222 protein-coding genes, 3 tRNA genes, 4 pseudogenes and 1 riboswitch (1 of these 230 running past the window's edge) are annotated in these 223,993 nt (G+C 69.5%); of the genes and pseudogenes, 83 read left to right on the top strand and 146 right to left on the bottom strand.

Going from position 1 to position 223,993, the window contains the following annotated elements; genetic code table 11:
• The 3 genes from ACLLJJ_RS24660 to ACLLJJ_RS24650 all read right to left on the bottom strand — a co-directional run.
• A protein-coding gene (locus ACLLJJ_RS24660) for an ABC transporter substrate-binding protein (RefSeq protein ID WP_434595463.1) crosses the window boundary here: on the bottom strand, positions 1-660 show its start. The gene continues 903 nt to the left of window position 1, outside the view; 660 of the gene's 1,563 nt are visible here — the first part of the coding sequence; its start codon is at positions 658-660; the stop codon falls past the left edge of the window.
• A gap of 177 nt (positions 661-837) precedes the next feature.
• Positions 838-2,223 carry a metallophosphoesterase gene (locus ACLLJJ_RS24655; protein WP_434595460.1) on the bottom strand — a complete coding sequence of 462 codons (1,386 nt, stop codon included), beginning with the start codon at positions 2,221-2,223 and terminating at the stop codon, positions 838-840.
• Positions 2,217-2,477 (bottom strand): SCO4848 family membrane protein, encoded by a 261-nt coding sequence (locus ACLLJJ_RS24650; protein WP_434595457.1) that lies wholly within the window; start codon positions 2,475-2,477, stop codon positions 2,217-2,219. Before ACLLJJ_RS24650 ends, ACLLJJ_RS24655 begins: the two co-directional genes overlap by 7 nt.
• Between ACLLJJ_RS24650 and ACLLJJ_RS24645 the strand changes: the two genes are divergently transcribed.
• Entirely contained in the window at positions 2,416-3,843 is a 1,428-nt protein-coding gene (locus ACLLJJ_RS24645) for a D-alanyl-D-alanine carboxypeptidase (protein WP_434595455.1), read from the top strand. The genes ACLLJJ_RS24650 and ACLLJJ_RS24645 overlap by 62 nt on opposite strands.
• On the opposite strand, the gene ACLLJJ_RS24640 is transcribed toward ACLLJJ_RS24645, so the two are convergent.
• Genes ACLLJJ_RS24640 through ACLLJJ_RS24625 form a run of 4 tightly spaced genes read right to left on the bottom strand, consistent with a single transcriptional unit; the run spans position 3,797 to position 6,723 of the window.
• Positions 3,797-4,744 carry a YihY/virulence factor BrkB family protein gene (locus tag ACLLJJ_RS24640; protein ID WP_434595452.1) on the bottom strand — a complete coding sequence of 316 codons (948 nt, stop codon included), beginning with the start codon at positions 4,742-4,744 and terminating at the stop codon, positions 3,797-3,799. The two genes, ACLLJJ_RS24645 and ACLLJJ_RS24640, sit on opposite strands and share 47 nt — an antisense overlap.
• A complete protein-coding gene (locus tag ACLLJJ_RS24635) occupies positions 4,732-5,217 on the bottom strand; it encodes a GtrA family protein (protein WP_434595450.1) in 486 nt (161 codons plus the stop codon). The genes ACLLJJ_RS24640 and ACLLJJ_RS24635 overlap by 13 nt, the downstream gene beginning before the upstream one ends.
• Positions 5,178-6,182 (bottom strand): decaprenyl-phosphate phosphoribosyltransferase, encoded by a 1,005-nt coding sequence (locus ACLLJJ_RS24630; protein ID WP_434595449.1) that lies wholly within the window; start codon positions 6,180-6,182, stop codon positions 5,178-5,180. The genes ACLLJJ_RS24635 and ACLLJJ_RS24630 overlap by 40 nt, the downstream gene beginning before the upstream one ends.
• Positions 6,175-6,723 (bottom strand): phosphatase PAP2 family protein, encoded by a 549-nt coding sequence (locus ACLLJJ_RS24625; RefSeq protein ID WP_434595446.1) that lies wholly within the window; start codon positions 6,721-6,723, stop codon positions 6,175-6,177. Before ACLLJJ_RS24625 ends, ACLLJJ_RS24630 begins: the two co-directional genes overlap by 8 nt.
• A gap of 191 nt (positions 6,724-6,914) precedes the next feature.
• Here ACLLJJ_RS24625 and ACLLJJ_RS24620 point away from each other — a divergent pair, with 191 nt between their 5' ends.
• Both ACLLJJ_RS24620 and ACLLJJ_RS24615 read left to right on the top strand, forming a co-directional pair.
• Positions 6,915-8,273: an FAD-binding protein gene (locus tag ACLLJJ_RS24620; RefSeq protein WP_434595445.1), complete on the top strand. Its 1,359-nt coding sequence runs from the start codon at positions 6,915-6,917 to the stop codon at positions 8,271-8,273.
• Between the two features lie 21 nt (positions 8,274-8,294).
• The gene (locus tag ACLLJJ_RS24615) at positions 8,295-9,050 is read left to right on the top strand and encodes a decaprenylphospho-beta-D-erythro-pentofuranosid-2-ulose 2-reductase (protein ID WP_434595442.1); all 756 of its coding nucleotides are present in this window, start codon (positions 8,295-8,297) and stop codon (positions 9,048-9,050) included.
• 183 nt (positions 9,051-9,233) lie between these two features.
• Here ACLLJJ_RS24615 and ACLLJJ_RS24610 read toward each other — a convergent pair whose 3' ends face one another.
• Positions 9,234-9,854 (bottom strand): 2'-5' RNA ligase family protein, encoded by a 621-nt coding sequence (locus tag ACLLJJ_RS24610; RefSeq protein ID WP_434600508.1) that lies wholly within the window; start codon positions 9,852-9,854, stop codon positions 9,234-9,236.
• Between the two features lie 128 nt (positions 9,855-9,982).
• Positions 9,983-10,996 carry a tryptophan--tRNA ligase gene (trpS, locus tag ACLLJJ_RS24605; RefSeq protein WP_434595439.1) on the bottom strand — a complete coding sequence of 338 codons (1,014 nt, stop codon included), beginning with the start codon at positions 10,994-10,996 and terminating at the stop codon, positions 9,983-9,985.
• Positions 10,997-11,227: 231 nt separating this feature from the next.
• On the opposite strand from trpS, the gene ACLLJJ_RS24600 reads away from it, so the two are divergent.
• Together ACLLJJ_RS24600 and rocD are read left to right on the top strand one after the other, a co-directional pair.
• On the top strand, positions 11,228-11,989 hold the full coding sequence (locus ACLLJJ_RS24600) for a hypothetical protein (RefSeq protein WP_434595436.1): 762 nt from the start codon (positions 11,228-11,230) through the stop codon (positions 11,987-11,989).
• Positions 11,990-12,126: 137 nt separating this feature from the next.
• Positions 12,127-13,335: an ornithine--oxo-acid transaminase gene (gene rocD, locus ACLLJJ_RS24595; protein ID WP_434595433.1), complete on the top strand. Its 1,209-nt coding sequence runs from the start codon at positions 12,127-12,129 to the stop codon at positions 13,333-13,335.
• Positions 13,336-13,392: 57 nt separating this feature from the next.
• On the opposite strand, the gene ACLLJJ_RS24590 is transcribed toward rocD, so the two are convergent.
• Both ACLLJJ_RS24590 and ACLLJJ_RS24585 read right to left on the bottom strand, forming a co-directional pair.
• Positions 13,393-14,589, bottom strand: coding sequence for a glutathionylspermidine synthase family protein (locus tag ACLLJJ_RS24590; RefSeq protein ID WP_434595431.1), 1,197 nt, complete (start codon positions 14,587-14,589; stop codon positions 13,393-13,395).
• 32 nt (positions 14,590-14,621) lie between these two features.
• On the bottom strand, positions 14,622-14,900 hold the full coding sequence (locus ACLLJJ_RS24585) for a hypothetical protein (RefSeq protein ID WP_434595428.1): 279 nt from the start codon (positions 14,898-14,900) through the stop codon (positions 14,622-14,624).
• A gap of 127 nt (positions 14,901-15,027) precedes the next feature.
• Between ACLLJJ_RS24585 and ACLLJJ_RS24580 the strand changes: the two genes are divergently transcribed.
• Both ACLLJJ_RS24580 and ACLLJJ_RS24575 read left to right on the top strand, forming a co-directional pair.
• Positions 15,028-15,894: a DMT family transporter gene (locus tag ACLLJJ_RS24580; RefSeq protein ID WP_434595426.1), complete on the top strand. Its 867-nt coding sequence runs from the start codon at positions 15,028-15,030 to the stop codon at positions 15,892-15,894.
• A gap of 218 nt (positions 15,895-16,112) precedes the next feature.
• Positions 16,113-16,523: an STAS domain-containing protein gene (locus tag ACLLJJ_RS24575; protein ID WP_434595423.1), complete on the top strand. Its 411-nt coding sequence runs from the start codon at positions 16,113-16,115 to the stop codon at positions 16,521-16,523.
• A gap of 50 nt (positions 16,524-16,573) precedes the next feature.
• Here ACLLJJ_RS24575 and ACLLJJ_RS24570 read toward each other — a convergent pair whose 3' ends face one another.
• Positions 16,574-18,010 (bottom strand): PLP-dependent aminotransferase family protein, encoded by a 1,437-nt coding sequence (locus ACLLJJ_RS24570; RefSeq protein ID WP_434595420.1) that lies wholly within the window; start codon positions 18,008-18,010, stop codon positions 16,574-16,576.
• Positions 18,011-18,057: 47 nt separating this feature from the next.
• Between ACLLJJ_RS24570 and ACLLJJ_RS24565 the strand changes: the two genes are divergently transcribed.
• A complete protein-coding gene (locus ACLLJJ_RS24565; RefSeq protein WP_434595417.1) occupies positions 18,058-18,558 on the top strand; it encodes a carboxymuconolactone decarboxylase family protein in 501 nt (166 codons plus the stop codon).
• 64 nt (positions 18,559-18,622) lie between these two features.
• Here the strand turns inward: ACLLJJ_RS24565 and ACLLJJ_RS24560 are convergent, their stop codons facing one another.
• The 7 genes from ACLLJJ_RS24560 to ACLLJJ_RS24530 form a co-directional block, all read right to left on the bottom strand.
• Positions 18,623-19,579 carry a glycine betaine ABC transporter substrate-binding protein gene (locus ACLLJJ_RS24560; RefSeq protein WP_434595414.1) on the bottom strand — a complete coding sequence of 319 codons (957 nt, stop codon included), beginning with the start codon at positions 19,577-19,579 and terminating at the stop codon, positions 18,623-18,625.
• Between the two features lie 72 nt (positions 19,580-19,651).
• Positions 19,652-21,679: an ABC transporter permease gene (locus ACLLJJ_RS24555; RefSeq protein WP_434595411.1), complete on the bottom strand. Its 2,028-nt coding sequence runs from the start codon at positions 21,677-21,679 to the stop codon at positions 19,652-19,654.
• On the bottom strand, positions 21,676-22,824 hold the full coding sequence (locus ACLLJJ_RS24550) for a quaternary amine ABC transporter ATP-binding protein (RefSeq protein WP_434600507.1): 1,149 nt from the start codon (positions 22,822-22,824) through the stop codon (positions 21,676-21,678). Before ACLLJJ_RS24550 ends, ACLLJJ_RS24555 begins: the two co-directional genes overlap by 4 nt.
• A gap of 74 nt (positions 22,825-22,898) precedes the next feature.
• Positions 22,899-24,431 carry a GMC family oxidoreductase gene (locus ACLLJJ_RS24545; RefSeq protein WP_434595409.1) on the bottom strand — a complete coding sequence of 511 codons (1,533 nt, stop codon included), beginning with the start codon at positions 24,429-24,431 and terminating at the stop codon, positions 22,899-22,901.
• A gap of 147 nt (positions 24,432-24,578) precedes the next feature.
• Entirely contained in the window at positions 24,579-26,081 is a 1,503-nt protein-coding gene (locus ACLLJJ_RS24540) for an aldehyde dehydrogenase family protein (RefSeq protein WP_434595406.1), read from the bottom strand.
• A 196-nt stretch (positions 26,082-26,277) separates the two neighbouring features.
• Positions 26,278-26,850: a hypothetical protein gene (locus tag ACLLJJ_RS24535; RefSeq protein WP_434595404.1), complete on the bottom strand. Its 573-nt coding sequence runs from the start codon at positions 26,848-26,850 to the stop codon at positions 26,278-26,280.
• Positions 26,847-27,095, bottom strand: a complete 249-nt coding sequence (locus ACLLJJ_RS24530; protein WP_434595402.1) for a helix-turn-helix transcriptional regulator — start codon at positions 27,093-27,095, stop codon at positions 26,847-26,849. The genes ACLLJJ_RS24535 and ACLLJJ_RS24530 overlap by 4 nt, the downstream gene beginning before the upstream one ends.
• A 334-nt stretch (positions 27,096-27,429) precedes the next feature.
• Between ACLLJJ_RS24530 and ACLLJJ_RS24525 the strand changes: the two genes are divergently transcribed.
• The 5 genes from ACLLJJ_RS24525 (at position 27,430) to ACLLJJ_RS24505 (ending at position 31,657) form a co-directional block, all read left to right on the top strand.
• The gene (locus ACLLJJ_RS24525) at positions 27,430-27,666 is read left to right on the top strand and encodes a hypothetical protein (protein ID WP_434595399.1); all 237 of its coding nucleotides are present in this window, start codon (positions 27,430-27,432) and stop codon (positions 27,664-27,666) included.
• Positions 27,667-27,775: 109 nt separating this feature from the next.
• Positions 27,776-28,219, top strand: a complete 444-nt coding sequence (locus ACLLJJ_RS24520) for a hypothetical protein (protein ID WP_434595397.1) — start codon at positions 27,776-27,778, stop codon at positions 28,217-28,219.
• A gap of 7 nt (positions 28,220-28,226) precedes the next feature.
• Complete coding sequence (locus ACLLJJ_RS24515; protein WP_434595395.1) at positions 28,227-30,053, top strand: alpha/beta hydrolase; 1,827 nt, start codon at positions 28,227-28,229, stop codon at positions 30,051-30,053.
• A gap of 81 nt (positions 30,054-30,134) precedes the next feature.
• Positions 30,135-30,596 (top strand): hypothetical protein, encoded by a 462-nt coding sequence (locus ACLLJJ_RS24510; RefSeq protein ID WP_434595392.1) that lies wholly within the window; start codon positions 30,135-30,137, stop codon positions 30,594-30,596.
• 599 nt (positions 30,597-31,195) lie between these two features.
• Positions 31,196-31,657, top strand: a complete 462-nt coding sequence (locus tag ACLLJJ_RS24505) for a hypothetical protein (RefSeq protein ID WP_434595390.1) — start codon at positions 31,196-31,198, stop codon at positions 31,655-31,657.
• A 104-nt stretch (positions 31,658-31,761) separates the two neighbouring features.
• Here ACLLJJ_RS24505 and ACLLJJ_RS24500 read toward each other — a convergent pair whose 3' ends face one another.
• Positions 31,762-32,997 carry an IS701 family transposase gene (locus tag ACLLJJ_RS24500; RefSeq protein WP_434600506.1) on the bottom strand — a complete coding sequence of 412 codons (1,236 nt, stop codon included), beginning with the start codon at positions 32,995-32,997 and terminating at the stop codon, positions 31,762-31,764.
• Between the two features lie 166 nt (positions 32,998-33,163).
• Between ACLLJJ_RS24500 and ACLLJJ_RS24495 the strand changes: the two genes are divergently transcribed.
• A complete protein-coding gene (locus tag ACLLJJ_RS24495) occupies positions 33,164-33,568 on the top strand; it encodes a type II toxin-antitoxin system PemK/MazF family toxin (protein WP_283517545.1) in 405 nt (134 codons plus the stop codon).
• Positions 33,569-33,707: 139 nt separating this feature from the next.
• On the opposite strand, the gene ACLLJJ_RS24490 is transcribed toward ACLLJJ_RS24495, so the two are convergent.
• Both ACLLJJ_RS24490 and ACLLJJ_RS24485 read right to left on the bottom strand, forming a co-directional pair.
• Positions 33,708-34,585 (bottom strand): IS5 family transposase gene (locus ACLLJJ_RS24490; RefSeq protein WP_434595388.1). Its coding sequence is split into 2 segments (ribosomal slippage): positions 33,708-34,232 and positions 34,235-34,585, totalling 876 coding nucleotides; the frame shifts between segments, so codons are not numbered across the junction.
• Positions 34,586-34,806: 221 nt separating this feature from the next.
• Positions 34,807-35,121, bottom strand: coding sequence for a DUF6415 family natural product biosynthesis protein (locus tag ACLLJJ_RS24485; protein ID WP_434595386.1), 315 nt, complete (start codon positions 35,119-35,121; stop codon positions 34,807-34,809).
• Positions 35,122-35,229: 108 nt separating this feature from the next.
• Between ACLLJJ_RS24485 and ACLLJJ_RS24480 the strand changes: the two genes are divergently transcribed.
• The 4 genes from ACLLJJ_RS24480 to ACLLJJ_RS24465 all read left to right on the top strand — a co-directional run bounded on the left by ACLLJJ_RS24480 (position 35,230) and on the right by ACLLJJ_RS24465 (position 37,454).
• Positions 35,230-36,084, top strand: coding sequence for a helix-turn-helix domain-containing protein (locus ACLLJJ_RS24480; RefSeq protein WP_434595384.1), 855 nt, complete (start codon positions 35,230-35,232; stop codon positions 36,082-36,084).
• Complete coding sequence (locus ACLLJJ_RS24475; RefSeq protein WP_434595382.1) at positions 36,081-36,332, top strand: DUF397 domain-containing protein; 252 nt, start codon at positions 36,081-36,083, stop codon at positions 36,330-36,332. Before ACLLJJ_RS24480 ends, ACLLJJ_RS24475 begins: the two co-directional genes overlap by 4 nt.
• Before the next feature lie 325 nt (positions 36,333-36,657).
• The gene (locus ACLLJJ_RS24470; RefSeq protein WP_434595380.1) at positions 36,658-37,215 is read left to right on the top strand and encodes a hypothetical protein; all 558 of its coding nucleotides are present in this window, start codon (positions 36,658-36,660) and stop codon (positions 37,213-37,215) included.
• On the top strand, positions 37,212-37,454 hold the full coding sequence (locus ACLLJJ_RS24465; RefSeq protein WP_434595378.1) for a hypothetical protein: 243 nt from the start codon (positions 37,212-37,214) through the stop codon (positions 37,452-37,454). The genes ACLLJJ_RS24470 and ACLLJJ_RS24465 overlap by 4 nt, the downstream gene beginning before the upstream one ends.
• Positions 37,455-37,537: 83 nt before the next feature.
• On the opposite strand, the gene ACLLJJ_RS24460 is transcribed toward ACLLJJ_RS24465, so the two are convergent.
• The 5 genes from ACLLJJ_RS24460 to ACLLJJ_RS24440 all read right to left on the bottom strand — a co-directional run bounded on the left by ACLLJJ_RS24460 (position 37,538) and on the right by ACLLJJ_RS24440 (position 43,069).
• Positions 37,538-38,527: a malate dehydrogenase gene (locus ACLLJJ_RS24460; protein ID WP_283519890.1), complete on the bottom strand. Its 990-nt coding sequence runs from the start codon at positions 38,525-38,527 to the stop codon at positions 37,538-37,540.
• Positions 38,528-38,881: 354 nt separating this feature from the next.
• Positions 38,882-40,036, bottom strand: coding sequence for a DUF2690 domain-containing protein (locus tag ACLLJJ_RS24455; protein WP_434595375.1), 1,155 nt, complete (start codon positions 40,034-40,036; stop codon positions 38,882-38,884).
• 451 nt (positions 40,037-40,487) lie between these two features.
• Positions 40,488-40,868: a VOC family protein gene (locus ACLLJJ_RS24450; protein WP_434595372.1), complete on the bottom strand. Its 381-nt coding sequence runs from the start codon at positions 40,866-40,868 to the stop codon at positions 40,488-40,490.
• Between the two features lie 485 nt (positions 40,869-41,353).
• Positions 41,354-42,163 carry a DUF3017 domain-containing protein gene (locus tag ACLLJJ_RS24445; RefSeq protein WP_434595370.1) on the bottom strand — a complete coding sequence of 270 codons (810 nt, stop codon included), beginning with the start codon at positions 42,161-42,163 and terminating at the stop codon, positions 41,354-41,356.
• A 30-nt stretch (positions 42,164-42,193) separates the two neighbouring features.
• Positions 42,194-43,069 (bottom strand): bifunctional methylenetetrahydrofolate dehydrogenase/methenyltetrahydrofolate cyclohydrolase, encoded by an 876-nt coding sequence (locus tag ACLLJJ_RS24440; protein WP_434595367.1) that lies wholly within the window; start codon positions 43,067-43,069, stop codon positions 42,194-42,196.
• 242 nt (positions 43,070-43,311) lie between these two features.
• On the opposite strand from ACLLJJ_RS24440, the gene ACLLJJ_RS24435 reads away from it, so the two are divergent.
• The gene (locus ACLLJJ_RS24435) at positions 43,312-44,067 is read left to right on the top strand and encodes an RDD family protein (RefSeq protein WP_434595365.1); all 756 of its coding nucleotides are present in this window, start codon (positions 43,312-43,314) and stop codon (positions 44,065-44,067) included.
• Between the two features lie 82 nt (positions 44,068-44,149).
• Here ACLLJJ_RS24435 and purH read toward each other — a convergent pair whose 3' ends face one another.
• Both purH and purN read right to left on the bottom strand, forming a co-directional pair.
• On the bottom strand, positions 44,150-45,709 hold the full coding sequence (purH, locus tag ACLLJJ_RS24430) for a bifunctional phosphoribosylaminoimidazolecarboxamide formyltransferase/IMP cyclohydrolase (protein ID WP_434595362.1): 1,560 nt from the start codon (positions 45,707-45,709) through the stop codon (positions 44,150-44,152).
• Positions 45,706-46,350: a phosphoribosylglycinamide formyltransferase gene (purN, locus tag ACLLJJ_RS24425; protein WP_434595359.1), complete on the bottom strand. Its 645-nt coding sequence runs from the start codon at positions 46,348-46,350 to the stop codon at positions 45,706-45,708. Before purN ends, purH begins: the two co-directional genes overlap by 4 nt.
• Positions 46,351-46,613: 263 nt before the next feature.
• Between purN and ACLLJJ_RS24420 the strand changes: the two genes are divergently transcribed.
• Positions 46,614-47,513, top strand: a complete 900-nt coding sequence (locus ACLLJJ_RS24420; protein ID WP_434595357.1) for a hypothetical protein — start codon at positions 46,614-46,616, stop codon at positions 47,511-47,513.
• A 344-nt stretch (positions 47,514-47,857) separates the two neighbouring features.
• Here ACLLJJ_RS24420 and ACLLJJ_RS24415 read toward each other — a convergent pair whose 3' ends face one another.
• Positions 47,858-49,816, bottom strand: a complete 1,959-nt coding sequence (locus ACLLJJ_RS24415) for a cell division protein PerM (RefSeq protein ID WP_434595355.1) — start codon at positions 49,814-49,816, stop codon at positions 47,858-47,860.
• 116 nt (positions 49,817-49,932) lie between these two features.
• On the opposite strand from ACLLJJ_RS24415, the gene ACLLJJ_RS24410 reads away from it, so the two are divergent.
• On the top strand, positions 49,933-51,195 hold the full coding sequence (locus tag ACLLJJ_RS24410; RefSeq protein WP_434595352.1) for a sigma factor-like helix-turn-helix DNA-binding protein: 1,263 nt from the start codon (positions 49,933-49,935) through the stop codon (positions 51,193-51,195).
• 187 nt (positions 51,196-51,382) lie between these two features.
• Here the strand turns inward: ACLLJJ_RS24410 and sucD are convergent, their stop codons facing one another.
• The 6 genes from sucD to ACLLJJ_RS24380 all read right to left on the bottom strand — a co-directional run bounded on the left by sucD (position 51,383) and on the right by ACLLJJ_RS24380 (position 59,154).
• The gene (gene sucD, locus ACLLJJ_RS24405) at positions 51,383-52,267 is read right to left on the bottom strand and encodes a succinate--CoA ligase subunit alpha (protein WP_283519878.1); all 885 of its coding nucleotides are present in this window, start codon (positions 52,265-52,267) and stop codon (positions 51,383-51,385) included.
• A gap of 21 nt (positions 52,268-52,288) precedes the next feature.
• Complete coding sequence (gene sucC / locus ACLLJJ_RS24400) at positions 52,289-53,467, bottom strand: ADP-forming succinate--CoA ligase subunit beta (protein ID WP_283519877.1); 1,179 nt, start codon at positions 53,465-53,467, stop codon at positions 52,289-52,291.
• A 280-nt stretch (positions 53,468-53,747) separates the two neighbouring features.
• Positions 53,748-54,986: a VWA domain-containing protein gene (locus ACLLJJ_RS24395; protein WP_434595348.1), complete on the bottom strand. Its 1,239-nt coding sequence runs from the start codon at positions 54,984-54,986 to the stop codon at positions 53,748-53,750.
• Positions 54,983-57,523 carry a DUF5682 family protein gene (locus ACLLJJ_RS24390; RefSeq protein WP_434595345.1) on the bottom strand — a complete coding sequence of 847 codons (2,541 nt, stop codon included), beginning with the start codon at positions 57,521-57,523 and terminating at the stop codon, positions 54,983-54,985. The genes ACLLJJ_RS24395 and ACLLJJ_RS24390 overlap by 4 nt, the downstream gene beginning before the upstream one ends.
• A complete protein-coding gene (locus ACLLJJ_RS24385; protein ID WP_434595342.1) occupies positions 57,502-58,623 on the bottom strand; it encodes an ATP-binding protein in 1,122 nt (373 codons plus the stop codon). The genes ACLLJJ_RS24390 and ACLLJJ_RS24385 overlap by 22 nt, the downstream gene beginning before the upstream one ends.
• 102 nt (positions 58,624-58,725) lie before the next feature.
• Positions 58,726-59,154 carry a hypothetical protein gene (locus ACLLJJ_RS24380; protein WP_434595339.1) on the bottom strand — a complete coding sequence of 143 codons (429 nt, stop codon included), beginning with the start codon at positions 59,152-59,154 and terminating at the stop codon, positions 58,726-58,728.
• A 134-nt stretch (positions 59,155-59,288) separates the two neighbouring features.
• Between ACLLJJ_RS24380 and ACLLJJ_RS24375 the strand changes: the two genes are divergently transcribed.
• Together ACLLJJ_RS24375 and ACLLJJ_RS24370 are read left to right on the top strand one after the other, a co-directional pair.
• Positions 59,289-60,695, top strand: a complete 1,407-nt coding sequence (locus tag ACLLJJ_RS24375) for an SWIM zinc finger family protein (RefSeq protein WP_434595336.1) — start codon at positions 59,289-59,291, stop codon at positions 60,693-60,695.
• 202 nt (positions 60,696-60,897) lie between these two features.
• On the top strand, positions 60,898-62,742 hold the full coding sequence (locus tag ACLLJJ_RS24370) for a DUF5691 domain-containing protein (RefSeq protein WP_434595333.1): 1,845 nt from the start codon (positions 60,898-60,900) through the stop codon (positions 62,740-62,742).
• Positions 62,743-63,107: 365 nt separating this feature from the next.
• Here ACLLJJ_RS24370 and ACLLJJ_RS24365 read toward each other — a convergent pair whose 3' ends face one another.
• On the bottom strand, positions 63,108-63,521 hold the full coding sequence (locus ACLLJJ_RS24365) for a cobalamin B12-binding domain-containing protein (protein WP_434595331.1): 414 nt from the start codon (positions 63,519-63,521) through the stop codon (positions 63,108-63,110).
• 353 nt (positions 63,522-63,874) lie between these two features.
• On the opposite strand from ACLLJJ_RS24365, the gene ACLLJJ_RS24360 reads away from it, so the two are divergent.
• A complete protein-coding gene (locus ACLLJJ_RS24360; RefSeq protein ID WP_434595328.1) occupies positions 63,875-64,726 on the top strand; it encodes a lipase family alpha/beta hydrolase in 852 nt (283 codons plus the stop codon).
• 275 nt (positions 64,727-65,001) lie between these two features.
• Positions 65,002-66,657 (top strand): peptidoglycan DD-metalloendopeptidase family protein, encoded by a 1,656-nt coding sequence (locus ACLLJJ_RS24355; RefSeq protein ID WP_434595326.1) that lies wholly within the window; start codon positions 65,002-65,004, stop codon positions 66,655-66,657.
• 145 nt (positions 66,658-66,802) lie between these two features.
• Here the strand turns inward: ACLLJJ_RS24355 and pcrA are convergent, their stop codons facing one another.
• Positions 66,803-69,289 carry a DNA helicase PcrA gene (gene pcrA, locus ACLLJJ_RS24350; RefSeq protein ID WP_434595323.1) on the bottom strand — a complete coding sequence of 829 codons (2,487 nt, stop codon included), beginning with the start codon at positions 69,287-69,289 and terminating at the stop codon, positions 66,803-66,805.
• A gap of 272 nt (positions 69,290-69,561) precedes the next feature.
• Positions 69,562-69,724: riboswitch (cyclic di-AMP (ydaO/yuaA leader) on the top strand.
• On the opposite strand from pcrA, the gene ACLLJJ_RS24345 reads away from it, so the two are divergent.
• The 3 genes from ACLLJJ_RS24345 (at position 69,724) to ACLLJJ_RS24335 (ending at position 72,816) form a co-directional block, all read left to right on the top strand.
• Positions 69,724-70,932 (top strand): NlpC/P60 family protein, encoded by a 1,209-nt coding sequence (locus tag ACLLJJ_RS24345; RefSeq protein ID WP_434595320.1) that lies wholly within the window; start codon positions 69,724-69,726, stop codon positions 70,930-70,932. Its footprint overlaps the riboswitch before it by 1 nt.
• A gap of 583 nt (positions 70,933-71,515) precedes the next feature.
• The gene (locus ACLLJJ_RS24340) at positions 71,516-72,571 is read left to right on the top strand and encodes an NlpC/P60 family protein (protein WP_434600505.1); all 1,056 of its coding nucleotides are present in this window, start codon (positions 71,516-71,518) and stop codon (positions 72,569-72,571) included.
• A gap of 92 nt (positions 72,572-72,663) precedes the next feature.
• Positions 72,664-72,816 carry a hypothetical protein gene (locus tag ACLLJJ_RS24335; protein WP_434595318.1) on the top strand — a complete coding sequence of 51 codons (153 nt, stop codon included), beginning with the start codon at positions 72,664-72,666 and terminating at the stop codon, positions 72,814-72,816.
• 67 nt (positions 72,817-72,883) lie between these two features.
• Here the strand turns inward: ACLLJJ_RS24335 and ACLLJJ_RS24330 are convergent, their stop codons facing one another.
• The 6 genes from ACLLJJ_RS24330 to ACLLJJ_RS24305 all read right to left on the bottom strand — a co-directional run bounded on the left by ACLLJJ_RS24330 (position 72,884) and on the right by ACLLJJ_RS24305 (position 79,559).
• Positions 72,884-74,200, bottom strand: coding sequence for an activator-dependent family glycosyltransferase (locus ACLLJJ_RS24330; protein WP_434595315.1), 1,317 nt, complete (start codon positions 74,198-74,200; stop codon positions 72,884-72,886).
• 109 nt (positions 74,201-74,309) lie between these two features.
• Positions 74,310-75,842: an MFS transporter gene (locus ACLLJJ_RS24325; RefSeq protein WP_434595313.1), complete on the bottom strand. Its 1,533-nt coding sequence runs from the start codon at positions 75,840-75,842 to the stop codon at positions 74,310-74,312.
• Entirely contained in the window at positions 75,839-76,861 is a 1,023-nt protein-coding gene (locus ACLLJJ_RS24320; protein ID WP_434595311.1) for a Gfo/Idh/MocA family protein, read from the bottom strand. Before ACLLJJ_RS24320 ends, ACLLJJ_RS24325 begins: the two co-directional genes overlap by 4 nt.
• Positions 76,858-77,994 (bottom strand): nucleotide disphospho-sugar-binding domain-containing protein, encoded by a 1,137-nt coding sequence (locus tag ACLLJJ_RS24315; protein WP_434595309.1) that lies wholly within the window; start codon positions 77,992-77,994, stop codon positions 76,858-76,860. Before ACLLJJ_RS24315 ends, ACLLJJ_RS24320 begins: the two co-directional genes overlap by 4 nt.
• Before the next feature lie 6 nt (positions 77,995-78,000).
• A complete protein-coding gene (locus ACLLJJ_RS24310) occupies positions 78,001-78,918 on the bottom strand; it encodes an SCO6745 family protein (RefSeq protein WP_434595307.1) in 918 nt (305 codons plus the stop codon).
• Positions 78,915-79,559 (bottom strand): nuclear transport factor 2 family protein, encoded by a 645-nt coding sequence (locus tag ACLLJJ_RS24305; protein ID WP_434595305.1) that lies wholly within the window; start codon positions 79,557-79,559, stop codon positions 78,915-78,917. The genes ACLLJJ_RS24310 and ACLLJJ_RS24305 overlap by 4 nt, the downstream gene beginning before the upstream one ends.
• A gap of 220 nt (positions 79,560-79,779) precedes the next feature.
• On the opposite strand from ACLLJJ_RS24305, the gene ACLLJJ_RS24300 reads away from it, so the two are divergent.
• The 4 genes from ACLLJJ_RS24300 (at position 79,780) to ACLLJJ_RS24285 (ending at position 83,710) form a co-directional block, all read left to right on the top strand.
• Positions 79,780-80,616, top strand: a complete 837-nt coding sequence (locus ACLLJJ_RS24300; protein WP_434595301.1) for an NAD(P)H-binding protein — start codon at positions 79,780-79,782, stop codon at positions 80,614-80,616.
• A gap of 53 nt (positions 80,617-80,669) precedes the next feature.
• Positions 80,670-81,350, top strand: a complete 681-nt coding sequence (locus tag ACLLJJ_RS24295) for a signal peptidase II (protein ID WP_434595298.1) — start codon at positions 80,670-80,672, stop codon at positions 81,348-81,350.
• A 28-nt stretch (positions 81,351-81,378) separates the two neighbouring features.
• Complete coding sequence (locus ACLLJJ_RS24290; protein WP_434595295.1) at positions 81,379-81,939, top strand: NADAR family protein; 561 nt, start codon at positions 81,379-81,381, stop codon at positions 81,937-81,939.
• A gap of 211 nt (positions 81,940-82,150) precedes the next feature.
• Entirely contained in the window at positions 82,151-83,710 is a 1,560-nt protein-coding gene (locus ACLLJJ_RS24285) for a hypothetical protein (protein ID WP_434595292.1), read from the top strand.
• Between the two features lie 16 nt (positions 83,711-83,726).
• On the opposite strand, the gene ACLLJJ_RS24280 is transcribed toward ACLLJJ_RS24285, so the two are convergent.
• Together ACLLJJ_RS24280 and ACLLJJ_RS24275 are read right to left on the bottom strand one after the other, a co-directional pair.
• Entirely contained in the window at positions 83,727-84,422 is a 696-nt protein-coding gene (locus ACLLJJ_RS24280; protein ID WP_434595288.1) for a LuxR C-terminal-related transcriptional regulator, read from the bottom strand.
• Positions 84,419-85,711 carry a PspC domain-containing protein gene (locus ACLLJJ_RS24275; RefSeq protein WP_434595286.1) on the bottom strand — a complete coding sequence of 431 codons (1,293 nt, stop codon included), beginning with the start codon at positions 85,709-85,711 and terminating at the stop codon, positions 84,419-84,421. The genes ACLLJJ_RS24280 and ACLLJJ_RS24275 overlap by 4 nt, the downstream gene beginning before the upstream one ends.
• Before the next feature lie 198 nt (positions 85,712-85,909).
• Here ACLLJJ_RS24275 and ACLLJJ_RS24270 point away from each other — a divergent pair, with 198 nt between their 5' ends.
• The 3 genes from ACLLJJ_RS24270 to ACLLJJ_RS24260 are packed head-to-tail and all read left to right on the top strand — an operon-like array spanning position 85,910 to position 89,216.
• Positions 85,910-87,238, top strand: coding sequence for a PspC domain-containing protein (locus ACLLJJ_RS24270; protein ID WP_434595283.1), 1,329 nt, complete (start codon positions 85,910-85,912; stop codon positions 87,236-87,238).
• Positions 87,225-87,629 carry a hypothetical protein gene (locus ACLLJJ_RS24265; RefSeq protein ID WP_434595281.1) on the top strand — a complete coding sequence of 135 codons (405 nt, stop codon included), beginning with the start codon at positions 87,225-87,227 and terminating at the stop codon, positions 87,627-87,629. The genes ACLLJJ_RS24270 and ACLLJJ_RS24265 overlap by 14 nt, the downstream gene beginning before the upstream one ends.
• Positions 87,630-87,668: 39 nt before the next feature.
• Entirely contained in the window at positions 87,669-89,216 is a 1,548-nt protein-coding gene (locus tag ACLLJJ_RS24260) for a recombinase family protein (protein WP_434595277.1), read from the top strand.
• 249 nt (positions 89,217-89,465) lie between these two features.
• Here ACLLJJ_RS24260 and ACLLJJ_RS24255 read toward each other — a convergent pair whose 3' ends face one another.
• Entirely contained in the window at positions 89,466-90,626 is a 1,161-nt protein-coding gene (locus tag ACLLJJ_RS24255) for an IS4 family transposase (protein ID WP_185297178.1), read from the bottom strand.
• A 644-nt stretch (positions 90,627-91,270) separates the two neighbouring features.
• Between ACLLJJ_RS24255 and ACLLJJ_RS24250 the strand changes: the two genes are divergently transcribed.
• Positions 91,271-91,864, top strand: a complete 594-nt coding sequence (locus tag ACLLJJ_RS24250; protein ID WP_434595274.1) for a recombinase family protein — start codon at positions 91,271-91,273, stop codon at positions 91,862-91,864.
• Between the two features lie 596 nt (positions 91,865-92,460).
• A complete protein-coding gene (locus ACLLJJ_RS24245; protein ID WP_434595271.1) occupies positions 92,461-93,246 on the top strand; it encodes a helix-turn-helix domain-containing protein in 786 nt (261 codons plus the stop codon).
• A gap of 24 nt (positions 93,247-93,270) precedes the next feature.
• On the opposite strand, the gene ACLLJJ_RS24240 is transcribed toward ACLLJJ_RS24245, so the two are convergent.
• From ACLLJJ_RS24240 to guaA, 5 genes and pseudogenes are all read right to left on the bottom strand, one after another.
• On the bottom strand, positions 93,271-93,792 hold the full coding sequence (locus ACLLJJ_RS24240) for a DoxX family protein (RefSeq protein WP_434595269.1): 522 nt from the start codon (positions 93,790-93,792) through the stop codon (positions 93,271-93,273).
• Between the two features lie 170 nt (positions 93,793-93,962).
• Entirely contained in the window at positions 93,963-95,183 is a 1,221-nt protein-coding gene (locus ACLLJJ_RS24235; RefSeq protein ID WP_434595266.1) for a hypothetical protein, read from the bottom strand.
• Between the two features lie 209 nt (positions 95,184-95,392).
• On the bottom strand, positions 95,393-96,181 hold the full coding sequence (locus ACLLJJ_RS24230) for a class II aldolase/adducin family protein (protein WP_434595263.1): 789 nt from the start codon (positions 96,179-96,181) through the stop codon (positions 95,393-95,395).
• Positions 96,182-96,223: 42 nt separating this feature from the next.
• A pseudogene (locus ACLLJJ_RS24225) lies at positions 96,224-96,819 on the bottom strand (Uma2 family endonuclease).
• 121 nt (positions 96,820-96,940) lie between these two features.
• Positions 96,941-98,524: a glutamine-hydrolyzing GMP synthase gene (guaA, locus tag ACLLJJ_RS24220; RefSeq protein WP_434595260.1), complete on the bottom strand. Its 1,584-nt coding sequence runs from the start codon at positions 98,522-98,524 to the stop codon at positions 96,941-96,943.
• 392 nt (positions 98,525-98,916) lie between these two features.
• Here guaA and ACLLJJ_RS24215 point away from each other — a divergent pair, with 392 nt between their 5' ends.
• Complete coding sequence (locus ACLLJJ_RS24215) at positions 98,917-99,216, top strand: chorismate mutase (protein ID WP_434595256.1); 300 nt, start codon at positions 98,917-98,919, stop codon at positions 99,214-99,216.
• 792 nt (positions 99,217-100,008) lie between these two features.
• Here the strand turns inward: ACLLJJ_RS24215 and ACLLJJ_RS24210 are convergent.
• From ACLLJJ_RS24210 to ACLLJJ_RS24175, 8 genes are all read right to left on the bottom strand, one after another.
• A complete protein-coding gene (locus ACLLJJ_RS24210) occupies positions 100,009-101,892 on the bottom strand; it encodes a GMC oxidoreductase (protein WP_434595253.1) in 1,884 nt (627 codons plus the stop codon).
• A gap of 56 nt (positions 101,893-101,948) precedes the next feature.
• The gene (locus ACLLJJ_RS24205) at positions 101,949-103,565 is read right to left on the bottom strand and encodes a succinic semialdehyde dehydrogenase (RefSeq protein WP_434595252.1); all 1,617 of its coding nucleotides are present in this window, start codon (positions 103,563-103,565) and stop codon (positions 101,949-101,951) included.
• A gap of 141 nt (positions 103,566-103,706) precedes the next feature.
• Positions 103,707-105,338: a serine/threonine-protein kinase gene (locus ACLLJJ_RS24200; RefSeq protein WP_434595248.1), complete on the bottom strand. Its 1,632-nt coding sequence runs from the start codon at positions 105,336-105,338 to the stop codon at positions 103,707-103,709.
• Between the two features lie 102 nt (positions 105,339-105,440).
• The gene (locus ACLLJJ_RS24195) at positions 105,441-107,060 is read right to left on the bottom strand and encodes a serine/threonine-protein kinase (protein ID WP_434595245.1); all 1,620 of its coding nucleotides are present in this window, start codon (positions 107,058-107,060) and stop codon (positions 105,441-105,443) included.
• 20 nt (positions 107,061-107,080) lie between these two features.
• Positions 107,081-108,682, bottom strand: coding sequence for a serine/threonine-protein kinase (locus tag ACLLJJ_RS24190; protein ID WP_434595242.1), 1,602 nt, complete (start codon positions 108,680-108,682; stop codon positions 107,081-107,083).
• Between the two features lie 126 nt (positions 108,683-108,808).
• Positions 108,809-111,961 (bottom strand): protein kinase, encoded by a 3,153-nt coding sequence (locus ACLLJJ_RS24185; protein WP_434595239.1) that lies wholly within the window; start codon positions 111,959-111,961, stop codon positions 108,809-108,811.
• Between the two features lie 186 nt (positions 111,962-112,147).
• A complete protein-coding gene (locus ACLLJJ_RS24180; RefSeq protein WP_434595236.1) occupies positions 112,148-114,013 on the bottom strand; it encodes a protein kinase domain-containing protein in 1,866 nt (621 codons plus the stop codon).
• A 308-nt stretch (positions 114,014-114,321) separates the two neighbouring features.
• Positions 114,322-116,034: a glycerol-3-phosphate dehydrogenase/oxidase gene (locus ACLLJJ_RS24175; RefSeq protein ID WP_434595233.1), complete on the bottom strand. Its 1,713-nt coding sequence runs from the start codon at positions 116,032-116,034 to the stop codon at positions 114,322-114,324.
• Between the two features lie 232 nt (positions 116,035-116,266).
• Between ACLLJJ_RS24175 and ACLLJJ_RS24170 the strand changes: the two genes are divergently transcribed.
• Both ACLLJJ_RS24170 and ACLLJJ_RS24165 read left to right on the top strand, forming a co-directional pair.
• Complete coding sequence (locus tag ACLLJJ_RS24170) at positions 116,267-117,526, top strand: nucleotide sugar dehydrogenase (protein WP_434595230.1); 1,260 nt, start codon at positions 116,267-116,269, stop codon at positions 117,524-117,526.
• 239 nt (positions 117,527-117,765) lie between these two features.
• A complete protein-coding gene (locus ACLLJJ_RS24165) occupies positions 117,766-118,254 on the top strand; it encodes a hypothetical protein (protein ID WP_434595227.1) in 489 nt (162 codons plus the stop codon).
• A gap of 68 nt (positions 118,255-118,322) precedes the next feature.
• Here the strand turns inward: ACLLJJ_RS24165 and ACLLJJ_RS24160 are convergent, their stop codons facing one another.
• From ACLLJJ_RS24160 to ACLLJJ_RS24145, 4 genes are all read right to left on the bottom strand, one after another.
• Positions 118,323-119,447, bottom strand: a complete 1,125-nt coding sequence (locus ACLLJJ_RS24160) for a GuaB3 family IMP dehydrogenase-related protein (RefSeq protein WP_434595223.1) — start codon at positions 119,445-119,447, stop codon at positions 118,323-118,325.
• Between the two features lie 102 nt (positions 119,448-119,549).
• Entirely contained in the window at positions 119,550-121,055 is a 1,506-nt protein-coding gene (gene guaB / locus ACLLJJ_RS24155; protein ID WP_434595220.1) for an IMP dehydrogenase, read from the bottom strand.
• A 162-nt stretch (positions 121,056-121,217) separates the two neighbouring features.
• Positions 121,218-121,793 (bottom strand): sigma-70 family RNA polymerase sigma factor, encoded by a 576-nt coding sequence (locus ACLLJJ_RS24150; protein ID WP_434595218.1) that lies wholly within the window; start codon positions 121,791-121,793, stop codon positions 121,218-121,220.
• Positions 121,794-122,045: 252 nt separating this feature from the next.
• Positions 122,046-122,657: a response regulator transcription factor gene (locus tag ACLLJJ_RS24145; RefSeq protein ID WP_003948568.1), complete on the bottom strand. Its 612-nt coding sequence runs from the start codon at positions 122,655-122,657 to the stop codon at positions 122,046-122,048.
• Positions 122,658-123,099: 442 nt separating this feature from the next.
• Here ACLLJJ_RS24145 and ACLLJJ_RS24140 point away from each other — a divergent pair, with 442 nt between their 5' ends.
• Positions 123,100-123,486, top strand: a complete 387-nt coding sequence (locus ACLLJJ_RS24140; RefSeq protein WP_434595198.1) for a WhiB family transcriptional regulator — start codon at positions 123,100-123,102, stop codon at positions 123,484-123,486.
• Between the two features lie 98 nt (positions 123,487-123,584).
• On the opposite strand, the gene ACLLJJ_RS24135 is transcribed toward ACLLJJ_RS24140, so the two are convergent.
• A complete protein-coding gene (locus tag ACLLJJ_RS24135; RefSeq protein ID WP_434595196.1) occupies positions 123,585-124,481 on the bottom strand; it encodes a LysR family transcriptional regulator in 897 nt (298 codons plus the stop codon).
• A 160-nt stretch (positions 124,482-124,641) separates the two neighbouring features.
• On the opposite strand from ACLLJJ_RS24135, the gene ACLLJJ_RS24130 reads away from it, so the two are divergent.
• The 8 genes from ACLLJJ_RS24130 (at position 124,642) to ACLLJJ_RS24095 (ending at position 132,527) form a co-directional block, all read left to right on the top strand.
• Complete coding sequence (locus tag ACLLJJ_RS24130; protein ID WP_434595193.1) at positions 124,642-125,310, top strand: MOSC domain-containing protein; 669 nt, start codon at positions 124,642-124,644, stop codon at positions 125,308-125,310.
• A 112-nt stretch (positions 125,311-125,422) separates the two neighbouring features.
• A complete protein-coding gene (locus tag ACLLJJ_RS24125) occupies positions 125,423-126,196 on the top strand; it encodes an SDR family NAD(P)-dependent oxidoreductase (RefSeq protein ID WP_434595190.1) in 774 nt (257 codons plus the stop codon).
• Positions 126,197-126,325: 129 nt separating this feature from the next.
• Positions 126,326-127,432 (top strand): LacI family DNA-binding transcriptional regulator, encoded by a 1,107-nt coding sequence (locus ACLLJJ_RS24120; RefSeq protein WP_434595187.1) that lies wholly within the window; start codon positions 126,326-126,328, stop codon positions 127,430-127,432.
• 165 nt (positions 127,433-127,597) lie between these two features.
• Positions 127,598-128,923, top strand: a complete 1,326-nt coding sequence (locus ACLLJJ_RS24115) for an ABC transporter substrate-binding protein (protein WP_434595184.1) — start codon at positions 127,598-127,600, stop codon at positions 128,921-128,923.
• A gap of 7 nt (positions 128,924-128,930) precedes the next feature.
• Entirely contained in the window at positions 128,931-129,827 is an 897-nt protein-coding gene (locus tag ACLLJJ_RS24110; protein WP_434595181.1) for a carbohydrate ABC transporter permease, read from the top strand.
• Entirely contained in the window at positions 129,824-130,672 is an 849-nt protein-coding gene (locus ACLLJJ_RS24105) for a carbohydrate ABC transporter permease (protein WP_434595178.1), read from the top strand. The genes ACLLJJ_RS24110 and ACLLJJ_RS24105 overlap by 4 nt, the downstream gene beginning before the upstream one ends.
• Positions 130,673-130,696: 24 nt before the next feature.
• A complete protein-coding gene (locus ACLLJJ_RS24100) occupies positions 130,697-131,770 on the top strand; it encodes a hydroxyacid dehydrogenase (RefSeq protein WP_434595175.1) in 1,074 nt (357 codons plus the stop codon).
• Positions 131,771-131,831: 61 nt separating this feature from the next.
• Positions 131,832-132,527 (top strand): ester cyclase, encoded by a 696-nt coding sequence (locus ACLLJJ_RS24095; protein WP_434595172.1) that lies wholly within the window; start codon positions 131,832-131,834, stop codon positions 132,525-132,527.
• Between the two features lie 135 nt (positions 132,528-132,662).
• On the opposite strand, the gene groL is transcribed toward ACLLJJ_RS24095, so the two are convergent.
• Both groL and groES read right to left on the bottom strand, forming a co-directional pair.
• Positions 132,663-134,288 (bottom strand): chaperonin GroEL, encoded by a 1,626-nt coding sequence (gene groL / locus ACLLJJ_RS24090; RefSeq protein ID WP_434595169.1) that lies wholly within the window; start codon positions 134,286-134,288, stop codon positions 132,663-132,665.
• Between the two features lie 104 nt (positions 134,289-134,392).
• Complete coding sequence (groES, locus tag ACLLJJ_RS24085) at positions 134,393-134,701, bottom strand: co-chaperone GroES (protein WP_077796719.1); 309 nt, start codon at positions 134,699-134,701, stop codon at positions 134,393-134,395.
• A gap of 217 nt (positions 134,702-134,918) precedes the next feature.
• On the opposite strand from groES, the gene ACLLJJ_RS24080 reads away from it, so the two are divergent.
• Positions 134,919-135,140, top strand: coding sequence for a hypothetical protein (locus ACLLJJ_RS24080; protein ID WP_434595166.1), 222 nt, complete (start codon positions 134,919-134,921; stop codon positions 135,138-135,140).
• A gap of 307 nt (positions 135,141-135,447) precedes the next feature.
• Here the strand turns inward: ACLLJJ_RS24080 and ACLLJJ_RS24075 are convergent, their stop codons facing one another.
• Complete coding sequence (locus tag ACLLJJ_RS24075; RefSeq protein WP_434595163.1) at positions 135,448-136,368, bottom strand: polysaccharide deacetylase family protein; 921 nt, start codon at positions 136,366-136,368, stop codon at positions 135,448-135,450.
• A gap of 109 nt (positions 136,369-136,477) precedes the next feature.
• Between ACLLJJ_RS24075 and ACLLJJ_RS24070 the strand changes: the two genes are divergently transcribed.
• Positions 136,478-137,686: a class I SAM-dependent methyltransferase gene (locus tag ACLLJJ_RS24070; protein ID WP_434600504.1), complete on the top strand. Its 1,209-nt coding sequence runs from the start codon at positions 136,478-136,480 to the stop codon at positions 137,684-137,686.
• A 66-nt stretch (positions 137,687-137,752) separates the two neighbouring features.
• On the opposite strand, the gene ACLLJJ_RS24065 is transcribed toward ACLLJJ_RS24070, so the two are convergent.
• From ACLLJJ_RS24065 to tsaB, 5 genes are all read right to left on the bottom strand, one after another.
• Complete coding sequence (locus ACLLJJ_RS24065) at positions 137,753-138,388, bottom strand: hypothetical protein (protein WP_434595160.1); 636 nt, start codon at positions 138,386-138,388, stop codon at positions 137,753-137,755.
• A gap of 226 nt (positions 138,389-138,614) precedes the next feature.
• A complete protein-coding gene (locus tag ACLLJJ_RS24060; RefSeq protein WP_434595157.1) occupies positions 138,615-138,881 on the bottom strand; it encodes a hypothetical protein in 267 nt (88 codons plus the stop codon).
• Positions 138,878-140,011 (bottom strand): tRNA (adenosine(37)-N6)-threonylcarbamoyltransferase complex transferase subunit TsaD, encoded by a 1,134-nt coding sequence (tsaD, locus tag ACLLJJ_RS24055; protein WP_434595154.1) that lies wholly within the window; start codon positions 140,009-140,011, stop codon positions 138,878-138,880. Before tsaD ends, ACLLJJ_RS24060 begins: the two co-directional genes overlap by 4 nt.
• A complete protein-coding gene (gene rimI / locus ACLLJJ_RS24050; RefSeq protein WP_434600503.1) occupies positions 140,004-140,498 on the bottom strand; it encodes a ribosomal protein S18-alanine N-acetyltransferase in 495 nt (164 codons plus the stop codon). The genes tsaD and rimI overlap by 8 nt, the downstream gene beginning before the upstream one ends.
• Before the next feature lie 17 nt (positions 140,499-140,515).
• The gene (tsaB, locus tag ACLLJJ_RS24045) at positions 140,516-141,169 is read right to left on the bottom strand and encodes a tRNA (adenosine(37)-N6)-threonylcarbamoyltransferase complex dimerization subunit type 1 TsaB (RefSeq protein WP_434595151.1); all 654 of its coding nucleotides are present in this window, start codon (positions 141,167-141,169) and stop codon (positions 140,516-140,518) included.
• Between the two features lie 192 nt (positions 141,170-141,361).
• Here tsaB and ACLLJJ_RS24040 point away from each other — a divergent pair, with 192 nt between their 5' ends.
• On the top strand, positions 141,362-141,901 hold the full coding sequence (locus ACLLJJ_RS24040) for a hypothetical protein (RefSeq protein ID WP_434600502.1): 540 nt from the start codon (positions 141,362-141,364) through the stop codon (positions 141,899-141,901).
• 64 nt (positions 141,902-141,965) lie between these two features.
• Here the strand turns inward: ACLLJJ_RS24040 and ACLLJJ_RS24035 are convergent, their stop codons facing one another.
• The 7 genes from ACLLJJ_RS24035 to ACLLJJ_RS24005 all read right to left on the bottom strand — a co-directional run bounded on the left by ACLLJJ_RS24035 (position 141,966) and on the right by ACLLJJ_RS24005 (position 148,351).
• Positions 141,966-142,139, bottom strand: coding sequence for a hypothetical protein (locus ACLLJJ_RS24035; protein WP_434595149.1), 174 nt, complete (start codon positions 142,137-142,139; stop codon positions 141,966-141,968).
• Between the two features lie 127 nt (positions 142,140-142,266).
• Complete coding sequence (gene tsaE, locus ACLLJJ_RS24030; protein WP_434595146.1) at positions 142,267-142,827, bottom strand: tRNA (adenosine(37)-N6)-threonylcarbamoyltransferase complex ATPase subunit type 1 TsaE; 561 nt, start codon at positions 142,825-142,827, stop codon at positions 142,267-142,269.
• Complete coding sequence (locus ACLLJJ_RS24025) at positions 142,799-144,034, bottom strand: alpha/beta fold hydrolase (RefSeq protein WP_434595143.1); 1,236 nt, start codon at positions 144,032-144,034, stop codon at positions 142,799-142,801. Before ACLLJJ_RS24025 ends, tsaE begins: the two co-directional genes overlap by 29 nt.
• 91 nt (positions 144,035-144,125) lie before the next feature.
• Entirely contained in the window at positions 144,126-145,280 is a 1,155-nt protein-coding gene (gene alr, locus ACLLJJ_RS24020; protein ID WP_434595140.1) for an alanine racemase, read from the bottom strand.
• A gap of 267 nt (positions 145,281-145,547) precedes the next feature.
• Positions 145,548-146,993, bottom strand: coding sequence for an NAD(P)H-hydrate dehydratase (locus ACLLJJ_RS24015; protein WP_434595138.1), 1,446 nt, complete (start codon positions 146,991-146,993; stop codon positions 145,548-145,550).
• A 55-nt stretch (positions 146,994-147,048) separates the two neighbouring features.
• Entirely contained in the window at positions 147,049-147,417 is a 369-nt protein-coding gene (locus ACLLJJ_RS24010; RefSeq protein WP_434595135.1) for a holo-ACP synthase, read from the bottom strand.
• A gap of 142 nt (positions 147,418-147,559) precedes the next feature.
• The gene (locus ACLLJJ_RS24005) at positions 147,560-148,351 is read right to left on the bottom strand and encodes a hypothetical protein (RefSeq protein ID WP_434595132.1); all 792 of its coding nucleotides are present in this window, start codon (positions 148,349-148,351) and stop codon (positions 147,560-147,562) included.
• 293 nt (positions 148,352-148,644) lie between these two features.
• Between ACLLJJ_RS24005 and coaA the strand changes: the two genes are divergently transcribed.
• Positions 148,645-149,634, top strand: coding sequence for a type I pantothenate kinase (gene coaA / locus ACLLJJ_RS24000; RefSeq protein ID WP_434595130.1), 990 nt, complete (start codon positions 148,645-148,647; stop codon positions 149,632-149,634).
• Between the two features lie 43 nt (positions 149,635-149,677).
• On the top strand, positions 149,678-150,622 hold the full coding sequence (locus ACLLJJ_RS23995; protein WP_434595127.1) for a DUF389 domain-containing protein: 945 nt from the start codon (positions 149,678-149,680) through the stop codon (positions 150,620-150,622).
• On the opposite strand, the gene glmM is transcribed toward ACLLJJ_RS23995, so the two are convergent.
• From glmM to ACLLJJ_RS23975, 4 genes are all read right to left on the bottom strand, one after another.
• Complete coding sequence (gene glmM, locus ACLLJJ_RS23990) at positions 150,619-151,977, bottom strand: phosphoglucosamine mutase (protein WP_434595124.1); 1,359 nt, start codon at positions 151,975-151,977, stop codon at positions 150,619-150,621. The genes ACLLJJ_RS23995 and glmM overlap by 4 nt on opposite strands.
• Before the next feature lie 149 nt (positions 151,978-152,126).
• Entirely contained in the window at positions 152,127-152,660 is a 534-nt protein-coding gene (rpsI, locus tag ACLLJJ_RS23985; RefSeq protein ID WP_283521076.1) for a 30S ribosomal protein S9, read from the bottom strand.
• Between the two features lie 44 nt (positions 152,661-152,704).
• Positions 152,705-153,148, bottom strand: coding sequence for a 50S ribosomal protein L13 (gene rplM, locus ACLLJJ_RS23980; RefSeq protein WP_283521075.1), 444 nt, complete (start codon positions 153,146-153,148; stop codon positions 152,705-152,707).
• 316 nt (positions 153,149-153,464) lie between these two features.
• Complete coding sequence (locus tag ACLLJJ_RS23975; RefSeq protein ID WP_434595119.1) at positions 153,465-155,084, bottom strand: ABC-F family ATP-binding cassette domain-containing protein; 1,620 nt, start codon at positions 155,082-155,084, stop codon at positions 153,465-153,467.
• Positions 155,085-155,207: 123 nt separating this feature from the next.
• Here ACLLJJ_RS23975 and ACLLJJ_RS23970 point away from each other — a divergent pair, with 123 nt between their 5' ends.
• A complete protein-coding gene (locus tag ACLLJJ_RS23970) occupies positions 155,208-156,122 on the top strand; it encodes a hypothetical protein (protein WP_434595117.1) in 915 nt (304 codons plus the stop codon).
• Here the strand turns inward: ACLLJJ_RS23970 and truA are convergent.
• The 33 genes from truA to ACLLJJ_RS23805 all read right to left on the bottom strand — a co-directional run bounded on the left by truA (position 156,090) and on the right by ACLLJJ_RS23805 (position 175,149).
• On the bottom strand, positions 156,090-156,947 hold the full coding sequence (gene truA / locus ACLLJJ_RS23965; protein WP_434595114.1) for a tRNA pseudouridine(38-40) synthase TruA: 858 nt from the start codon (positions 156,945-156,947) through the stop codon (positions 156,090-156,092). The two genes, ACLLJJ_RS23970 and truA, sit on opposite strands and share 33 nt — an antisense overlap.
• Positions 156,948-157,042: 95 nt before the next feature.
• Complete coding sequence (gene rplQ / locus ACLLJJ_RS23960) at positions 157,043-157,561, bottom strand: 50S ribosomal protein L17 (protein WP_434595111.1); 519 nt, start codon at positions 157,559-157,561, stop codon at positions 157,043-157,045.
• 86 nt (positions 157,562-157,647) lie between these two features.
• A complete protein-coding gene (locus ACLLJJ_RS23955) occupies positions 157,648-158,670 on the bottom strand; it encodes a DNA-directed RNA polymerase subunit alpha (protein WP_283521070.1) in 1,023 nt (340 codons plus the stop codon).
• Positions 158,671-158,815: 145 nt separating this feature from the next.
• Positions 158,816-159,220, bottom strand: coding sequence for a 30S ribosomal protein S11 (gene rpsK / locus ACLLJJ_RS23950; protein ID WP_347122375.1), 405 nt, complete (start codon positions 159,218-159,220; stop codon positions 158,816-158,818).
• A 67-nt stretch (positions 159,221-159,287) separates the two neighbouring features.
• The gene (gene rpsM, locus ACLLJJ_RS23945) at positions 159,288-159,668 is read right to left on the bottom strand and encodes a 30S ribosomal protein S13 (RefSeq protein ID WP_283521068.1); all 381 of its coding nucleotides are present in this window, start codon (positions 159,666-159,668) and stop codon (positions 159,288-159,290) included.
• A 198-nt stretch (positions 159,669-159,866) separates the two neighbouring features.
• The gene (gene rpmJ, locus ACLLJJ_RS23940) at positions 159,867-159,980 is read right to left on the bottom strand and encodes a 50S ribosomal protein L36 (protein ID WP_009740505.1); all 114 of its coding nucleotides are present in this window, start codon (positions 159,978-159,980) and stop codon (positions 159,867-159,869) included.
• A gap of 62 nt (positions 159,981-160,042) precedes the next feature.
• Positions 160,043-160,264: a translation initiation factor IF-1 gene (infA, locus tag ACLLJJ_RS23935; RefSeq protein WP_003956442.1), complete on the bottom strand. Its 222-nt coding sequence runs from the start codon at positions 160,262-160,264 to the stop codon at positions 160,043-160,045.
• A gap of 198 nt (positions 160,265-160,462) precedes the next feature.
• Complete coding sequence (gene map / locus ACLLJJ_RS23930; RefSeq protein WP_434600501.1) at positions 160,463-161,299, bottom strand: type I methionyl aminopeptidase; 837 nt, start codon at positions 161,297-161,299, stop codon at positions 160,463-160,465.
• Positions 161,300-161,414: 115 nt separating this feature from the next.
• Positions 161,415-162,062: an adenylate kinase gene (locus tag ACLLJJ_RS23925; protein WP_434595094.1), complete on the bottom strand. Its 648-nt coding sequence runs from the start codon at positions 162,060-162,062 to the stop codon at positions 161,415-161,417.
• A complete protein-coding gene (gene secY, locus ACLLJJ_RS23920; protein WP_434595091.1) occupies positions 162,062-163,378 on the bottom strand; it encodes a preprotein translocase subunit SecY in 1,317 nt (438 codons plus the stop codon). Before secY ends, ACLLJJ_RS23925 begins: the two co-directional genes overlap by 1 nt.
• Before the next feature lie 818 nt (positions 163,379-164,196).
• Positions 164,197-164,652 carry a 50S ribosomal protein L15 gene (gene rplO, locus ACLLJJ_RS23915; protein ID WP_283521064.1) on the bottom strand — a complete coding sequence of 152 codons (456 nt, stop codon included), beginning with the start codon at positions 164,650-164,652 and terminating at the stop codon, positions 164,197-164,199.
• A gap of 1 nt (position 164,653) precedes the next feature.
• Positions 164,654-164,836 (bottom strand): 50S ribosomal protein L30, encoded by a 183-nt coding sequence (gene rpmD, locus ACLLJJ_RS23910; protein ID WP_283521063.1) that lies wholly within the window; start codon positions 164,834-164,836, stop codon positions 164,654-164,656.
• Entirely contained in the window at positions 164,836-165,438 is a 603-nt protein-coding gene (gene rpsE, locus ACLLJJ_RS23905) for a 30S ribosomal protein S5 (RefSeq protein WP_283521062.1), read from the bottom strand. Before rpsE ends, rpmD begins: the two co-directional genes overlap by 1 nt.
• Positions 165,439-165,484: 46 nt before the next feature.
• Positions 165,485-165,868 (bottom strand): 50S ribosomal protein L18, encoded by a 384-nt coding sequence (gene rplR, locus ACLLJJ_RS23900; protein ID WP_434595087.1) that lies wholly within the window; start codon positions 165,866-165,868, stop codon positions 165,485-165,487.
• A 3-nt stretch (positions 165,869-165,871) separates the two neighbouring features.
• Complete coding sequence (gene rplF, locus ACLLJJ_RS23895; protein WP_283521060.1) at positions 165,872-166,411, bottom strand: 50S ribosomal protein L6; 540 nt, start codon at positions 166,409-166,411, stop codon at positions 165,872-165,874.
• Positions 166,412-166,432: 21 nt separating this feature from the next.
• Positions 166,433-166,831, bottom strand: coding sequence for a 30S ribosomal protein S8 (gene rpsH / locus ACLLJJ_RS23890; protein WP_383275903.1), 399 nt, complete (start codon positions 166,829-166,831; stop codon positions 166,433-166,435).
• A gap of 221 nt (positions 166,832-167,052) precedes the next feature.
• A complete protein-coding gene (locus ACLLJJ_RS23885) occupies positions 167,053-167,238 on the bottom strand; it encodes a type Z 30S ribosomal protein S14 (RefSeq protein WP_004571834.1) in 186 nt (61 codons plus the stop codon).
• A gap of 2 nt (positions 167,239-167,240) precedes the next feature.
• The gene (gene rplE, locus ACLLJJ_RS23880) at positions 167,241-167,798 is read right to left on the bottom strand and encodes a 50S ribosomal protein L5 (RefSeq protein WP_028812366.1); all 558 of its coding nucleotides are present in this window, start codon (positions 167,796-167,798) and stop codon (positions 167,241-167,243) included.
• A complete protein-coding gene (gene rplX, locus ACLLJJ_RS23875) occupies positions 167,798-168,121 on the bottom strand; it encodes a 50S ribosomal protein L24 (protein ID WP_434595083.1) in 324 nt (107 codons plus the stop codon). The genes rplE and rplX overlap by 1 nt, the downstream gene beginning before the upstream one ends.
• Positions 168,122-168,123: 2 nt before the next feature.
• Positions 168,124-168,492, bottom strand: coding sequence for a 50S ribosomal protein L14 (rplN, locus tag ACLLJJ_RS23870; RefSeq protein WP_073768975.1), 369 nt, complete (start codon positions 168,490-168,492; stop codon positions 168,124-168,126).
• 104 nt (positions 168,493-168,596) lie between these two features.
• Positions 168,597-168,887 carry a 30S ribosomal protein S17 gene (gene rpsQ, locus ACLLJJ_RS23865; protein WP_283521057.1) on the bottom strand — a complete coding sequence of 97 codons (291 nt, stop codon included), beginning with the start codon at positions 168,885-168,887 and terminating at the stop codon, positions 168,597-168,599.
• Positions 168,887-169,111, bottom strand: coding sequence for a 50S ribosomal protein L29 (gene rpmC / locus ACLLJJ_RS23860; protein WP_138894199.1), 225 nt, complete (start codon positions 169,109-169,111; stop codon positions 168,887-168,889). The genes rpsQ and rpmC overlap by 1 nt, the downstream gene beginning before the upstream one ends.
• Positions 169,111-169,530, bottom strand: coding sequence for a 50S ribosomal protein L16 (gene rplP / locus ACLLJJ_RS23855; protein WP_119286204.1), 420 nt, complete (start codon positions 169,528-169,530; stop codon positions 169,111-169,113). The genes rpmC and rplP overlap by 1 nt, the downstream gene beginning before the upstream one ends.
• Positions 169,531-169,535: 5 nt before the next feature.
• Positions 169,536-170,402 carry a 30S ribosomal protein S3 gene (gene rpsC / locus ACLLJJ_RS23850; protein WP_283521056.1) on the bottom strand — a complete coding sequence of 289 codons (867 nt, stop codon included), beginning with the start codon at positions 170,400-170,402 and terminating at the stop codon, positions 169,536-169,538.
• Positions 170,402-170,749, bottom strand: a complete 348-nt coding sequence (gene rplV / locus ACLLJJ_RS23845) for a 50S ribosomal protein L22 (protein WP_283521083.1) — start codon at positions 170,747-170,749, stop codon at positions 170,402-170,404. The genes rpsC and rplV overlap by 1 nt, the downstream gene beginning before the upstream one ends.
• Positions 170,750-170,790: 41 nt before the next feature.
• On the bottom strand, positions 170,791-171,072 hold the full coding sequence (rpsS, locus tag ACLLJJ_RS23840) for a 30S ribosomal protein S19 (RefSeq protein WP_283521055.1): 282 nt from the start codon (positions 171,070-171,072) through the stop codon (positions 170,791-170,793).
• 12 nt (positions 171,073-171,084) lie between these two features.
• Positions 171,085-171,921, bottom strand: coding sequence for a 50S ribosomal protein L2 (rplB, locus tag ACLLJJ_RS23835; RefSeq protein WP_283521054.1), 837 nt, complete (start codon positions 171,919-171,921; stop codon positions 171,085-171,087).
• Between the two features lie 39 nt (positions 171,922-171,960).
• Entirely contained in the window at positions 171,961-172,371 is a 411-nt protein-coding gene (gene rplW / locus ACLLJJ_RS23830) for a 50S ribosomal protein L23 (protein WP_434595078.1), read from the bottom strand.
• Positions 172,371-173,021: a 50S ribosomal protein L4 gene (gene rplD, locus ACLLJJ_RS23825; RefSeq protein WP_283521052.1), complete on the bottom strand. Its 651-nt coding sequence runs from the start codon at positions 173,019-173,021 to the stop codon at positions 172,371-172,373. Before rplD ends, rplW begins: the two co-directional genes overlap by 1 nt.
• 7 nt (positions 173,022-173,028) lie before the next feature.
• Positions 173,029-173,673: a 50S ribosomal protein L3 gene (gene rplC, locus ACLLJJ_RS23820; RefSeq protein WP_283521051.1), complete on the bottom strand. Its 645-nt coding sequence runs from the start codon at positions 173,671-173,673 to the stop codon at positions 173,029-173,031.
• A gap of 14 nt (positions 173,674-173,687) precedes the next feature.
• Positions 173,688-173,996, bottom strand: coding sequence for a 30S ribosomal protein S10 (gene rpsJ, locus ACLLJJ_RS23815; protein WP_014054162.1), 309 nt, complete (start codon positions 173,994-173,996; stop codon positions 173,688-173,690).
• A gap of 362 nt (positions 173,997-174,358) precedes the next feature.
• Positions 174,359-174,643 carry a DUF397 domain-containing protein gene (locus tag ACLLJJ_RS23810; RefSeq protein ID WP_434595076.1) on the bottom strand — a complete coding sequence of 95 codons (285 nt, stop codon included), beginning with the start codon at positions 174,641-174,643 and terminating at the stop codon, positions 174,359-174,361.
• 296 nt (positions 174,644-174,939) lie between these two features.
• Positions 174,940-175,149 (bottom strand): hypothetical protein, encoded by a 210-nt coding sequence (locus tag ACLLJJ_RS23805; protein WP_434595075.1) that lies wholly within the window; start codon positions 175,147-175,149, stop codon positions 174,940-174,942.
• Positions 175,150-175,559: 410 nt separating this feature from the next.
• On the opposite strand from ACLLJJ_RS23805, the pseudogene ACLLJJ_RS23800 reads away from it, so the two are divergent.
• A pseudogene (locus tag ACLLJJ_RS23800) lies at positions 175,560-175,816 on the top strand (2-oxo acid dehydrogenase subunit E2); the annotation flags it as partial.
• Positions 175,817-175,929: 113 nt separating this feature from the next.
• Positions 175,930-176,696, top strand: a pseudogene (locus tag ACLLJJ_RS23795) (HARBI1 family protein).
• A gap of 105 nt (positions 176,697-176,801) precedes the next feature.
• Here ACLLJJ_RS23795 and ACLLJJ_RS23790 read toward each other — a convergent pair.
• From ACLLJJ_RS23790 to ACLLJJ_RS23775, 4 genes are read right to left on the bottom strand one after another with little or no spacing between them, the layout of a single operon-like run.
• On the bottom strand, positions 176,802-176,987 hold the full coding sequence (locus ACLLJJ_RS23790) for a DUF397 domain-containing protein (RefSeq protein ID WP_434595073.1): 186 nt from the start codon (positions 176,985-176,987) through the stop codon (positions 176,802-176,804).
• 2 nt (positions 176,988-176,989) lie between these two features.
• Positions 176,990-177,175, bottom strand: coding sequence for a DUF397 domain-containing protein (locus ACLLJJ_RS23785; RefSeq protein ID WP_434595072.1), 186 nt, complete (start codon positions 177,173-177,175; stop codon positions 176,990-176,992).
• 2 nt (positions 177,176-177,177) lie between these two features.
• On the bottom strand, positions 177,178-177,387 hold the full coding sequence (locus ACLLJJ_RS23780; RefSeq protein ID WP_434595070.1) for a DUF397 domain-containing protein: 210 nt from the start codon (positions 177,385-177,387) through the stop codon (positions 177,178-177,180).
• Positions 177,384-178,256: a helix-turn-helix domain-containing protein gene (locus tag ACLLJJ_RS23775; RefSeq protein ID WP_434595068.1), complete on the bottom strand. Its 873-nt coding sequence runs from the start codon at positions 178,254-178,256 to the stop codon at positions 177,384-177,386. Before ACLLJJ_RS23775 ends, ACLLJJ_RS23780 begins: the two co-directional genes overlap by 4 nt.
• Before the next feature lie 161 nt (positions 178,257-178,417).
• On the opposite strand from ACLLJJ_RS23775, the gene ACLLJJ_RS23770 reads away from it, so the two are divergent.
• The 5 genes and pseudogenes from ACLLJJ_RS23770 to ACLLJJ_RS23750 form a co-directional block, all read left to right on the top strand.
• Positions 178,418-178,873 carry an ATP-binding protein gene (locus ACLLJJ_RS23770; RefSeq protein WP_434595066.1) on the top strand — a complete coding sequence of 152 codons (456 nt, stop codon included), beginning with the start codon at positions 178,418-178,420 and terminating at the stop codon, positions 178,871-178,873.
• Positions 178,874-179,091: 218 nt separating this feature from the next.
• Positions 179,092-179,922, top strand: coding sequence for a helix-turn-helix domain-containing protein (locus ACLLJJ_RS23765; protein ID WP_434595064.1), 831 nt, complete (start codon positions 179,092-179,094; stop codon positions 179,920-179,922).
• Positions 179,923-179,971: 49 nt separating this feature from the next.
• On the top strand, positions 179,972-180,559 hold the full coding sequence (locus ACLLJJ_RS23760; protein ID WP_434595062.1) for a Uma2 family endonuclease: 588 nt from the start codon (positions 179,972-179,974) through the stop codon (positions 180,557-180,559).
• Between the two features lie 98 nt (positions 180,560-180,657).
• The gene (locus ACLLJJ_RS23755; RefSeq protein WP_434595060.1) at positions 180,658-181,587 is read left to right on the top strand and encodes a hypothetical protein; all 930 of its coding nucleotides are present in this window, start codon (positions 180,658-180,660) and stop codon (positions 181,585-181,587) included.
• A gap of 45 nt (positions 181,588-181,632) precedes the next feature.
• Positions 181,633-182,792: pseudogene (locus tag ACLLJJ_RS23750) on the top strand (PIG-L family deacetylase); the annotation flags it as partial.
• Between the two features lie 106 nt (positions 182,793-182,898).
• Here ACLLJJ_RS23750 and tuf read toward each other — a convergent pair.
• The 6 genes from tuf to ACLLJJ_RS23720 all read right to left on the bottom strand — a co-directional run bounded on the left by tuf (position 182,899) and on the right by ACLLJJ_RS23720 (position 188,866).
• Positions 182,899-184,092: an elongation factor Tu gene (gene tuf / locus ACLLJJ_RS23745; protein ID WP_283521041.1), complete on the bottom strand. Its 1,194-nt coding sequence runs from the start codon at positions 184,090-184,092 to the stop codon at positions 182,899-182,901.
• Between the two features lie 150 nt (positions 184,093-184,242).
• Positions 184,243-186,372 carry an elongation factor G gene (fusA, locus tag ACLLJJ_RS23740; protein ID WP_434595057.1) on the bottom strand — a complete coding sequence of 710 codons (2,130 nt, stop codon included), beginning with the start codon at positions 186,370-186,372 and terminating at the stop codon, positions 184,243-184,245.
• Between the two features lie 38 nt (positions 186,373-186,410).
• Positions 186,411-186,881 carry a 30S ribosomal protein S7 gene (gene rpsG / locus ACLLJJ_RS23735; RefSeq protein WP_283521039.1) on the bottom strand — a complete coding sequence of 157 codons (471 nt, stop codon included), beginning with the start codon at positions 186,879-186,881 and terminating at the stop codon, positions 186,411-186,413.
• Positions 186,882-186,883: 2 nt separating this feature from the next.
• Entirely contained in the window at positions 186,884-187,255 is a 372-nt protein-coding gene (rpsL, locus tag ACLLJJ_RS23730) for a 30S ribosomal protein S12 (protein ID WP_003948652.1), read from the bottom strand.
• Positions 187,256-187,547: 292 nt separating this feature from the next.
• Positions 187,548-188,240, bottom strand: a complete 693-nt coding sequence (locus tag ACLLJJ_RS23725; RefSeq protein WP_434595016.1) for a hypothetical protein — start codon at positions 188,238-188,240, stop codon at positions 187,548-187,550.
• Positions 188,241-188,386: 146 nt separating this feature from the next.
• Positions 188,387-188,866 carry a helix-turn-helix domain-containing protein gene (locus ACLLJJ_RS23720; RefSeq protein ID WP_283521037.1) on the bottom strand — a complete coding sequence of 160 codons (480 nt, stop codon included), beginning with the start codon at positions 188,864-188,866 and terminating at the stop codon, positions 188,387-188,389.
• 201 nt (positions 188,867-189,067) lie between these two features.
• On the opposite strand from ACLLJJ_RS23720, the gene ACLLJJ_RS23715 reads away from it, so the two are divergent.
• The 3 genes from ACLLJJ_RS23715 to ACLLJJ_RS23705 are packed head-to-tail and all read left to right on the top strand — an operon-like array spanning position 189,068 to position 190,388.
• Positions 189,068-189,334 carry a WhiB family transcriptional regulator gene (locus ACLLJJ_RS23715; RefSeq protein WP_434595013.1) on the top strand — a complete coding sequence of 89 codons (267 nt, stop codon included), beginning with the start codon at positions 189,068-189,070 and terminating at the stop codon, positions 189,332-189,334.
• 56 nt (positions 189,335-189,390) lie between these two features.
• Complete coding sequence (locus tag ACLLJJ_RS23710) at positions 189,391-190,167, top strand: hypothetical protein (protein WP_434595011.1); 777 nt, start codon at positions 189,391-189,393, stop codon at positions 190,165-190,167.
• On the top strand, positions 190,164-190,388 hold the full coding sequence (locus tag ACLLJJ_RS23705) for a hypothetical protein (RefSeq protein WP_283521034.1): 225 nt from the start codon (positions 190,164-190,166) through the stop codon (positions 190,386-190,388). The genes ACLLJJ_RS23710 and ACLLJJ_RS23705 overlap by 4 nt, the downstream gene beginning before the upstream one ends.
• A 119-nt stretch (positions 190,389-190,507) precedes the next feature.
• On the opposite strand, the gene ACLLJJ_RS23700 is transcribed toward ACLLJJ_RS23705, so the two are convergent.
• Positions 190,508-190,780, bottom strand: a complete 273-nt coding sequence (locus tag ACLLJJ_RS23700; RefSeq protein WP_283521033.1) for a hypothetical protein — start codon at positions 190,778-190,780, stop codon at positions 190,508-190,510.
• Positions 190,781-191,089: 309 nt separating this feature from the next.
• Between ACLLJJ_RS23700 and ACLLJJ_RS23695 the strand changes: the two genes are divergently transcribed.
• The 7 genes from ACLLJJ_RS23695 to ACLLJJ_RS23665 all read left to right on the top strand — a co-directional run bounded on the left by ACLLJJ_RS23695 (position 191,090) and on the right by ACLLJJ_RS23665 (position 194,687).
• Positions 191,090-191,497, top strand: coding sequence for a hypothetical protein (locus ACLLJJ_RS23695; protein WP_434595008.1), 408 nt, complete (start codon positions 191,090-191,092; stop codon positions 191,495-191,497).
• Between the two features lie 108 nt (positions 191,498-191,605).
• Positions 191,606-192,196: a phage tail protein gene (locus ACLLJJ_RS23690; RefSeq protein ID WP_434595005.1), complete on the top strand. Its 591-nt coding sequence runs from the start codon at positions 191,606-191,608 to the stop codon at positions 192,194-192,196.
• Positions 192,197-192,296: 100 nt separating this feature from the next.
• Positions 192,297-192,587 (top strand): hypothetical protein, encoded by a 291-nt coding sequence (locus tag ACLLJJ_RS23685; protein ID WP_434595003.1) that lies wholly within the window; start codon positions 192,297-192,299, stop codon positions 192,585-192,587.
• A 65-nt stretch (positions 192,588-192,652) separates the two neighbouring features.
• Complete coding sequence (locus ACLLJJ_RS23680; protein WP_434595000.1) at positions 192,653-192,988, top strand: hypothetical protein; 336 nt, start codon at positions 192,653-192,655, stop codon at positions 192,986-192,988.
• Positions 192,989-193,038: 50 nt separating this feature from the next.
• The gene (locus ACLLJJ_RS23675; RefSeq protein ID WP_434594998.1) at positions 193,039-193,602 is read left to right on the top strand and encodes a hypothetical protein; all 564 of its coding nucleotides are present in this window, start codon (positions 193,039-193,041) and stop codon (positions 193,600-193,602) included.
• Positions 193,603-193,820: 218 nt separating this feature from the next.
• Entirely contained in the window at positions 193,821-194,387 is a 567-nt protein-coding gene (locus tag ACLLJJ_RS23670) for a hypothetical protein (RefSeq protein WP_434594995.1), read from the top strand.
• A gap of 99 nt (positions 194,388-194,486) precedes the next feature.
• The gene (locus ACLLJJ_RS23665) at positions 194,487-194,687 is read left to right on the top strand and encodes a hypothetical protein (RefSeq protein WP_434594992.1); all 201 of its coding nucleotides are present in this window, start codon (positions 194,487-194,489) and stop codon (positions 194,685-194,687) included.
• A gap of 601 nt (positions 194,688-195,288) precedes the next feature.
• Here the strand turns inward: ACLLJJ_RS23665 and ACLLJJ_RS23660 are convergent.
• Complete coding sequence (locus tag ACLLJJ_RS23660) at positions 195,289-195,711, bottom strand: hypothetical protein (protein WP_434594991.1); 423 nt, start codon at positions 195,709-195,711, stop codon at positions 195,289-195,291.
• Positions 195,712-195,779: 68 nt separating this feature from the next.
• On the opposite strand from ACLLJJ_RS23660, the gene ACLLJJ_RS23655 reads away from it, so the two are divergent.
• From ACLLJJ_RS23655 to ACLLJJ_RS23615, 9 genes are all read left to right on the top strand, one after another.
• Positions 195,780-196,409, top strand: a complete 630-nt coding sequence (locus ACLLJJ_RS23655) for a hypothetical protein (protein ID WP_434594988.1) — start codon at positions 195,780-195,782, stop codon at positions 196,407-196,409.
• Positions 196,410-196,458: 49 nt separating this feature from the next.
• The gene (locus ACLLJJ_RS23650) at positions 196,459-197,574 is read left to right on the top strand and encodes a hypothetical protein (RefSeq protein WP_434594986.1); all 1,116 of its coding nucleotides are present in this window, start codon (positions 196,459-196,461) and stop codon (positions 197,572-197,574) included.
• Between the two features lie 38 nt (positions 197,575-197,612).
• Positions 197,613-198,866: a hypothetical protein gene (locus ACLLJJ_RS23645; protein WP_434594984.1), complete on the top strand. Its 1,254-nt coding sequence runs from the start codon at positions 197,613-197,615 to the stop codon at positions 198,864-198,866.
• Entirely contained in the window at positions 198,853-201,231 is a 2,379-nt protein-coding gene (locus ACLLJJ_RS23640; RefSeq protein ID WP_434594982.1) for a hypothetical protein, read from the top strand. The genes ACLLJJ_RS23645 and ACLLJJ_RS23640 overlap by 14 nt, the downstream gene beginning before the upstream one ends.
• Complete coding sequence (locus ACLLJJ_RS23635) at positions 201,224-201,484, top strand: hypothetical protein (RefSeq protein ID WP_434594979.1); 261 nt, start codon at positions 201,224-201,226, stop codon at positions 201,482-201,484. The genes ACLLJJ_RS23640 and ACLLJJ_RS23635 overlap by 8 nt, the downstream gene beginning before the upstream one ends.
• Positions 201,481-202,131, top strand: coding sequence for a hypothetical protein (locus tag ACLLJJ_RS23630; protein WP_434594976.1), 651 nt, complete (start codon positions 201,481-201,483; stop codon positions 202,129-202,131). Before ACLLJJ_RS23635 ends, ACLLJJ_RS23630 begins: the two co-directional genes overlap by 4 nt.
• 92 nt (positions 202,132-202,223) lie before the next feature.
• Positions 202,224-203,078, top strand: coding sequence for a peptidoglycan-binding protein (locus ACLLJJ_RS23625; protein ID WP_434594973.1), 855 nt, complete (start codon positions 202,224-202,226; stop codon positions 203,076-203,078).
• A gap of 40 nt (positions 203,079-203,118) precedes the next feature.
• On the top strand, positions 203,119-203,397 hold the full coding sequence (locus tag ACLLJJ_RS23620; RefSeq protein ID WP_434594970.1) for a hypothetical protein: 279 nt from the start codon (positions 203,119-203,121) through the stop codon (positions 203,395-203,397).
• On the top strand, positions 203,394-203,657 hold the full coding sequence (locus ACLLJJ_RS23615) for a hypothetical protein (protein ID WP_434594967.1): 264 nt from the start codon (positions 203,394-203,396) through the stop codon (positions 203,655-203,657). Before ACLLJJ_RS23620 ends, ACLLJJ_RS23615 begins: the two co-directional genes overlap by 4 nt.
• Before the next feature lie 122 nt (positions 203,658-203,779).
• Here the strand turns inward: ACLLJJ_RS23615 and ACLLJJ_RS23610 are convergent, their stop codons facing one another.
• From ACLLJJ_RS23610 to ACLLJJ_RS23570, 9 genes are all read right to left on the bottom strand, one after another.
• Positions 203,780-207,679, bottom strand: coding sequence for a DNA-directed RNA polymerase subunit beta' (locus tag ACLLJJ_RS23610; protein ID WP_434594964.1), 3,900 nt, complete (start codon positions 207,677-207,679; stop codon positions 203,780-203,782).
• Positions 207,680-207,777: 98 nt separating this feature from the next.
• A complete protein-coding gene (rpoB, locus tag ACLLJJ_RS23605) occupies positions 207,778-211,260 on the bottom strand; it encodes a DNA-directed RNA polymerase subunit beta (protein ID WP_434594962.1) in 3,483 nt (1,160 codons plus the stop codon).
• 564 nt (positions 211,261-211,824) lie between these two features.
• The gene (rplL, locus tag ACLLJJ_RS23600; RefSeq protein WP_434594959.1) at positions 211,825-212,202 is read right to left on the bottom strand and encodes a 50S ribosomal protein L7/L12; all 378 of its coding nucleotides are present in this window, start codon (positions 212,200-212,202) and stop codon (positions 211,825-211,827) included.
• An 83-nt stretch (positions 212,203-212,285) separates the two neighbouring features.
• Positions 212,286-212,846, bottom strand: coding sequence for a 50S ribosomal protein L10 (gene rplJ / locus ACLLJJ_RS23595; protein WP_283521015.1), 561 nt, complete (start codon positions 212,844-212,846; stop codon positions 212,286-212,288).
• A gap of 377 nt (positions 212,847-213,223) precedes the next feature.
• Positions 213,224-213,946 carry a 50S ribosomal protein L1 gene (rplA, locus tag ACLLJJ_RS23590; protein WP_283521014.1) on the bottom strand — a complete coding sequence of 241 codons (723 nt, stop codon included), beginning with the start codon at positions 213,944-213,946 and terminating at the stop codon, positions 213,224-213,226.
• Positions 213,947-214,025: 79 nt separating this feature from the next.
• A complete protein-coding gene (rplK, locus tag ACLLJJ_RS23585; RefSeq protein WP_283521013.1) occupies positions 214,026-214,463 on the bottom strand; it encodes a 50S ribosomal protein L11 in 438 nt (145 codons plus the stop codon).
• A 165-nt stretch (positions 214,464-214,628) separates the two neighbouring features.
• Positions 214,629-215,630: a transcription termination/antitermination protein NusG gene (gene nusG, locus ACLLJJ_RS23580; protein ID WP_434594955.1), complete on the bottom strand. Its 1,002-nt coding sequence runs from the start codon at positions 215,628-215,630 to the stop codon at positions 214,629-214,631.
• Positions 215,631-215,704: 74 nt separating this feature from the next.
• Positions 215,705-215,992: a preprotein translocase subunit SecE gene (gene secE, locus ACLLJJ_RS23575; RefSeq protein WP_434594952.1), complete on the bottom strand. Its 288-nt coding sequence runs from the start codon at positions 215,990-215,992 to the stop codon at positions 215,705-215,707.
• 106 nt (positions 215,993-216,098) lie between these two features.
• Positions 216,099-216,171: transfer RNA gene (locus tag ACLLJJ_RS23570), tRNA-Trp, on the bottom strand.
• 182 nt (positions 216,172-216,353) lie between these two features.
• Here ACLLJJ_RS23570 and ACLLJJ_RS23565 point away from each other — a divergent pair.
• Both ACLLJJ_RS23565 and ACLLJJ_RS23560 read left to right on the top strand, forming a co-directional pair.
• Entirely contained in the window at positions 216,354-217,580 is a 1,227-nt protein-coding gene (locus tag ACLLJJ_RS23565; protein WP_434594949.1) for a pyridoxal phosphate-dependent aminotransferase, read from the top strand.
• A 119-nt stretch (positions 217,581-217,699) separates the two neighbouring features.
• Positions 217,700-218,776: an adenosine deaminase gene (locus ACLLJJ_RS23560; protein ID WP_434594946.1), complete on the top strand. Its 1,077-nt coding sequence runs from the start codon at positions 217,700-217,702 to the stop codon at positions 218,774-218,776.
• 209 nt (positions 218,777-218,985) lie between these two features.
• Here ACLLJJ_RS23560 and ACLLJJ_RS23555 read toward each other — a convergent pair whose 3' ends face one another.
• The 8 genes from ACLLJJ_RS23555 to ACLLJJ_RS23520 form a co-directional block, all read right to left on the bottom strand.
• Positions 218,986-220,107, bottom strand: a complete 1,122-nt coding sequence (locus tag ACLLJJ_RS23555; RefSeq protein ID WP_434594943.1) for a UDP-N-acetylmuramate dehydrogenase — start codon at positions 220,105-220,107, stop codon at positions 218,986-218,988.
• A 4-nt stretch (positions 220,108-220,111) separates the two neighbouring features.
• On the bottom strand, positions 220,112-221,545 hold the full coding sequence (locus tag ACLLJJ_RS23550) for a DHA2 family efflux MFS transporter permease subunit (RefSeq protein ID WP_434594940.1): 1,434 nt from the start codon (positions 221,543-221,545) through the stop codon (positions 220,112-220,114).
• 97 nt (positions 221,546-221,642) lie between these two features.
• Entirely contained in the window at positions 221,643-222,200 is a 558-nt protein-coding gene (locus ACLLJJ_RS23545) for a TetR/AcrR family transcriptional regulator (protein ID WP_434594938.1), read from the bottom strand.
• A 147-nt stretch (positions 222,201-222,347) separates the two neighbouring features.
• Positions 222,348-222,776, bottom strand: a complete 429-nt coding sequence (locus ACLLJJ_RS23540; RefSeq protein ID WP_434594935.1) for a MaoC family dehydratase — start codon at positions 222,774-222,776, stop codon at positions 222,348-222,350.
• Entirely contained in the window at positions 222,776-223,231 is a 456-nt protein-coding gene (locus ACLLJJ_RS23535; RefSeq protein ID WP_434594932.1) for an FAS1-like dehydratase domain-containing protein, read from the bottom strand. Before ACLLJJ_RS23535 ends, ACLLJJ_RS23540 begins: the two co-directional genes overlap by 1 nt.
• Positions 223,232-223,345: 114 nt before the next feature.
• The gene (rpmG, locus tag ACLLJJ_RS23530) at positions 223,346-223,510 is read right to left on the bottom strand and encodes a 50S ribosomal protein L33 (RefSeq protein ID WP_006347275.1); all 165 of its coding nucleotides are present in this window, start codon (positions 223,508-223,510) and stop codon (positions 223,346-223,348) included.
• A gap of 88 nt (positions 223,511-223,598) precedes the next feature.
• A tRNA-Met gene (locus ACLLJJ_RS23525) sits at positions 223,599-223,671 on the bottom strand.
• A gap of 46 nt (positions 223,672-223,717) precedes the next feature.
• A tRNA-Thr gene (locus ACLLJJ_RS23520) sits at positions 223,718-223,790 on the bottom strand.
• Positions 223,791-223,993: the final 203 nt, after the last annotated feature.

Genomic DNA, 223,993 nt, shown 5'->3' with positions numbered 1-223,993 from the left:
CACCGCTCCCTGGTACTTGGGATTGGGCTCCAGCCGGGCACTGACACCGGCCTTGTACTGCTTGAGGACGTACGGGCCCGATGCCACCACCGTGTCTCCGGTGCGCAGTTGCTTCGCCGAGTACTCGGTGCGGTCGACGATCGCGCCCGCACCGGTGGCCACCTTGAACGGGAAGGTGGCGTCGCCGGTGCGGAGGGTGAAGGTGATCCTGTTCCCGCCGGCCTTGACCGATGCCAGTGACTCGAACAGGGACTTGGGGCTGAACGCGTCCCCGACGTCGACCGTCCGCATCCGGTCGAAGGAGTACTTGACGTCCTGCGCGGTGAGCGCGTCGCCGTTGGAGAAGGTCAGGCCCTCGCGCAGCTCGCACTGGTACGTCCGGAGCTTCTCGCCGAGGAATCGGCAGTTGCTCGCGGCGTCGGGGACCGGCACGGCGGAGCCCGGTTCGAAGGTCAGCAGCGACTGGTACAGGTTGCTGTAGAGCGACCAGGAACCGGCGTCGTACGACCCGGCGGGGTCGAGGCCGGACACATCGTCCGTCGTCCCGACCGTGATGGCCCCGGGTGTGTCGCCGCTGGTCGGCAGCAGTTGCCAGCCACCTACTCCGGCTGCCAGAACTATGACGCACGTTGCCAGAATCCGAACCCGGATCGACCGCATCTGCCGCGCTCTCTCCGTCGCCCCACCCCCGGCCGACGTGCGGAATGTCCGCATGTCGGCCCCCGTGACGTAGCTCACCCAATCACACGAACTACACATTCGGAAGGGGAAGTTGCAGCGCGCAGACACCCTTCCGGCGACTGAGACAGGCCTTCGTCTCCGCGCCGGAAGGGCCTCTCAGGCCTGCTTCGAGGCGAGCTCCACGACCGTGATGTCGGAGTCCGCGCCGACCCGCACCGGAGGCCCCCAGGCGCCCGCGCCGCGCGAGACGTACAGCTGGGTGTCGCCGTACCGCTCCAGGCCGGCGAGCGTCGGATTGGCCTGCGCCGCGATCAGCGGGCCGGGCCAGAGCTGGCCGCCGTGGGTGTGTCCGGACAGCTGGAGGCCGACGTCGTAGCGGACCGCGTCGTGGATGACGACGGGCTGGTGCGCGAGGAGCACGGACGCGCGGCTGCGGTCCCGGTCGCCCAACGCCTTGGCGAAGTCGGGTCCTTGGCCCTCGGATTCGCCCGCGATGTCGTTGACCCCGGCGAGGTCGAAGCCGGCGATCTCGACGCGGTCGTTCTCCAGTGGCCGCATGCCGAGCTCACGGACGTGGTCGACCCACTCGCCGGCGCCCGAGAAGTACTCGTGATTGCCGGTGACGAAGTACGTGCCGTGGCGGGACTTGAGCCCGGCGAGCGGCTCGGCCGCGGGCCCCAGGTCGGCGACGCTGCCGTCGACGAGGTCGCCGACGACGGCCACCAGGTCGGGCTGGGTCGCGTTGATGGTGTCGACGATCCGCTGAGTGTGCGCGCGCCCGAGGATCGGCCCGAGGTGGACATCGCTGACGACGGCGATCCTGAACCCGTGGGCGCCGCGCGGGAGTTTGGCGAGCGGTACGGTGACCCGCTTCACGCGCGGGCCGCGCAGTACGCCGTACGTCCCGTAACCGACGGTGCCGAGCGCGGCGGCGGCCGCGGCCCCGCCGACCACCCGCGACACGAAGAGCCGCCGGGAGGGGTCCTGCACCCGGGGCGTGCCCGACGGCGCGGGAGCCCGTACCTCGGCGTCCGTGTTCGTGTCCCTGGCCGTGTCCGTGTCCACTCGACGGGCCAGCCCGGTCACCGCGCCCGTGGTGCCGGCCCCGGCATCGGCCCCGGCATCGGGCGTGACGTCGGGCCCGGCGTCCGGTGCGGCCCCGGCCGCGTCGGGGCCGGGCGGACCGGGGACCGGCGTCGCGCCGGCTCCCGCGTTCGCGTCCCGCCGCGCCGTCGCGCGGCGCAGGAGCGGCCGTACCACCTCGCCCACCAGCAGGGCCAGCGTCAGATAGAGCAGCACGGCCAGCCACAGGTACCCGGGCCACGCCACCACCTGCTGGAACCAGAACGGCGCACCCGCGCGCCCCGAGACCAGTGCGCCCACCATCAGCAGCGGCAGCACCACCAGGGTCACGCTGCCCGCCCGGCGCGGGAGGCCGCCCGGCGCCGTCGTGTCACGGACCAGCCGCCGCCACACGTACCAGTGCACCCCGGCCAGCAGGGCCACGACCACGAGCCCGAGAAGAATGCCGACGACTACCACGTCTGCTCCTGGGTGCGCTCGCGGCGCAGATACCGCACTCCACGGAACCCGAGCACCCCAACGACCGTCCCCAGGAGAAAGGAAGTAATCGCGAGCAGCAGATGCACCCAGAAGTACGTGGTCGGGTCACCCGCTTCGTCGAAAGCGAGCCCGCTGCCGTCCTTCCAAAGGTTCTTGACGAAAGTGATCCAGATGAACCAGCTCCACACCCCGAAGGCGAGCAGGAACCAGGAGACGGGGCGGCTGAGCTTCATGAGCTCAGTATCGCCACTGTCGCCCGGCCGGCTGCTCCGGGGTGGGCTGTCCCGGCGGCACGCCCGGCGGGTTGTTACCCCCGCCATGACGGGTTCCATGGTCGAGCCATGTACGTTCTCGTGCGTGTCTGCCGTTAAAAAGACCGCTCTGACGGTCGTCTCCGCCGCGCTGCTTCCCGCTCTCTTCGCCGCACCCGCGCACGCGGCCCCCGCGGACGACAAGCCCGGCGCCAAGAAGCACCCGAGACCTCCGGCCGCGATGTCCACGGTCGGCGGGACCCAGCTGGGCAGCCCGGGTGTGCAGGTGGAGCTGGGCGCCGGCGCACCGGTGCTGCCCAAGGAGCTGAGCGGCCGTTCGTGGATCGTCGCGGACGCCCAGACGGGCGACGTGCTCGCCGCGAACAACGCCCACTGGCGGCTGCCGCCCGCCTCCACCATGAAGATGCTCTTCGCGGACACCGTGCTGCCCCGGCTGCCCAAGACGCAGATCCGCAAGGTCAAGGACTCCGACCTCGCGGGCATGGGTGAGGGCAGCAGTCTGGTCGGCATCAAGGAGGACCAGACCTACACGGTCCACGACCTGTGGCTCGGGGTGTTCCTGCGTTCGGGCAATGACGCGGTGCATGTGCTGTCCGCGATGAACGACGGTGTGCCGAAGACCGTCCGGGACATGCAGAAGCACGCCGAGGAGCTGCAGGCGCTGGACACGAATGTGGTGTCGCCCGACGGTTACGACGCCAAGGACCAGGTCAGCAGCGCGTACGACCTGACGCTCGTCGCCCGCAGCGGGATGCAGAAGAAGGACTTCCGCGAGTACGCGTCAACGGCGAGCGCGCAGTTCCCGGGTGAGGAGAAGAAGGGCAAGAAGCGCGAGAGCTTCGGGATCCAGAACACCAACCGTCTGCTGACGGGCGATGCGGGGATCGAGCCGTACAAGGGCATCGCGGGTGTCAAGAACGGCAGCACCACGCACGCGGGCACGACCTTCACCGGGGTCGCGCAGCGCGGCGAGCGGGTGCTGCTCGTCACCGTGATGAACCCGTCGGCGAAGGAGAGCCACGCCGTCTACAAGGAGAGCGCGCGTCTCCTCGACTGGGGTTTCGCGGCGGCCGGGAAGGTCACCCCGGTCGGTGAGCTGGTCGCGCCCAAGTCGGCGAAGACCGGCAGCACCAGGGGCGCCCCGCCGGCCGGCCAGGACTTGGCCAATCACGTGGGCCCCTCCGAGCTCGCTGCGACGGACGGCGGGTCCAGTGGCGTCGGGATCGCGCTCGCCATCTCGGGCGGCGCGCTGGTGCTGCTCGCCGCCGGAGTGTTCCTGATCAACCGGCGCTGGCCGCTGCCCGCCCTGGGGCGCCGTCGCCGCTGACGCGCTGCGCGCCGGTCCCCGTGGTCTCCGCTGCCTCGGACGCGCGTTCGCTGCTGTGCCGTGTCGCCGTCCAGGCGGCGCAGCACAGCAGCAGCTTCGCGGTGAAGCTGATCCACAGCAGGAGTGCGATCGGCACGCCGAAGGCGCCGTACATGCTCTTCGCCGCGACGCCCTTCATATAGCCGCCGAGCAGCAGTTTGAGCAGCTCGAAGCCGACCGCGCCGATGAGGGCGGCGGTGATCAGCCGGTGCTTGGCCGGGTGCACCCCCGGCAGCAGGGTCAGGATGTAGAGCAGCAGGACGAAGTCCGCGGCGACCGCGAGGGCGAGGGCGAGGATCTGGAGGATCACTCCGCCCACGCCGCTCTCCGAGATGCCGAGCCGGTCGGCGGTCCAGCCGACGGCGGTCGACCCGATCGAGGAGGCGGCCATCGAGGCGAGCCCGACCGCGCCGAGGCCGAGCAGTACCCCGCCGTCCTTGAGCTTGCGCAGGAACGGGTTGCCCAGGTCGTCGTCGTCCAGCTCCCAGACGGCCCGCAGACATTCCCGCATCGAGCCGACCCAGCCGATGCCGGTGAACAGGAGCAGCGCGCCGGCGACGAGTCCGACGGTGCCCGCGTTGTCCACCAGGGAGCCGAGGTCGAGCTGATCGGCGATCCCGGGCACCTGGTCGGACATCTTGTCCTCCAGGCTCTTGAGTTGATCGGCGGAGAGCAGCGCGGCGCCGATCGCGGCGGCCACGGTGATCAGCGGGAAGATCGCCAGGAAACTGATGAACGTGATCGCGGCGGCCAGCCGGGACCAGTGCACCCGGTCGAGGGTTTCGTACGTACGCCACGCGTGCGTGGTCATCAGTCGCGTCACCAAAGGGCCGATGACAGGCAGTTTCTTCAACCAGTCCATGAAGTCCCCCTACCCTCCGAGCGGAAAACCAGCGTCCGTGTGCCCCAGAAACGCAAGCAGGTGGCGAGCCCCATGCCGACGCCCCCTCCGGAGAGCGTGTCGGCCCGGGGCGAGGTGAGCCCGAGGCCGTAGTGCGAGACGGCGATGCACAGCAACTGCACCAGTGCGCCGGCGACATTGACGGCGAAGAAGATCCCGTACTGGCGGAGTCTGGAGACCTGTGCGGCCCTCCCCCGGTAGGTGCCTGCCGCGTTGCCGACGTACGCGACCGTGCAGCCGGCCAGGAACGCGACGGCCTTCGCGCTGAGCGGGTCCCAGCCGCACGGCCCGCGCAGCCAGATGAAGAGCGCCAGGTCGGCGGTGTACGCGCACAGCCCGACGGCGACGAAGCCGCCGATCTCCTGCCTGTTCGCCCGTGGCGTGCCGCTCACCCTCACAGGTCCGCGACCGCCAGCGCGTACATCGCCGCCCATACGAGCCCGATCACCGCCAGCGCCCTGTCCCGCAGGACCACGTCCTCGGGGGCCCCGGCCGTGCCCCGGTCGGCGAAGACGGCGTAGCGCAGCACCGCGAGGATGAAGGCGACCATCGACAGCTGGCGCCAGGGCAGCAGGCTGCCGTTGGCCGTGCCGCCGCTCTCCAGCGCCCACAGACAGTACCCGAGTACGGCGACACCGGCCGCGAGCTGCCATACGAAGCGCAGGTAGCCGGTGGTGTATTCGGTGAGCAGCGCCCGCGTGGCACCGCCCTTGCCGGCCATCTGCACGGCCTCGGAGTAGCGCTTGGCGGACACCATGAAGAGCGCGCCGAATCCGGCGGTGATCAGGAACCAGCGGGAGAGCGGGATGGACAGCGCCACCCCGCCGATCATCGCGCGCATCAGGAACCCGGTGGTGACGACGACCAGGTCGACTACGAGGACGTGCTTGAGCGAGACGCAGTAGGCGAGTTGCATCAGGACGTACGCCGTCAGCAGCGCGGCCGTCATCGGATTGCACAGCAGCGCGGCGGCGACGGGGACCAGGGCGGCGAGCAGCCCGCCGACGCCGTACGCGACGGACACCGGCACCTGGCCGGTGGCGACGGGGCGGCGGCACTTGACGGGGTGCGCGCGGTCGGCCTCGGCGTCGCGCGCGTCGTTGATCAGGTAGACGGCGGACGCGGCTGCCGTGAACAGCAGGAAGACCAGGACCAGTTGGGTGAGGGCGTGCCGGGAGGCCAGCTCTCCGGCGGCGGCGGGCGCGGCCACCACGAGGACGTTCTTGACCCACTGGCGGGGCCGTGCGGTGCGCAGCAGCCCGGTGGGCAGGCCGGGCGGGCGGCGTCCGGGGCCGGACGCCGGTGCGGCGCGTGCGGGCCGCTCGATGAGCGCGGCGGCCGTTGGGCCCGCCCCCGCCGGGGCCTCCGCGGTGGCTGCTGTGGTGGTGCGCTCAGACATGGGCGACTCCCCCGTCGACGATGGCAGGCAGTCCTGCCGGTCCTGTCATCCACGCGGCCCCGAGCCCGGCCATCACCCCGCCGAGCAGCGCGCCGGCCACCACGTCCGTCGGGTAGTGGACGCCGACGATCAGCCGGGACACGCACATGGCGGCGGCCAGCGGCGGTACGACGTGTCTGCCCAGCGGGGTCAGCGCGCCGAAGGCCACCACGGCCGCTGCCGCCGACGTCGCGTGCGAGCTGGGGAAGGAGTGCAGGCCCGCGGTGCGCACCAGGGGCTCCCGGGACGGCAGTTGGGGGCGGGGGCGGCGTACGGCCAGCTTGACGGCCATGCTCGCCAGGTGCGCGGCGCCGATGAGCGCCGTACCGCGCAGCCAGGCGTCGCGGCGTTCCCAGTCGGCCGCGGCGCCGACGAGTCCGGCGGCGATCCAGACGGCTCCGTGCTCACCGCACCAGGAGAGGCCGCGGGCGCCGGCGGCCAGGTGCGGGTCTGTTCCACAGTCCCGCATCGCCGACAGCAGACGGCGGTCGACGTCTCGCATCTGTCACCCCTCTTCGGTAGCGGTGGCCCGGCGGGTCGGACGCAGGCCGAGGGCGACTCTTATCGACAGAACCAACTAATTGGGGATATTAAATGACAACACTCCTTCAATCACCCATTTCGCTCAGCCCGGCGGGCCCGTTGGGGACCATTTGCCCAAAAGGGACAGTTCTGAGCGATACGGTCACCGTCATGTCTGTCGACACCGTCTCAGTGACCGGTTGGGGCCGTACCGCCCCGACGACCACCCGCCTGGTCCGACCGCGTTCGTACGAGGAGGCGGCGGCGGCCGTCCGCGCCTGCGGGCAGCTCGGCGCACGCGGTGGCATCGCCCGCGGCCTCGGCCGGGCGTACGGCGACGCGGCGCAGAACGCGGGCGGGTCCGTCCTCGACATGACCGCCCTGAACCGCGTCCACACGGTCGACGCCCGTACGGGCGTCGTGGTGTGCGAGGCCGGCGTGAGCCTGCACCGGCTGATGGAAGTGCTGCTGCCGCTCGGCTGGTTCGTGCCGGTGACGCCCGGGACCCGCTATGTGACCGTGGGCGGCGCGATCGGCGCGGACATCCACGGCAAGAACCACCACGGCTCGGGCTCGTTCTGCCGGCACGTCCTGTCGTTCGAACTCCTCACCGCGGACGGCGAGGTGCGCACGGTCCCGGCAGGCACCGGGCTCTTCGACGCGACGGCGGGCGCGATGGGACTGACCGGCGTGATCCTCGCCGCCACGATCCAACTGCTGCCGATCGAGAGCTCGTTGATGTCGGTGGACACCGAACGGGCCGCCGACCTGGACGACCTGATGGCCAGGCTCACCGCCACCGACGACCAGTACCGCTACTCGGTCGCCTGGATCGACCTCCTCGCGCGCGGCGCCGCGATGGGGCGCTCGGTCCTGACCCGGGGGGAGCACGCGCCGCTGGACGCGCTCCCGGCGCGCGCTCGCCGGGCGCCGCTCGCGTTCCGCCCCGGCCGGCTCCCGGCCGCGCCCGCCTTCGTACCCGAGGGGCTGCTGGGGCGGTCCTCGGTGGGCCTGTTCAACGAGCTCTGGTACCGCAGGGCGCCGCGTTCGCGCGTCGGCGAACTCCAGAAGCTGTCGGCGTTCTTCCACCCGCTGGACGGCGTACCGCACTGGAACCGGATCTACGGGCGCGGCGGTTTCGTCCAGTACCAGTTCGTCGTCGGATACGGGCAGGAGGAGACGCTGCGCCGGATCGTGCGGCGCATCTCCGGGCGTGGGTGCCCGTCGTTCCTCGCCGTACTCAAGCGATTCGGGGACGGCGACCCCGGCTGGCTGTCCTTCCCGCTGCCCGGCTGGACGCTGGCGCTGGACATCCCCGCGAACATGCCGGGGCTCGGGGCGTTCCTCGACGAGCTGGACGAGGAGGTCGCGGGCGCCGACGGCCGCGTCTATCTGGCCAAGGACTCGCGGCTGCGCCCCGAGATGCTGGCGCGGATGTATCCGCGGCTGGCCGAATTCCGCGCGCTGCGTGCCGAATTGGACCCCCGTTCGGTCTTCACCTCGGACCTCGCACGCCGCCTCTCCCTCTGACCGACTTCCAGGAGATTCCTCATGAAGGACGCCTTCGGCACCCCGCAGTCCCTGCTCGTCCTCGGCGGTACGTCCGAGATCGGCCTGGCCACCGCCCGCCGCCTGGTGGCCCGCCGCACCCGTACGGTCTGGCTGGCCGGGCGCCCCTCCCCCGCCCTGGAGTCGGCGGCGGCCGGGCTGCGCGCACTGGGCGCGGACGTCCATACCGTGCCCTTCGACGCGCTCGACTCCGCGTCGCACGAGGAGGCCCTCGGCAAGGTCTTCACCGAGGGGGACATCGACATGGTGCTGATGGCCTTCGGCGTTCTCGGCGACCAGGCGCACGACGAGGCCGAGCCGCTGGCCGCCGTCCGGGTCGCCCAGACCAACTACACGGGGGGCGTCTCCGCGGGCCTGGTGTGCGCGGGCGCCCTCCAGGGGCAGGGCCACGGCTCGCTGGTCGTGCTGTCGTCGGTCGCCGCCGAGCGGGCCCGGCGCGCCAACTTCATCTACGGGTCGAGCAAGGCCGGCCTCGACGCCTTCGCCCAGGGCCTGGGGGACGCGCTGCAGGGCACCGGCGTGCACGTCATGGTCGTGCGCCCCGGGTTCGTCCGGACGAAGATGACCGAGGGGCTGGCGGAGGCCCCGCTGGCGACGACGCCCGAAGCGGTGGCGCTGGCCATCGAGACGGGCCTGCGGCGCCGCTCGGAGACCGTGTGGGTGCCGGGCGCCCTGCGGTTGGTCATGTCGGCCCTGCGCCACGCACCGCGCCCGCTGTTTCGGCGCCTGCCGGTCTGAGGGACCCCGGCCGGGCGCACCACGGTCCGGTCAGTGCTCCCGCGGGCCTGAGTGACACCCCGTGGACATCCGTCGCTCCGGCGCGGTGGCCGTGCGGCCGGCGGGCCGCGCCCCGCCCCGTGCTGCTCCCCGTCGAACCCCGGCGGCTCGGCCGATGCCGGCGCGGCCCCTGCCCCGGACGGGTCAAGGCACCCTGGCGTCGAGCCCGGGGTTGGGGCGCCGGGGCGTGGTGGGCTCGTCGACCGGCGAATTCTGCGCGGGCACCACGCCGGGCACCGTGCCGCCCCCGAAGGCGTAGTCGCAGAGCTTGCGCCACACCCCGTCCGCGCCCTGCTCGTACAGCGCGAAGCCGGAGCAGGGCCACTGGGCGCCGTACTCCGAGAGCTCTTCGTACGCCCGGTCCATCCCCTCCTCGGAGATGTCGTGCGCGACGGTGACGTGCGGGTGGTACGGGAAGTACAGCTCGCGCTGGAGGGGGCCCGACGCGTCCCTGACCCGCTTCTGCAGCCAGGAGCAGGCCGCCGCGCCCTCGACGACCTGCACGAAGACGACCGGGGAGAGCGGACGGAACGTACCGGTGCCGGACAGCCGCATCGGGAAGGACCTGCCCGCGGCTGCGACGGCGGCGAGGTGCGTCCCGACGGCGGGCAGCAGCGCGGAGTCCACCTCGGTGGGCGGCAGCAGGGTGACGTGGGTGGGGATGCCGTGCGCGGCAGGATCCCCGAAGCTCGCGCGCCGCTCCTGGAGCAGGCTGCCGTACGGCTCCGGGACCGCGATCGAAACGCCGAGCGTTACGGTCCCCACGTCGTTCTCCTCCGTCATCCGGTCATCCGATGTCGTGCTGCCAGTGTGCAGTGTGGCGGGCGCGTCGCCCTTGTGGCCAGAGTCCATCGACCCGGGCCTTCGGCCCGGCCGGTGGGCCGGGCCGCCAGTCAGTGCTTCGCGGGCAGGAAGCCGACCTTGTCGTAGGCCTGGGCGAGGGTCTCCGCGGCGACCGCGCGGGCCTTCTCGGCTCCCTTGGCCAGGATCGAGTCCAGCGTCTCCGGGTCGTCCAGATATTCCTGGGTGCGGGTCCGGAAGGGCGTGACGAATTCCACCATCGCATCGGCGAGGTCGGTCTTGAGGGCGCCGTACATCTTACCCTCGTAGCTCTTCTCCAGGTCGGCGACGGTGGCGCCGGTGAGGGTGGAGTAGATGGACAGGAGATTGCTGACGCCCGCCTTGTTCACGGGGTCGTAGCGGATCACGGTGTCGGTGTCGGTGACCGCACTCTTGATCTTCTTCGCGGTGACCTTGGGCTCGTCGAGCAGATTGATCAGGCCCTTGGGGCTGGACGCCGACTTGCTCATCTTCGCGGTCGGGTCCTGAAGATCGAAGATCTTCCCGGTCTCCTTGAGGATGTACGGCGCCGGCACCGTGAAGATCTCGCCGAAGCGGCCGTTGAAGCGCTCGGCGAGGTCGCGGGTCAGCTCGATGTGCTGGCGCTGGTCCTCGCCGACCGGGACCTGGTCGGCCTGGTAGAGCAGGATGTCCGCGACCTGGAGGATCGGGTACGTGAAGAGGCCGACGGTGGCGCGGTCGCTGCCCTGCTTGGCGGCCTTGTCCTTGAACTGCGTCATGCGCGAGGCCTCACCGAAACCGGCGATGCAGTTCATGATCCAGCCGAGCTGGGCGTGCTCGGGGACCTGGCTCTGGACGAAGAGCGTGCAGCGGTCCGGGTCGAGGCCGGCGGCCAGCAGCTGGGCGACCGCGAGCCTGGTGTTGGCGCGCAGCTCGGCGGGGTCCTGCGGAATGGTGATCGCGTGCAGGTCGACCACCATGTAGAAGGCGTCGTGGGATTCCTGCAACGCCACCCACTGGCGCACGGCGCCCAGGTAGTTGCCGAGGTGGAACGAACCTGCGGTGGGCTGGATACCGGAGAGCACACGAGGACGATCAGAGGCCATGAACTCATTCTCTCAGGTGCACAAGCCCGCTCTGCTCTCGGTGCCCGCCGCACCCGGTAGCGAATGAGACGAGGAACACAGCAGACTCGGCCGGCGCGGTGGCACGGAGCGGCCGACACCGGCGGTTTCCGGCAAATGAGTGCGATACGCGACACCCGCGCGGCCCGGACGGTGTACCAACGGGGTCACGGCCGTGCGGGCAGTCCGCACGGCCGTGACGACAGGGGGAACATGCGACCGTTACGACGACTGGCCGTCGCCTGCGGGGCCGCGCTCGCGACGGCGCTGCTGTGCGCACCACCGGCAGCGGCGGACGACCCGACCAGCCTCCTGCTGACCTCGCCCGTCAGCGGTGAGGCGCACGCCGTCCACCGGTCGAGCGGCACCTACGCGGAGTTGGAGAGCCATCTGGGCGCCGGGGAGCCCGGCGGGGTGGCGAAGCGTCCGCCGGTCGTCGACAAACCGGCGTCCCAGGGCGGGACATGGCGCCGGATCACGGTCACCTGGCTGGTGCACGACGTGTCCGTGTGGCGGGTGGACCGGATTCACGTACCGAAGTCCGGCGGGCCGGTCTGGGTCGGCACGGTGACGGACGGCGGCTCCCCGGCCGGGGAACGCTGGCACCTGGCCGAGGCCCCGGCCCGGCTCCACGCCCTGCTGGGCAGGCTCGGCGTCCTGGGCAGGGCGAAGGGCGACCCGGCGGCCACCGGCAACTACGTGGGTGAGGCGGACCACCCGCCGGACTTCGCCTCCCCCGGGGTGCCGGACCCGGCCGCGGTCGCCCCGGGGGACCCCGCGCCCGTTCCGTCGCCCGCGTCGCCCGCCGTCACCGCGACGGCCGGGTCCGACGGCGGTACGGGCCGCTGGTGGGCGGTGCCGGGGCTGGCGGCCGGGATCCTGGCGGGGCTCGCCGGGGCCGGCCTGTCGCGGCGCTGGAGGGACCACCGGGGGGCGGGCCCGCCGGAGCCGCGCGGCCGGCTCATCGATCTCTGAGCGCGGGGGGCCGCGGAACCGGCGGCCCCCCGGCGCGCCACGTCACAAGGTTTCTTCGTCGTCCGGGCGAGCGACGATAGAAAGGGGCACCATCCCTGCCCCTCACCGGATGGATTGTCTCGACGATCGGAGACCCCGTGTCGACCACCACTGCTGCCATCGCGTCCGCGGAAGCGCACAGCGCGCACAACTACCACCCCCTGCCCATCGTCGTCGCCTCGGCGGAGGGCGCCTGGATGACCGACATCGAGGGCCGCCGCTACCTCGACATGCTCGCCGGGTACTCGGCGCTCAACTTCGGTCACGGCAACCGCCGTCTGATCGACGCGGCCAAAGCGCAACTGGACAGAGTGACGCTGACCTCGCGCGCCTTCCACCACGACCGGTTCGCCGACTTCTGTACGCAGCTCGCCGAGTTGTGCGGCATGGAGATGGTGCTGCCGATGAACACCGGCGCGGAGGCGGTGGAGACGGCGGTGAAGACCGCCCGCAAGTGGGGTTACCGGATCAAGGGCGTACCGGACGGCCGGGCCAAGATCATCGTGGCGGGCGGCAACTTCCACGGCCGTACGACCACCGTCGTGAGCTTCTCGACCGACCCCGAGGCGCGGGCCGACTTCGGCCCGTACACCCCGGGCTTCGAGATCGTCCCGTACGGCGACCTGACGGCGCTCGACGCGGCGATGACCGAGAACACCGTGGCCGTCCTGCTGGAGCCGATCCAGGGCGAGGCCGGGGTGCTGGTGCCGCCTGCCGGGTATCTCGCGGGCGTGCGGGAGCTGACGCGTGCGCGCAACGTGCTCTTCATCGCGGACGAGATCCAGTCGGGGCTCGGCAGGACGGGCCGGACCTTCGCCTGCGAGCACGAGGACGTCGTGCCGGACATGTACCTGCTGGGCAAGGCGCTGGGCGGCGGGGTCGTGCCGGTGTCCGCGGTGGTGTCGTCGGCCGAGGTGCTCGGCGTGTACCGGCCGGGCGAGCACGGTTCGACCTTCGGCGGGAACCCGCTGGCCTGCGCGGTCGCGCTGGAGGTCGTGGCGATGCTGCGCACCGGCGAGTTCCAGCAGCGCGCCACCGAGCTCGGCGACCACCTCCACCACGAGCTGGGGCTGCTGGTCGGCGGCGGCGCGGTCGAGGCGGTGCGCGGCCGGGGGCTGTGGGCGGGCGTCGATATCGTCCCGTCGCACGGTACCGGCCGGCAGATCTCCGAGCGGCTGATGGAACGGGGTGTGCTGGCCAAGGACACCCATGGGTCGACGATCCGGATCGCGCCGCCGCTGGTGATCAGCAAGGAGGACCTGGATTGGGGCCTCGACCAGCTCAAGGGGGTACTGACCCAGCAGTGACGGGCTCCTGGGGGGGCCGGTCGCCCCGCGACGCCGCGGAGATCGACCGGATACCCCTTAGAGGATCACGTGCGGGAGGAAGCGGGCGTACTCGTCGGTGATCGGGCCCGCCGACTCCCGGATCCCGAGCCCCGCCGCCCCGCTCTCGACGACCCATGCGCCGAGCACCACGCGGTTGCCGTCGAAGTCGGGCAGCGGGGCCAACTCCTGGTAGCAGACGGGTGCGTCGGTCGCCGCGCGGGCGACCGACGCCGAGCCCGCCTCGTGGATCGTGACGCCCGCGCCCTCGCGGCCCAGCAGCGGCTTGGCGACGTACCCGGGGCCGTCGGCCGCGGCCAGCTCGCGCGGGCCGTCGAGGTATGCGGCGAGCAGGTTCGGGTGGCCGGGGTAGAGCTCCCAAAGGATCGCCAGAAGCGCCTTGTTGGAGAGCAGCATCTTCCAGGCCGGCTCGATCCAGCAGGTGGTGCCGGTGCCGCCGCCGTTGTCGAGGGTGCTCAGGACGTGCGGCCCGAAGCGGTCGGTGGTCAGCCACTCCCAGGGGTAGAGCTTGAAGCAGCTGCGGATGAAGCGCAGCTTCTCGTCGACGAAGCGGCGTGACAGCCGGTCCCAGCCGATCCGTTCGACGGACAGCGCCTCGGTGGTGATGCCGGCCTGTTGGGCGGTCTCGCGCAGGTAGGCGACCGTCATCAGGTCCTCGCCCAGCTCGTCGCCGTCCGAGTGGACGAAGTACAGCGGGCCCGGCGGCAGCAGCGGTGCCTGCCGCTTCCACGCGTCGACGAGCCGCTCGTGCAGGGAGTTCCACTGGTCGGCGCCGGGGAAGCGCTCCTCCATCCAGAACCACTGCGGGCCGGCCGCCTCCACCAGCGAGGTGGGGGTGTCCGCGTTGTACTCCAGCATCTTGGCCGGGCCCGTGCCGTCGTAGCGCAAGTCGAACCGGCCGTAGAGGGAGGGGAGTTCGGCGCGTCTGCGCCAGGCCTCGGAGATCCGCGAGACGAGTCGCGGATCGGTGATGCCGAGGTCGGCGAAGCGGCTCCGCTCGACGATGTGCGCGGCGGCGGACAGGCACATGGCGTGCAGTTCCTCGACGACCTCCTCCATCGCCTCGACCTCGGGCAGCGAGAATTCGTAGTACGCGCTCTCGTCCCAGTACGGGCGCAGCGAGCCGTCGGGGTAGCGGGTCAGCGGGTAGATGCAGCCCTGTTCCTCGACGGTTCGCTGCCAGCCGGGGCGCGGCTCGATCGTGTGGCGCTTCATCGGTGCGTGCCTTCGTTCCGTCAGCGGTTCCGTCAGCCGCCGCTGGATCCGGAGGACCCGAAGCCGCCGCTGTCGACCGCCGACTTGTCGAAGCTGCCGGAGGTGACCTTGCCGCTGCTGACGCGGCCCCCGTAGTAGTGCGTGCCGTGGCCGTCGTCGTCGCACTCGTAGTCGGGCAGGACCTCGTGGGTGACCGGGTCCACGCACCGCTCGTCCGGCTCCGAACCACAGGCCGTGAGGGTGGCCGCGAGGACCCCCATGCCGCCGAGCAGCACCGTGCCCGACCTCATTTTGCGCCGTGTTGCCGCCATGTCCTGGCCCCTACCCCGTTGTTCGAACAAACTCTCCAGACCGTCGGACAGACTAGATGGCTCGATACCGCCGCCGGAACCCGGTGCACCATCCCTGCCCAACTAGAGTCACTTTGTGCTCCTTGGGATGATTTGCGCGCTCTGTTCTGCGGTCTGCATCGGCACCGCCACGGTCCTCCAGGCCGTCGCCGCCCGCGCCGCACAGCCCGGCACCGGCAGTGGCGTCGACGTGACGCTGCTGCTGCGCGCCCTGCGCCAGTGGCGGTACGTCGCCGGGCTCGCCCTCGACCTGATCGGCTTCGTCCTCCAGATCCTCGCGCTGGTCGCCATCCCGATCTACGCCGTCGAGGCGACCCAGGCCGGCAGCCTCGCCGTCACGGCGGTGGTCGCCGCCCGCGTGCTGGGGATCCCCCTCAGCCGCACCGAGTGGGGCGCGGTCACGGTGGTCTGCGCGGGCCTGGCGATGCTCGGGCTCTCCTCGGGCCCCGAGGGCGCCAGGAACGGTCCGAGCGTGCTGCCGTACGCCCTGCTCGGCGTCGCGTGCGCGGTGCTCGTCACAGGTGCGCTGGCGGGCCGGCTCCGCGACCCGGCCCGCTCGCTGATCCTCGGCTTCGGCGCCGGGACCGGCTTCGGGGTGGTGTCGGTCTCGGTGCGGCTGATCGACGACCCGGCGCCGGCGGTGCTGTTCGCCAACCCGGCCCTGTACGCGCTGCTGCTCGGCGGCGGCGCGGCGTTCCTGCTGTTCACCTCGGCGCTCCAGCGCGGCGCGGTGACCACCGCGACGGCCGGCCTGGTGATCGGCGAGACGCTCGGCCCCGCCGTCGTGGGAGTGGTCTGGCTCGGCGACCGGACACGCGAGGGCCTCGCCTGGGTGGCGGTGCTCGGCTTCGCGGTGGCGGTGGCGGGGGCGCTGGCCCTGGCGCGGTTCGGGGAGGCGCCGGTCGAGGCGGCGGCCGACGACAGGGCCGGAAAGGCGGCCGGGACCACCCGTTAAACCTCCGGAGGGGAGCCGCTGCCGAAAAAAGTTTCAGCGGGCGGGAACACGACGGACTGGTTGACCGTTCATATTTATGTAGGCTTTCATACCTGCACTCACAGACTGCCCCGGTCGGTCCCCCCGTCCGGCCGGGGCTCCCCCGTTCGCCCCGTCCGAGAGAGTGATCAACGGACCGCGCCGGTACCCGCGCGCCACGTTTCCTCGTTGCAGACGGCGTGAATACCGCGAGCCCGTCCCACATACTGCCCACTCTCACCCGGACCATTTCCGGCCCCCGTGGCAACGCCGCCCCGAGCAGACATGCGCAGATCGTGGCCGCTTGCCGCACCCACGGCGACACCTTGGTGATCGCCCTCCAGGGCGAGATCGACCGCTTCACCGCCGCTCCCCTGCACGCGATGCTGACCTCCGCGGCCGCCTTCGGCCACACCCGGCTCGTCATCGACGCGGCCCGCATCACCTTCTGCGACTGCGGCTTCCTCAACGCCGTGCTCGGCTGGCGACGCCGGGGCCGCAGGCTGTGCCTCGCGGCCTGCTCGCCCGCCGTGGAGCGGCTGCTGCACGCCACGCGGGCCACCGACCACCGCCTCGCCAGGACCGCGACGCTGGAAGAAGCGCTGCTGTAGAGGCCGCCGGACGCCACCCCTGACACCACCCCGTCGTGCCGGGCGTCTCCCTAGGGAAGCGCCCGGCACAGCGCGTCCAGGGCCCCCGCCCAGGCGCTGTCCGGGGGCGTCCCGTACCCGACGACCAGCGCGTCCCGCCGCCGCGCCGCCGCCGACGCGGACGGGTGGGTGTGCCGGCCCAGGCCGTACACCGCGAGCCCCTGCCAGGCCGCGGCCCTGACCACGGAGTCCTCGGTGCCCGGCGGCAGTTCGAGCACCGCGTGCAGCCCGGCCGCGATCCCGGTGACCCGGACGTCCGGCGCCCGCTCCGCGAGCGCCGCCACCAGTTGGTCGCGGCGGCGCCGGTAGCGCAGCCGCATGCCGCGCACATGGCGGTCGTACGCCCCCGACTCGACGAACTCCGCGAGAGTCAGCTGGTCCAGCGAGCTCACGGTCCACTCGAACGCGCCCTTGGCCCGCGTCACCGGCTCCACCAGCGCCTCGGGCAGCACCATCCAGCCGATCCGCAGCCCGGGGGCGAGGGCCTTGCCGGCCGTGCCGAGGTACACCACCCGCTCCGGGTCGAGGTCCTGGAGCGCGCCGACCGGCTGGCGGTCGTAGCGGAACTCCCCGTCGTAGTCGTCCTCCAGCACCAGGCCGCCCGTCGTCCGCGCCCAGTCCACCGCGGCCGAGCGGCGCTCCGGGTGGAGCGGGACGCCCATCGGGAACTGGTGCGCGGCCGTCAGCAGCACCGCCCCGGCGCCCCGCAGCCCCATCAGCTCGCCGGTGCGTGAACCGAGCGCGTCGAAACCCAGCGGCACGGTCCGCAGCCCGGCCTCCGCCAGCAGGTCCCAGTGGATGTCGAGGCCGTACGACTCCACGGCCATCTCCCGCACCCGGCGCCCCCGCAGCACCTTCGCGATGAGCGTCAGCCCGTGCACGAAGCCGGAGCACACCACGATCCGCTCGGGGTCGGCGCGTACCCCGCGCGAGCGCGCCAGGTACCCGGCGATCGCGGTACGCAGCTCCGGGCGCCCGCGCGCGTCGCCCAGGCCGAAGGCCTCGTTCGGCGCCTCGGTCAGGGCGCGCCTGGCCGCCTTCAGCCACTCGGCGCGCGGAAAGGACGCGAGGTCGGGTGCGCCGGGCAGCAGGCTGTACGCCGGCTTCCCGGGGGTCCTCCGCCTGGGCGCGGCTGCGGGCGCGGCCCGCCTGGGCACGGCCGCCCGCTGCGCGACGCTCGTGCCCGAGCCCTGCCGGGCGGTGAGCCAGCCCTCGGCGACCAGCTCGGCGTACGCGTCGGCGACGGTGTTGCGGGCCACGCCCAGGTCGGCGGCGAGCGAGCGGGAGGACGGCAGCCGGGTGCCGGGTGCCAGCCGGCCCGTGCGCGCCGCTTCGCGCAGGGCGTGCGTCAGGCCGCTGCGCAGACCGGGGCCGGCCAGCTCAACGTGCAGGTCGACGCCGGCGGCGACGTGGGCGGCCACCGCGGAAGTGGCCCAGGGATCAGTCACAGAAATGGACCATACCCGTGGGCTACCGGACCCGTAACGTCGTAGGCATGACGACTACGACAACTCACGCAAATGCTCCGGAACACCCCGCCCGGCTGGACATGGGCAAACTGGCCCCCGGGGTCTACAAGGCCATGGTCGCGCTCGACGCGGCGTCCAGGAAGGGCGTGGACCCGGTCCTGGCCGAGCTGGTCAAGATCCGCACCTCGCAGCTCAACCACTGCGCGTTCTGCATCGACATGCACAGCAAGGACGCGCTCGCGGCGGGCGAGTCCGCCGAGCGGATCATCCAGCTCAGCGCCTGGGAGGAGTCGCAGCACTTCTACACGGACAAGGAGCTCGCGGCGCTGGCGCTCACCGAGGCCGTGACCGTACTGACCGACGGGTTCGTGCCCGACGAGGTGTTCGCGCGCGCCGCGAAGCACTTCGAGGAGGCCGAGCTGGCCCAGCTGATCGCCGTGATCATGGTCATCAACTCCTGGAACCGCATCGCGGTGACCACCCGCATGGTCCCGGGCCACTACACGCCGGGCTCGGCCAAGGTCTGACGCAGCGGTGCCGGGCACCCCGTCCTGGGGCGCCCGGCACCTGCTGTTCGCTACGCGCCGCGTACTACTTCTTGGGGAGCCAGGCCTCCCAGACCGCCTTGTTCTCCTTGACCCACTTCTCGGCCGCGTCCGGACCGGTCAGCTTGTCCTTGGCGATCGACTTGGCGACGGCGTTCTGCTGCTCGGTGGTCCACTTGAAGTTCTTGAGGAACTCGGCGGAGTCACCGCCGTCCTTCGCGAAGTCCGCGTTCAGGTACTTCTGGAGCGGGGTGTCGGCGTAGGCGCAGTTCGTCTTCGTCTCCGGGACGTTGCAGCCTTCCTTGAACTCCGGCAGCTTCACCTCGACCAGGTCGATGTCGGCGTTCAGCCACTGCGGCTCCCACCAGTAGGTGATGAAGGGCTGCTTGTCCTTGTACTTCTGCTGGATTTCCTTGATCTGGGCGGCCTCGTTGCCCGTCTCCTTGACGTGGAGATTGAGCTTGAGGTTCTTGATGAGGTGCTCGTCGTACGTCGTGTACGAGGGAGCCGCGCCCAGGAGCTCGCCCTTGCCCTCGCCGCTGCCCGCGGTGGAGAAGTCCTTGGCGAGCTTGTTGATGCCCTTCCAGGTCTTGATCTCCGGGTGGGCGTCCGCGTAGTACTTCGGCACGAACCAGCCGATGTGGCCCTCGACGCCGAGGTCGCCGCCCTTGACGACGGTCTTCTTCTCGTCCATGTAGAGCGCGGCCTTCTTGGGCGCGCCGCCCCAGTCCTCCATGATCGTGTCGGCCTTGCCGTTGTTCAGGGCGTCCCAGGCGACCGGCTCGTCGAGCTGCTGGAGCTTGACCTTGACGTCCAGCTCCTTCTCCATGATCACCTTGGCGACCTCGGCGTTGGCGCGGGCGCCGACCCAGGACGGCACGGTGAGGGTGACCTCGTCGGAGGCCTCCTTCTTGGTCTCCGCGGCGCAGGAGCTGAGGGCGAGCATGCCGAGGATGCCGACTCCGGCGACGGAGGTAGTACGTATCCGCTTGCTGAGTTTCACGAGAACGACTTCTTTCGTTGACAGAAGATCTGAGAGAAACGACAGAAACTGTGGGGGCCCGAGGGGGCCGGATCAGACCTTGTCGCGCGCCTTCGCGGCGGCGCCGGTCTGGGTGATGCGGTCGAGCAGCAGGCCGAGGCAGACGATCGCGAGACCGGCCGTCATGCCGAGTCCCAGGTCGCCCTTGGCGAGGCCCTTGACGACGTCGACGCCGAGCGCGCCACCGCCGATCATGCCGCCGATGACGACGATGGCGAGGACCAGGACCACGCCCTGGTTGACGGCGAGCTGCAGCGCGGGCCTGGCCAGCGGCAGCTGCACCTGGAAGAGCTGCTGGCGTGTGGTGGCACCGAGCGAGCGGGCCGCTTCCAGGGCCGCGGGGTCGATCTGCTTGATCCCCTGGGTGGTGATGCGTACGACGGCGGGCAGTGCGTAGACCACCGCCGCGGCGACGGCGGCCGTCCGACCGCCGCTGAACAGGGCGATCACCGGGATCAGATAGATGAACTGCGGCATCGTCTGCATGATGTCGAGCACCGGCCTGATCAGCCGTTCCGCGCGCTCCACGCGCGCGGCGAGGACACCGATCGCGAAGCCGAGCAGCAGGGTCACCACGAGCGCGGCGAGGACCTGCGAGAGCGTGTCCATCGAGCGGGCCCACAGGCCCATCGCGCCGATCGCGCCGAGCGAGGCCATGACGGTGATGGCGGCGCGCCAGCGGCCGGCCAGGAAGCCGAGCACACCGGCGACCAGCACCAGTGACCACCACGGGGTGGTCTGGAGCAGGTCGCGCACCGGGTTGATCACCCAGCTGGCGAAGCCTTCGGACCAGGTGAGGGTGCCGCCCAGGACGGGGACGCCGGAGCCCAGTTCGTCCTCGATCCAGTCGACCACCGAGTTGACCGGGCCGCTGATCGACACGGTCCAGCCCTCGGGCCACTCCTGCTTGCCGAGCGCCCGGCCGAGCAGGGCGCCGCCGACCGTGAGGACCAGCATGGCGGGCCACAGGATCCACGAGGTACCGCGCTCGACGGCCGACGGGTCGTCCAGCTGCTCCCCGGCCGCCGCGGTCGTACGGTCCAGCCAGATCGCGATCATGACGACCGCGATACCGGCGGGCAGCGCCAGGCCGACGTCGATCGTGGAGAGCGCGGTGAAGATCTCGTCTCCGAGGCCTCCCGCGCCGATCATCGACGCGAGGACGACCATCGACAGACACATCATGATCGTCTGGTTGAGGCCGAGCAGCATCTGCTTGCGGGCCAGCGGGAGCCGCGCCGTCAGCAGCTGCTGACGGGCGTTCGCGCCGAGCGAGGCGGACGCTTCCAGCGCGGCGGCGTCGGCGCCGCGCAGGCCGAGCGAGGTGAGGCGGGCCATCGGCGGGGCCGCGTAGATCACCGTGGCGACGAACACCGACGGGATGCCGATGTCGAAGAGCAGCACGAACGGCAGCAGGTACGAGAAGGCCGGCAGCACCTGCATGGTGTCGAACACCGGGCGCAGGAGGCGCTCGCAGCGGTCGGAGAGTCCGGCGGCGAGGCCGAGCAGGGCTCCGACGACGGCCGCGGCGGTGACCGTGACGATCATCAGGGCCAGCGTCTCCATCGCCGGTTCCCACATGCCGAGCAGGCCGATCGCCAGGAAGGTGCCGAGCGCGGTGCCCCCGGTGCGCAGTGCGCGGCGGCGCAGTCCGGCGCCTCCCGCGTACCAGGCGACCAGCACGGCGGCGATGGTCACACCGATGAAGCCGAGGGTTTCGAGCAGGCTGAGCACACCGTCGACGGAGCTTTCCGCCGTGTTGCTGATGTGCAGCAGGAAGTAGAGGAAGAGCGGGTGGGTGGTCCGGTTGTCGACCAGCCAGCGGTTCAGGTCGTCGAGCGGGGAGCGGATGTCGACCGTGAGGTCGGCGGGCCACGCGCCGCTGCCGGACGTCACGACCGCGCTGACGACCGCGACGAGCAGGACGGCGAGCAGCAGCATCGCCCGGGGGTTCCCGGCGATCCTGGCCAGCGGCCCCGGGGCGCCCTTCACGGGCTCGGGCGTGACGGGCACGCCGGGTGCGTCGGGCTTGTCGAGGACGGAATTCGGGGCGGCACTCATACGGCCGCCACCTCCTTGTCCTGGGTATCGCGGTTCGCCGTGCCGTCGATACCGGCGACGACGGCGAGCAGCCGCTCGTGGTCGACGACCCCGATGGTGCGCCCGGCGTCGACCACACGGCAGTGGCCGCCACTGCGGGCGACGGCCTCGATCGCGTTGACGACGAGCGTGTCCGGGGTCAGCGCGGCGCCGGTCTCGGCCTCGCCGGCCTCGGCGGGACGCATCGCGCGGCGTACGGAGATGACCTGCTCGCGCGGGACGTCGCGGACGAAGTCGCGTACGTAGTCGTCGGCCGGGTTGGAGACGATCTCCTCCGGCGTGCCGAGCTGAACGATGGCGCCGTTGCGCATCAGGGCGATGCGGTCGCCGAGGCGCAGGGCCTCGTTGAGGTCGTGGGTGATGAAGACCATCGTGCGGCCCTCTTCGCGGTGCAGGCGCATGACCTCCTCCTGCATGTCCCGCCGGATGAGCGGGTCGAGCGCGCTGAACGGCTCGTCGAAGAGGAGCACTTCGGGGTCGACGGCGAGGGCGCGGGCAAGGCCGACGCGCTGCTGCTGGCCGCCGGACAGCTGTCCGGGCCTGCGCAGCTCCATGCCTTCGAGGCCGACCTTGGTGACGATCTCCTGGGCCCTGGCGCGGCGCTCGGCGCGGCCGACGCCCTGGATCTCCAGGCCGTACGCGACGTTGTCGAGGACGGTGCGGTGCGGCAGCAGCCCGAAGTGCTGGAAGACCATGGCGGCACGATGCTTGCGCAGTTCACGCAGCCGGTTCTTGTCCATGCCGATCACGTCTTCGCCGTCGAAGGCGAGGGATCCGGCGGTGGGCTCGATGAGCCGGGTCAGGCAGCGTACGAGCGTGGACTTGCCGGAGCCGGAGAGGCCCATGACGACGAAGACCTCACCCTTGCGCACATCGAAGCTCACGTCGCGGACGGCGGCGGTGCAGCCGGTACGCGCGGTGAGGTCTTCGGCGGGCAGGGCGGCGAGCTCTTCGTCGCCGGGTATGCGGTCGGCCTTCGGGCCGAACACCTTCCACAGATTGCGTACGGAGAAGACCGGTTCGGCGGCGTTCGCCTCGGTGTTCTTCGCGGTTTTCGCTTCGGCGTTCGTCGCGGTTTTTGTCGCGGCACCCTTGTCGTCGTTCATACCGTCGGCCGGGTCGCCGCTCGTTCCGTCGTTCATGCCGTCGATTATTTCGGTGCTCTTCTTGAGGTCGGTCATCACGCATCACCTCCCGGTGCAGTGGTTCCAGCAAGCATTTCGGCGCACTTCTCCCCGACCATGAGGACCCCGATCATCGGGTTCACAGAGGGCATCGTGGGGAAGACGGATGCGTCGGCGATACGGATGCCTTCGAGGCCGCGAATCTTCAAGTCCGGCGTCACTACGGCCAGTTCATCACCGGAAGCACCCATTCGGCAGGTCCCTGCCGGGTGGTACACGGTGTGCGCGACCTTGCGCGCGTACTCGCTGATGTCCTCGTCGGACGTGACGTCGGGCCCCGGGCAGACCTCGCGCTTGAGCCAGCGGGCCAGCGGCTCGGACTTGGCGATCTCCCGGGCGATCTTGATGCCGTCGACCAGTGTGCGGCCGTCGTAGTCGTCCTCGTCCGTGAAGTAACGGAAGTCCAGCGCGGGCTTGTCCGCCGGGTCCGCGCTGGTGAGGAAGAGCCGGCCTCGGCTGCGCGGCTTGGGGATGTTCGGCGTCATCGACACCCCGTGCGGGGGGCGTTCGTAGCCCAGGCGCTCCGGGTTGTCCGTGAACGCGATCTGGTAGAAGTGGAACATCAGGTCCGGGCCCTCGGACTCGGGGTCCCTGCGCACGAACAGACCCGCGTCGGAGTCCATCGCGGAGTTCTCCGGGATCGGCCCGTCCGTCTCCCAGACGATGACCGACTCGGGGTGGTCCAGCAGGTTCTCGCCGACGCCCGGCAGGTCGACGGCCACCGGGATGCCGAGCGCTTCGAGGTCGGCGCGGGGGCCGATGCCGGAGTGCATGAGCAGCCGCGGGGTGTCCACCGCGCCCGCGCAGACCAGGACTTCGCGGCTCGCCTCGACGAGGATCTCCTCGCCGTCCTTGGTCCTGACGTGCACACCGGTGGCCCGGCCGCCGTCGAGCTCCAGCTTGTACGCCCAGGTCTCCAGCATGATGTGGAGGTTCGGGCGGTCCAGGAACGGGTGCAGATACGCGACCGACGCGGACGAGCGCTTGTTGTTCTCCGGGTGGTACGCGAGGTCGAAGAAGCCGACGCCCTCGTGGAAGGGCTTCTTGTTGAAGCCCTCGATGCGCGGCACGTCGAGTGCGGCCTGCGCCGCGTCGACGAAGTCGCGGGCGATGGCGTTCCGGTCCTTCTCGTCGACCGGCACGATGTTGTTGCGCAGCTTGTGGAAGTACGGGCCCATGGCCGCGGCGTCCCAGCCGTCGGCCCCGGCCGCCGCCCACTCGTCCCAGTCGGAGGGCAGCGGCTGGAAAGCGATGAGGGTGTTGTGCGAGGAGCAGCCGCCGAGCACGCGGGCGCGGCTGTGCCGGATGTGGGAGTTGCCGCGCGGCTGCTCAGTGGTGGGGTAGTCGTAGTCGAGCTCCCCACCGAGCAGGCCCATCCAGCGGCGCAGGGTGAGGACTTCCGGCCGGTCGACGTCGGAGGGCCCGCCCTCGATGACGGCCACGCGGACGGAGGGGTCCTCGGTGAGACGGGATGCGATCACCGATCCTGCGGTGCCGCCCCCGACGACGACGTAGTCGTATACGGGCATGGGTTGCTGCTCCTTTTTTCGTGCGGCCACGATCACGGCCTGTCCAGCGTGTTCAGCGCGCCCCAGCGAAATACAGCCCGCCCGGCGTTTGAGGACCGGGGCCTGGGGCGGAGCCCCAGTTCGGGAAGGGGCGGGTAGGGGAAAAACTCAGCCCGCAAACCACCGCACCGGCTGCGGATTCAGGTTCTGATAGATGTGCTTCGCCTCGCGGTACTCCGCGAGCCCGGCGGGACCGAGTTCGCGCCCGACGCCCGACTTGCCGAAGCCGCCCCACTCCGCCTGCGGGAGGTAGGGGTGGAAGTCGTTGATCCACACCGTGCCGTGCCGCAGCCGGCCCGCGACGCGCCGCGCGCGCCCGGCGTCCGCGGTCCACACGCCGCCGGCCAGGCCGTACTCGGTGTCGTTGGCGAGCGTGACGGCCTCGTCCTCGGTGCGGAAGGTCTCCACCGTCAGGACGGGGCCGAAGACCTCCTCGCGTACGACGCGCATCTCGCGGTGGCACTGGTCGAGGACGGTCGGCGCGTAGAAGTAGCCCTCGGCGGGGCGTACGTCGGACGGCTCGGGGCGGGCGCCGCCGGAGCGGAGCACCGCGCCTTCCTCCAGGGCGGAGGCGACGTACATCTCGGTCTTCGCCAGCTGCTGCGCGGAGACGAGCGGCCCGCACTCGACTCCGTCGGCGGTGCCGCGGCCGAGGCGGATCTTCGCTGCGCGGCGGGCGAGTTCGGCGACGAAGCGCTCGCGCACCGACTCCTCGATGATCAGGCGCGAACCGGCCGAGCAGACCTGGCCGCTGTGGATGAAGGCGGCGTTCAGTGCCTGGTCGACGGCGGTGTCGAAGCCCTCTTCGGTGGCGCAGGCGTCGGCGAAGACGACGTTGGGGTTCTTGCCGCCGAGTTCGAGGGCGACCTTCTTCACGGTGACGGCCGCGGCCTGCATCACCTTGGTGCCGCTGGTGAGTCCGCCGGTGAACGACACGAGGTCGACGTCGGGGTGCTCGGACATCCGCGCGCCGACGGGGTCGCCGGCGCCGGTCACGAGGTTGGCGACACCGGCCGGGAGACCGGCCTCGACCAGCAGCTCGATGAGCGCGACGGTCGTCAGCGGGGTGATCTCGCTGGGCTTGATCACAAAAGTATTGCCTGCGGCGAGAGCCGGGGCAATCTTCCAACTGGCCTGCAACAGCGGATAGTTCCAGGGGGCGATCAGCGAACAGACGCCGACCGGTTCATGTACGACGACGCTGTGGATCTCGGGGGAACCGGCGTCCACCACCCGGCCGCCGCTCTCGTTCATCACGAGGTCGGCGAAGTAGCTGAAGGCGTCGCTCACGCAGTCGACGTCGACCCGGCCCTCTTCGAGGGTCTTTCCGGCGTCGCGGCTCTCCAGCAGACCGATTTCCTCGCGGTCGCGCTGGAGCAGCTCGGCGACGCGGCGCAGCAGCGCGGCACGTTCGGCCACCGGGGTGCGCGGCCAGTCGCCCTCGTCGAACGCCGCACGGGCGGCTGCCACCGCGGCGTCGACGTCCGCGACCCCGCCTTCGGCGACGACGGCGAACGGCATGGCGTCCGCGGGGTCGAGGATGTCACGCGTGGCGCCGGAGGCGGCTGCTTGCCACTTCCCGCCCACATGGATGGTCTTTTGTGCCGACACGTCGCGTTTAGCCTTCCGTTCCCGATTTATTCCTGGCTGGTTCCTGACTGGCAAGAACCAGCAACCGGGCCCCCTCCCCACGGGGGCGGAAACCATGCGTAACTCATGGCCGAAAGTGCCCCGCATCACGCAGCATTACGGAACTTAAGGTGCAGATAAGGGCGAAATGGGGGCGCTCAGGTCACCACAGGCATCGTCACTGACCGTCACAATCCTCGCCGGCCTCGTCCTGCACCCGCAGCCCCGCCACCCACAGCGGCATCAGGGAGTGCAGGACCAGCAGGGAGATCAGCACGGGCGCGATGAGCCCTTCGACCCGCAGGTCACCCAGCGCGCCCGCCGCACCGGTACCGAGGGCGGCGACCAGCAGCACCCACGTCATCAGGCGGTGCGAGCGGGCCTGCACGCGATCACGCTCGGCGAGCTGACGCTCGTCCAGTACATGGCGGCGCAGCTCCAGGAGGCCACGGGTGGCGCTGTTGAGCACGCCGGTAGCGAAGATCCAGGGGACCAGCGCCACGGCCATGGTGACGAGCGCCCACACCCGGTCGTCGAAGACCATCGCGATCCAGGACGCCACCATGACGACGGTCAGCACGGCATGCGCGCCGACGACGGACCGCCTGCGGGCGGCGGTGGCGTGCATGACCTTCGCCTCTTCGCGGTTCATCAGCGCGAACATGGCCCGGTCGTAACGCGCACCCCGCGTCACCCGCCCGTCCGGCTGCCCGTCCGGCTGCTTGTCCGCCCGCTGCTCCGTAGCCCTCATGACTGCTTCCTCCCGTAGACCTCGTCGGTGAGCGATCGCATCGGCCGCAGGGAGAACAGCGCCTCCACCGGCAGCTCGAAGAACTCGGCGATCTTCAGCGCGAGATCGAGGCTCGGGTTGTACTGCCCGCGCTCGATGTACCCGATGGTCTGGTAATGCGCCCCGACCGCCTCGGCAAGGGCCTGACGGGACACTTCGCGCTCCGCCCGGACCATCGCCAACCTGTTGTGCACCTGCTCGCTCATGTATAAGAAGTACTACATTCCACAGCGGGAGTGCAACCAGCGTGGCTGCCGTAGCGAGCCGGGTTGAGGGGGTGGGGTCGGGGCCCGGACCCTTCGGATCCAGGAAGTGCGCCGACCCGAACCGTGCCGACTCGGCCGTGGATCGTGGATGACGGCTTGTGGGCACTGATCGAGCCACTGCCGGCATCTGGCCACAGCGACCGCCGGGGCCGAAGCCGGTGGACGACCGGCGGCACCCGCAGGCATCCCGCGAACTCCCCGGCGCCTATGCCTCGTTGGGCCGTGCTGTGTGGGGCGCCGAAGCAGCTGGGAAGATTACAGAGTTGGCGTCACCGTGGCCGCCGCACTGGCCGTCTCCGGCGCGCTGACCTCTACGACCGCGGCCTACGCCCACGACTTGACGTCGGGCATCGACGAATCCCCCGCGCCGACCTCGAACTTCGCGGACCTCACCGGCAGCATCAACGGGACCGGGAAGAGCGTCCTTGGTTCGGGTGGACGGCACACGGCCGACATCCCGCACAGTCCCTCGATGACCACGAGCGAAGCCCCAACTGTCAACCAGAGCTAACGCAGCGGGCACGCCCAAGGACGCCGTATCGTACGTGTCGATCATCGCAACATTGCGTTAGCACACGTATGTGGTCTGGTGGCGCAGCACGGAGAACGGGGAGGCATACATGGCATGGGAGGAGTGGGAGCAGCTCAAGGCCGCGGCAGCCGAGCAGCACACCACACAAATGCATCTGAATCAGGCGGAGCCCGGTTCAGGGGGCGACACCGGAACTGTGGTGTCCAAGAAGGCCGCCTGGGCCAAGGCGGGCCAGGACATCGGCTCGTTCCAAGAGGGCATAGGCAAGGCGCTCGGGAAGCTCTCCGACGGCCAGAACGGGCTGGGAGCGGACACTGGTTGCCGGACTGCGGGCGCCCAGAGGGAAATTCACGGATCCTGGGAGAGCTACGTCAAGAGTGTGAACCGACGGTGCGGAAAGCTCGCGGGCCTGCTGGAGAAGATCGGCAACGACCAACTGAAGACCGACGAAGCGGTCATGGCCGAGATCGGCAACCTGAAGGTGGCCTACAGCGACACTCCCGCAGTCGGCGGCCCCGGCAAGGGACGGTAGGAACGTCATGGATCTTGCGACACTCAAGGCCCTCAAGCCGACGGAGTACGCGGAGGCGGCCAACGGATACCGCAGCACCTCGGACATGGCGAGTGCGGCCAAAGACCGCATCGAGAATCAGATCTCCGCAGCCATGCGGAAGTCGTTGAAGGGCGAGGCCGCGACGGCGGCGATCGGCCAGCTCACGGAGCTGGGGAAGAACTTTCACTACATCCAGACCGAGTGCGGCCTCGTCGGCTCGGCCCTGGTCGCGTTCTCGTACGAGATGGAAGCGGCCAAGAAGAAGCTCGACGGGGCTCTGGCGGACGCGAAGGCCGGGGGCCTCACCGTGAACGCCGACGGCTCGGTCAGCTATCCGCCGGGCGGGGAGCCGGGAAAGGACGGCAAGACCCCGGAGGGCGGCCAGTCCGCCAATCTGACGGATGACACCGCCTCCGCCATCGGCCGCCAGGCGGCCAACTTCAACCCCAACCCCAAGGCCCGCCTCGCCCAGGACTGCGCGGACAGGATCTCAACGGCCCTCACGGAAGCGACTGAGGTCGACGCGAAGTGGGCCCCGAAGCTGCGGGCGCTGAAGGCGGACGACGATCTGACCGTCAGCGACCGGGACTGGGCCGACGTCTCGTCGGACACCAAGGGTGTGGAGGCGGCGGGCAAGCAGTACGTCGACTCGCTGCCGCAGCCGCCCGAAAAGGGCGACCCGAAGGCCAACGCGGAGTGGTGGAAGGGCCTTGACGCCGACGAGCAGGCAGCGTGGATCTCCATGCGGGCGGACTCCGTGGGCAACCTTGACGGGCTACCGTCCACGGTCCGGGACGAGGCGAACCGAATGGTGCTCGCCGAGGCCCGAGGCACCGCACAGGTCGAGTACGACGCGTGGCTCAAGAAGAATCCGGAGCCGACGCGGCAGACGGATTACCTCAACCCCATGACCGGCACCACCATGAAGGGCGTCAAGGTGGACAGCGTGGCGTGGAAGAAGTGGGATGAAGCACGCAAGGGCGCCCACAAATCCATCGACGGCATGGACGCGATCCAGAACCGCTTCGACCAGACCGGCACGAAAGGACTGCCCGAGGCCTATCTGCTGGGCTTCAGCACCGAGGGCGACGGCCGCGCGATCCTCGCCAACGGAAACCCGGACACCGCGGATCACCAGGCGGTCTACGTGCCGGGTACGACAGCGGAGCTCGGAACGGTCAAGGGCGACATCAACCGCATGGTCAATGTGTGGAGCGTGGCCGACGCCAACGCTGACGGCAAGTCCGTCTCCACCATCACCTGGCTCGGATACGACGCGCCTGATTCCATCCCCAAGGACGCCCCGTTCGAGCACTACGCGTACGACGGCGCACCTGCGCTCAACGGGTTCTTGGACAGCTTGGAAGCATCACACACCGGCGATGCGGCACCGCACCGTACCGTGATCAGCCATTCGTACGGGACGACCCTGGTCGGCGCAGCGGCCGAGACAGGGAACCTCAACGCCGATGACGTCGTTTTCGCGGGCAGCCCCGGTGTCAAGGTGTCGGGTGCCGATGAGATGGATGTCCCCAAGGGGCATGTGTGGAACGCGGAAGCCGAGGGGGACGTGGTCCCGGATCTCGGCCGCTATGGACACGGCGGGGACGGCATCAACTTCAGAATTCCCAGCGACGAGCAATTCGGTGCCAACCAGATGACCACGGACACCGAGGGCCACAGTGGTTACTGGGACGAGGGGTCTAGAAGTCTGATTAATCAGGGCCTGGTGGTAGCGGGGAAGGATGATGAAGTGCGATTGAAGCCGCCGCCCAACCCATTGACGAGTGAAGAAGTAATGCGTTCGAAGTAGGAGAGCTCAGACGTGAAGACCAGAACGCGTGCCTCTGTGCTCGCCGTACCCCTTGCACTCATTGTCCTGACAGGATGTGGCATGACTGACGAAAAGAGCGATGGCGTCCCGTTCGCCGGTACGAGCGCCTCGCTCGACGCCGCCGACACAATGGAAAAGGTCTCCAGCGAGATCTATGATCTGTTGGGCGTGAAGGGAAAGGCGTCAGAGAACCTTCCGGGAGTAATGGACTGTTCAGGAAAGGACACAGAGACATACTTCCGCATCTTCCATCCGTGGGCCTTCACCCCTGCTTCGGCGAAAGACCTCGACAAAGCGATGGAGCGACTCAAGAGAGAACTGCCCAAGCGAGGGTGGAAGATCGTTGAATACGGACCGAATACCAGCAGGAACAAAAGCATCACCTTGACTGCCGACAACGACAAGAAGAAGGTCAGCGTCGAGGTCACCAACATGGCGAAGAACGACCCGCCGAAGCTGAGCCTGTTCCTGCTGTCCGGTTGCTACAAGGTCCCGGACGGCAAAGAGGTCGAACGCTTCTGAGAGGCCGTACGCCCGAGCGACCGTTAGAGCTCGTAACGCGATCTTGCGATACGAATGACGGGCCACTGGATTTGGCCGTCCAACTCCCCGCGATACCGGCTGGCGCGGGGCGCCGTGTCCGTCGCAGATCAGGCGGTATCTGCTACCCGTTTTGTGCCGGTCGGCCGACACAAAACGGGCCGGTCGCGGCTTTCCCCGTTTTCGCGCGGACAGAGGAGCCATCCACGCACGCACGGGACCGGCCGAGTTGGCCGGCTGCATTCAGTTCAGTGCGCAGGACGCGGTGCAGCCAGTCGAAGACGCCAGCCTGCTGCCACCGCTCCAGTCGCGTGGCCGGCCGGATCGGGGCGCCCGCACCGCCGCCCCGACTTCCTGTCGAGGGCCACAGCGGTTACTGGGATGAGGGGTTTAGAAGTCTGAATAATCAGGGCCTGGTGGTAGCGGGGAAGGATGATGAAGCGCAATTGAAGCCGCCGCCCAACCCATTGACGAGTGAAGAAGTAACGCGTTCCAAGTAGGAGAGCTCAGACGTGAAGACCAGAACGCGTGCCTCTGTGCTCGCCGTACCCCTTGCACTCATTGTCCTGACAGGATGTGGCATGACTGACGAAAAGAGCGATGGCGTCCCGTTCGCCGGTACGAGCGCCTCGCTCGACGCCGCCGACACAATGGAAAAGATCTCCAGCGAGATCTATGATCTGCTGGGCGTGAAGGGAAAGACGTCAGAGAACCTTCCGGGAGTAATGGACTGTTCAGGAAAGGACACAGAGACATACTTCCGCATCTTCCATCCATGGTCCTTCAAACCCGCCTCGGCGAAAGACCTCGACAAAGCGATGGAGCGACTCAAGAGAGAACTGCCCAAGCAAGGGTGGAAGATCGTTGAATACGGACCGAATACCAGCAAAAACAAAAGCATCACCCTGACCGCCGACAACGACAAGAAGAAGGTCAGCGTCATGGTCACCAACATGGCGAAGAGCGACCCGCCGATGCTGAGCCTGGACCTGGTGTCCGGCTGCTATAAGACCCCGGACGGCGAAGAGGTCGAACGCTTCTGAGAGGCCGTACGCCGGGCCGCCGTTGGAGCTCGTAGCCGTCCAACTCCCCGCGAGGCTTGGGGGATGGGTACGCCACCTAGTACTCCAGCCGTAGATCGTGATCTTCATGCCTGAGTGGCTTGTCGTCGGTAGTGGCTGGCCTGGGATCGGGCCTGGTGGCGGCGTCGCCAGTCGGACCAGCCGAGCCGGTGGACGGCGTCGTGGACGGGTTGGACGACGAGCGTGACGAACAGTCGTTGGATCTCGTTGCAGGTGAGCGGTATGAGGGCTTCGGGTGCGGGGTGGCGGGCGTGTTCGTCCGCGCGGACGACGGCCAGGAAGGCGTGGGCGAGCATGACCAGGGTGACCCAGCGGGACCAGGACGGGTAGCGGCGGACCTGGTGCTCGTCCAGGGCGGCCAGGCCCTTGCCGGACTGGAAGAACTCCTCCACCCGCCACCTTGATCCAGCAACTCGCACCAGGGTGGTCAGCGGCACCGGTGCGGGCGAGTAGCAGCGGTAGTACGCGAGTTCGCCGGTGCTGCGGTTGCGGCGGATGAGCAACTGGCGATTCCCGGGCCGGGAGTCGACGAGGTCGATGACGACCCAGTCGTAGAAGCGGTGGCCCTTGGCTCCGGCCCCTGCGGACAGCTTCTGCCAGGCCCGCTTGGGCACCTTCTTGGCCAGGGCGTCCGCGCGGAACTTCCCGGCGCCTGTGGTGACTTCGTGCGAGCAGGCCACCGCGAGGACGTAGCCGGTGCCGCGTTCCTCCAGCGTGGTTCGCAGCGTCGGGTTGCCGCCGTAGACCTCGTCCCCCGCAACCCAGGCGGCCCGGTGGCCGGCGTCCAGGAACCGGGCGACCATGCGAGCGGCCAACTCCGGCTTGGTCGCGAACCCTGTCTCCTCGCCGAGCCCGGCGGCCCGGCAGCGGTCGGAGTCGGAGGTCCAGGAGCGAGGAACGTATAGTTCCCGGTCCACCGCGGCGTGTCCGCGTCGTCCCGCGTAGACCAGGTAGACAGCAACCTGGGCGTTCTCGATCCTGCCCGCGGTGCCGGTGTACTGCCGCTGCACGCCGACCGTGCCGTTGCCCTTCTTCACGTCGCCGGTCTCGTCGACTACCAGAACCGCCTGGCCGTCGTGCAGGTGCTCCACCACGTAGCCACGCACGTCGTCGCGGACCTGGTCGGCGTCCCACTTGGCCCGCCCGAGCAGGTGCTGCATGCCGTCCGGGGTCCTCTCTCCGGCCCACTCGGCGATGGTCCAGCAGTTCTTGCGCGGCAGGTCCGACAGCAGGCCGAGTACCAATTGCCGGACCCGACGCCGGGGTTCGACCCGCGTGAACCGGCCTGCGATCCGGCTCATCAGGCCCTCGAAAGCCTCCTGCCAGCGGGCAGGGTCTACGCTGTGACCTGCGGCCACCACATGATCGTTTGTCTTCACACACCGATGATCAACGGTGGCCGCACCCGTCTCCACAGCGTGTCAGGGTCGCGCAGCGTTTGCCTGCCGTCCTGTGTCAGGAGGACATGTGCAACGTGGCGAAGTCTGGTGGGTCGAGTTCGACGAGCGGCGGCTGGTCGTACTGCTGTCGGTAGACGACGCGTCCGGGATCCGGGCGATGCAGGTCGTCGCTCCGGCGGGCGTCGACATCAGCGGTCTGGGCGTCGAAGTGCGAGTTGGCGCCATGGAAGGACTGCCTTTCGAAGGCGTGCTGCGGTTCGCCCTCGCGCGTCCAGGCTTTACCCCTTGCACGTGGCTAACCACCGTGTCCCGGGACGACCTGATCGAGCGGGCAGGCGTCCTGTCCTCCCCGAAACTCAGCGAGATTGAGGATGCCCTCCGTCTCAGCGGACAGGCGAAGGAGCGGACCCCGGCGACAACCGCGAAGCTCAGCGAGATAAGGGACGCCCTCCGTCTCGGCGGCCTCGGGTAGGCAGGGAAGGAACCGACACCTCCCGATGGCGTGGCCGATCTCGTCCAGACGATCAACGCTGGCCACCTGTCTCCTCGGCACCCTTCACCATCGAGATCACGAACTACGGCTGGAGTACTAGGACGTGTTTGAGATGTGGTCATAGCGACTGTCGTATCAAGGCGAGTTGGACGGTGGCTTCGTAGCGGACGGCGAGTTTGTCGTATCTCGTGGCGACGCCACGGGCTTGCTTCAGCAGGGCGAATCGGCACTCGCCTTTGTGCCTGCGTTTGTACATCTCGCGGTCGAAGGCAGGTGGGCGTCCGCCTGCCGAACCTCGTCGGAGGCGGTGTCCTGCCTGGTCACGCTTCTCCGGGATGGTGTGCGGGATCTGTCGTTTGCGCAGGTAGGAGCGGATGGCGCGGGAGGAGTAGGCCCGGTCGGCAAGCACGTGGACGGGCCGGGTCCGTGGGCGCCCACCACCGGTCCGGGGGACACGGATCCGGGCCATCACCTGCTCGAAGGCCGGTGCGTCACCCTTCTGTCCGGCGGTGATGACAGCGGCCAGGACGTGGAAGGAAGCGTCGACGGCGAGGTGAATCTTGGTGGTCAACCCGCCGCGCGAACGTCCGAGACCGTGGTCGTCCGGCTCGGCCGCCAGGCCGTCCTCGCGCGGCCGGCCCGGATCGTCAGCCCCTTTTTGCGGGCCCCGGCGGCATGCTGATGTGCGCGGCACACGGTGGAGTCGACCGAGACCTCCCACTCGATGATCCCGTCGGCATCCGCTTTGACCTGCAACTTCGTCAGGATCCGGGTCCAGGTCGCGTCGACCTGCCAGCGCCGGAACACCGCATATGCCGTCTCCCAGGGCCCGTACCGCTCGGGCAGATCCCGCCAGGGCGAGCCGGTCCGGGCCCGCCACCAGATCCCGTCGAACACCTGCCGCCGATCCCTCGGAGGCCGGCCCATCTTCGGTATCGGAGGCAACAGCGGCTCCAGCCGATCCCACTGCGCGTCCGTCAGGTCACCACGAGACATCCCAAGATCATTTCATAACCTTGATCAACATCTCAAACACGTCCTAGCACCCGAACCTCAAGGGGCCTGGGTAAGGGCCGTTTCGGCGCCGAGCAGACCTTCGCCCTTCTCCACCAATTCCGCGACTCGCCGTACGCTGGGAACGGCGTCCCGAACTCGGCGACGTCTTCACCTTCGTTGACCTGCAGCCTGATCTGCTGGCCCACTTCCCAACTGGCGCCTCAGCGCCGTCGCTCGGCCGCCGCCAGTTCCTCCCAGTGGTAGATCAACGCGCGGCACACCCGCCCCAGTTGCTCCGCGCGATACGCCGCCCCTGTCCCCGCCGTCGCCCCCGCGCGCAGCTTGCGGCGGGCCTCGGCGACCGACGCCAGGGCCAGGCAGCGGCCCTGCTCGCCCTGCGGGAGGCTCAGTGCCAGCGCTTCGACCTCCGGGGCGAGCAGTCCGATGTGTGTACGCAGCAGCAGGACGGTCTCCTCGGCCGTCGCAACTCGCGCGCTGTGCACGTCACTTCGTTCGTGTGGGGTTTCCTCGTTCATGTCTCGAATGTGCCCTGCTCAGGGCTAGCTTTACGAGCCTGACGCGGCGTACGGGTCTGCTGTACGGGCCGTCGCCGGTTCCGTACGAGGCGGCGAGGGAGTGTCGGCGTGACCGACGATCGCAACAACCATCAGAACCAGAATCCGAATCAGTACGACGAGAACGTCCCCGTAAGCCTGCGCATCCTCAGCACCCAGATGCGGGCGCTGCGCGAGGGCGCGGAGCTGACCCAGCGGGAGCTTGGCGATCGGGCCGGGTTCTCGGAGTCCCAGATCGGGAGTGTCGAGCAGGGGCGGCGACCACTGAGGATGGACCTGGCGGAGCAGCTGGAGCGGGTCTTCAAGGTGCCGAAGGTGTTCACGTCGGTGGTGAACGAGCAGCTCAAGGAGCCGCACCCTTCGTGGTTCCAGCCGTTCGCGGCGGCGGAAGCGGAGGCGGTTGCGTTGTCTACGTACAACGCGCAGTTGATCCATGGCTTGCTCCAGACCGAGGCGTACGCACGAGCCGTCCACCTCGCTTACCGACCTGCCCTGGACGACGAGGAACTCGAACGCCGAGTGGCCGCCCGACTTGCTCGACAGCAGCTCCTCACCCGTACGCCGGCCGCGTCCCTCAGCTTCATCCTGGAAGAAGTCACGCTGCGGCGGCCGATTGGTGGGTGGGACGTCATGCGTCAGGAGCTGAATCACCTCCTGGTGGTCGGGCAATTGCGACATGTCGAAATTCAGGTCATGCCGACGGAACGCTTCACCCATGCTGGATTGGGCGGCTCATTCACCCTGGTCGAGCGAGCCGATCAAGAAGTCGGCGTCTACCTGGAAGTTCAGGACAACGGCCGCCTGATCGGCGATCGGCGTCCTGTCAGCAAGATCGCTAGGCGGTATGGAATCCTCCAGAGCCAAGCCCTCTCCCCCGAGGAATCGGCGGAGTTCATCCGGCAGTTGGTGACGGGAGAACGATGAACAACCTGAACTGGTTCAAGTCCAGCTACAGCGATGGCGGTGGCGGCGAATGCATCGAAGTCGCATACGCCTGGCGCAAGTCCAGCCACAGTGGAAACGGCGGCCAGGACTGCGTAGAGGTCTCCGCGCACCCCACCACCATCCACATCCGCGATTCCAAGATCACGACCGGCCCCATACTCGACGTCGCCCCCGCGCCCTGGGCGGCCTTCGTCGCGTACGCGTCCTCGCAGGTCAGCGGGGCGTAACGCTGGGAAGTCGCCCCCTCGGCCCGCCGGATCGTGGTTCGCCGCGACTCGGCGGGCCGCTTCGCGGGTGGGCTCGCGCCCCTAAAGGACTCGGGGAAAGAAACTTTCCAACCTCCCCCTCCAACTCCCCCATCCGCTGGAGCAATTGGCATGTCACCCGATCAGGTGACGGGGTGGCATATTCCGGGATCGGCGCGGTACGTTCGCGCCAGAACAACTCCACGCGTCGCCTGTGCGGCGCCCACAACAGCACACAGAATCGGCCCCCGGCGGGACGGCAATCCCGGTCCGAGGGCCTGATCATCAGGAAGAAAAGAGCTTCCCCATGACTTCGGACAAGTCTATCCCCGCGCCCTCTTCCAGCGGCGGCGTAACGCACGTCCGGCACCGGCACGAGACGCACTTCACCGTCGTCGGTAACCACCTCGCTCAGCACCGGTCGCTGTCCGCCATCGCGATCGGTCTCGCCGTGCACATCCAGTCGCTGCCGGACGGCGCGTCGGTCGGCATCAAAACACTGGCGGCGCGGTTCCCGGAGAGCGAGTACCGGATCGCCGCTGCTCTCAAGGAACTTGAGGCCGCCGGGTATCTCCAGCGCGCGAAGCACCGCACCGCAGGTCAGCGGATCGTGACCAGGACGACGTACTACGAGCGGCCGGGTGTGCAGCCGGTCGCCGTACGCCGGGTCAGTCTGGTGAAGCGACCGCGCGCGACCGCGCCCGCGCTCTCGCCCGAGGAGGAGGAACGGCAGCGGCCCGCTGTCGCCCTGCTGGCCGCGCTGCGCTTCCGCGACCCCCGGCTGACCCTGTCCGTACGCGATGCCACGCGCTCGCCCCGGCCGTCACCACCTGGCTGGACCTCGGAATCCCGGATGCCCAGGTGACGCACACGCTCATCGGCGGGCTTCCCCGGGAGCCGCTCGCGCGGCCGGCCGGGCTGCTCGCGTACCGGCTTGCGAACTGGCAGCCGCCCGAGCCGCCTTCCGCGCCGCCGACGCTCGGGCCCGACCGAGTGGCCGTCGTACCGCTCCAGGACTGCGACGGGTGCGAGCGCGTCTTCAGATCGCACGAGCCGGGGCGGTGCGCCGACTGCCGCCCGCAGGAGCCGTACGCCGCCGCCTGACGCACCGCCGCCCCCGACGGCCGGTCGATCGGCTGCCGGGGGCGGCGGTGCGTACGCACAGAGGCGGGCGTGCGAGGACGGACTCAGATGAGGCCGAGCTCGCGGACCGCGTCACGCTCTTCCTTGAGCTCCTGCACCGACGCGTCGATGCGGGTGCGGGAGAAGTCGCTGATGTCCAGGCCCTGGACGATCTCGTACGTGCCGTTCGCCGTGGTGACCGGGAAGGACGAGATGAGGCCCTCGGGGACGCCGTAGGAGCCGTCCGACGGGATACCCATCGAGGTCCAGTTTCCGGCGGCCGTGCCGTTGACCCACGTGTGGACGTGGTCGATGGCGGCGTTGGCGGCCGAGGCGGCCGAGGACGCGCCACGGGCCTCGATGATCGCCGCGCCGCGCTTGGCGACGGTCGGGATGAAGGTGTCGGCGAGCCACTGCTCGTCGTTGACGACCTCGGCGGCGTTCTTGCCGGCGACCTCGGCGTGGAAAATGTCGGGGTACTGGGTCGCGGAGTGGTTGCCCCAGATCGTGAGCTTCTTGATCTCGGAGACCGGTACGCCGGTCTTCTTCGAGAGCTGCGAGAGCGCACGGTTGTGGTCGAGGCGGGTCATCGCGGTGAAGCGCTCGGCCGGTACGTCCGGGGCCGCGGCCTGCGCGATGAGCGCGTTGGTGTTGGCCGGGTTGCCGACGACGAGGACCTTGATGTCGTCCGCGGCGTTGTCGTTGATGGCCTTGCCCTGCGGCTTGAAGATGCCGCCGTTGGCGGACAGCAGGTCGCCGCGCTCCATCCCCTTGGTGCGGGGTCGGGCGCCGACGAGGAGGGCCACGTTCGCGCCGTCGAAGCCGACGTTCGGGTCGTCGGTGATCTCGATGCCCTGGAGCAGCGGGAAGGCGCAGTCGTCAAGCTCCATGGCGGTGCCCTCGGCGGCCTTCAGGCCCTGCGGGATTTCGAGGAGACGCAGCTTGACCGGCACATCCGCGCCGAGCAGGTGACCGGAGGCGATACGGAAGAGCAGCGCGTAGCCGATCTGTCCGGCCGCGCCGGTGACGGTGACATTCACGGGAGTGCGGGTCATGGCGATCTCCGTAAGACAGCTGGCGGTGGGGGTCCCTGCCCCTACTTTCCGGATATCTCTTCGGTGAATCTTGATGTGAAGAGAAATCCAGCGATCAGGCTATCGGACCCCGGGAGCGCCGTTCCCCCGGCCCCGTGTGGTGCCGCGCACATCCGCGTCCCGCACCGCGTGTCATCGCGGGTCTCCGCCGGTCCCCGCACACAGGCGGCGGCCGTCGGCGCGGGAGGGGGGATGCGCCGACGGCCGCCACCGGGGTGCTGTGCACCCGTGGGGGGGATATCTCTCGCGTGCCCCCGTTCCGCATGGGCATGCCCCCTCGGCCACCACTTTTTTCTTCTCCCGTTTTATCCCGGTCTACTCCGGCGTGGTGCAGCCCTTGACCCCGGTCGTGAGCGTCGCGCACGCCTGCGCGTCGGTGGCCCCGGCGACGGCGAGCATCGGGGTGTACGCGTCCTTGTCCGCGTCCACCGTGCCGTCCTGGCCCGCACCCGGGCCTGTCCCCGCCTCGGCGCCGGAGGTGATCCTTATGGTGTCGCCGGCCGTGCCCCGGGTGATACGCGCCCACGCCGCCCCGCATGTCTTGCTGTACCGGACCTCGACGACGGCGGTGCCGATGGTCGCGGTGGCCGTCGTCTTGGCGAAGTCGCCGCCGCAGCCCATGTTCTCCGGGTCCTTGCCCGTGCAGTCGTCGCCGGCGCATTCCACACCGGCGGGCAGCTTGGGCGCCGAAGCCGTCGGGGTCGCGGACGGCTTTTCGTCCGCGGTCGGCTGCTTGTCCTTGCCGCCGAGGTCGGTCAGCAGCACGACGGCCGCGATCAGCAGGAGCGTGCCCACAACACCGGCGAGGAACATCGTCACCTTCCGGCGACGGCGCTGCTGGTCGGGCGAGCCGCTGTCGCCGCCCGACGGCTGCGGCGGTGCTCCGAAGCCCTGCGGTGGGGCGCCGAAACCCTGCGGAGGCGCGGCGGGCGACGGGCCGACGGGGGCCGCGCCCTGGCCGGCCCCCGCGCCCCGGCCCGTACCGCCGACGGATCCCACATCGCCGGAGCGCCCGGGGCCCGCCGCCGGGGCGGAGGGGCCGGGGGCGGGGCTGCGACCGGGGCCGGACGCGTGGCTCGGGGCGACACGCTTGCCCGGCTTGCTGTTCTTCACCGGCGCCTGCGTCTGACCGAACTCGCCCAGCGCGGCCCGCGCCTGCGAGATCCTGATCGCTTCCATGGTCATGTCGTGGCGCATCTCGGAGCGGCTCCAGGCGCGCTCCGCGAGCTCCCACATGGTGGTGAGGTGCCCCGCGTTCGTGCCGGTCACCTCGGCCAGCACGACCACCGCGCCCTTGGGCGCGAGCAGTCGGCCGCTCAGATAGCGCTCCCAGGACGTCTTGCTGTACCCGGTCCGGTCCGCCACCGCCGCGATGCTGAGCCCGCTTCGGTCGACGAGCCTGCGCAGCTGGTTCGTGAACTCCGTGACCTGAGGATCCAGCTCCTCGGGCAGCGCCTTCCAACGAGGCATTACGCCTCCCCCTTTTCCCCCCGTACGTACCTGATGTGCCCCGCGTCCACGTGCCCCCGCCGTGCCCTTCGTCATCCGTGATCCGGACTACCCACAGGGATGCGCAAACCCAGGATGTCAGTTCCGGGGGTGGCGGCGCACAGGAGCGTTCGGGACACCGGCGTACACCTTGCGCGCCCTGTCCCAGATCCTCGCAGTGTCCCACCTGTGCGGCGCGTTCTGTTGCGCAGTGATCGCACCGTGGCGGAATGGTCACTTCCATGACACAGGGACCCGGCGACTCTTGATCGGTTTTGGCGCGTCCATGACTCTTAAGTGCGGGCAACGCGGGGGCAACAACCGCGGGCCCGCACCGTACGGACGGCGCTCGTCCTCCCACGGGGGAGAGGACGGGCGCCGTCGTATGTGCCGTGCTGCGAGCCGTTGTCCGGGCACTTCCGGCCGGTCTTCACTACCGGGAGTACGGCCGGGTGATGATCTCCATGTTGTGGCCGTTCGGGTCCTCGAAGTACGCACCACGACCACCGAAGAGACGGTTGATCCGACCCGGTTCGGTGTGGTTGGGGTCGGCGTAATAGGTGACTCCGGCCGCCTTGATCCGGCCGATCATGGTGTCGAATTCCTCATCCGGGACCAGGAACGCGTAGTGCTGCGACACGAGGGTGGGCCCGACGTTGGTGTAGTAGTCGAGCGTCACACCGTTGGCGACGTCGACCGGGATGAACGGCCCGAACGGGGCGCCCACTTCCAGGCCCAGGATGTCGGCGATGAATTCGGCCGAGGCCTGCTTGTCCTCGGCGTGCACAACGGTGTGGTTCAGTTCAGCGGCCATCGCGGCCCTCCTTCGGGGTTGGTGACGCGGTCCCGGAAACCGTAGGCGGCAGCCCGCCCGTCGGCAGCTCCTTTTGCTCCGCGCTGGCCGGGCGGTCGACGTTTCTGGCCATACGACCGCTTCGGCCCACCCGACCTCCCCACTGCCCCCGACACGTCCTCTCCCCGCGCCTCCCCCTGCCACCGGCACGCCCTCTCTCAGGCGGACATCTTCTTCCTGAGGTTCTCGTCGAGCGCGTCCAGGACACGTCCCCTGCTCGCGTGCGCACAGGAGCGGGCTCGCTCGTGCGCATGCCGCGGCTCGTCGCTTTATCTCGCCATCAAGATACTTTACATCGAGAGAAAACGGCAGGCTTTTGGGACATGCGGAATCGGCGCATCGCGCAGGGCTTCGGCGCACCGTGGCAGCGGACTTGAGCGCGGCTGGGCGGGGCGGCGCACTTTGAGCGCGGCGTGGCCGCGGACTTGAGCGCGGCGTGAAGGGCTTCAGCGCACGGTGAAGCGGACCACGGCCTCCAGGAAGGGGATCTCCAGCCAGGGAGCGGGCTGTGCCATCAGCGCGAGCAGCGAGATGACGACGCCCAACAGCCCGTACGTGACCATGTCGGTGAAGCGCGAACGCACCGCCAGCATCCCCACCGACGGGATCAACCGGCGCATCACGGCGCCCCCGATCAGGGACAGGCCGATCAGCAGGGTGCCGAGCCGGAAACCGATGCCGAAGGCATCGACGGCGACCAGCAGCAGCCCGAACGCCGTCACGCCCATGACCGCGAGGAACGGCCACTGCCGGACCGGGGCGGCAGCGCCCCCGGGGGCCGCCCGACCGCCGCCCTCGGGGCGCGCGGTGTCCCGGGTGAAAAGAGGGAAGCGCCGCGTGGAACGGACGGGCCCCTCCGGGCTCGGAACGCTGACGACGCCCTTGCTCTGCGGTTCGGAGAAGTCCGCCTCGACGTCCCTCCCGGACTCCGGGGAAGCCTCCCCCTCGGGGCCCGGGGAGGAACCGGCGGCCGTCACGCCTTCGGAGGCCTCGGCGGGCCCGTCCGCGTCAGCCGGGGAACCTGCCGCGGGGGCGGCCTGGTTGTCGTCCGGAACCGCGCCCGAAGCCGCGCCCGGAGTCGCATCCGAAGCCGCGTCCGGAACCGCGCCCGTACCGGCGTCCGGCGTCACGTCCTGCGTCACGTCCGCACCCGCGTCCGGCGTCACGTCCGACGTCGCATCCGTACCCGCGTCCGTACCCGCGTCCGACGTCGCGTCCGCGTCCGACGTCACGTCCCGGCTCGCACCCGTGCCCATGGGCAACGCTTCCCTCTCGCTCACTCCCGCTCAGCTCGCGGCAGCGGCAGCGGCAGCCGCGTCGCGCTCGGCGGCCTCGACCACGTTCACCAGCAGTTGGGCGCGGGTCATCGGCCCGACACCGCCGGGGTTGGGTGCGACCCAGCCGGCCACCTCCGCCACGCCCGGGTGGACATCGCCGACGATCTTGCCGTTCTCGTCGCGGCTGACGCCGACGTCGAGCACGGCCGCGCCCGGCTTCACGTCCTCGGGCTTGATGAGGTGCGGCACACCGGCGGCGGCGACGATGATGTCCGCCTGCCTGAGGTGCGAGGACAGATCACGCGTACCGGTGTGGCACTGCGTCACGGTCGCGTTCTCGGACTTGCGGGTCAGGACCAGTGGCATCGGGCGGCCGATGGTGATGCCGCGTCCGACGACCACGACATGCGCGCCATTGATCTCGACGCCGTGGTGGCGCAGCAACTGGACGATGCCGTACGGCGTGCAGGGCAGCGGGCCCTTCTCGCCCAGCACCAGCCGGCCGAGGCTCATCGGGTGCAGGCCGTCGGCGTCCTTGGCCGGGTCCATCAGCTCCAGGACGCGGTTGGTGTCGATGCCCTTGGGGAGCGGAAGTTGGACGATGTAACCCGTGCATTCGGGGTTGTCGTTGAGCTCCCGTACGACCGCCTCGATCTCCTCCTGGGAGGCGGTGTCGGGCAGCTCGCGCTGGAGGGAAGCGAGCCCGACCTGGGCGCAGTCGCGGTGCTTGCCCGCGACGTACCACTTACTGCCCGGGTCGTCACCGACCAGCAGGGTCCCGAGCCCGGGGACGATGCCCTGGGACTTCAGAGTCGCCACGCGGGCGGTCAGATCGGACTTGATCGCGGCTGCGGTGGCCTTGCCATCGAGAATCTGGGCGGTCATGCCCCCATCCTCGCGGATGGACCCGCCATGGTTCCAATCCGCCGTGCGTCCGGGGCCCGTAGCGGCGAGCGAGGTTGCACTTGCACAACACATACAAGAACCGACTGGACAAAAAGACGACCGTACTACGACGATGATCCGCGCAGTGCCGCGGAGAGCGGCGGGGGGCTGACCGCTTGATTTTGTGTTGTTCCTCCGCTCGGGCCGCGACGTCCCCAGCATTTCAACGGAGGAACCCCGCCATGAGTTTCGGCGACCCGAACAACCCGTACGGCCAGCAGGGCCAGCCCCCGCAGCAGCCCGGTCAGCCCCCGCAGGGCCAGCCCGGTTACGGCTACCCGCAGGCGCCCCAGGGCGTGCCCCCGCAGGGCCAGGCCGGATACGGCTACCCGCAGGGCGACCCGCAGCAGGGCCAGCCCGGCTACGGCTACCCCCAGGCGCCGCCGCCCGGCACTCTGCAGGCCAACAGCGGCTACATCAACGTCCCGGTGCTTGGCACGGTCCAGGTGCCCACGATGGGCCGCCGCCTCGGCGCGCGTGCCATCGACGGCGTCGCGATCTTCGTCGTGTACTTGATCTTCAGCGCCATCGGCCTGGCGGGCGCGATGGGCGCGGCGGACGACATCGACGCTTGTGGCCTCGCCGGCAGCCCCGGCTACGACCAGTGCGTCACCGACGCCAGCGCCGGCATCATCGCCACGGCATTCGGCGCAATCCTGATCTTCGGTCTCATCACGCTGCTCTACGAGTGGCTGATGATCGCCTTCGTCGGCGCGACCCTTGGCAAGATGGCCCTCGGCCTGAAGGTCATCAAGGAGAACACGGGCCAGGTCCCGGGCCTCGGTGGCGGCTTCATCCGCTGGATCCTCCCGATGGTCGGCTCGCTCCTCTGCGGCATCGGCACGCTCCTGGTCTACCTGTCGCCGTTCTTCGACAACTCCGGGAAGCTGCAGGGCTGGCACGACCGTGCCGCCGGCACCCTGGTGATCAAGAAGTAACCAGCGTTGCGCTGTTGTACGGCCGAAGGCCGCAACCCCGGCGGGTTGCGGCCTTCGGCCGTACTGCGTTGTGCCTGATGTCTCAGTGGAAAAAGTGGCGCGTACCCGTGAAGTACATCGTCGCGCCCGCCTTCTGCGCGGCCTCCACGACCTGCTCGTCACGGACCGAACCGCCCGGCTGCACCACGGCCTTGATGCCCGCGTTCAGCAGGATCTCCAGGCCGTCGGGGAACGGGAAGAACGCGTCCGAAGCCGCGTACGCCCCCCGCGCGCGCTCCTCGCCCGCACGCTCCACCGCGAGCTTCGCGGAGTCGACGCGGTTGACCTGTCCCATGCCGACGCCGACGGACGCACCGCCCTTGGCGAGCAGGATCGCGTTGGACTTCACTGCGCGGCAGGCGCGCCAGGCGAAGGCCAGTTCGGTCAGCTCGTTGGCGGACAGCGCCTCGCCGCTGGCGAGCGTCCAGTTCGCCGGGTCGTCGCCCTCGGCCTGGAGGACGTCCTTGACCTGCGCGAGCCCGCCGCCGTCGATCGGCTTGAACTCGGCCGGGGGCTGGGGCCCTTCGGCGCAGCGCAGCACCCGGATGTTCTTCTTCCGGGAGAGGATCTCGACGGCGCCGTCCTCGTAGTCCGGGGCGACGACGACCTCGGTGAAGATCTCCGCGACCTGCTCGGCCATCGCCGCCGACACCGGCCGGTTGACGGCGATCACACCGCCGAAAGCGGACAGCGGGTCGCAGGCGTGGGCCTTGCGGTGCGCGTCGGCGACGTCGTCACCGATCGCGATGCCGCACGGGTTGGCGTGCTTGATGATCGCGACGCAGGGCGCGGAGTGGTCGTACGCGGCCCGGCGCGCGGCATCGGTGTCCGTGTAGTTGTTGTACGACATCTCCTTGCCGTGCAACTGCTCGGCCTCGGCCAGACCCCCGCAGCCGCCGGTGTAGAGAGCGGCACCCTGGTGCGGGTTCTCGCCGTAACGCAGGACGTTCTTACGCTCGTACGTGACCCCGATGAAGGACGGGAAGTCCTCGCCGTCACCGGCGTAGTCGCCAGCGAACCAGCCCGCCACGGCCACGTCGTACTCGGCGGTGTGCCGGAACGCCTCCGCCGCGAGGCGCTTGCGCGCGGTGAGGTCGAACCCACCGCTCCGCGCGGCGCCGAGCACGTCGGCGTACCGCTCCGGGCTGGTGACGACCGCGACCGAGGGGTGGTTCTTGGCGGCGGCGCGGACCATCGAGGGGCCGCCGATGTCGATCTGCTCGACACACTCGTCCGGGGTCGCGCCCGAGTCGACGGTCTGCTGGAACGGGTAGAGGTTCACGACGACCAGGTCGAAGGGCTCGACGCCCAGCTCGGCCAGCTGCTCGCGGTGCGAGTCGAGGCGCAGGTCGGCGAGGATGCCGGCGTGCACGCGCGGGTGCAGCGTCTTCACCCGGCCGTCCAGGCACTCGGGGAAGCCGGTGAGCTCCTCGACCTTGGTGACGGGCACCCCGGCGGCGGCGATCTTCCCCGCGGTGGAGCCGGTGGAGACCAGCGTGACGCCCGCCTCGTGCAGACCGCGGGCCAGGTCCTCCAGACCCGTCTTGTCATAGACGCTGACCAGCGCGCGGCGGATGGGCCGCTTCGTACCTTCGGCGGTCACTGGATAACTACCTTTCGTCCCTCAATGCGGTAGCCGTTACGGGCCAAGCGCCCCACGACATCGACGAGCAGCCGTCGCTCGACTTCCTTGATGCGCTCATGGAGAGCGACACCGTGGTCTTCGTAGTCCTGCTCCCGGACCTCGACCACGCCCTGAGCGATGATCGGACCGGTGTCGACGCCGTCGTCGACGAAGTGGACGGTGCATCCGGTGACCCGTGCGCCGTACGCGAGCGCGTCGCGTACGCCGTGGGCTCCGGGAAAACTGGGCAGCAGCGCGGGGTGGGTGTTCACGCACCGGCCGCCGAAACGGGCGAGGAATTCCTTGCCCACGATCTTCATGAAGCCGGCCGAGACCACCAGGTCCGGTTCGTACGCCGCGGTCGCCTCGGCCAGGGCCGCGTCCCACTCCTCGCGGCTGCCGAAGTCCTTCACGCGGCAGACGAAGGTCGGCAGTCCGGCGCGCTCGGCGCGCTCAAGACCTGCGATCCCGTTGCGGTCGGCTCCGACGGCCACAACGCGGGCGCCGTACGCGGCGGGGTTCTCGTCGATGGCGTCGAGCAGGGCCTGGAGGTTCGTACCGGAACCGGAGACCAGAACGACGAGTCGGGCCGGTGTACGGGCGGGGGGCGGGGAGGCCACAGCGGGTCTCTTTCTCGCAGATGGTGCGGCTTGTGTGGTCGTACGAACAGATCGCGTCCCCGGTTGGGGGAACTCTACGAAGGCGCCGACCGTCAGCAACGATACCGGCACACCGGGACGCCCCCACGGGACGGGTGCGCGGCCGGGAGGTAGCGTCAGGGGACAGGTTCGCGTCCTCGGACGCGAACAATCCGTCTCCGGACGGGAACAGACGACACAAGGCCCTTCGCAGTACAGGGGTCCGAGGGGAAGACGTTCACCAGATGACGGACCGACGCCGCCGCGTGGCTCTCCGCCTGCCGCACTCCGGGGCACACCTCGGGACATTCACAGATGTCGGGGAGCGCGGCTCCCAGTCGCTGCCGCGGGACCGCCAGTCCTCGTCGACCCCGCCCCAGTCGCCACAGGGGGACGACAACCCGTTCGCACCGCCGCCCGAGGGCAGGCCGGACCAGCCCTGGAAGCCGCGCAAGCCGGCGTCCGGGGACGCGCCCGACTCGGATTCCCCCGCTTCCGACCCCCGCTCCGGTGGGCCCTCGGCGCCGGAGGACAGGCCGCGCTCCGCGTGGGGCAGCAAGTGGAGCAGCCGCCAGCCCGGACAGCAGGGCGGCGGCTTCGGCGGGCCCGGCGGCCGACAGGGCGGCTCCGAGGGACAGGGCGGCCCGGACAACAAGGGCACGGGCCTGCGCTGGGACCCGACGGACCCCGCGCAGCGGCGCGCCCGCTACGCGCTGCTCGCCGGCATGTGGGCCTTCTTCTGCGCGCTCTTCGACCTCCCCGAGATCGCGCTGCTGCTCGGGGCGCTCGCGCTCTACTGGGGCATCAGCGCCCTGCGCGGCGTGAAGCCGGCCGACCGTCCGAACCCGGCCGCCGACCCGACGAGCCCCCCGCCGGCCCCGGTGGCCGCCGGCGGCCCGCCCGCGGTCGGTGGGATCGGCGCGGGAGGCGCGACGCCCGGCAGCAAGCCGCTCACGACGGCGGCGGTGAGCGGCCTGGTCACGGCGACGCTCGCGCTGGCGATCGTCGCGGCGACGTTCACGGTGCAGATCGTCTACCGCGACTACTACACGTGCGTGCAGGACTCGCTGACCCAGTCGGCCGAGGTGACGTGCAACGACTTGCTGCCGAAGTCACTGCGGTCGGTGTTCGGGGTGAAGGAGTAGCGGAGCCCTGGGAGCAGGAAACCGCGGGCGGGGGCGCCCTGCGCCCGGGGCGTAGGGCGCCCGCACGGGAGCAGGAGGCCGCGGGCGGGAGCGCCCGTACGGGAGCGGGAAACTGCGGGCGGGCGTGCCCGTACGGGAGCGGGAAACTGCGGGTGGGCGTGCCCGTACGGGAGCAGGAAGCTGCGGGCGGGCGTGCCCGTACGGGAGCAGGAAGCTGCGGGCGGAAGCAGGAAGCTGCGGGCGGAAGCAGGAAGCTGCGGGCAGGCCCGCCCGGGAGCGGGAAACCGCGGGTGGGGGTGCCCGTACGGGAGCGGGAAGCTGCGGGCAGGATCGCCCCCAGCGGCCTACCTTTCCCCTGGCGCCGGTGGCGTCGGCGGCGGCGTCGGTGACACCGGGTGGTCCCGATCCGGCGGGATGTCCGCCATCAGCCCGCCCGACGCCTCCTTGACCGCCGCCCACCGCGCTTCCCGCACCCCGCTGTCGTGCCACACCGCCCCCGGATCATCCGCAGGCAGGAAGTCGTACGACACCTCCTCGTCCTCCAGCTGCGCAGAGCCGGCCGCGCTCCGAGCCGGGGTCCGGTCCCGACGCGACCGACGCCACCAACGCCCGCCCGGGTCCGCCCCACCACCGGCACCGGCAGCAGCACCAGCACCAGCACCAGCACCAGCACCAGCACCAGCAGCGTCGACCGCCCTGTCGTCCGACGTACCGCTGTCGCCACCGGCCACGTCGCCCTCGCCCTGCCCACCGGGCCGCCACCAGGGCACCGATTCCGCTTCGGCCGACTCTGCGGCGGCCACCGCCTCCACAGCGCCCGGCGCCCCACCACGCCGCCACCAGCGCGCGGTCTTCACCGGCACGGCCGCGACGGCCACGACAGCTTCGTCGGCCGGGGCTTCCGCACCTTCGCCACCGCCACCGCTGCCGTGTGACGCACGCCGCCACCACTTCCGCTTCGCGGCGTCCACCTCGACAGCCGGACCGGCGCCCGCATCCGCCACCGGCACCCCCGCGCGCCCACGCCACGTCCGCGGTGTCCGTTTCCGCAGCCGCCACGCGCGCAGGAGCACCGCGCCCGGGACACCGAGCACGACCGTCCACACCAGCGCCGCCACGCCCGCACGCCACCACGAGGGGCCGAAGGCCGACAGGTCCCCGGTGCCCAGCGGCCCGCCGGCCAGCGCCGCGAGCACCGCCGTCGCCACCGCGCAACCCGCGCCCGCCAGAGCCGCGGTGAGCGCCGTCTCGCGACGGCTCCAGGCCTCCTCCCGTACAGCGAAGGCGGGCGCCGCCCTGCGCACGGTGAACCAGACGATCACCGCCGCCGCGACGACCGGCACGGCGAACGAGGCCAGGCTCCCGGGCGTCCCCCGCCCCTCGACGGGCAGCGCCGCGAGCAGCGGAAAGTGCGGAAGGGCGGGACTCCCCGCGACAGCCAGAGGTGTGGCCGTCGCGCCCGCACCCATGGCGAACCCGGGTCCGAGTCCGTACGCGGCCCCCCACACCGCCGCGTTCGGCACCAGCGCGACAGCGAGCATCAGCACCGCGAACCGTCCTGACCACACCCCCGTGAGCTGGAGGAACGCACCCTGCGCCGATCCCGCGTGCCACACCAGCGAGACCGCGACCAGCAGCGCGCCGCCGCCCACCAGGACCATGACACCGGCCGCAGCGGCCCGGAGTGCGACCAGCAGCCGGGGGCGCACAAGGGCATCCCGCACGCCCCCTGGAATCCAGCCGGGCAGCGGCCCGTACGGTCGTCCGTTCGCCGTCCACACCCCGGCAGCCGCCGCCGCCATGGTGACGACGGGCAGATGGATGGCGGCGCTGAGCGGTGCGGCGGGCAGTGGCCCGCCGGAGGCGTAGAGCAGCGCGGCGCCGCCGATCAGCAGATAGCCGATCGTCACACCCCAGAAGGCGCTACGGGCGGACGGCCGCGCCCGCTCCTGCTCGGGATCGAGGGCATCCCGCGCGGCCCGGTGCGCGAGCCACACCGGCAGGGCGATCAGCAGCATCGGGGCCAGTCCGACCGGGGCGGGGACGCCGGAGAGGGTGTCGTGCCGGACGAGTTCCGTGCCGTGAGCGAGCAGCCACAGCCCGGCGGCGACGTGCAGCGCCCCGGCAGGGCCACTGTCCGGATACGGGGAACTGATCCACAGCACCATCACCAGCACGGCGAGCGAGCCCAGCCCGAGCCCCGCCGCGATCACCCCCCGCGCGATGCAGGCGGCCTGCGCCGAGGAACGACTGTGCACGGACGACAACCACGGGGCGCGTTCGCGTTCGGTCACTTGAGTCACCCGGCCATGCTGCCAACGACACGCGCTTATTCCGCGTAACAGGCGAACAGCTGTCGTGTCGCTCAATATATGTTTATGTACTTTTTCGACTGGCGCAGTGCTGTGGGGGGTCCTTCATGACGCAGAGCACTTCCACCGTCTCGGCCTCTTCCCTGCCCTCTCCCAAGGAGCGGCGCAGGCTGCGCGAGGCGAAATCGCTGTCCCATGAGCAGATCGCCACCGCCATAGGGGTCACGCGCGAGACGGTGCGGTCATGGGAAACGGGCCGCACCAGCCCCAAGGGGCGCAAGCGCCAGGCGTACCTGAGGATGCTCGTCGCGGCGGAGGCGAAGAAGCCCCGCGAGCCGGAGCGAATGCCCGGCCTCGCCCCCGATCCCGTCGTCGCACCGGAACCCGCATCGACATCCGCACCGGCCTCGGCACCTGAATCCGAAGCCGAGCCTGAACGCGCGGCTGCGCCCGACCCGGGGCCGGAGACCGACGCCGCAGCGGCATCAGGGGCCGAGCCAGCCCCCGCCGTGGTCCCGGTCGCGGGCCCCGTCGAGCCTCCCGTTCCGGACCTCACGCCCGCCGAGGCCTTCGACGCCCTGTACACGCGCAGCGCCCCGGCCATACTGCGCCAGGCCTATCTCCTCACCGGGCGCCAGCGGCTCTCCCGGGAGTCCGTGCGGCACGCCTTCCACCTCGCCTGGCAGCGCTGGCCCGAGGTGGCGACCGACCGGGATCCGGCGGGCTGGGTGCGGGCGGCGGCGTACGAGTACGCCATGTCCCCCTGGCACCGGCTGCGGTGCGGCCACAAATACCCCGACCGGGTGCCCGCCGCGCCCGACCGGCGCGAACTGCTCGACGCTCTGCTCGACCTGCCGCCCGCGTACCGCCGCACGCTGCTGCTCTACGACGGCCTGGGCCTCGACCTGCCTGAGACGGCCGCCGAGACGGAGGCAAGCACCCCGGCCACCGCGAACCGCCTGGTCAACGCGCGCGCCGCCGTGGTGGAACGGCTGCCGGAGCTGGCCCGGGCGAGCACCCCCGCCGAGCAGTCGGCCCTGTTGCACGAGCGCCTCGGCACCCTGTCCGACCTCCAGCCCGCCGCCACGCTGCCGCCGGGCCGCGCTGTACGGACGGGCAGCGAGCGCAGGACGCGGTTCTGTACGCGGGCGGCCATCGCCCTCACCACGTTGATCATCGGCGCGACCGCGTTCACGCTCGTCACGGCCCCCACCCGGTACGAGCCCCCGCGCGCCCCGGGCGAAACGGTCGACGGAGTCCCCGTCCGCGGCGGCCCGCTCAAGCTGTCGGAAGAGGACATCGAACTCCGCGACAGACTCCGGGCAGAGCCCATGAACGGCCCGGAGCGGTTGGTCCCACTGGCCCGCTAGAAACCCCCGGACACGTGCCCGTACACGCGGGCGGGCCCGCACCCCCTCGAAGGGGGGTGCGGGCCCGCACCGTAAAAACACTGCACAAACGACCGCACCGACGGCTGCACAACCAATTGCGCAGACCGCTGTACGGACGCCTCATCAGCGACCAGCGACCAGGATCAGACGGCCGGCGATCAGACGATCAGGCAGCGAGGATCTCGCGCGCCAGCTTGGCCGTCTCGGTCGGCGTCTTGCCGACCTTGACGCCCGCGGCCTCAAGGGCCTCCTTCTTCGCCTGGGCGGTGCCCGAAGAGCCGGAGACGATGGCGCCTGCGTGGCCCATGGTCTTGCCCTCCGGCGCGGTGAAGCCCGCGACGTATCCGACGACCGGCTTCGTGACGTTCTTCGCGATGTAGTCGGCCGCGCGCTCTTCCGCGTCGCCACCGATCTCGCCGATCATCACGATCAGGTCGGTCTCGGGGTCGGCCTCGAACGCCTGGAGGGCGTCGATGTGCGTGGTACCGATGACCGGGTCGCCACCGATGCCGACGGCCGAGGAGAAACCGAGGTCACGGAGCTCGTACATCATCTGGTAGGTCAGCGTGCCGGACTTGGACACGAGACCGATGCGGCCGGGCTTGGTGATGTCGCCCGGGATGATGCCGGCGTTGGACTGGCCCGGGGTGATGAGACCGGGGCAGTTCGGGCCGATGATCCGGGTCTTGTTGCCCTTCGACACCGCGTGCGCCCAGAAGGCGGCGGAGTCGTGGACGGCGATGCCCTCGGTGATCACGACGGCGAGACCGATCTCGGCGTCGATCGCCTCGACTACGGCGGCCTTGGCGAAGGCCGGCGGCACGAAGACGACGGAGACGTCCGCGCCGGTCTTCTCGATCGCCTCGGCGACGGAGCCGAAGACCGGGACGGACGTGCCGTCGAAGTCGACGGACGTGCCGGCCTTGCGCGGGTTCACGCCGCCGACGATGTTGGTGCCGTCAGCCAGCATGAGCTTGGTGTGCTTCATGCCCGTGGCGCCGGTCATCCCCTGGACGATGACCTTGCTGTCCTTGGTGAGGAAGATAGCCATGGTTGTGGTGTCCCTCGTCCCTTACTTCGCAGCCGCGGCGAGCTCGGCGGCCTTGTCGGCCGCGCCGTCCATGGTGTCCACGCGCTGTACGAGCGGGTGGTTGGCGTCGGACAGGATCTTGCGACCCAGCTCCGCGTTGTTGCCGTCGAGGCGCACGACCAGCGGCTTGTTGACCGCCTCGCCCTTCGACTTCAGGAGGGCCAGGGCCTGAATGATGCCGTTGGCGACCTCGTCGCAGGCGGTGATGCCACCGAAGACGTTGACGAACACGGACTCGACGTCCGGGTCGCCGAGAATGATCTCCAGGCCGTTCGCCATGACCTCGGCGGAGGCGCCGCCGCCGATGTCGAGGAAGTTGGCGGGCTTCACGTTGTCGTGCTTCTCACCGGCGTACGCGACGACGTCGAGGGTGCTCATGACGAGACCCGCGCCGTTGCCGATGATGCCGACCGAGCCGTCGAGCTTGACGTAGTTGAGGTTCTTGGCCTTGGCAGCAGCCTCGAGCGGGTTGGCTGCGGCCTTGTCCTCGAGCGCCTCGTGCTCCGGCTGGCGGAAGTCGGCGTTCTCATCGAGAGACACCTTGCCGTCCAGCGCGATGATCTTGCCGTCGCCCGACTTGATCAGCGGGTTGACCTCAACGAGGAGAGCGTCCTCCTTGATGAAGACGACCCACAGCTTCTGCAGGACGTCGGCCACCTGGTCGGCGATCTCCGCCGGGAACTTCGCGGCGGCGACGATCTCCGCGGCCTTCTCCGGAGTACAGCCCTCGTTGGCGTCGACCGGAATCTTGGCCAGCGCGTCGGGGTTCTCCTCCGCGACGACCTCGATCTCCACGCCGCCCTCTACGGACGCCATGGCGAGGAAGGTGCGGTTGGTGCGGTCGAGGAGGAAGGAGACGTAGTACTCCTCCGCGATGTCCGCGGTCTCGGCCAGCATCACCTTGTGGACCGTGTGGCCCTTGATGTCCATGCCCAGAATGACATCGGACTTGGCAACAGCGTCGGCGGGGCTGGAGGCCAGCTTCACGCCGCCGGCCTTGCCTCGGCCACCGACCTTGACCTGCGCCTTGACGACAGCCTTGCCGCCCAGGCGCTCGGTTGCTGCGCGGGCCGCCTCGGGCGTGTCGATGACTTCACCGGCCAGCACCGGTACACCGTGCTTGGCGAAGAGATCCCTCGCCTGGTACTCGAACAGGTCCACGCGCGTCCGTCCCTTTTCGTGTGATCGCGGTTCGTTGCATTGTCTGCAATGGGCGTGCCGCAAAGGGCAACGTGACGGCGCTGTCACAAGGGAGGCGTACACGGTGTCCGGTACGCGGCATGTCCGTCTCGCAGGTTATCCCCGAGGGCCGTAGGACCCTAAATCGCAGATCACACCTGAGCGGTGATACCGGTCACAGATTGCACTTGTGACCGGCCCGAGGCGCCTCGCGAGACGCCGTCGCGCCCTTGGCCCCACCGGTGGCCGTCGTCACCTTGCCTCACTGGTGGGGCGCCGTGTCCGGTATGGGGAGCGGGCGCTTCTCGATGGCCGCTGCCATTACTTCGGGGAAGAGCTCGGGCGTACAGGCGAAGGCGGGCGCCCCGAGGGCGGCGAGGGCAGCCGCGTGCTCCCTGTCGTACGCCGGCGCGCCCTCGTCGGACAGTGCGAGCAACGCCACGAACTGCACCCCCGACGCCTTCATCGCCGCGACCCGCTTGAGCATCTCGTCCCGTATCCCGCCCTCGTAGAGATCGCTGACGAGGACGACCACGGTGTCGGCCGGGCGGGTGATCTGCGACTGGCAGTACGCGAGGGCCCGGTTGATGTCCGTGCCGCCGCCGAGCTGGGTGCCGAAGAGGACGTCGACCGGATCGTCCAACTGGTCGGTGAGGTCGACCACGGCTGTGTCGAAGACGACGAGCCGGGTCGCGATCGAGCGCATGGAGGCCAGCACCGCGCCGAACACGGACGCGTAGACGACAGAGGCGGCCATCGACCCCGACTGGTCGATGCACAGCACAACCTCCTTCTTCACCGACTGCGAAGCCCGTCCGTACCCGATGAGCCGCTCGGGAACGATGCTCCGGTACTCGGGCAGGTAGTTCTTGAGGTTGGCCCGGATCGTCCGGTCCCAGTCGATGTCCCGGTGCCGGGGGCGGTTGATGCGGGCGCTGCGGTCGAGGGCCCCGGCGAGCGTGGCCCTGGTGCGGGTGACCAGGCGCTTCTCCAGGTCGTCGACGACCTTGCGCACGACCGCTCGGGCCGTTTCCTTGGTCGTCTCCGGCATCACCTTGTTCAGCGAGAGCAGCGTCCCGACCAGATGGACGTCCGCCTCGACGGCCTCCAGCATCTCCGGCTCCAACAGCAGGGCGGAGAGACCCAGGCGGTCGATCGCGTCGCGCTGCATGACCTGCACGACGGAACTGGGGAAATACGTTCGGATGTCGCCGAGCCAGCGCGCTACGGACGGCGCGGAGGCACCGAGCCCGGCCGACCGGTTGCTGTCGCGGCGTCCCTTGGCGCCGCCGCCGCCGTAGAGCGCGGTCAAGGCGCCGTCCATCGCGGCGTCCTGACCACCGAGCACGCACCCGGTCCCGTCAGCGTCCTGCCCGCCCAGCACGAGCCGCCACCGCCTGAGCCGCTCGCCACCGGCGGAGTCCCTGGCGGGGCCGGCCACCTGGGAGTCGACCGTGGCAGAGCCGACCGCAGCGTCCACGTCATTGCCGTACGTGCTCATCGGGCCTCCTCCGTCAAGACCTTCGGTTGGTTGCTGACGTGGTTGTCGTTGCTGACGTGGCTGCGGCTCTCCCTCAGGTGGGTGGTGTCCGTGCCGAGCAGCAGCGCCAGCACCGGCATCACGGCTTCGGCCCGCTGTTCGTCCAGGCCGGGGCCGAAACCGGGTGCTCCGGCTTCGGTGCGGGCCGGTCCGGCCGTGGTCGGCCCGCGCCTGACCAGCTCGCCCAAAGTGCGTCGCACACCCGGCTCGTACGCCGAGAACGTGCGGCGCAGCAGCGGAAGCACGTCGGTGAACGCCTGGTCGGGGACACCGGCCAGCCAGGCGTCGACCAGGCCCAGGAGGCGCGCGTCGTGCACGAGGAGCATTCCTCCGCCCGAGGCACCGCCGACGAAGCCCTCGATCCAGGCCGCCGCGTCGGCGGGCGGGGTGCCGGGTGACAGCGCGAGCCCCATGAGCCGGGCGGCCTCGTCCTCCGCGAGCCGCCCGTCGTCCAGCAGCAGCCGCACGGCCCGCCCCCGGATGACGCCTCCCACGGAATCCCGCTCCGCGAGCTTGCGCAGCACGGCGGCCCAACGCCCGCGCAGTCCACCGGGGGTGCGGGCATCGGGGCCGGGCTCGTCCGGGGCGTGCGGAGTGGTCTCCGCCAGCAGGCCGATCGCCGTCTGGACCGCGTCGAGGTGGCGGCGCATCTCCGTGGCGCCGTCCGCGTCGAGGCCCGTGCAGGCGGGCGGCAGCCCCACGCAGATCCGCTCGGCCAGACCGGCCGCGACCTCGCCGAGCGCGACCGTGTCCGTGCCGCGTACGTCGCCGTACCGCAGGGAGCGGGCCAGGGCGGGCAGCGCCCGGGCCAGGTTGCCGACGTCCGCGTCCAGCGCGGCGCGGTCCGCGAGGGCCCGCATCACCACCGGCAGGGCGTCCGGCAGTTCGGCCAGGAGGCACCGCTCGGCGAGCGCGGTGACATCGGCGAGCGCGGTCGCCGAGATGGCTTCGGACTCCGCCTTGGCGGTGGCGGCCAAGAGGACGGTGGTGCCCCACACCCCGGCCTCCGCGACCCGCACCGCCAACTCGGGCTCCCAGCGCAGCAGCCAGCTCTCCCGGAACGTACCGGTGCTCCCCCGCCCCGTGGCGGGCCCGCCCCAGTCGATGGACAGCAGCCGCAGCCGGTGCAGCAGCCGGCTGCGCGACGCGTCGGTCTCCTTACGGAGGTCCAGCTCCAACTCCCTTTCCAGCGACTCCGGTTTGAGTCGCAGGGTGCGCTGCGCCCGGGTCAGGTCGCGTTGCAGCGGCACGACGGGCGCCGCGTCCGGGACCTCGCCGAGCACATCACCGACGACGAGCCGGTCATGGATGAGCGCGAGCGGCACGTCGGAGCCCTCGCACATCACGGCGCGCACCGCGTCGGTCGTCTCCGTCAGCCCCGCGAGGGGCCGCCCGCGCATGGCGGCCAAGGTCTCGGCGAGCCGGACGGCCTCGATGACGTGGGCGGAGGACACCATCCGGTCCTCGCCCCGCAGCAGCCCGGCGACCTTGGTCATCCAGCGCTCGATCGGCCGGTCCCTGGCGCCGAAGAGGTGCCCGTACCAGCCGGGCGAGTCGATGCCCGCGCCATATCCGCTGTGCCGGGCGAGCCTGCGGTGTGTCCAGGGCACCCAGGTCATCTCGGTCCTGACCTTGGGCAGCCCCTTGAGCAGCGCCCGGTCGGCGGTGGCCGTGGCGGCCTTCTCGTGCAGCGCGGGAAGGTGCCATGCCCCGCAGACAACGGCGATCTCGTCGCCGAACTCCTTGCGCGCGGCCCGCAACCGGGTCCGCATATAGGCCTCGCGCACGCGGTCACGGGTGTACCCGCCGTCCCCGTATTCCTCCCGCAGCACTGCCATGGCCTCGGCGATCGCGTCGAAGGGCGCGAGGGCGGCTTCCCGCTCCGTGTCTTCGGCGGACGGGCCGCGGTGCTCGACGACGTCCTCCCACCAGCGCTCGGGGTCGTCGTACCCGGCGGTCTCCGCGAGGACCGCGATCGGGTCGATGCGCAGGTCACCGGGGGCGGGGGAACCGTCTTCCGGCCGGCCACCGTCGCCGCCCGTGGAGTCGGCGTCCTCGTCCGCCACCCCCGCACCGCCCCGCGCCGCGCTCTCCTCCTCGCTTTCGCGCCCACCCCTTCCCTGCTCCTCTTCGTCCGCCTCATCTTCCTCTTCAACGAGCGCCAGCGAATGCGCCGCCGGGAGATCGATGAAGCGCACCGGAACACCACGCCCGAGGGCCCAGCGGATCGCGACCCACTCCGGGGAGAACTCGGCCAGCGGCCAGAAAGCGGCCCGGCCGGGGTCGTCCGTGACATGCGCGAGCAGGGCTACCGGCGGGCGCATCTGCTCGTCCGCCGCGAGGGACAGCAGCGCGTCCCCCTCGGGGGGCCCCTCGATCAGCACGGCCCGGGGCCCCACGGCGTCGAGCGCACTCCGCACCGCGCGGGCCGAGCCCGGCCCGTGGTGGCGCACCCCCAGCAGCAGCGGGCCCGCCGTCACGCCGAAACCTCCCGGCATGCGCGGTAGAAGTCCTTCCAGCCGTCCCGCTCGCGGACCACCGTCTCCAGGTACTCCTGCCAGATCACGCGGTCCGCGGCCGGGTCGCGCACGACGGCGCCGAGCAGACCGGCGGCCACGTCACCGGGACGCAGCACACCGTCCCCGAAGTGCGCGGCGAGGGCGAGACCGCTGGTGACGACGGAGATCGCCTCGGCCGTGGACAGCGTCCCCGAGGGCGACTTGATCTTCGTACGGCCGTCGGAGGTGACACCGTCACGCAGCTCGCGGAAGACCGTGACCACCCGCCGGATCTCTTCGATCCCGTCCGGTGTGGTCGGCAGGTCGAGCGAGCGGCCCAGTTGGTCGACGCGTCGCGACACGATGTCGACCTCCGCGTCCGCGGTCGCGGGCAGCGGCAGCACGACCGTATTGAAGCGGCGGCGGAGCGCGCTGGAGAGTTCGTTGACCCCGCGGTCGCGGTCGTTGGCGGTGGCGATGACGTTGAACCCCCGGACGGCCTGTGTCTCCATGCCCAACTCCGGGATGGGCAGGGTCTTCTCCGACAGGATCGTGATCAGGCTGTCCTGCACGTCCGCCGGGATACGGGTCAGCTCCTCGACACGTGCGGTCATGCCGTCGGCCATGGCGCGCATGACGGGACTGGGAACGAGCGCGGCGCGACTCGGCCCGTTCGCGAGCAGCTCGGCGTAGTTCCAGCCGTAGCGGATGGCTTCCTCCGGCGTCCCCGCCGTGCCCTGCACCAGCAGGGTGGAGTCGCCGCTCACGGCGGCGGCGAGGTGCTCGGAGACCCAGGTCTTGGCGGTGCCGGGGACTCCGAGCAGGAGCAGCGCGCGGTCGGTGGCGAGGGTGGTGACGGCGACTTCGACGATCCGGCGCGGCCCCACGTACTTCGGCGTGATCACCGTGCCGTCGGGCAGGGTCCCGCCGAGCAGGTAGGTGGCGACGGCCCAAGGTGAGAGCAGCCACCGGGCGGGCCGCGGCCGGTCGTCGGCCGCGGCGAGCGCCTTGAGCTCTTCGGCGAACGCGTCCTCGGCGTGCGGCCGCAGAGCCTCACCGCTCGCCGCACTGCCGACAGCCTTGGTTTCGGGCACGGTCATGGATCCCCCTCCAGATTTCCCGGATGTGGGATCTACCGTGCACCACGCCACTGACAATCAGCCGTCACCGCAGGTCAGACACCAAGTGGTGGGGCTCTGGAGCTACTTGGCGATGGGCGAGATCGCGACGCAGCCGCCCACCATGGCCTTCTCCCCCTTGGCCTCCTTGATCGTCTTCCCCTTGTGGACAACCTTGCAGCTCAGGTCGGCAGCGCCCTCGATGGCGATCGGCGACACGGCCGGCGGCATGATTCCGCGCAGGGTGACCGTCTTCGTCCACGGCAGCTTGGGCTTGGCGACGGACTCCATCTTCGGGTTCATGGCAGTGCCCCCGCCGCCGGCGAACTCGATGGAATCGACACTCTTGCCGGTGACCTCGTACGTGACCTCGTAGGTCTCGTCGACGGCCTTGTCGACCTGGTCCACAGCCTTGTCCTTGGCGGCCTCGGTCGTCTCGGCGCAGGCGCCGAGACCGAAGGCGAGGCCGGTGACGGCGGCGGCACAGACGGCGGTGCGGATGATGCGGTTCATATGGGATCCCCCCGGATCTTGTGTGTGGAATCTCGCACCTAATCGCGAAGGAAAAGCAAAGTCAAATCGCTGCCCGATCAACTAAAACCGCAGGTGGGAGCCGATTGTCAGTGGCGCCGCGTAGCGTCGTTGGCATGAATCAGCTGGGGGTGCGCTGGACTGCGGATCAGGTGCTGGCACTGGCTCCTGATGATGCGTCACGCAAGGCGGGAAGCAGGCTCGGTACGGCCGGGCCGTGGTCGGAGACGGGGAGCAGCGGCTCGGGGGCCGTGTGGGGGTTGTGCAGGGGCAGCGGCGGCAAGCCGTACCGGACCGTGGTCGACATGGCGGGCAGCAGCCCAGCCTACAAGTGCAGTTGCCCGAGCCGGAAGTTCCCCTGCAAGCACGCGCTGGGGCTGCTGCTGCTCCAGGCCGCGGACGAGCGGGGACTCCGAGCGGCAGCGCCGGGGGCGGCAGCGCCGGGGGCGGCAGCGCCGGACTGGGCCCAGGAGTGGCTGACGGCACGCCGGGAGAGCGCCGGGCGGCAGCAGGAGCAGGGCGTAGCGGGCGGGCCGGACGGGGAGTTGGGGAATTCCGCGAAGGCAGTCGATCCCGAGGCGGCCAGGCGCAGGGCCGAGCGCCGGGCCGAGCGGATCAGCACGGGGGCCACGGAGCTGGAGCAGCGGCTGACCGACCTGCTGCGCGGCGGCCTGGCCACCGCCGAGCAGACGGGATACCAGCTGTGGGAGGAGACGGCCGCCCGGATGATCGACGCCCAGGCGCCCGGACTGGCCGCGCGGGTAAGGGAGTTGGGTGCCATACCGGCGTCGGGGCCCGGCTGGCCGGTGCGATTGCTTGAGGAGTGCGCGCTGCTGCATCTGCTGGACCAGGCCTGGCTGGGCCGTGACCGACTGCCGGAGCCACTGGCCGCGACGGTCCGTACCCGCGTCGGCCTCACCAGGCCCGCCGAGGGGCCGTCCGTCCGGGACCACTGGATGGTGCTCGCCCAGTACGACACCCCGGACGCCAAGCTCGTCGTGCGCCGCATTTGGCTGTACGGACGGAACTCGGGGCGAACCGCACTGGTGCTCTCCTTCGGGGCCGCGGGCCGGGCGCCCGAAATCGCCCTGCCGCCCGGCCTGATGGTCGACGCCGAGCTCACCTACTACGCGGGTTCGGGACAGCTCCGAGCCGACCTGGGTGAGCTGTTCGGCCTCCCCGTCCCGATCGACGCGGCGCCCCCGGGCGCCGGGACCGCCGAAGCGGTGGGTGCCTACGGCGTGGCTCTGAAGGACGATCCGTGGCTGGAGTCCTGGCCGGTGGTGCTCAGCGGCGTCATACCGATACCCGCGGAGGACGGCTGGCAACTGGCCGACGAGAAAGGGGAGTCCGCCCTGCCCGTCGCTGCTTCGGCCCTGTCCAGGCCCGGCCTTTGGAAGCTCGCCGCCCTGTCCGGCGGCGGCCCGGTCACGGTCTTCGGCGAATGCGGCCACCGCGGCTTCACCCCCCTGGCCGCCTGGCCCGACGGCTCGGCGCAAACCGTCGCGCTCGTCGACGCCTGATCACTCGGTGACCCCGGGCCCGCACGGCCTCACCGGCCGCTCCGCCCCCTCCGTCGCCCTACCCCGACCGTCCTGAGCAGGGCTGAGCCGACTGTCCCAACCTGACCGTTCCGACCTGAGCTGAGCAGAGCTGAGCTGAGCTGACTGTCCTGAGTTGACCGTTCCGACCTGACCTGACCGTCCTGACCGTGCGGAGGGGCCCATGACCAGCACCACCAACTCGACTACGAACCACACGGCCGGCAGGGCCGGCGCTACGGGCGCAACCACCCGCGCCCGCATCGAAGGCCACCCCGGAGCCGGCGGTGGAGTAGGCGGGGACATCGGTGACATCTGGGAAGGGATCGTCACCTCCGCCCTGCTGGGCACCGACCGCCGTGCGCTGCCCGCCGATTCGGCGACGGCCGGGAAGGAGGCGCCGGTCGCGCTGTTGGACGCCGCCGCCCGGCTGACCATGCGACGTAGAGCGGGGCTGCTTCCGGCGCGGGCCGGCGCACGGCCCGCGCTCGCACCGCACGATCCGCGCCCCCGGCTGCCCGCGGCTGCCCGGCACCGCCTCGCCCAGTTGCTGGCCGGCCGGTCCGCCTCCCCCACGAACGCCGGGGGCAGGCGCGGCACAGCACCCGATCTCACCGAGCTGCTCCCCCAGTGGCTCGCCGCGGCGAACGCGCGCCGCTATCAGGCACCGACGGATCTGCTGCCCGCCCTGTTGGACGCCGCTCGCGCCCGCAGCGACCTGCGACCACAGGCCCTGGCATTCGCCGGGCCGCGCGGGCTCTGGCTGGCGCGGCTCAACGCGGACTGGCGGTTCGCCCTGCGCGGGGCCTCGGGCGGCGCCGCACTGCCCGACAGCCGGGACACGGAGGCCGTGCGGGCCCTGTGGGAGGAGGGCCTCTTCGCAGAGCGGGTCGGACTGCTCGCCTCCCTACGGGCGCGTGAGCCCGGCGCCGCGCTCGCCCTGCTCGTCGCGACCTGGTCCACCGAGCGTGCCGAGGACCGGCTGATGTTCCTCGACTCCCTGCGCACGGGGTTGTCCGACAGCGACGAGCCCTTCCTGGAGCAGGCCCTGTCCGACCGCAGCCGCAATGTGCGTTCCACCGCCGCCGAACTGCTCTCCGCCCTGCCGAGGTCGGCTCTGGCCTCCCGGATGGCAAGCCGCGCCACGACCTGCGTCAGCCTGGACCGCAGCGACCGGACGGGCGACGGGGAGCGCATCACCGTCGAGGCGCCGCACGAATGCGACGCGGACATGCAGCGCGACGGCGTGTCGCCCAATCCTCCGGCCGGCCGGGGCGAACGGTCCTGGTGGCTGGGCCAGTTGGTGGAGTGCACGCCACTGGCCGCCTGGACGCGCAGGCTCGGCGGCCGTACGGCACGGGAGATCGTCGCGCTGCCCGTGAGCGACGACTGGCAGGAGGAGCTGCATGCGGCCTGGTGCCGCGCGGCGGTGCGGCAGAGGAACGCCGACTGGTCGCGGGCCTTGCTCGGCACGCCCTCCGCGCCGCCGATCTCCGGGCCCGGCACGTCGTCGCTCGCCGAGCGATCGAAGCTGCTGGCCACCCTGCCGGAGGGTGAACGGGCCGACTGGGTCGCCGAGTTCATCGCGGCGCACGGGCTGTCGGAGGCCTTCCAGCTGCTCGGGGTCTGCACCGTGCCGTGGTCGGCGCCGCTCGGCCGTTCGGTGGTGGACGCGCTCGACATCGCGCGTGAGGCGGGGAGTTATCCGTGGAGTTTCAGCGGCGTCATGGGGCTGGCGGAGCGATGCCTGCACCCCGGCGAGGCGAGCCGACTCGAAATCCTCACGACGACTCCCGACGAGCAGGAGGACGCGTCGCCCGGCGCGGGCGGCTACTGGTCGGAGGCCTTCCAACGCCTCGTCGGCACCCTTCGTCTCAGGGCGGCGATGCTCAGCGAACTGTCACAACCCGAGGCGCTGCCGCCGGCGTCTCACTCCGCACAGCTGCCGGAGCCGACCGAACCGCCGCCGGGGCCGGGCTCCCCGGAGGCGCCGGGACAGCCCGAGCCGCCGGACCGGCCGAAGGAGTAAGTCATGGGGCCCGGCGCGTCGGCCGGAGCGACGCACACCGGAGCTCGCGGCGGGACAGGTCGGTGTGCGGCGAGACCGGCCCGGCCCGTCGGCCGAGACCGGCCTCCACACCGAGGTCGAGCCCGGCACTCACACCAAAGCCGGGGCAGGCCAACGTGCCCGCCCCGCGTCGACCTCGGGCACCTCGGCGCCAGCCGCTGCCATCCCGGCGTGAACCTCGGGCACCTCGACGCCAGCCGCTGCCATCCCGGCGTGGACCCCGGGTGCCTCGGCGCCGACCCCCGCCATCCCGGGCCCGCCCCGACGCCGCTCCCGGCCCCGACGCGCTCCCGGCCCCGGGCGCCGTGTCAGCCCCCCGCGCCGTGTCAGGCCTGGGCCGCCTGGCGGACGTTGGCGTTGACCCAGTCGACGATGGACTGTGTCGTCGCGCCCGGGGTGAAGATCTCCGCGACCCCCTTCTCCTTCAGCGGCGCGATGTCCGCCTCCGGAATGATGCCGCCGCCGAAGACCTTGATGTCTTCCGCTTCGCGCTGCTTGAGCAGGTCGATGACCTTCACGAAGAGCGTGTTGTGCGCACCGGAGAGAATCGACAAGCCGATCGCGTCGGCGTCCTCCTGGATGGCGGTGTCCACGATCTGCTCGGGCGTCTGATGAAGCCCGGTGTAGATGACCTCCATACCGGCGTCGCGCAGCGCCCGCGCGATGACCTTTGCCCCACGGTCGTGCCCGTCGAGGCCCGGCTTGGCGACCACCACGCGGATCGGTCCGGTCACACCCATCACTGCCTCCATGTACCGACTGCGCCGTCATTGGCACGCGTCCCCGCTCCGGAAACGGACCGGGAAGTGAACGAACGTTATCCACAGCATCCCGCAAGCGCTCGTTTCACGGTGGACAGGGAGGGGGAAATCACACGTGGGACATGTTCGCTATGCGTCGTTCCCGCCTCAGCAGGCGCTACTGCCGCAGCGCGGGGAACGATCGCCTGGGGAGCCGCAACGAGGTCGCCGCATCTTTCTGCCGTCAGCCGCACGGCACGGGGGCGCGGCATGCCGACCGCCTCAGCACGGCGACCCACGAGGGCACACGGGGGACTGAGCTGTCTCCCCACGTGCCGTTCGGGAGGTCGGCCATGAAGATTCTGCCCTTCTTCTTCTTCGTTTTTCCGCCGCGCCTGCGCCAGTTGCAGTTGTCGGCCGCGCTCCTGCGGGCCACCGCCTTGGAGCTGGCCATCCTCGCCGGGCACCTCTTCCTCTATCCGTCGGGTATCGCCCAGGAGCGCCGCCGGGACCCGGTCGGCGAGCCGGTCGTCCTGCCGGAGACGTCACGGCTGCCCACGACCGGCCGGCCCCGTCCGCCGGTCGTGCTGCTGCACGGCTTCGTGGACAACCGATCCGTGTTCGTCCTGTTGCGCCGCTCCCTGGCCCGGCATGGCTGGCACCATCTGGAATCCCTCAATTACTCGCCGCTGACCTGGGACATCCGCACCGCCGCCGAGTTGCTCGGCCGCCATGTGGAGGAGATCTGCGACCGCACGGGCCACGCCGAGGTCGACATCGTCGGCCACAGCCTCGGTGGCCTGATCGCCCGCTATTACGTGCAGCGCCTCGGCGGCGACACGCGCGTACGCACCCTGGTCACTCTCGGCACTCCGCACACCGGCACTCGCGTCGCCCCGCCCATGAGTGCTCACCCCATCGTGCGACAGATGCGTCCGGGCTCCGACGTGATCGAGGAGCTGCGCGAGCCCGCGCCCGGTTGCCGGACCAAGTTTGTAAGTTTCTGGAGCGATCTCGATCAGCTGATGCTCCCCCTCGAAACGGCGTGCGTCACCCACGAGGATTTGATCGCCCAGAACATACGAGTGACTGGAATCGGCCATCTGGCTCTCCCCGTCCATCCGGCCGTGGCCACCGGGATCCGGCAGGCGCTCCAGGCTCAGGACGCGGCGGCGGATGCGTCCGGGGCGGCATCGGTGGCCTGATCCCCACCCCGGCCTGGCCGCCCGCGTCCCTCACTCACCCGCCCCCGGATCGAACACGCGTCGAACGTAAAGCCAAGCCTGCGCCCGGCGTCCACCAAAAGGCGGCCGAATGCCCGTTTCCGGAGCGCCGGGAACCTGCCGAAGATTGTCGTCCCCGCATACCGCCGGGTACAGTCGCGCCACTGTTTGCCTTTGGGGCTCCCGTATTTCCAGGGGCTCAAGTTTCTCCAGGGACCCCAGACTCAGGTCCTGTTGTCGAGGCGAGAGAGAAGTTGGTGGACGACCAGCACGCCCACGCCGGGTACGACGGCTACTCCACCGGCAGTTTCGACACCGATCCCCTTTTCGGCACACTGCCGGACCCGGGAAGCTCTTACGGGGTGGACCACAGCGGCCAGTACGACTCCTCCCAGTGGGACACCACGGGTGCCCACCAGACGGTCGGGTACGACGCCTACGGCGCGCAGCAACAACAACAGCACCAGCAACACCAGCAGTACGACACCAGTTCATGGCCTGCCGCCGGATATCAGACTGCGGCGGACATCCCCGCCCAGACCACCGGCCAGTGGGATGCCAGCGCCTGGAACCAGGCAGAGCAGTTCGGCTCGGGGCCGCTCGAAACGGGCCAGTTCGAGACGGGCCAGTGCATCCCGGGCCAGTTCATCCCGGGCCAGTTCGACGCGGGACAGACCGGCCAGTACGCGGCGCCGCAGTCCGCCCAGGCCGCCGACGCCACCGGGCAGTGGAGCACAGCGCCGGGGTACAACAGCGGCGCGTACGATACCGGCGCATACGACGCCACCGCCTGGAACACCGGCGGCCACACCGGGACCCACCCCGTCGCCGCGCCCGAGGAAGTCCCTTACGCCACGGCCCAGTTCACGGTCGCCGATCCGGCCGAGGCCCCGCAGCCGTTCATGACACCCGAGGCGGGCGAAGCACCCGCCCCGTACGAGGTCTACGACCCGTACGAACCGCATGAACGGTACGAAGTCTCCCACGACTACCGGCAGTACGACGCCGAGACGGACGCCGACACCGGCGCTGGGAACGACGTCGACAGCGGCAGCGCCGGCATCGACCCCGCCGACATCGACGCCTCCCCCGTGCCGGACCCGGATCACGAGGCCGTCGTAGCTTCCGCAGCCGCCGCCGGCCCCCGCGCCGCCCGCCGGTCCGCCGGCCGAGGCCGTCGACGTACCCCCGCCAAGCGCTCCGCTCTCCTCACCGTCGCCGTCCCGTCCGCCTGTGTGATGGGGGTCGCCGGCATCGCCGCGGCCTCGGTCGGCGGAGTCGGCAGCTCCGAGGAGCCGAAGGACGGCACCACCACGGTCGCCGCCCCCGACCCGGGCTCGGTGAAGCCGGTCACCGTCAACAACAAGCTGGACACTCAGCTCGCCAACCTCAGCGCGGACGCCGACGACTTCGCCGACCGGGCGAGCCGCACGCAGGAGCGCATCGACCTCAAGACCCGCCAGATCGCCGAGAAGAAGCGCAGGGTCGCGGAGGCCGCCCACAAGGAGGCCGAGCGCCCCAAGTTCGTCCTGCCGGTGGCGCAGCACGGACTCAGCGCGTACTACGGCCAGGCCGGGGTCAACTGGATGTCGCAGCACTCCGGCATCGACTTCCCCGTCGGGTACGGCACTCCGGTGATGGCCGCGACCGACGGCACGGTCCGCACGCAGTACAACAGCGCCTACGGAAACATGGCCATAGTGACCGCCGCCGACGGTACCGAGACCTGGTACTGCCACCTCAGCACCAACAAGCTCCGGTCCGGCTCGGTCCAGGCGGGCGACACCATCGCGTACTCGGGCGACTCCGGCAACTCCACCGGGCCGCACCTGCACTTCGAGGTACGTCCCGGCGGCGGCGCGGCGGTCGACCCGCTGTCGTGGCTCCGCAGCCACAACATCGACCCGACCTGAGCCCCGACTTCGTAGCCCCGGCCCCGTAACACCCAGGGGCCAGGGCGCGGGGCGAACAAGCCGCAGCCCGCCAACGGCCCCCGGCCGGTGCGTCCGACTGGCACGCCCGGCCGCCGCGGCCCCTCTCCCCCTCGCCCCCGCCCGGCTAGAGCTTCTGAACCGGCGCGTACCGCAGCAGCAGCTTCTTCGGCCGCTCGTCGCCGAAGTCGATCGTCGCCTGGGCGTCCGAGCCCGTCCCGGTCACCGTCACGACCGTGCCGAGGCCGAACTGGTCGTGCGTGACGCGGTCCCCGACCGTCAGCGCGATCACCGGCTTGTCCGAGGACCGTCGCGTGGCGAAGCCCGAAGGACCGGAACGCCCGCCGCCACCGCCGCCGCCCCGCGTGGATGTGGCGAACGACGACGTGACCGACGAGGACGACGACCGCGAGGAGCCGATGCCCGAGACCGGGCCGGCCGGAATCTGCGCCCCCGTCCGCTTCCACGTCAGGTGCTCCTCCGGGATCTCCTCCAGGAACCGCGACGGCGGGTTGTACGAGGGCTGTCCCCACGCGCTGCGCATCGTCGACCGCGTCAGATAGAGCCGCTCACGCGCACGGGTGATCCCCACGTACGCCAGCCGCCGCTCCTCCTCCAGTTCCTTGGTCTGCCCCAGCGCGCGCATGTGCGGGAAGACCCCGTCCTCCATGCCCGTCACGAACACCACGGGGAACTCAAGGCCCTTGGCCGTGTGCAGCGTCATCAGCGTGATGACGCCGGAACCGTCCTCGTCCTCGTCCGGGATCTGGTCGGAGTCGGCGACGAGCGCCACCTTCTCCAGGAACTCCGCCAGCGTCCCCGGCGTTTCCTCGCCGGCCCGCTCCTGCTCGAACTCCAGGGCCACCGCGGCCAGTTCCTGCAGGTTCTCGATGCGCGTCTCGTCCTGCGGGTCGGTCGATGCCTGCAGCTCGGCGAGGTAGCCCGTGCGCTCGAAGACGGCCTCAAGCACTGTGGCCGGGCCCGCGCCCGCCTCGACGACCGTGCGCAGCTCCTCCATCAGCGTGTTGAACCGCTTCACGGCGTTGGTCGAGCGGGCCGCCATGCCGTACGCCTCGTCCACCCGCTGGAGCGCCTGCGGGAAGCTGATCTTCTCGCGCAGGGACAGCGCGTCGATCATCGCCTCGGCGCGGTCGCCGATGCCCCGCTTGGGTACGTTCAGAATGCGGCGCAGCGGGACGGTGTCCTCGGGGTTCGACAGGACGCGCAGATACGCCAGGACGTCCCGGACCTCCTTGCGCTCGTAGAAGCGGACGCCACCGACGACCTTGTACGGCAGGCCGACCCGGATGAAGATCTCTTCGAAGACGCGGGACTGTGCGTTCGTACGGTAGAAGATCGCGATGTCGCCGGCCTTCGCGTCGCCCGCGTCGGTCAGTCGGTCGATCTCCTCGGCGATGAACTGCGCCTCGTCGTGCTCGGTATCCGCTACATAGCCGGTGATCAGGGCGCCCGCTCCGGCGTCCGTCCACAGATTCTTCGGTCGGCGGTTCTCGTTGCGCTCGATCACCGCGTTGGCGGCGGTGAGGATCGTCTGCGTGGAGCGGTAGTTCTGCTCCAGCATGATCGTCTTGGCGTCGGGGTAGTCCTCCTCGAACTGGAGGATGTTGCGAATGGTGGCGCCGCGGAAGGCGTAGATCGACTGGTCGGCGTCGCCGACGACGCACAGCTCGCCCGGTGCCTTGTCCTCCCCGGAGGGTCCCACCAGCTCGCGCACGAGGGTGTACTGCGCGTGGTTGGTGTCCTGGTACTCGTCGACCATGACGTGCCGGAAGCGCAGCCGGTAGTGCTCGGCGACGTCCGGGAACGCCTGGAGCAGGTGCACCGCGGTCATGATGATGTCGTCGAAGTCCAGGGCGTTGGCCTCGCGCAGCCGTGCCTGGTACATCACGTACGCCTCGGCCAGCATCTTCTCGAAGCCGTCGGCGGCCTGACCGGCGAAGGTCTCCTCGTCGATCAGCTCGTTCTTCAGGTTCGACACTTTGGCGCTGAAGGCCTTCGGCGGGAACTTCTTCGGGTCGAGATCCAGGTCGCGGCAGACGAGCGCCATCAGGCGCTTCGAGTCCGCGGCGTCGTAGATCGAGAACGAGGAGGTGAAGCCGAGCTTCTTCGACTCGCGGCGCAGGATGCGGACGCACGCGCTGTGGAAGGTCGAGACCCACATCGCGCCCGCGCGCGGGCCGACGAGCTCCTCGACGCGCTCCTTCATCTCGCCCGCGGCCTTGTTGGTGAAGGTGATCGCGAGGATCTGGCCGGGGTGGACGCCCCGGTTCGCCAGGAGATAGGCGATCCGGTGGGTCAGCACCCGGGTCTTGCCCGAGCCGGCCCCCGCCACGATGAGCAGCGGCGAACCGGCGTGCACGACGGCGGCGCGCTGCTCCTCGTTCAGCCCGTCGAGCAGCGCGGCGACGTCCGTCACGGGGCGCGGTGCGCCACCTCGGTAGTACGCGTCCCTCGGCGCCGGGGGCGCCGCGAAGGCGCCCTCGAAGAGGTCGTGCGGAACCTCCTCCGCGGCGTGCCCCTCGGGGGGCGGCGGAGTCGCCTCCGCCGCGGGCTGGAGATCGGCCAGGAAGCTGTCGTCAAAGAGGCTGCTCATCGTTGACCAAGCTTAGGCGGGCCCACTGACACCCCGCCCCGGAATGCCGGCGAATCCGGTCGGCGACGGCCGTACCGGGCCGCCCCGGCCTCTTCGCCAACCGCATTCGCCCGTGACCTCCGCCACATCTTCACCCCTCTCACGCCATCTCTACATCCAGGTAACGAAAACGTATCGGGCATATCGAACATCGGGCTTCCCAGCGGTCCCACGCATTGGCTAGCGTGCTGAGCCGGGCGGCTTGTACCTCCACCGGCGATCGGCGCCGGACCGGGCCGTCCACGCCGAATTCGTACTGCCTCAGGGCAGTTCGGAACCGGGGACCCACACGCACCACTGGGGTGAATCGGTCCGAGTTCCCCACGGACCGTAGGGCAGCCTTCCGTTCCGCCCGAACCCGACAGCTAACCCGGTAGGCGGTCCACGGAAGGAAAATGCCGACCTTGGCATCGCATCGCAAATCGCGCACCCGGATTCGCACCACCGCACCCGCCGTCGGCATGACGACGGCCGCCATCGCCTCGATCAGCCTGCTGGGGCAGAGCGCCCAGGCCGCGCCGACCGAGCCGAGCCCCCACCCGACCGTCGAGGAAGTGCAGAAGAAGGTCGACGACCTCTACCGGCAGGCCGGCACCTCCACCCAGAGCTACAACAAGGCGAAGGAAGCCACCGACAGCCGGCGCAAGTCGGTGGACGGGCTGCTCGACGACGTCGCCAAGCGCACCGAGAAGCTCAACGACGCGCGGCGCAAGCTCGGCGGCTTCGCCGCCGCGCAGTACCGGTCGGGCACGGTCACCCCGACCGCGGCGCTGCTGCTCGCGGACAGCCCGCAGCAGTACTTCGACCAGAACCAGCTGATGGACCGCATGACGGAACGTCAGAAGTCCTACATCACCGACTACGAGAAGAAGCAGGACGAAGCCGCCAAGGAGCGTGCCGAGGCGACCCGCAGCCTGGAGAAGCTCACCGAGTCGCAGGCCACGCTCAAGGCCTCCAAGCAGGACGTCCAGAAGAAGCTCGCCAAGGCGCGGGACATGCTGTCGGATCTCACCGCCGAGGAGAAGGCGCGGCTCGCGGCGCTGGAGAAGAAGCGGGAGGCCGAAGCCACCCGCAAGGCCGAGGAGAAGGCCAAGGCGGAGGCGAAGGACCGGGCGGACGCCGAGCGGAAACGCCAGGAGGAAGCGGCCAAGCCGGAGGACGGCGCGGGCGGCGGCGCGGGTACGGGCGGCGGGACGGGCTCGGACACCGCCCCCGGCACGGGCACGGGTGGCAGCGAGTCCGGTGGCGCGTACGCGGCCAAGGCCGAGAAGGTGCTCGCCTACGCCCGCGCCCAGGTCGGCAAGCCGTACGTATGGGGAGCCGCGGGCCCCAGTTCGTACGACTGCTCCGGGCTGACCCAGGGTGCGTGGAAGGCCGCGGGCGTCGATCTGCCGCGGACCACCTGGGACCAGGTGAAGGTCGGCACCCGGATCGCGACCGGCAGCCTCAAGCCAGGTGACCTGGTCTTCTTCTACGACGACATCAGCCATGTCGGCATCTACATCGGCGACGGCAAGATGATCCACGCGCCCAAGCCCGGCGCGTACGTCCGCGAGGAGTCGATCTACTACATGCCGATCTACGGCAGCGTGCGCCCGGCGTGACGCACGTCCGGCCAACGCCGGGCGGGCCCGGAAACCGGGCCCGCCCGGCACCGGCCGCCCCCCCTCGCTCTCAGCGGCACATGAGCCTCCGCAGCACGGCCTCTGCCGGGCCGCGGCGGCCCGCCCGTTCCGGTGCGTACGCCCCGGCCGCCGTGAGCAGCCAGACGCTCGTCGCCAAGAGCGCCATGGTGGCGCTCGTCAGGTGCCGGCCGAGACCGACCGAAGGACGAAGCCGCGCGGGCCGACGTCGGCCCGCTCTCGGCGCCCTGTAGCAGGGCCTGCCCATCGGGCGCCTCCGAGCCCTCGCATCGGTCGCAGCCGGGCGGAATACTCAATTCCGGACCATTCCGTCGGTCACCGGTGGTCACTTCATCACCGAATTCGGACACTGTCAGTCATTCCGATGCCTCCCCGTGACCCTCGGGTTTAGCGTCCTCCCTCAGGTGGCCGACTCCCCACCGCCGCACCTCCCCGGAGCGGCCGGTCGGCCATCACCGCCGAGAATCCGGTGGTGGCCCGACCCCCTGTGCGGGCCGCCGCCGGACGCGGTACCGACGGACGACCGAAGGACGTGGACGCCCTAGTGGCAGCGCACCGCAGGCCCAAACAGCGCACGCTCACCGGCAGTACCGCCCGCGCCGCCTTCACACTCGCCCTCGCCGGAGCCGCGAGCGCCATAGCCTTTGAAGGAACCGGCGTCGCGGAGCCCGCCCTCACCCCCGCTCAGGTGAAGGCCAAGGTCGACCAGCTCTACCACGACGCCGAGGTCGCCACCGAGAAGTACAACGGCGTACGGGAGACCGCGGGCGACACCCGTGAATCCCTCGGCGAGCTGCGCGACGAGGCCGCCCGCAGGACCGAGCGCCTCAACACCTCGCGCAACGCGCTCGGTTCGCTCGCCGCCGCCCAGTACCGCACCGGCGCGATGGACCCGGCCCTGCAGATCGCCCTCAGCTCCGACCCCGACCAGTACCTGGAACGGGCCGCGAGAGCCGACCGGGCCGGTGACCGGCACGCGGCAGCCGTCACCGGTGTGCGCCGGCAGCTCGGCGCCATCGACCAGTTGCACAGCGAGGCCGACGTCAAGCTCGCGAACCTCAAGTCGCAGCAGAGCGACCTGAAGAAGCGCAAGTCGAGGATCCAGGACAAGATCGGCGACGCCGAGGCCCTGCTGTCCCGGCTCAGCGCCGAGGAGCGTGCGCGGTACGCCGGCCAGGACGGCCACGGCGCGGCGGCGGCCCCCCGCGCGAACCGTGACGCCCCGCGCGGCGACGCGGCCACGGCCCCCAACGCGCGGGCCGCACAGGCTGTTTCCTTCGCCAGGAGCGCCCTCGGCGCACCCTACGTCTGGGGCGCCACCGGTCCCTCGTCCTTCGACTGCTCCGGGCTCACCCAGGCCGCCTGGCGCGCGGCGGGCGTCTCGCTGCCTCGTACGACGTACACCCAGATCAACGCGGGCAACCGCATCCAGCGCTCCCAACTCGCCCCCGGTGACCTGGTGTTCTTCTACTCGGGCATCAGCCATGTGGGCCTCTACATCGGCGACGGCCAGATGATCCACGCGCCGCGTCCCGGCGCCCCGGTCCGGATGGCCCCGATCGACCAGATGCCCTTCGCCGGCGCGAGCCGGCCCGCCTAGGCGCGCCCCGCGTAGTCCCGCCCGCACGGGGTAGGCGGGCAGGGCGTCGCCATGGCAGGCATGGTGACGGCGAGGGGGACGGAGGACCAGCCATGCCGGGCATCATCAGCCGGATCAAGCAGTACGCGCGCAGTCCGCAGGGCCGCCGCACGATCGCCCAGGGCCGCCGCGCGGCGTCCGATCCCAGGAGGCGCGCCCAGGCCAGGAGCCTCTTCGACCGGCTGCGGGGCGGTCGCAGGCGCTGAACCCGCGTGGTGGCACGCCTCGTACCGCGCCGGGCGTGCGGCGTGCCGGGTGTGAGCCCGGCCGCTCTCAGCGCCCCGCCGCGTGCTCCCCGCCGCGTCGCTGCGCGCGGGTCAGCCGCTCCAGAACCGGGACGAGTTCGTTCGGGGACGGGGCCGCGCCGACGTCCGTGCGCAGCGCCGCCGCGCCCTCCCGGTAGGAGGCTTCACCGAGGATCGCCTCAAGCGCCTTGCGCAGCGCCTCCACGCTGAGCTCCTCGTCCGGGATCGCGATGCCCGCGCCGCGGTCCGCCACGTACCGCGACTGGACGGGCTCGTCCCATCGCACATACGGGACGATCAGCTGCGGGACGCCGTGCACCGCCGCCGCGGCGGTGGTGCCAGGGCCGCCGTGGTGGACGATCGCCGCGCAGCTCGGCAGCAGCAGATTGAGCGGCAGATAGTCGACGGTCCGTACGTTGTCCGGTATGGGCCCGGCCACGGCCCGCTGGTCCGCGTTGAGTGTCGCGACGACCTCCACATCGAGACCGGCGACCATCTCCATCAGCTCGCGGATGGAGATCTCGCTGTCCGCGTGGCGCAGCCGGGGCCGGCCCGTCTGTCCCAGGGTGAGGCAGACCCGTGGCCGGCGCGGTTTCTCCCGCAGCCACTCCGGCACGACCGTCACACCGTTGTACGGGGCGCCGCTGACGGGGAGGTACCGATAGTCCAGCGGCAACCGGTGGCCGGTGCGCTGGGGGTCGATGGTCCACTGGCCCAGCAGCAGTTCCTCGTCGTACTCCATCCCGTAGCGCTGGAGCATCGGCCGCATCCAGGTGACCAGCGGGTCCTCGTCGGGGGACCGGCCCTCGCCGCGGAGCTGCTCGACGCCCTTCTGCCGGACCAGGCCGACGTTGTCCAGGCCGAACAGCACGCGGGCGTGCGCCGCGCCGACCGCGCGGGCGGCGATGGGCGCGGGGAAGAACAGCGGGTCCCAGAGCACCAGGTCCGGCTGCCAGGCACGGGCGAAGTCGACGAGGTGGTCCACCACGGGGCGGCTGTCCTCGACCGGTGATTCGACGCGGTAGTGCCACTTCCACTGGAAGACCATGCTGTGGCGCACCGACTCCCAGTTGGCGGCGTCCTCCGTGAGCGCCAGAGCGTCGGTCCGCAGCTCCGGGTGGGTGCCGCCGAAGCGGGCCCGGACCATGTCGTCCAGGTCTTCCTTCACTCCCAGCGGCACGACCTGGAGGCCCGCGGCGACGACGGTGGCGAGCATGTCCGGGTCGAAGGTGCCCGGCTGGGTGGCGACGACCACCTCGTGCCCGGCGGTCTGCAGGGCGTGGGCGAGCGGGATCATCGGGTAGAGGTGCGAGGGCAGCGGGAACGCGGCAAACAGGACGCGCATCAGGGTCTCCGTTCGGAAGCAGCAAGCGGGAAGCGGAAAGAAGGACACCGCCGCTCCCGGCGGTCGGGGAGCGGCGGTGCTCGTTCACTGGTGGGGCCCGGGGCCCCGGCTATGCGGCGGCCGTATGCCCCTTGGGCTCTCTGGCGGTGCCGCCCTTGAGCATCAACGCGGCCAGGGTCGCCGTCAGCACCAGCAGCCCGACCACGCACCACAGCGCGACGGAGAAGCCGTGCACGGCGCCCTGGGACCGGATCAGGGCCCGCCGCGCCTCGCTCGTGCCGGAGGCGAGGTGCCCCTGGAGGTAGCTCGCGGTGGCGGTGGCCGCGACCGTGTTGAGCACGGCCGTGCCGATGGCGCCGCCCATCTGCATGGAGGCATTGACCATCGCCGAGGTCACGCCCTGGTCCTCGGTGGCCACGCCCGAAGTGGCGGTGGCCATGGCCGTCATCATCGTGCCGCCCAGCCCCATGCCGACCAGGACCAGGGCCGGCAGTACTTCGGAGACGTACGCCGAGTCCACTCCGACCCGGGTCAGGAGCAGCATTCCGGCGGCTGCCACCAGCAGGCCGGGCGCCACGATCACGCGCGGTTCGACGCGGGTCAGCAGCCGGGCCGCTATCTGCGTGGAGCTCAGGATCATCGACACGGTCAGCGGCAGGAAGGCCAGGCCGGTCTGGACCGCCGAGAAGTCGAGGACGATCTGGAGGTAGTACGTCATGAACAGGTACAGGGCGAACATCGCGACCGGAGCGAAACCGGCCACCAGGAAGGAGCCCGCCCGGCGCCGGCTGCGCAGGACCCGCAGCGGCATCAGCGGATGACGCGCCCGGTTCTGCCACACGACGAACAGGAACAGCAGCAGCACACCGCCGATCAGTGTCCCGAGGACCAGTGAGTCGTCCCAGCCGCGCGGCTCGGCCTCGCTGAAGCCGAAGACGAGGGAGACCAGGCCGCCCGTGCCCAGCAGCACGCCGAGGACGTCCAGCCGTCCCCCGGCCCTGGTGTCCGTGTCGCGCAGGATCGTGAGGCCGCCGACCACCACGACGACGGCGATGGGCACGCAGATGTACATGCACCAGCGCCAGTCGAGGTATTCGGTCAGCAGGCCGCCCACGATGAGGCCCACCGCCGAGCCCGCGCCAGAGATGGCGCCGAAGATGCCGAACGCCTTGCTCCGCTCCTTGGGGTCGGGGAACGTCGTCGTCAGCAGGGCCATCGCCGCGGGCGCCAGCAGGGCCGCGAAGGCGCCCTGCAGCGCACGCCCGGCGAACAGCATGCCGGGGCTGGCCGCCATGCCTGCGAGCGCGGAGGCCACTCCGAAGCCCGCCATGCCGATGAGGAAGGTGCGCTTACGACCGAGCATGTCGGCGAGCCGGCCGCCGAGCAGCAGCAGACCGCCGAAGGCGAGGGCGTACGCCGTGATGACCCACTGCCGGTTGGCGTCGGTCATGCCCAGGTCGGCCTGGGCCGATGGCAGCGCGATGTTCACGACCGTGCCGTCCAGCAGGATGGTCAGCTGGGACAGGCCGATGAGTCCGAGCTGCCACCAGCGCCGGGGGTCGGGCTGCGACGGGGGGCTCTGTTCCTGGAGAGTTACGGCGCCTTCGCCGTCCGCGTTCCCGGTCTCGGGTGATTCGGTCATGACGGGTATCCCAACGTTTCTGTGCGCGTACGGGTCGGGCTCGGGCGGAGCAGCGCCTGCGCGCGCACCCGGTCCACCAGATCTGCCTGGCCGACCACGGATTCGCCCTCCAGTCCGGACGGCACCGCGTGGCGCACCCGGGCGACGAATGCCGAGACCACGTTGGCGAATTGGTCCTCCGGCGGCAGGGTGATCTCCTCCACCCGGTCCTGCTGCTCGATACGGATCACCGTGGAGTGCGTCGGCGGGGGTGTGTACGCCCACCCGACGGAGATCCGTCCGTGGCTCCCCCAGAGCGCGTACTGCGAGCGGTAGGAGTGTTCCATGCCGAACGACAGGTGTGCGGTGGCGCCGTCGGGCGCACCGATCAGCGCTGATCCTCCGAGGTCCACGCCCCGGTCCTGGTCGAAGTGCAGCCAGGAGCCGACCACTTCGAGGTCGCTGCCCAGATACATCAGGGCGGTGCGGATGGGGTAGACGCCGATATCGGTCAGCGCGCCGCCGCCGACGTCCGGGCGGTAGCGGATGTCGTCGGAGGACTTGGCGGGGAAGGCGAATTCGGCGGTCAGGTGGCGCAGTGTCCCGATGGCGCCCTGGGCCACCTTGTCGCGGACGACCTGATGTTGACCGTGCGTCAGGAACATGAAGCTTTCCAGCAGGACCAGGTCGCGGGCCGCGGCGAGGGCGACGAGGTCCTCGGCGTCCTTCCGTGTCGTCGCCAGCGGCTTCTCCGACAGGACGTGCTTGCCGGCCCGCAGCGCCCGCTCGATCCAGTCGGCGTGCATGAGCGCCGGCAGCGGTACGTACACCGCGTCGACGTCGGGGCGCTCCAGCAGCCGTTCGTAGCCTTCCACGGCCGCGCCGCCGAACCGCTCGGCGAACCGGCGGGCCTTGGCCGGATCCCGGCTCGCGATGGCGGTCACTTCCACGTCGGGGCTGTCCACAAGAGCCGGCAGCATCCGTCGCGCGGCGATCGCTGCGCAGCCGATGACCCCGACCCTCAGCCGTTCCGTACTCATGCGACGGTCCTCCCGCCCAGCTCTTCCAGTACGCCGACCACGTGCGAAGGCAGGGGGAGCCCGTGGGTCTCGCGGGCGAGCTCACGCGCCTTCTCGCCGTAGGAGGGGTTCGACATGAGCTCGCGGCACGCGTCCAGGAAATTCGCCGGTGTGGCGTCGTCCGGCATCAGCGTGATGGCCGCGCCGTAGTCCGCGATGCGCTTCGACGAGTCGTGGAACATCGAGCCCTGCGGAATGATCAGTTGCGGCACTCCGGCGTTGATCGCCGTCGCGCCGGTCACGCCGCCGCCATGGTGCGCGATGAGGTCGCAGGTGGGCGCCACGACGTCCAGCGGCAGCCAGCCCGCCCGCACCCGGGGGAACTCGGTGCGCAGCTCGGCCGCGACCTCCTCGGGCGCTGCGACGACCAGATCGGCGTCCAGATCGAGGGAGTTCTTCGCCAAGGTCCGCAGGAAGTCGTCCTGCCCGCGCACCACCCGGCTGCCCGATGTCACACAGATCCGGCGGCCCGGTCGCGTGTACATCCACGGTTCGAGCCGCTGTTGCGGGTTGGCCGGCATCAGCCGCATCAGCTGCGCGGGCGGGGCGTCCGCCGGCCGGAGGCTCGGCGGAGTGATGTCGATCAGCAGGTCCGGGTCCGGGAGCCGGTCCAGACCCAACTGGTCCAGCTCCGGCCGCAGTTCCTCATCGGCGCCCAGGTCGGGCACGGTCGGCCGGTCCCGGTCCCAGGCCTGGCGCACCCAGGGGACCCCCAAGTGGCGGGCGACGAGCGGGGCCGCGTAGGACAGCGTGCCGCCGACCACGAGGTCGGGCCGCCAGTTCTCGGCCAGCTTCAGCAGCGGTTCGAGGCTGACGGCGGCCAGCCGCGCGAACCAGCGGCCGGTGGCCAGCTGCTGCTCCTGGTCGTCCTTCGGAAACTCCACCGGATTGCCGTCCCGGTCCGTCGAGATGAAGTCCCGGACGGTCAGTGACGTCACCGAGTAGGCCGGTATGCCCGCCCCCGCGACGAACGGCATCATGGCTTCGACCGAGGCCATGACGACCTCGTGTCCGGCGCTGCGCAGGGCGTTCGCCAGCGGGGCGAGAGAGAAGACGGTTGCCGGAGCCGCACCGGCGACGTAGAGGATCTTCACGTCTGACTACTCCTTGGTCGCGGTCGGGTCGGTGGCGGGCGTGGCAGGAGCGACGGCTCCCAGGAAGAAGGCTTCGAGCTCGGCGGGGAAGGCACCGGCCCGTCCGGCGGCCCGGACGAAGTCCCCCAAGAGGGCGGTGAGTTCGGCGACGCCCGCCGCTCCGAGGTGGTCGTACGGGGCGCTGTCCCGGCGGTCGGTGTCCGCCTCCAGCTCCAGGCGGAGCCTGCGCCCCTGCCCGGTGAGCGCGCCCTCGGCGTCCATCAGGCCGCGCTCGCGCAGCCGGTGCTCGGCGGCCGACCAGTCCAGCGGCGTCCAGCCGCGCTTGGTCATCACGGCCTCGCGCGGCATGCCCTCGTCGCTGGCGCAGTGCGAGACCAGCGCCTCGATGCCGTCGAGATCCGCTGCGGAGAGCGCGGCGATGTGGCTGTCTCCCCGGTGCTCCCTCAGCAGCGTGGCCGCGTGCCAGAGCGCCAGGTGCGGCGCGTCCGGCACGGGCTGGTCGGCGAGGGCCGCGTAGAGCGGGCGTCCTGGCCGGCCGCACGCCTCCAGGGCGCCCAGCGCGAGCCGGGCCGCGTCCCGCATCGGGCGGGCCGTGAGGGCCTCCTCCCCGAGCACCCGGCGCAAGGTGGCGTCGGCGGCGCGCAGCCGGGCGGCTGTCGCCTCCTCGGGGGACACCCGTTCCCAGACGGCGGGCAGATGCGAGGCGATCATGTCGTGGTGGAAGCTGTAGAACGCGGCGGTGACCAGTCCCGGCCCGACCTTCCCGAGCGCTGCGGCCCGGCCCACCAGGTAGGCGCCCATCGGGTCGCCGATGCCGCGATCGGCCAGATCCTTGTGGAGGTCGGGGCTGAAGTACACCGTGGAATGCAGGATGTTCAGCACGTTGTGGCACTGCCGGGCGGCCGACCCAGTCGGAGGTGTCATGAGCGGGGCTCCTTTGTTCCGGGTCGCGAGTCGGCTTCAGCGGCGGATATTTCGGATCGCGATTCGACTTCGGCGGCGGCAATGTCCGCCGGGCCCACACCCGCGGTCCACACCACGTGGAAAGTCCAGTTGTCGAATCGCCAGCCGTCCGCCGTACGCACGGACTCACCCTCGTAGTAGCCGCCGATCTGGAACAGCGGCCCCGGGTCGGTCGCCGCACGGCTGCGCGTTTCGGCCCGGTGGACATGGGTGGCGACCATCTGGAACCGGATGTTCGCCCGGTCTCCGGCCAACGCGATGACGTGATTCGAGCTGAGGTGATGCGTCGCGGTGAATTTCTGCTTGGCATCGTCGTGAAAACCGGCCAGCCCCGCCAAGCCGCTGTGCCCGCCTATGGGATAAGTGAGCCTGCAGTCCTCAACAAATATCGATCCGGGCCAGTCCTCGTCGATTCCCTTTTCGTCCTGGGTGTCCAGGAGAATGGTGTACCGGTCGATGAGGTCCGAGATCGCGGCCCGGTCGGTCAGTTCACGTATCCGCTGATGGAGTTCCGCCCCAATGTTCTCTGTCGTACTCGACGTCATGATGGCCCCAGGATTGCTTTCGATGGCGTACCGAATTCTCAAACTGCTGCCGGACATGGAGGACTTGGAATCCAGTACGGCGGAAACTAGCAATACCTTCCTTCGGCCGGGTCGTCGGAGCAATCGACTTGACTTCGAATTAACGGCCTTCGCACGCAGAACGGACTTCATTGACGTTCCTCGCACCCGTTCGCCACGCCGCGTTGACCTCGTCCGCGGTTGAGGTTGCACGATGCTGGATGACGACGCAGCACCCACCACGGCTGAGGGATGTCTCATGATTCTGGTCACCGGAGCCACCGGAAATGTCGGCCGCCAGGTTGTCACCCAACTCCTGGCCACGGGCGCCCCAGTGCGTGCCTTGACGCGCGACCCCGCGGCGGCCGGTCTGCCGGCCGGGGTCGAGGTCGTGGGCGGCGACCTGTCCGACCCGGGCTCGCTGGAATCCGCGCTGACGGGGGTCGACTCGGTGTTCCTGGTCTGGCCCTTCCTCTCGGCGGAGGGCGCGCCCGCCGTGCTGGACGCGATCGCCGGACACGCCCGCCATGTCGTCTACCTCTCGTCGGCGGGCGTGAACGAGGACGCCGAACGGCAGGACGGCCCGATCAACCAGTTCCACTTCGACATGGAGCGCCTGATCGAGAAGTCCCGCCCGCGGTGGACCTTCCTGCGGTCGGGCACCATCGCGAGCAACGCCCTGGGGTGGGCCGCGCAGATCCGCGACACAGGTGTCGTACGCGGCCTCACCGATTCCAAGGCGGTGATTCACGAGCGGGACATCGCGGCCGTGGCGGTGCGGGTGCTGACCGAGGGCGGCCACGGGGGTGCGAAGCACGTACTGACCGGTCCGCGGGAGCTGACCAAGGACGAGCAGGTGCGCGCCATCGGGGAGGCGATCGGCCGCCCGTTGCGCTTCGAGGAGGTCACCGCGGAGGCCGCACGACCGCAGATGCTCGCCGACGGCTGGCCGCCCGAGCTGGTGAAGGCGCTGCTGGACGGCGCGCAGGCGCCCACCCGTCCGGCCCTGATCACCTCCGTGGTGGAGGAGATCACCGGAGCCCCACCGCGCACCTTCCGGACATGGGCGGCGGACCACGCCGACGACTTCCGCTGACCGGCCCCGACCGGGATTCGAACAGCGACCGGCCGACGCGCGATACTCCTCGGATGACCTCGAACCACTCGATCCCCGAGCCCGACCCGAGCGACGCGGTGAGCGACGACGTACCAGGCGAAGCGGCCACCGCGCCGCGTGGCGGGCGTCGGCTGTTCTGGTGGGCGATCGCGATCGCCGTCGTCGTGCTGCTCGTCGATCAGGGCACGAAGTGGTGGGCCGAGAGCGCGCTGGGCAACGGTGAGCGGATCCCGGTGATCGGTGACGTCATCCGCTTCGTGCTCCTCTACAACCCCGGCGCGGCCTTCTCGATCGGAGCCGGGGCCACCTGGGTGTTCACGATCCTCGCGGGCCTGGCGATGGTCGGCATCGCGGCGTACGCGTGGCGGGTGCGGTCCGCGCCGTGGGCGATCACGCTCGGGATGCTGCTGGGCGGGGCGACGACACACTTCGGGGACCGGCTGCTGCGGGCGCCCGGCTTCGGGCGCGGACATGTCGTCGACTTCATCGACTACGCGGGCTTCTTCGTGGGCAACGTCGCGGACATCGTGCTCTTCGCGGGGGCGGTCATGATCGTGGTGCTTTCGTCGATGGATGTGCGCACGACGGAAGACACCGACGCCGACACGGACGTGAACGTGGACGTGGACGTGGACACGGGAACAGACGCGGGCACGGACACGAACGCAGACGTGGTCACAGGCACAGACACGAAAGCGTCGCCCGCTCTCTGAACACCCCTTCACACCCTGGAGATCGCACATGCCGAGCACCTCACTCCCCAGGTCGGTCGAGGAGGCCGTCGCGGCGGAGCGCCGTGGTGAGCGCCTGCGCCAACTGCTCTTCTGGGGGCACCGGCCGAATCGCGATGGCACCCCGGGGCCCAGCTGCCTCAGCCAGTGGTGGGAGGCGGGCTTCTCGGAGGACGGCCATACGTACCGGTCCGCCGAGCACTACATGATGGCGCACAAGGCCTGGCTGTTCGGCGACCCCGCGACGGCGGCGAGGATCCTGGAGGCCGGGCATCCGAACGAGGCGAAGAAGCTCGGCCGGCAGATCGGCGGCTTCGACAGCGCGGTGTGGGACGCGGAGCGGTACGGGATCGTGGTCCGGGGCAATATCGCCAAGTTCGGCCGGCACGACGACCTGCGCGCGTTCCTGCTCGGCACCCGCGACCGCGTCCTGGTCGAGGCGAGCCCCGTGGACCGCATCTGGGGGATCGGCCTGGCGGCGGACGACGGGCGCTCCGCTTCCCCGGCGACCTGGAACGGCCTCAACCTGCTCGGCTTCGCCCTGATGGACGCCCGCGACGCACTCGCCTGATACGACGTCAAGTCACCTGCGTACAGGCCCGATTGACACCCTTCGCGCGCTGGTGGATCGTAATGCCCCACACTGCGCGCGACGCGCGTCGCTCGACGGTTCGGGGGCCGGTATGAGTGCGGGGGATCATGGGGATCAGTACAACGGGTCCGGGCCGGTATGGCCCCCGCCGCCGCCACCGCCCAGCCATCCGCCGACCGTCGGCCCGCCGGTGCCGCCCGACCCCGCGCGCGCCACGGCCGTCGGCCTGCTCAACCTCACCGGGCTCGGCCTCGGTTACGTGCTGTTGCGCCAGTGGATCTGGGCCGCCGTGTGCTGGGTGGCGACCGGTGCACTGCTGCTGATCGCGCTGCCGGCCGAGCCCGACGGCGTACCGGGCGGGCTGCTCGTCGCGTATCTCCTGGTGCTGCTTCTCGCCGCCGCCGACGGGGCGCGCCGTGCGCTGCGGGCGCGCACCGCGCTGCCGGTTCGGCCGGCGATCGCTGTCGCCCTCGGGCTGCTGCTGCTCGCCGTGCCCGCCGGGGGCGCCGTCGCGTACGGCTCCGCCCAGGACGAGGCACGCGAGCAAGTGCTGCTCGACCGGCTCGGGGACGCCGACCGGACCGTCAAGGCCGCCGCCAACCAGAGCTTCGCGAGCGGCGAGCAGGGCTTCAAGACCGCCCTCGCCGACTACCGCGGGCTCGAAGCGGACCACCCGGACTCCCGGGCCGCCAAGCTCGTGCCGGAGCGGCTGAACGCGTACTACAAGGCCGTCGCCACGCCGTACAGCAGCGGTCAGCACTGCCCGGCCATCGAGGCGCTGAAGTTCCTGCGGACCGTCCCCGAGTCGATCGACAAGCGCCTCCTCGGCGACCTGGCGACCTGGCCCGACCAGCCGCTGGCCACCTCGTACTACGAGTGCGGGATGTCGAAGCTGGGCGAGGAGACGAGCGGACCGGAAGCCGGCGCGCTCGGTGAACTACTGAGCACCTTCCCCGAGTCGAAGCAGGCCGCGAAGGTGGAGCCCGCCGTCCGCGCCCGGATCAAGGGCCGGGCCGGGGCGATGAACGACGACGGGCCGTGCGAGGTCACCGAGGAGCTGCGCCGCATCGGCGCCACCGCTTCCGCGCTGCCGGGATCGACCGGCGCCGCGCTGCGCACGGCCGACGACCGGCCCGTGGAGAACGGGCTCTACGCCTGCGGTGTGAAGCACTTCAAGGACAAGGAGTTCAGCGAGGCACGCAAGACGCTGGACACCTTCGCCGGGGACTACAAGCAGAGCGGGAAGCGCGAGCAGGCCCGTAACATCGCCATCGCCGCCGAGATCGCCGAGACACGCGCCGCGGCCGGCGACCGGCTGCCTCCCGAGGGCAGTCCCGGTGGCGCGAGGATGCCCTTCGTGATCACCAACGACGGCCCCGACGCGGTCGAGGTCCTCTACACCGGGCCCACCACCGGCACGATCAAGGTCGGTGCGTGCAAGGGCTGCACGACGTACTCCAGTACGTCGGCGGGCAAGAGCCAGGCCTGCAAGGGCAGCAGCGGCAAGTACCCGAAGGCGACGCTCCAACTGCCCGCGGGCAACTACCACTTCCTGCACAAGAACGCCGGGGAGGCGGACGCGAACGTCAGCAACAACGCGTCCGGGCCCAAGATCCAGCCCGGCTACTCGTACACGTACTGCACGTTCGTCGTCCGGGGGCTCGGCCTGCCCGGACTGCCGGACCTGACGAAGCCGCTGCCCACCCCGACGATCCCGCTGCCGGACATCGCGAAGCCCGCGGCCTGGTAGGCCCGGTGGCTCCGCGTCACACCAGTCGGCGGGCCGTCGCCCAGCGCGTCAGCTCGTGCCGGTTGGACAGCTGCAGCTTGCGCAGGACCGCCGAGACGTGCGACTCGACCGTCTTGACCGAGATGAAGAGCTGCTTCGCGATCTCCTTGTACGCGTAACCGCGTGCGATCAGCCGCAGCACCTCGCGCTCCCGCTGCGTGAGCCGGTCGAGGTCCTCGTCGACCGGCGGCGCGTCCGTCGAAGCGAACGCGTCGAGCACGAAGCCGGCGAGACGCGGGGAGAACACCGCGTCGCCGTCCTGGACACGGAAGATCGAGTTGATCAGGTCCGCGCCGGTGATCGTCTTGGTGACGTAGCCGCGTGCCCCACCGCGGATCACACCGATGACGTCCTCCGCCGCGTCCGAGACGGACAGCGCGAGGAACCGCACCGGGTTGTCAACGGCACCCATGAACGGCGCGCAGCGGCGCAGCACCTCGACGCCGCCACCACCCGGCAGGTGCACGTCGAGAAGGACCACCTCGGGGCGGGTGGCCGTGATGACGGTGACCGCCTGGTCGACGTCGGCGGCCTCGCCCACGACCTCGACGCCGGTGGTCTCGGTGCGGCCGATCTCCGCCTGCACTCCGGTACGGAACATCCGGTGGTCGTCGACGAGCACCACCCGTGCCCGCCTGCCCTCGGCCTGGGTCTCGGTCTCGGTGTTGCTCATGCGTCCGCCGCCCTCTCCATCTCAAGCTCGACTTCCGTGCCCCCGTCGGGCGCGGAACGCAGCCTTGCCGTACCGCCGTTGCGTTGCATACGGCCGATGATTGATTCTCGTACGCCCATGCGGTCGTCCGGTACCGCGTCCAGATCGAACCCGGGCCCCCTGTCCCGCACGGAGACGAAGACCGTCCGGCCCTCGACCTCCGCGAAAACCTGCACCGCTCCGCCCTCGCCACCGTACTTCGCGGCGTTCACCATCGCCTCGCGTGCGGCCTGCATCTGGGCGGCCAGCTTCTCGTCGAGCGGGCAGTCGCCGACGACGACGACCTCCAACGGCACACCGTGGTTGTCCTCGACCTCGGCCGCCGTCCGCTTGACCGCCTCCGCGAGGGTCTGCGGCTCCTCGTCCTCGTCCTTGCCGGTGCCCTCCGGCTTGTACAGCCAGTTGCGCAGCTCCCGCTCCTGCGCGCGGGCCAGGCGCCGCACCTCGCCGGGCTCCTCCGCGTTGCGCTGGATCAGCGTGAGGGTGTGCAGCACCGAGTCGTGGACATGGGCGGCGACCTCGGCGCGCTCCTGGGCGCGGATGCGCATCAGGCGTTCCTCGGAGAGGTCCTGCGTCATACGGACGAGCCAGGGGCCCGCCAGCAGCGCGATGCCCGTCACGACGGCGAGCGCGGCGGTCAGTACGTTGCCGAGCTGCGCCGCCGAGCCGCGCACCACCAGGAACGCGGTGAGGCCCGTACCGACCAGGGCCACCCCCGCCAGACCGCGGGCCAGCTGGAGCATCCGGCGGCGGTGGCCGATCTCCATCCAGTGGGCGCGCCGCGCGTTGTCGGCCTGGCGCCACACCAGGACGACGCCGAAGCAGATGAGAAGGGTGGGCCAGATGTAACGCCCTGCCTGGCCGCCCACCTGCACGTTGCCGACGAAGACCGCGGCACCGATGAGCAGCGCGACGAGGGCGAAGACCTGGCCCTTGTCCGGCTTGCGGAGCTTGCGGCGCCCGTCGGGGGTGGTCTCGAAGGCGGACCGGGGCGCGTCGACGCCACCGACGCCGAGCGGCACGACGAACCAGAACGCGGCGTACAGCAGCACGCCCAGGCCGTCCGACAGGAACAAGGCGATGAAGATGATCCGCACCCACACCACGGGCAGCCCGAGGTGCCCGGCGAGCCCACGCGCGACACCGCCGAGCATCCGCCCCTCGGCGCTGCGGTAGAGCTTGCGCGGCTGCGGTTCCTCGGGGTCCGGGGCGAGCGGGCCCGCGGGGCGGCGGGGTGCGGCGACTGGCATGTTCCGATGGTCACACGTACCCGGGCGCGGGGGCATCAGGGTCGGCCCCCCACTCGACCCTGATCCCGGCGGGGGCACAGCTCGTACTTCGGACAGGGGCGTGCCCCGCCGCCCCTCCGCGCCCTCAGGGGCGAAATCAGGGATCGTCCAGGGTCGTCATGTGCCCCACCGTGCCGTTCGGCCCGTCACCATGGACGTATGACAGAGCCGCACGACGCCGCGCCTCCCCGGCCGCCGGTGTCCTCCCCCGACGAGCCGCCGCGGCCCCTGCTGCGCCGCAGCAAGCGGCAGAAGGTGCTCGGCGGTGTGTGCGGCGGGCTCGGCAGGCACTTCGACCTCGACCCGGTGATCTTCCGGATCGTGCTCGGTGTGCTGACCGTCACCGGCGGCATCGGCCTGATCTTCTACGGCTTCGCCTGGCTCTTCATCCCCCTCGACGACGAGGAGGAGAGCGAGGCCCGCAGGCTCCTGACGGGCCGGGTCGACGGGACCACGCTCATCGCCGTGCTCTGCGCCCTGATCGGCTGCGGGCTGTTCCTGTCCATGCTGAACAACGGCACGGTCCTCGGTTTCGCCATGCTGCTCTCGGTCGCCCTGGCCGGCGCCACCTACTGGTCACAGCGCCGCCGCCTCGTCGACCCGCTGAGCGGTCCGCTCGACCCGGTGGCCGCGCAGGCCGTCGCGGTCGCGCCGCCCGAGACACAGGCGCCGCCCGTGCACGGGGCGCCGTCCTGGTGGCGCGATCCCATCGTCAAGGACGGCACGACGGGCCTGGCCGGCTCCGGTTACATGTGGGGCCCGGAGGCCGCGATCGTCGACGACGCGCTGGCCAGGGCGCGGGCCAAGGTATCGGGCGGTTCGCCGCAGCCGCGCCGCCGCGACCCAGCGACACGCGGGCCGCGCGGCATCGGCGGCCGGGTGTTCCTGCTGGCCGTGCTCGCGGGCGGGCTCGGCACCGCCCTGTCGTGGGACGGCCGGCCGCTCGGTACGAGCCTGCAGATCGGCCTGGCGTGCGCGCTCGCCGTCTTCGGCCTGGGCATCGCGGTCAGCTCCCTGCTCGGGCGCACGGGCGCCGGCTCGATCGTGCTCGCCGTGATCACGGCGGGCCTGCTCGCCACGTCCGCGATGCTGCCGAAGCAGATCTCCACGGAATGGATGCGGACCGACTGGAAGCCCGCGTCGGTCGCCGCCGTGCAGCCGCGGTACGAGCTCGGCTCGGGTGTCGGCACCCTCGATCTGGGTGGGCTGCGGGTCCCCGCGGACGCGAAGGTGAGCACGGGGGCCGGGGTGGGCGCCGGGCGCCTGCTCGTCGTCGTACCGAAGGATGTGACCGTGAAGGTGAGTATCGACGTGGGGCTCGGCGACGTCCGGCTGCCGGGCGACGGGACGCAGGACGTGTCCATCGAGCCGGGTCAGCGGATCCGGGAGACGCTGAAACCGCCCAAGGGGGCCGAGCCCGCCGGGACGGTGAAGCTGAACCTGGAGATCGGCGCCGGACAGGTGGAGGTGGCCCGTGCCGCGAAGTGAACCGTACGAAGGACCTGCCGGTGAGCCGTGCAAGGGGCGCGGGGGTGAGCCGCACGACCGGCGCGTCGACGAGTCGTACGGCCGGCCCCCGTCCGAGTCCGGAGCCACGGCCGCGCCCGTGTGCCACCGGACGTTCCGGCACGGCTTCCGGCCGGGCAGGCTGATCGCCGGCCTGGTCCTGGCGGGGACGGCCGGTGCCTACGCGGGAGACGCGGCCGGGACCTGGCACACCCCGGCCTACCTGGCGCTCCCGGCGGTGTTCGGCGGCCTGCTGCTCGCCGGGACGGCGAGCTGGCTGAGCTACCGGGGGCGGCGGCGCGCGGCCAGGGCCGCGTCGAGGGAGAACACGGCTGCGCCCGCGAGCACCAGCGGCAGCCAGGCCATGAGGTAGGCCAGGTCACTGGCGTACTGCTGTTATAGGGTTCTTGCCATGGAGACAGTGCGGGTACTGATCGCCCTGCGGATCAGCAACGAGACCGACGCGTCCACGTCGCTGGAACGCCAGCTGCAGGACTGCACTGCCTACGTCAACGAGAGGCAACACCTCGGGTGGCAGGTGGTGGGCGTGGCCAAGGACGCCCATATCTCTGCCACCAAGTCTCATCCATTGGAGAGGCCGCAACTCGGGGAATGGCTGAACAACCGAGCACCTGAATTCGATCTACTGCTCTTCTGGAAAATGGACAGGTTCGTCCGCAAAGTCGTCGACATGCAGGACATGATCAAATGGGCGACCGCTCACGGCGGTAAGTCCTTGGTTTCAGCCAAGGAACCTGTGCTCGATATGGTCGGCCCTTTCCGGCACGTCATCATCGATCTTTTTGCAGCTATAGCTGAGACTGAAGCACAGAACATCTCGATGCGAGTCAAGTCGTTCCAGAGCTACGCCAAGTCCAAGAATGTCTGGGCCAAGGGAAATCCTCCCTACGGTTACGAATCCTTCCGTGACACCGATGGAGCAATGAGGCTCCGAGTACGCGAGAGCCAGAAGGACGTCATTCGGGAGATCTATAAGCGCGTAGTCGAGGACGGAGAGCCCTACTCGGCCATCTGTGACGACTTCAACGCCAGAGGGATTCTGTCCCCTGGAGCCGAGAGGATGTCGAACCGCCGGAAGAACAACGGCGAGCCTCTGCCGGTATGGCGGAGTCGCACTATCACCAACATTATGACGTCTGAAACCATCCTCGGCTGGAAGTGCGAGGAAGTAAAGGCCCTCGGGAAGAAGTACGGAACATCCCAGCCGATTCTCACCGCCGAGGGAAAGATTCGGATGGCTGATGCGATTCTCACAGATGACGAATGGATCAAGCTGCAAGACGAAAGGAACGGGCGCCCCGGTGCCGCCCGCCGCTCCACAAAGAACACTACTGCTTATCGAGGAGTCCTCCTGTGCGGTGAGTGCGGCAGGAACCTATATCTCTTCAATCCGGAGCGGCAACAGGGCAAGCCTGTGTACCGCTGCAACAAGTCAGCCAACCGGGAGTCCTGCGGCAAGGGGTACGCCTTCCGAGCTGAGAAAGTAAAGGAGCTTGTAGAGACAATCATCCTGGGAAGTGTCGGAGACTTTCCCATGCATGAGCGTCACTACGTCAAGGGCTCAAACAACACTCAGAGGCTCCATGAGATTGAGCAGCATGTGACGGAACTTCAGAGGACCACCCGCCCCGGAGGAAAGAACTCATCCGGCTTTGCTAAGAAGTCCACCGAGGAAGAGATTGCAGCCCTGTACGAGGAATATGATTCCCTGTCAGCCGAGGGCGATAAGCCCGACCGCTACGAGTACCGGGATACCGGGGAAACTTTCCGTCACATGTGGGACAGGAACTCAGGCAATGAAGACGAGAGGACACGTCACCTACTGAAGGCAGGAATCAGCATCCGACTGCATCCCCTCATCAAGGGGGTTTCGAACACCCTCAATTTTGGCGCGGACGTAGATCTAGGCAATCGGTCTGAGCCATTCACTGTCCACTGACAGAAGGTCCCGGCTCTAGCGGCCGGGGCTCCTCAACCCCCAATGGCCATGAGTTAGATCGGGTCGGGTGTCAGTGTGTGGAGCACGATGGTGCGGGTGACGCGGCGGGTTCCGGGGTCGGTTGAGCTGCGGGTTTGGTAGCTGAGATGGGGGCGTTTCGTGGTGCGGGGCGTGGTGCGGGTGGGGCGGTCTCGGATGTGCATGCCGGGGAGGTCGGCTATGAGGAAGTGCAGGGCCTTCGCGAGCTGGTCAGGGGGAAAAAGCCGTCCTGAGGGAGCTTTTGACGGCGTCCAGGACGGGCGGAAAGCTGATGCGGGCGGGGTCGATGCCCGCGATCACGGCGGCCCTGGCGATCAGGGTGCGCAGGGCCTGGTAGACGCAGAGTAGCGCCCACAGTTCTTGTCGTACTCCCTCGGGTTTGCCCGAGCGCAGGATGCCGCCACTTTGCCGCAGGTCGACCTTGAGCAGTTTGAAGAGCACTTCCACCGACCAGCGTTCGGCGTAGTTGCGGGCCAGCTCCAAAGCGGGCGCGTGCTCAGGGTCCAGCAGGGTGGTGATGAGGCAGAAGACCTCGCTGATTCCGCCGTCGTCGGCGACGGAGTACTCGATGACTCGTACCGTGACCCGCTGCGACTTCCGCTCGCCGCGCAGTTCGGACAGGTACGTGCCGTCGGCCAGCCGTTTCTTGACGGGCAGGGTGAAGGAAGCCGAGACGCGCCACAGCAGTTGTGCGCCCGTCGCGGCGGCAGCCCGGTACAGGCCGAACGAGGGGAAGCCGCGGTCGGCCAGCAGCAGCATGCCGGGCGCCAACCGGTCCAACAGGCGGGTGAACAGGGTGCGTTCACCGACCGCGATGGAGTCGAAGGCCGCCCCGGTCAGGGCCAGCGTGCCGCACTCGGCCAGCGCCACCAGGCGGACCTGCGGCCGGCTTCCACCGGCCGGAACCGCGAACGCCGCCTCGTTCCGCTTCCCCGAGGGCACATCGAAGACCGTGCCGTCCACCGCCATCAACCGCAGCCCCCGCCAGAACGCCTCCGGGGTGCGCTCATCGGCCACCGGGGCTGCGACCTCGTCGAACAGGTTCCGCAACGGCGCCTCACCCAACCGGTAACGGGCCAGCGAGATCGCCCCGTCACTGGGCACCCGGTATTCGCCCCAGCCGCCCCGCGACCACCGCAGCCCCTCCAGCAGGCCCCGCAGGGTGCGCACGTACCCCTTGCCCGGCTCCAACCACAACGCCAGCGACAAATACATCATCAACTTCGCCGGCAACGACCGCGTTCGCTCCTCACGCGCCCCCGCCTCATCGATCGCCGCCCGCACGGCCTCCTCCGGGAACACCGCCGCCAGCAACCCGATCGACACGTCATCCGTCAGCCGCCCCGCGGCCACACCCTCAATCCGCTCCACCCCAAGATCATCGCACCCCGGGCAGCTAACTCAGGACCATTGCCTCAACCCCTGGGTGCCCCTAAGAGAGACAGTAGGTTACTTACTCTCTAAGCACTTAGTAGTTACTAGTAGAGTAGTTATATAACCAACCGCATAAAGTAAGTACCTGTCCTTTGAGTTGAAGCGGGACGCTGGGTACCCGAAGTGAGGCGCGGATCACAACAGCCAAGGCAGACAAATGCGTTCGGTGTATCCAGAGAGGGAGCAGTAAGCACCCAGAGGTTCAGGAAGGGCCCTGCATGGCCCCCTGAGCCCCTTGCGGGCGTCCTGGGCATCGGATTCCATCCTGCACCCCAAAGGCCCTCAGGGGGATTCCGTGGCCCCTGAACCCGTACCGGGCGGAAGGAAGGTGCCCCGGCGGCCCTTGAGGAGCAAAGCGCCACGCATTACCCCCGGTCGTATCACTCCAGGGGTGGCCAGCCGTGAGGCAAGGGCGGGGGCGTGAGGGCGCACAGGGCCACCGTGAGGAAGCATCTCGGAAACGATGGTTAATGAGACGCCAGAAGGACAAGCCCGTAAGGGGTCTGGAGGGTGTTCAAAACCCGTCTCACAACCTCCTGGAACCCTTGATGTTTTGAGATGAGTTATGAGACGCTTGAGGCATGACGACGACCACGAGCGGCAAGGCCACGGGCCACCTCATCGGGTATAGGCGAGTGAGCGGCAAGGCTCAGGATGTGCAGCTTCAGACAGACGCCATGGCAGAGGCAGGCTGCACCAAGGTCTTTGAAGACAAGCTGTCCGGAAAGAACGCGGAGCGCCCCGGCCTCCATGCCGCCCTGGAGTACATGCGAGAGGGAGACACCCTCTGTGTCTGGAAGCTTGACCGGTTGGGCAGGTCCACAAAGGACGTACTGACCATTGCCGAGGAACTGCACAGCCGTGGAATCGCTCTGCGGGTTCTCACCGGGACTCTGGCCGGTAGCTACTCCCCCAAGGGGGAAGGCAAGTTCTTCTTCACCATGATGGTTGCCTTTGCCGAGCTGGAACGAGACATGATCGTTGAGCGGACCAGGGCAGGACTGGACGCCGCCAAGGCTCAGGGGCGTACCGGAGGAAGGCCCACTGTCATCACTGACGATCTGCTGACCGTGGCCAAGGCAAGGAAGGCCAAGGGAGAGTCCATGAGCGCCATTGCGAAGGCCATGGGAGTCTCCAGGGCAACCCTGTATCGGCACATCGATGAGAGCGCCTGAAACGGGCGGGCAGCGGCGCACAGCAACGCGCTTCAGTTGCCAACTGAGCTACGGCGTCCAGCGCAACGCGAACACTGGCATGGGGGCCACTTCGCAGTGACCAACAGAGCGAGGTCGTCACTCCCACGCACGTCCTGAGTGGGACCCCAACTCTGCCCAGAGTCCCGTGAGATCCGCATGGTCATCAGAGAGCGGTCCATGAAGAGCTGCGCGTCTCCTTGCCCGCTCATGATCCGTGTTCCTCCGCGTGATGCTGTCGCAGCTCAACATTCGCGTCCGTCACACCGCTGTAGTTGCCGAGAGATCGCGAGTTCTCTCGCCTGAGGCTGATGCTCAGGCATTGCTTGCAGCTGGGAGCGGCTCTCGGTTCGGGAGGAAGCTCGGTCAGCCCGTAGTTCTGCGGCTCCTGTGTCTTCGGCTGCATGACACTCATGGTCCGGAACCCGCTGTGACCATTGCGACGGCATAGGGGGCGTCAGACTGACGTCACTCGGGGCGTCAAACCGGTGTCATTCCCAAGGCACTTGAGGCTAACTTGGATCTAGCGAGGCAGCTTCGACCGCGCGTCTCGTCCCGATCTCACAGGGGAAAGGTCCATGACGACGACCGTTGAGCACGTCCCTAACAATGCCCTGCGGGCCGTTCGTATCGGCCTGCGCATGTCTCAAGATGACTTCGCCAAGGCACTCCGCACGGCGGGTGCCGAGCTTGGGGAGCCCAACGATGCCAGCAAGCGGCTCGTGCAGCGGTGGGAATCCGGCGTGAGCCGTACGCCGCGCCCGATCTATGCGCGGGTCCTGGAGCGCGTCACGGGGCGCCCTGTTGAGGCCCTGGGCTTCGCCCTTCCCGTACCCATGACACGGGTGCGGGAGGACGGTTCTGGAGGCCACGACATGGAGCCTGCGGCAGAGGACGGCACTCAGACTCCCGGAGCGCCAAGGGCAGTTGTTCAAACTGCCCCCGCCGAGAACTACTCAGGGGTGTGGGTCAGCCGTTACGAGTTCTACTCCTCCAGTCGTGAGCAGATCTTCGAGGCCAAGCATTACGTCGTGGTGGTGCAGCACGGGAACAGGCTCACTGCTCAGAGCCTGCCGAGGGCCAGCAGCAACCCGGACAGCCCGCTGTCCATGGAAATGACCATCGACCGGAACGTGATCACCGGAACCTGGACAGAGCAGACAGCCACTGACGGCTACTACCAAGGGGCCCGGTACCACGGAGCCGTTCAGATGCTCGTGGAGCCGACGGGGCGACGCATGGCCGGCAAGTGGGTCGGATTCGGCAAGGACTTCGACGTGAATACCGGTCCCTGGGAGCTGAAGCTCCTGGACACCAGCACATCGAAGGCCGCCCTGGAGCGGCACTCACGCACTCCGGAATGAGGCGAGGAGCGGCCTCCTTGTGACTCAACGCCGCCTGGCCCGTAGCAACGAGTCCAGGGACAGATACGGCGCCCCGGCCAGCACCAGAGGCACCCAGCAAAACATGTACGGGAGGTCGTTCCCGTAGTAGTACGGGTCGCTCTGCCAGCTCACGGTCAGCCACAGGCTCAGCGAGATCAGCGCACCGCCGAACGCGGCGAGGCGCGCCAGCAGGCCGATCAGGGTGCCGACGCCGACGGCGATCTCGCCGATGGCGATGGCGTACGCGAAGCCCTCGGGGTTGTTCAGCGCCATGTCGACGAGGGCGGGAACGGCGGAGCTGTCGCGCACGCCGCTCATCAGTTCGCCGATCGACCCGGAACCGCTCGCCGCCATGAACCGGCTGTCCGTGAGCTTGTCGATGCCCGCGTAGATGAAGGTGACGCCGAGGAACAACCGCAGCGGCAGCAGCGACAAGCGGCTCGCCGACTCCTTCCAGCCGCCACGCGCGCGTGGACCCGCACTCAAGCCGCCCATGGTGTCTCCGGACCGATACCCGTGAGCCATGATCTGGTCCCGCCTCTCGAAAGCGCGCGCCGCGCGCAGGCACGATTCTGCTCGCGCCTTCGAAGATGGATACGTACGCGGGTCCAGTCAGGCTCAAACAGACCGGCAGGTCAATCGGTCCGCGATCCCGACCGTCACCACCACCCCGGGGCCCGGGGCCTCGCGGCCGGTCAGTCCGTGACGTCGATGGTCACCGTCGCGGTCTCCGCGCCCGCCGCCGTGACGACCTGCACCTCGACGCGGCCGGGCTCGACCTCCACCGGGACCGGCACGGTCAGCACCGTGTCCGTCGGGTTGGCGAAGCCGCCGGGGACCGGGATCAGCGGCACATGGACGTGCACCGTGCCGATCCGCACCACCATCCGCGCCAGCCGGTCCGGCGTCCCCGCGCCCGGCGGCACGAAGCCGGCGCCCCGGATCTCGATGTCGTCACCGGTACGGATCGGGGCGTCCAGATCGCCCGCCTCCCTGACCCGTACGACGGACAGCACGACGGGCCTGCCGCCCTCGGCGAACTTCCCCGCGAGGTACGTCGCCGCCGAGACCGCCACCAGGATGGCGAGGCCCCACGGCAGGTCGGGCAGTTGCTCGGGGTGCCGGGCGAGACGTACCGCCGCGAAGGCCACCGCGACCCCGCTCACCGCGATGTACTGGACGTCGGTGAAGGAGCCGCTGCCCGCGTCGTCGGTGAGCAGGTCGGCGGCCCTGGGCCGGTCGGCGCGGGCCTTCTGGAGGCGCTGGCTCAGCACGCGTACGGACACCACGCGCCCCACCAGGACGGCGATCGCGCAGGTCAGCGCGAGGACGGTCAGCACGCCGGCGCCACGCGCCAGTTCCAGCCCGGCGATCAGGGCGTCCCGGTCGGCGTGCTCGGACGCGCCGGCCAGCTCGATCGCGAGCACCAGGACGGCGAAGACGACGAGCAGCACCCAGGAGGCGGCGACGGCACGCGAGGTGGACAGCCGGTTGTCCTCGCCGATGAGGGGCGCGAGGATCCCGCCGCGCGCCCGGTGCACGCGCGCCGCGCCGGTCAGCAGGGCGGCGGTGATGAGCGCGGCTGCGAGCCCGGCGCTGCGGGCGACCGTCCATCCGGCGCCGATGGCGGTGAACGACTGGACGAGGGCGAGGGCGATCACACCGCCCCACACCACGGACAGGGTCGCGCGCCACACCAGCCGGAGCCAGGACTCGCCCGCCTCACGGCCGCGCTCGGCAACCGCGCGGGCCGACTGGGTCAGCTCGTCGGACACCCACTGGCGCGAGGCGCCGGTGGAGTGCACGACGGCCGCGGGCAGCCCCTGGCCCGCGGCCAGTTCGTCCCGCTTGGCGAGGAATTCCGCCACCGCGCGCCGATGCCCCTCGCGCGCGCCGTGCGGGCAGTCACCGCACATACAGCCACCGCCGTGTGTGCCCGCTCTCGCCTCTTGCACCGCCACAGAAATTGCCGCCCTTCGACCCCGCCCGGATCGCACCGCTGAACACCGTGCGACTCCTGGGAATTGTGCCGTACCCGGGGCGGTGAACACCCATCGGGGCGGGCCGCCGAGGGAGCCGGCCCCGGCATCGAATCGGCGTTCCATTTGACGACCAAGTCGGCTCTCTACGTGAGGAGTTCGGGCTCGGCCCGGCTGATCTGCCGCCACAGCGGCTGATGGTTGATCCACCCGACCAGATCGCTCCCCAGCTGGTCCCGGGTGGCGAGGGCGTCCTTGTGGTCGATCAGCACCGGCCTGCCCGCCGCACGCGCCGCGAGCTGCACCTGGCAGGCGCGTTCCATGGAGATGAACCACCAGGCCGCCGCGTCCACCGAGTCCCCCACGGTCAGCAGCCCGTGATTGCGCAGGATGACGGCCTTGTGCGGGCCGAGCGCGCCCGCGATCCAGCCCCCCTCCTCCTCGTCCACGGCGACCCCGGTGTACGCGTCGTACAGCGCGTGCGACTCGTAGAACGCGCAGGCCTCCTGGGTGATCGGGGCGAGCAGCTCACCGAGCGCGGACAGGGCCCGGCCGTGAATGGAGTGGGTGTGCGCGACGGCGACGACATCGGGCCGGGCCCTGTGCACCTGCGCGTGGACCATGAACGCGGCCTGATTGACGTGGTGGCGGCCCTCGACGACCTGCCCGTCGCCATTGACGAGGATCAGATCGCTGACGGTCATGTCCGCGAAGGCCAGCCCGAAGGGGTTCACCCAGAAACAGTCGGCGTGCTCCGGGTCGCGGGCGGTGATGTGCCCCGAGACGCCCTCCTCGTACCCGTACCGCGCGAACAGTCTCAGCGCCCCGGCCAGGCGTTCCTTGCGGTACGCGCGTTCCTCGGCGGGGGTCGCGTGGGTGGGCGGCAGCGCGAACTGGAGCCGCTCGACGGGTATGGGCGCGGGGATCTCGTTCATGGGGCGGAAGCTACCGCGCGGTAGGTCGACTGAGAAGAGCGTTTACATACTGTCGATGGCTGTCAGGTCGATGTCGACGCTGAACGGCACGGAGAGCTTGAGCCGGTCGCGGTAGGTGCCGGTACGGACGTAGGTCCGCGTCTCTTCGGAAAGCTCGAAGACCTCGACCACGGGGTGGTCGTCCGGGCCCGCCATCTCGACCAGCCAGAAGTGGGCGATGCCGGCGTTGGCGTACTTGTGCGGCTTGGTGTCACGGTCCCGCGACTCCGAATCGGGAGAAACGACCTCGACGGCCAGCAGTACGTCCGCCACGTCGTAGTAGGTCTGCCGCATGCTGACATCCGCTTCGGCCCGCACGACGGACACATCGGGCTCCGGACCGTTGCGCCTGTCGATCACCACGGTCATTTTCCGCCGGATCTTCAGCTCGGGCGGCACCGTGCTCCTCATCCCGATCGCCAGCAGGTCGATCACCAGGCCGTGAAAATCCGCTGCGGACTCACGAAAACCAGGCTCCCGTCGATCAGCTCAGTGTGCGGCGGGAGATCGGGCAGCGTCAGCAGGTCGTCCACGGTGTAACCGTGCGGTGGCGGCACCGGCCAGGAGTGCGCAACCGCAGCAGTCATGGTTCCTCCCATGGTCGGGATTCTGGTCCGTTAGGGAGAGCGTACCCAGGCTGTACGACAACGCCGCCACCCAAACGAATGAGCGACGGCGTCGGCGTTGACCGGCTAGGGCCGGACAGCCCCTAGGCGGGGGTTACTCCCACTCGATGGTGCCCGGGGGCTTGCTCGTCACGTCGAGCACCACCCGGTTCACGTCCGCGACCTCGTTGGTGATGCGGGTCGAGATCTTCCCCAGCACGTCGTACGGCATCCGCGTCCAGTCCGCCGTCATGGCGTCCTCGGAGGAGACCGGGCGCAGCACGATCGGGTGGCCGTAGGTGCGGCCGTCGCCCTGGACGCCGACCGAGCGGACGTCCGCGAGCAGGACGACCGGGCACTGCCAGATCTCGCGGTCGAGGCCGGCCGCCGTCAGCTCCTCGCGGGCGATCGCGTCGGCCTCCCGCAGCAGGTCGAGGCGCTCGCGCGTGACGTCGCCGACGATGCGGATGCCCAGGCCGGGGCCGGGGAAGGGCTGGCGCTGGACGATCTCGTCCGGCAGGCCCAGCTCCTGGCCGACCATCCGGACCTCGTCCTTGAACAGCTGGCGCAGCGGCTCGATGAGCTCGAACTCCAGGTCCTCGGGGAGGCCGCCCACGTTGTGATGGGACTTGATGTTCGCGGTGCCGGAGCCGCCACCGGACTCGACCACGTCCGGGTAGAGCGTGCCCTGCACGAGGAAAGCGACGTCCTCGCCCTCGGCGCCGGCCTCGGCGACGATCTCCGCCTGGGCCTGCTCGAAGACGCGGATGAACTCCCGGCCGATGATCTTCCGCTTCTGCTCGGGGTCGCTGACCCCGGCGAGGGCACTGAGGAAGCGCTCCTCGGCGTCGACGACCTTGAGCTGGACGCCGGTGGCGGCGACGAAGTCCTTCTCGACCTGCTCGGTCTCGCCCTTGCGCATCAGCCCGTGGTCGACGTACACGCAGGTCAGCTGGTCGCCGATGGCCTTCTGCACGAGCGCGGCGGCGACCGCGGAGTCCACGCCGCCGGAGAGACCGCAGATGGCGCGCTTGGCGCCGACCTGCTCACGGATCAGGGCGACCTGCTCCTCCACGACGTTGGTCGTGGTCCAGGTCGGGGTGATGCCGGCGCCGCGGTACAGGAAGTGCTCAAGGACCTGCTGGCCGTATGTGGAGTGCATCACCTCGGGGTGGTACTGCACGCCGTAGAGCTTCTTCTCGTCGTTCTCGAAGGCCGCGACCGGCACGACGTCCGTGGACGCGGTGACGGTGAAGCCCTCCGGCGCGGCCGAGCACGCGTCGCCGTGCGACATCCACACCGACTGCTCGTCGGGGGTGCCCTCGAAGAGGGTGGAGCCGGACTTGGACACGGCCAGGGAGGTACGCCCGTACTCGCGCGCCCCGTTGTCGTCGACGGTGCCGCCGAGCGTCGTGGCCATCAGCTGGAAGCCGTAGCACATGCCGAAGAGGGGGACACCGGCCTCGAAGAGCGCGCGGTCCACGGTGGGGGCGCCCTCGGCGTACACGGAGGACGGGCCGCCGGAGAGGACGATCGCCTTGGGGTTCTTGGCCAGCATCTCGGCCACGGGCATGGTGCTCGGGACGATCTCGCTGTAGACCCGGGCCTCACGGACGCGGCGGGCGATGAGCTGGGCGTACTGCGCGCCGAAGTCGACTACGAGTACGACGTCGGGGGCGGCGGGGGGCGCTGCTGGCACGGGGCGGCCTTCCGGCGGGTAGGGGGTGTCCGGTCGATCAGCCCGGCCTGATCGACCGGGCGCCCCCTAAAGGGTGGCGGGACTGTCGATTCTAACGGCGACCGGCCGTGCCTCTCGTCTCACCATCCGAACCGTCCCGGCCCGTCACTGGCCGCCGGGCGACCCGCGCGGCATACTGGCCGACATGTCCAAGCAGCTGAGCTTCCTCTTTACCTATGGCACCGGCCCGTCCGGCTGCCATGGTCGTGCTGCTTGAACCACTGACAAGCAACTTCCCAGGCGCCCCGGGCCGACAAGGTCCGGGGCGTTCTGTGTTTCCCGGTCCTGATCGCAGCCCCGGGGGCCCTACCAGCGCCTTCGGGCCGGCCCTTCAAGGTTCAGGAGACACCGACATGAGCACCGCCACCGCCCCCACCTCCGCGGAGAAGACCGGCGCGCGCACCGACGAGGCCGCCTCTCTCATCGGGGACGCCCGCGAGCGCATCGACTCGCTCGACGACAGGATCATCGGCCTGATCCAGGAACGGATGGCCGTCTCGTCCGTCATCCAGCAGGCCCGGATCTCCTCGGGCGGACGCCGGGTGAACCTCTCCCGCGAGATGGAGGTCCTCGCCCACTTCAGGGACGCGCTGGGCAAGCCGGGCACGGCCCTCGCCATGACGATGCTTGAGCTGTGCCGGGGCCGGATCTGAGTTCGGGCCCGTCCTCACCCGTACGGCGCGTGACCGGTCCCCACGGGTCTTCGTTGGTACCGGTGTCCGCCCCAGCCAGGGGTGTGCACGCAGGGAAAGAACCACGCGTGGCTCCGCCGGGGCGTGCGGCGCACTGCACGTGCGTCGTGGGACCTCGTTCCGGCGCATGTGACCGGTCGGCAGGGGACAGCGGATCGGTCGCCCAAGTCGGCCGGTTCCGGGGACGCCCGGAACCGGCCGACTGTGTCCCGCGAGTATCCCGGAATGTAGGCGAAACGGTTGCGCACGCCGCGGCCGATCCAGCACGATGCAAAGATGGGCACGGCGCTTCGCACCGCTATCGCCACTGGTCGACACCACTCGCGCGCCCCCCGTGCGCCGGGGCGGCCACCCGGCGCATCGAAGCCCGACCGCACCACTGCGCACCGACCGCTCAAGAACCGCACCGAGCTTTCAGGAACCACCACCGAACCAGCGGCGCAACCCCCCGGCGCCGCTCCTCGGCACCGACGCGGCCCTGGCGTCGGTGCCGACAGCCAGGGGCCCCGCGCATCTCCACCGCGGGGCCCTTCGCTATGCCCCGGCGGGTGTCCGCCGCGCACCGCGTCCGCGCCGCTGCGCCTCCACCGATCACCCGCAAGCGGAGTGACGTATGCCACATGAGAAATTCGCGGGTTTCCGGACAACCCTTTGCGCCAGTCACAGGTCTCACGTGTGTACCAAGAAGCCGGTCAGAGGGGCTGCACTCGGAGGGGAGCGCAGCCCCTTTTGCCTGCCCGGTCATTTCTTGAGCTACCGCGCCCGCGTCTCCCCCGGGGCCGCTCCCCGCGTCTGCTCCCGCTTCTGCTGCTTCTTCGGCGGGATCGCCAGGAAGGGCAGCTTGAGCGCGCCGAAGGCCTCCCGCGGCACCACCGGCGACCTCGGCTCGACCGCCGCCAGCCGTACGTACGCCGCGTCCTGCGCGGGCCGCACATCCGCGTCGCCCTTGTTGGGCCAGTAGGACATGGCCCGCTCCGCCTGCGCGGTGATCGTCAGCGACGGGTTCACGCCAAGGTTCGCGGAGACCGCCGAACCGTCGACCACCGAGATGCCCGGGTGCCCGTACAGCCGGTGGTAAGGGTCTATGACGCCCTCCCGCGACGAAGCGCCGATCGCGCAGCCGCCCAGGAAGTGCGCGGTCAGCGGGGTGCCCATCAGCTCGCCGACATTGCTGCCCGCGAAGCCGTTGATCTCGTCCGCGAGGAGTGTCGCGGCGCGCGTCGCCGCCGGTATCTGCTTCGGATTGGGAGCGCCGTGGCCCTGCCGGGCGGTGAGCAGGCCCTTGCCGACGCCGCCCGGCTTGCGGTACGTCGTCAGGGAGTTGTCCAGCGACTGCATGACAAGGCCGATGATGGTCCGCTCCGACCAGTGGTGGTTGGAGAGCGAACGGGCGGCGAGCACCGGGTGCCTGGCGACGTTGCCGAGCCAGCCGAGCGCGCGCGGGAACTTCTCGGCGTACGGCACCTGGAGGATGGACATCGCGCCCATCGCGTTGGAGCCCCTGCCGTAACGGACCGGTTCGATATGGGTGTTGGCGTCCGGGTGGATCGAGGACGTGATGGCGACGCCGCGCGTGAAGTCCGCCTTGCCGCCGCCGTGCTTCTTGCGGTAGCGGCGGTCGGTGGTCTGCGAGCCGACGAGCGCCTCGGAGTTCGTACGGGTCAGCTCACCGAGCTTCGCCGAGATGCGGGGCAGCTCGCCGCGGTCCTTCATGGCGTGCAGCAGGGTCTGGGTGCCGTAGGTGCCTGCGGCGACGACGATCCGGCGCGCGCGCAGGTTGCGTGGTTTGGCTTTGCGGCGGGAATCGGTGGGGACGGCGGCGACGCGGTAGCCCCCGTCCGGGTGTTCGGAGAGGCCGACGACGGACGTCATCGGGTGGATGACGGCGCCGGCCTTCTCCGCGAGGTAGAGGTAGTTCTCGTTGAGGGTGTTCTTCGCGCCACGGCGGCACCCCGTCATGCACTCGCCGCACTCGGTGCAGGCCTTGCGGGACGGGCCCGCGCCGCCGAAGTACGGGTCGGGAACCTCACCGCCCGGCTTGGCCGTCGACTCACCGGTGGCGTCCGCCCCGTCGCCGAAGAAGACCCCGACGGGGGCCATGTGGAAGGTGTCGCCCACCCCCATGGCCTGCGCGGTCGCCTTCAGGTGCACGTCCGAGGGCGTCATCGTCGGGTTCAGCCGCACGCCCAGCATGCGCTTGGCCTGGTCGTAGTACGGCGCCAGTTCGTCCTGCCAGTCGGTGATGCCCGCCCACTGCTGGTCCTCGAAGAAGGGCGCGGGCGGTACGTACAGCGTGTTGGCGTAGTTGAGGGATCCGCCGCCCACCCCCGCGCCTGCCAGGACCATGACATTCCCGAGCAGGTGCACGCGCTGGATCCCGAAGAGGCCGAGCGCCGGTGCCCACAGGTAGTTCCTGATGTCCCAGGAGCTCTTGGGCAGGGACTCACGGGTGAAGCGGCGGCCCGCCTCCAGGACGCCGACCCGGTAGCCCTTCTCCGTCAGGCGCAGCGCGGAGACGGCTCCGCCGAAGCCCGAGCCGACCACGATGACGTCGTAGTCGTAGCGAGAATCCTCGGTGTCACCGGCGTCACCGATGTCCTCGGCGTCCTGGCTGCGGACAGAGCTCTCCTGCGACATTGGCGCTCCTCAACGAAAATTGTGTCCAGGGACGGGAGGGATAAGGGGGGCGGGGGCTAGCGGAAGCGCAGCGCCTTGAGCACGCGCAGGCTGGTCGTCATGAACGCGGCGTACTGCTCGTCGTCCATACCGAAGGACGGCGCCATCGGCATCAGGCGCTGGTGGGCGACGGTCTGCGCCTCGGTGTACTTGAGGATGCCCTCGGAGCCGTGCCGACGGCCGAGGCCGGACTCCTTCATGCCGCCCATCGGCGACTGGACGCTGCCGTACGCCGGGGCGTACCCCTCGTTGATGTTGACCGTGCCGGTGCGCAGCCGGGCCGCGACCTCGTGGCCGCGCTTGGCGCTCTTGGTCCAGACGCTCGAATTCAGGCCGTACGACGTGGCGTTGGCGAGGCCGATGACGTCGTCCTCGTCGGTGAAGCGGTAGATGGAGACGACCGGGCCGAAGGTCTCCTCCGCGCACACGGCCATCGGCGCCTCGACGCCGTCGAGGATGGTCGGCTCGTAGAAGAGCGGGCCGATGTCGGGACGGGCGACGCCGCCCGCGACGAGCGTGGCGCCCTTGGCCACGGCCTCCTCGACATGGCGCCGCACGTTCTCCAGCTGGCGCTCACCCACGAGGGAGCCCATGTCCGCGCCGTACGCGAGAGACGTACCGAGGCGCATCGCCTTCGTGCGGGTGGCGAAGCGCTGCACGAAGTCGTCGGCGATCGACTCGTGGACGTACAGCCGCTCGATGGAGATGCACAACTGCCCGGCGGAGGAGAAGCAGGCGCGGACGGCGCCGGCCGCCGCCTTCTCCACATCGGCGTCGGAGAGCACCAACATGGCGTTCTTGCCGCCGAGTTCGAGAGAGACACCGACGAGGCGGGCCGCCGCGCCCTGGGCGACCTCGCGGCCGGTGCGGGTGGAACCGGTGAAGGAGACGTAGTCGGCGTGCTTCACGACCTCGGGTCCGACGACCGGGCCCTCGCCGAGGACGACCTGGAAGACCTCGGCGGGCAGCCCGGCCTCGACCAGCAGGTCACGGGCCCACAGGGCGGTCAGCGCGGTCTCGGTGTCGGGCTTCATCACCACGGCGTTGCCGGCGACGAAGGCGGGCAGCGCGTCGCCGACCGACAGTTCCAGCGGGTAGTTCCACGGCGCGATCTGGCCGATGACACCGCGCGGCTGGCGCAGCTCACTGACCTTGGTGAGCGTCGGGACGGCGCCGGTGTGCCGCTTCGCCTTCAGGTAGTTGGCGGCCTTGCGGCCGTAGTGGCGGGCGGCGATGGCGACGGCCTGGACCTCTTCGTGCGCGTGCAGGCGCGCCTTGCCGGTCTCCAGCTGGATGAGGTCGAGCACCTCGGCCTGCCGCTCCAGGACGAGGTCGTGAAAGCGCAGCAGGACGGCGGCGCGCCGGCGGACCGGGACGGCGGCCCAGACCGGCTGCGCGGCGCGCGCCCGCTCGAAGGCGAGCGCGACGTCCTCGGGGCTGGACTCGGGCAGGTCCGCCAGCTTCTCCCCGGTGAACGGCGTGTGGTTGGCCGTACGACCGGAGCCGACCACGTCACGGGTGAGCTGCGCGACCACCTCGGGGGTGACCACGTCGGCCGCGGTGCGCGCGCCTACCGGGGCGGCGGCTACGGGGTTGGTGCCGAGGGCGGTGTCGGGAGCCTGCGAGTCCGTCATGAGGGCGACACTAAGCCCCTCCACAGACTTTTGGTACCCGTCGGTAACGGCTTTTCACCGACCCCTCACCACCACGCCAGTGTTCACTGGCAGATAAGCCCTGATCAGGGGCTCGTCACCGCCCCGGCCCCTCCGCCGGAGTCACAGATCCTGAATTTCCAGATGCTTCACGATGGTGTCGAAGAGCTGCTCGCCGTCCTTGGCCGCCGCCCCCCGGTCGGGCATGGAGACCTGGAGCCGCCAATAGGCCGACTTCTTGCCGTTGACGTAGTAGCGCTCCTGGTAGCGCTTGTAGAGGTCGTCCTCGTCGGCGCTGTAGTCCCGGTAGCTGGTCACCACGTCCCTGGCGTCCTTGCCCTGCTGCTTCGCGGGCTTCGCGACGCTCTTGACGTCCTGGATGGTGGTCTTGTTCTCGCCGCCCGCGCGGTAGTACGAGACCCACTCCTCGGCTTCCTTGCCCACGTCACCGAGATCCTTGGAGCCCGGTACGCGCGCCAGGTAGACCGTGAACACCCCGCTCGGGTCGTGGTAGGTGACGCTGAAGTCGTCAGTGGTGTCGCTCTGCACCCGCCGATAGTCCTCGGGCACGGCGATGTCGGCCGCGAGGAGCTCGGTCTCCGTACGGACCTTCCAGCTCTCCGGGAGCTCGTCGCCCCCGAAGGGGCTGGCGATGATCAGCACCAGCGCGAGAGCCACGGCCAGCAGCCCACCGCCGAGCCCGAACCGTGCCGTACGGCTGCTCCGCAGAATCGGCGGCACCCAGCCGCTGCCGCCCGTCGTGCCGTTCTGCTGCCACATCCGTGTCGCGTCGAGCGCGGCCTGCGGCGGGCGCGCCACGGACTCCAGCGTCTGCCGGATCTCCGCGCCGCCCGGCCGCATGGCCGGGTCCTTGCGCAGCAGCTGCATCACCAGCGTCCCGAACGCACCCGACCCACGGGCCGGCATCTGCGGCTCGGCGGACACCACCGCCTGGAGCGTGGCGGGGGTGTTCGAGCGGCGGTACGGCGACATCCCCTCGACGGCGGCGTACAGCACCACCCCCAGCGACCACAGGTCCGACTCCGGCCCCGGCCGCTGGCCGAGCACCCGCTCGGGCGCGATGTACTCGGGCGACCCGACGAAGGCACCGGTCTCGGTCAGCCCCTGCTCACCCTCGACCTGCGCGATACCGAAGTCGGTCAACACCACCCGGCCACCCCGGCCGAGCAGCACGTTGTCGGGCTTCACATCACGGTGCAGCACGCCCGCCTCGTGCGCGGCGGCGAGCGCGCCCAGCACATCGGCCCCGATGCGCGCGGCCTCGCGCACATCGAGCGTGCCCTCCTGCAACCGGTCGCCGAGCGACTGCCCCGCCACCAGCTCCATCACGATCCACGGCTTCTCGCCCTCGACGACCACATCGTGCATCGTCACCACGGAGGGATGATCGATCCGAGCGGCGGCCCGCGCCTCGCGCTGCATGCGCAGATAGACGTTCTGCCGCTCCCGGTCGCCCAAGTGGTCGGGAACCTGGGGCTCCTTGACCGCCACCTCCCGGTCCACGACCTCGTCGTGCGCCCGCCAGACCGTGCCCATCCCACCGTGCCCCAGCCGCGAGACGAGCCGATAACGCCCCCCGACCAGCCGCCCCACGTCGGGGTCGGCGCCCACGACCGGTGCGCGCACGGCCTGGGTGGGCCTGTAGTCGCTGCTCTGCGGCGGTACCTGGGGCGGGGTCGGCGGCCGGAGTCCATAACTGGTGGGCTCGTTCGCCCGTCCCCCATCGTTCGTCATGTGCACATCCTGACGAAGTGCGTCGCGTGATACCACCGGGAGGGCCTCCGGATGCCGACCTGTGACATTGCCACCCGCGATGTCCACATATGGCGCCCCGCATCACCCACGCGCGAAGGAATCCAGCGCCGTGTCGAAGTGCCTCTTCGCCTCGTCCTGGCGGCTGACCGGCGCCGACACCCACACGTCGTACATGCGGCCGTCCTCGTTCCAGCAGATGTCGTACGTGTGCCGGGACTCGTCCCCCGCCTCGAAGCCGTTCCAGGTGAACTCCCACAGGGCGGCGGTGAGGCCGTTGTGAATGGTCGGGGTGACCTTGCCTTCGCGGTAGCCGGGGTTGCTGTCCGGGCCCGCCGCCGCCGAGCGGCGCATCTCGGCGAGCGGGCCGCCCGGGGCCGGGGGCTGGCGGCGGATGCCGATGCGCAGGGCGCCGTCCGGTGAGATGTAGAAGACCCGCCGGTCGTCGGTGGAGCGCGTGAAACCTTCGGGGACGGCGATGCTGAAGCCCTGAAGGTCGGTCACCGAGCGGTAGCCGACCGGGGAGGTGCGGGTGACGGTGACCGTCGGGGCCGGTGAGGTGCCGTTGCGGGGTGTGGCCGGGGGGACGCCGTCGGAGGGCGTCGCCGGGAGCGAAGTGACCGTGCGGGTGGGCGCGATCGTCGTCCGCCCGCCGGTGGGGCCGTTGCCGCCGCCGCTGCCGCCCGCGTCGTCGTCGTCGAGCAGCAGCGTCGCCGTGACCGCGCCCGCCCCCGCCATCGCGACGACGAGGATGCCCGCCACCAGGGCGCCCCGGATGCGCCCGGCCCGCGGCCGGGGCGGGGCGACCGCTTCCTGCAGCCAGGAGGAGGGGCGGTAGGTCGCCGACGCGGTGGGCGCGATGCCGGTCGTGAGGGGGGCGAGCAGCAGCGCCGCCGCCTCCTGCGCCCCGATCCTGCGTGCCGGGTCGCGCCGCAGCAGGCCCCGCACGACGGGCATGAGTGGGCCCACGGCGGCGGGCGGTCTGATCTCGTCGTGCACGACGGCGCACAGGATGCCGCTCAACGAGTCCCGGTAGAAAGGGGATTCGCCCGACAGCGCCACGCACAGCAGTACGCCGAGCGACCACAGGTCGGACGCGGGGCCCGCGGGTCTGCCCTCCATCCGCTCGGGCGCCGTGTACTCGGGAGAGCCCACGAAGGTCCCGGCGTCGGTGAGCGTGGTGGCGCCGGACAGCCGTGCGACTCCGAAGTCGGTCAGCACGATGCGGCCGGTGCCCGTCTCCAGCAGGACATTGGCGGGCTTGAGATCCCGGTGCAGCACACCGTGCTCATGGGCCACGGCCAGCGCACTGAGCAGCGCGAGCCCGATCCTGGCCGCCTCCGCGACGTCCACCGGGCCGCTCCGCGCGATGCGGTCGGCGACCGAGCCGCCCTCGATCAACTCCATGATGATGTACGGGCGACCGTCGTCCTCGTCGGCCACGACGTCGTGCACGACGATCACGTTCGGGTGCACCAGTTGGGCGACCGCGCGGGCCTCGCGCAGCGCCCGCTGACGCCGCTGCTGTGCGTCGATGCCCGGAATGCCGCTCGCTTCCCCGTCGAAGTGCAGCTCCTTGACGGCGACCTGGCGGCCGAGCAGTTCGTCGGTCGCCTGCCAGACGGTGCCCATGCCGCCCCGGCCGAGCCTGCGCCCCAACCGGTAACGCCCCGCGATCACCCGCGTGTAGCCGTCAGCAGTCATGCGTCATCAGCCATCCGTCATCAGTCGCCCTGCGCGGCCGGCGGGCGCCAGCCGCGCAGTACGGTGTCGAATTGCTCGCGCGTCGTCGCCCAGTCCTTCTCGGGGCCCGACATGTAGATCGCGTACTCCGTGGCGCCGTTGTCCGCGAAGTACATCTGGTCGATGGCGCGCCGCTCCCCCGGGTGCTCCTTGTACGCCGTCCAGCCGAACTCCCAGAGCCCGGCGACCCCGTCCCTGAAGTGGTTGGTGTGCAGCACCACCTGCCGGTACTTCGGCAGCTGGGCCTTGAGCTTCTTCTCCAGCGCCAGCAAGTGCATGTACGGGTTCTCGAAGTCGGGCGAGCGGTCGATGCTGATCCGGATCCGGTGAGCGCCGTTGTCCGGCGTGTAGTCGATCTCGGTGCCGTCCATCTGGCGCTTCCAGCCGTTCGGTACGAGCAGGCTGAAGCCCGCGGGGTCCTGGACCCGCCGCCAGCCCTTCGGCACGTCGTCCGGGTCGGAATCCGCCTCCGGCGCCGCGGAGTCCGTGCCCCCGGTGTCCGGGGTCTGCTCCCCGTCCGCGTACTTCATGACGCCGAACGCGGCCCCGCCGCCGACCAGCGCGGCAGCCAGCACGGCCACCACCGCGGTGCGCCAGCCGCCGGACCGGCCCGCGGGGGCGGCGGCCGGCGCGCATGCGAAGGGCGGGGCGGGTTGGGGAGCGGTCACCGGTTCCCTCGCGTTCGCCTCCCGCAGGTCCCCCTGCACGACCCGCTGCGTCGGTACGTACGCCTGCGCCGATCGGGGCTCCCGCCCCTGCACCGCGTCGAGGAGCATCTGCTCCGCCTCCGCCACCGAGGGCCGGTCCGCGGGCTCCTTGCGCAGCAGCGCGGTGATCACCGCGCCGAGAGCGCCCGCGTGGGGGGCGGGCAGTGGCTCTTCGGCGACGACCGCCTGAAGGGTGCTGATGGGCGACGTACGCCGGAAGGGCGATCGTTCCTCCACCGCCGTGTAGAGCGTCGCGCCGAGCGCCCACAGGTCGGAGGCGGGGCCGGGGTCACCGCCGCGTACCCGCTCGGGCGCCAGATAGTCGATGGAGCCGATGAGTTCACCGGTCCTGGTGATCGTCGCGTCGCCCTCGATCGCGGCGATCCCGAAGTCCGTGAGCAGCACGCGGCCGTCCTTCGCGAGAAGTACGTTGCCCGGCTTCACATCACGATGCAGCACACCGGCGGCGTGCGCCGCGCGCAGGGCGCCGAGCACGTGCAGGCCGACGCGGGCGGCGTCGGCAGGTGCCATTCGGCCGCTCTCCTTGGCCGCGTCGGCGAGCGAGGGCCCGTCGACGTACTCCATGACGATCCACGGGCGGTCGTCGTGCTCCAGCACATCGTGGACGGTGACGACGCCGGGGTGATTGATGCGGGCCGCCGCGCGCGCCTCCTTCTGGGCGCGGGCATGCAGGATCACCCGGTCCGCCTCCGCCACGTACAGACCGGCCGTCAGCTCCTTCACGGCGACGGTCCTGTGCAGTACCTCGTCGTGGGCGCGCCACACACGCCCCATGCCTCCGCTGCCGATGCTCTCGCCCAGCCGGTAGCGCCCCGCGAGAAGCAGACCCGCCGCTATGCCCTGTGAGTGATCCACGTCCCTGCCCGCCCGTATCTACGGCTGCCAGGCTACGGAGCGGAATACGGTCATGGAACCTCGGGATGCTCACGATTGGGCACGACGGCCCGATCCACCGGCCGACCGCGAGCCGGTGACCGCCTCTCAGCCCGTCACCCGGTAGGAATCCGACGCCTGTTCGTAGATCTTGGTGATCTCGTCGCGCTGCGCCTCGGGGCCGATCACCTGCACGACGTGGTAGCGGCCCTTGACGATCATCGCGAGGTTGCGTACGTACACATCGCGGCCACTGCTGTCCTTCCAGGTGAACTGGCCCTCGGCCATGGGCTGTCGGCCCACCTCTATGCGGCGCAGCCCGCTCGACGTCGCCCAGGAGGAGTCGCGGACGGCCTGCAACTCCCGCTCCTCCTTGAGCTGGTAGTCCATCGGATCGCTGCCGCCGTCCTTGACGGAATCCCGGCCGGGCACGACCACCAGCTCGAAGTCGCCGCCCTGATAACGGACTTGCCCCGCATCGTTGACCGGGCGCCGCCGCCAGTCCTTGTCGACGGCCAGCTGGAATCCCTCGGGGTCCTTGCGCAGCGCGTACCCCGCGGCGACGTCATCGGCGGGGGCGGAGGTCTGCGGCTGCTGCTCCGTGGGGGTCTTCTCCGGGGGCGTGGCGGGCGGCGGCGCCGACGCCGTGCCGCCGGACGCGCCCGGGGTGTTGGGCGCGGTCGTGGGTCTGACGTCGTCCTTGCCCGCGCTCCGGGGGTCCTGCTCGCCGGACTCGGGCATGAAGACCATCGCGTAGACGAGCGCGGCGACCAGCCCCAGGAGGATCACCACAAGCAGCGTGCGGCCGAGCGAACCGGCGCCGCCGCGCTGCTTCTTCTGGATCCGCGGCTCCTTGATCCGCGGTTCCCTGGGTGGCCGCTGAGCCCTCGGCGGGGCCTGCGCCCCGCTCTCCTGACGGCTCTCCTGCCTGAGGTCCTGCCGGTCCTCCTTCTTGGACAGCCTGGTGGGCCCGGCCTGCTGCGCCGCCTTGGCCGGCTTGACCTGCTTGGACTTCTTGTGACGGTGGCGCCCGTGGTTGAGGTCGGCGGACGAGCCGGGCCGACGCCTGCGTACGAGCTCGCCCCGGCGGCGTACGACGGGCAGCCGGGTGCTGTCGACGGCGGGCAGCGGCACCACCGCCGTACCGGCCTCCGGCTCGGGCGCCGAGCGTACGAGCGAGCGCAGCCAGCCACGCAGCTCCTCGAAGTCCGGACGCTCGGTGGCATCCTGGCGGAGCAGCGACTCGACGACGGGACGCAGCGGACCGCATTCCTCGGCGAAGGCGGGCGGCTCGGCGCAGACGAGCTGCACCAGCTCTATGGCGCTCTCCTCCGGGTACGGCGCGTGCCCCTGCACCGTGCGGAAGAGCAGCGCGCCCAGCGCCCACAGGTCGGTCGAGGGGCCGATGGGCGGCGCGAGCTGCCAGTTCCCGTGGACGGATCCCGCCTGCTCGGGCGCCCAGCGCTCGGTGACGGCGCCGACCAGGGAAATCCGGGCCTGCCGGGCGCGCTCGGCGGCGAGCGGGGTGGCGGGGCCCCGGTACGCCGGGAGCCGGCCGCCCGCGACGTACTCGTCCCACCGCCCGGTGGCGGCGGGTGCGGCCTGCGCCGCGGGGGCCTGGGTCCGGTGGCGCAGGCCGTCGGCGCGCAGTCCGTCCCCGGCGGCCCCGACGCGAGGCACGGCCCCGTGCCAGCTGCCCTCGGAGCGCCCGGCGTCGGCCTCCCGGCCGAGCCCTGCCCTGCCCGCGTCCCCGGATCCGCGCGGGGGCCCGATCGGGGCGGCTCCGGATCCGCGCGGAACCCCGGCCGTCCGGGCCGCGCCGGGCCCGAACGTCCCGCCGGCGCCCGCCCTCCCGGGCTCGGGCGCGTCCTGCCAGGTACCGGCCAACTCCGACCGGCGGGGCGGCACGCCGGAGCCGGGGCCCGAGCCGGGACGGGGGTCGGCGTCGGAACCGTAGCCATAGCCGTAACCGGGATCCGGGTCGTCGTCGGCATCCGCATCCGGGTCCGCGTAGGGACCGGCTTCGGGATCCGCGTCAGGACCGGAGGCGGGGCCACGGCCGGGAAGGGCACCGAAGTCGTAGAAGCCGGAGTCGGACCGGGCGTCAAGATCGCCGCCGGCCCCGGGCTCGGTCTCCGGCATGAACTCGCCGTACGGCATGAGCTCCGAGCCGCGGTCACCGTGGAACGAGCGGTCGTCGTCATGGGCCGTGCGCTCGCCGGCCGTGTCCCCGTAGGGCGCACGCTCCGCGTCGGGGTCGCCGTACGGGCTGATCGCCCGGGGCCCGCCGACCGGTCGTGGCGCGGGGCGTTGCACGGGGAAGGGCCCGGTGTCGGCCGGGCGGCGCTCCTCGCTGACCCGGGCCGCCGCACGGGCACCGGCGCGATACGCCGCTATGGCCCCGGCGCGCGCCGCCCGTACATCCGCGGCGGCATCCGCGCCGGACGGCAGCGCGGCACGGGCTCCGGACGGAAATCCGCCGTACGGGCCTTCGCCCCCGGCGTCCGCCACCGGACGCACCGGACCGGTGGCCGCCGGCTCCTCGTACCCGCCGGGTCCGGCGAATTCCGCGTCGTCACCGGAGTCGGGGGCGCCACCCGGGCCGGGCCCGCCCCAACTGCCGCCGTCCTCCGCCTCGTCGTCGTCCTGCGCGTCGGGCGACACCGGCACCGGCGCGTACCCGCAGAGCGCCTCCTCCGCGGCCCCCGCCGCCAGCCCCGTCAGCACGACACGGCCGTCGTCGCAGACGAGCACCGTGCGCGTGGTGATGTTGCGGTGGGTCCAGCCGTGCGCGTGCAGGACGCGCAGCGCGGTGAGCACGTCGGAGCCGATCTCGGCCGCCCGGTAGGGGCTCAGCGGTTTCTCGGCGAGCAGCGCGGCCAGCGGACGTGCCACCACCAACTCGCTCACCACCCACAGCGAACCGCCCTCGGCGAACACGTCGAAGACCTGGTCGAGCCTGGGGTGGTCGGGGATCTGCGCGGCGGCCTGGGCCGCCTCGATCGCGCGTCGCACCGCGGGGTCGGTGGGCCGGCGCGTCGCCCGCCCGGAGGCCCTGCGCTGCGCCGCCGTCCCGCCGCCCTCGCCTTCGCCGTCGAGGAATTCCGCGTCCACGACCTCTGGTAACGGCACCTGACGGACCAGGACTTCCTGGCCGCTGTAGGTGTCAAAGGCCCGCGTCTCCACTAGGTCGTACTCGTCGGACGGAGGCAGGGGGAGGCGGTAGCGGTCGGCAAGTACCCGTCCCGCGTAGTCGTCCACGACGCCTCCCCAGAGCGCGCTGTCCCCCGGCCCAGGACCGCACCAACCCGTCATTTCTGGTCGGTTTCCGTACAGCTACCGCCCATTGCGGCTGCGTACGGTCCACGAGTTCTCACGATACGTGGCAGGGTCCGGTCGCGCGGCCGGTCACCGCAACCGGGTCTCCCACCCCTGCCGTTCTGCCCGTCAGTCCTTGGGCTTGAACGTGTCGAACGCGGTCTTGCGCAAGGTCCGGCACTCGTCGCCGTTCCATTCGCTCGCCTTGCAGCTGACCATGATCGAGTAGCCGTGCCCGGCGTCCACCTTGAAGCCGCGGTTCAGCACGTGCACCTGCTGCCCCTGCTGATCCCGCTCGAACTCCCAGTCCGCGGTGGTGGGATACCCGTTGTAGTCGACGGGCCTTATGCCGAGGTGCTTGTAGTTGTTGCTGCTCGCTGCGACACCGATCCTGGCGGCTTCCCAGGCGCCGCGGGCGTCGTCCTGCGGGCTGCCGTTGAAGTCGACCTGGACCCGCGGGAATCCGCCGTCCTTGTTGTATATGCCGCCGGAGTTCTGACCGGCTATTTTGTTGCGCTTGAAGCCTTCGGGCATCACCATGACGAAGTGGAACCGGCCGTCGGTGACCGTTTTGTACCCGGCGGGCAGCGCGCCGTCCTTCGGCGGATCGTCCTTCGACGCCCCGCCGGAGTCCTTGGCCGAGTCCTTGCCGGAGTCCTTGCCCTTGTCAGGGTCGTCACTCTGGCCCGTGCCCTGGCCCTGACTCTGGCCCTGCTTGTCGGTCTTGCCGTCGTTCTTCTTGTCGTCGTCGGCGGTGGCGCCGCTCGAAGCGGACGCGGCGACCTTGGGCTTGTTCGCGTCACCGCCGTCGTCGCCACCGGCCAGCGCGACACCCACCAAGGTGCCGACCACGGCGAGCGCGGCGAACACCGCGATGATGACCAGCGTGCGGCGCGGCACCACATCGGTGAGCGAGGCCCGCGGCGGCTTCGGCCCGGCCGCGGACGGCGACTGCGCCGGTACCCGCGCCTGCTGCGGCCGTTGCTCCGGCCTCCCGGCCGGGGCCGCCGCTGCCGCGTTGCGTGCGGACTTCAGCGCGCCGCGCATCCGGTCGGCCGCGCCGCCCTCGCCACTCCTGGCCTGCGGAGTGGCCTCGGGCACGGGCGGCAGCGCCACCACCCGCGTCGCCTCGGGCGACGGCTCGGCCTGCGTCTCGGGACGGTGGATCACGTCGTTGAGCAGCGCACGCGCGGCGGGCTCGTCGAGCCGCTGCGCGGGGTCCTTGGCCAGCAGGCCGTAGATGACCTCTTCCAGCTCTCCCGCGTTCTTCGGCGGGTCGAGCGGCTCGGTCATCACGGCCGTCAGGGTCGCGATGGCCGACCCCTTGTCGTACGGCGGCATGCCTTCGACCGCCGCGTACAACAGGCCGCCGAGCGACCACAGGTCGGCTGCGGGGCCCGGCTTGTGTCCTCGGGCCCGCTCGGGCGAGATGTACGAGGGGGCGCCGACGAGCATGCCCGTCGAGGTGACCGACGGGTCGCCCTCGACCTGGGCGATGCCGAAGTCGGTCAGCACGACCCGGCCCTCGTCGGAGATCAGGACGTTGGACGGCTTCACATCGCGGTGCAGGATGCCCACCCGGTGCGCGGCGCGCAGTACGTCGAGGATGGCCAGACCCACCTCGGCGGCGCGATGCGGCGTCAGCAGCCCGTCCTCGCGCACCGCGTCGGCCAGCGACTTGCCCTCGATCAGCTCCATGACGATCCACGGCCGGTCGTCCTCGTCGACCACGTCGTAGACGGTCACCGCGCCGTTGTTGCGGATCCGGGCGATCGCCTTGGCCTCACGCAGGGTGCGCGTGATGAGCCGACGCTTCTCCTCGTCATCGATGCTGGTGGGGAAGCGCAGCTCCTTCACCGCGACCGTGCGGCCCAGCGTCTCGTCGACGGCGCGCCAGACCGTGCCCATGCCGCCCCGGCCGAGCACCTCGCCGAGCCGGTACCGCCCAGCGAGAAGACGTCCCTCGGTGTCCTTGGACTTCTCCGCCTCCGACATGCGTCCCCTCTGCGATCCCTGATCTTCGCCCGCGATGGCTGCGTCCAGTCCAGGGTGATGCAGTAACCCGCCCTGGCAGAGCCTTCATTGTCCCTTACCCCGGGACCGATCGTGGTCCCGGGTCGGCCGGCCCGCTTCACAAGACCGACGAATGGGACCCTGCCCAGGTCACAGCACCGCCGGGGGAACCGGATCCGTACCGCGAACAAACCTGCCCGCGCCGGAGCCGAGTTCCCCCTTCCCCTGACGTCATCGCTGACGTCACCCGCCCGACCACCCCGCGGGCCCCGCCGAACCCGCCTGTCCCGCTACTGGGTCGGCGGCACGATGTCCGGCGCGCCGAGCCTGGCCGCGTCCGCCGTCAGGTCGTCCGGCTGCCGCTGCGACTCCCGTTCCGCCTCCACCCGCTTCTCGTAGTGCTCGACCTCCTTCTCGATCTGCTCCTTCTCCCAGCCGAGCACCGGCGCCATCAGCTCCGCGCACTCCCGCGCGCTGCGCGTCCCCCGGTCGAAGGTCTCGATCGAGATCCGCGTACGACGCGTCAGGACGTCGTCGAGGTGGCGGGCGCCCTCGTGCGAGGCGGCGTACACGATCTCCGCGCGCAGATAGTCGTCCGCCGCGGCCAGCGGCTCGCCCAGCGAGGGGTCGGCCGCGATCAGCTCCAGCAACTCCTCGGCCAGCGAGCCGTACCGGTTCAACAGATGCTCCACGCGCACCACATGGAGGCCGGTCCGCGCCGCGATCCGCGCACGGGCGTTCCACATGGCCCGGTACCCCTCGGCCCCGACGAGCGGCACGTCCTCGGTCACGCACTCGGCGACCCGCTGGTCCAGCGCGTGCACCGCCTCGTCCACCGCGTCCTTCGCCATCACGCGGTACGTCGTGTACTTGCCGCCGGCGACGACCACGAGCCCGGGTACCGGGTGCGCGACCGTGTGCTCCCGCGAGAGCTTGCTGGTGGCGTCCGACTCCCCGGCGAGCAGCGGCCGGAGGCCCGCGTACACGCCCTGCACGTCGTCGCGGGTGAGCGGCACGGAGAGCACCGAATTCACATGCTCGAGCAGGTAGTCGATATCGGCGCTGGACGCCGCCGGGTGGGCCTTGTCGAGGTCCCAGTCGGTGTCCGTCGTCCCGACGATCCAGTGCCTGCCCCACGGGATGACGAACAGCACGGACTTCTCGGTCCGCAGGATCAGCCCGGTCGAGGAGTGGATCCGGTCCTTGGGGACGACGAGGTGGATCCCCTTGGACGCCCTGACGTGGAACTGCCCGCGCTCCCCGATCAGCGCCTGGGTGTCGTCCGTCCACACCCCGGTCGCGTTGACGACCTGCTTGGCGCGGATCTCGTACTCACCGCCGCCCTCCATGTCCTTCACCCGCGCGCCGACGACCCGCTCGCCCTCCCGCAGGAAGCCGACGACCCGCGCCCGGTTGGCGACCCGGGCGCCGTACTGCGAGGCCGTGCGCACCAGCGTGGCCACATAGCGTGCGTCGTCCATCTGCGCGTCGTAGTACTGCAGGGCCCCGACCAGCGCGTCCTTCTTCAACGCGGGCGCCACCCGCAGGGCGTGCTTGCGCGTCAGATGCCGGTGCAGGGGCAGCCCGCGCCCGTGCTTGGACGACATCGACATCGCGTCGTAGAGCGCCACGCCCGAACCGGCGTAGAGCCGCTCCCAGCCCTTGTGCTGCAAGGGATAGAGAAAAGGCACGGGCTTGACGAGGTGCGGCGCCAGCCGCTCAAGGAGCAGCCCGCGCTCCTTGAGCGCCTCCCGCACGAGCGTGAAGTCCAGCATCTCCAGATAGCGCAGTCCGCCATGGATCAACTTGCTCGACCGGCTCGACGTGCCCGAAGCCCAGTCGCTCGCTTCGACCAGTCCGGTGGCGAGCCCACGGGTGGCGGCGTCGAGGGCCGTCCCCGCACCGACCACTCCGGCGCCCACGACCAGCACGTCCAGTTCACGCTCGGCCATCGCTGCGAGCGCTTCGGCGCGCTCCGCAGGTCCCAGTGTCGCTGTCCTCACTGCTGCCTCCCGTAGTGCTCGGGGTGGTCGGGATCAAAGTCCCCACCTCCTGATTCTGTCCGTGCTCTCCGTGTTCAGCCACCGCCTGTGGACAACACTCCCGCACCCCACCTTCCCGCAATGCGGCATAACGGTCATATTTACGCCTAGTCTGACATTGCGCTCGCCCGAATTGTCCACAGGGCTTGCGCGTTGCCTCCCCTCCGGCTACTGGGAAGGACGGCCCACCGCCATGCCCGCAGATCTCGCCGTCATCGGACTCGGTCACCTCGGCCTGCCCCTCGCCCAGGCCGCCGTCGCCGCCGGCATCAGCACCATCGGCTACGACACCGACCCGCGCGCCCTCGCCGAACTCGCGGCGGGACGCATCCCGGGCGGCTCCCTCACCGCCGCCGAGCTGCGCCGCATGCTCGCCGGAGGCTTCCGGACCGTCACGAACCCGGCGGAGCTCGGGCGGGTCCGTACCGCCGTCATCTGCGCCCCCACTCCGCTCGGCGCGGACCGCACGCTCGATCTGAGCGCCGTCGGCGACGCGGCCCGCGCCCTCGCGGCGCACCTGCGCCCGCACACCACTGTGCTGCTGGAATCCGCCGCCTACCCCGGCACCACGGATGAATTCCTGCGCCCCATCCTCGAAGAGGGATCACGGCTGCGCGCGGGGCGCGACTTCCACCTCGCGTACTCCCCCAACCGCATCGACCCCGGCAACCGGCTGCACGGCTACGCCAGCACCCCCAAGGTCATCGGCGGCCTCACGCCCGCGTGCACCGAGTCGGCCGCCGCGTTCTACGGGCGCCTCACCGACAAGGTGGTCCGCGCCCGGGGCCCGCGCGAGGCCGAGACCGTCGGCGTACTCGAAACGAACTACCGGCACGTCAACATCGCCCTGGTCAACGAGATGGCCGTGCTCTGCCACGACCTCGGCGTCGACCTCTGGGACGTCGTCCGCTGCGCCGAGACCAAGTCCTTCGGCTTCCAGGCCTTCCGGCCGGGCCCCGGCGTCGGCGGTCACGGCGTCCCGGTCGACCCGAACTACATCCCGCACAGCAGCCGCACCCCCGGCCACCCCCTGCGCATGGTGGGGCTCGCCCAGGAGATCAACGGCCGCATGCCGCAGTACGTCATCCAGCGCTGCGCCACCCTGCTCAACGAGCACGGCAAGTCCGCCCGGGGCGCCCGCGTCCTGCTCCTCGGCGTCACCTACAAGCCGGACCTCGCCGACCAGCAGGGCTCACCGGCCCAGGAGATCGCCACCCGCCTGATGGACCTGGGCGCCCAGGTCGGCTACCACGACCCGTACGTCCTGGACTGGCGCGTGCGTGACGTACCGGTCCCCCGCGCGGACTCCCTCTACGAGGCCGCGGCCAATGCCGACCTGACGGTCCTGCTCCAGCAGCACCGCACGTACGACCTGCAGGGCCTCGCCGTGAAGGCGCAACTCCTGCTGGACACGCGCGGCGCGTCCCCGACAGGCACCACCCACCGCCTCTGAGCCGGCCCCGGGCAGCGTTTCGGGCCGGCCCGGCGACCCCCGGTCGGCCCGGAGAGCGGCCGGGCCGTCTCCGAACCGAGGCCGAACCGTCTCGGAGCCGCCTCCGAACCGTCTCCGAACCGTGTTCCGATCGCCTCCGAGCCCCCGAATTGCCGGGCCCCCTGTCGTACCGGGCTGCTAGCCTGCGGCGTCACTTCTCGCACATTCGTGCGCACAAGTCCCTCGGGGGGATTCTCACCATGACCCAGCCCGTCCAGCCGCCGCCTTCCGGCAACCCGTTCGCCGACGGCGTCGGGTACCCGAACGCCCCGGCCCCCGCCCCGGTCCGCGACAACGTCGGCCTCGGCGTCGCCGCGGCCTTCGGCGTCGCCCTCGTCACCGCCGGGATCTACGGTGCGATCGTCGGCGCCACCGAGTACCAGATCGGCTTCGCGGCCGTAGGCGTCGGCTACCTGATAGGCCTCGTCGCGGGCAAGATCGGCGGCCGGAACCCCGCGCTGCCGGTGGTGGCCGCGATCCTGTCGCTGGGAGCGGTCTATCTCGGCCAGCTGCTCGGCCTCGCGATCGTCGGCGCCGACCTGCTCAAAACCACGGTGAGCGAGCTCTTCTTCCAGAACTTCGACCTCCTGATGGAGGGCTGGAAGGAAGAGGCGGGCCCGATGACCTTCCTGTTCCTGGCCATCGGCGCCTTCGCGGCCTTCTCCGCGGCCAAGAAGTCCGCCGCCTAGGCCCGCGCGTGCGCGAGGGGCCCGGACCACTGTGGTCCGGGCCCCTCGCATATGTCCTGTGCCCGCTGTCAGCGCTTGTGCTCCGACGGCGAGACCGTCACCTCGACGCGCTGGAACTCCTTGAGCTCGCTGTAGCCCGTGGTCGCCATCGAGCGGCGCAGCGCGCCGAAGATGTTCATCGAACCGTCCGGGGTGTGCGACGGGCCGAGAAGGATCTCCTCGGTCGTGCCGACCGCACCCAGATCCATGCGCTTTCCGCGCGGCACGTCCTCGTGGACGGCCTCCATGCCCCAGTGGTGACCGCGGCCGGGCGCGTCCGTCGCGCGGGCCAGCGGGGACCCCATCATCACGGCGTCCGCACCGCAGGCGACGGCCTTGGGGATGTCGCCGGACCAGCCGACACCGCCGTCGGCGATGACGTGCACGTACCGGCCGCCGGACTCGTCCATGTAGTCGCGGCGGGCCGCGGCCACATCGGCGACCGCGGTCGCCATCGGCACCTGGATGCCGAGCACGTTGCGCGTGGTGTGCGCGGCGCCGCCGCCGAAGCCGACGAGCACGCCCGCCGCGCCGGTACGCATCAGGTGCAGCGCCGCGGTGTACGTCGCACAGCCGCCCACGATGACCGGCACATCGAGCTCGTAGATGAACTGCTTGAGGTTGAGCGGCTCGGCGGCGCCCGACACGTGCTCGGCGGAGACCGTGGTCCCGCGGATCACGAAGATGTCGACACCCGCGTCGACGACGGCCTTGGAGAACTCGGCCGTGCGCTGCGGCGAGAGCGCGGCGGCGGTGACCACACCGGAGTCGCGCACCTCCTTGATGCGCTGCCCGATCAGGTCCGCCTTGATCGGGGCGGCGTAGATCTCCTGGAGGCGGCGGGTCGCGGTCTCCCCGTCCAGCTCGGCGATCTCCTGGAGCAGCGGCTCCGGGTCCTCGTAACGGGTCCACAGACCTTCGAGGTTCAGCACACCGAGGCCGCCGAGCTCGCCGATGCGGATCGCGGTCTGCGGAGAGACCACCGAGTCCATCGGAGCGGCCAGGAACGGCAGCTCGAAGCGGTAGGCATCGATCTGCCAGGCGATCGAGACCTCCTTCGGGTCCCGTGTGCGCCGGCTCGGCACAATGGCGATGTCGTCGAACGCGTACGCCCTGCGGCCGCGCTTGCCGCGCCCGATCTCGATCTCAGTCACGTGTGGTGGCCTTTCCCTCTTGGTCTGCGCGTCCAGTATCCCCGACACGCGGCTGAGGGGCGGGCCCGGTTCACCCGGGCCCGCCCCTCAGCCGGGACTACGTTACTTCCTGCTGTAGTTCGGTGCCTCGACCGTCATCTGGATGTCGTGCGGGTGGCTCTCCTTGAGGCCCGCCGAGGTGATCCGGACGAACCGGCCGTTCTCCTGGAGCTCCGGGATCGTCCGGCCGCCGACGTAGAACATCGACTGGCGCAGCCCGCCCGCGAGCTGGTGCACGACGGCGGACAGCGGGCCGCGGTACGGCACCTGGCCCTCGATGCCCTCCGGCACCAGCTTGTCGTCGGCGCCCACGCCGTCCTGGAAGTACCGGTCCTTGGAGTACGAGACGGTCTGGCCGCGGGACTGCATCGCGCCCAGCGAGCCCATGCCGCGGTACGACTTGAACTGCTTGCCGTTGATGAAGAGCAGCTCGCCCGGCGACTCCTCGCAGCCCGCGAGCAGCGAGCCGAGCATCACCGTGTCCGCGCCGGCCACGAGGGCCTTCGCGATGTCGCCGCTGTACTGGAGGCCGCCGTCACCGATGACCGGCACCCCGGCCGCCTTCGCGGCGAGCGAGGCCTCGTAGATCGCGGTGACCTGCGGTACGCCGATTCCGGCGACCACGCGCGTCGTGCAGATGGAACCGGGGCCGACACCGACCTTGATGCCGTCGACACCGGCGTCGACGAGCGCCTGGGCGCCGTCGCGGGTCGCCACGTTGCCACCGATGACGTCGACACCGGACGCGTTCGACTTGATCTTGGCGACCATGTCGCCGACCAGCCGGGAGTGCCCGTGCGCGGTGTCGACGACGACGAAGTCCACGCCGGCCTCGATGAGTGCCTGGGCGCGGTCGTACGCGTCACCCGCGACTCCGACGGCCGCGCCGACGAGCAGGCGGCCACCCTTGTCCTTGGCGGCGTTCGGGTACTGCTCGGCCTTGACGAAGTCCTTGACCGTGATGAGGCCCTTGAGGATGCCCGCGTCGTCGACCAGCGGAAGCTTCTCGATCTTGTGACGGCGCAGCAGCTGGACGGCGTCCACGCTGGAGATGCCGACCTTGCCCGTGACCAGCGGCATCGGCGTCATGATCTCGCGGACCTGGCGCCTGCGGTCCGTCTCGAAGGCCATGTCGCGGTTGGTGACGATGCCGAGCAGCTTGCCCGCCGCGTCCGTCACCGGCACACCGCTGATGCGGAACTTCGCGCACAGCTGGTCGGCGTCGGCGAGGGTGGCGTCGGGGCGCACGGTGATCGGGTCGGTGACCATGCCCGACTCGGAGCGCTTGACCAGGTCGACCTGGTTGGCCTGGTCGGCGATCGACAGATTGCGGTGGAGTACACCGACACCGCCCTGGCGGGCCATCGCGATGGCCATCCGGGCCTCGGTGACCTTGTCCATCGCGGCCGACAGCAGCGGGACGTTCACCCGTACGTTCTTGGAGATGTAGGAGCCGGTGTCGATCTGGTCGGGGGCCATGTCCGACGCGCCAGGCAGCAGCAGCACGTCGTCGTAAGTCAGCCCGAGCATCGCGAATTTAGCGGGCACTCCATCGACGTTGGCAGTCATGACACCTTCCCAAATGGTCTTGCTCGGCGCGGATGTCCATGCTAACGGGACTCCAAGGTGTCTCATTCCACGATCAAGATCACCAGACGGGCCTGTACGTTCGCACAGCCGTACCGCCGACCCACCGGCCGGCCACCCGCACGCGCCATGTCCGCCGAACGCCTACTGGCCGGCGAGCGCCCGCAACCGGCTGAGCGCCCGGTGCTGCGCCACCCGGACGGCGCCGGGCGACATGCCCAGCATCTGCCCGGTCTCCTCGGCGGTCAGCCCGACCGCCACCCGCAGCACCAACAGCTCGCGCTGGGCCTGCGGAAGATTTGCCAGAAGTTTCTTGGCCCACTCGGCGTCACTGCTCAGCAGCGCCCGCTCCTCGGGCCCCAGCGAGTCGTCCGGCCGCTCGGGCATCTCGTCGGAGGGCACCGCCGTCGAGCCGGGGTGGCGCATGGCCGCCCGCTGGAGATCGGCGACCTTGTGCGCGGCGATGGCGCAGACGAAGGCCTCGAAGGGCCTGCCGGTGTCCTTGTAGCGCGGCAGCGCCATCAGGACCGCGACACAGACTTCCTGCGCCAGGTCCTCCACGAAGTGACGGGCATCACCGGGCAGCCGGCTCAGCCGGGTGCGGCAGTAGCGCAGGGCCAGCGGGTGAACCCGGGCCAGGAGATCGTGGGTGGCCTGCTCGTCCCCCTCGACCGCGCTGCGGACGAGGGCGCCGATCACCGTCGTCTCGTCGTCGCGCATCGGTCCATGGTGCCTTGGCGCCGGGCCATCCGCGCCGCTACGCCCGTAGTTGTGCACTGAAGCGTTATGAGCAGGTACGCCGGAAGTCATCTCCTGCGCCCTCCCCTCCCGCTCGACCGAATCGTCCCCGAGGAACTCCACCCCTCAAGGATGCGGCATCGGCGACGGAACGCGTCGCGGACGTCCGCATCCCCGTCCGCCCGGTGGCGGACGGGGAACGCCGAACCTGCGCAGCGGCGCACGGGACATCCCTCAGCGGACCAGGCCCCAGCGGAATCCGAGCGCCACGGCGTGCGCGCGGTCCGAGGCGCCGAGCTTCTTGAAAAGCCGCCTGGCATGCGTCTTGACCGTGTCCTCGGAGAGGAACAGCTCACGGCCGATCTCCGCGTTGGAGCGGCCGTGGCTCATGCCTTCGAGCACCTGGATCTCACGCGCCGTGAGCGTCGGCGCCGCACCCATCTCGGCAGACCTGAGCCGGCGTGGGGCGAGCCGCCAGGTCGGGTCGGCCAGTGCCTGGGTGACGGTCGCACGCAGCTCGGCGCGTGAGGCGTCCTTGTGCAGATAGCCCCGAGCACCCGCGGCGACCGCGAGCGCGACCCCGTCGAGGTCCTCGGCGACCGTGAGCATGATGATCCGGGCGCCCGGGTCTGCGGAGAGCAGCCGGCGCACGGTCTCGACGCCGCCCAGACCGGGCATGCGTACGTCCATCAGAATCAGGTCCGAGCGGTCGGCGCCCCACCGGCGGAGGACTTCCTCACCGTTGGCCGCTGTCGTCACGCGCTCGACACCGGGCACGGTCGCAACCGCGCGGCGGAGCGCCTCTCGGGCAAGCGGGGAGTCGTCGCAGACGAGGACGGATGTCATGACCGTCCTCCGCAGCTGATGCGCGTCACCTTGGGCCTCCAGGCTGGTACATATTTCGTCACCTGTGCGGTTGACACTCTCGGACAACTGCCCGATCGCTTGTTCTTTCAACCGCCTCGCACATTCAACGACGGTCACCCGAAAGAGTTACGGGTTGGACGAGCGCCTTCAGCACTCTACGTAAGGGCCCCGTCGCACAGAAGCGTGCTGACATCTGCCGCGCCGCCAAAGTAAACCTATGCCCCATTTAGCGGCTTTTCTTCCGTTTTAGTGGTGTCTATGACTAGATTCGGCATGAGTCATATTTACATCTACTTACACAAGCGGATGCGACTCAGTACGGATGTCTCACCAAGGACGCCTCAGTACGGACGCCACAGCACGGACGCCGCAGCACGGATGAAAGCTCAGTCCAGCGCGACCAGACGCAAGGGGACAAGCAATGGCAGATTTCTCCCGCCTTCCCGGACCCAACGCCGATCTGTGGGACTGGCAGCTGCTCGCGGCCTGCCGCGGGGTGGACAGCTCGCTCTTCTTCCACCCCGAGGGGGAGCGGGGCGCGGCCAGGAGCGCGCGCGAGACCTCGGCGAAGGAGGTCTGCATGAGATGCCCGGTACGCGCGGAGTGCGCGGCGCACGCTCTCGCGGTGCGTGAGCCCTACGGCGTGTGGGGCGGACTGACCGAGGACGAGCGCGAAGAGCTCATGGGGCGCGCGCGCAACCGCCTGATCTCGGCGTCACCGACCACCACCACGGCGAATGGGAGCGCGGGTGCGGGGGCCGGTACGACAGCGGCTGCGACCGCGACCGCGGCCAGGTCGCTGAAGTAACGTTTCTGCGCCCCGCGCCCCGCGCCCCGCGCCCCGCGCCCCGCGCCCCGCGCCCCGCGCCCCGCGCCCCGCGCCACCGCAGTGACGCCCGGCGCCGCTCAGCGGGCGGCGGCCAGCGCCAGCTGGTCGAGCGTGGCCGCGACGGCCGGGACCTGAGCCAGGTCCGGGAGGGTGAGCGCCACGATCTCGCGCTGCACGGCCGGCTCCACCGTCACTGTGCGTGCACCCTTGGGGCGTACGGACTCCATGGCCAGCTCGGGCAGGACCGCGACCCCCAGCCCGGCCGCGACCAGTCCGATCACCGCCGGATAGTCGTCGGTGGCGAAATCGATCCGCGGGACGAAGCCCGCGCTCTCGCACACCTCCACCAGCTGCCTGCGACAGCGCGGGCAGCCGGCGATCCACGCTTCCTCGGCCAGTTCGCCGATGCCGACCTGACCGGCGTCGGCGAGCCGGTGCCCCTCGGGGACCAGGCCGACGAGCCGGTCGGTCAGCAGCGGGCGTACGACCAGGTCGTCCCAGTCCTCGGCGGCGCCGCCTGGGCCGTAGCGGAAGGCCAGCGCCACATCGCAGTCGCCTTCGCGCAGCATCTCCACCGAGCGCGGCGGCTCCGCGTCGACCAGGGAGACGCGGGTGCCGGGGTGGGCGGCGCGCAGGGCGGCCAGCGCGGTGGGGACCAGCGTGGAGCTGCCGCTGGGGAAGGAGACCAGGCGCACCCGGCCGGCCCGCAGGCCGGCGATGGCCGCGACCTCCTCCTCGGCGGCGGTCAGCCCGGCGAGGATGCCCGCCGCGTGCCGCACCAGGACCTCGCCCGCCTGGGTGAGGCGCATCTCGCGGCCGAGCCGGACGAGGAGCGTGGTGCCCGCGGAGCTTTCGAGTGCCTTCATCTGCTGACTGACGGCCGGCTGGGTGCAGCCCAGTTCGCGCGCGGCGGCGGAGAACGAACCGGTGGACGCGACGGCGCGCAGGACACGGAGATGACGGGCCTCGATCATGCTCCGAGCATAAGTGATGCTTGGGGGAGGCAGGATAAATTGAGTAGATACTTTGAATGCCGAGCCATTAGCGTTCGCCCATGAAGGTCGTGGTGGTTCCGGAAGTCCTGGAAGGTACGGGAGGCGCGGGAGTCGTGAAGGGCGCGAGAGGCATACAGGCATGAAGGTTCTGACGGTGAATGCGGGACCGGCGAGGGCTGTCGGGTACACCGACGCCCCGGGCGGCAGGTCCGGAATCGACAAGCGGCCGGTCGACGGGCCGGTACGGGTGTTCGTGCCCGGCGTCGCCGGTGCGGGGGGCAGCGGCGTCGAGGGTGACGCGGTGTGCGACGCACGGTTCCACGGCGGCGCCGACCGGGCCGTGTACGCCTTTGCCCGTGAGGACCTCGACGATTGGGAGCGGGAGCTCCAACGACCGCTCTCCAACGGCTCGTTCGGCGAGAACCTCACCACCGCCGGTCTCGATCTGACCAACGCGCTCGTGGGCGAGCGCTGGCGCGTCGGCCCCGACGTGGTGCTCGAAGTCACCGGCGGGCGCATCCCCTGTCGTACGTTCGCGGGCTTTCTCGGCGAGAAGGGCTGGGTCAGGCGCTTCACGCGGGCCGGGGCCACCGGCGCGCTGCTGCGCGTCATCGAGCCCGGCGCGCTCCGCGCGGGCGACCCTGTCGAGATCGTGCACAGGCCGGACCACGACATCACCAACGCGCTGCTGTTCAGGGCCGTGACGACCGACCGCAAGCTGCTGCCGCGCACCCTGGTGGCGGCCGAGTGGATGGAGTCCGGACTGCTGGGAGTGGCCCGGGACCACACCGCCAAGTACGGCGGCTGAACCGGGGCCGCGGGCCTGCCCGTTCCTGGCCGCGGAGAAGCGACGGCGAAGCGGCGCCGGCCGGGCCGGGCGGGCGACCGGGACGCTCACCCGGGGCACTAACGTGCCCCTTATGACGACTGCATTGATTACCGGAGCCACAGCGGGCATCGGCGCCGCCTTCGCGCGGCGCCTCGCCACCGACGGGCACAACCTGGTGCTGGTGGCCCGTGATGCCAAGCGGCTCCACGAGCAGGCGACCGAGTTGCACGACCGGCACGGCATCGAGGCCGAGGTGCTGACCGCCGACCTGTCCACGGACGATGGGATCGCGGCGGTCGAGGCGCGCCTGTCGGACCGTAAGCAGCCGGTGGATCTGCTGGTCAACAACGCCGGCTTCGGCAACAAGGGACGCTTCCTCGAAGTGCCCATGGCCGACGAACTGACCATGCTGAAGGTGCACTGCGAGGCGGTGCTGCGGCTGACGGCGGCGGCCTGCGGCGGAATGAAGGAGCGGGGCCGGGGCGGAGTCGTCAACGTCGCGTCGGTCGCGGCCTTCGTACCGCGCGGGACGTACGGCGCGTCGAAGTCGTGGGTCGTGCAGTTCACCCAGGGCGTGGCCCGGGACCTGTCCGGTTCCGGCGTGCGGCTGATGGCACTGTGCCCCGGCTTCGTACGGACGGAGTTCCACGAGCGGGCCGGGATGGGGACGGACAACATCCCGGACTGGATGTGGCTCGACGCGGACAAGCTGGTGTCCTCGGCGATGGGCGACCTGGCGCGCGGAAAGTCCCTGTCGGTGCCGGACCCCCGGTACAAGGCGCTGATGGGCGCGGTGAAGCTGGCGCCGCGTGGCCTGCTCGGCGGGATCACCTCCAAGACCGGCCGCAAGTACGGGCCCCAGTAGCCCCTTCTCGCACACTCTGCCCGCTCGCGGGTGGCCGATGAGATCGAATGATCGAAACTGCCGCCGTTCGATCATGCTGCACTAGGCTCGCGCATGCCGAGCCATCACACCGCGAGGGGGACTTCCGCTGTGCGCGAGAGTGCTGCTGAACGTCACGACCGACTGCTGGGCCTGGTCCGCGCGCGTGGCACGGCCCGCGTCGCCGAGCTCGCGGTGCAGCTCGGCGTCTCCCCCGTCACCGTGCGGCGGGACGTCGAGGCGCTGGCCGAGCAGGGGCGGCTCGACCGGGTGCACGGCTCGGTGTCCTGGCCGCGGCAGACCGCCGGGCCGGTGGCGGGCGGCGGCGGCAGCCCCACGGGGCCGGTCATCGGGCTGCTGGCCCCCTCCGCGACGTACTACTTCGCCGAGGTGATCCGGGGGGCGCACGAGGCCGCGGCGCGCGCCGGGGCGCGGCTGATCCTGCGGATTTCCGACTACCGCCCCGAGGAGGACCGTTCCGGCGCCGAGGGGCTGTTGGCGGCAGGCGCGGAGGGGCTGCTGGTCGCGCCCGGCTGGCGGAGTCCCGACGACCCCGCCGAGCACGGCGACTGGATCACCGAACTGCCCGTGCCCGCCGTCCTGCTGGAGCGGCGGGCGACCGGCGGCTCGGCGCTGGACGCGCTCGACCGGGTCTGCTCCGACCATCGCCACGGGGTGCTGCTCGCCGTACGCCACCTGGTGGGGCTCGGCCACGGGGCGCCGCTGCTCGTGGCACGGGCCGACAGTCCGACCGCGCTCGCGGTGCGGTCGGGGTACGCCGAGGCGCTGAGCGCGCTGGGGCTGCGGGCGTCGCATCCGGTGATCGACTCGGTGCCGGCCGAGCTGCGTCCCGAGCGTTTCGAGGACGCGGTGCGGGCGCTGCACACGGCGGTGGTCTCCGGCGGGGTGACCGCGGCGCTGGTGCACAACGACATGGACGCGATCAAGATCGTGCAGCGCCTGTCGGGGCTGGGCGTACGGGTGCCCGACGACCTGGCCCTGATCGCGTACGACGACGAGGTGGCGGCGCTCGCGGACACGCCGCTGACCGCGGTGGCTCCGCCCAAGCGCGAAGTGGGCCGGCACGCCACCGACCTGCTTGTTCAGCGGCTGCGCGCGAAGCCGTCCGGGGACGGCGAGGAGGCGCCCAGGCAGCATCTGACCCTGCTGCCGAGGCTGCGCGTCCGCGCGTCCTGCGGGGCCCTTGAAGGAGGCTGAGGACGGCCGGAACGGCAGTGGTTTCTCACTCCGCCCTCCCGGGCTCCCACTCGAACTTCTTTTGATCTATTTTCGATCAATCAATCGTTCGCTCTTGACTTCGGTCAGGGCTGGCTCAAGGATCGCGGCCAACGTCAGAGTCGCCGCCTGTTCAGGAGCCGTGCCGTGAGCCGCAGTTGGAACAGAACGTCCCGCGCCATATTCGGCGCCGCCACCGCCCTCGCCGTCCTCACGGCCTGCGGCAGCGGCGGCGAGGAGAAGACCGCCGCCCCGGGAAGCGACGGCAAGCCCGTGTCGATCACCTTCTGGGGCTGGACGAAGGGTTCGAAGGAAGTCGTCGACGCCTTCAACGCCTCGCACGACAACATCCGGGTGAAGTTCGAGGAGATCCCCTCGGGCAACGCCGGTGGATACGCCAAGATCTCCAACGCCGTGAAGGCGGGCAATGCCCCCGACCTGGTCTCCATCGAGTACCCGATGCTCCCCGAGTTCGTCAGCCAGGGCTCGGTCCAGGACATCAGTGGCCAGCTCACCGACGACGTCAAGAAGAAGTTCCTCCCGCAGGCCGTCAAACTGACCACCCTCGGCGGCAAGAACTGGGCCGTCCCCTTCGACGCCGCACCCCAGGCCTTCTACTACCGCAAGGACCTGTTCAAGAAGTACGGCGTCGAGGTCCCCCGGACCTGGGACGACTTCCGCAAGGCCGCCGAGAAGGTCAAGAAGGCCGACGGGAAGGCCCGTATCGGCACCTTCTTCCCCGACGACCCGTCGACCTTCCAGGCGATGGCCTGGCAGGCCGGCGCCCAGTGGTTCAAGGCCGAGGGTGACACCTGGAAGGTCGACACCACCGACGCCGCCACCGACAAGGTCGCCGCGTACTGGCAGGGCCTCCTCGACGACGACCTGATCCGCAACAACGCCTCCTTCAGCCCCGAGTGGACCAACTCCCTCAAGAGCGGCGGCACCGTCGGCTACCTCGGCGCCTCCTGGGGCGCGGGCGTCCTGAAGGGCACCCTCCCCGAGCAGAGCGGCAAGTGGGCCGTCGCGCCGGTCCCGAGCTGGGACGGGAAGCCTGCCAGCGGCATGCTCGGCGGCTCCACCTTCGCCGTGACCAAGGACAGCAAGAAGGCCGCGGCCGCGGTCGGGTTCGCGCAGTGGATGACGACCACCGAGGACGGCATCAAGGCCCGGATCGCCTCCGGCACATCCAGTGCCTTCCCGGCCGCCGTCGAGCTGCGCCCCGCCGCCGAGCAGGCCTTCGACGCGAAGTTCTTCGGCGGCCAGGACATCTGGCGGCTCTTCGAGGACTCGGGCGCGTCGATCACCCCGAACTGGGCCTGGGGGCCGAGCACCGGCACCACCAACACCGTCATCAAGGACCAGTTCGGCAAGGTCGCCCACGGCGGCACCACCATCGCCGACGCGATCGAGGCCGGGCATGACGCGACCGTATCCGAGCTGAAGAAGCGCGGCCTGAAGGTAGAGGGCTGAGAACCAAGTGAAGGCCCGCACCCGCACCAACGCCGCGGCCACCGTCCTGCTGACCCCCTTCTTCGCCCTCTTCACCCTGGTGATGGTGGTGCCGATCGGATACGCACTCTGGCTGAGCCTGTTCACCGAAAAGCAGTCCGGACTGGGCTTCGGCGGCACCGAGACCGTCTTCAGCGGCCTCGACAACTACACGGCGGCGCTGGGTGATCCGGCCTTCCGCGAGGGCTTCGTCGTACTCCTCGGGTACTGCGTTCTCTACATCCCGCTGATGATCGGCGGAGCCCTCGCCCTCGCCCTGCTGCTCGACTCGACGCTCGCCCGCGCCCGCCGCTTCTTCCAGCTCGCGCTCTTCCTGCCGCACGCCGTGCCCGGCATCATCGCCGCGCTGATCTGGGTCTACCTCTACACACCCCAACTCAGCCCGGTCGTCGACGCGATGGAGGCCGGCGGCATCGGATTCGACTTCTTCTCCCCCGCCGGCGCCCTTCCCTCCGTGGTCAACATCGCGCTGTGGGAGTGGCTCGGCTACAACATGGTGATCTTCTACGCCGCCCTCCAGGCCGTCGACCGCTCCGTGCTCGAAGCGGCCACCGTCGACGGCGCCGGGGCCTGGCGCATCGCCATCGGCATCAAGCTCCCGCTGATCCGCGCCTCGGTCGTGATGGTCGCGCTGTTCACCGTCATCGGCTCGCTCCAGCTGTTCACCGAGCCGCTGATCATCAACAAGGGCACCGGGTCGTCCGTCACCTCCACCTGGACTCCGAACATGTACGCGTACACCGCGGCCTTCGACCGCAACGACTACGGACTCGCCGCCGCCGCCTCCGTGCTGCTCGCGCTCGTCGCCGCACTGCTGTCCTTCGCGGTCACCCGCTTCACCGGCCGGAAGGGCAAGAAGTCATGAGCTCTTCCAGCACCCGCTGGATGTCCAAGACCGCGGTCAACGGCACGCTCGTACTCGCCGTGCTGTACATGCTCTTCCCGCTCGTCTGGCTGGTCACCGCGGCCACCAAGGACACCGGCGGGCTGCTCGCCGGTGACGCCTTCTCCTTCGAGGGCTTCAACCTCGGCGAGAACCTCGCCGACCTGGCCTCGTACGGCGACGGCGTCTATCTCCGCTGGTACCTCAACAGCCTGCTGTACGCGGGCGGCGGCGCCGTGGTGAGCTCCCTGATCAGCGTCGCCGCGGGCTATGCCTTCGACAAGTACGACTTCAGGGGCAAGGAGAAGCTGTTCGGCGTGGTCCTGCTCGGTGTGCTGGTGCCGAGCACCGCGCTCGCGCTGCCGATGTATCTGCTCGCCAGTGAGATGGGCGTCGTCAACACCTACTGGGCCGTGCTCGTTCCCGTCCTGGTCCACCCCTTCGGGGTCTACCTCTCCCGGGTCTTCAGCTCGGGCTACATCCCCAATGAGGCGCTGGAGGCCGCCCGTATCGACGGGGCGGGGGAGCTGCGCACCTTCTGGTCCATCGGCATGCCCATGATCATGCCGGGCTTCGTGACCGTCTTCCTCTTCCAGTTCACCGCGATCTGGAACAATTTCTTCCTCCCCCTCGTGATGCTCTCGGACCAGAAGCTCTTCCCGCTGAGCCTCGGCCTGTACGCGTGGAACAGCAACTCCCACGCCGAGCCCGGCTTCTATCCGCTCGTCGTCACCGGCTCGCTCCTCGCCGTCATCCCCCTGATCGTCGCCTTCGTCTCCCTCCAGCGGCACTGGAAGGCCGGGCTCACCGCCGGAAGCGTCAAGTGACACCTGAGGAGCCCGAGTTCCACCATGCACCAGACCACTGACAATCGGACGGGCGGCGATCGGCCGGACGACGGCCGGCAGCCCGGCGACCGTCCCGCCCTGCTGCTCGCCATGGCCCCCGGCATCGCCGAGCGCCTGTTCGCCGACCACCACCGCACCCGCCTGGCGGCCCTGGCCCGCACCGATCCGCACCTGGTCGCGCACGACCTCACCGACCCAGCGCCGCGCATCGCGGACGCGCTCGCCGAGGCCGAAGTCCTCCTCACCTGCTGGGGCGCGACCCCCCTCACTCACGAGGTCCTCGACCGCGCCCCGAAGCTGCGCGCGGTCGTCCACGCCGCGGGCTCCGTCAAGCACCACATCACCGAAACCTGCTGGGAACGCGGACTCACCGTCGCGTCGGCCGCCGCCGCGAACGCCCTGCCCGTCGCCGAATACACGCTCGCCGCGATCCTCTTCGCCGGCAAACGCGTCCTGTCCTCCGCCTACCGCTACCGCGCCCTGCGCACCGAACACGACTGGCACCACGAACTCGGCGGCGCGGGCAACTACCGCCGCACGGTCGGCATCGTCGGCGCCTCCCGCATAGGCCGGCGCGTCATCGAGCTGCTGCGCCCCTTCGACCTGCGGGTCCTGCTGTACGACCCGTACGTCACCCCCGCCGAGGCCGCCACCCTGGGCGTCGAGCTCGGCACGCTCGACGACCTGTGCGCCCGCAGCTCCGTGGTCTCGGTGCACGCCCCGCAACTCCCGGCGACGCACCGCATGATCGGCGCCGGTCAGCTGGCCCTGATGCCGGCCGGGGCCACCCTGATCAACACCGCACGTGGCTCCCTGGTCGACGAGGACGCACTGCTCCCGGAGCTGACCTCCGGCCGCCTCAACGCCGTACTCGATGTGACGGACCCCGAACTCCCGTCCCCCGACTCACCGCTGTACGACCTGCCGAACGTCCTGCTGACCCCGCACGTCGCGGGCTCACTCGGGGTCGAGTTGCATCGCATGGCCGACCAGTCCCTGGACGAGCTGGAGCGTTACGCCGCGGGCCTGCCCTTCGCCGACCCCGTCCACCCGGGGGCCCTGACCCACTCGGCCTGACTCGGCACAAACCGCATTCCTCGCTAAAATGGAAATATCCCATCCCAGGTCGGGAGGCGGCATGAAATTCGTACAGATAATCGACTATAAGACCGAGCAGTCCGAAACCATGAACCAGCTCATGGACAGGTGGGTCGAGCAGTCCAAGGGCAAGCGGACCGCCACCCACGACATTGTCGGCAGGGACCGGTCCGAGGCGAACCACTACGTGGAAATCGTGGAATTCCCGTCGTACGAAGAGGCGATGAAGAACTCCCATCTGCCCGAGACCGAGCAGATCTTCCAGGAGATGGTCGCGCTCTGTGACGGCATGCCTTCCTTCACCGACCTCGATGTGGTCCGCGAGGAGCAGCTGAACGCCGCGACCGCCCGCCGCTTCTTCCACGAGGTGGCCGTCGGAGGCAACTTCGACGCCATCGACGAGCTGTTCGCGGCCGACTACCGGGACCACGACATCATGAAGGAAGAGGAAAGCACCGTCGGGTCCGACACCATCCGCAGCGACGTGACCGGCTGGCGCGACGCCTTCGACTTCACCTTCAGCCTCGACAGGCAGGTGTCCGAGGGCGACGACGTGGTGACGTTGTGGACGTGGAGCGGCACCCACAAGGGCGACTTCATGGGCATCGCGCCCACGGGCAGAGAGTGCACCATGACCGGCACCACGGTCTTCCGCTTCCACGACGGAATGATCCAGGAAGGCTGGTGGCACTTCGACGCCGTCGGCCTGATGCGACAGCTCGGTGCGCTCGCCTGAACGGTGCGCTCGGCTGAACAGCACGCTCGGCTGAACGAAACCGCGAGGCCGAAACGGCGAGGCCCCCGTTCCCACCGCTGATCAGCGGTGGGAACGGGGGCCTTCACACGTCGTGCGATGTCAGGTCGTGCGACCTCAGTGCGAGTGGCCGTGGCCGCCGTGACCGGAGTCGCCCTCGTCGTCGGCAGGCTTCTCGACGACCAGGGTCTCGGTCGTGAGCAGCAGCGACGCGATGGACGCGGCGTTCTCCAGCGCGGAGCGGGTGACCTTGACCGGGTCGATGACGCCGGCCTTCACCAGGTCGCCGTACTCGCCGGTCGCGGCGTTGAAGCCCTGGCCCTTGTCGAGCTCGGCGACCTTGGAGGTGATGACGTAACCCTCAAGACCGGCGTTCTCGGCGATCCAGCGCAGCGGCTCGACAGCGGCGCGGCGGACGACCGCGACACCGGTGGCCTCGTCGCCGGTCTTGCCGAGGTTGCCCTCAAGGACCTTGACGGCGTGCACCAGAGCGGAGCCACCACCGGAGACGATGCCCTCCTCGACCGCGGCGCGGGTCGCGGAGATGGCGTCCTCCAGACGGTGCTTCTTCTCCTTGAGCTCCACCTCGGTGGCTGCGCCGACCTGGATCACGCACACGCCGCCGGCCAGCTTCGCAAGGCGCTCCTGGAGCTTCTCGCGGTCCCAGTCGGAGTCCGTGGACTCGATCTCGGCCTTGATCTGGTTGATCCGGCCGCTGACTTCCTCGCTCTTGCCGCCACCGTCGACGATCGTGGTGTCGTCCTTGGTGACGGTCACGCGACGGGCGGAACCGAGCACCTCAAGGCCGGCCTGGTCGAGCTTGAGGCCGACCTCCTCAGCGATGACCGTGGCGCCGGTCAGCGTCGCGATGTCACCGAGCATGGCCTTGCGGCGGTCGCCGAAGCCGGGGGCCTTCACCGCGACCGCGTTGAAGGTGCCGCGGATCTTGTTGACGACGAGGGTGGAGAGCGCCTCGCCCTCGACATCCTCGGCGATGATCAGCAGCGGCTTGGAGCCACCCGCCTGGATGACCTTCTCCAGCAGCGGGAGCAGGTCCTGGATCGAGCCGATCTTGCCCTGGTGGATCAGGATGTACGGGTCGTCGAGGACGGCCTCCATACGCTCCTGGTCGGTCACCATGTACGGCGAGAGGTAGCCCTTGTCGAAGGCCATGCCCTCGGTGAAGTCGAGCTCCAGGCCGAAGGTGTTGGACTCCTCGACGGTGATGACACCGTCCTTGCCGACCTTGTCCATCGCCTCGGCGATGAGCTCGCCGACCTGCGGGTCCTGGGCGGAGAGCCCGGCCACGGCGGCGATGTCGGCCTTGTCCTCGATCGGACGGGCGGTCGCGAGGAGCTCCTCGGACACGGCCTTGACCGCGGCGTCGATGCCCTTCTTCAGGGCGGCCGGGGAGGCGCCTGCGGCAACGTTGCGCAGGCCCTCGCGGACCAGTGCCTGGGCCAGCACGGTGGCGGTGGTGGTGCCGTCACCAGCGATGTCGTTGGTCTTGGTCGCCACCTCCTTCACCAGCTGGGCGCCCAGGTTCTCGTACGGGTCGTCGAGCTCGACCTCGCGGGCGATCGTGACACCGTCGTTGGTGATGGTGGGGGCGCCGAACTTCTTGTCGATGACGACGTTGCGGCCCTTGGGGCCGATCGTCACCTTCACCGTGTCGGCAAGCTTGTTGACGCCGCGCTCAAGGGCACGACGGGCGTCCTCGTCGAACTTCAGGATCTTCGCCATGGGAGCTGTTCATTCCTCTCAAACGTCAAACGAACTGCGCCCCGGACCGCCCGGCAATTGCAGGGAGGCCAGGGGCGCAGATCAAAAAGCGATGCTTCGGTGAATTACTTCTCGATGATCGCGAGCACGTCGCGAGCGGAGAGGACGAGGTACTCCTCGCCGTTGTACTTCACCTCGGTGCCGCCGTACTTGCTGTACAGCACGACATCGCCGACGGTGACGTCGAGCGGGAGGCGGTTGCCGTCCTCGAAGCGGCCCGGGCCCACGGCCAGGACGACGCCCTCCTGGGGCTTCTCCTTGGCGGTGTCCGGGATGACCAGGCCGGAGGCCGTGGTCTGCTCGGCATCGAGCGGCTGGACCACAATGCGGTCCTCGAGCGGCTTGATGGCAACCTTGGAACTGGCTGTCGTCACGATCCGGTCTCCCCCTTCGGAGATCTCACGGGGTTAACAAATTTGGGTGGCGACCAGGTGGGCCCGTCGTCGCGGGAAGCCGGACCTGCCAGTCGCGCTGTTGGCACTCACCATCGGAGAGTGCCAGAAGCGAGACTATGACGCGGTTAGCACTCGGTCAAGCGGAGTGCCAATCGAGCGCCGCCGAGCGGGGCCCGACCCGGGCCGGATACGGGCTGTGGACAACGCCCCGGGCCGCGCGACCGCACTGCCGTTCGAAAGGTCCGACCCTCCCTCGATCTGCCTGATCGCGGTCGGCATCGGGCGCGAGGTCTACCGGGAGCGCCACCCCGAGCCCGAGCCCGAGCCCACGTCCACGTCCTCGTACGCCCCCGGAGAAACCGGCCACCAGTGCCGCAGTGGTGGCGACAACAGCGAGTGCCAGGACAGCGGCGGCTGAGCCCCCCGCCCCGGTCCCCGTCCCGACACCCGCGTCGGCGCCCTCTCCCGATCCGCAGCGGAGGGGTGTGCGCGCTCACCGGCCGGGGGCGCGGCGGCCGGAGCGGGCGCCCCCGCCGCACCCCTGTGCGCGTGCGCCTGGGCGGGGACGGCCGAGGGGGACGCGCCTGCCCGCATGGTCGCCTTCGGCGCCACGCTGCGTGCCGCCTTCCTCCCCAGCCGCTCCAGCGGGTCCACGGACTGCGCGCACCCGGTGAGCAGGAGCGCACCGGCCGCCACAAGTCCGGTCAGCAGCCGGTGCGCGTGTCTCACAGGTAGTCCTCCAGTTTGGCCACGGCGTACCCCTTGTCGGTGATCGTCTTCATGACCCGGCGAATCATGTCGGGCATGGAGCCCTTCCAGTCGCCGCGGCCACGGAAGTGGGTGAGGACGATGTCACCGGGGTGCAGGTCGCGGTCCCACTCCCGCCACTCCATCCGATCGGGAAACGCCTCGGCGGCCCACAGGGGCACGGCCTTGACGCCGCAGGACCGGGCGGCGCGCAGGGTGTCGGCGTTGTAGTTGCCGTACGGCGGCCGGAAGAGCGGGGGCCGCTTGCCGAACTGCTTCTTGATGACGGCCTGCTGGCCGCAGATCTCGTGCTTCTGCTGCGCGTACGAAAGGCCGGGCAGGTAGCGGTGGTTGAGGGTGTGGTTGTGCAGGGAGACACCGCGGCCCTGCATCTTCCTGAAGTAGTCGTAGTCCCCGCGCGCCAGGTAGTCGCTGAGGAAGGCGCTGTACGGGATGTCCAGCTCGGTCATCATCCGCAGCAGCTCGGGGTCCTTCTCCGCGCCGTCGTCGATCGTCAGGAAGACGACCCGCTCCTTGACGGGGACGGTGGTGAAGACCGGCGGCATTCCGGCCCCGGCCCCGAAGCCCTTGCGGGTGGTGATGCGGGGTTTCCGCGCGGGCGGCGCGGGCGCGGCCAGCGGGACCTTGTCGAGGCGCCACTTCTTCGCGGCGGCGACCCGCACGGTTTGGGCGCGCCGGATCGCCTCCGCGTACGCGGCGATCGAGCCGGCGGGCCCGGCGGGGAGCGCCTGTCGTGGCTGGCCGGGGGCGGGGTGCGCCGCCTTCCGGCCCGTTGCCGCCGGCTCGGTGCCGGCGCAGCCGGAGCCGATCGCGGTGACCAGGAGCAGAGCCAGGGCCATCAGGCCCGTACGGCGCCTCTTGGCCCCATTTCTTGTCATTTCTTCTTTTTGTCGTACTAGTTGCATGGCGCTGGATCCTGTCAGCGCGCGGGCCCGCGACCCGGCCGACACCGCGACGCGGCGCGCGCCGTCCCCCGGCTGGCCCACAATTGACCGGGTGAACGCCCTCGATCCCCCCGATGCCCTGGAATCCTTCGTCGCCCTGCGCACCGAGGAGGGCCGCGCCCTGCTCGCCGCGCTCCGCGACCACAGCCCCGCCGAGGAACTGGCCACGGCGACCCGGCTGCGCCGCGATCATCCGGCCGCGCTGGTCTCGGCGGCGCTGGGCCAGGCACGGCTGCGACAGCGGGCGGTGGCGAAATTCGGCGCGGAGGACGCGTACCGGATGTTCTTCACACCGAACGGCGTCGAGCAGGCCACCCGTACCGCCGTCGCGACGTACCGCGCGGAGCGCTTCAGCGCGCTGGGCGTGCGGAGCGTGGCCGACCTGTGCTGCGGCATCGGCGGCGACGCCATCGCGCTGGCCCGCGCCGGGATCTCGGTGCTGGCCGTCGACCGTGACCCGCTGACGGCGGAGGTCGCCCGCGAGAACGCGGCGGCGCTCGGCCTGTCCGCCCTGATCGAGGTCAGGTGCGCGGACGTCACCGGCATCGACACCGCCCCGTACGACGCGGTCTTCGTCGACCCGGCGCGACGGGGCGGCCGGGGGCGCATCTTCGACCCGGAGGCGTACTCGCCCCCGCTGTCCTGGGCGATCGAGGCGGCCCGTACGCCCGCACACGCCGCGCTCAAGATCGCTCCGGGCGTTCCGCACGAGGCGGTCCCCGACGACGCGGAGGCCGAGTGGATCTCGGACGGTGGGGACGTGAAGGAGGCGGTGCTCTGGTTCGGCACGGCCCCCAGGGCGATCCGGGCCACCCTCCTCCCCGGCCCGCACACCCTCACCGGCACCGGGCTGCCGGACCCCGCGCCGGGCCCGGTCGGCCGCTATCTGTACGAGCCGGACGGCGCGGTCGTGCGCTCGCACCTGGTGGCGGAGGTCGCCGAGCAGGTCGGCGGCCGTCTGATCGACGAGACGATCGCGTACATCACGGCGGACGGGCTGCATCCGACGCCGTACGCCACGGCCTACGAGATCACAGACCGGATCCCCTTCGGCCTGAAGAGGCTGAAGGCGCTGCTGCGGGAACGCGAGGTCGGGATCCTCACGGTGAAGAAGCGGGGGTCGGCGGTCGAGCCGGAGGAACTGCGGCGCCGGATGAAGCTTCAGGGGCGGAATTCCGCGACGGTCTTCCTGACCCGGGTGGCGGGCGCCCCGACGATCCTGATCGGGCACCCGGTGACGGCGGGCGGCTAGCTAGCGCCTGCGGCGGGCTCCGGGAAGGGGCGGGATGGGGAACAGGCCCGCCGCGTCCGCCGCCCGCTATGCCGCCCGTACCGCCCGGGCCAGCCCCCGCAGCGCCCACCGGTAGTGCCGCACGGCCTTCGCCGCGCCGATCAGCCCCGCCACCCACAGCAGCGCCCCCAGCCCGATGAAGAACGCCGCGTCGGCGTACGTGTCGGCGCCCGCCCGAGCCCCCGCCGCGAACCCGAACGACGCCCACAGGCCCAGCCCGCACATCAGCAGCGAGGGCAGCATCCACGCCAGGCTCAGTCCTGGCGCACGCCAGCGCGCGTCGTCTCCGAAGCCACCGTGCCCCTCCCCCACCGCGGCCCACTCGACCAGCAGTGAACGGATCGCGCGGTCGCGGCGGACGCTCACGCCCAGGAAGATTCCGGCGGTCACCATGCCCGCGAGCCCGACCGCGCCGACGGCAGCCCCGAGCGTCACGGTGATCGGGTCGGTGACCCCGACGAACGCCTGGAGCGCCACCCCGACCACGCCCCAGCCCGCCAGCACGCCCGCCACCAGGCCCCAGAAGCCCGCCAGCCGCCCCGGACCCAGGTAGCGCCGACTCAGCTCGTCCATGGCCCTCCCCCGGTCCGCCCGCATGGCATCCCGGTCGGGCCAGGCCCGTAGGTGGGCGGGCGGTGGTGGTGGTGGTGTACGGCGTGACATGCGGCCGAGATTACCGACCGGCCCCCGCAGCCGGGACACGGGCTCCTGCGCCGCCGCGGCGCCCCCACCCCGGCTCCGCCTGCCCGCGAGGCGGCGGTACGAGCGTCGCCGCCGGCCGCGGACGCGGGCAGAGCCGCCGCAGCTGGCCGGAGCGGCCCGTGGGTGGAGCCGACCGAGTCCTACGACCTCGTGGAGCAGCCCGACACGATCGTCGAGGGACGGCCGGTCAGGGCGCGGGGGTGACCTCGACGGACTCGAAGCGCCACCGGTGCACGGCCCGGCTGATCAAGTGGTCGGCGGGCTCGGGCAGTTCGGGCAGGTCCGCGTCGAACGGCTCGTCCCACCAGGTCAGCACCAGCACCCGGTCCTGCGGCGCCCGCAGGACCTCGCGGCGTTCCGGCTCCGCCGCGAGCACTTGGGCGTGCACCCACTCCAGTAGTTCGGGGCCCTTGCCGTCGACGGCGCGGGCCTCCCACATCAGCGCGACGGTCATGAGTACAGGTTGTCCTTACTGATCTCGTGCACGTGATCGTGGCTGTGCTCATGACCGTGACCATGCCCGGCCCCATGGCTGTGCGCACGCCCCGGCACGTGCGGCTCGGTGACCGGCAGCGACGAGTCCGCCGACAGGTCCCAGTCCGACGGCGCCCGGTTGCGCTTCACCATCTCCGCGCCCAGCGCCGCCACCATCGCCCCGTTGTCCGTGCACAGTCCTGGCCGCGGCACCCGCAGCCGGATACCGGCCCGCTCACAGCGCTCCGCCGCGAGCGCCCGCAGCCGGGAGTTGGCGGCCACACCGCCGCCGATCATCAGGTGGTCGACCCCCTCGTCCTTGCAGGCCCTGACCGCCTTGCGGGTCAGCACGTCGACGACCGCCTCCTGGAAGGACGCCGCCACATCGCGCACCGGCACGTCCTCGCCTGCCTTGCGCTTCGCCTCGATCCAACGGGCGACGGACGTCTTGAGCCCCGAGAAGGAGAAGTCGTACGGCGCGTCACGCGGGCCGGTCAGTCCGCGCGGGAAGGCGATCGCCTTCGGGTCACCCTCGCGCGCGAGCCGGTCGATGACGGGGCCGCCGGGGAAGCCCAGCTGCAGCACCCGCGCGATCTTGTCGAAGGCCTCGCCCGCCGCGTCGTCGATGGTCGCGCCCAACGGCCGTACGTCGGAGGTGATGTCGGGGGCCAGCAGCAGCGACGAGTGGCCGCCACTGACCAGCAGCGCCATCGTCGGCTCGGGCAGCGGCCCGTGCTCCAGCTGGTCGACGCAGATGTGCGAGGCGAGATGGTTCACGCCGTACAGCGGCTTGCCGAGAGCGTACGCGTAGGCCTTCGCCGCCGAGACGCCCACGAGCAGCGCACCGGCGAGCCCCGGGCCCGATGTCACCGCGATGCCGTCCAGGTCGGTGGCCGCGACCCCGGCCTCCTTCAGCGCGCGCTCGATGGTCGGGACCATCGCCTCCAGGTGGGCCCGCGAGGCGACCTCGGGAACCACCCCGCCGAAGCGCGCGTGCTCGTCGACGCTGGACGCGATCGCGTCGGCCAGCAGCGTGTGGCCGCGGACGATGCCGACGCCGGTCTCGTCGCAGGAGGTCTCGATGCCGAGGACGAGCGGTTCGTCAGCCATGGTGAATCTCGGTTCCTTGTACGGGGTTCGCCGGGTTTCCCGGGTCGGTGAGTCGCATCACGAGCGCGTCGATGTTGCCCGGCTGGTAGTAGCCGCGCCGGAAGCCGATCGGCTCGAAGCCGAAGCGCTCGTACAGCTTCTGGGCGCGCTTGTTGTCGACGCGCACTTCGAGCAGCACCTCGGTGCACTCGAACGCGGTCGCGTGGCCCAGCAGATCGGTGAGCAGCCGGGCACCGAGCCCGGTCCCCCACTGGTCGCGGGCGGCGGCGATGGTCTGTACGTCGCCGAGTCCGCCGACGGCGGCGAGACCGGCGTACCCGACCAGCCTGTCGTTCTGCGCGGGGTCCTCCGCGACCACATAGCGGCGGGTCGCCCGGGGCCCGCGCGCATGGGCGAGCTCCGACCAGAACATGCCCGGCGACCAGGCGTCGTCAGGGAACATCTCGTGCTCCAGGGCGAGGACCGCGTCAATGTCCCACCAGCGCATCTCGCGCAGCACCGCGGTCACCGCGGGGTGACCACCTTGTAGTTCTTGGGCACCTGCGCGTCGGGGCGGCGCAGATACAGCGGCAGCGGCGGCAGGAAGTCCTGCCCCGCAGCCAGCATCCCGGCGGCCAGCGACGCGAGCGCGCCGGCCGACTGGTGCTCGGGGCCGCGCGCGTCGGGGAAGGAGCCGGGGTAGAGGAGCGCCCCGGCGCCGACCACCGGCAGCCCGGCGAGCTCGTCCGCGATGTCGGCGGGCCGGTCGACGGCGGGCTCGGTGACGCGGGTGCGGGCGTCGTCGTAGCGTGCCCAGTAGACCTCCTTGCGGCGGGCGTCCGTCGCCACCACGAAGGGCCCGGTCAGGCCCGACGCGTACGCGAGGCCGTCCAGCGTGCACAGCCCGTGCACCGGCACTCCCAGGGCGAGACCGAAGATCTCCGCCGTGGCGAGACCGACGCGCAGCCCGGTGTACGGGCCGGGTCCGACGCCCACCACCACACCGGTCACGGCAGCGAGTTTCAGACCGGCCTCGGAGAGCACGCGGTCGACGGTGGGCAGCAGCAGCTCCCCGTGTCGGCGCGCGTCGACCTGATCGGCTTCGGCGACGACGGAGCGACCGTCGTGGAGGGCTACGGTGACGGCGGGCGTGGCGGTATCAACGGCGAGCAGGAGCACACAAACAGCCTACGGCCCGCGCACGGGTGGGGGTGTCCGGCCGGACACCCCAGCACGGCGTCCCTTGGCCCCCACCGCCTGCTGCTAACGTCACCCCAAAGCCGCGCGCAGTACGAATATGAGCGCGATTACGAGCGCTGCACGCGCACGAACATGAGGTGGAGCAAGGTGGCAAGGAGCAGCTCGGGAATCGTGGCCGGGCTCACCGCGGCGGCCCTCGCGGCCGTCGCTTTCCTCGCCTACCAGGCGTCGGCGAACGTACCCGCCAACCTCGCGGTGCCCAGCGGTACCCCGTCGGTGAGTGCCTCGCCCAAGGAGAAGGCCGCCGGCAAGGACAAGGGCAAGGGTGCTCTCGCGGTCCCGGCCCAGTCGGGCGCGGGCGTACGGGTCGTCTACGCGCTCGGCGGCAAGCGGGTGTGGCTGGTGGGCGAGCCGGGCCAGAAGCCGCAGACCTTCGAGGTCATGCCGAGCACGGTCAACCCGCCGCCCGGCACCTATCGGGTGACCTCGCGTTCGGGGGCCGTCACCGGCTCGGACGGGGTACAGATCGAGCACGTCGTGCGCTTCACGAACGTCGAGAGTGTGTCGATCGGCTTCAGCTCGGCGGTCGACGGGACGATGCCGACGCCCAATCCGGCCACCAAGACGGGGGGCGTCCGGATGAAGCGGGCGGACGGTGACGCGATGTGGTCGTTCGCCACGGTCGGCGCCAAGATCGTCGTCGTACCGTAGCTCCGCCGCCCCGTCAGGACCGGCCTACGCGGCGTCGCACGCGATTCGGCCTTCCTGGAGCGGCCTACGCGGCGTCGCACCGCTCCTCGGCCGACTCGGCCGGTACGGTGCGGGCGGCCTCTTCGCCCGGCGCGCGTCCGGCTGCCGGCGGGGTGGACACCGCGGTGGCAGCCGCGCACGAGGCCAGCAGGTCACGCATGGACAGAGGCCGTGGCGCTTCGCGGTCTGAAGTCGACATGGATGCCTCCAGGGCTCCGGGAGCAGGCGTGGTTAGGCAGACCTAACCATGTCTCGGTATCCATGTGACCACGCCCGGTACCACCGACGCAACATCTTCCCGACGGCTTGTCGGAAACTACGGAGGATCAGGCGCCCAGAGCCGCCAGGTCCTCCCCCGCCCAGCGCGCGCCCACTCCGGTCAGCGTGACCTCGCGTACGTCGTCGGGGTCGCTCTGCGGGTCACCGCCCTGGGCGTCCCCCATGGTCCGGCCGATGACCACATGCAGCCGGTCGTCGGACAGCTCCTCGACCTTGCCCTCGCCCCACTCCACGACGATCACCGATTCCGGCAGCGAGACGTCGAGATCCAGGTCCTCCATCTCGTCGAGCCCGCCGCCCAGCCGGTACGCGTCCACGTGCACCAGCGCCGGGCCGTCGCCGAGCGAGGGGTGGACCCGCGCGATCACGAAGGTCGGCGAGGTGACGGCGCCGCGCACGCCGAGCCCTTCGCCGAGGCCGCGCGTCAGCGTCGTCTTGCCCGCGCCGAGCTCACCGGTGAGCATCACCAGGTCGCCGGGGCGCAGCAGCTTCGCGAGACTTCGGCCCAACTCCTTCATCAGGTCGGGCGACTTGACGGTGAGGGCGGCGGTGACGGCCGCCGTGGCAGTGGCTCCGGCGTCAGCGGCCGGGCTGTGCGGTTGTTCCATACGAACCCACGGTAGCGGCTGCAGGTACGGCGCCCACGCGGGCCAGCAGGTCCGCGAGCCGGTCGGTGACCACCTCGGGGTGTTCGAGCATGACGAGGTGCCCGGCGTCCGGGACGATCACCAGCTCGGAGTCCGGCAGCAGGTCCGCGATGCCCTCGCTGTGCTCGCTCGGCGTCACCAGGTCCTTGTCGCCAGCCAGCACGAGCACCGGCACCTCGGCGAAGATCTCCAGCGCCTGGGTCTTGTCGTGGTCGAGGAAGGCCGGATAGAACTCGGCGACCACATCGATCGGAGTCCCCTCGATCAGCCGCTCCGCGAACCGCGCGACCGCCGGGTCGACGTCCTTCGAGCCGAAGGAGTACCGCTTGATCAGCCCCGCGAAGAGGTCGGCGGTGGCCCGCCTGCCACGCTCGACGATCTCGGCCTGCGCGCCCAGCGCGTTCAGTACGCGCGGCAGCACCCGGCGCACGGCGTTCATCCCGGCGACCGGCAGGCCGAAGTTGACCTCGCCGAGGTGTCCCGAGGACGTACCGACGAAGGCGACACCGACGACGCGCTCGCGGATCAGCTCGGGGTACTGGTCGGCCAGGGCCATCATCGTCATGCCGCCCATCGAGTGCCCCACCAGCACGAGCGGTCCCTCGGGGGCCGCCGCGTCGATGACCGCGTTCAGGTCACGGCCCAGCTGGTCGATGGTGACCGCCACACCCTGCGCCTGGCCCGCGCCGCGCGCCGACCGGCCGTGGCTGCGCTGGTCCCAGTGGACCGTACGCACCACACCGCGCAGCGCGGCGCGCTGGAAGTGCCAGGAGTCCTGGCTGAGGCAGTAGCCGTGGCTGAAGACGACCGTGACCGCGGCCGGCTCCTTGCGTCCGAAGAGCCGGCGCTTGCGCGGCGCCGACGTGCCGCCGCCCGGCTCGGCCTCGTCCACCTCGTAGTAGATCTCGGTGCCGTCATCGGCAAGGGCCCGTCCCGGCATGCCGCGCAGCGCGCCGTACGGGCCCGCCGAATCCAGCGCGAGCCGCGCCTTCTTGCGCAGGCCCCGGCCGACGGTCAGCCGCTCGATCGCGACACCGGCCGCCGCGCCCGCCGCGACCACGCCGATCGCGGCGCCCGCGACACCCGCCCGACGCCAGTTGCCGGCGGCGACAGCGGTGGCCGCCTCGGACGCCACCTCCACCACGCTCGGCGCGCTGCTCTCGCTCACGGTGCCGTTCTCCTAGCTCTTGAGCCTGGCTTTCGGGCTGATCCTGTGGACCGACCGGCCGGTCCTGGCGACCGGTCGGCGGGGTCCTCGCTCATTCCTCGTTCATATGGACGCGCGGGACCCGCGATCCGATGCGCGTGACAATTTCGTACGCGATGGTGTCCGCCGCCCGCGCCCAGTCCTCGGCCGTCGGCTCGCCCCGGTCGCCGGGGCCGAAGAGCAGTGCCTCGGCGCCCGGCTCCAGCGTGTCGCCGTCCTCACCGAGGTCGACCACGAACTGATCCATCGCCACCCGGCCCGCGATCCGCCGCCACTTGCCGCCGACCAGCACGGGCGCGGTGCCGGACGCGTGGCGCGGGATGCCGTCGGCGTACCCGGCGGGGATCAGGGCCAGTGTCGTCGGGCGGTCCGTGACGTAGTGATGCCCGTAACTGACGCCGTGGCCCGCCGGAACCTGCTTGACCAGCGCCACGGACGCGGCGAGCGTCATCACCGGCCGCAGCCCGAGCTCGGCGGAAGTCCCCAGTTCGGGGCTCGGCGAAACGCCGTACATGGCGATCCCGGTGCGCACCAGGTCGAAGTGCGCCTCGGGGAGTGTGAGCGTGGCCGGGGAGTTGGCGATGTGCCGCACCTCGGGGGCCACACCCTGCTTCTCGGCGTACGCCACGAGCCCGTGGAACAGGGCCAGTTGGGCGGCGATCGAGGGATGGCCCGGCTCGTCGGCGCAGGCGAAGTGCGACCAGAGGCCGGTGACGCTCACCGTGCCTTCCGCCTCGGCGGCGAGGGCGTGACGCACCAGCTCGGGCCAGTCGGCGGGCTGGCACCCGTTGCGCCCGAGCCCGGTGTCGGCCTTGAGCTGCACCCGCGCCGTACGTCCGAGAGCGCGCGCGGCGTCCACCACCTCGGTGAGCGCCCACATCCCGCTGACGGCCACGTCGATGCCCGCTTCGACGGCCGCGCCCCAGGGCCCGCCCGGTGTCCACAGCCAGCACAGCAACGGCCCGTCGAACCCGGCGGCGCGCAGGGCCAGCGCCTCCTGCGGGGTCGCGGTCCCGAGCCAGGTCGCCCCGGCGTCGAGGGCCGCCCGCGCGCAGGGCACCGCGCCGTGCCCGTACGCGTCCGACTTCACCACGGCCATGAGCTGGGCGTGGGGCGCACGGGCACGCAGAACACGAACGTTGGCGCGCAGGGCCGCCAGGTCGATCTCGGCGCGGACGCGCATCGGGGTATGGGTCATCGCGGTCATCGCGCCAAGTGTCTCAGAGCCCTACGACACCCCTGCCGACCAGGAGGCCGAGTCATGCACCGCGCCCGCGAATTCAGCCCGTCGGGCATTCGAGGCCCGGGGGCCGGGGCGGGGCCGGGGCGGGGCCGGGGCGGGGCCCCGCCCCGCCATCTCAGCCCGTCCGGCGCTGGAGGACCGGGGCCCGGGGCGGAGCCCCGGTTTCGGGAAGGGGCGGGACAGCGCCGCAGGCAGCCCGTACCGGAGCCCGCCCACGCCACCCCGCCCCCCTCAGCCGGCCAGCCCCCGCCACACCCCCGGCAACGCCGCCGCCACGTCGTGCGCGGCCACCGGCGCCCCGGACGCCGCCCGGCGGCCCGCCAGGCCGTGCAGGTACGCCGCCACCGACCCCGCGTCCACCGCGTCGAGGCCCGCCGCCAGCAACGCACCCGCGAGACCCGACAGGACGTCACCACTGCCCGCCGTCGCCAGCCACGGCGTCCCCGTCGGGTTCACCCGGACCGGCGCACCCTCCACCCCGCCCGCCGGAGCGACCAGCGTCGTCGAGCCCTTGAGCAGCACCGTCGCCCCGTACATCGCGGCCAGCTCCCGGACCGACACCAGCCGCGCCGACTCCACCTCCTCGCGGGCCACGCCGAGCAGCGCCGCCGCCTCCCCCGCGTGCGGGGTGAGCAGCGTCGGTGCGCTGCGGGCCCGTACCGTCGCGGGGTCCAGCAGGCGCAGCCCGTCCGCGTCCACCAGGACCGGCACGTCGGACGCCAGCACATCGCCGACAACGCCCTCCGCGTCGTCACCGAGCCCCGGCCCCACGACCCATGCCTGGACCCGCCCCGCCTTGCCCGGCGGCCCCGCGTGCACCAGGACCTCGGGGTATCGGGCGATCACCGCGTCCCCGCCCGGCCCCACGTACCGCACGGCCCCCGCCCCGCCCCGCAGCGCCCCGGCCACCGCGAGCACCGCCGCACCGGGGTACCGGGCCGACCCGGCCACCACCCCGACGACACCGCGCCGGTACTTGTCGCTCTCCGCACCCGGCGAAGGCAGCAGCGCCGCCACGTCCGCGTGCTGCAACGCCTCCACATCGGCCTCGACCGGCAGATCGAGCCCGAGGTCGACCAGCCGGGTGGCGCCCACGTACTCCCGGGCCGGGTCGATCAGCAGCCCCGGCTTGTACGTACCGAAGGTGACCGTCGCGTCGGCCCGCACACACGTGCCCCGCACCTGCCCGGTGTCCGCCTCGACCCCGCTCGGCAGGTCGACGGCGACCAGCGCCGCTCCCGCGTCCCGCGCGCTCTGCGCGGCCCGCACCAGCGCCACCGCGTCCTCGCGCAGCCCGCCCCGCCCGCCGATCCCGGTGATGCCGTCGACGAGGAGGTTCGCGCGCGTCAGGGCGGCGTACGGATCCCCCGGCACCTGTCCCCCGGCCGCCCGCAGCGCGGCGAGCCCGCCCGCGTGCGCCCGGTCGGGGGCCAGCAGCACCGCCGCCACCCCCGCCCCGCGCCGCGCGAGCCGCGCCCCCGCGTACAGCGCGTCGCCGCCGTTGTCGCCGCTCCCGACGAGCAGCACGACCCGGGCCCCGTACACCCGGCCCAGCAGCCCCGCGCAGGCCGCGGCGAGCCCGGCGGCGGCCCGCTGCATCAGGGCGCCCTCCGGGAGCCGCGCCATGAGCTCGCGCTCGGCATTCCGTACGGTCTCCACGCTGTACGCACGACGCATCAGAACTCACCCTTCAACAGCTCACCAGCCAAGCCCAGGAACTCCCCCGCCCGATTCACCCTTCCGCGATCACCACCGCGGAAGCCACTCCCGCGTCATGGCTGAGCGACACATGCCACGACCGCACGCCGAGCGCCTCCGCCCGCGCCGCCACCGTCCCGCACACCCGCAGCCGGGGCTGCCCGCTGGCCTCGACGTACACCTCCGCGTCCGTCCAGTGCAGCCCGGCCGGCGCGCCCAGCGCCTTGGCCAGTGCCTCCTTCGCCGCGAACCGGGCGGCGAGCGAGGCGATACCGCGCCGCTCACCGCTCGGCAGCGTCAACTCCGCCGCCACGAACAGCCGCTGCGCCAACTGCGGCGTGCGCTCCATGGACGCGCGGAACCGTTCGATCTCGGCAACATCGATGCCGACCCCAATAATCACGCGCTCACTCAACCGTCATGGGACTGTCCGGATTCATCCCGGCAGCCTACGACGCGGCCCGCTCCCCGCCGGGGACCCGGACAAGACGCGACCCCGCCCCGGCGGAGGTGCCGGGACGGGGTCGGGTTCAACGCGCGTGGTCTCAGCCGAGCTTCGCCACCTGCGCGTCGATGATCGCCTTGGGGAACTCCGCCTTGCCGGTGAGCCCCAGCACGCCGAAGGCCGCGAGGGCGTTGCCCTTGCGCACCGCGACCACCTGGTGGTTGCCGGTCTCCGTGCCGGTCTCACCCTCCATGTCGAACGACAGGTTGAAGGTCAGCGCCTCGTCCCCACCGGTGTAGGCGGGGCCCGGGGCGACCTTGGTGAACTTGGTGTTGTCCTTGTTGGCGAGGTCGGAGCCGTCGGACAGGACGAAGCCGCCTGCGCACGCCTCGCCCGCGGCGCGCAGCGCCGCGAAGGCCTCTTCGGCGCCCTTGCCGTCGTACGAGCCGACCGTGTCGCTGGTGATCGCCCCCTTGAAGACATCCATGGCCGCCTTCATCTTCTCCTCGGGCGAGGCGTCCTTGGCCGGCTTGGCGGGCACCGGCACGAGCTTGCGCTGCGCGGTCGCGCCGGGGGTGCCCATCGGCCGGAACGCCAGGACGTCGACGAACGGCTTGCACTCGGCCTTGTCCGTGCTCGCCCGCTTGCCCGCGACGAGGTCAACCTTGCTGGCCTTGGTGACCCTGTGCTCGGCCTTCAGGTCCTTCGCGGCCAGGACGATCTTGTCCAGCTCGGCCGCCGAGAGGGCCTTCGCGGCGGAACCGCTGTCCTTGCCCTTGTCCCCGGCGGCGGCGCCGTCCTCGGCCTTGTCCGCCCCGCAGCCGCCGACCAGCAGGGTCAGCGAGAGCGCGGAGACGGCAACGGCGGTACGGCGGGCCATGGTGCGACGCATCGAAATTTTTCCCTCTGGGTCAGTCCGGATCGGTGAACAACGTTCCCCCCGCGCGAAGTTCACTCGACCGGTGACACGCGGAAACTGTTGCGAGCCCTGAATCTAAGGCCTGGACCCGCCCGATGATCAACGAATATTCGGCGCCCGCGAGATCGTGACGCCCACGACATCCCAGAGGCATCCAATCGAGACCCGTTCCGCTACAACCTTCGCCCGCACCCTCCACGGACGGCCTTCGCCCACGTGACCGAGCACACCACCCACTCCGGCCCCGTACCCCCGACAATGTTCCTGTGATCACTTCGGCGCCACGCAACACCCCCCGCCGGGCGGACGCCTCCCCCTATCTGGACCTCAGCCGGGCGGAGTGGAGCGCCCTGCGCGAGAAGACCCCGCTGCCGCTGACCGCACAGGAGCTGGAGCGGTTGCGCGGGCTCGGCGACGTCATCGACCTGGACGAGGTGCGGGACGTCTACCTCCCGCTGTCCCGCCTGCTCAACCTCTATGTGCAGGCCACCTCGGGCCTGCGCGGCGCCCTCAACACCTTCCTCGGCGACGCGGGCAACGGGCACGGCTCGCAGCGCGGCACCCCCTTCGTCATAGGGGTCGCCGGAAGCGTCGCCGTCGGCAAGTCCACCGTGGCCCGGCTCCTCCAGGCGCTGCTCGCCCGCTGGCCCGAGCACCCGCGCGTCGAGCTGGTCACCACCGACGGTTTCCTCCTCCCGATGGAGGAGCTGGAGCGGCGCGGCCTGATGGCACGCAAGGGCTTCCCCGAGTCGTACGACCGACGCGCCCTCACCCGCTTCGTCGCCGACATCAAGGCGGGCAAGGACGAGGTCACCGCGCCCGTCTACTCGCACCTGAAGTACGACATCGTGCCGGGCGAGCGCCTCACCGTCCGCCGCCCCGACATCCTGATCGTCGAGGGCCTGAACGTCCTGCAGCCCGCCCTCCCCGGCAAGGACGGCCGCACCCGGGTCGGCCTGGCGGACTACTTCGACTTCAGCGTGTACGTCGACGCGCGCCCCGAGGACATCGAGCAGTGGTACCTCAACCGCTTCCGCAAGCTGCGCGCGACGGCCTTCCAGAACCCGTTCTCGTACTTCAGGAAATACACCCAGGTCTCCGAGGACGAGGCGATGGAGTACGCCCGCACGACCTGGCGCACCATCAACAAGCCGAACCTCGTGCAGAACGTGGCCCCCACCCGCGGCCGTGCCACTCTGGTGCTGCGCAAGGGCCCCGACCACAAGGTCCAGCGGCTGTCCCTGCGCAAACTCTGACGAGTCCCCAAGCCCACGATCGCCCCGAACCGGGAGCCCGCACGTGCTGCACCTGCGTCTGATGATCCCGGCCGACCGCACCGAGGAGGTCGTCGGCCTCGTCGAGTCGACCGTCGGCGCGACCCACCTCGCCGTCGTCCCCGGCGCGTCCCGCGACCCCCGGGGCGACCTGGTGATGTGCGACGTCGCCCGCGAGGCCGGGGACGAGCTCATCGGCGCCCTGCGCGGGATCGGCATCGCCGAGTGCGGCTCGATCGCCGTCGAGAACATCGACCTGTCGCTGTCCGCCCGCGCCGACCGGGCCGAGGAGGACGCGCCGGGCGAGGGCGCGGACGCGGTGCTGTGGGAGCAGCTCGCGGACGCCACGCACGAGGAGTCCACACTCAGCGCCACCTACCTGGCGTTCCTGGCGCTGGCGACGATGATCGCCGCCTGCGGTGTGGTGCTCGACAACGCGATCCTGGTGGTGGGCGCGATGGCCGTCGGCCCGGAGTTCGGCCCGCTCGCCGGTCTCTGCACGGCGATCGTGCGGCGCGCCCCGCGGCTGGCCCTGCGTTCGGCGATCGCGCTGATCGCGGGCTTCGCGGCGGCGATGGCGCTGACGGTCGCGTTCAGCTTCTTCATGGACGCGGTCGGCCTGTTCACGGAGGCGAAGCTGGAGGGCAAGCGGCCCAACACCGGCTTCGTGTACGCCCCGGACTGGTTCTCGTTCGTGGTCGCGGTACTGGCAGGCGCGGCCGGGATGCTGTCGCTGACCTCGGCCAAGTCCGGCGCCCTGGTCGGCGTCGCCATCTCGGTGACGACGGTGCCCGCCGCCGCCAACGCGGCGATCGCCCTCAGCTACGGGGACCTGGGCCAGACCTGGGGTTCGTCCAAGCAGCTGCTGCTGAACCTGCTGGGCATCGTCGTCGCGGGCACGCTCACGCTGCTCGTCCAGAAGTACTTCTGGACCAAGCAGCGCGAGCGCACCGCGCGAAAGACGATCTAGCCCAGCGCCGACTTCACGACATCGGCGAGCCTTCCGGCCACCGCCTTCGCCTGCTCGATGTCGGCCGCCTCGACCATGACCCGCACCAGCGGCTCGGTGCCCGACGACCGCAGCAGGACCCGGCCCGTGGCGCCCAGCTCCCGCTCCGCGTCGGCGACCGCGGCCGCCAGCTCGGCGGAGGTGTTCACACGCGACTTGTCGACGTCGGGGACGTTGATGAGGATCTGCGGCAGCCGCGTCATGACCCCGGCGAGATCAGCGAGCGTACGACCCGTCGCGGCGACCCGCGCGGCCAGCATCAGGCCGGTCAGCGTGCCGTCACCGGTCGTCGCGTGGTCCAGGACGATCACGTGCCCGGACTGCTCGCCGCCCAGCGCGTATCCCTCGGCCTTCATCGACTCCAGTACGTACCGGTCGCCGACCGCGGTCTGCACGAGGGCGATGCCCTCGCGCTCCATCGCGATCTTGAAGCCGAGGTTCGACATGACGGTGCCGACGACGGTGTCCTTGCGCAGCTGTCCGGCCTCGCGCATGGAGAGCGCCAGGACGGCCAGGATCTGGTCGCCGTCGATCTCGTTGCCCGCCGCGTCCACCGCGAGGCAGCGGTCGGCGTCGCCGTCGTGCGCGATGCCGAGGTCGGCGCCGTGCTCGACGACGGCGGCCTGCAGCAGCCCCAGGTGCGTGGAGCCGCAACCGTCGTTGATGTTGAGGCCGTTCGGGTCGGCACCGATGGTGATGATCTCCGCGCCGGCCCGGGCGAAGGCCTCGGGAGAGACACGGGAAGCCGCGCCGTGCGCCTCGTCGAGGACGACCTTCAGGCCATCGAGCCGGTTGGGCAGGACGCCGATCAGGTGCGCGATGTACTGGTCGAAGCCGGACGCGTAGTCCGCCACCCGGCCGACGCCGGACCCGGTCGGCCGCGCCCAGGGAGCGCCGGTGGTGTGCTCCTCGTACAGCGACTCGATGCGGATCTCCAGCTCGTCGGCGAGCTTGTGACCGCCGCGCGCGAAGAACTTGACACCGTTGTCCGGCATCGCGTTGTGGCTGGCCGAGAGCATCACGCCGAGGTCCGCGCCGAGCACACCGGTGAGGTACGCGACCCCGGGTGTGGGCAGCACGCCGACGCGCAGGACGTCCACGCCCGCGCTCGCGAGGCCCGCCACGACGGCGGCCTCCAGGAACTCCCCGGACGCACGGGGGTCACGCCCGACCACTGCTGTCGGCCGATGGCCCTCGAACGTGCCCCCCTCGGCGAGTACATGCGCCGCAGCGACCGACAGACCGAGCGCGAGCTCGGCTGTCAGGTCCGCGTTGGCGACGCCGCGCACACCGTCCGTGCCGAAGAGTCGTCCCACTGGTGTCCTCCGAAAAGCTCCGAAAAAAAGTCTCTTGGGTGCCCGAAACCGTTGTACGCCGGGCATGCCGATAAACGAACGCCCCGGCAGCACGAAATGTGCCGCCGGGGCGAAACGTCTTGATCAGCCGAGCAGGTCGAGCAGACGGACTAGCGCTTGCTGTACTGCGGGGCCTTACGGGCCTTCTTGAGACCGGCCTTCTTGCGCTCGACCGCACGGTCGTCACGGCAGAGGAAGCCGGCCTTCTTCAGCGGGGCGCGGTTGTTGTCCACGTCCGCCTCGTTCAGCGAGCGGGCCACGCCGAGGCGCAGGGCGCCGGCCTGGCCGGAAACGCCGCCACCCGAGATACGGGCGACAACGTCGTAGCGGTTGTCGAGCTCGAGCACCTTGAAGGGCTCGTTGACTGCCTGCTGGTGCACCTTGTTCGGGAAGTAACCCTCAAGGGTGCGACCGTTGATCTTCCACTTGCCGGTGCCCGGGACGATCCGGACGCGGGCGATGGCGTTCTTACGACGGCCCAGACCGGCGGCCGGCTGCGGGTCGCCGAAGCGGCCCGCCATCGACTCGCTGGTGTACTCGCCGTCGACCGGCACCTCGGACTCGAAGGTGGTGACCTCGGCGAAGGTCTCTTCGGCCTCGGGCTCGGTGCCCTCGGCGGGGGTCTCAACAGTGGACTCGGCCACGATGCTCCTCAGAATTCTTTACGTCTTAGGGGGTGTGGCCGGAACTACTGCGCGACCTGGGTGATCTCGTACGGAACCGGCTGCTGAGCAGCGTGCGGGTGCTGGTCGCCCGCGTAGATCTTCAGCTTCGAGAGCACCTGGCGACCCAGGGTGTTCTTGGGGATCATGCCCTTGATGGCCTTCTCTACGGCCTTCTCGGGGTTCTTCGCCATGAGCTCGTCATAGCGGACAGAACGCAGACCGCCCGGGTAACCGGAGTGGCGGTAAGCCATCTTCTGGGTCTTCTTGTTGCCGGAGAGGTGGATCTTCTCGGCGTTGATGATGACGACGAAGTCGCCCATGTCCATGTGCGGGGCGTAGATCGCCTTGTGCTTGCCCCGCAGGAGGATGGCGGCGGTCGTCGCCAGACGGCCCAGGACGATGTCCTGCGCGTCGATGATGTGCCACTGGCGCGTGACATCGCCGGGCTTGGGGCTGTACGTACGCACGGTCGTAGCCTTCGCTTCTTCAGAGTGAGGATCCCCGGCTCGGTGAGGAGCATGGGGACGGGTCCTGACAGGTCGCCCGGACGATCACGACAGCCTTGGCCGCATTCGGGGACGCAACCCGTCTGCATGCCGCTGGTCATCGATCCGGTCGGCCGGCGTAAGGGCCCCTCGCGTGAGAACGACCAAGCCAATACGCATAACGAACTGGAAGCTTACCTGCGCCACCCGTACGGGTCAAAACGCAGCCCCGTGCGGCTCCCCGGGCGCCTCTCGCGCCCCACCGGGCGGCGGGCGCGCGGCGCCCCGCGGGCCTCCGCTACCGCGCCCGGTCCACCCGTCGCTCGTCCCACACCGGCTCCGTGGTCTCCCGCACGACACCGTCCGACCCGAACACCAGGTACCGGTCGAAGGCCTTCGCGAACCACCGGTCGTGGGTGACGGCCAGCACCGTCCCGTCGTACGCCTCAAGCCCCTCCTGGAGGGCCTCCGCCGACTCCAGGTCCAGGTTGTCCGTCGGCTCGTCGAGCAGCAGCGCGGTGGTGCCCTCCAGCTCCAGCAGCAGGATCTGGAAGCGCGCCTGCTGGCCGCCCGAGAGCTTCTCGAAGGGCTGGTCGCCCTGGCGCTCCAGCTCGTAGCGGCGCAGCACCGACATCGCACCGCCCCGGTCCTTCGCGTGCTCCGTCCACAGGATGTCGACGAGCGTGCGCCCCAGCAGCTCCGGATGCGCGTGCGTCTGCGCGAAGTGCCCCGGCAGGACCCGCGCGCCCAGCTTCCACACCCCCTTGTGCTTCACGTCCTCGCCGGCGAGGAGCCGCAGGAAGTGCGACTTCCCCGAGCCGTTCGACCCCAGTACGGCGACGCGCTCCCCGTAGTAGACCTCCAGGTCGAACGGCTTCATCAGACCGACGAGCTCAAGCCCCTCGCAGGTCACCGCCCGCACCCCGGTACGGCCCCCGCGCAGCCGCATCCTGATCTCCTGCTCGCGCGGCGGCTCGGGCGGCGGCCCCGCGTCCTCGAACCGCTTGAAGCGGGTCTGCATCGCCTTGTAGCGCGAGGCCATGTCGGGGCTGATCGCCGCCTGGTTCCGCAGCCGCAGCACCAGCGCCTTCAGCCGGGCGTGCTCCTCCTCCCAGCGCCGCTTGAGCTCCTCGAACCGCGCGAAGCGCTCCTTGCGCGCCTGGTGGTACGTACCGAAGCCGGCGCCGTGCACCCACACGTCGGTACCGGCCGGCCCCGGCTCCAGGCTCACGATCTTCTCCGCCGCCCGGGCCAGCAGCTCCCGGTCGTGGGAGACGAAGAGGACCGTCTTACGGGTCTCCTTCAGCTGCCCCTCCAGCCACCGCTTGCCCGGCACGTCCAGATAGTTGTCCGGCTCGTCGAGCAGCAGCACCTCGTCGGGGCCGCGCAGCAGCGCCTCAAGGACCAGCCGCTTCTGCTCACCGCCGGACAGCGTCCGCACCTCGCGCCACTGGGCCTGCTCGTACGGCACCCCGAGCCCGGCCATCGTGCACATGTCCCAGACCGTCTCGGCCTCGTAGCCCTGCGCCTCGGCCCAGTCGCTGAGCGCCTGCGCGTAACTCATCTGCGTGGCCTCGTCGTCCCGCGTCATCATCGCGTGCTCGGCCGCGTCGACCGCGGCGGCGGCGGCCCTGATCCGCGGCTGCGCGACCGAGACCAGCAGGTCCCGCACGGTCCGCTCGTCGCGCACCGACCCGACGAACTGCGACATCACGCCGAGCCCACCGCTCACCGACACCGAGCCGCCGTGCGGCTGGAGCTCCCCCGCGATCATCCGCAGCAGCGTGGTCTTGCCGGCGCCGTTCGCGCCCACCAGGGCGACCACCGCACCCTCCCCCACCCGGAACGAGGCGTCGGCGAGCAGCACCCGCCCGTCGGGGAGGTAGTACTCCAGATGCGCAGCCTCAAGATGTCCCATGCTCCGCATTCTGACCGTCGACCGGCCCATCGCCCAACCGGATTAGGATGCGCACGATCGCTGTGCCGTCCCGGGGGACGCGGGCACGGCACGGAGCGGCACGACACGGCGGGGTGAAGGTCAGTGAGTTTTGGGCAAGGGGGACCGTCCTGGGGAGGCCCCGGGGGGCAGCGACCCGATCCGTACGCGGCGGAGCGACCCGACGCGTACACGTCGCGGACCACGGACGACACCCCGGACTGGGCGGCACTGGCCGACGCGTCGGCCGCGCGCGCCCGGCGCAGGAGGTGGATGTACATCGGCGGCGGCGTCCTCGCGACGGCGGTCGTCGGCGCGATCGTCGCGACAGCCGTGGTCTCGGCGGGCAACGGCTCCACCGACAACAGCAACTCGGCGAGCAGCCTGCCGAGCCCCGAGACCCTGCCCACGGAGAGCGCCGAGCCCGGCCCGTCCTTCTCCTCGCAGGCGCCGCCGCCCCCGCCGAACCCCAAGGACTTCATCTCCAGCGCGAAGAAGGACAAGGCACCGCTCGGCGCCGACACCCTCTTCCCCGGCGAGAAGCTGACGATGGCGAACAACCGCGTCTACGCCCAGGGCGCCACGAACCGCACCACGAGCTGCGCCGCCGCCACCCAGGGCGCGCTCGGCCCGGTACTCGCGGGCAACGGCTGCGACCAGGTCATCCGCGCGACCTACAGCAGGGACGGCGTCGCCGTCACCGTCGGCGTGGCGGTCTTCGACACCGAGGCGCAGGCCCAGAAGGCCAAGCAGCAGGCGAACGGCGGCCTCGCGTCCCTCCCCGGCTCCGGCGTCCCCACCTTCTGCCGGGGCGGCTCGGTCTGCCGCAAGACCACCAACGCGTACGGCCGCTACGCCTACTTCACCGTGGGCGGCTTCACCAACGGCAAGAACGTCACCAAGGCGGACAAGGACGTCTTCACGACCGGCGACGACGTCGCCGAGTTCACCTTCCGCCAGATCCACCGGCGCGGAACCGCCCAGGCGTCAGCAGCAGCCACCGCTCCCGCCGGGCAGTGACCGCATGTTGCGGGCCTCGCGACTGCGCGCGGCCAGCAACTCGTCGGCGGGGTAACCGACTTCCTCCAGGGTGAGGCCGTGCGGACGTACGACATGGACGGCCGAGTCCCGTACGCCCGCCGCCAGCACCTTCCCCGGCCACTCCACCGGCCGGTGCCCGTCGCCGACGAACAGCATCGCGCCGACCAGCGAACGCACCATGTTGTGGCAGAAGGCGTCGGCCCGCACGGTCGCCGTGATGATCCCGTCCGCGCCGCGCTCCCAACTCAGCTTCTGGAGCGTGCGGATGGTCGTCGCGCCCTCGCGCTTCTTGCAGTACGCCGCGAAGTCGTGCTCCCCGAGCAGCCGCTCGGCGGCGGCGTTCATCGCGTCCACATCCAACGGCCAGTCGTGCCACAGCACATGACCGCGCAGCAGCGGATCGACGCCGCCCACGTGGTCCGTCACCCGGTACGCGTAACGCCGCCAGATCGCCGAGAAGCGCGCGTTGAAGCCCGCGGGCGCCTCGGTCACCCTCCACACCCGTACATCGTGCGGAAGCCGCCCCGCGAGCCGCCTGGGCAGCTTCTCGCGGTGCTCCTCCCACACGTCGGCCGCCACATCGAACTGCGCGACCTGGCCGCGCGCGTGCACGCCCGAGTCCGTGCGCCCGGCGACGGTCAGGGCGACCGGCTCGGCCAGCCGCATGACGGTGCTCAGCGCGGACTCCAGCTCGCCCTGCACGGTCCGCCGCTCCCGCTGCTTCGCCCAGCCCGAGAAGTCCTTCCCGTCGTACGAAAGATCCAGCCGCACCCGTACGAAGCCGGGCTCCACGTCATCGCTCACCAGTGAATCCTCTCAAAACAGAACGGGCCCGCACCGCCCCGAAGGGTGGTGCGGGCCCGTCCCAGTGGTCTTCAGAACACCTGAGTGTCCAAGGACTACTTGGACTCCTCGGCGGCCTCGTCGGCCGGCTTGGCGTCCTCGACCTTGGCGTCCTCGGTCTTGGTGTCCTCGACAGCCTCGTCCTTCTTGAGGGTGTCTTCCTTCACCGCGCGCTTGGTCGCAGCCTCGGCCTCACCGGTGGCGGCCTGCGCCACGGTCAGGGCCTCGACGAGCTCGATGACAGCCATGGGCGCGTTGTCGCCACGACGGTTACCGACCTTGGTGATACGCGTGTAACCACCGGGGCGGTTCTCGTAACGCGGGCCGATCTCGGTGAAGAGCGTGTGCACGATGCTCTTGTCCGTGATGGTCTGCAGAACCTGGCGACGGTTGTGGATGTCTCCACGCTTCGCCTTGGTGATCAGACGCTCGGCGACGGGGCGCAGGCGGCGGGCCTTGGCCTCCGTCGTCGTGATGCGACCGTGCTCGAACAGTGCCTTCGCGAGGTTCGCGAGAAGGTGACGCTCGTGCGCAGCGCTGCCGCCCAGACGGGCGCCCTTTGCGGGCTTCGGCATGGTGTTTCTCCTTCATGTCTGCACCGGCCGTATCAGGTACCGGTGTCAGTTACCGACGAACTAGTGCGCGTCGGAAGCGTGGAAAATCAGTACTGCTCGGTCTCGACGAATCCGGCGTCCGCGTCGTCGTCGGCGCCGAAGGCGTCGGCGGCGGCGGTCGGGTCGAATCCGGGCGGGCTGTCCTTGAGGGCCAGGCCCATGCCGGCCAGCTTCGCCTTGACCTCGTCGATCGACTTCGCACCGAAGTTGCGGATGTCGAGCAGGTCGGCCTCGGACCGCGCCACGAGCTCACCCACGGAGTGGATGCCCTCGCGCTTGAGGCAGTTGTACGACCGAACGGTGAGCTCCAGCTCCTCGATCGGCAGGGCGAGATCGGCGGCGAGCGCCGCGTCCGTCGGCGACGGGCCCATGTCGATGCCCTCGGCGTCGATGTTGAGCTCGCGCGCCAGACCGAACAGCTCGACCAGCGTCTTACCGGCGGACGCCATGGCGTCGCGCGGCCGCATGGCCTGCTTCGTCTCGACGTCGACGATCAGCTTGTCGAAGTCGGTGCGCTGCTCGACACGGGTCGCCTCGACCTTGTACGTGACCTTGAGCACCGGCGAGTAGATCGAGTCGATCGGGATGCGCCCGATCTCCTGGCCGACCTGCTTGTTCTGCACGGCGGAGACGTAGCCGCGACCGCGCTCGACGGTCAGCTCCATCTCCAGCTTGCCCTTGCCGTTGAGCGTCGCGAGAACGAGGTCCGGGTTGTGGACCTCGACGCCGGCCGGCGGGGCGATGTCAGCAGCGGTGACCAGGCCGGGACCCTGCTTGCGCAGGTACATCACGACCGGCTCGTCGTGCTCCGAGGAGACGACGAGCTGCTTGATGTTCAGGATGAGGTCGGTCACATCCTCCTTGACGCCCGGCACGGTGGTGAACTCGTGCAGGACACCGTCGACCCGGATGCTGGTGACAGCGGCGCCGGGGATCGAGGAGAGGAGCGTACGACGCAGAGAGTTGCCGAGGGTGTAACCGAATCCCGGCTCCAGCGGCTCGATAACGAACCGGGAGCGGTACTCGTCTACGACCTCTTCGGTCAGCGAGGGGCGCTGAGCGATCAGCATGGAAATTCCTCCAGTGTCTTGGCACCCGCTATTTGATGCCAGTTACTACAAGGGTACGGGCGGCACGGCCCAAAGGGTCGTACCGCCCGTGTGCAACGCGAGAAACGAGAAGGTCGGTCTTCACACCGCCCGCACTGCGACCAGATCAGACGCGGCGACGCTTGGGAGGGCGGCAGCCGTTGTGCGGGGTGGGCGTGACGTCCTGGATGGACCCGACCTCAAGGCCAGTGGCCTGGAGGGAGCGGATCGCGGTCTCACGGCCGGAGCCGGGACCCTTGACGAAGACGTCGACCTTGCGCATGCCGTGCTCCTGCGCGCGACGGCCGGCGGACTCGGCGGCCATCTGTGCGGCGAACGGAGTGGACTTGCGCGAGCCCTTGAAGCCGACATGGCCGGCGGAGGCCCAGGAGATCACGTTGCCCGAGGGGTCCGTGATCGAAACGATGGTGTTGTTGAACGTGCTCTTGATGTGGGCGTGCCCGTGAGCGACGTTCTTCTTTTCCTTGCGGCGCACCTTCTTGGTGGCGCCCTGACGGCCCTTAGGAGGCATGTTTTCTCCTGGCGTGGAGGTGATCGGTCCTACAGCGAAGACCGCTGGTTAAGCGTCCGGCTGAGGACTACTTCTTGCCCGGCTTCTTCTTACCGGCGATGGCACGACGCGGACCCTTGCGGGTACGAGCGTTCGTGCTGGTGCGCTGACCGTGCACCGGCAGGCCGCGGCGGTGACGCAGACCCTGGTAGCAGCCGATTTCCACCTTGCGGCGGATGTCGGCCTGGACCTCACGGCGGAGGTCACCTTCGGTCTTGAAGTTGACATCCACGTACTCGCGGAGCTTGACCAGGTCCTCTTCAGGCAGGTCACGCACGCGAACGTTGGGGTCGACACCGGTGGCGGCAAGGGTCTCCTGAGACCGCGTGCGCCCGATGCCGAAGACATAGGTGAGGGCGACCTCAATGCGCTTTTCGCGCGGGAGGTCAACGCCTTCGAGGCGTGCCATGCATGGCTCCTGTTGGTTCGGAGGTCTTCCGCAGAACCGTTCCGTGGCCGCCGGACGCTCCCCAGTAGGGAGTGGTACGGACCAGGTCCCCGGCCTCCGCCGGAGGTGTCAGCACCCGCTGAGGGCACTGGGTTCTGCGTATATACATTTACTTCGCTTGCGTCGCGCGAAGAGCTGCGAGATGCAGGGGGTCGTGCGTCAGCCCTGGCGCTGCTTGTGGCGCAGGTTTTCGCAGATAACCATGACCCGGCCGTGACGGCGGATCACCTTGCACTTGTCGCAGATCTTCTTGACGCTCGGCTTGACCTTCATGAAATGTCAGGTTCTCCGGGTCAGTGCCATCGCCCCGCTGAAACACGAGACGGCAGCAAGATCTACTTGTACCGGTAGACGATCCGGCCACGCGTCAGGTCGTACGGAGAAAGCTCCACGACGACCCGGTCATCCGGGAGGATGCGGATGTAGTGCATACGCATCTTGCCGCTGATGTGCGCGAGGACTTTGTGACCGTTCTGCAGTTCCACCTTGAACATTGCGTTCGGGAGGGACTCGATCACGGTGCCCTCGATCTCGATGGCACCTTGCTTCTTGGCCACGCTTCGCCCTTCGAATCGGCTACCTTGATCGACTCTCGCTCCGCATGCGGACATACGGGTACACGCGAGCCGACGAGTCAGTCTACGTCAGGCCCCCGGAAAAGACGAATCAGGGATGTTTGCCCAACAGTCAAGATCATTAAGCGGTTGACCCGGCCCAACCAGGCGCGCACGCCCCGCCGCGCCCCCGGACGGCTCTCAGGCCAGCGGGTCCGGGGCCGTCGTCACGCCGTACTCCGCCAGCTTCGCCTTGCCGCCGTCGACCGCGGTCAGGACCAGCGGGCCCTCTTCGGTCAGTGCCACGGAGTGCTCCCAGTGCGAGGACCAGGTGCCGTCCGTGGTGACGACCGTCCAGTTGTCCTCCAGGACGTCCGTCTGCGCCGTGCCGAGGCTCACCATCGGCTCGATGGCGAGGCAGAAGCCGGGGACCAGCTTGGGGCCCTTCCCGCGCTTGCGGGCGACGTAGTTCAGCAGGTGCGGGTCCATGTGCATCTCGGTGCCGATGCCGTGGCCGCCGTAGTCCTCGATGATCCCGTACTTTCCCGTCGCCGGACGCGGCTGGCGGCGGATGTACGACTCGATCGCCCGGGAGATGTCCACGAGCCGGTTGCCCAGCTTCATCGCGGCCAGACCGGCCCACATGGACTCCTCGGTCACCCGGGAGAGCTCCACCAGCTCGGGCGCGTGCCCGGTCCCCACGAACGCGGTGTACGCCGCGTCGCCGTGCCAGCCGTCGATGATCGCGCCGGCGTCGATCGAGATGATGTCGCCGTCCTTCAGGACCGTCTTCTCGTCCGGGATGCCATGGACGACGACCTCGTTGACCGAGGTGCAGATGGTCGCGGGGAAACCGCCGTACCCGAGGAAGTTCGACTTGGCGTCGTGCTCCGCGAGCACCTTGCGGGCGACCTCGTCCAGGTCCCGGGTGGTGGCGCCGGGCACCGCTGCCTCGCGGGTGGCCGCATGGACCGCGGCGACGACCAGCCCCGCCTCGCGCATCTTCGCGATCTGCTCGGGGGTCTTGATCTCCACCATCACTGTGCCTTCCACGTTCGCTGTATCTGCCTGCTCAACAGTACGGCCGCGGCGCCTCTCGGACACCGCGGCCGTAACCGTCGTACTGCTTATCGCTTGATCAGTGTGCGCCGGACTACCTATTCAGTGCGTCCATCGCACGCCGCGTCACTTCGTCGACCTTGCCCATCGAGGAGATGGTGACCACCAGGTTCTGCGCCTTGTAGTGGTCGATGATCGGCTCGGTCTCGCTGTGGTAGACCTCCAGGCGACGGCGGACCGTCTCCTCGCTGTCGTCCCCGCGCTGGTACAGCTCACCGCCGCAGACGTCGCAGACGCCTTCCTTCTTGGGCGGGGTGTACGTCACGTGGAAGACGTGCGCCGAATCGTTGCGGCAGATGCGGCGACCCGCGATCCGCTTCACGACCTCGTCCTCGGGGACCTCAAGGTCCAGCACGGCGTCCAGCTTCTGGCCGTCCGTCTTCAGCGCCTTGTCGAGCGCCACAGCCTGCGAGACGTTCCTCGGGAAGCCGTCGAGCAGGAACCCGTTCACGGCGTCCGGCTGGGCCATGCGGTCCTTGGCCATCCCGATGGTGACCTCGTCCGGCACCAGGTTGCCGGCGTCCATGAACGCCTTCGCCTGCTTGCCGAGGGCGGTGCCCCGGCTGATGTTGGCGCGGAAGAGGTCGCCCGTGGAGATGTGCGGGATCGCCAGGTTCTTGGCAAGGAACGCAGCCTGCGTTCCCTTGCCGGCACCGGGCGGCCCGACGAGGACGATTCGCATCAGCGGAGGAACCCTTCGTAATTGCGCTGCTGGAGCTGGCTCTCGATCTGCTTCACGGTCTCCAGGCCCACACCCACGATGATGAGGATGCTTGTCCCGCCGAACGGGAAGTCCTGGTTCGCACCGAAGCCTGCCAACGCCATCGTCGGCACAAGAGCAATCAGGCCCAGATACAGCGAGCCCGGCCAAGTGATCCGGTTGAGCACGTAGCTGAGGTACTCAGCAGTAGGTCGACCGGCCCGGATACCCGGGACGAAGCCACCATACTTCTTCATGTTGTCGGCAACTTCCTCGGGGTTGAACGAGATCGCCACATAGAAGAAGGCGAAGAACACGATCAGGAAGAAGTACACCGCGATGTAGAGCGGCTTGCCGTCCACGAAGTGCAGCTGAACCCAGTTCGCCCACCCGGACTTACCACTGCCACCGCCGAACTGAACGATGAGCATCGGGATGTAGAGCAGCGACGAGGCAAAGATGACCGGGATCACACCGGCCTGGTTGACCTTCAACGGGATATAGGTGGACGTACCGCCGTAGGACTTCCGGCCGATCATCCGCTTCGCGTACTGCACCGGAATCCTGCGTTGCGCCTGTTCCACAAAGACCACGAGGCCCACCATCGCGAAGCCGACGAGCATGACCACGCCGAACTCGATCCAGCCGTCGGCCAGATCGCCCTTCTTCTTGATGGCCCACAGGGCGCCGGGGAAGCCGGATGCGATCGAGATGAACATCAGGATCGACATGCCGTTGCCCACACCGCGGTCGGTGACGAGCTCACCGAGCCACATCACCACGGCAGTTCCGGTGGTCATGGTGACCACCATCACGAGGGTGGTGAAGATCGATTTGTCGGGCACGATATTGGAAGCGGCCGGGCAGCCGCTGAACAGCGCGCCGGTACGAGCGGTTGCCACCAGGCCGGTGCCCTGAAGGATGGCGAGCGCCACAGTCAGGTAACGCGTGTACTGAGTGATCTTCGCCGTGCCGGACTGCCCCTCCTTCTTGAGGGCTTCCAGCCGGGGAATCACTACCGTCAGCAGCTGAAGAATGATGCTCGCCGTGATGTACGGCATGATGCCGAGCGCGAAGATCGTGATCTGCAGCAGTGCACCACCGCTGAACAGATTCGCCAGGCCGAGGAGGTTGTTGCCCGACTGGGCCTGGTCAAGGCAGAGCTGCACGCTCTTGTAACTGACCCCGGGGACCGGGATATGGGCGCCGAGCCGATACAGCACGATGATGCCGAGCGTGAAGAGCAGCTTCTTACGCAGGTCGGGGGTCTTGAACGCCCGGGCGAACGCGGTGAGCACGGTGCCTCCTGCCCCTCCCACTTCTTATGTGGAAGGGCTCGTCGAATACAGGGCCACGGCTCTGGGCCGTTGCGCAGCGTCCTGCCACGCACCGCAGCGGACACACACACAGAGGGGCCAGCATAGCCACAACTGATCCTGGGAACTCTAACAACGCCGGGCCGGAACTCCAGCCCGCAGCCGTGAGTCAGCCGACGCACGACCCCATCACGGGGCCGGGACGGGCAGTTCGGGCGCCGCCCTCACCGACCCACGGGCGACGACAGCGCCGCCGCCACCCCCGCCACCGGTGAACTCCGGGGCCACCGGGGGCCACCTGGCACGGTCGGGGCATCGCGTCATCATTCTGTTGACGGCGGCCCCGCTTTCGCCACTCCCCCGCATTTCCACCCGGCGGGAAAACTCGGCCGCCGCCCCCGAACCGCCCGGAGTTGACCCCTCACGCGACCGTGATGTCCGGACATCGGCGGCAAGTCCGGCGTGAGATTCGCGCGCCACCGATCCTGTGCAGGGCGTAACCGTCGCGCATCTCCCGGTGAATTTACCGCCGCATTACCCGCTGCGGCATTTCGTTCGGCCGCCTCGGAAACGACCGGATAACCGCCGGGAAAACCGTCCATAGTGTGCGGCGGGATATGCCGGCAATACCCGGGGGCGGAAATGCGCGAGTGGGAAGTCCCGTACGGGCGGCGCCCGTCGGCCACCCAGGGGGGTCGCGCGCCGGTTCGCGCAGGGCATGAAAAAAGCCTGGCCGGCTGCCCACCGCAGAGCGGATGGGCAGCCGGCCAGGCTTCAATGCCGTGCTGGTTGGTCGCCGACTAGATGAGCTCGGTGACCGTGCCGCCGGCAGCGGCGACCTTCTCCTTGGCGGAAGCGGAGACGGCGTCAACCGTCACCTGCAGCGCCACGGTGATCTCGCCGGCGCCGAGCACCTTGACGAGCTGGTTCTTGCGCACCGCGCCCTTGGCGACCAGGTCGGCCACCGTGACCTCTCCACCCTCGGGGTAGAGAGCGCCGAGCTTCTCCAGGTTCACGACCTGGTACTCGGTGCGGAACGGGTTCTTGAAGCCCTTGAGCTTCGGGAGACGCATGTGGAGGGGCATCTGCCCGCCCTCGAAGCGCTCCGGAACCTGCGTACGGGCCTTCTGGCCCTTGGTGCCACGACCCGCGGTCTTACCCTTGGACGCCTCGCCACGACCCACACGGGTCTTGGCGGTCTTGGCGCCCGGGGCAGGCCGGAGGTTGTGGACCTTCAGCGGGTTGTTCTCCGCCATGTCAGTCGACCTCCTCAACCGTAACGAGGTGGCGGACGGTGTTAGCCATGCCGCGGAACTCGGGACGGTCCTCCTTGACAACCGTGTCGTTCAGGCGCTTGAGCCCGAGCGAACGCAGGGTGTCGCGGTGGTTCTGCTTGCTACCGATGAACGACTTCGTCTGCGTGATCTTGAGGCGGGCCATTACGAACCCGCTCCCAGAGCACGTGCACGAAGCAGAGCCGCGGGGGCGACGTCCTCAAGGGGCAGACCACGGCGAGCCGCGATCTCCTCGGGACGCTGCAGACCCTGGAGGGCCGCCACGGTCGCGTGCACGATGTTGATCGGGTTCGACGAGCCGAGCGACTTCGACAGGATGTCGTGAACGCCGGCGCACTCGAGCACGGCACGCACCGGGCCACCGGCGATAACGCCGGTACCGGGGGACGCCGGCTTGAGCAGTACGACGCCCGCAGCCTTCTCACCCTGGATCGGGTGGGGGATGGTGCCCTGGATACGCGGAACCTTGAAGAAGGTCTTCTTCGCCTCTTCAACGCCCTTGGCGATGGCCGCGGGAACTTCCTTGGCCTTGCCGTATCCGACACCTACGGTGCCGTCACCGTCGCCCACCACGACCAGCGCGGTGAAGCTGAAGCGGCGACCACCCTTGACAACCTTGGCAACACGGTTGATCGCGACTACGCGCTCAACATAAGCGGTCTTCTCGGCAGGGCCACCGTCGCGACCCTTCCGGTCCCGCCGCTCGCCGCCACCGGCACCGCTTCCGCGGCGCTGGGGTCCAGCCATTGGATTTACCTCTCTCTGTTACGTCCGTTAGTCCCGGAATCGGGGCTTAGAACTTCAGCCCGGCTTCGCGGGCGGCGTCAGCCAGAGCGGCAATGCGCCCTGCGTACCTGTTGCCACCACGGTCGAACACGACGGTCTCGACGCCGGCAGCCTTCGCACGCTCGGCGACAAGCGCGCCGACCTGCTGAGCCTTGGCGCTCTTGTCCGCCTCGCCGCCGCGGATCGAAGAGTCCAGGGTCGACGCCGACGCGAGCGTGTGGCCCGCGATGTCGTCGATGACCTGGGCCACGATGTTGCGGTTGGAGCGTGTCACGACCAGGCGAGGACGTACCGGCGTACCGGAGACGTGCTTGCGGACGCGGATGTGGCGGCGCTTGATGGCGGCGCGCTTGTACGCGTCGCCCTTGGCAATTTTTACACCGTATGCCATGGCTTACTTACCCGCCTTTCCGACCTTGCGGCGGATAACTTCACCGGCGTACTTGACGCCCTTGGCCTTGTACGGGTCGGGCTTCCGCAGCTTGCGGATGTTGGCGGCGACCTCGCCGACCTTCTGCTTGTCGATGCCCTCGACGCTGAGCTTCGTGGGCGACTCGACCTTGAAGGTGATGCCTTCGGGAGCCTCGATAACGATGGGGTGGCTGTATCCGAGCGCGAACTCCAGGTTGGAGCCCTTCGCCTGGACGCGGTAACCCACACCGCTGATCTCGAGCGCCTTGCTGTATCCCGCGGTCACGCCGGTGATCATGTTCGCCACCAGCGTGCGGGACAGGCCGTGGAGGGCCCTGTTCTGACGCTCGTCGTTCGGACGAACGACGTTCAGAACGCCGTCCTCGCCCTTGGAGACCTCGATCGGCGCGGCGACGGTGTGCGAGAGGGAACCCTTCGGGCCCTTCACCGCGACCGTACGGCCATCGATGGTGACGTCCACACCGGCGGGAACCTGGATGGGGAGCTTGCCGATTCGCGACATTAGCTTTTCCTCCGTTCCCGACTACCAGACGTAGGCGAGGACTTCCCCACCTACGCCCTTCTTGCCTGCCTGCTGGCCGGTCAGGAGACCGTGGGAAGTGGAGATGATCGCCACTCCCAGGCCGCCCAGAACCTTCGGCAGGCTGGTGGACTTCGCATATACACGCAGACCCGGCTTCGAGATGCGCTTGATGCCGGCAATCGAACGCTCGCGGTTCGGGCCAAACTTCAGCTCGAGGACGAGGTTCTTGCCAACCTCGGCGTCCTCGACCTTCCAGCCGGTGATGAAGCCCTCCTGCTGGAGGATCTCCGCGATGTGCGACTTGATCTTGCTGTGCGGCATACCCACGGTGTCGTGGTACGCCGAGTTCGCGTTACGCAGACGCGTGAGCATGTCTGCGATTGGATCAGTCATGGTCATGTAGTGGCCTTCGGCCTCTCTCGCCGGGGTTTCCTGTATGCGCCATCCCTCTCCCTACTCAGAGGCAGGACGGGTGCGGTGCGGGGACCTACGGCGTAGTAAGTCGGTCAGGGCGGCAGGCGCCCAACCCCACAAGCCTACGGCATGCGGGGGAGGGCTCCCACCGACCAGATACTTACCGAGAGCACGAGGTATTCAGTACGCCCAAAGGGCAGTACTGACTACCAGGAGCTCTTGGTCACGCCCGGCAGCTCGCCACGGTGGGCCATCTCACGAAGGCACACGCGGCACAGGCCGAACTTGCGGTAGACGGAGTGCGGCCGGCCGCAACGCTGGCAACGCGTGTACGCGCGCACAGCGAACTTGGGCTTGCGGGCCGCCTTAGCGATCAGAGCCTTCTTCGCCACGGTCAGTTCTCCTTGAACGGGAAGCCGAGGTGACGAAGGAGGGCACGACCCTCGTCGTCATTGGTCGCCGTGGTGACCACGGTGATGTCCATGCCCCGGACCCGGTCGATCTTGTCCTGGTCGATCTCGTGGAACATGACCTGCTCCGTGAGACCGAAGGTGTAGTTGCCACGGCCGTCGAACTGCTTCGGCGACAGACCACGGAAGTCACGGATACGCGGAAGCGCGAGCGACAGCGTACGGTCCAGGAACTCCCACATGCGGTCACCGCGGAGGGTGACGTGGCAGCCGATCGGCTGACCCTCGCGCAGCTTGAACTGCGCGATGGACTTCCGGGCCTTGGTGACAGCAGGCTTCTGGCCGGTGATCGTGGTGAGGTCGCGAATGGCGCCATCGATCAACTTGGAGTCGCGGGCGGCGTCGCCCACACCCATGTTGACCACGATCTTGACGAGGCCGGGGATCTGCATGACGTTCTCGTAGGAGAACTCTTCACGCAGCTTGCCCGCGATTTCCTCGCGGTAGCGCAGCTTGAGGCGCGGTGCGGTGGTGGTAGTCATCAGATGTCCTCACCGGTCCGCTTGGCAACGCGGATCTTGTTGCCCTCGTCGTCAAACCTGAAGCCGACGCGAGTAACGACCTTCTTGCCGTCCTTCTCAACAACCAACTGCACGTTGCTGACGTGGACGGGCGCCTCGGTCGTCACAATGCCGCCGGTCTGCGAACCGCGAGCGGTCTGGCCGGCCTTCGTGTGCTTCTTGACCCGGTTGACACCCTCGACCAGGACACGGTTCTCGCGGGGGATGGCCAGAATGACCTTGCCCTGCTTGCCCTTGTCCTTACCGGTGATGACCTGAACCAGGTCGCCCTTCTTGATCTTCATGCTTACAGCACCTCCGGCGCGAGAGAGATGATCTTCATGAACTTCTTCTCGCGCAGCTCACGGCCAACCGGGCCGAAGATACGGGTGCCGCGAGGGTCGCCGTCGTTCTTCAGAATGACGGCGGCGTTCTCGTCGAAGCGGATGTACGAGCCGTCGGGACGGCGACGCTCCTTGACAGTGCGAACGATGACCGCCTTGACGACGTCACCCTTCTTCACATTGCCACCGGGGATCGCGTCCTTGACGGTGGCGACAATGACGTCGCCGATACCCGCGTAGCGGCGACCCGAGCCACCGAGAACACGGATGGTGAGAATTTCCTTCGCACCCGTGTTGTCGGCGATACGAAGTCGCGACTCCTGCTGGATCACGTCTATCTCCTGATCGTCTGCCGGTTCCCGGCAAGGGGGCTCCTCGCGGAGCGCCCCTCACCGAGCCTGGCGGAACTGACCTGAGCCGGAAGGCTCAGGAATTACTACTTGGCCTTCTCGAGGATCTCGACGACGCGCCAGCGCTTCGTCGCGGACAGCGGCCGGGTCTCCATCAGGAGAACACGGTCGCCGGTACCCGCGGCGTTGGCCTCGTCGTGTGCCTTGAGCTTGTTCGTACGGCGGATGACCTTGCCGTACAAAGCGTGCTTGACACGGTCCTCGACAGCGACGACGACGGTCTTGTCCATCTTGTCGCTGACCACAAGGCCCTCACGGGTCTTGCGGAAGCCGCGCTGCTCGTTCGCGTTCGTCTCAGTCACAGTCTTCTCGCTCATCAGGCGCTCTCCACCGTCTCGATGCCCAGCTCGCGCTCACGCATCAGGGTGTAGATCCGGGCGATGTCCTTACGGACGGACTTGAGCCGGCCGTGATTTTCGAGCTGCCCGGTCGCCGCCTGGAAGCGGAGGTTGAACAGTTCTTCTTTGGCCTCACGAAGCTTCGCGACGAGGTCCTCGTCGTTCAGCTCGCGCAGCTCAGTCGCCTTCGTACCGGCCACCATCACGACTCACCTGCCTCGCGCCGCACAATCCGGCACTTCATCGGAAGCTTGTGAGCAGCGCGGGTGAGCGCCTCACGAGCAATCTTCTCGTTCGGGTAGGACAACTCGAACATCACACGACCGGGCTTGACGTTCGCGATCCACCACTCGGGAGAACCCTTACCGGAACCCATGCGGGTCTCGGCAGGCTTCTTCGTCAGGGGGCGGTCCGGATAAATGTTGATCCAGACCTTTCCGCCACGCTTGATGTGGCGGGTCATCGCGATACGAGCAGCCTCGATCTGGCGGTTCGTCACGTATGCCGGCGTCAGCGCCTGGATGCCGTACTCACCGAATGCGACCTCAGTGCCACCCTTTGCCATACCGCTGCGCTTGGGGTGGTGCTGCTTGCGGTGCTTGACCCTACGAGGGATCAGCATGTCGGTCAGGCCTCCGTTCCAGTGCTCTCAGCCGGAGCAGCTGCGGCGGGAGCGTCGGCCTTGGGGGCCTCCGCTGCCGGCGCGGACTGCTGCGGCTTGCGGCCGCGGCCGCCACGCTCGCCACCACGGGCTCCGCCACGGCCACCGGCCGGACGGTCGCCGCCACCGGCGGGACCCCCGCCGGTGCCACCACGGGCCGGGCGGTTACCCGCACGGGCCGCGGCGTTCTCGGCGCGGACCTCGGCGATGTTCTTGACGTCGCCCTTGTAGATCCAGACCTTGACGCCAATACGACCGAAGGTCGTCTTGGCCTCGAAGAAGCCGTAGTCCACATTCGCGCGGAGCGTGTGCAGGGGCACACGACCCTCGCGGTAGAACTCCGACCGGGACATCTCGGCGCCGCCGAGGCGACCGCCGCACTGGATCTTGATGCCCTTGGCGCCGGCCTTCATCGTGCCCTGCATGCTCTTACGCATGGCGCGACGGAAGGAGACACGGGAGGAGAGCTGCTCGGCAACGGCCTGAGCAACCAGCTGCGCGTCCATCTCGGGGTTCTTGACCTCAAGGATGTTCAGCTGCACCTGCTTGCCCGTGAGCTTCTCGAGGTCGCCGCGGATGCGGTCGGCCTCGGCGCCACGGCGGCCGATGACGATGCCCGGACGCGCGGTGTGGATGTCCACACGCACACGGTCACGGGTGCGCTCGATCTCAACCTTCGAGATGCCGGCGCGCTCCATGCCGGACGTCATCATCCTGCGGATGGCGACGTCTTCCTTGACGTAGTCCTTGTACAGCTTGTCGGCGTACCACCGCGACTTGAAGTCCGTGGTGATGCCGAGGCGGAACCCGTGCGGGTTTACCTTCTGGCCCATTACCGGGTTCCTTCCTTGCTGCTGACGACCACGGTGATGTGGCTGGTCCGCTTGCGGATCCGGTAGGCACGGCCCTGCGCACGCGGACGGAAGCGCTTCAGGGTCGGGCCCTCGTCCACGTACGCCTCGCTGATGACCAGCGACTTGGCGTCCGTGTGGTCGTAGTTGTGTGCGGCGTTGGCGATGGCGCTGTCAAGCACCTTGCCGACCGGCACGCTCGCGGCCTGCGCGGCGAAACGCAGGACTGCCTGAGCATCCGTGGCATCCATGCCACGGATAAGGTCCACCACGCGGCGGGCCTTCATGGGCGTGACGCGGATGTACCGCGCCTGGGCCCTGGCTTCCATGGTTGTCCCTTCGGTGTCGTTCATAGTCTTCGCACCCCGCCTTAGCGGCGCTTCGTCTTGCGGTCGTCCTTGACGTGGCCGCGGAAGGTGCGGGTCGGCGCAAACTCGCCGAGCTTGTGGCCGACCATGGACTCGGTGACGAACACCGGGATATGGATCTTGCCGTTGTGCACCGCGATGGTGTGACCCAGCATTGCCGGGATGATCATCGAGCGCCGGGACCAGGTCTTGATAACGGTCTTGGTGCCAGCTTCGTTCTGGACGTCCACCTTCTTGATGAGGTGTCCGTCGACGAAGGGCCCCTTCTTGAGACTACGCGGCATCTAAACCCGCTCCTAGCGCTTCTTGTTCGACTTGCGGCGGCGGACGATGTACTTGCTCGATGCCTTCTTCGGCGAGCGAGTACGACCCTCCTTCTGACCCCACGGGCTGACCGGGTGGCGACCACCTGAAGTCTTGCCCTCACCACCACCGTGCGGGTGGTCGACCGGGTTCATCGCCACACCGCGAACGGTCGGGCGAACGCCCTTCCAGCGCATACGGCCGGCCTTGCCCCAGTTGATGTTCGACTGCTCGGCATTGCCGACCTCGCCAATGGTGGCGCGGCAGCGGATGTCGACCAGACGGACCTCGCCCGACGGCATACGAAGGTGCGCCATGGCGCCTTCCTTCGCCAGCAGCTGGACCGAAGCACCCGCGGAACGGGCAATCTTCGCTCCGCCGCCGGGACGCATCTCGATGGCGTGGATGGTCGTACCCACCGGGATGTTGCGCAGCGGCAGGTTGTTGCCGGGCTTGATGTCGGCGCCGGCGCCGTTCTCGACCTTGTCGCCCTGCGTCATCTTGGCCGGAGCCAGGATGTAACGCTTCTCGCCGTCCACGTAGTGGAGCAGCGCGATGCGCGCGGTGCGGTTCGGGTCGTACTCGATGTGCGCGACCTTGGCCGGCACGCCGTCCTTGTCGTGCCGACGGAAGTCGATCACTCGGAAGGCACGCTTGTGTCCGCCACCCTGGTGGCGAACGGTGATCCGACCGGCGTTGTTACGGCCGCCCTTGCTGTGCAGCGGGCGAACCAGCGACTTCTCCGGCGTGGACCGCGTGATCTCGACAAAGTCGGCTACGGAGGAGCCACGGCGGCCCGGCGTAGTCGGCTTGTACTTGCGGATTCCCATTTCTCAGTCCTCGTCCGATTCCGGACGACTCGACCTCCGTCAGGAGGTCGGGCCGCCGAAGATGTCGATACGGTCGCCCTCGGCGAGGGTCACGATGGCGCGCTTGGTGTCAGCGCGCTTGCCGAAACCGGTCTTGGTCCGCTTGCGCTTACCCTGCCGGTTGATCGTGTTGACCCCGGTGACCTTGACCGAGAAGACCGCCTGAACGGCTTCCTTGATCTGGGTCTTGTTGGTGCCGGGCGAGACGATGAACGTGTACTTGTTCTCGTCCAGGAGCGCGTAGCTCTTCTCGGACACAACCGGCCTGACAAGAATGTCACGCGGGTCCGTGAAGGCCTTGCTCGGCGGGACGGGCTCGGAAGCTACCGTCTCCCTGCGCGCCTTGGCGGTACGGGCGACCTTGGCAGCCTTGGCAGCCTTGGAAGCAATGCTCGGGTGTCGCGTAGCCATCAGGCTTCGCTCCCTTCGGTCTCAACGGCCTTGGGGCCAGACACGAAGGACTCGAAAGCGGCCTTGGTGAAGACCACGTCGTCCGAGACGAGCACGTCGTACGTGTTCAGCTGGCCCGGCGCCAGGAGGTGCACCTGGGGCAGGTTGCGGGCGGACTGCCACGCGGCCAGGTCGGAACGCTCGGCGATCAGGAGCACGTTCTTACGCTCGCTGATCTTGCCCAGCAGGGACCTTGCGGCCTTCGTGGAAGCAACACCCTCGACCACGTCGGTGACGACGTGGATACGAGCGTTACGGGCCCGGTCGGAGAGGGCACCGCGAAGCGCGGCGGCCTTCATCTTCTTGGGGGTCCGCTGCGAGTAGTCACGCGGCTGCGGGCCGTGTACGACGCCACCGCCAACGAACTGCGGCGCACGGGTCGAACCCTGACGGGCGCGGCCGGTGCCCTTCTGGCGGTACGGCTTGCGGCCGCCGCCTCGGACCTCGGCACGAGTCTTCGTGCTGTGCGTGCCCTGACGGGCAGCAGCCAGCTGAGCGACTACGACCTGGTGGATCAGCGGAATGCTGACCTTGGCGTCGAAAATCTCCGCGGGGAGCTCGACGGTCCCGGTCTTGTCGCCAGTCGGCGAAAGGATGTCAATGGTGCTCATCGGTTCCTCAAACCCCCTTGGCCGCGGTACGGACCAGGACGAGGCCACCGTTGGGACCAGGAACCGCTCCCTTGATCAGGAGCAGGCCCTTCTCCGCGTCAACGGCATGCACGGTCAGGTTCTGGGTGGTGACGCGCTCGTTACCCATACGGCCTGCCATGCGCATGCCCTTGAAGACGCGACCCGGGGTGGCGCAGCCACCGATCGAGCCGGGCTTGCGGTGCATACGGTGGGCACCGTGGGATGCCGGGCCGCCCTTGAAGTTGTGACGCTTCATGACACCGGCGAAGCCCTTGCCCTTGCTCTTGCCCGTGACGTCAACCTTGACGCCGGACTCGAACAGATCGGCAGTGATCTCCTGGCCGAGCGAGTACTCGCTGGCGAAGGAGGTCCGGAGCTCCACCATGTGGCGGCGCGGGGTCACATCGGCCTTGGCGAAGTGGCCCTTGAGGGGCTTGTTCACCTTGCGAGGGTCGATCTCGCCGAAGGCGATCTGGACCGACTCGTAGCCGTCGCGGTCATTCGTGCGGACCTGGGTCACGACATTGGGCCCAGCCTTGACGACGGTCACCGGAACGATCCGGTTGTTCTCGTCCCAGACCTGGGTCATGCCGAGCTTCTCGCCCAGGATTCCCTTAATCTGCTTTGCCATCGTTCCCGCGCCTCTCAGAGCTTGATCTCGATGTCAACGCCGGCCGGAAGGTCCAGGCGCATCAACGAGTCAACGGTCTTGGGCGTCGGGTCGAGGATGTCGATCAGGCGCTTGTGGGTGCGCATCTCGAAATGCTCGCGCGCGTCCTTGTACTTGTGCGGCGACTTGATGACGCAGTACACGTTCTTCTCAGTGGGAAGCGGCACCGGGCCCGCGACCGACGCACCAGTTCGCGTCACCGTCTCGACGATCTTCTTCGCCGAGGAATCGATGACCTCGTGGTCGTAGGCCTTGAGCCGGATGCGGATCTTCTGTCCCGCCATGGCTACTTCGTAGTCCTGTCTTTCGTCACGCCCTGGAACCCGGGGGTGCGGCGCTCTTCAGAGTCCGTATTCCGAAAACCGCTGTTCTGGACCGACCCACGCGGTCGGGCGTGTCGCATCCCCTCTACGAAAATCTCCCGAAGAAGATCCCAACCAAGGGGGTGCGGGGCCGAAGACCGCGCAGTGCTCAATGAAGAGCGTCGGGGGCAGAACACCCACCGGGAGCCTGGTCTGCACCCCGCTGACGCTTCCCGAAAGATTCCCGTACGTCCGCCCCAGCGCTGCCCATGGGGCAGTTGGGACGACGAGTACTGTGGGACTAGCTTTCAGTTCTCCCGACGGGAGACGCGCAGCATCGGCACTCAACCGAGCAACCTGAACAGTGTGCCATATGGGTCAGTGCGGGCGCCAATCGGGGCGAGAAAGCGTACCCCATGGTCCAGACCGGTCAGGTTTTGGCCGCGTACGGGAGGAACCGGGCCCAGGCGGTCGGGGCGACGGCCGGGCGGGGGCTTGGAGCCGCGGACGAGGATCGCGTGGGCAGTGGTGGCCACCTCCACGCAGGAGTCACTCTCGCTGCTGTTGCTGTAGCTGCTCTTGAACCACTCCAGCTCGGAGGGGCTCTCGGCTGCGGTTTCGCGGATCACGTCTCTCCCACCACTCACTCGGTGAAGGTCGCCGTGGTCACCTGTCGGCCGCGCCGCCAGCCCCCGTCCCGTAGTCGCCGGCTTGCGGGCGCAGCCCGCGAGACGCGCCCGCACCCGGCGGGTCCGGCAGGGAAGGCCCCACCCGCCGGACCCGCCCGGGGACGGCCTGTCGCCGGTCCCGGATCACGCCGCCGCCGACCGCCGCGGACGGGGGCCTGGCGACCCTACTGGCATTCAGATATGCCGGTGGGTTGAGTGACGCTCCCGGCAATGACGCCTGGTACCAAACGTCTCCGTCAGATGCCGGCGGTCGTCACTGTGGCGAGGCCGGTCAGCCGCGAAGCGGGCACGATGGATTCGGCAGTCCCAACGACGTCGCCGACGCCGACAGAGGCGCCGAAGCCGAGGGCCGAGGCACTGGCACCGGCGAATCCGCCGGACACGTTGTCCAGGTCGGTGTCGGCGATCTCGCGGGTCTCGACCTGGGCGGTGAAGTCGTTACGCATGAGGGTGTATCCCTTGTTCGTTATGGGTGTCGTGAATAACTGCCGACCGCCTTGACTGATCCGAGATTAATCCCGGATCAGTCCGATCTGGCCAGCTCAGCGGTAGCCCGGCGCCCGAGAGCCGAGAACCGGAATGTGCAACTCCCGCATAGCGCCAGATGAAATCACGCCAACAGCCTCCCCGGCCACCCGAGTTCCCTGATATTCGACTGCCACAATGTGCTGACGTGCAGCTTCGCCCACTGGATGGCGACGACTCCTTCACATGATCCATTGGATCCGGTTCTTATGGCAGTTGCTGTCGTCAATTCAGATCGGACATACCTGCGCTTAAGGTTTGACGCTCCCGGGAGAATTGAGATCCCGTTAGGTGCTGTGTCTCTCACGCGCATGCGATGTGCAGGTTTGCTGAGATCGTGCACAAGCGGTACGTCAACCTGGGCATGGCGGCGGCGACACCGCGCGGCCCGATGTCCCGAACATCAAGGACGCCCACACCATGGCGCTGCCGGAACTCTCGGCCGCGCTGGGCAACTTGATCACCACAGCCCGGGACGGCAAGACCTCGCCCGCCGCCATGTCGGGCGGCACGGTCACCAACGTCGGCGTCTTCGGCGCCGACAACCGGCACGCCGAGCCAGAGGACGCGCACTCCGCCATTCTTGCCCCATGACTGACACCACACGCATCACGGTCATGCCGCCCACTGAGCAGGCGGCCGACCCCGGGAAACCGACCGACGACGTCTCCGGCCATGGCACGGAGGAGACAGCCGAGACCTTGACCCGGCTCCCGCACGGGTATCGCGATCGGCTCGGAACCCGCAAGGGCACTCGCTCCCTGGGCGTCTTCAAGCAGGCCGTGCTCGTGCCGCGGTGGTTCATCGACGGCGCGCGACTGTCCCAACTCGCCCGGGACGACGGGATATCGATCCCGACTGCCTACCGCTACCTCCACGAGGGGCTGACCGTGCTGGCCGATCACGCCCCGGACCTGTCCACCGCCCTGGAGCGGGCAGCGGCCGCCGGATACACCCACCTCAACCTGGGCGGCACCGTCATCCGCACCGACCGCGTCGCTGCCCCCGGCCCCCATAAGGCCGACCTCTGGTGGTCGGGAAAACACCAACACCACGGCGGCAACGTCCAGGTCATCTCTGCTCCTGCTGGCTGGCCGATCTGGGTCTCGCCGGTACGTCCCGGCCGCGAGCACGACACCACCTGCGCCCGCCACCACGGCCTGATCGACGGCCTCGACCGACTCGCGACCACCCTGGGCATCCCCACCCTGACCGACTTGGGCTACGAGAACACAGGCCCCGGATCCCGGCACCCGGCCAAGAAGCCCCAGGGGCGCGAACTCACCACCAAGCAGCAGACGTTCACAAGGTCATCCGTGGCATCCACGGCGCCGCCGAACGGGCCGACTCCCTGCGCAAGGTCACCTTCAAGGCCCTGCACAGGGTCAGCCTCGACCCAAGCAGCATCACCAGAATCGCCCGCGCAGCCCTCGTCCTGCTCCAGCTGGAAACCGGACGCATCACCTGAACGAAGATCACAAACCGTCACGAGCCGTTACCGAGAAGGGCTCATTACTGTTGCTGCTGTCGCTGTAGCTGCTCTTGAACCACTTCGGTGACGTCGTCGTCATGGTCACTCGCTTGAGGCGTACGAGATGAATCCTGCCCAGGCTGCGGGAGCGAAGGCCAGGCGCGGACCAAGCAGGTTCTTGGAGTCGCGGACGTGGATCGTGCTGGGAGCAGCCGCGATCTCGACGCAGGAGTCACCCTCGCTGCTGTTGCTGTAGCTGCTCTTGAACCACTCCAGCGGCGTCGCCATGGTCACTCCCCGGACGCGTACGAGACGAAGCCGGCCCACGCTCCCGGAGCGAAGGCCAGGCCAGGCCGCTGTAGGTCCTTGGAGTCGCGGACGTAGACAGCATCGGAGGCGGCGGCGACCTCGACGCACTCATTCCCGTTGCTGCTGTCGCTGTGGCTGCTCTTGAACCACTCCAGCGGCGTCATCATGGTCACTCCTCAGAGGCGTACGAGACGAAGCCGGCCCATGCTGCGGGAGCGAAGGCGAGGCGGGGGCCGAGCAGGTTCTTGGAGTCGCGGACGTGGATCCCGTCGGGGGCCGCTGCAACCTCGACGCACTCACTGCTGTTACTGCTGTCGCTATAGCTGCTCTTGAACCACTCCAGCGCGGGAGCGTCCCCAGCAGAGACCTTGCGGATCATGTTTCTCCCAGCACTTGCTCGACGAAGGCCAGCGACTCCCCTGGCGTAAGAGCCTGGGCCCGGATCATGCCATACCGCAACTCAAGGATTCGGAGCTGTTTTGGATCAGAGGTGGCGCGTCCCGCGAATGCTCCTTCGGAGCGCCCCACAGCCGTCCCGTCCCCGAACTTCAGAACCTGCGTCTCCCCTTGCATCAAGGCGTGCTCTTCGCGTGCGGTCGGCATGACCTGGATCGCAACGTTCCGCAACTGCCCCACCTCCAGGAGACGTTCGAGCTGTCGACGTAGAACCATTCTGCCTCCGAGTGGGCGGCGCAGCGTCACCTCTTCCTGCACAAAGCTGAACGCAGGAGCGGGCGATCGCTCGAAGACGGACCGCCTCGCCGCACGAGCAGCTACACCCCGCTCGATCTCATCCTGCTCGTAGGCTGGCTGCCGCATCCCGAAAAGCGCCCGCGCGTACTCATCCGTCTGCAACAGCCCATGCAGATTGTGGTCGCCGTACGCCAGCAATTCGACTGCCCGCGCCTCCAGCTTCGCCAAGTCCCGCACCTTCTTGGGATACCGGACCTCCGCCACATCCCGTTTCATCGCGGCCAGCTTCCCGCCCGCGCTCAGGACCTCGTCCGCCCTGTCCAGGAACTCCGGCCGGGGGATCCTCTTCCCGCCCTCCACCTTGTAGACCTGGTCCTCGCCGTACCCGATCGCCGTGCCGAAGTCCCCCGCGCGCAGCCCCGCCGCCTCGCGCCAGACCTTGATCTGGCGGCCCACCGCCGCGACGACCGCCGCTCCCGACTCGTCGTCCGGGTCCACGTCCCAGCCGGGCTCGTCCGCCCCGCCGTCCCCGCGCTCCGTACCGTCCATGCTCATCCCGCGCCCACCTCCGACGTGCCAACCCATCCTCAACGCCTGGGCGTACCCAACAGGTCACTCCGGACAGCCCGGACAACGCCGGACAAGCACTGGACAGTCACCGTACGCAAACGCTTCATCACTGTTCACGGTACGCACGGATGGCCACGCTGAGTGACATGAACCGAGAACTCACTCAACCGGGCAGCTGCACGCGGCAGTTCGCCATCCAGCTCTCCGCCACCCGCCGGGGCGCCAGGCTCGCGCGGCTCCTGGCCGTCGAGGAGCTGCGCACCTGGGGGCTCCCCCTGGAGACGGCGGCGCACGTCATCGCCGAGCTGGCGGCGAACGCCGCGCTGCACGGGCACCTGCCGGGGCGGGACTTCCGGCTCACGCTGACCGTCCTGGGCGACGTACTCCGTATCGAGGTGATCGACCCGCGCGGCGACCGTCTCCCCGAGCCGGTTCACGCGTCGGAGGACACCGAGTCGGGGCGGGGACTGCTGCTCGTCGAGACGCTCGCAAGCCGCTGGGGAGTGATCGAAGGGCCCGCGCCCTGCAAGACCGTATGGGCGGAGATCGACCTGGCCCACCGGGTCGCGGCTGCCGCGACCCGGTGGGCCACGACCTGGTGACCCACGACATGTAGTTCTTTAAATCCCGGAGGGGAAAAAATCCTTACCAACCCCTCCAGCCTCCCGTCACTCACACGGGTGATCTGTGGCAACTGGGCTGGATTTCCGGCCGGTTGGCGGGCATATGCTCGGCTCGACAACCACAGACATGCGACGGCCCCCGGCCGGGACTGGCATCCCGATCGAGGGCCTGACCAACGAGGAAGCAGACCTTCCCGATGGCTTCGAAGCACCTTAACGCGCCCTCGCGCGCGTCGTCCGCCGTTCCCGGCGGCGCCCCCCGATCCGGTGTTGTTCACGTCAATGTGCGGCACAGCAGCCGCTACACCGTCGTAGGCAACCACCTGGCCCAGCACCGCGACCTGTCGCTCCTCGCGATCGGGCTCGCCGTGCACATCCAGTCGCTGCCGGTCGGCGCGCAGGTCGGCATCAAGTCCCTGACCGCCCGCTTCCCGGAGGGCGAGCACCGCATCGCGGCGGCGCTGCGGGAGCTGGAGGCGTACGGCTACCTGGAGCGCACCCGCGAGCGGCTGCCCAGCGGCAAGGTCGTCACCCGCACGGTGTCGTACAACCAGCCGGGCGTGGAGCCCGCCGAACGGGCAGCGCCCGAGCCCCCGGCACCCCGGCCGCCCGCCGCCCCCCGAGAAACCGCAGCGCGCCCGCTCCCCCAGCCACGCTCGTCCGACCCGGCGCGACACCGCACGGCGACCGCCCTGCTCGCGGACCTGCACCGTCACCACCCCAGCCTGCTGCTGGCCGAGCGGGACGTACGGCGCCTCGCTCCGGGCGTCGAGGCCTGGCTGGAGGGCGGAGCCGGACCCGGCGCCGTGCGGCGGACCCTGGCCGCGACCGTCCCGGAGGACCTGCAACACCCGGCCGGCCTGCTCGCGTACCGCCTCACGGAGCTGATCCCACCGTTCCTGCCGACGGCCCCGCCCCCGGCACGCCCGGACCCACTCCAGAACTGCGACAACTGCGACCGAGCGTTCCGCGCCCCCGCACCGGGCCACTGCCGCGACTGCCGACCCGACCTCAAGGAGGCCGCCTAGCATGAACGTGACGACTCTTGCCCCTGGGCACGGACGAGGAGCGCACGCCATGACCATCACCCCGGACAACGCACAAAAGGGCAGCCCCCAGTACCGGGCGATGCGCGACAGCGTCGATCAGATGCGGGACTCCCTTCCCGGCAAATTCGAGATCACCAAAGAAGGGATCGTCCACGACAGGATGGCTCCGGGGCGTCCTCATGAGTTCACCGCCGGGCTGGTCAGCCGCCGCCTGGAGAAGACCATGCCGGACGGGATCTGGGCGTTCACGGGAACACCCGATGTGGAAAACGAGCCGGAGGGCATCAAACGCCACCCTGACGTCATGGTGCTCGCCCTGGAGGACATGGAAGGCGAGGGCTCCTTCGACCCCCGTACGCTCATCGCCGCCATCGAAATCGTGTCTCGTTCCAACCCGGACAACGACTGGGTGAGCAAGATGCGGGACTACCCCCTCCTCGGCATCCCCATCTACGCGATCTTCGACCCTCGCACGGGCACAGGCGCCGTCCTCTCCGAGATCCACCCGACGGCGCAAGGGCCGCGCTACGCCACCCGCAAGGACTTCGTCTACGGCGAGGACGTCACCATCGTCGACTGGACGATCTCGACCGAGGGCCTGCCGCGCTACGCGTAGCGCCGTCGAAGGTCCCCCTGACCATCGGGGTCACCCACACGAGTGGTCATATGCCAAAGGTCAATGCCCGAGGCATTTCTGAGCCTAGGTTCTCGTACATGGTCAGTTCATCGCATGAGGCCTCGCACCGGATTTTCCAGGACCGCCCCGAGCTCCTCGCGCCGGTCTTCCGGATCCTGGGCGTACCCCTGTCCGACGAGCCATCCGTCGAGGTGCTCACCCCGGACGCCACCGAGATCAGACCCCTGGAACGGCGCGTGGACAGCGTGCTGCGCGTTCAACCGCCCGGGGAGGAAGGGTTCCTGCTCGCAATTGAAGCGCAGGGCCGCCGTGACGTGGACAAAGGGTCCAGCTGGACGTACTACCTCGCCTTTCTCCAGGCGAAGTACGACATGCCGGCTCTCCTCCTGGTCGTCTGCCAGGACGAGTTCACTGCCGAATGGGCGGCGGGACCTTTCAGGGTCGGAGTGAAGGGCTGGACAGCCCTGAGCACCCACCCTCTCGTCCTCGGGCCCAACAACGTCCCGATGATCACCGATCCGGCCGAGGCGGCCCGCGATCTCACACTGGCCACGTTCTCGGCCATGACACATGGAAAAGGCCGCAACACCACGGCCATACTGAAGGCGCTGGTGACCGCTTTGGGGCGCTCGGACGCGCACTCCATCACGTACTACGCGGAAATGCTGGAAATCGGCCTGGGGACGACCCCGGCACGGGACATCTGGAGGAACCTGATGAATAGAGCCAGCTACTTCCCTGGTCGCGGCACCCTCGTCGAGGAGACCTACCTCAAGGGCGAAGCCGATGGCGAAGTCAGGGGAGAGGCCAAGGGAGAGGCCAAGTCGATCATGCGCCTGCTGACCGCCCGTGGCATCCCTGTCCCCGAGGCCCTCGCACAGCGGATCACCGAGTGCACCGACCTCGACACCCTGGACCGCTGGCTCGACCGCGTCATCACTGTCACCACCGCCCAGGAATTGTTCGTCGAGGCGGAGGCGACGGTCGCGCCCGACGCCGCCCAGTAGCCCCGCACTCCAGGCCGCCCGTCGGGTCGCCACTACCGCGACCCCGGCTACTACAACCACCACTGGCCGAAGAACCTGCTCGCCGCCGTACGGCACGAGAAGGCCACGCATCTCGTGCCGTACGGCGGCGAGCCAGACTGGGAGTGCGGGAACGCGGCCGGCTGCGGCGACTACAACGTCGGCGGCGACCGCCCGCTCACCAACCGCAAGGGCTGGGTCCGCTCCACCCACTACCGCCACCCCGGCGCCCGCCCCGTCGTCTCCACCGGCCCGGACGGGAGACTGACCGCCTACAGCGCGCTGGGCCTGCGCGTCGCGCGCCACCGGGAGACCGCGCCGGGCAGCGGTGTGTGGGGCCCGCCGGACGACCTGGGCGGCGGGCCGCTGGCCCCCGCCATCGGCGCGACCACGCTCAAGGACGGCAGACAGCTGCTCTTCGGGCTGCGCTTCGCCGCACTGGCCGGGCACGGCGCGGCCAACCGGCGAGAGATCGTACTGCTCGAACAGCGGTCCCCCCATGGGGAGTTCAGCGCCTGGACGGGCCTGGGCAACCCGGAGAGCCGGCCGGACCGCGGCCGGCGCATCGGCTCCCCCGTCGCCGTGACGGCCCGTGACGGGCGGGTGCATCTGTTCGTACGCAACGCGGACAAGAGCATCAGCACGCGCGTCCGGGACACCGCCGGGCGCTGGGACGCCTGGCGCGACCTCGGCGGGGGCGAGGTCCAGGACGGGCTGGCGGCGGTGGCCGACGGCGCAGGCCGCGTCCATGTGTTCGCGGCCGGACGCGACGCCGTGCACCACTGGACGCAGGACGCGCCGGGGTGGCCGGTGACGGCCCGCCCGGCGCCGGGGCTGCCCGTACCGGGCGACTCCCCCGCCGCCATGGCCGCACCGGACGGCGGCATCGACCTGGTCTACCGGCGGCTCGCGACGGCCCGGCTGACGAAGGTGCGGGTGGGCGGCAGCAGCCGGGGGCGCCTGCGCTTCGACGGGTACGGGGCGGTGGGCGCCGTATCGGCACCCACCGGCCCGGTCCTGCTGGGCCGGGACGGCAAGGGACGGGTGCAGCTGCTCGCGGGCGGGCGCCTGGTACGACGTAAAGGCGGCCCTGTCGCCCTGGAGGGAGCCGCACTGCACCTCGGGCCGCGGAGGCCGGGCGTGGGGGCCTCGGGGCGGACGCGGTCCCCTGGCTCTGGCGGCCGTAGGGACACATAGACGGGACAGACAGAAGGGCCCCTGTACCGCCGCGGACGGCAGTACAGGGGCCCTTCTTGGTGCTCAGATCTCGAGCAACCAGGTCAGAACACCAAATTACTTGGTGATCTTGGTGACCTGGCCGGCGCCGACGGTCCGGCCACCCTCACGGATGGCGAACTTCAGGCCCTCTTCCATCGCGACGGACTGGATGAGGTCGACGGTCATGACGGTGTTGTCGCCAGGCATGACCATCTCGGTGCCCTCGGGAAGGGTCACAACGCCCGTTACGTCCGTGGTGCGGAAGTAGAACTGCGGGCGGTAGTTGTTGAAGAAGGGGGTGTGACGGCCACCCTCGTCCTTCGACAGGATGTAGGCCTGGGCCTCGAACTGGGTGTGCGGCGTGACCGAACCCGGCTTGATGATGACCTGGCCACGCTCGACGTCCTCGCGCTTGATGCCACGGAGGAGGAGGCCAACGTTCTCGCCGGCCTGACCCTCGTCGAGCAGCTTGCGGAACATCTCGATGCCCGTGACCGTGGTGGTGGTCTTGGTCTCCTTGATGCCCACAATGTCAACAGTCTCGTTGACCTTGAGGATGCCACGCTCGATACGACCGGTGACGACCGTGCCACGACCCGTGATCGTGAAGACGTCCTCGATCGGCATCAGGAACGGCTTGTCGACGTCGCGCTCGGGCTGCGGGATCGACTCGTCGACGGCCTTCATGAGGTCGAGAACGGTCTGGCCCCAGACCTTGTCGCCCTCAAGCGCCTTGAGCGCCGAGACCTTGACGACCGGAAGGTCGTCGCCCGGGAACTCGTACTCGGAGAGGAGCTCACGAACCTCGAGCTCGACGAGCTCCAGGATCTCCTCGTCGTCCACCATGTCGGCCTTGTTCAGCGCGACGACGATGTACGGAACGCCGACCTGGCGGGCCAGGAGCACGTGCTCCTTGGTCTGCGGCATCGGGCCGTCGGTCGCGGCGACGACGAGAATGGCGCCGTCCATCTGCGCCGCACCCGTGATCATGTTCTTGATGTAGTCAGCGTGACCGGGGCAGTCGACGTGCGCGTAGTGACGCGACTCCGTCTGGTACTCCACGTGCGCGATCGAAATCGTGATACCGCGCTGACGCTCTTCGGGTGCCTTGTCGATCTGATCGAAGGCCGAGGCCTCGTTCAGAGTCGGGAACGCGTCATGCAGCACCTTGGTAATGGCGGCCGTAAGGGTCGTCTTACCGTGGTCGATGTGACCGATGGTGCCGATGTTGACGTGCGGCTTAGTCCGCTCGAACTTTGCCTTCGCCACTGGATCCTCCTGCGGAGTGGTTCTGTACGCCTTGCTTCATCGGCGCCAGGTGATTTTGCTGGGATGCCGACCGCCGGGGGGTCTCCCACACGGCAAATGCGGGAAAATCCCGGCGGTCGGTGTCAAGCCTAAAGCGGGCACTCGGGGGAGCTACTCGCCCTTGGCCTTCGCAATAATCTCCTCGGCGACGTTCCGCGGAACCTCGGCGTAGGAGTCGAACTGCATCGAGTAGCTTGCGCGACCCGACGTCTTGCTGCGGAGGTCTCCGACGTAGCCGAACATCTCCGAGAGGGGCACAAGGCCCTTCACGACGCGAGCGCCGCTGCGCTCCTCCATGGCCTGAATCTGGCCACGGCGGGAGTTGAGGTCGCCGATCACATCGCCCATGTAGTCCTCGGGCGTAGTGACCTCGACAGCCATCATCGGCTCCAGGAGCACGGGAGAGGCCCTGCGGGCACCCTCCTTGAACGCCTGCGAACCGGCGATCTTGAAGGCCAGCTCCGAAGAGTCGACCTCGTGGTAGCCACCGTCGAGAAGGGTGATGCGAACACCGACCATCTCGTAACCGGCCAGGATGCCGAACTTCATGGCTTCCTGCGCACCGGCGTCCACCGAGGGGATGTACTCCCTGGGGATGCGGCCACCAGTGACCTTGTTGATGAACTCGTAGGACGCGTCGCCACCCTCGATGGGCTCCATCGAGATCTGCACCTTCGCGAACTGGCCTGTTCCACCAGTCTGCTTCTTGTGCACATAGTCGATGCGGTCGACGGTCTTACGAATGGTCTCGCGGTAGGCGACCTGCGGCTTGCCGACGTTCGCCTCGACGCGGAACTCGCGTCGCATGCGGTCGACGAGCACCTCAAGGTGGAGCTCGCCCATACCACCGATGATGGTCTGGCCGGTCTCCTCGTCCGAGTGGACCTGGAAGGAGGGGTCCTCCTCCGAGAGCCGCTGGATGGCTACACCCAGCTTCTCCTGGTCACCCTTGGACTTCGGCTCGATGGCGACCTGAATGACCGGGGCCGGGAAGTCCATGGACTCCAGGATGACCGGCTTCTTCTCGTCACAGAGCGTCTCGCCCGTGGTGGTCTGCTTCAGACCCATGACGGCGACGATGTCGCCGGCGCCCACCGAGGGGATCTCCTCACGCTTGTTCGCGTGCATGCGGTAGATCTTCCCGATGCGCTCCTTCTTGCCCTTCACCGAGTTCAGCACCGCAGTGCCGGCCTCGAGGCGGCCCGAGTAAACCCGGACGAAGGTGAGCTTGCCGAGGTGCGGGTCGCTCGCGATCTTGAACGCAAGACCGGAGAACGGCTCGTCGTCGGACGGCTGACGCGAAATGATCTTCTCGGGGTCCTTGACGTCGTGACCCTCAATGGCGTCGATGTCAAGGGGAGAAGGCAGGTAGCGCACGACCGCGTCGAGCAGGGGCTGAACGCCCTTGTTCTTGAACGCGGTACCGCAGAACACCGGGGAAACCGTGATGGAGTCCGCGGCGCCCTTGGAAGCCAGGGTGATACGACGGATCGCGGCGTAGAGCTGGTCCACGGTGGGCTCCTGGCCCTCCAGGTACAGCTCCATCATCTCGTCGTCGTGCTCGGAGACGGTCTCAAGGAGCTTGCCGCGCCATTCGTCAGCAGCCTCGACGTGAGTGTCGGGGATGTCGACGATGTCGTACGCCTCGCCCTTGGCGGCTTCGGCAGACCACACGAAGGCCTTCATCGTCACGAGGTCGACGACGCCCTGGAAGTCCATCTCGGCACCGATGGGCAGCTGCATCACGATCGGGACCGCGCCGAGGCGGTCGGAGATCATGTCCACACAACGGTGGAACTCGGCGCCCGTACGGTCGAGCTTGTTGATGAAGCAGATACGCGGCACGCCGTAGCGGTCCGCCTGTCGCCAGACAGTCTCGGACTGGGGCTCGACGCCCGCCACACCGTCGAACACGGTGACGGCACCGTCGAGGACGCGGAGCGAACGCTCCACCTCGACGGTGAAGTCGACGTGACCCGGGGTGTCGATGATGTTGATCGTGTGATCAACCTCATCGAGCGGCCAGTGACAGGTCGTCGCGGCAGACGTGATCGTGATGCCGCGCTCCTGCTCCTGCTCCATCCAGTCCATCGTGGCTGCGCCGTCGTGGACTTCACCGATCTTGTAGCTCACACCGGTGTAGAAGAGGATCCGCTCGGTGGTGGTCGTCTTACCCGCGTCGATGTGGGCCATGATCCCAATGTTGCGGACCTTGGCCAGGTCAAGCGAAGTGGTGGCCATAAGGCTCAATCTTCTCTCGGTCTCGATGGGGAAAGCGACTACCAGCGGTAGTGCGCGAAGGCCTTGTTCGACTCGGCCATCTTGTGGGTGTCCTCGCGCTTCTTGACAGCAGCGCCAAGACCGTTGGAGGCGTCGAGCAGCTCGTTCATGAGGCGCTCGGTCATGGTCTTCTCACGGCGGGCGCGGGAGTAACCCACGACCCAACGCAGCGCGAGAGTGCCCGCACGACCGGGCTTGACCTCGATCGGCACCTGGTACGTGGCGCCACCGACACGGCGGGACTTGACCTCGAGAGACGGCTTCACGTTCTCAAGGGCACGCTTCAGCGTGATGACCGGGTCGTTACCGGTCTTCTCGCGGAGGCCTTCCATGGCGCCGTACACGATCCGCTCGGCAGTGGAGCGCTTGCCGTTGAGCAGGATCTTGTTGATGAGGGAGGTGACAAGAGGAGAGCTGTAGACCGGGTCAATGATGACCGGGCGCTTCGGGGCGGGGCCCTTACGAGGCATTCTTACTTCTCCTTCTTGGCGCCGTAGCGGCTGCGGGCCTGCTTGCGGTTCTTGACACCCTGGGTGTCAAGGGAGCCGCGGATGATCTTGTAACGAACACCCGGCAGGTCCTTCACACGGCCGCCACGCACGAGCACGATCGAGTGCTCCTGCAGGTTGTGTCCCTCACCCGGGATGTAAGCGGTGACTTCGATCCCACTGGTCAGACGCACACGCGCGACCTTACGCAGGGCCGAGTTCGGCTTCTTCGGGGTGGTCGTGAACACTCGCGTGCAGACGCCACGACGCTGGGGCGAACCCTCAAGCGCGGGCGTCTTGTTCTTCTCGACCTTGTCCTGCCGGCCCTTGCGGACCAGCTGCTGGATCGTAGGCACTACTTCTCCGGTTTCTGTGTGCCGATCACTGTGAAACTAACCTGGAACACCACCGACCCACGCGGTCGGGTGTGTCGAACACTGCGAACGACCCCGCGGAACAGAGAAGCAGCAGATTGCGGCGAAATCGCCCTGGCTCTTGGAACGGACATAGGCACGTCCCAGAGCCCAGGCACACCCCAGGCACAAGGGTTGAGCGTACCTACCTCATCGACTCCGGTCAAAACAAATGCCCACGCCCGGATCTGTACCGATGCGTCCGGTCCGTCCAGCACTTTCGGTGGCGGCGGGTTCACGGGGTGTTCGCGGTGGGATCACGGGCGGTCGCGCGGCCGGGCCACGGGCGGGCGCCTCGGCAGGTTCGCGGGCGGTCGCGGCGGACGGGGCGGTGCGCGGGGAGGCGCGGGATGGTGGGGACGCGGGAGTTCCCATTCTTCACCACGAGGCCGGGGCGATGCTCGGTGGGGGTGGCCTCGGGGGTGGGCGTCTTGCGGTCCGCTTCTACGTGCGCCGCTTCGGCTACGGGTTCGGTGTCCGCCGTTACGTCGTCGTCCTTACGGACCGGCGTTGGGTCCTGCCGGCCTGGCGGGTCCTGCGGGAAGGGGATGAGCGCGGCTTGGCCCGGGGTGTGGCCGACCAGGCGCAGTCTGCGCGCCTGCGTGGCGCGGCGGGCCTGCTCCAGGGCGGGCTCGTACTCGTCGGCGGCGTCCTGCCAGCCGTTCGCGTACGCCCGGAACTCGCGCTGTTCCAGCTCCGCGCGAAGGAGGATCGCGACGTCCTCGGGAGGGTGGTCCCGTAAGTACTCACCGAGCGTGGCGAGCAGGTCCGGGAGCTCGTCCGGCGGCTCGGGCGGAGCCCGGACGGCATTGCGCGGATGCGGGGCGCCACGGAACGTCGGCGCTCCCTTGTCGCGTTCGCGGGGGCCACCCGGCGGGCGGGAGCGCTCTTTGCCCTTCGCCGTACCCGGCTCACTTTCGCGTCCCATCACTGCCCATCCCGCCGGTGACATCAGGCCGGCGCACATCGGGGCGGTGCTACCCGCTGCTAGCGCCGCTGAGCCGGTACGGCCCCGAACGGCGTTGAGCCTGCGTGAGTGGGGGGACAGGCCCGGACCAGCATACGGGCCCGGTCTCAGCCCTTCCGGGCACCCTTCACGGCCGTCGACGCGCCTCGCGCCGCCGCGGCCCGCTCGGACCAGGCCGCCTCAGACGCCGGCAGGAACTGGCCCGCGACCTTGATGAACATGTCCCATTGGTCGGCCGGGACGCCCAGGCCCTCCGCGGCCTCTTCCAGGGTGAGCCGGTGCGCGGTGGTGTCACGGGACGGGCCGTCCGGCACGTCGGGCAGCGGCAGGTCCTCCTCGGACAGCCGGCCGGACCGGATCAGCATTTCGCGCACCGACACCTGCAACACCTGGGCGAGCCGCCGGGTGGTCTCCAGGTCCGGCATGCTCTGGCGCTGAAGCAGTCGCGTGATGGCCGCGCGGTGCACGCCCGCCTCGTCGGCGAGACGCGACTTGCCGCCGCCGCGCGGGCTGTCGATGTCATATCCCCGTCGGCGGATCAGGTCTTCGATCCAGGCGGTGAACTGTTCCAGTTCGCTGGCGGTCACGGGTGGACGCCTCCCTCCGAAGCGGATCCCAAGACTAACGCGCTTGCGCGCACGGAACTACGCGCTTGCGAGCAAGCAATTGTGAGGATTTCGCACGCGCGCACCCCGAATCATGATTGCGCGCCCGATCGCAACGTGCCAGTGTGCGAGCTCGCAACACATTGTTGCGATCAGCTTCGGCCGCGCTTTGGGAGCACCACCATGCCCGCATTACGCACTGTTCCGGCCCCCGACGTCCTGGAGTTCTCCGGCTGGCGGGCGTCTGCCGCCTGCTCGGGCCTGCCGCCCGCCGTCGTCTTCGCACGACGGGTGGCGGACGCCGAGCCCGCGCTGCGGGCCTGCGCCCGCTGCCCCGTACTGCGGCAGTGCGAGGAGTCCGTGGCGCCCGCGACCAGTTGGTTCGACGGCGTGAGTGCCGGGCGGCTGTGGCGCAACGGGCGGCCGGTCGCGGTCGAGGGACGCCGATGAGCGGGGCCGGCGGGAGCCGCGCGGAACCGAACCCGGACGCAGATACGGAGCACTCCATGAAGACGAATCCGACCCCCGACGACGGCAGTGGCGCGGCGCGCGACGCCTCGCTGTGGACCGAGATGCTGATCCGCCAGTTCCCCGAGCTTCTTACCGAACTCGCCCCTGGCCGAGGGTCGTTGAGCGGGGAACCGCGTCAGCCCGGAGCGGCGGAGCTGTCCGCCCGCGCATCGCGCACCCGGGAGGAGAAGCGCGAGGCGCTGCTGAACGAGCAGCGGCACGGGCTGGCCGTACCCGGCCACTCGGCCGCGCCGGTGCGGCTGCACATATCCGATGCCATCCGTGACATCACGGACGGCGTGGTCGAGTTGGACGAGGCTGTCCACGACCGGCTCGGCCTGGGAAGGCCGAGCCGCGCCGCCGTGCCGCAGCGGCTGCTGCGCCTCATGCCGCTGCGCGAGCGAGTAGCGGGCGACCCGGTCCTGGCCGGGCACGTACGGGACGAGATGCGTCGCATGGCCAGGCGCTGCGCCAGGGCCCTGGGCGAGGCCGAGTCGATGGTGCGGGTGCGCGGGCGCTGCCCGTGGTGCGACTCGGTGTCGATGCGCGCCTTCCCCGAGCGCCGGGCCGTCCTGTGCGTCAACCCGGCCTGCCGGTGCACCGATCCGCAGTGCGACTGCCCGACCGATCCGGCGTTTCGGCACATCTGGACGGAGGGGGCGTGGCCGGAGCTGGCGCGGACGGCGGGCGCCGACGCGCGGGAGATCATCGCGCGGATGTCGGACGACGTACCGGACAACTCCCCGGACGACGCACCTGGCGGGGCGCGATGAACGCCCGTCAGCAGCCGTCGGCCCCGTCACGGGCCGCGCTCGTCACCGGCACGCTCGCGGCCCAGGAGGCGGACGTCGCGCCGGCCACCATCCGCAAGTGGGTGCAGCTCGGACACCTGGCGCCCGCCGGGCACCGCGGGCGCGCCCAGCTCTTCCGGCTGGCGGACGTGTTCGCCGCGGAACGGGCTGCGCGCCGCAGGCCGCGTACACCGCGGAACTGAAGTCGCAGGTACGAGAAAGGCGCCGGGCCGGCCACCCCCTCCAAGGGTGGCCGGCCCGGCGCCTTCGCTGTGTCCGCGGGCCGTTGGAAAGCGCTCCGGACGGGGCGGGACGAGCCCCGTCAGGGGCTCTCCGCGCGGTCCGGGGAGCCGGGCATCCGCAGGACCTGGGCCTCGGGCGACGCCTTGGGCGCCGCCAGTGACATGGCCTCCTGCCAGCCACTGGTGAAGCCGCGCACCTCCGCGTCGAGTGCGATGCGGGCGCCGACCTTGCCGACCACATCGGTGAGGGTCCGGCCCACGTCCGCGGTGTACGTCCCGGCCTCCGCGGCCTCGGCGGCCACCTCCACAGCAGCCGCCACCACATCGGTCAGTCGCTCATGCCCACTGATCACCACAGGCGCTCACCGCCCGCTGTCCGCCCTGTCGTCGTGCTGAACTTCACGCCCACCGCTCCTCACGCCCCGTACGGCACTTCGCGCATCACATCGCACTCTCTCGTATGTACGTTCTATTGATCGCAGCGTAGCGCAGCGACCACTGAAAGTGCGGAGCACATCGATCTCCATCTAGTTAGTTGCGCGCACGCACGAAATGGATCACAATAAGTGCAGCGGCGGAGCTGTGTCCCCTCCCTCCGGGGTGCAGCTCCGCCGTCGTACGTCAGCCCCTTCTGCGCCCCCTACGAAAGGAGTGCCCCTGTCATGCCCTCTCCCCCGAGCGTCTTCCCCGATGTGCAGGCTCTCGTTGTGGACCTCCTCGCCGACCGCTCGGAACTGGCGGGCGTGATCGTGGACGAGTCGCCGCCGGCCGGTTTCGACGGCACGGCCAAGGCCGTTCTCGTCTCCCGTGTCGGCGGGGCCTGGATCGACGATCTGCACCTCGATCAGCCACTGGTCGAGCTGGAGGTCTACGGCCCGGACAAGACCACGGCGCACACGCTCGCCAACACGGCGAGGGCGGCGCTACTGGCCGCCACCGGCACGGTCCGCGGCACCACGACGCTCACCGACATCACCGAGGCGGACGGGCCGCGTTGGCTGCCCGACTTCGTCCGGCCCCGAGCCAGCCGCTATGTCTCCACGTTCCGGATTTCCGTCCGTCCCGCGTAACCGCGCACCTCACGCACCCCAGAACCGGCCCTGCCGCATGCGCGGCGGGGCTTTGTCGTACCCAGCGCGCCTCACTCACCACACACCACTCACCACCAAGGAGCACTCATGGCGAACAACAACGGCAGCCAGATCCGCGTCGCAGGCACCGGCCGCATCCTGGTCGCGTCGGCCGGCGCCACTCCCCCGGCCGCCCCCAAGCACACCGCCGACGCGTGGCCGGCGGGCTGGACCGAGCTGGGCTACACCACCACCGACGGGATCAAGTTCAACAAGAAGGACAAGATCGACCCGGTCGACACCTGGCAGTCGGTGAGCCCGGCGCGGTTCATCTACTCCGACCGCGACCTGACGGTGAAGTTCCAGCTGCTCCAGTTCAACAAGGACACCCTGCCGTTCTTCATGGGCGGCAGCGCGGTGACCCCGGTGGTCGCCACCGGCGCCGTGGACACCTTCGAGTACAAGCTCGCCGCCGAGCCGCAGCGGGACGAGCGCCAGCTGGGCATCGAGTTCAGCGACGGCGCGGATGTCACGTACCGCTTCATCATCCCGCGCGGCCAGGTCACCGAGACCGAGGAGATCGCGCTGACCCGCACCGGGGCGCTGAAGCTCGGCGTGACCTTCACGGCGCTCGCTGCCGAGAACAGCTCGCTTCTGGCGACGTGGCTCATGAAGGACAAGTCGTACGCGTCCGCGTAACGCACTGCCCCTCCCCCCGATGGTCCGGCGCGCGGCGCATTCCGCAGCGCGCGCCGGGCCACCGGCCCCACCCCGACCCACTGCAAGAAGGAGAACCGACATGTCCGCCTTCAACGTCAACGCGGCGCGGGCCCAGCGCCTCGAAGCGCTCGGCCGCGCCTGGTCGTTCGAGCTCGACGACACCACCTTCGAACTGCCCACCGAGCTGTCCCGCTCCACCGCCCGCAAGCTGCGCGAGCTCGACGACAACGACGTGGACGGCCTGCTCCGGCTCCTCCTCGGCGAGCAGCAGTTCACCCGCTTCGACCGGCTCGACATCACGATGCAGGACATCGCCGCGATCCTTGAGGCGTACGGCAAGGAGACGGGACTCGGCCTGGGGGAAGGCTGAGCCTCGACGCGTTCATCGACGAACACGCCGAGGCCCTGGAAGCCGACCTGCTGCGCCACTACAGCGTGGACCTGCTCGACTGGCACCGCGGCCGGCTCTCATCCCGCCGCCTCGCGGTGCTGCTGAAACACCTGCCACGCGACAGCGCGGTCGCCCGCGATCTGCACGGCGAGACGGCGGAGTGGTCGGTGACCGACTATCTGCTGGCCACGGCGGTCGATCAACTCGCCGAATCCAACTGGATGTTCGCGACGGTCAACCAGGACGAAGACGCGGAGCCGCTGGAGTACCCGGTGCCGGTGTCGCGGCCGGGCAAAGAGAATTTGGACCCGTCGCCGGCGGCTGACAGCGGGACGGCAGAAGGCCCCAGTCCGGCCGAGCTCACCCACTTATTCTCCTGACGCCGGATCAGTCCAGCTGTAGAATCCGCCCCACACAACCGGGGAGGAAAATGGTGCAGCAGAATACGACGGAGATAAAGGAGTGGGGCTGGCGCGGCCGCCTCGTACACATTCCGCGCCCGGTCGGCGCACCCGCGATCATGGAGCTGAGTTCGGGGGGATTTAATACGCACTTCTCGGCGAAGGGCGCAATAGAAACCGAACGCATCAGCTCTCCTGATGCCGAGATCTACGTGACAACCACGTGGGGTGCCAAGCCTTATCCCTTCGTGCTTGCCCCGCAGTATACGCACGTCAACATCAAACGCCATGGGGGCGATTCCGGAGGATTCGCCCGATGGCACCTCCGCACTATACCTCCGAAAGAAATTCGCGTTCTTGATTCGGATCTGAGTGGGGTTACCGGCGAAGTACTCCGGTGGCCGGGCGGAAGGCGCGAGTTCTTCTTCTCGTTCGAAAAAGAAAAAGGTGCGGCAGGCTTCGCCTGCGCGGACGCGAAGGGTAATCCCGTGGACTTTCACCGCGAAGGCCAACTGCGCGGACGGATGGAGATCCCCGGCCCAGGTTTCATCACGGTCATCTCTGTTGGACCGTGGAGATTGAAGCGCCTCTGACACCGAACACTTGTAACTGACCGCTGCGGAAGAGAAAGCGGAGCCGCTGGAGTATCCGGTGCCGGTGGCGCGGCCGGGCGCCGACGGCTCCGCGCCCCGTCCTGCGGAAGCCCCGCACGAAGCGTCACCGGGTCCGGCGGAGCTCACCCAGTTCTTCTCCTGACATGCAACCATCGGCCCAGCGAGCCTGGTTCGACGTACCCATGGGAGGAGCCGGAATGAGCGACAAAGCCAGCACAAGCTGGTCCGGATGGAAGAACCAAGTGGTGAGCGTCCCCGGCGGAGGCTCCGGCACACCGCTATTGCTGGAGGTTCGCGGTGGCATCACCTCGCATTTCTACTTCGACAAGGTGACCGGTTCCCGCCCGGACGGCAACACCCTCGTGGTCACTCAGGGGCGCCGCCGGGTCCGCATCGTCCTTCCGGCCGACTCTGACGGATTCTCAGTACGGCGCAGTGTGGTGTCCGACGGGGCGGGAGGCTTTCACCGCTGGCATGCCAGGCTCATTGAGCCCGGATCTCTCCCCACGCTCTCCTCGACGGACCACGAGGGAAAGGGGACCGAAACATTCGGCCACTTCCAAGAAAAGCGATATCACGAACAAGCACGTGTATTTCGTTACGAGTTCGAGGACTTCGGCAGCGTGACATACCACCCTGCCACGGGAAGCAAGCCGGTCGAGATCCCCGACACCTCAGACCGACTGAAGGGCTCGATCCCGCTGCTCCACCATGGATATGTGACCATATCGAGCCCAGGCAAATGGAAAGCATCCATCGTCTGATCCTTGACTCTTGACCCAAGGGCGCACCGCAGAATGCACGCGGTGCGCCTTTTTGCGCCCAAACCCCTTCGGAGCATATCGGAATGGACGGTGAACAGTATGGCCAACCCTTCCTCCGGCGACGGAGTCGACGGAATCGCCGCCTTCAAGCGCGAATTGTCCCTTGCAAGGACGAGCTGGGAGAAATGGACCCAGGACGTGGTCAAGAAGGAGTACATCAAACAGTTCGAGGCGACCGGATTCAAGTCTGAGGCGAACGCCGGCGTCGTCGCCGCGGAGCTCAGTCAGTTCTTCGTTTGAAGCGCCGTCGGACGCTCATCTGTCGAAAAGTCCGACGTAGAGGAACGCGCCACCCAGAATTCCCAACACCAGCTGCACGAACAGGTGGGTGCCGATACTGATTCCCGCCCAGGGAATCGGCCGATTCAATTCATGCCGTGATCGGGATCTGGACGGCCTCGCAGGGTCGTACACCACTTCCAGCGGACGCCCCTGCTTCGCGCGTGACACGGGGAATGACAGAAACGCGAGTCGCACGTGACTCCGCCCGGACCGGTCCATATATCGGTACTGGAGGAAGTGCTTCTCTCTCGTCAAGTAGTAGTACTTACACTCCGCTTCGACCTGTATACCTCTCATTTTCAAACGCAGGTACACATACAGCGTAAATGCGGCGAAAGGAATCACCGCCACAGCGGGTCCGAGCGCCACGGTCCAGGCAATTCATGGGCCAATGAGCACGAGTTCCCCCAAACGGTTTCACCATGTCAACAATGACATAGAAGAGGACCTACGTCTCCACCCGTACCGGGCGGCAACGAACCCCAATGGACGCAGCCGTCCGAGGAGAACGAGAACCGGGCGCCGAGTCAAGCGGCCCGCCGGATTCTTTGCCTGTACGTCAGCGAATGGTGCCGGCCTCGAACAGCAGGACAAGCACTAGCCCGGCAACCATGAATGCTTCGAGGACCAGCATGCCCCACAGAACGAAATAGGCCTCGGGTCGAGCATTCATTTCCTGTTGGCTGCGTACGAGTCGTGGAAAGCGCGGGTCGTGCACCAGGACGGCTTCCTCACCCGGCGATCCCCAGCTCTGCGGACCCAGCCGGGTTTTGTAGTAGACGGACCGCATTTCCGCCGTACGGAATATGAAGGTCGTCTCATACCGGCCCTCTGTCCCGAAGACGGCGCGACATTCCCCGGCCGCTTCCACTCCGACTCGCTTGAGGTGCCATCGCAACCACAGCGGATAAATTCCCAACCACAGCAGAAAAGGGAGAGGCACTACCACCCAGGCCACAGCAGCCCATGTCAGACCTGTCATGGGCCGATGATCGCACGTCGGGAATGGTGTGACAAGGCCCGTAAGGACCAGAGGAAAGGCGAACACAGGTGACAAAGAATGGCGAGCCCGTCCTGGAGTTCTGGACGAAAGAGCAAGCCGACACATATAAGCACAAACTGAACGGTGTGAGCACGACCGTCGAGGGCCTCAAGGTCGCAGTCGGGCTGCTGTCAGTGGGTTTCACCCCGTTCAAAATCGACATTTCTATGCTGAAGGGGGACGAAAAAGGCATCGTTTTCCGGGGTCGGCAGTTGGTGACCTGGCCCTGGGCCGCGGAAGACCAAGAACGCGCCGACAAGAAGCTGGTGAAGGCATCCGCAAAGGCCGATGTGGCCGATGAGAACGCCAAGCAGGCGATACGCAACACCCGCGATATCGCCAGACAAGTGGCGACGGCGGGCCGGGGCGCACCTGGCGCCACTCCGGGTGGTATGCCTCCGGCCGTGAAGACCAGTCTGGATCACGCCAATCGGGCGCGAACAAGGGCTGACAAGGCTTACAAATCTGCCCTCGCGGCCTATCAGAAAACAGAAACAGTTGCCACCAAGGCAGACCAGGAGAAGACCAGGGCAGCTAAAGCAGTAACAGATGCGAAGACATCTTTTGAGCGTGTGCAGACGGGAATTGAACAGGCGCGCACCAAACTGCGACAGCTGGAATCCGAATTGGCCTCATGACATCACCTGTGTAAAACTCCGATCGCACACGTAACAGTAAAGGCAGGACATGAGTCTGCAGAGCGCGTTCACCAGAGCAGCAGGCAGCGTCGGCAAGTTCAGAAGCAGCATCGACCAGGCCAATTCGAGCATGACCCGAATGCAACGTTCCTCGCGCAGCGCGTCCAGCGCCGTCGGTGGCATGAAGACATCGGCCGGCCAGGCGAGCACAGCCCTTACCAAGGTCAAGGGCGGCGCCGACAAAGCCGGTTCCTCCCTCAGCAAGCTCCGTACTTCCGCGGCCGGCGGCGACAGCGCCATTGGCAAGCTGCGCACCGGCCTGCGGAGCGCCGACACCTCGCTCGGCAGGGCCAAGGGCGGGACGGACAAGTTCAAGTCCTCCCTCGACAAGCTCAAAAGCTCCGCCGACAAGGCCAAGACCGCCCTGCGCGGCGTCAAGGGCCAGGCCGACGCCGTCGAGAAGTCGGTGGGCAAGGCCGGCAAGAACGCGGACAAGACCGGCAAGTCCATGGGCGGCGGGCTCGCCAAGGGCCTCAAGGGGGCAGGCCTCGCGCAGAAGGGGCTCAACCTGGCCATGGCGGCCAACCCCTTCGGCCTGATCATGGCGCTGTTCGCGCCGCTCATTTTGAAATTCGTCAACATCGACAAGATCGTCGCCGTCGTGACCAAGGGCTTCAAGTCCGGCATGAAGGCCACATCGAACGCCGTCTCGACCGCGATCAGGGTGATCACACCGATCCTCAGGGGCATCGGCAACGTCATGCTCGCGCCCTTCCGCGCCTTCGCCACCGCCGTCAACACCATCATCGGCGCGCTCAACGGCTTCAAGGTCTCCATCCCCGGCTGGGTCCCCGTCTTCGGCGGCAAGAGCTTCTCCATCAGCCTCCCGAAGATCCCCATCCCGCACCTGGCCAAGGGCGGCGTCGTCCAGCCCCGTAACGGCGGCACCCTCGCCGTCCTCGGCGAGGCCGGCGAGTCCGAGGCCGTGATCCCGCTCAGCAGGCTGGAGCGGATGCTCGGCTCCGGCGCCGGTAACCGCGCCCAGATGGCCCGGCTCACCGCCGCCGTTGAGCGGCTCGCCGAGCGGCCCGTTCATGTGCAGGTGGACGGTCAGACCATCGCCCGCGCCGTGCTCTCCGGACACCGGCAACTGGCCCGCAGGTAGCGAAGAGCGAAGCAGGAAACAAGAAGGAGGTACGGCACATGGCACGCAATCTTTGGATCGGCCTGCCCGGACGGCTGCGGGAGATCAGCCAGGCGGCCAGCGGCTTCGAACGCGGCGCCGAGCTCGGCGTCACCCAGTTCACCTCGCTCGGCGGCCAGGTCACCACGCTCGCCCCCCAACGCACCGCCCGCAAGACGAAGTTCACCTTCGACCGGCTCGCCGAGGACGACGCCGCACACCTCGACAGGCTGGCCCGGCGCATCGACGGGCCGGGCCCGATCGTGGTCATCGACCCGGTGGCGCGCAACCTGCTCGACCCGCTCCAGGCCGAGGGCCGCTGCCCCGGCGCCGCCGCCGCGCACTGGTACCTCACCAACAGCGCCGACGGAAAGCTCCAGCTGTCCACGGAGCCGGGGGCCGTGCCCGGCACGTACACCTGGACGGCCAACACGACTACCGCGCAGCTCAATTGGCACCGCAGGCCGGGCGCCGGCTTCCCGGTGGCGCCGGGGATGACAGTGCGGTTCACCCTGCCCAAGGCCTGGCGGTCCGGGCCGTGCGCCACCCGTCTGCACTGGCGGGACGCCGCGGGTATCTACCTGTCGTCGGCCGCCGTCGCGCACCACACCCTCAGCGCGACCGTCCCCGTCGGCGCGGCACTCGTCACGCCGTCGGGGGTCGCCGGTGAGGCGGGTACGTACCCACTCGACGGGGCCGTGCTCACCATCAACGACAGCCATGTGCCCACCGCCCCCGTCAACCTGCTCCCCGCCGACCAGGCGGCCGGCCGAGGCGCACCGGCCCAGTGGTCGGTGACCGGCTTCACCCTGGCGACGGACGCCGAGGGGTACGTCGTGGCGTCCCTGCCGGTGAACACCGCGGGCAACCTGACCTTCGTATACGCGGACCAGAAGGGTCATCCGCTGCCCGGCCCCGGGAGAGTCGGCGTGGCCCTGCCCGCCGCGCTCCGCGCCCGCGCGCAGTTCTGCTTCTCCACCTTCTTCGACTCCGCGGGCACGTTCCTGGGGATGTCCGACGGCTGGAACTCCGCCCCCGCCCCCGCCCGAGCCACCCACGTATCGGTCGGCATCAGCTTCGCCGCCGCCGCCACCGCCTTCTCCACCCGGCTCGGCCCCGCCAAGCTCCTGCACCTGGACACCACCGTGGCGCAGCTGCCCGGCGACGGCTGCCCGGCCATGGCCGTCACCGGCTACACCGATGCCCCGGCCCGCCCGCTCCCTTACCGCAACATCTCGATCGACCTGACGGAGGTGACCAGTGCGAGCGACTGATTCCCAGCAGACCGAAGCCCTCGACGCCGGATCGAGAATCACCGCGCACACCACCCGCCTCGGCGGCAAGGACGTGACCGAACAGGTCCAGTCCTGGGAGCTGGAGCGCAGCTACAGCACCGATCTGCCGGATGCGATGCGTGCCTTCTCGGGCAGCTCATCGGCGCAACTCCAACTCCAGGTCTCGGGCAGGGACGGCGCCTCGGCGCCCGAGCTCTACTCGCCCTGGGCCCGGCGCCACACCGGCGATGTCGCCCGTCCCGGCCAGTCCGTGGTCCACGCGTACGGAACGGACGCCGGTGTCCTCCCGGCCTTCCGGGGCACCCTGCGCAACCGCTCCGCCGCCTCCGGCACCGACACGGTGGTCCTCACCGCGCTGGACGGGGCCGAGCGGCTGCACGGCCCGGCCGAACTCCCCAAGCCGTACGCGGGGTTCTACTGGCGCCGCCCCGTCGCCACCGCCACCTGGTGCGTCGACGAGCTGCTGCGCCAGGCCGGCGTCCTCACGTCTCCCCCGGTGCGCCACCCGGACTTCGACGCGAACCAGCCGCTCACCCTGGTGTACGCGTCGCTGCACGGCGGCTTCGCCGCCCCGTACGGGCAGCCGGAGATCGTCCCCGACCCACGGCACTACAGCTGGACCAGGCACGGCGCTCCGCACGAGATGGCGCTCGTGCCGCACGCGGCGGCGCCCGATACAGGCGGGATGACCGCCTCCTGGTTCCCCCGCAGCCGCGTGACCGCACCGGGGAGCAGGCTCTTCGCCGAGGCGTGGGTCAACAGCGCGGTCGGTATCGGCAGCTCCGTCGCCCTGGAGCTGGACCTCAACCGCGAGGGTGTCGAGACGGGCAGGCTGCGGCTGTCCGTGGATTTCTCCGAGGGGGAGATCACCATGCACTCCGGCACCCGGAACAGCGGGGGTTGGTACTTCATGTGGACCCTGCCGCAGTTGAAGGCGCAGCCCGGTGTGTGGCACATCGGCGGGGTGTTCGACACGACGGGGGCCGGGTCGGTCTCCATGCCCACCGTGCAGCCCCAGATCACCGGGCCCGACGGGACGTACTACCCCTGCAACCCGGCCACTTTCGTCGACCCGTCCGCCGCCCAGCCGATTTCGGAGCTGTATCAGCTGCGGCTCATCACGACCATGGCCACCGAAGGGGTCCAGCTCTCCAGCGGCCTGGCCGCCGCGCCGACCAAGGACGAGTTCACCCAGAACGGCACCTGGTCCAAGGCGGCGGTACTCGACGAGGCGATCATGCCGCTGTACTCGATCCCCCGTATCTCCGGGTCGCAGTGGGAGTCACTCACCCAGATCGCCAAGGCCACCATGTCCACGGCCGAGTTCGACGAGCGGGGCATCTTCCGCTGGCGCAACTACACGCGGTTCGCCAAGCCGCCGACGAGCCCCGACCTCACCCTGACGTCCGTACGGGACATCGCGTCGCTCACCGTCACCGAGGAGATCGACGCCTGCCGCAACTACTGCGTGCAGCCCTACAAGGACTGGACCTCGATCGGCGTGGTCAGCGGCACCGTCTACTCCGACACGGCGGTCCGTGAGATCCCCGGCAGGAGCTCGGTGACGGTCGAGTACCTGCTCGCCGAGGAAGAGTTCGACATCGGACCGCCCAACGTCGACGACGACGAGAGCGTCGCCCCCGGATTCTCCGTGCGGTTCGCGGCGGCCAACGCGGCCGGCGCGGACGCCGTCAAGGGGGCGGTGGACGTGCTTGCCCGCCGTGAGGAGGGACATCTGGTCCTGCGGTTCACCAACCGCACCGCCCAGCGGCTCTACACCGTGCTGGAGAACGGCAAGCCGTCCGTCTACGTACAGACCCTCAAACCGTCGGCGGAGCCCATCGAGCGCCGGGCCACCTCCTGGGCGCCCGGCAGCGCCAGTGAGAGGTTCTACGGCCGGCAGGAGTTCTTCGGCGAGTCGAGCGACTGGGTGCAGGAGTACCGGGCGGCACGGAGTCTCGCCGATGCGATGCGCGCGGCCGGGCAGTACCCGGTGCCTGTCATCGGTGAGGTCGAGGTGCTGTACGACCCACGCATCCAGTTGGGAGACGTGATCCGGCTGCTGGACTCCAGCGGCGCCGAGCTGGACACCCTGGCCTGGGTGGTCGGCATCAAGACCGCATCGACCGCTGCCGGGACCGTGCGGCAGACGCTGACGCTGCGCGGCACGAAGTCCAACGGCGTCCCCGTCGACGAGGACCTGACCCCCGACACACATGCCGACCACACGCCCGTCCCCGCCGGGCCCACCTACGCCGCCGTCGCCGCGGCGTACCCGACCCTCGCCGCTCTCACCGCCGACGGCCGGACCTGGCGCCAGGTGAAGGAGGCCTCCGATGTCTGAAACCCCACCGGAATCCACCCCCGAGGGCACACCGGTGACTCTCGACGATCAGCAACTGCTGCGGCTCGCCTCCTCGGTGGCCGCGGCACTCGCCACTCACCTGGGCGTTCCCGTGGTGGAGCCGACAGCCCCGGGCCAGCCCGTCTCCGTATCTCTCGAACTGCACCCGGAGGCCCCGGCCCCCGAGGCGCCGCCCGTCGAGACCGGTGACCCCGTCATCCCCGTAAAGATCAAGGAGGAGGGTCTCGCATGACCACTCAGTACACGCCTCTCAGCAACCTGCCCCACCCGCAGCCGAGTGACCCCGCCGACCTTCCCGCGCACCTCCAGTCACTGGCGCAGTCACTGGACGGCCGTACGGTGATGCGCTTCGGCACCGCCGCCGACCGGGACGCCAAACTCCCCACACCCGTCGCCGGCATGGTGGCGTGGATCGCCTCGCCACCGCGGCTGACGCACTACACCGGCTCGGCCTGGCTCCCGGTCGGCGCGGTCCCGGTCTTCCGGGTCAACCTGGACGGGGGCGACACCAAGACCATCACCTATGCCGAAACCCTGACCAACGCCACCGGCGACCCGATGGACGCCTCCTTCACCGCGCCGGCCACGGGCCAGGTCATCGTCACTGTCGGCGGCTACATCTTCAGCTCCACCGCGAACGTCGGCTCCTACATGTCCGCCAACATCCGCAACGCCGCGAAGGCGATGGTGCTCGCGGCCGACGACAGCCGGGCCGCACTGGTCAACTCCGCCAACAGGGCGTCCGTATCGGCCCAGTTCCTCGTCACCGGCCTGACGCCCGCCGCCGTGTACACCGGCACCCCCGCCTACCGGTCGGGCGCGGCCACCAACACCGGCAACTTCGACACCCGCTACATCCGCATCGACCCGATCATGTGACCTCCCCGCCCTCCCCGCCCCCACATCCGGCCCGCCGCGTCCCTCGCGGCGGGCCGGGGCCGTTCCCGGACACACCACCAGGAGGTATCCCGATGGCAGCCCCGCTGTCCGCCGACGCCTTCGTGCGCGCCCTGCGCGCCGAAGGCGTCCGCAGCACCCAGCACGCCGCCTGGCGTGCCCACAACCGCAACCACAAGGGAGCCTGGGGCCCCGTCCACGGCGTCATGCTCCACCACACCGCCGGCTCCTCCAGCGTCGGCTTCTGCCACCGCGGCACCACCGAGCTGCCGGGCCCGCTGTGCGTCGGCGTCATCACCAAGGACGGCACGGTCAACCTGGTCGGATACGGCCGCACGAACCACGCGGGCAACGGCTCGGCCGCGGTCCTCGAAGCAGTACGCGCCGAGACCGCGCTCCCCACCACCGGGCCGGACGCCGTGGACGGCAACGCCCGTTTCTACGGCTTCGAGATCGAGAACCTCGGCAACGGCCGCGACCCCTACCCCGCCGCGCAGCTCGACGCCGTCGAGCGGCTGTCGGCCGCACTCTGCCGGGCGCACGGCTGGTCCGCGGCCGGCGTGATCGGCCACAAGGAGTGGACCCGCCGCAAGATCGACCCGTCCTTCTCGATGAACGCCATGCGCTCGCGGATCGCCGCGCGCCTCGGCTCACCCGGCCGCCCCGACCCGGCACCCACGCGGGCGCCCTTCCCCGGCGCCGGCTACTTCAGGCCGGGCCGGCGCAGCCCGCTGTGCACCGCGGTCGGCAAACGTCTGGTCGCCGAGGGCTGCGGGCACTACACCGTCGGCCCCGGTCCCGTGTGGGGCGAGGCGGACCGGCGCTCGTACGCCGCCTGGCAGCGCAAGCTCGGCTACCGGGGCACGGACGCGGACGGCACGCCAGGCCCCGCCTCCTGGGCCGCGCTGAAGGTCCCGCATACCCGATGACCCCCCGGCCTCCCCCCACCCTCCAGAAAGGCAGCACCCCATGTCGGAAGCCAACCGGCGGGCCCTCCGCACCCTTCTCCAGAGCGCCGTCGCCCTCGCCGTAGCACTCCCCGCGATCGTGGAGGCGTCCGGCCTCGGCGAAAGCCTGCCCTGGGCGGCCGGGGCAGTGGCCGCGGCAGGCGCCCTGAGCCGGGTGATGGCGCTCGACGCCGTACAGCGCCTGCTCCCCCCGGCACTGCGCACCGGGCGCGGAGGCGACCGCGAGCTCCTCGCCCTCCTCCCGAAGCGCCAAGGCCGCGAACACCGGGGGCGCGAATGACCACGACCAGGCCGAGTGAACCGGCGGCCGTAGCGCTGGAGCTGGAACGCCTGCGGGGCACCGTCGAGGTCGGGTTCGCCCGGGTCGACGGCTCGCTCGCCCTCCTGGTGCAGCGCACCGACCAGAGCGACCGGCAGCTCGCCGACCACGAGTCACGGCTCGACACCCTGGAGCGGGCCCGCTGGCCCCTGCCCAGCGTGGCCGTCGTGACCGGCGCCGTGGGCGTCCTGCTGTCGCTCTGGCAACTCTCCACCCGCTAAGCCCCCGGGTGGCCACGGCCCGGAAACGCCGCAGGGCGGCCACCCCCTAAAGGGTGACCGCCCTGCGGACGTACTGCGCGTACTGGAACTGCTCGTACTCGTACCGCTCGTACTACCAGGTCCTACTGGTTGTACGGACCGTAGTCGTAGTCCTCCAGCGGAACCGCCTGGCCGGAGCCAGTGCCGAAGGGCGAGTAGTCGATGTCGTCGTAACCGACGGCCGAGTACATCGCTGCCTTGGCCTCCTCGGTGGGCTCGACCCGGATGTTGCGGTAGCGGGCGAGGCCCGTACCGGCCGGGATGAGCTTGCCGATGATGACGTTCTCCTTGAGACCGATCAGGGAGTCCGACTTGGCGTTGATCGCCGCGTCGGTCAGAACCCTGGTCGTCTCCTGGAAGGACGCCGCCGACAACCACGACTCGGTCGCCAGCGAGGCCTTGGTGATACCCATCAGCTGCGGACGGCCGGAGGCCGGGTGGCCGCCTTCCGTGACCACACGACGGTTCTCGCCCTCGAAGCGACCACGCTCGACGAGCTCGCCCGGAAGCAGCTCGGCGTCGCCCGACTCGATGATCGTCACGCGGCGCAGCATCTGCCGGATGATGATCTCGATGTGCTTGTCGTGGATCGACACGCCCTGGCTGTTGTAGACCTTCTGGACTTCGCCGACCAGGTGGATCTGGACCGCGCGCTGACCGAGGATCCGCAGGACGTCGTGCGGGTTGGTCGCACCGACGGTGAGCTTCTGGCCCACCTCGACCGCGTCGCCCTCGCCCACGAGCAGACGTGCACGCTTGGAGATCGGGAACGGCGTCTCTTCGCTGCCGTCGTCCGGGACGACGACGAGCTTCTTCGTCTTCTCGGTCTCCTCGATACGGATGCGGCCGACCGCCTCCGAGATCGGGGCGACACCCTTGGGCGTACGAGCCTCGAAGAGCTCGACGACTCGGGGCAGACCCTGCGTGATGTCGTCACCCGCCACACCACCGGTGTGGAAGGTACGCATCGTCAGCTGGGTACCGGGCTCACCGATGGACTGGGCGGCGATGATGCCGACCGCCTCACCGATGTCGACCAGCTTGCCGGTGGCGAGCGAGCGTCCGTAGCAGAAGGCACAGGTGCCGACCGTGGACTCGCAGGTCAGGACCGAGCGGGTCTTGACCTCCTCGACGCCGTGCAGGATGAGCTGGTCGATGAGCACGTCACCGAGGTCGACGTTGGCCGGCGCGATGACCTTGCCGTCGATGACGACGTCCTCGGCGAGCATGCGTGCGTACACGCTCGTCTCGACGTCGTCGGTCTTGCGGAGGATGCCGTCGGCACCCTTCTCCGCGATCTTCAGCTTGAGGCCGCGGTCGGTGCCACAGTCCTCTTCGCGGATGATCACGTCCTGCGAGACGTCCACCAGACGACGGGTCAGGTAACCCGAGTCGGCGGTACGCAGGGCGGTGTCGGCCAGACCCTTACGGGCACCGTGGGTGGAGATGAAGTACTCCAGCACGGACAGACCCTCACGGAACGACGCCTTGATGGGACGAGGAATCGTCTCGTTCTTGGCGTTCGACACCAGACCACGCATACCGGCGATCTGACGCATCTGCATCATGTTTCCTCGGGCACCCGAGTCAACCATCATGAAGATGGGGTTCGTCTTGGGGAAGTTCGCGTTCATCGCCTCGGCAACCTCGTTGGTTGCCTTGGTCCAGATCGCGATGAGCTCCTGAGTGCGCTCTTCCTTGGTGATGAGACCGCGCTCGTACTGCTTCTGGACCTTCTCGTCCTGGGCCTCGTAGCCCTTGACGATGGCCTTCTTGGCCTCCGGGACGACGATGTCCGAAACGGCGACGGTGACGCCGGAACGGGTCGCCCAGTGGAAGCCGGCCGCCTTCAGGTTGTCGAGCGTTGCCGCCACGATGACCTTGGGGTAGCGCTCGGCCAGGTCGTTGACGATCTCGGAGAGCTGCTTCTTGCCCACCGAGTAGTCGACGAACGGGTAGTCCTCGGGCAGCAGCTCGTTGAAGAGCGCGCGGCCCAGCGTCGTACGCAGCCGGAAGGTGTCGCCCTGCTGCCACTCCGGGTCGCCCTCTTCGCGCACCGGCGGGGTCCAGCCGCGCGGCGGGATGGTGCCCACCGGGAAGCGGATGTTGACCTTCGCCTGGAGCGAGAGCTCACGGTTGTCGAACGCCATGGTGGCCTCGGCGCTGGAGCCGAAGGACCGGCCCTCGCCGATGACCTTGATCTGCTCCTCATCAGTGGTGAGGAAGAAGAGACCGAGCACCATGTCCTGGGTCGGCATGGTGACGGGACGACCGTCTGCCGGCTTCAGGATGTTGTTCGAGGACAGCATCAGGATGCGGGCCTCGGCCTGTGCCTCTGCCGAAAGCGGCAGGTGCACGGCCATCTGGTCACCGTCGAAGTCCGCGTTGAACGCGGTGCAGACGAGCGGGTGGATCTGGATGGCCTTGCCCTCGACCAGCTGGGGCTCGAAGGCCTGGATGCCGAGGCGGTGCAGCGTCGGCGCACGGTTCAGCAGAACCGGGTGCTCGGCGATGACCTCTTCGAGTACGTCGTAGACGACCGTGCGGCCGCGCTCGACCATGCGCTTCGCCGACTTGATGTTCTGCGCGTGGTTCAGGTCCACCAGGCGCTTCATCACGAACGGCTTGAAGAGCTCCAGCGCCATGGCCTTGGGCAGGCCGCACTGGTGCAGCTTCAGCTGCGGGCCGACGACGATCACGGAACGCGCGGAGTAGTCCACACGCTTACCGAGAAGGTTCTGACGGAATCGACCCTGCTTGCCCTTGAGCATGTCGCTCAGGGACTTCAGCGGGCGGTTACCGGGACCGGTGACCGGGCGACCACGGCGGCCGTTGTCGAACAGTGCGTCGACGGCCTCCTGCAGCATCCGCTTCTCGTTGTTCACGATGATCTCGGGGGCACCGAGGTCAAGGAGACGCTTGAGGCGGTTGTTGCGGTTGATCACGCGGCGGTACAGGTCGTTCAGGTCGGAGGTCGCGAAGCGGCCACCGTCCAGCTGCACCATCGGACGCAGGTCCGGCGGGATGACCGGCACGCAGTCCAGCACCATGCCCTTGGGCTTGTTACTGGTCTGCAGGAACGCGGAGACGACCTTGAGGCGCTTGAGCGCACGGGTCTTCTTCTGGCCCTTGCCACTGCGGATGATCTCGCGGAGACGCTCGGCCTCCTCTGCGAGGTCGAAGGTCTCCAGGCGCTTCTGCAGCGCCGCGGCGCCCATGCAGCCGTCGAAGTACGTGCCGAAACGGTCACGCAGCTCGCGGTAGAGCAGCTCATCGCCCTCAAGGTCCTGGACCTTGAGGCTCTTGAAGCGGCTCCACACCTCGTCGAGACGGTCGATCTCGCGCTGCGCACGGTCACGCAGCTGCTTCATCTCACGCTCGGCACCTTCGCGCACCTTGCGGCGTACGTCGGCCTTGGCGCCCTCGGCCTCAAGCTCGGCCAGGTCGGTCTCGAGCTTCTTGGCGCGGGCTTCGAGGTCCGAGTCGCGACGGTTCTCGACCTGCTGACGCTCGACGGAGACATGGGCCTCCAGCGAGGGCAGGTCGCGCGTCCGGCGCTCCTCGTCCACGAATGTGATCATGTACGCGGCGAAGTAGATGACCTTTTCGAGGTCCTTCGGCGCGAGGTCGAGCAGGTACCCGAGGCGCGAAGGGACGCCCTTGAAGTACCAGATGTGCGTGACAGGGGCGGCCAGCTCAATGTGGCCCATCCGCTCACGACGCACCTTGGCGCGAGTTACCTCGACGCCGCAGCGCTCGCAGATGATGCCCTTGAAGCGGACACGCTTGTACTTACCGCAGTAGCACTCCCAGTCCCGGGTAGGACCGAAGATCTTCTCGCAGAAGAGTCCGTCCTTCTCGGGCTTGAGCGTGCGGTAGTTGATGGTCTCCGGCTTCTTCACTTCGCCGTGCGACCAGGTCCGGATGTCGTCCGCGGTGGCGAGGCCAATCCGCAGCTCGTCGAAGAAGTTGACGTCGAGCACTTGTCGTCAATCCCTCTTTCGGGGTCGAGTCTCAATCATGGTCTGAACGGGTCCGGGGAGAGCCGGCCGCCGCGGTGAAGCGGCGACCGGCCAGCCCGTCAGACCTCTTCGACGCTGCTCGGCTCACGCCGGGACAGGTCGATACCGAGCTCCTCCGCTGCGCGGAAGACGTCCTCGTCCGTGTCGCGCATCTCGATGGACATGCCGTCCGAGGACAGCACCTCCACGTTGAGGCAGAGCGACTGCATTTCCTTGATGAGCACCTTGAAGGACTCGGGAATGCCGGGCTCGGGGATGTTCTCGCCCTTGACGATGGCCTCGTAGACCTTCACGCGGCCGGTCACGTCGTCGGACTTGATGGTCAGCAGTTCCTGGAGGGCGTAAGCGGCGCCATAAGCCTCAAGCGCCCACACCTCCATCTCACCGAAGCGCTGGCCACCGAACTGGGCCTTACCACCCAGCGGCTGCTGAGTGATCATCGAGTACGGACCGGTCGAACGGGCGTGGAGCTTGTCGTCGACCAGGTGGTGGAGCTTCAGGATGTACATGTACCCGACCGAGACCGGCGCCGGGAAAGGCTCACCCGAGCGGCCGTCGAACAGGTTGGCCTTGCCGGACGGCATGACCATCCGGTTGCCGTCGCGGTTCGGGATCGTGGCCTCGAAGAGACCGGAGATCTCGTCCTCGCGCGCACCGTCGAAGACCGGGGTGGCGACGTTGGTGCCGGCGGCGACCTCGTCGGCGCCGATCACCTTCAGACGCTCCATCCAGTCCTCGCTGCCCTCGACCTTCCAGCCCTGACTGGCGAGCCAGCCCAGGTGGATTTCGAGGACCTGTCCCGGGTTCATTCGGGACGGCACACCCAGCGGGTTGAGGATGATGTCGACCGGGGTGCCGTCCTCCATGAACGGCATGTCCTCGATCGGCAGGATCTTTGAGATGACGCCCTTGTTGCCGTGACGGCCGGCGAGCTTGTCACCATCGGTGATCTTGCGCTTCTGCGCGACGTACACGCGAACCAGCTGGTTCACGCCCGGCGGCAGCTCGTCGCCCTCTTCGCGGTCGAAGACCCGCACGCCGATGATCTTGCCGATCTCGCCGTGGGGCACCTTCAGCGAGGTGTCGCGCACTTCGCGCGCCTTCTCGCCGAAGATCGCGCGGAGCAGCCGCTCCTCCGGGGTCAGCTCGGTCTCGCCCTTGGGCGTGACCTTGCCGACCAGGATGTCGCCTGCGACAACCTCGGCACCGATACGGATGATGCCGCGCTCGTCGAGGTCCGCGAGGACCTCCTCGGAGACGTTCGGGATGTCCCGGGTGATCTCCTCCGGGCCGAGCTTGGTGTCGCGGGCGTCGACCTCGTGCTCCTCGATGTGAATCGAGGAGAGGACGTCGTCCTGCACCAGACGCTGGCTGAGGATGATCGCGTCTTCGTAGTTGTGGCCCTCCCACGGCATGAACGCCACGAGCAGGTTCTTGCCGAGCGCCATCTCACCCTGCTGGGTGGCGGGACCGTCGGCGAGGACCTGGCCCTCTACGACCCGGGCGCCCTCGTCGACGACAACCTTCTGGTTGACCGACGTGCCCTGGTTCGAGCGGGAGAACTTCGCGATGCGGTACGTGGTGTACGTACCGTCGTCGTTGGCGACGGTGATGTAGTCCGCGGAAACCTCCTGGACCACACCCTCCTTCTCCGCCTTGATGACGTCACCGGCGTCGACCGCACAGCGGTATTCCATGCCGGTGCCGACGAGCGGCGCCTCTGACGTGATCAGCGGCACGGCCTGACGCATCATGTTCGCGCCCATGAGCGCGCGGTTTGCGTCGTCGTGCTCGAGGAACGGGATCATCGCGGTCGCGACCGACACCATCTGGCGCGGCGAGACGTCCATGTAGTCGACGTCGTCGCCGGGGATGTAGTCGATCTCGCCGCCACGGCGGCGGACCAGGACGCGGGACTCCTCGAAGCGCATGTCCTCGGAGAGCGTCGCGTTGGCCTGGGCGATGACGAAGCGGTCTTCCTCGTCGGCCGTCAGGTAGTCGACGTCATCGGTGACGAAGCCGCCGGTGACCCGGCGGTACGGCGTCTCGATGAAGCCGAACGCGTTGACGCGACCGTAGGAGGCGAGCGAGCCGATCAGGCCGATGTTCGGGCCTTCGGGGGTCTCGATCGGACACATGCGGCCGTAGTGCGAGGGGTGCACGTCACGGACTTCGAAGCCGGCCCGCTCGCGGGAGAGACCACCCGGGCCAAGCGCCGACAGGCGGCGCTTGTGGGTGAGACCCGACAGCGGGTTGTTCTGGTCCATGAACTGCGACAGCTGGCTGGTGCCGAAGAACTCCTTGATGGAGGCGACGACCGGCCGGATGTTGATCAGGGTCTGCGGCGTGATCGCCTCGACGTCCTGAGTCGTCATGCGCTCACGCACGACGCGCTCCATCCGCGCCAGGCCCGTACGGACCTGGTTCTGGATGAGCTCGCCGACGTTACGCAGACGACGGTTGCCGAAGTGGTCGATGTCGTCGGTCTCGACAACGATCGACCGGCCGCTCTCGCCGACCGTCTCGACCTCGCCGGCGTGCAGCCGGACCAGGTACTTGATGGTGGCGATGATGTCCTTGCTGGTGAGGACACCCGCGTTCAGCGGCTCGTCCGCGCCGAGCTTCTTGTTCACCTTGTAGCGGCCGACCTTCGCGAGGTCGTAGCGCTTCGGGTTGAAGTAGAGGTTCTCGAGCAGCGTCTGAGCAGCCTCACGCGTCGGCGGCTCGCCGGGACGCAGCTTGCGGTAGATGTCGAGCAGTGCGTCGTCCTGGCCCTGGGTGTGGTCCTTCTCCAGGGTGGCGCGCATCGACTCGTACTCGCCGAACTCCTCAAGGATCTGCTCGGTCGTCCAACCGAGAGCCTTGAGGAGGACGGTGACGGACTGCTTGCGCTTGCGGTCGATGCGAACACCGACCATGTCGCGCTTGTCGATCTCCATCTCCAGCCAGGCACCCCGGGAAGGGATGATCTTGGAGGAGAAGATGTCCTTGTCGGACGTCTTGTCGATGGAGGAGTCGAAGTAGACACCCGGCGAGCGGACCAGCTGCGACACAACGACACGCTCGGTGCCGTTGATGACGAAGGTGCCCTTGTTCGTCATGAGCGGGAAATCGCCCATGAAGACCGTCTGGGACTTGATCTCGCCGGTCTCGTTGTTGGTGAACTCGGCGGTGACGAAGAGCGGAGCGGCGAACGTGAAGTCGCGCTCCTTGCACTCGTCGATCGAGTTCTTGGGCGGCTCGAATCGGTGGTCACGGAAAGTCAGCGACATCGACCCGGAGAAGTCCTCGATCGGCGAGATCTCCTCGAAGATCTCTTCCAGACCTGACTTGGTGGGGACGTCCTGTCCGCTCTCAAGAGCGGCCTCGACGCGAGACTTCCAAGCGGCATTGCCGAGCAGCCAGTCAAAGCTCTCGGTTTGCAGCGCAAGGAGGTTCGGAACCTCGAGGGGCTCCTTGATCTTTGCAAAGGAGATGCGCAGCGGGGCGGTGCTGGCGCCGTTGTTCGTATTGGAGGTCGAGGCGTTGCGCGAGGCGGCCAAGAGGGGGTCCTTCCGAGGGCTCGGACTCACTACGCGCGTACCGGTCCCAAGATGGGCACAGCGACAGAAAGCCCCAAAAGGGGAAGTCGGTCATCGATGCTCAAGCTTTGGGTATGCCCCTGGTGACGGGCAGGAGGCAGCTAACAGGCAGCGCAAAGGGTCAGTGTAGCCACTTGGCCCACTGATGTCCAGAGCGGGTTTTTGGAGACCCTCGCCGTACTCAACTCCTGCTGCAAGCCACGCGCTGCTAGCGCATATCAGTACTGCCCTCTGCGTCGCCGATCCATGCCTCGGATCCGGATCGGTGTGAACGACGCGTCCTGAGAATTGCGCGCCTCGTGCGGTTCGTCAAGGCCCCCCGCCCTCCGTAGAGATCGTCACCGCCCACTACTGCGCAGTACGGCCCGGAGAACGGCGCTCGAACACCGTCGGGCAACGGCGATGATCACCCTACTCGTCACGGCACGAAGAGCAAGGCAGGCACTCCGGGAACGCCTGAGGGCGACCACCCGAATGGGTGATCGCCCTCAGAACTGGAGCAGCTGAGTCAGAGACTCAACAAGGTCACTTGACCTCGACAGACGCGCCCGCGCCCTTGAGGGACTCGGCGGCCTTCTCAGCGGCCTCCTTGGCGACCTTCTCGAGGACCGGCTTCGGAGCGCCGTCGACGAGGTCCTTGGCCTCCTTCAGACCCAGCGAGGTGAGCTCACGCACAACCTTGATGACCTGGATCTTCTTCTCGCCGGCACCGGTGAGGATGACGTCGAACTCGTCCTGCTCCTCCGGGGCCTCGGCGGCGGGGCCCGCGGGGCCGGCGGCGGCGACGGGGGCGGCAGCCTTGACGTCGAACTTCTCTTCGAAGGCCTTGACGAACTCAGAGAGCTCGATGAGGGTCAGGGTCTCGAACTGCGCGAGCAGCTCGTCCTGGGACAGCTTCGCCATGATGGCGTCCTTCCACTAATTCGGCAGGTGCCGGGTGTATATGGAGGCGGGCGTACGGGCCCGCTGTGACCAAAGGGCGGGAGTTACTCCGCCACCTCGGCCTCGGCGGGAGCCGGCGTACCGGCACCGCCCTGCTCGACCTTGGCGCGAAGCGCGTCCGCGGTGCGGACGAACTCCGTGAGAGGAGCCTGGAAAGTCGCCGCGGCCTTGGCCATCGACGCCTTGATTCCACCGGCCACCTTGGCGAGCAGAACCTCGCGGGACTCAAGGTCCGCGAGCTTCTTGAACTCATCAGCGGTCAGCGCCTTACCATCAAGGACACCGCCCTTGATGACGAGGTTGGGGTTCTCCTTGGCGAAGTCACGAAGACCCTTCGCCGACTCCACCGGGTCACCGGTGACGAAGGCAACCGCCGTCGGACCCACGAACAGGTCGTCCAGCGTGTCGATCCCGGCCTCGTTGGCCGCGATCTTGGTCAGCGTGTTCTTCACCACGGCGTACTGGGCGTTCTCACCGAGTGAACGGCGCAGCTCCTTGAGCTGAGCCACGGTGAGACCCCGGTACTCGGTCAGCACGGCGGCGTTCGAGCTACGGAACTTGTCCGTGAGCTCGGCTACCGCGGCAGCCTTGTCGGGCCTTGCCATAGAGCGTCGGCCTCCTTCCGGGTGATGAGGACCGCTCAGAAGGGGCTGGGCAAAACGAAACGCCCCGGCGCAGGCGCACGGGGCGGGCTCAACCGGAACGAATTCCGGGAACTTTTCCACGAATCACCTGTGCAGGACGTCCGCGCCTGGCGGATCCTTCGGCCGCCGCACCTTCTTACGAAGACACGGCAACGACCAGCGGTCTTTGGCTTCTTCCGAAGAGTACGCGAACGGATCCACGACAGGCAAATCGCCCCCTGGACCCCTCTCGCGCCCCGCCGGCGGCCCCGGGCGCCCGGGGACACAAAACCGGGCCCCGCGCCTCCAGAGAGGTGCGGGGCCCGGCTACAGCACGCGGTCCGCGGCTGCCGTCAGGATCAGACGGCGGCCGGGTCCTCCTCGACGAGGAGGTTGCGGGTGCGGTTGGAGTCCAGCGGGATGCCGGGGCCCATCGTGGTGGTCAGGGTCGCCGTCTTGATGTAGCGGCCCTTCGCGGCGGACGGCTTCAGACGAAGGATCTCGTCCAGCGCCGCGGCGTAGTTCTCCACCAGCTTGGTCTCGTCGAAGGAGACCTTGCCGATGATGAAGTGCAGGTTCGAGTGCTTGTCGACGCGGAACTCGATCTTGCCGCCCTTGATGTCCGTGACAGCCTTCGTCACGTCCGGGGTGACCGTTCCGGTCTTCGGGTTCGGCATCAGACCACGCGGACCGAGCACGCGGCCGAGGCGGCCGACCTTGCCCATGAGGTCCGGGGTGGCGACGACGGCGTCGAAGTCCAGACGGCCCTTCGCGACCTCGTCGATGAGCTCGTCGGAGCCGACGATGTCGGCGCCCGCGGCGCGCGCTGCCTCGGCACGGTCGCCGGTCGCGAAGACCAGGACCCGGGCGGTCTTGCCGGTGCCGTGCGGGAGGTTCACGGTGCCACGGACCATCTGGTCGGCCTTGCGCGGGTCGACGCCCAGACGCATGGCGACCTCGACGGTGCCGTCGAACTTGGTCGCGGAGGAGTCCTTGGCGATACGGACAGCCTCGAGCGGGGCGTAGTTGCGCTCCCGGTCGATCTTGGCTTCCGCAGCGCGGTAGTTCTTGCTGCGCTTCACTTCTGCTCCTGTTGGTATGGAGATGGAGTCGTGGCACGGACCAGCGCTTGGTCCTACCACTGAGGTGCTACGGGGACGGTCAGCCCTCGACGGTGATGCCCATGGACCTGGCGGTGCCGGCGATGATCTTCGACGCGGCTTCCAGGTCGTTGGCGTTCAGGTCGGGCATCTTGACCGTGGCGATGTCGCGGACCTGGGCGCCGGTGAGCTTGGCAACCTTGGTCTTGTGCGGCTCGCCCGATCCCTTGTCCACACCTGCGGCCTTGAGGATCAGCTTCGCGGCCGGCGGAGTCTTCGTGATGAAGGTGAAGGAACGGTCGTCGTAGACCGTGATCTCCACCGGCACGACCATGCCACGCTGCGACTCGGTCGCGGCGTTGTAGGCCTTGCAGAACTCCATGATGTTGACGCCGTGCTGGCCCAGTGCGGGACCGACCGGCGGCGCCGGGTTGGCCGCACCGGCATTGATCTGGAGCTTGATCAGCCCTGTGATCTTCTTCTTCTTCTTGGGAGGCATTGCTCTCTCCGGGTCCTAGTGAGAGTTTTCAGCCTTCGTCCGACGAACCGGACGAAGGCATACCGCACAACAATAACGGGTAGAGCTGTGCAGGCTGAAACCAAGCAGGTCAGACCGGCTTTGAGAGCCGATCTGACCTGGTCGGAAGCGGGGGTCCGGAAGGTGTCAGTTCTTCTGGATCTGGTCGAAGCTGAGCTCGACCGGGGTCTCGCGGCCGAAGATCTCAACGAGACCCTTGACCTTCTTCGAGTCGGCGTTGATCTCGTTGATCGTCGCCTGGAGGGTCGCGAAGGGGCCGTCGGTGACGGTAACCGAGTCGCCCACCTCGAAGTCCAGCACCTGGACCTCGACCTTGCGGGACGGCGCCGGCTTGCCCTCGGCCTCGGCGGCCTCGCGGGCTGCCTTCTCCTCGGCCTCGGGAGCGAGCATCTTGACGATCTCGTCCAGCGTCAGCGGGTACGGGTCGTAAGCGTTGCCCACGAAGCCGGTGACACCGGGGGTGTTGCGGACAACGCCCCAGGACTCATTGGTGAGGTCCATGCGGACCAGGACGTAGCCGGGAAGCTTGTTCTGGCGAACGTTCTTGCGCTCGCCGTTCTTGATCTGCGTGATCTCTTCCTCGGGCACTTCCGCCTGGTAGATGAACTCCTCGACGTTCAGCGAGACGGCGCGCTGCTCCAGGTTGGCCTTCACGCGCTTCTCGTACCCGGCGTACGTGTGGATGACGTACCACTCGCCGGGCAGGGTGCGCAGCTCCTCGCGGAGCGCGGCGGTCGGGTCGACCGGTGCCTCGGGGGCCTCCACGGCCTCGTCCTCGGAGAGCTCGGCCTCGTCGGTGTCCTCGGACACCTCGGCGACGACGCCCTCTTCCTCGGCGTCGGCCTCTGCCTCAGCCACGGCCACCTCGTCGACAGCGGCGGCGGCGACGACCTCGTCGGCCTCCGGGTCGGCGGTCTCTTCGGCGTTGACGACTTCCTCGACGCCGGCGATGTCCTCGGGGGACTCGATGTGCACGGCGGCCTCTTCGGCCGGCTCGGCGGCGGCGTCGGCCGCCTCGGCCTCGTCCGGGTCGACAGCGTCAGCCGCCTCGACGATGTCGAGTTCGTCCTCTGCGGACTCGAAGCTCACGCCCGACTCAGCGGCGTCGTTCAGGTTCGGGTCAGACACGGTGGCTGCTTCTTCCTGGATACATATGGGTGGAACGTGCGAAAGGGGCGCCCGGAGGGGCGCCCTACGCCGGGTCAGCCGAAGACGTATTTGACGGCTTCGGCGAAGCCCATGTCGATCACGGTAACAATGCCGATCATGACGACGACGAAAACAATCACCACGGCGGTGTAGGTCGTCAGCTGATTGCGAGTCGGCCAGACGACCTTGCGCAGTTCGGCAACGATCTGGCGGTAGAAGAGCGCGAGACGGCCCACAGGGCCCTTCTTGCCGCGCTTGCCGCCCTTGCGGGCCTTCTTCTTGGAATCCGGCGCATCGTCCTGGGCATCAGGCATGTCGATGGAGCCCACGGCGTCCGTCACGCTTCTCACCTGATTCCGGGTCGTGGCCTTGCCGCGCCCGGTCGAGCCGCACGGCAGTCCATAGAAATACGTACATGCGCACACATCCCGGCGAAGGAGTGTGTAGCAGGGCCGGAGGGACTTGAACCCCCAACCGCTGGTTTTGGAGACCAGTGCTCTACCAATTGAGCTACGACCCTTTGTGGTTCGCCCAACCTACCGCATCCGACCGAGTGCACGGAGTGCGCACGGCGGTGTGGTCGGTGAGGGCCAACGACAGGTGAGTGTACGTGGTCGTGGGCCCGGCGTCGAACAGAAAGCTCCTGTCCGCCCTTTGAAACCTGTGTGCCGCGCGGGTTTCCCGTCTGGGACGATGGGCCGTATGAGCGCTGCAACTCCTCCCACCGAGCGCCGGGTTTCCGCCCGAATCGGCGCGATCTCCGAGTCCGCAACCCTTGCCGTCGACGCCAAGGCCAAGGCCCTGAAGGCGGCGGGCCGTCCGGTCATCGGCTTCGGTGCCGGCGAGCCCGACTTCCCGACGCCCGGCTACATCGTCGAGGCCGCGATCGAGGCCTGCTCCAACCCGAAGTACCACCGCTACACACCCGCCGGGGGGCTCCCGGAGCTCAAGGCCGCGATCGCCGCGAAGACGCTGCGTGACTCGGGCTACGAGGTGGACGCCTCGCAGATCCTGGTCACCAACGGCGGCAAGCAGGCCATCTACGAGGCCTTCGCCGCGATCCTCGACCCGGGCGACGAGGTCATCGTCCCGGCGCCGTACTGGACGACGTACCCCGAGTCGATCCGGCTCGCGGGCGGTGTGCCCGTCGACGTCGTCGCCGACGAGACCACCGGCTACCGGGTCTCCGTCGAGCAGTTGGAGGCGGCCCGTACCGAGCGCACGAAGGTCGTGCTCTTCGTCTCGCCGTCCAACCCGACGGGCGCCGTCTACAGCGAGCCCGACGCCGAGGCGATCGGCCGCTGGGCCGTCGAACACGGTCTGTGGGTGCTGACCGACGAGATCTACGAGCACCTGGTCTACGGCGACGCGAAGTTCACGTCGCTGCCGGCGATCGTGCCCGAGCTGCGCGACAAGTGCATCGTGGTCAACGGCGTCGCCAAGACGTACGCCATGACCGGCTGGCGTGTCGGGTGGATCGTCGGCCCGAAGGACGTCGTCAAGGCCGCGACGAACCTGCAGTCGCACGCCACGTCCAACGTCTCCAACGTCGCGCAGATCGCGGCGCTGGCCGCCGTCTCCGGCAACCTGGAGGCGGTCGCCGAGATGCGCACCGCCTTCGACCGCCGCCGCCACACCGTGGTGCGGATGCTGAACGAGATCGACGGCGTGCTGTGCCCGGAGCCGGAGGGCGCGTTCTACGCGTACCCGTCGGTGAAGGCGCTGCTCGGCAAGGAGATCCGCGGCAAGCGCCCGGCCACGACGGTCGAGCTCGCCGCGCTGATCCTGGACGAGGCCGAGGTCGCGGTCGTACCCGGCGAGGCCTTCGGTACGCCGGGCTACCTGCGGCTTTCCTACGCGCTGGGTGACGAGGACCTGGTCGAGGGCGTCTCCCGGATGCAGAAGCTCCTCGGGGAAGCGCGCGACTGATCCCGCCCGCACTGTGACGGGCTCCCGGCTACGGCCGGGAGCCCGTTTCTGCGTTCGGGCAAGTACTCGTTGGGAGAAAGGCGCTTCCCGGCGGCGCGTGCGTGCGGCAAGATCTTGGGATGTTGGCCTCACCAGGGGGACACCCCCTTCATCCTTCGAGTGTCTGTGCCCATGAACCGGCCGCCGACCGGGACCTGCGTCTGCTGCCGAAGGCCCATCTGCATCTGCATTTCACCGGATCGATGCGGCCCGCGACCCTGATCGAGCTGGCCGACAAGTACGGCGTACACCTGCCGGTGGCGCTGACCGGCGGGAAGCCGCCGAAGCTGCGGGCCACCGACGAGCGGGGCTGGTTCCGTTTCCAGCGGCTCTACGACATCGCGCGGTCCTGCGTGCGGTCGCCGGAGGACATCCAGCGGCTGGTGCGGGAGGCCGCCGAGGAGGATGTGCGGGACGGCTCGGGCTGGCTGGAGATCCAGGTCGATCCGACGTCGTACGCCACCACCCTCGGCGGGCTGATCCCCGCGCTGGAGATCATCCTCGACGCGGTGCGGAGCGCGGCCCGGGAGACGGGCCTGGGGATACGGGTGGTGGTCGCGGCGAACCGGATGAAGCATCCGCTGGACGCGCGGACGCTGGCCCGGCTCGCGGTGCGGTTCGCGGACCAGGGCGTCGTCGGCTTCGGGCTCTCCAACGACGAGCGGCGCGGCATGGCCAGGGACTTCGACCGCGCCTTCGCCATCGCCCGCGAGGGCGGCCTGCTCGCGGCGCCGCACGGCGGGGAGCTGACCGGCCCCTCGTCCGTACGGGACTGCCTGGACGATCTGCACGCCGCACGGATCGGGCACGGTGTGCGGGCGGCCGAGGACCCGAGGCTGCTGCGCCGGCTCGCGGACCGCGGGGTGACCTGCGAGGTGTGCCCGTCGTCGAATGTGGCGCTGGGCGTCTACGAGAAGCCCGAGGACGTACCGCTGCGCACGCTGTACGACGCCGGGGTGCCGATGGCGCTGGGCGCGGACGACCCGCTGCTCTTCGGGTCGAGGCTGGCGGCGCAGTACGAGCTGGCCCGCCGCCACCACGCCTTCACGGACCCGGAACTGGCGGAGCTGGCACGGCAGTCGGTGCGCGGCTCGGCGGCGCCCGAGGACACGAAGGCGAAGCTGCTGGCGGGGATCGAGGAGTGGGTGGTGAGCTGAGGCCGGTGGCGCGTCCGCGCCCCCTGGGCCCGTCCGGCCCTTCCGGCCCGTCCGGCGTTCGAGGGCCGGGACCTGGCAGTGAAATCGCCCGCTCGTCCTCAGACCCCGCCCATCCGGCCCGTCCGGCGCTTAGGAACGGGGTCCGGGGCGGAGCCCCCACGCGGCAGCCGCTAAGGGGCGGGTGAGGGACAGCGCACCGTCCCGACTCCCTACAGGCTGACGCCCACCGTCACCGGCTCGTTCACCAGCGTCACCCCGAACGCGTCCCGCACCCCGGCGACGACCTCCCGCGCGAGCGCCAACAGATCCTCGGTCGTGGCCGCGCCCCGGTTGGTGAGGGCCAGCGTGTGCTTGCCGGAGATACGGGCCGGGCCCGTCCCGTATCCCTTGGTGAAGCCCGCCTTGTCGATGAGCCACGCCGCGGACGTCTTGGTGAGCCCCTCCCCCGCCGGGAACGCCGGCGGGGCGACCTCGGGACCGAGCCGGTCGTGCACCCGGGCGCGGAACGCCGCGTACTCCTCGTCCGTCAGGATCGGATTGGTGAAGAAGGAGCCCGCCGACCAGGTGTCGTGGTCCTCGGCGTCCAGCACCATGCCCTTGCCCGCCCGCAGCTTAAGCACCGTCTCGCGCGCGAGAGCCGCCGCGACCCGCTCGCCCGCCCGCACCCCGAGGACACGCGCGGTCTCCGGGTACTTGATGGGCGCCGAGAGGCCGCCCGCTTCCTCCAGCTCGAAGCGGACGCGCAGGACGACGTAGCGCGCGGGGTCCTGCTTGAAGCGGCTGTGCCGGTACGAGAACTCGCACTCGGCGTTGGAGAGCGTGACCGTCTCCGCCGTGGAGCGGTCGTACGCGCGGACCTCGGTGATGGTGCTGGAGACTTCCTGGCCGTACGCCCCGACGTTCTGGATCGGCGTCGCGCCGGCGGAGCCGGGGATCCCGGCGAGGCATTCGATGCCCGCGAGTCCTGCCTCGACAGTGCGGGCCACGGCGTCGGTCCATACTTCGCCGGCCGCCAGTTCCAGCGAGGCGCCGTCGAGGTCGAAGCCCCGGGTGGCGATGCGCAGGGCGGTGCCGTCGAAGCCCTTGTCGCCGATGACCAGGTTGCTGCCGCCGCCGATGATCAGCAGCGGGGTGCCGGCGGCGTCCGCCTCGCGTACGGCGGCGATCACCTCGGCGTCGGTGGTCGCCGTGACGAGACGGCTGGCGGGGCCGCCGAGACGGAAGGTGGTCAGGGGGGCGAGGGGGGCGTCGTGGAGTTCCTGCACGGGGACAAGAGTACGGTCCGTGGCCCCGCCGCTCGGGCGGGGCCACGGACCGTAGGCACGCACCACCGGCTCAGACGACGACCGGCACACGCTCGTCGGCCTCGGCGTCGAGCTGCGGGACCTGCGGCTTGCCGCGGCCCGGGATGAGCAGGGCGATCAGTGCGGCGACGGCCACCGCCGCCGCGCCGATCCACAGTGCCGGAACGGTGCCGTCGGCGAAGGCCTGGCCGGACTCGTAACCGCCGCGGGCCGCGAACACCGCGCCCAGGACCGCGATGCCGAGCGCCCCGCCGACCTCGCGCAGTGCGTTGTTCGCACCGGAGGCGATGCCCTGCTCGGCGGGGCGGACGCTGGACATGACCACGCTGGCGGCCGGGGCGAAGTACAGGGCCATGCCGATGCCACTGATGATCAGGCCGGGGAGCTGGGCGGTGTACGAGACACCCGGTTCCAGCACCAGGGCGAAGAGTCCGAGGCCGACGGCCTGAAGGGCGAGGCCGGCGACGATGACCGGTCGGCCGCCTATGCGGTCGGAGACGTACCCGGCGATGGGCGCCACGATCAGCGGCATGGCGGTCCACGGGAGCATCCGCAGGCCGGCCTCGGTGGGCGAGTAGCCGGCCACGCCCTGGAGGAACTGGGCGAGCAGGAAGATCGAGCCGAACATCCCGAGGAACATCAGCAGGCTCGCGATGTTGATCCCGAAGAAGGCGCGGCTGCGGAAGAGCCGCATGGGCAGCATGGGGTTCTTGTGGGTGAGGCCGTGGCGGACGAAGCCGACGAGGAGCGCGGTGCCGACGATCAGCCCGGCGAGGACCGGGGTGCTGGTCCAGCCGTCGGCCTGCCCGTTGACCAGGGCGTAGACGATCCCGAAGAGGCCGCCGCTGACAAGGAGCGTGCCGGGTATGTCGATCCGGGCGTTCGGCGCGTACGACTTGTCGAGGCGCAGCCGGGCCAGCGGGAGCAGGGCCAGGCCGATCGGCACGTTCAGCCAGAAGATCCACTGCCAGGAGATGTGCTCGGTGAGGCTGCCGCCGACGAGCGGCCCGCTGGCGACGGCCAGGCCGGTGACCGCGCTGAAGATGCCGAGCGCGGCGCCGCGCCGGGCGACGGGCACGGCCGCGGCGAGCAGGGTGAGTGTCAGGGGCATCATCACCGCGGCGCCGATTCCCTGGACCGCGCGGGCGGCGATGAGGATGTCGATGTCGGGCGCCAGGGCGGCAGCGGCGGAGGCGCCGGTGAAGATCGCCAGTCCGATCATGAAGAGCTTGCGGCGGCCGAAGCGGTCGCCGAGGGCCGCGCCGAACATCAGCAGCACGGCGAAGGTGAGGGTGTAGGCGCTGACCGTCCATTCGAGGTCTTCCAGCGCGCCGCCGAGGTCCTTGCGGATGGACGGCAGGGCGGTGGTGACGACGAGGTTGTCGAGGGCCGCCATGAAACTGGCGACGCTGGTGATGACGAGGGCCCAGACGGCGCTTCCGCGCCGGACCGCTTGCTGCTGCATCGCTCCCCCAAAGGGTGGTTAGTTATTGATTACTAACTTTCACGGGCACAGAAACCTCGCCCCCGCACCGGCGACCTTCGAGTCACGCGCACGCGGGTCACGTCTTCTCGGGCGACGCGAGGTGGAAGCCGGACCACATCCGGTGGTCGCCGGGAAAGCCCAGCGAGACCAGGACGTTGATGAGCATTCCGTAGGCCAGGAAGGTCGTGGTCTCGTTCACGTCCGCACCGAGGCCCAGATGGACGGCGTCCCAGAGCTCCAGCCAGCCGGCTCGCACCTGCTGCCCGAACTCGTGGTCGCCGGCGGACTCCGCCGCGGCCACCGCGACGTACATCTGCATCTGCATCATCAGCTTCTCCGGGTCACCGGCGATCAGCTGCTGATACGCCGCCGCCATCGCCTGCAGGGCCTCCTCGCCCTCCAGCCCCTCGGCGGCCCCCTCGAAGACGCGCCGGGTGTCGGCCAGGCAGCGGGACGAGGCGGCGAGGAAGATGGCCTGCTTGTTCGTGAACAGCCGGAAGAGGTACGGCTGCGAAACACCCACCCGGCGGGCGATCGCCTCGGTGGAGGTCCCGTTGTACCCGCTGCGGGCGAACTCGGTGATCGCCGCGCGGATGACGCTCTCGCGCCGCTCGTCTGCACTCATCCTGACCATGCGATTAAGTTAGTGGCCAATCACTAACTATGTCAAGCAACGGTAAGGGGCACCCTGCACGAGGGATGCCCCTTACTCAACAATGTCACTCTCTGTCAGGAATCTCCGGCCGGGCTCCCCGCCCGGACTCCCTGTCAGCCACCCCGGTCAGGCAAGACGGACGACGGCGCGGGACATGCCCAGCACCTTCTGTCCCGCGCTCTTCGCCGTGAGGTCTATCCGCACCTGGTTGTCGTCCAGCTTGTCGGCGACCTTCGCGGTGACCTCGATCAGCGCGCCCCGGTCGTCATTGGGTACGACGACGGGCCTGGTGAACCGCACGCCGTACTCGACGACCGCCGCCGGATCGCCCGCCCAGTCGGTGACCACCCGGATCGCCGCGGCCATGGTGAACATGCCGTGCGCGATGACGTCGGGCAGCCCGACCTCCTTGGCGAACTTCTCGTTCCAGTGGATCGGATTGAAGTCACCGGAGGCGCCCGCGTACTGCACGAGCATGGCGCGCGTCGCGGGGAAGGACCGCGCGGGCAGCTCGGTGCCGACCTCGACGTCCGTGTAGGAGATCTTCGCCGTCATCACGCCTCCTCGGCGGCGGCACGCGCCACCAGCTTGGTCCACGCCGTCACCACGTGCTCGCCGGCCTCGTCGTGGACCTCGCCGCGGACGTCGATGATGTCGTTGCCCGCCATCGACTTGATCGCCTCGATGGTCGAGGTGACCGACAGCCGGTCCCCCGCGCGCACCGGGCGCTTGTATGCGAACTTCTGGTCGCCGTGCACCACCCGGCTGTAGTCCAGACCCAGCTGGGGGTCCCGCACCACATCCCCGGCGGCCTTGAAGGTGATCATGAAGACGAAGGTCGGCGGAGCGATCACATCACTGTGACCGAGCGCCTTGGCGGCTTCCTGATCCAGGTACGCCGGATTGGTGTCGCCCACCGCCTCGGCGAACTCACGGATCTTCTCCCGGCCGACCTCGTACGGCGCGGTGGGCGGATAGGCCCGCCCCACAAAGGACTGGTCGAGCGCCATGAACTCGTACCTCCTGATGAATCGTCGGGACTAACAGTCCGGGCAAAAAACCGTCGGGACAAACGACACGAGGCCGCCCCCGAAGTGGGGACGGCCTCGTATACGAGCCTGTATTTAGCGCGTTTCGCGGTGCGCAGTGTGCGCCTTGCAGCGCGGGCAGTGCTTCTTCATCTCAAGTCGGTCCGGGTTGTTACGCCGGTTCTTCTTGGTGATGTAGTTCCGCTCCTTGCACTCCACGCAGGCCAGCGTGATCTTCGGGCGGACGTCGGTGGCAGCCACGTGAGTGCTCCTTGGACGGACGGTGGACGGATGAACGCATAAAAGAGTAGCCGATCGAAGGACCGACCCCACAATCGGCTACCGTGTGTAGCGGTGACCGGACTTGAACCGGTGACACAGCGATTATGAGCCGCTTGCTCTACCGACTGAGCTACACCGCTTTGATGGGCGGATCACCCGCCCGAAGACGGGATCACCGATCACCAGAGCCCCAATACGGAATCGAACCGTAGACCTTCTCCTTACCATGGAGACGCTCTACCGACTGAGCTATTGGGGCGAGCGATGAAGACATTACACGGTCGCCCACCGATCGCCCAAATCCGTTTCGCGGCCCGCATCACAAGGGTCTCGTACGCCACTCGCGCCCCCTCCGGTACGACTTTTCGGCGCCTCCCAGAAGGCAGGTTGACGGCCCCCTAGGCTCGACTCACGCTGCGTGATCTTGATCTTGCCCGCCCTCTTGATCTTGCACGCCCGAGC

The sequence above is a fragment of the Streptomyces sp. A5-4 genome (assembly GCF_051131715.1).
Lineage (GTDB): Bacteria > Actinomycetota > Actinomycetes > Streptomycetales > Streptomycetaceae > Streptomyces.
The sequence above is the reverse complement of the archived record's forward strand: the minus strand, read 5'-3'. Positions and strand labels throughout refer to the sequence as shown.

Coding starts and splice junctions, on each gene's coding strand:
- ACLLJJ_RS23770 (WP_434595066.1), top strand. CDS start 178,418: ATGAACCGAGAACTCACTCAACCGGGCAGCTGCACGCGGCAGTTCGCC.
- ACLLJJ_RS23635 (WP_434594979.1), top strand. CDS start 201,224: ATGTCTGAAACCCCACCGGAATCCACCCCCGAGGGCACACCGGTGACT.
- ACLLJJ_RS23550 (WP_434594940.1), bottom strand. CDS start 221,545: ATGCAGCAGCAAGCGGTCCGGCGCGGAAGCGCCGTCTGGGCCCTCGTC.
- ACLLJJ_RS24600 (WP_434595436.1), top strand. CDS start 11,228: ATGCGACCGTTACGACGACTGGCCGTCGCCTGCGGGGCCGCGCTCGCG.
- sucD (WP_283519878.1), bottom strand. CDS start 52,267: ATGGCTATCTTCCTCACCAAGGACAGCAAGGTCATCGTCCAGGGGATG.
- ACLLJJ_RS24475 (WP_434595382.1), top strand. CDS start 36,081: ATGAACAACCTGAACTGGTTCAAGTCCAGCTACAGCGATGGCGGTGGC.
- rplW (WP_434595078.1), bottom strand. CDS start 172,371: ATGGCTACGCGACACCCGAGCATTGCTTCCAAGGCTGCCAAGGCTGCC.
- trpS (WP_434595439.1), bottom strand. CDS start 10,996: ATGGCCTCTGATCGTCCTCGTGTGCTCTCCGGTATCCAGCCCACCGCA.
- ACLLJJ_RS24645 (WP_434595455.1), top strand. CDS start 2,416: ATGAACCAGCTCCACACCCCGAAGGCGAGCAGGAACCAGGAGACGGGG.
- ACLLJJ_RS23650 (WP_434594986.1), top strand. CDS start 196,459: ATGAGTCTGCAGAGCGCGTTCACCAGAGCAGCAGGCAGCGTCGGCAAG.
- ACLLJJ_RS24260 (WP_434595277.1), top strand. CDS start 87,669: ATGGAGACAGTGCGGGTACTGATCGCCCTGCGGATCAGCAACGAGACC.
- ACLLJJ_RS24135 (WP_434595196.1), bottom strand. CDS start 124,481: ATGATCGAGGCCCGTCATCTCCGTGTCCTGCGCGCCGTCGCGTCCACC.
- ACLLJJ_RS24580 (WP_434595426.1), top strand. CDS start 15,028: ATGATTTGCGCGCTCTGTTCTGCGGTCTGCATCGGCACCGCCACGGTC.
- ACLLJJ_RS24500 (WP_434600506.1), bottom strand. CDS start 32,997: ATGAGCCGGATCGCAGGCCGGTTCACGCGGGTCGAACCCCGGCGTCGG.
- ACLLJJ_RS24245 (WP_434595271.1), top strand. CDS start 92,461: ATGACGACGACCGTTGAGCACGTCCCTAACAATGCCCTGCGGGCCGTT.
- rplF (WP_283521060.1), bottom strand. CDS start 166,411: ATGTCGCGAATCGGCAAGCTCCCCATCCAGGTTCCCGCCGGTGTGGAC.
- rpsS (WP_283521055.1), bottom strand. CDS start 171,072: ATGCCGCGTAGTCTCAAGAAGGGGCCCTTCGTCGACGGACACCTCATC.
- ACLLJJ_RS24650 (WP_434595457.1), bottom strand. CDS start 2,477: ATGAAGCTCAGCCGCCCCGTCTCCTGGTTCCTGCTCGCCTTCGGGGTG.
- ACLLJJ_RS24335 (WP_434595318.1), top strand. CDS start 72,664: ATGCCGGGCATCATCAGCCGGATCAAGCAGTACGCGCGCAGTCCGCAG.
- ACLLJJ_RS23685 (WP_434595003.1), top strand. CDS start 192,297: ATGTCCGCCTTCAACGTCAACGCGGCGCGGGCCCAGCGCCTCGAAGCG.
- ACLLJJ_RS24395 (WP_434595348.1), bottom strand. CDS start 54,986: ATGAGCACGTACGGCAATGACGTGGACGCTGCGGTCGGCTCTGCCACG.
- ACLLJJ_RS24230 (WP_434595263.1), bottom strand. CDS start 96,181: ATGAACGAGATCCCCGCGCCCATACCCGTCGAGCGGCTCCAGTTCGCG.
- ACLLJJ_RS24250 (WP_434595274.1), top strand. CDS start 91,271: ATGACGACGACCACGAGCGGCAAGGCCACGGGCCACCTCATCGGGTAT.
- ACLLJJ_RS23660 (WP_434594991.1), bottom strand. CDS start 195,711: ATGACAGGTCTGACATGGGCTGCTGTGGCCTGGGTGGTAGTGCCTCTC.
- ACLLJJ_RS24300 (WP_434595301.1), top strand. CDS start 79,780: ATGATTCTGGTCACCGGAGCCACCGGAAATGTCGGCCGCCAGGTTGTC.
- ACLLJJ_RS24290 (WP_434595295.1), top strand. CDS start 81,379: ATGCCGAGCACCTCACTCCCCAGGTCGGTCGAGGAGGCCGTCGCGGCG.
- ACLLJJ_RS24205 (WP_434595252.1), bottom strand. CDS start 103,565: ATGACGGACTCGCAGGCTCCCGACACCGCCCTCGGCACCAACCCCGTA.
- rplP (WP_119286204.1), bottom strand. CDS start 169,530: ATGCTGATCCCTCGTAGGGTCAAGCACCGCAAGCAGCACCACCCCAAG.
- ACLLJJ_RS24620 (WP_434595445.1), top strand. CDS start 6,915: ATGTCTGTCGACACCGTCTCAGTGACCGGTTGGGGCCGTACCGCCCCG.
- ACLLJJ_RS23975 (WP_434595119.1), bottom strand. CDS start 155,084: ATGGGACATCTTGAGGCTGCGCATCTGGAGTACTACCTCCCCGACGGG.
- ACLLJJ_RS24125 (WP_434595190.1), top strand. CDS start 125,423: ATGACGACTGCATTGATTACCGGAGCCACAGCGGGCATCGGCGCCGCC.
- rplX (WP_434595083.1), bottom strand. CDS start 168,121: ATGAAGATCAAGAAGGGCGACCTGGTTCAGGTCATCACCGGTAAGGAC.
- rpsQ (WP_283521057.1), bottom strand. CDS start 168,887: ATGAGCGAGAAGACTGTGACTGAGACGAACGCGAACGAGCAGCGCGGC.
- ACLLJJ_RS24535 (WP_434595404.1), bottom strand. CDS start 26,850: ATGAGGGCTACGGAGCAGCGGGCGGACAAGCAGCCGGACGGGCAGCCG.
- ACLLJJ_RS23540 (WP_434594935.1), bottom strand. CDS start 222,776: ATGACGGCGAAGATCTCCTACACGGACGTCGAGGTCGGCACCGAGCTG.
- ACLLJJ_RS23645 (WP_434594984.1), top strand. CDS start 197,613: ATGGCACGCAATCTTTGGATCGGCCTGCCCGGACGGCTGCGGGAGATC.
- ACLLJJ_RS24320 (WP_434595311.1), bottom strand. CDS start 76,861: ATGAGTACGGAACGGCTGAGGGTCGGGGTCATCGGCTGCGCAGCGATC.
- rpsG (WP_283521039.1), bottom strand. CDS start 186,881: ATGCCTCGTAAGGGCCCCGCCCCGAAGCGCCCGGTCATCATTGACCCG.
- ACLLJJ_RS24505 (WP_434595390.1), top strand. CDS start 31,196: ATGACTGACGAAAAGAGCGATGGCGTCCCGTTCGCCGGTACGAGCGCC.
- ACLLJJ_RS23690 (WP_434595005.1), top strand. CDS start 191,606: ATGGCGAACAACAACGGCAGCCAGATCCGCGTCGCAGGCACCGGCCGC.
- ACLLJJ_RS24625 (WP_434595446.1), bottom strand. CDS start 6,723: ATGCGAGACGTCGACCGCCGTCTGCTGTCGGCGATGCGGGACTGTGGA.
- ACLLJJ_RS24630 (WP_434595449.1), bottom strand. CDS start 6,182: ATGTCTGAGCGCACCACCACAGCAGCCACCGCGGAGGCCCCGGCGGGG.
- tsaE (WP_434595146.1), bottom strand. CDS start 142,827: ATGGAACAACCGCACAGCCCGGCCGCTGACGCCGGAGCCACTGCCACG.
- ACLLJJ_RS24445 (WP_434595370.1), bottom strand. CDS start 42,163: ATGGGCACGGGTGCGAGCCGGGACGTGACGTCGGACGCGGACGCGACG.
- ACLLJJ_RS24390 (WP_434595345.1), bottom strand. CDS start 57,523: ATGCCGGGAGGTTTCGGCGTGACGGCGGGCCCGCTGCTGCTGGGGGTG.
- ACLLJJ_RS24435 (WP_434595365.1), top strand. CDS start 43,312: ATGAGTTTCGGCGACCCGAACAACCCGTACGGCCAGCAGGGCCAGCCC.
- ACLLJJ_RS24005 (WP_434595132.1), bottom strand. CDS start 148,351: ATGCGTCGCACCATGGCCCGCCGTACCGCCGTTGCCGTCTCCGCGCTC.
- ACLLJJ_RS23545 (WP_434594938.1), bottom strand. CDS start 222,200: ATGGTCAGGATGAGTGCAGACGAGCGGCGCGAGAGCGTCATCCGCGCG.
- ACLLJJ_RS23805 (WP_434595075.1), bottom strand. CDS start 175,149: ATGCGTAACGACTTCACCGCCCAGGTCGAGACCCGCGAGATCGCCGAC.
- ACLLJJ_RS24130 (WP_434595193.1), top strand. CDS start 124,642: ATGAAGGTTCTGACGGTGAATGCGGGACCGGCGAGGGCTGTCGGGTAC.
- ACLLJJ_RS24380 (WP_434595339.1), bottom strand. CDS start 59,154: ATGAACCGCATCATCCGCACCGCCGTCTGTGCCGCCGCCGTCACCGGC.
- ACLLJJ_RS23705 (WP_283521034.1), top strand. CDS start 190,164: ATGAACGCCCGTCAGCAGCCGTCGGCCCCGTCACGGGCCGCGCTCGTC.
- fusA (WP_434595057.1), bottom strand. CDS start 186,372: ATGGCCACCACTTCGCTTGACCTGGCCAAGGTCCGCAACATTGGGATC.
- ACLLJJ_RS24235 (WP_434595266.1), bottom strand. CDS start 95,183: ATGTGCGGTGACTGCCCGCACGGCGCGCGCGAGGGGCATCGGCGCGCG.
- rplV (WP_283521083.1), bottom strand. CDS start 170,749: ATGGAAGCCAGGGCCCAGGCGCGGTACATCCGCGTCACGCCCATGAAG.
- rplK (WP_283521013.1), bottom strand. CDS start 214,463: ATGCCTCCCAAGAAGAAGAAGAAGATCACAGGGCTGATCAAGCTCCAG.
- ACLLJJ_RS24635 (WP_434595450.1), bottom strand. CDS start 5,217: ATGGGCGGCGATGTACGCGCTGGCGGTCGCGGACCTGTGAGGGTGAGC.
- ACLLJJ_RS23630 (WP_434594976.1), top strand. CDS start 201,481: ATGACCACTCAGTACACGCCTCTCAGCAACCTGCCCCACCCGCAGCCG.
- ACLLJJ_RS23615 (WP_434594967.1), top strand. CDS start 203,394: ATGACCACGACCAGGCCGAGTGAACCGGCGGCCGTAGCGCTGGAGCTG.
- ACLLJJ_RS24275 (WP_434595286.1), bottom strand. CDS start 85,711: ATGCCAGTCGCCGCACCCCGCCGCCCCGCGGGCCCGCTCGCCCCGGAC.
- rplE (WP_028812366.1), bottom strand. CDS start 167,798: ATGACTACCACCACCGCACCGCGCCTCAAGCTGCGCTACCGCGAGGAA.
- ACLLJJ_RS24100 (WP_434595175.1), top strand. CDS start 130,697: ATGCACCAGACCACTGACAATCGGACGGGCGGCGATCGGCCGGACGAC.
- ACLLJJ_RS24065 (WP_434595160.1), bottom strand. CDS start 138,388: ATGTCACGCCGTACACCACCACCACCACCGCCCGCCCACCTACGGGCC.
- ACLLJJ_RS24530 (WP_434595402.1), bottom strand. CDS start 27,095: ATGAGCGAGCAGGTGCACAACAGGTTGGCGATGGTCCGGGCGGAGCGC.
- ACLLJJ_RS23715 (WP_434595013.1), top strand. CDS start 189,068: ATGCCCGCATTACGCACTGTTCCGGCCCCCGACGTCCTGGAGTTCTCC.
- ACLLJJ_RS23780 (WP_434595070.1), bottom strand. CDS start 177,387: ATGATCCGCAAGGTCTCTGCTGGGGACGCTCCCGCGCTGGAGTGGTTC.
- ACLLJJ_RS24180 (WP_434595236.1), bottom strand. CDS start 114,013: ATGTCGGAGGCGGAGAAGTCCAAGGACACCGAGGGACGTCTTCTCGCT.
- ACLLJJ_RS23565 (WP_434594949.1), top strand. CDS start 216,354: ATGAGCGCTGCAACTCCTCCCACCGAGCGCCGGGTTTCCGCCCGAATC.
- ACLLJJ_RS24485 (WP_434595386.1), bottom strand. CDS start 35,121: ATGAACGAGGAAACCCCACACGAACGAAGTGACGTGCACAGCGCGCGA.
- ACLLJJ_RS23625 (WP_434594973.1), top strand. CDS start 202,224: ATGGCAGCCCCGCTGTCCGCCGACGCCTTCGTGCGCGCCCTGCGCGCC.
- ACLLJJ_RS24590 (WP_434595431.1), bottom strand. CDS start 14,589: ATGAAGCGCCACACGATCGAGCCGCGCCCCGGCTGGCAGCGAACCGTC.
- tsaD (WP_434595154.1), bottom strand. CDS start 140,011: ATGGCTGACGAACCGCTCGTCCTCGGCATCGAGACCTCCTGCGACGAG.
- rplL (WP_434594959.1), bottom strand. CDS start 212,202: ATGGCGAAGCTGTCCCAGGACGAGCTGCTCGCGCAGTTCGAGACCCTG.
- ACLLJJ_RS24460 (WP_283519890.1), bottom strand. CDS start 38,527: ATGACCCGCACTCCCGTGAATGTCACCGTCACCGGCGCGGCCGGACAG.
- rpmJ (WP_009740505.1), bottom strand. CDS start 159,980: ATGAAGGTCAAGCCGAGCGTCAAGAAGATCTGCGACAAGTGCAAGGTG.
- ACLLJJ_RS23695 (WP_434595008.1), top strand. CDS start 191,090: ATGCCCTCTCCCCCGAGCGTCTTCCCCGATGTGCAGGCTCTCGTTGTG.
- ACLLJJ_RS23955 (WP_283521070.1), bottom strand. CDS start 158,670: ATGCTGATCGCTCAGCGCCCCTCGCTGACCGAAGAGGTCGTAGACGAG.
- ACLLJJ_RS24170 (WP_434595230.1), top strand. CDS start 116,267: ATGCCCGCAGATCTCGCCGTCATCGGACTCGGTCACCTCGGCCTGCCC.
- guaB (WP_434595220.1), bottom strand. CDS start 121,055: ATGACTGCCAACGTCGATGGAGTGCCCGCTAAATTCGCGATGCTCGGG.
- ACLLJJ_RS24325 (WP_434595313.1), bottom strand. CDS start 75,842: ATGACCGAATCACCCGAGACCGGGAACGCGGACGGCGAAGGCGCCGTA.
- ACLLJJ_RS24200 (WP_434595248.1), bottom strand. CDS start 105,338: ATGACGAACGATGGGGGACGGGCGAACGAGCCCACCAGTTATGGACTC.
- ACLLJJ_RS24555 (WP_434595411.1), bottom strand. CDS start 21,679: ATGAGTGCCGCCCCGAATTCCGTCCTCGACAAGCCCGACGCACCCGGC.
- rimI (WP_434600503.1), bottom strand. CDS start 140,498: ATGCGCTGGTGGGACATTGACGCGGTCCTCGCCCTGGAGCACGAGATG.
- ACLLJJ_RS24470 (WP_434595380.1), top strand. CDS start 36,658: ATGACTTCGGACAAGTCTATCCCCGCGCCCTCTTCCAGCGGCGGCGTA.
- rplB (WP_283521054.1), bottom strand. CDS start 171,921: ATGGGAATCCGCAAGTACAAGCCGACTACGCCGGGCCGCCGTGGCTCC.
- ACLLJJ_RS24165 (WP_434595227.1), top strand. CDS start 117,766: ATGACCCAGCCCGTCCAGCCGCCGCCTTCCGGCAACCCGTTCGCCGAC.
- rpsC (WP_283521056.1), bottom strand. CDS start 170,402: ATGGGCCAGAAGGTAAACCCGCACGGGTTCCGCCTCGGCATCACCACG.
- ACLLJJ_RS24440 (WP_434595367.1), bottom strand. CDS start 43,069: ATGACCGCCCAGATTCTCGATGGCAAGGCCACCGCAGCCGCGATCAAG.
- rpsH (WP_383275903.1), bottom strand. CDS start 166,831: ATGACCATGACTGATCCAATCGCAGACATGCTCACGCGTCTGCGTAAC.
- rpsM (WP_283521068.1), bottom strand. CDS start 159,668: ATGGCACGCCTCGAAGGCGTTGACCTCCCGCGCGAAAAGCGCATTGAG.
- ACLLJJ_RS24515 (WP_434595395.1), top strand. CDS start 28,227: ATGGATCTTGCGACACTCAAGGCCCTCAAGCCGACGGAGTACGCGGAG.
- ACLLJJ_RS24565 (WP_434595417.1), top strand. CDS start 18,058: ATGACGACTACGACAACTCACGCAAATGCTCCGGAACACCCCGCCCGG.
- ACLLJJ_RS23710 (WP_434595011.1), top strand. CDS start 189,391: ATGAAGACGAATCCGACCCCCGACGACGGCAGTGGCGCGGCGCGCGAC.
- ACLLJJ_RS24585 (WP_434595428.1), bottom strand. CDS start 14,900: ATGGCGGCAACACGGCGCAAAATGAGGTCGGGCACGGTGCTGCTCGGC.
- ACLLJJ_RS24210 (WP_434595253.1), bottom strand. CDS start 101,892: ATGTCGCAGGAGAGCTCTGTCCGCAGCCAGGACGCCGAGGACATCGGT.
- rplO (WP_283521064.1), bottom strand. CDS start 164,652: ATGGCGGAGAACAACCCGCTGAAGGTCCACAACCTCCGGCCTGCCCCG.
- ACLLJJ_RS24280 (WP_434595288.1), bottom strand. CDS start 84,422: ATGAGCAACACCGAGACCGAGACCCAGGCCGAGGGCAGGCGGGCACGG.
- ACLLJJ_RS24375 (WP_434595336.1), top strand. CDS start 59,289: ATGAATCAGCTGGGGGTGCGCTGGACTGCGGATCAGGTGCTGGCACTG.
- rpsK (WP_347122375.1), bottom strand. CDS start 159,220: ATGCCTCCTAAGGGCCGTCAGGGCGCCACCAAGAAGGTGCGCCGCAAG.
- ACLLJJ_RS24215 (WP_434595256.1), top strand. CDS start 98,917: ATGAGCACCGCCACCGCCCCCACCTCCGCGGAGAAGACCGGCGCGCGC.
- ACLLJJ_RS24450 (WP_434595372.1), bottom strand. CDS start 40,868: ATGGCCGCTGAACTGAACCACACCGTTGTGCACGCCGAGGACAAGCAG.
- ACLLJJ_RS24345 (WP_434595320.1), top strand. CDS start 69,724: ATGCCGACCTTGGCATCGCATCGCAAATCGCGCACCCGGATTCGCACC.
- ACLLJJ_RS24385 (WP_434595342.1), bottom strand. CDS start 58,623: ATGACCGTGCCCGAAACCAAGGCTGTCGGCAGTGCGGCGAGCGGTGAG.
- ACLLJJ_RS24145 (WP_003948568.1), bottom strand. CDS start 122,657: ATGACATCCGTCCTCGTCTGCGACGACTCCCCGCTTGCCCGAGAGGCG.
- ACLLJJ_RS24510 (WP_434595392.1), top strand. CDS start 30,135: ATGACTGACGAAAAGAGCGATGGCGTCCCGTTCGCCGGTACGAGCGCC.
- rplR (WP_434595087.1), bottom strand. CDS start 165,868: ATGGCATACGGTGTAAAAATTGCCAAGGGCGACGCGTACAAGCGCGCC.
- ACLLJJ_RS24035 (WP_434595149.1), bottom strand. CDS start 142,139: ATGTCGACTTCAGACCGCGAAGCGCCACGGCCTCTGTCCATGCGTGAC.
- ACLLJJ_RS24640 (WP_434595452.1), bottom strand. CDS start 4,744: ATGGACTGGTTGAAGAAACTGCCTGTCATCGGCCCTTTGGTGACGCGA.
- ACLLJJ_RS24410 (WP_434595352.1), top strand. CDS start 49,933: ATGACGCAGAGCACTTCCACCGTCTCGGCCTCTTCCCTGCCCTCTCCC.
- rplD (WP_283521052.1), bottom strand. CDS start 173,021: ATGAGCACCATTGACATCCTTTCGCCGACTGGCGACAAGACCGGGACC.
- ACLLJJ_RS23620 (WP_434594970.1), top strand. CDS start 203,119: ATGTCGGAAGCCAACCGGCGGGCCCTCCGCACCCTTCTCCAGAGCGCC.
- ACLLJJ_RS23785 (WP_434595072.1), bottom strand. CDS start 177,175: ATGATGACGCCGCTGGAGTGGTTCAAGAGCAGCCACAGCGACAGCAGC.
- ACLLJJ_RS23765 (WP_434595064.1), top strand. CDS start 179,092: ATGGCTTCGAAGCACCTTAACGCGCCCTCGCGCGCGTCGTCCGCCGTT.
- rplQ (WP_434595111.1), bottom strand. CDS start 157,561: ATGCCGAAGCCCGCAAAGGGCGCCCGTCTGGGCGGCAGCGCTGCGCAC.
- ACLLJJ_RS23675 (WP_434594998.1), top strand. CDS start 193,039: ATGGTGCAGCAGAATACGACGGAGATAAAGGAGTGGGGCTGGCGCGGC.
- ACLLJJ_RS24370 (WP_434595333.1), top strand. CDS start 60,898: ATGACCAGCACCACCAACTCGACTACGAACCACACGGCCGGCAGGGCC.
- ACLLJJ_RS24550 (WP_434600507.1), bottom strand. CDS start 22,824: ATGAACGACGACAAGGGTGCCGCGACAAAAACCGCGACGAACGCCGAA.
- ACLLJJ_RS24140 (WP_434595198.1), top strand. CDS start 123,100: ATGGCAGATTTCTCCCGCCTTCCCGGACCCAACGCCGATCTGTGGGAC.
- ACLLJJ_RS24295 (WP_434595298.1), top strand. CDS start 80,670: ATGACCTCGAACCACTCGATCCCCGAGCCCGACCCGAGCGACGCGGTG.
- ACLLJJ_RS23670 (WP_434594995.1), top strand. CDS start 193,821: ATGAGCGACAAAGCCAGCACAAGCTGGTCCGGATGGAAGAACCAAGTG.
- ACLLJJ_RS23560 (WP_434594946.1), top strand. CDS start 217,700: ATGTTGGCCTCACCAGGGGGACACCCCCTTCATCCTTCGAGTGTCTGT.
- alr (WP_434595140.1), bottom strand. CDS start 145,280: ATGACCGCGATGACCCATACCCCGATGCGCGTCCGCGCCGAGATCGAC.
- ACLLJJ_RS23775 (WP_434595068.1), bottom strand. CDS start 178,256: ATGAGCATGGACGGTACGGAGCGCGGGGACGGCGGGGCGGACGAGCCC.
- ACLLJJ_RS24420 (WP_434595357.1), top strand. CDS start 46,614: ATGACGGACCGACGCCGCCGCGTGGCTCTCCGCCTGCCGCACTCCGGG.
- ACLLJJ_RS24360 (WP_434595328.1), top strand. CDS start 63,875: ATGAAGATTCTGCCCTTCTTCTTCTTCGTTTTTCCGCCGCGCCTGCGC.
- ACLLJJ_RS24015 (WP_434595138.1), bottom strand. CDS start 146,993: ATGCGTCGTGCGTACAGCGTGGAGACCGTACGGAATGCCGAGCGCGAG.
- ACLLJJ_RS24240 (WP_434595269.1), bottom strand. CDS start 93,792: ATGGCTCACGGGTATCGGTCCGGAGACACCATGGGCGGCTTGAGTGCG.
- ACLLJJ_RS24075 (WP_434595163.1), bottom strand. CDS start 136,368: ATGACAAGAAATGGGGCCAAGAGGCGCCGTACGGGCCTGATGGCCCTG.
- ACLLJJ_RS23760 (WP_434595062.1), top strand. CDS start 179,972: ATGACCATCACCCCGGACAACGCACAAAAGGGCAGCCCCCAGTACCGG.
- groL (WP_434595169.1), bottom strand. CDS start 134,288: ATGGCGAAGATCCTGAAGTTCGACGAGGACGCCCGTCGTGCCCTTGAG.
- ACLLJJ_RS24060 (WP_434595157.1), bottom strand. CDS start 138,881: ATGACCGTCGCGCTGATGTGGGAGGCCCGCGCCGTCGACGGCAAGGGC.
- rplJ (WP_283521015.1), bottom strand. CDS start 212,846: ATGGCAAGGCCCGACAAGGCTGCCGCGGTAGCCGAGCTCACGGACAAG.
- rpmD (WP_283521063.1), bottom strand. CDS start 164,836: ATGGCCCGCCTCAAGATCACGCAGACGAAGTCGTTCATCGGTAGCAAG.
- ACLLJJ_RS23535 (WP_434594932.1), bottom strand. CDS start 223,231: ATGGCGCTCGACCAGTCCTTTGTGGGGCGGGCCTATCCGCCCACCGCG.
- ACLLJJ_RS24095 (WP_434595172.1), top strand. CDS start 131,832: ATGAAATTCGTACAGATAATCGACTATAAGACCGAGCAGTCCGAAACC.
- rpsE (WP_283521062.1), bottom strand. CDS start 165,438: ATGGCTGGACCCCAGCGCCGCGGAAGCGGTGCCGGTGGCGGCGAGCGG.
- rpmC (WP_138894199.1), bottom strand. CDS start 169,111: ATGGTGGCCGGTACGAAGGCGACTGAGCTGCGCGAGCTGAACGACGAG.
- ACLLJJ_RS24330 (WP_434595315.1), bottom strand. CDS start 74,200: ATGCGCGTCCTGTTTGCCGCGTTCCCGCTGCCCTCGCACCTCTACCCG.
- ACLLJJ_RS23790 (WP_434595073.1), bottom strand. CDS start 176,987: ATGGCGACGCCGCTGGAGTGGTTCAAGAGCAGCTACAGCAACAGCAGC.
- ACLLJJ_RS24520 (WP_434595397.1), top strand. CDS start 27,776: ATGGCATGGGAGGAGTGGGAGCAGCTCAAGGCCGCGGCAGCCGAGCAG.
- rpsJ (WP_014054162.1), bottom strand. CDS start 173,996: ATGGCGGGACAGAAGATCCGCATCCGGCTCAAGGCCTACGACCACGAG.
- ACLLJJ_RS24310 (WP_434595307.1), bottom strand. CDS start 78,918: ATGACACCTCCGACTGGGTCGGCCGCCCGGCAGTGCCACAACGTGCTG.
- ACLLJJ_RS24545 (WP_434595409.1), bottom strand. CDS start 24,431: ATGCCCGTATACGACTACGTCGTCGTCGGGGGCGGCACCGCAGGATCG.
- map (WP_434600501.1), bottom strand. CDS start 161,299: ATGGTGGAGATCAAGACCCCCGAGCAGATCGCGAAGATGCGCGAGGCG.
- ACLLJJ_RS24150 (WP_434595218.1), bottom strand. CDS start 121,793: ATGCGCGACGACGAGACGACGGTGATCGGCGCCCTCGTCCGCAGCGCG.
- ACLLJJ_RS24195 (WP_434595245.1), bottom strand. CDS start 107,060: ATGACTGCTGACGGCTACACGCGGGTGATCGCGGGGCGTTACCGGTTG.
- pcrA (WP_434595323.1), bottom strand. CDS start 69,289: ATGAGCAGCCTCTTTGACGACAGCTTCCTGGCCGATCTCCAGCCCGCG.
- ACLLJJ_RS24270 (WP_434595283.1), top strand. CDS start 85,910: ATGACAGAGCCGCACGACGCCGCGCCTCCCCGGCCGCCGGTGTCCTCC.
- ACLLJJ_RS23665 (WP_434594992.1), top strand. CDS start 194,487: ATGGCCAACCCTTCCTCCGGCGACGGAGTCGACGGAATCGCCGCCTTC.
- ACLLJJ_RS23725 (WP_434595016.1), bottom strand. CDS start 188,240: ATGGGACGCGAAAGTGAGCCGGGTACGGCGAAGGGCAAAGAGCGCTCC.
- ACLLJJ_RS24105 (WP_434595178.1), top strand. CDS start 129,824: ATGAGCTCTTCCAGCACCCGCTGGATGTCCAAGACCGCGGTCAACGGC.
- ACLLJJ_RS24365 (WP_434595331.1), bottom strand. CDS start 63,521: ATGGGTGTGACCGGACCGATCCGCGTGGTGGTCGCCAAGCCGGGCCTC.
- ACLLJJ_RS23755 (WP_434595060.1), top strand. CDS start 180,658: ATGGTCAGTTCATCGCATGAGGCCTCGCACCGGATTTTCCAGGACCGC.
- ACLLJJ_RS23925 (WP_434595094.1), bottom strand. CDS start 162,062: ATGCGAATCGTCCTCGTCGGGCCGCCCGGTGCCGGCAAGGGAACGCAG.
- ACLLJJ_RS24455 (WP_434595375.1), bottom strand. CDS start 40,036: ATGCCTCGTTGGAAGGCGCTGCCCGAGGAGCTGGATCCTCAGGTCACG.
- rplC (WP_283521051.1), bottom strand. CDS start 173,673: ATGGCAAAGCAGATTAAGGGAATCCTGGGCGAGAAGCTCGGCATGACC.
- ACLLJJ_RS24305 (WP_434595305.1), bottom strand. CDS start 79,559: ATGTCCGGCAGCAGTTTGAGAATTCGGTACGCCATCGAAAGCAATCCT.
- ACLLJJ_RS24615 (WP_434595442.1), top strand. CDS start 8,295: ATGAAGGACGCCTTCGGCACCCCGCAGTCCCTGCTCGTCCTCGGCGGT.